This window comes from Alphaproteobacteria bacterium, assembly GCA_016699735.1.
Taxonomy (GTDB): Bacteria; Pseudomonadota; Alphaproteobacteria; order Micavibrionales; family Micavibrionaceae; genus JAGNKE01.
On record CP065008.1, the window covers coordinates 2,410,754 to 2,630,000 of the forward strand.

Genomic DNA, 219,247 nt, shown 5'->3' on the forward strand with positions numbered 1-219,247 from the left:
CGATGAACCTGCCCGATCTGGCCAACCTCGCCTTCACGCCCATGATCGGCTCCGGCCAGCAGAAACTCCAGCCGCTCTATATCGGCGACCTCGCCAAGGCCGGACGTTTGATTGAAAGCCCGCTCAAGGGCGGTCAGGTCTTCGAGGCCGTCGGCCCCGAACAGATCACGCAGCAAAAGGCGCTCATGCTGCTGCGCCGCCCGACCGATGCCTTCGCCGCCGTCAGCGTGAATTACGACGTCGCCGAATTTCTCGCCGAAAATTACCCCTACGGTTCGATCAACCCGAGCTTCATCAAGGTGATGAAACAGCGCGAAGCGGGCACGGAAATGATCCCCTATCAGGATTGGGCCAAGGCGATCGGAGAGGAAGGCCACCTGACCTCTCTGGAGGATGTTTACGCCGACCCCGCGCAGGATTTCCAGTTCGCCGCCCCCCCCATCGTCGAATATGGCGGCATGATTGCGAAAAACCCCGAACCCCTCTTCCAGTTCCTCGCCCGCAAGATGGGCCAGAGCCCGCTGGTCGACCGCTTCCGCGAGGCCTTCGACGCCTTCCGTGCGAATACAGGCTCCCGCGAGGCTCGTGAGGGCGTGAAGAACACCGTCTTTGACATTCTGCGGGCGATGCGCGATGCTCTGGGCGACGACAACGACCACAAGCCCAAGCCCGCGATGTAGGTTATATTAAAGGGCAGAGATAGATAAGTGAAAATACTTAGCCGGCCCTTAAAATAACTTGCATGTTTGAGTCTATTACATTCTTCAATCAAAATAAAAATAATGCATCTAATCCTTTGGATATTGGTGCATTAGTTGAGTGCATGATGTTTTATGGCAAAACTTCCGTTGTTGCAAACTACAGTATTCTAAGACAACTTTTTACATATTTTGGAATAGATCGTTTAGTTGAACTGATTTCAGAAGATCTTCTAGAGATCATTTATACTGAAACCTATATAGGCATTGTAACAAACACGATAAAAGGCATTGATTATCATGATCCAATTCAGTTCACTTCACCTCAGCATACTTATTATGGTGAGCTTCAAAAGATATGCACTGATATAACCGGAAAAAGCGGAAAGGGAAGGAGAACTGCGCGAAGAATACAAGATTTGGTTAAAGTCAAAAGCCATGAACCCATAATTTTAGAGGGAGCAAAAGCGTCTTTTATTGATCAAAGATATATAAAAGATTCTACTAAAAGTATTATTCAATCCCTTATTCCTGAAGATGTGAATTTAAATAGTATTGTATTTCAAACAGAAAGAACAGCTTCTGGCATTCTGATTGAAACAAACATAAATTTCGATGCCTTAAATAGTATTTATCACAAATATGTTCCACCCACTCATTCAACAATCACACCTGCACTATTATTATCTCATATGTTAGATGTAGAAAGTGAGTTATTTTTCTCATCAAATAATCTATCAGAAATAGCAACGAGTGGCTTAAGTTCAAACCTTATATCACTTAAAGTTAATTATCTTCTAGATAAGAGCATTAAAAGCTCTAAAAAAATCCAAGATTTTCAAAATTTTGTTTTTGATGACGCAAAAGCTTTAAGAGAGGCGGTTAATAATAAGCAAGTAGATTTAGATGATTTAATGTTAGTTCTAAAAAACTCAAAAAAATTTAAAAAATGGATATTAGGGTTAAATCCTGATCGAGATCTTATTAAAAGTTACTATCAAGAAGCCACTAAAGAGACCTTTGTAGATAAGCTTCCTGGTAAAACTGCCAGATGGGGATTATTCACAAGTGCAGGGTTAATAGCTGATGCGGTTGCTACAGGAGGCATCGGAACCACAATTGGTTTAGGTCTTGGTGCTCTGGATTCATTTTATTTAGATAAGTTGATTACTGGGTGGAAGCCCAATCAGTTTATTGAAAATGAAGTAAAGGCATTGTTAAAAAATAGCGATTAATTACCACACTTGTAATTATAATAAGCAAGGAAAGTAAACTCACCAATATTTAATCCCGCAACGCCTTCATAACCGCCTTCGGGTTTTTGTCAATGATCTTCATGAGCGTGGAAGCCGCTCCGGTCAACTCGCTGTCCTGCATATCCCATTTCTCGACGGTGCGCTTGGGCAGGTGAAAAGTCTCCGCAAATTCGCGGACGCTCATTTTCAGTTTCGTGCGGATGCGGCGCACTTCTGAAACCTCATGCTTTACAGCCTTTTTAGGCTCGTTGATGGCGCTTTCAAGACCGGCCTTCAGGCTTTTGTACAATTCGCTCATGTCCGTTTCCTTTTCTTCAAAATCTCGACCAGCTTCCTGATCTCGTTCCGTTCAGCTTTGCTGAGATTGTCCTTCACGTTCTTTTCAAAAATATCCAGCAAATGGATATGCCCCAGTTCATCGACCACCAGATAGACGACGCGGCTTGCGCCGCTTTTGCCCTTTCCCGTCTGGTGGGCGAAGCGGATTTTCCGCACGCCGCCCGTACCCGCCATGACATCGCCCCGGTCGTAATGAAGGCTGATAAAATCAATCAGTTCAATACGCTGCTTCTCTGTCAGGATTCTCTCCGCCTTGCGGATAAAATAATGGTGTTCAATGACAGTAAGCATGAGTGGTCTTTCTGTACAATATACCCGATATGGGTATATAGTCAATATTATATTATACCTGATATGGGTAAAAAACAGAAAAGGGTATCTTTAAATGATTCTGATGAATCTAAAAGAATATTCAAGTATCTTAAAGCCATGCACCTGACCGAAAAGGCCGTCACGGAGAATTTCGACCTGCTCTTTTATCTGGAGGGCAAGAACGCCGCCGGAGAAGCGATCTGGTGCTATGTCACCGTCCCGCCGGATGAAGTGGAATTGTTCCTCGAACAATCCGCGCAGCCCGGCTTCCGCCCCGCCGAGTTCGCGGACATCGTCGCCTCCGGCACCGGCGAACCGACGGACGAGGAAAAGGACCGGCTGGAGGATGAATTGGGGCTGGAACGCGGGGTTTTGTAATTTACTCGGCTTTTTTCTTCGGCCCCAGGAAAGGCACGAACCGCACGGGAATCGTCTTCGTCTCCTTCACGCTCCCGTCCGCGTTTTTCTCGATCACCCGCAATTCCTGCGTAAACCCGTCCGCCCCCACGGGTATGACCATCCGCCCGCCGGCTTTAAGCTGGTCGATCAGCGGCGGCGGCACATGGTCGATCCCCGCCGTGACGAGAATGGCATCGAACGGCGCATGATCCGGCCAGCCCGCATACCCGTCCCCCACCCGCACATGGACGTTATCGTAACCCAGCGCCGCCAGCCGCGCCTTCGCCGCCAGCCCCAGCGCCTCGATATATTCCACCGTATAAACCTCTTTGACGATCGCGCCCAGCACGGCGGCCTGATACCCCGACCCCGTCCCGACCTCGAACACGACGGAATCCGCATCCACCCGCGCCAGCTCGGTCATCAGCGCGACGATATAGGGCTGGGAGATCGTCTGCCCCTTGCCGATGGAAACCGGGCCGTCCTCATAGGCGCGGTGCTCCTGCAGCGTCGGAAGAAACTCGTGCCGCGGCACTTCGCGCATGGCCTTGAGCACCAGCGGATCGGTGATCCCCCGGTCCGCGATCTGGTATTTCACCATCTCGGCGCGTTCCCTCTCCATAAGCTGCCCCTTCAGCGGTGAATGTCTGACATAAAAATACACCGCCCCCAGCGCCAGCGCGAGAACGAAAAACGTGCCTGTAATGATCGTTCTTCCGGCCATAAGCCAAACATCTCGTCCGGGTTTTTTAGTAAAACCACCCTATCAAGCGCAGAAGGCAAGTAGCAATATCCCTGTATGCACAAATATTTCAGTCGCATTTTTAAATTTTTGAATTATAGTTTTTTCTAATAGACGATCCCCCGCGTGTTCCCCTGCGTTTAAAAAACTCCAGACCATAAAGGTTAATAACGATGTCTTTATTCAAAATTCACCGGCCCATGGCTGTGTTTGCACTCACCGCCACTTTATTGACCGGCGTCTGCCTCCCCGCCTTCGCAGACGAACAGGCACAGGCAGAGGAAACGCAGGATTACGGCGACCGCCTGCTCGGTGATATCGGTGGCGTGCGCTCAAAAATAGCGCCTTACGGGATTGATCTGGGCATCGTCTACACTGCGGATTTTTTTCATAACGTTACAGGCGGCATCGAAACAGGCGCAATGTATATGGACAACCTCGATATCACCGCCGATATCGACGGCGAGAAACTCTATGGACTGAAAGGCTCAAAAGTCTTCCTCTATCTCCTCAACAATGCGGGTGGCGAATTTAACACCGAGCGCATCGGCTCCAACGAAGGCGTGGACAATATCGAGGTCGGTGAACACACCTTCAAGCTTTACGAAGCCTGGATCGAGCAGAATCTGCTCGATGATAAACTTTCGCTTCGCGCCGGACTCTACGACCTGAACTCAGAATTTGATGTCACCGACAGCAGCGGGATTTTCCTCAACCCCACCTTCGGCATCGACACGGCGTACGCCGCCACGGGCGAAGCCGGACCGTCCATCTTTCCGCTGACCTCATTGGCCTTCCGCGTCAATGTGGCTCCGGTGGAGGATTTCTATATCCGCGCTGCGGTTCTGGACGGTGTCCCCGGCGACCCCGATAATCCGCGGGGTACCCATGTCGTTCTGGATGACGAAGACGGCGTCCTGCTGGCGCTGGAATCCGCTTACGGCAATCTCGACTCCGGACGGATCGGCGCGGGCGGCTGGTGGTACAGTGAAGAGTCAGACCACCTCACCGATACGGATGCCCTCGGCAACCCCGAACAGGATAACAGCAGCGGCCTCTACGCCCTCGCCGAAAAGACGCTCTTTCGCCCCGACGGCTCTGAAACGCGCCAGTTAGATGGTTTTATCCGCTTCGCGTGGGCCAACGATGACGTAAACCAGTTTGATTACAGCGGCTCTCTGGGCCTCGCCTATACCGGCCCCTTCGCCGCCCGCCCCGACGATATCGCGGGCATTGCCATCCACGGTGCCCATAACGGCGACCCGTTCGAGGAAGCGGCCGATCTGGCGGGCGAACCCGTCACCTCCGGCGAATGGGGCATAGAGGCGACCTACAGCATTCAGGCGACGCCGTGGCTGCGCGTCCAGCCTGACGCGCAATATATCAACGATCCCGGCACAACGGACGAAGCCGACGATGCCTTCGCAGTGGGAGTCAGGCTAGAGTTAAATCTTTAGTCGGAGAAAAAATCAGGACTGCCGAAAGACGCCTTCCTGAAAGAACGTCTCGCCGAGTTGATCGTGAACCATCGACAGGCGGAAGATAAAACTCCCGCCTCCGATATCCTCATGCACCACGTGCGTCTCCCCCGGCGCCAGCCAGCGCGGCAGCCGCACCCGCAACCGACCGAACTGCCAGAAAAAACTCCGGCTGCGGAAATGCAGCGCCGCGTATTCCTCAGAAACGTCCAGAACCATCCCGAACCCGCCACCGACACATTCCAGCATCTCGCCGGATTGCGACTCCTTCTTGACCGAAACGACGGTAAACGGCTTCCGCCCCGCGTAATAGTAAACCCGCGTCCAGTAAACGCCGCTCCGCCCGCGCTGCTTGGTCAACTCCACATCCATCGGCACATCCGTTCCGGCGTAAGGCGTCAGCGGATTGCCGATAACTCGCGTCAGTTGCGCGAACAGCCAGCCCATCTTCGAGCGCCGCACAATGTGCATTGTTCCGCGATAAGCTACGACCTCCCCCTCCTTCGGGTCCGCCGCGAACCGTGCGCGGATGGCGGGATCAAGCCGCATCCACGCGTCCTCGCCCAGCTGATTGCGGATCGTGCTGCCCGTATCCGCCGTCCGCAGATTTCGGATCTTCTCAATCCCCAAAGCGTAAAGCACAAAATTCCGTAACGCTTTCCCCGCCGGGTAAAGAATGTCGGACAAAAATTTGTGCCGGAACAGAGTCTGATTCATCCGCCCCATGATCCCGGCGGGTTTTGTATACTGTGAAAGAACATGGATCGCGCCGCTGCCGTAATGCAGATCATCCCCGATTTTAACGACCATCCCCTCGTCGATATCCAGCCCCCGCGCGGTGATCTCCTCCATCAGCGCACCGCCCTTGCGCGCGTCGATCAGGACCAGCGGCCGTTGGGGATTCTTGAGTTCAATGCGGGTACAGTAAGCGCGGCAGACCGGGCATTCATCGTCATAGACCAGTTCGATGGGCGGCGCTTGCGCCCCGGCTGCTTCCAACGGATTTAAACTCTCCCGTCCCATGACCCGCCTTGCCTTTCCGCCGCAGGAATGGTAATATCATTTAGCTAAATAGCTAAATATCATACAGGGATGCCAGCGTCAACACATGATCGACAAAGTCTTCCAAGCCCTTTCCTCAAGCGTCCGCCGCGAAATCCTCGCCTATCTCTCCGAGGGCGGTATGACGGCGGGCGAATTGGCGCGGCATTTCGACATCACCAAACCCTCCCTCTCCAAGCACCTCGGCATCCTCGAAAACGCCGGACTGGTCGTCAGCGAGAAAAAGGGCCAGTTCGTCCACTATTCTCTGGCGAAAAACAACCTGATTAACACGGTCAACCTCTATATGCAGCAGATCTGCCCTGTGAGTTATTCAATCAAAAAAGATTTGAAAAAGAAAAAGCCTTAATCCCACACTTTCGGCGCAAGCTCCGCCTCAAGGTCGGAAAAAGACGTCTCCAGCGCCGCGATGAACGCCGCCCGGTCTCCAGCCCACGACAGCGCCTCCCCCACATTGACCTGACACACGAACGGCACCAGCAGCCGCTCCCCACGCGGCAAAGACTTGCCCAGCCCATGCATGAACACGGGCGTCACGGTGACGTCCGGCATCTCCTGCACCAGCTTGGCAATCCCGTATTTGAGCGGCTGGCGCTTTTCAGGCTCCCCCCGCGTCCCTTCCGGAAAAATAACAAGCGTATACCCGTCTTCAATCGCAGCTTTAACAGGCGCAAGAACGTCTTCCCCCTCCTGCGGATTCCTCTCAATCGGAATAACGCCGATCAGATTAAGCGAAATCCATGTCCGCAACGGTGTACGGCAAAAATAATCCTTCGCCGCCACCAGCTTGACCTTGGGAATATCGCGGAATTTAATCAGGCTCATCAGCACCAGCGCATCCAGATGCGAATTGTGGTTCGCCGCGATAATATGCCGGGGCTTGACCGTCAATCGCTCCAGATGCCGGACGCTCAACCCCAGCAAAATCATGAGCACAGGCCGCACGATCAAAACGTAAAACAGTTGCCGGGGCAGGTCGAAGTTTTTTTTATCCGCGCTCATCCCTACCCCACGAAATAGAAATAACGCACGCAATGGAAGAACAGCGGCGCGGTGAGCGAAAGCGAGTCGATCCGGTCGAGAATCCCGCCATGGCCGGGAATCAGATTGCCGGAGTCTTTAATATGCAGATCACGCTTGAGCGCGGAGAACGTCACATCGCCGATGAACCCCGTCACTGCGATCACAAACCCCATCAACAACGCGAAGGAGAAACTGAACGGCGTCAGCAACGGGTAAATCAGCCCGGCCACCATCACCGTCGTAATCACCCCGCCCATGAACCCTTCCCATGTCTTCTTCGGGCTGACCAAAGGCACGATCTTGGTCTTGCCGAACAGCTTGCCCCACACATACTGCGCCACATCATTGCCCTGATTGAGAACGGCCAAAAACATGATCAGCCCCACATGGCCCTGCAACGCCTGCGAGTACTGCATCAGCATCGCCGCATGGGAAACCGCGAACACCGTAATCATCAGCCCCCAGCTGATTTTTGCCACGGAATTCAGGAACCCGTCCGTCTGCCCGGCAACGATCAGCCGGAACGGCAGCAGGAAAAACACCCACACCGGAATGAACACGATAAAGAGCCCGTAATGCTCAACGCCGTTCGCCACGAAAAAATACTGCACCGGAATGGCCAGATAAGCCCAGAACAGCGCCCTTCGGTCCGCCCGCCGCAGCGGGATGATGGAAAAATACTCCTTGAGCGCCAGAAAGCTCAAAAACGCAAAAAAAATGACGGAAACAACCGGAGAGGTCAGGATGGCCAGAGAAAAAATACCGATCATGAACCACCAGCTTTTCACCCGCGCTTCCAGTTCGCGGTGCTTGTGGTCCGGGTCGTTGAGATGCATGATAGCGACGATCACACTGGCGATGATCAGAACGCCGAAGACGCCCGCAATGCTCACATGAACAGGGTTGTAGGAGGAGAGATCAAACATCCTGAACCTCTCCGCTGCCTTCAAGATGGGCAGAGGCCGCCCGCAAACGCTTCCTCACCGTCCACGCGCTGCCCAAGATAATGATAACCAAGCCGAACGCCAGCATCGTCCCTTTAGCAACAAACATTGTCTCGAAAGGGGTCAGCAGGATGGCAACGGCCGACACCCCCATCCGGTGCGGCTTGGCCATCGGCCCCTGAAAATCCACCGGCGCACCAAGGCTGCGCCCCAAAGTCCGCGCATATGCCGTCAGCACCGCCAGCAGCGCCGCGCCCCAGCCCAGAACGGCACCCCATGCACCGAAAGAAACGGCATATCCCATCCCGACAAAAATCAGCGCATCGGAAATCCGGTCGGGCACGTCGTTAAACAACTCCCCCGACTTTGTGCTCTTTCCACCCTCCACCGCCACCAGCCCGTCGAAGAGGTTGCACAGAACCCGCCCGATAATCCCGCCGAGCGCCAGCAGCAAGAACAAAAACCCCGCAAAGCCGGAAAACGACGTCATCCCGACACAGGAAATTCCCGCCAGCGCGGCGAAACCGATACTGGCCAGGGAGATCTGGTTGGGCGAGATATCCCGTTGTGCCAGAGACTTCGCCATGGTCTGAACCACCGCGAGATTGCGGACCTTGAGGGGACGTCGGGCTTCAGGATCGGCCATGAATTCACTTTCAGCAGGCGTTAAAACCGTTATACATATACCAGAATTGAGCAACGCATGAAACGCATCCTCATCATCGGCGGCTACGGGCAGTTCGGCAGCCTGATTGCCAGGGCGCTGGCGCCGGAAAAAAACATTGCCCTGATCCTCGCCGGACGGCATGAGGAAAAAGCGAAAGCGTTGGCCGCAACGCTAAACGCCGCGAACCCGCCCGAAACACGGGCCGCCGATATCCATAACAATCCCACAACTCTTCTGGAAAAAGTGCACCCCGATATCGTGATCCACACCGCCGGACCCTTTCAGGGACAGGACTACGAGATCGCCCGCGCCTGCATCGAAAAATCCTGCCATTACATTGACCTTGCCGACAGCCGCGATTTCGTCAGCGGCATAAAAACCCTCGACCGTCGCGCCAAAGAGATGAATACACTTGTATGCAGCGGCGCGAGTTCCGTCCCCGCCCTCTCCTCCGCCGTCATCGAAGAATATAAAAACAAGTTCAAGACTCTTGAATCCATCGAATACGGCATCAGCACCGCCCAGAAAACCGGCATGGGCCTAGCCACCGCCCGCGGCGTGATGAGCTACGCCGGAAAACCCTTCACGACCCTGATCGACGGCGACATGAAAACCATCCACGGCTGGCAGGGATTGAAATATTACCGCTTCAAAGAACTTGGCCCCCGCCCGCTGGGCTATTGCGATATTCCCGACCTCAGCCTGTTCCCCGAAATATATCCCAACCTGAAGTCGCTCCAGTTTCGCGCCGGAACCGAACTATCGCTCCTGCATCTAAGCCTCTGGGCTCTCAGTTGGCCCGTGCGCGGGCGCTGGATTAAAAGCCTCGATCCGCTGGCATCCTCGCTCCTGCGCCTCGCCAAAACCTTCGACCGCTTCGGCACAGGCAACAGCGGCTTTTATATGAAGATGCAGGGAACGGATGAAAACAACAAACCGCTCACGCTCGTCTTCGAACTGACCGCCAGACAGGGACACGGTTTGAATATCCCCGCCACGCCCGCCATATTATTGGCCAAAAAATTGGCCGCAGAAGAAATACAATATAGCGGAGCAACCTCTTGCATCGGATTTTTAAACCTGAATGAGATTCTTACAGCTTTAAAATCTTATAATATAAAAACAAAGACCGAACGAAACCCGCCCAAAACCTGACGAGTTTTTCATAAAAGCAATTTACGATAAATTACGGATAAAATTGCAGGAAATTCGAACAAAAAGAGGATGCGCTTGACCATCGCCCGCGCTATAATGAACGAAGTTTTCTTTTGCGTACCGCTATAGTTATCAGGACAATCTCATGGAATCTCTCAACGCGAAGCCTTCGGGCCTCTGGACTGCGTCCCTTAGAATTCTGGCTGTAGCCGCGTGCATCGGGTCATTCTCGCCCGCCGTATACGCCACCGACCCGGCAAAGCCCGCGATGGACCTGCCGCAGGTTGTCACCGAAGCTTCCGCGCCTTCTTCCGTTTCCGCCTTGAAGGAAACGACACACCCCACGATCAATCTCTCCCCGGATGACACGCAACTCATCAAGCTCGATCAGGACGCCGGTCTGGTCGTGGTCGGAAACCCTGAACACGCGAACGTGATCGCTGATTCCACCCGCACCCTTGTCGTCATCCCCCGCAGACCCGGAGCCACCTATTTCACCGTGATGGGCAACGACGGCAATATCATCATGCGCCGCCTTGTCATCGTCGCCGGACCCGAGGAACATTATGTGCGGGTGAAAAACACCTGCAAGGCCGCCGGCAGCAGCGCGAACTGCGTGGAGAATAACATCTATTACTGCCCTGATACCTGCCACGAAGTCCTTCTAGGCACCGAAACGGCCAGCGTAACCGAACAGGCCGTCCCTTCCCCCGCTGACGCGAAAACCGCACAGGCGCAGCAGGAGGCTTTAGGCGGCTTCTTCACCAACGACGAGCCTGAAGAGGACGAGGATGTCGAGGAAGCCACCGAAAAACTGCAAAACGCTGTTGAGAGTACCGCCGAAGCTCTTGAAAAACAGGCGCCGCAGCAATAAGATTCGAAGCGAATACCCTTACTTGAACGTGGGCAGAAGTATGAAAAAATTTACGCAATACATGATCTTGGCCGCGGCCATGGTACAGCTTTCCGCGTGCCAGAGCACCGGCACCGACCAGCAAGGCGCCGACCTCGCCAAACAACAGCAAAGCGCCAAAATCGACGCCGCGATCGACAAGGCTTTGGCCGAAGGCGGCGAAGGCAACATCAGCGGCGCCCTGATGGCGCTCGAACGCCAGTACAAAAAGAATCCTGCCGATACGGAAGCGGCATACAAATACGCCAAAGCCCTGCGCCAGACCAACTACGCCAACCGTGCCTCCGTGGTCTTGACACCTCTGGCCAAACAGCCGGATTCTCCTTCGCATATCATTTCCGAAATGTCCTCGATTGAGTTGGCCCTCGGCCACTTCAAGAGCGCGGAGAACTACGCCCAGCAGGCGGTCATGAAAAACCCGCAGGATTATCTCGCCTATCAGAATCTGGGAATCGCTCTGGAGGCGCAGGAAAACCACCCCGCCGCCGAACGCGCCTTCCGCAAGGGTCTGGAAACCTGGAAGGGCGACCCCACGCCGATTATGAACAACCTCGCGCTGAATCTCGCCACGCAGGGCTTCACCGACGAAGCCATCCAGATTTTGGAAAAGGCCAAGGCGCTCTCCCCCGACCGGATCGAGATCGAGCGCAACCTCCGCATCGTCCGCGCTTTGGGCGAAACGTCCTGATTCAGGACAGCGCAGAAACGACAATCAGGGGCCGCAACACGGCCCCTTTTTTACGCCTGCATTCGTATTATTCCACGGCGCCTTCTTGAGCACCATCGCCAGCCCGCAAAATCCCGTATACCCCGCGAAAAACAACGCCCCGCCGATCAGACCCGCGAGAACAAACCCGAGCATGATCCCCGAAAACCCGAGCAGCACCAGAAACGCCACCATGGCCCCGGCGATCATCTGCACCTGCCGGAAAATGGAAAATCGCGGCACAGGGCCAAGGGAAACCGTCGGCAACCCCGCCTCCTTCCACGCGGTGATCCCGCCGGTGATATTGTAAATCTCATGGGAAAAATCCTGCGAACCCCCGACGACCGCGCAGGCCTGCTGCCCCCGCCCCCCTTTAAGACAGTGAAACAGAACCTTCCGGCTTTGGGGAATTTTCAGAGTCTCCGCCACCCGTTCCACCGATGCCAGCGGCACCGAATGGGCATAGACGATATGCTCCTGCGCGAACTCGTCCGGCTCCCGCACGTCAATCAAAACGGCGTCCCCGGCCGCAAGCCACGCAGCGGCCTCTTGCACGGAAATCATCTTAGTCATGGGTCTTCTCCTTACAGAATGAGTCATAAAGTGTTTGCATGATCTTCAGGACCGCCTCATGCTCGATCCGGTAATAAAGCGTCCGGTGCTCCCGCCGGAAATCGACGATCCCCTCGTCCTTAAGTTTGTTCAGGTGCTGCGACATGGAGGTCTGCGCGATCCCCGTTGCCTCAATGAGGGCGCCCACGCTTTTCTCCCCCTCCGCCAGCTGGCAGAGGATCAAAAGCCGCTGCGGATTCGCCAGCCCCTTGAGAAACCCGGCGGCCTCGTCGGCCTTCTCTTGCATTATATCCATGACGTCCATCACGCACCTGAAAACAGTTCTTTACATTTCATATTTTCATGATATCATAATCTTATAAATTGTAAAGGAGAAAAACCATGTCCAAAGACTATAAGGGAATTACCAAGGATATCTCGCAATATATCGGCGAGTTGAAAAAGCTCTCGCCGGACGCGATGCAGGGCTTCTACGCCCTCTCGAAAAACGCCACCGCCGACGGCGCATTAAGCGAAAAGACCAAGGAGTTTATCGCCCTCGCCATCGGCATCACCCAGCGCTGCGACGGCTGCATCGGCTTCCACGCCAAGGCCTTGCATAAACTCGGTGCCACGAAGCAGGAAATCGCCGAAGTAGCCGCCATGTGCGTCTATATGGGCGGCGGTCCGGCCCTGATGTACGCGGCGGACGCCCTGCGCGCCTTCGACCAGTTCAGCACCACTGAATCCTAGGAAAAGGGGCTTCGAGCCCCTTTTTTTCACGATAAAAACATAAGGAAAATCTAATTTAAACAACACGTTAAACATAAATATGGAATAAAAATACAAAAGGATATAAAATAGACTTTCATTTTTACATAAAAAATTATACTGTCTCGCGTTATAGTGTAGGAAATTTGAGAATTCAGGGGTAAAAAATGGCTGAACAAATTGCGGATAAATACAATCCGACGGAATTAAACATCGCCGTAGCTTTGGCTGCAAGACTACAGGCAAGAACGATCACGGAGGGCAGCTTCCTGAAAGTCACCCTACCCGGCACGAGGGAATCGGTCGATCTCAAAGTCCTCAAGGTCGGAAAAATCGACCCGGATATTCTGGCCGCCAGCGACATGGTTGATCCCAAAACGCAGGACCGCCCGCCGATGCCCGGAATGCTTCTGGATTACAGCCCGATAGCCGGCCCGGCCGCAGCCGGAGCCTCGAACACGGTCGCGGTGACTTTTAATGTGAATGATAAAATCTCCGCCGCTGCGGCTACAACCACCCTTCGCGCTTCTAATATGCTCCCGGAACTTGTGGACTCTTATGTCTCGAGATTCGGTACGGGCGAAATCCCGCGGATGAACATGAAATTCTCCTACGGCGATAAACTGCCCGAAGTGCAGCCCGCGACCCGCGAGGAATTCCGGGCCATCGGCATGGACGCCGCCGCAGCGGCAGTTCCCGCAGCAGCCCCCGCCGGAACGCAACCCGCCCCCGCGCCAGCCACCCCGCCCCGTTAGCGAAGAAAAAGCCCGCCGGACTGAGATTGCTCTGTTGCCATGGCTGCAGAGCGCGGCTCCATTCGTAAGAAGGGGACACAATCTGGCGCAGAGCGGTTTTAGGAACATGAAAGCTTAGGCTCATATTCTGTTGCGAATTCCAAACCCTAATTGCTATATTAATGACAAATGCTAATTTACTGGAAGATATTGAAATGGAATCGACAAAACTCAAACAGAAAACTGAAGTTAACAATGGTCCTTGGTTTATTGCTGTTGAGCGCTTCGGCCGAAAAAACGGTGAAGCGTGGTCAAAGTATATAGAAGATACGGGATTGAGTCAGATCGAAGAACTTGTTTCACTGGATACTATGCTTTGCCCGCCTGTGTTTTCTGAGATTCGCGACGATTACTGGCCTCATATCGTAAACGAAGACTACTATGGCCACTTCTTTACAGACCTGAAGTTCTTGCGCGATCAACTTGCCGAAGCGGATTCCAAAGAAGCGCGTCTGCTTTGCGTTTTCAGAAACCCCCATGAACTTCCGAAACTTTCTCCCGAATTGAGAAGTTTCCGCTTCCTTGGCTTCGATCTAGTTGAGGCCGCGTCGGGTGTTAGCGCTCTGAGCAACTGCGGCGGATGGCCCGAACTAAAAAATGAGGAACTCTCGAAGTGGGGGCTGATCACGGACCTTAACCGTGTTCTTGAACTGCAGAAAGAGCTTCCACGCGCCCATCCCGAAGAACCTCACGCCAACTGCAACGTTTGGGCAATATTTGCTGAAACTAATTGATATTATTCGATTATTTTCTGCTCTTACAGCTAGGTATTTAGCTTAGGCTCTCTATAGCGACTAACCGCCGACTCCAGCCGCCGCCGCCTTGATACCCGCCGGCCCGAGAATGATGATGAACAGCGCCGGAAGGAAGAACAGGATCATCGGCACCGTGAGTTTGGGCGGCAGCGCGGCGGCCTTGCGCTCCGCCTCGGCCATCCGCATATCGCGCAATTCCTCGGACATTACGCGCATCGCCTGCGAGATCGACGTACCGTACTGCTCGGCCTGAATAAGGGCCGTAGCGAAGGATTTCCCCGCCCCGCTCCCCACGCGCCGCGCAAAATCCTGCAACGCCTGCCGCCGGTCGTTCAGCATCGCCATCTCGGCACTGAGAATCCCCAGCTCTTCGCCAAGGATGGGCGAATGTTCCGCGACTTCCGTCGCCACCCGCTCAATCGTCTGTTCCAGCCCGATCCCGCCCTGCACGCAGATCAGCATCATATCCAGCGAGTCGGGAAAACTCAGGTTCAATTCCTGCTGGCGCTTCTGGATCATATTCTTGATCAGAATATCCGGCAGTTTAAACCCAACCAGAGCCGCCGACAGCAGGATGATACTGGCCATCCCGTCCGAAAGCTTTTTGTCCTCGGGAACCTTCATCAGGAACATCATCCCCAGCCCGACGAAAAGAATAGGCAGAACCACGCGGGCGATCATAAAGCGCAGCGGCGCCTTCGGGTTCCGAACCCCCGCCTGAAGCATTTTATCGCGCACCTTCTCGCCCATTTTCCCCGCAAGCTGCTGCACACGGAAAAAACTGGACATCGAATCCTTGGCGGACAGAGCCTCCTGCCCCCGGTTCCGTCCGGCATCCCGCGTCTGCTGATAGAGATCCTTGCGCCGCTTCTCGATGACGGAAATCGCCTTTTCCTTCTTGTCCGCTTTCTGCAGAAACGGAAAGGCGAAGCCGATGACCGATGCCGCCGCAAGCAACGACGCGCCGACGGTGATGATCAGTTCGTTATCCAAATCCATAGCAAGTACTCCTTAAAACGCAGATTCAAACCTTGAAATTGATCATGGCCTTCATGACGAAGACCCCCATGCTCATCCACACCACCGCTCCGGCAACCAGCCATTTTCCGGTCGGCGTGGTGAACAGGATCATGATGTAATCGGGATTGAGGAAATAAAGCCCCAAAGCCACCAGAATCGGCAAAGCCCCGATAATCGAGGCCGAGGCAATCGCCTCCGACGACAGCGCAACGATCTTTCGTTTCAACCGGAAGCGCGCGCGGATGACGTTAGCCAGATTGGTCAGAACCTCCGAAAGGCTCGACCCCGTCTGCGCCTGAATCGCAAGGCCCGTGGCGAACATCTGCATTTCCGTCAGCGGCATCCGCTTGGTGGCATCCAGCGCCGCCTCATGCAGGGGAATCCCGATTTTCTGCTTGTCATAGACGCGGGACATTTCCTCGCCCACCGGCCCCTCGAATTCACGCGAAATCATGGCAACCGCCTCGGATACGGGCATACCGGCCTTCAAAAGCCGGACAATCGCCTCCAGCGCGTCCGCAAACTCCGCCAGAAAGTTCTTTTGCCGGCGCTTGATAAGAAAACGCAGGACAAAACGCGGTAATCCCAGCGTCCCGATAATCGGCATCAACCCGACGACATATTCCGACATCCCGAAAAAATAGGCGCCTCCGGTCAGAACCGCGCCACACAAAATGGAAAATATCCAGAACTGCCGGGGAGTCGTCTCAAGCCCCGCCTGCCCCAGCTTCATGGCAATCGTGACTTTCTTCTTGCCCTTGCCGTCCTCTTCTTTGCTTTCCTTGAGCTTGCGGGCAATCTCCGCCCGGCGCTTGTTCTGGACGTCGCGTTCGCTCGAACCATTGTCGCTCGATCCCCCGCGGATAACCGCCAGCTTGCCCTCGCGCTTCTTGGTCTCCTTGTTCATCATCACAGCCATCGTGACCCCGAAAATCAGGAACACAAGGCAGCAGATGATGACGATTTGCACGAGTTCCATGGCGGTTTAGCCGTAGGCTTCCTCCATCGCATCGAGAACAAGTTGCTCGACCCCGAATTGGCGGGCGTTGTCGTAAAACTTTGGCCGCAGGCCCGAAGAGCGCTGCCGCGTAATCAGCTTGCCCTTCTCATCCTCGCCGAGGATTTCCAGATAAAACAGATCCTGCATGGTGACGACATCGCCCTCCATCCCCGTCACTTCGGAGACGTGCGTGGTCTTCCGCGAACCGTCGCGCAGACGCTGCACCTGGATAATGACGTTAACGGCGGAGGCGATCTGCTCACGCACCGCCTTCTGCGGCAGGTTCAACCCGCCCATCGCGATCATGTTTTCCATCCGCGAAATCGCCTCGCGGGGATTGTTGGCGTGCACCGTTCCCATCGAACCGTCATGGCCCGTGTTCATCGCTTGCAGAAGGTCGAACGCCTCCGGCCCGCGCACCTCCCCGACGATGATCCGCTCGGGCCGCATCCGCAGACAGTTCCGCACCAGATCCCGCATCGTGATTTCCCCGACCCCTTCAAGGTTCGGCGGCCGCGTCTCTAAACGCACGACGTGCGGCTGTTGCAGTTGCAATTCGCAGGCGTCCTCGCAAGTAATAATCCGCTCCCCCGCCTCGATATAGCGGGTCAGACAGTTGAGCATCGTGGTTTTCCCCGAACCCGTACCGCCGGACACCAGCACGTTCACCCGGCACCGCCCGACCGCCATGATCAGCTTCGCGCACGACGGCGTCATGGACCCGTACTCAAGCAATTTTTCCAGCGTCAGCTTGTCCTTCTTGAATTTCCGGATCGTCATGGCCGCGCCGTCCACGGACAGCGGCGGGATAATCACGTTCACCCGCGACCCGTCCGGCAAACGCGCATCGCAAATCGGCGAGGCTTCATCGACCCGCCGCCCGATCGCCCCCACGATCCGCTGACAGATAGTAATAAGGTGTTGGCTGTCGCGGAACTTGACGTTCGTCTTTTCGATTTTTCCCCCAACCTCGATGTACGTGACATCAGGCCCGTTAATCATTATATCCGCGATATCGTCGCGCTCCAGCAACTCTTCGAGCGGTCCGAAACCGAGCATATCGTCCGCGCATTCCTTGGCGATGCCCGCCAGTTCGGCGGGCGTGAGGTCAAGATTGCGGAACCGGGCGATCTCCTCGACCGCCGAATAAACTTCCTCGCGGGCGGCCTTGGCATCCATCCGCGCCAGCGCCTTGAGGTCGATCCCGTCGCGCAGGTCAAGCCATATCCGGTTCCGGCAGCGTTGCAACCGCAGAGCCGTAATAGAATCCCCGTGATTGCGGTGTTCGTCCTCTTGCGGATGATCGGAGAGAAGCTCGTCATCCTTCATCGTTTTGCGCTGCTTGGCGGGCGCAGCCTCGGCAGAAGGTGCAGCCTTGGGCGCTTCCTGTGCCGGACTCGCGGACGGTTCCTTGGACTCATCTTGCGGCCCCAGACTGGACAGCACCGCGCCAATATTGTCAGAAGAAACCGCCGCAGGCGCGGAACCGTTGGGCTTGGAAACAGGCTCGGGGGAGTTCGAAGGAAGATCGAAAGACACCGGCGCAGGCGTCTCGACTTTCGGGGCAATACGTTCCGCCGGCGCAGAAGGCTTGGCCGCTGCGCCGCTTTTTACCGGAGGAGGCTTCTGCCCCCCTGTCGTTTTCTTTCCGAACATCTCTAGTCCCGTATGTGCAGGCCGGATTCCCGGCCATTTTCCCTATTGTCACTTCTTTTTGGTTAAAAAACTCCCCAACAAACCCGTTTTCTTGTCGCTTTTTTCATCCAGGAACCCGTCGGAAGGCGGCGTAATCGTCTTGCCGAGGATCGGAAGTAATGAATTCTTAAGAATGTCCAGCCCCTCCTTGTCGGAAAGGATCTGCCGCGCATGGCTTTCATGCCCGAGGAACAGGGCCGGCAGATAAGGCACACTGGCCGCGACCGGAGCTTCCAGAGCTTTCTGCGCCTCCTGCGCGGTCACTTCATAGGCCTTCGCCATCCCCGTTTTATTGAGGATCAGCGAAACATCGGTCTTATCCCCACCGCGCAAATCGGCAATTTCCTTGATCAGGCTGCGCGCAAACCGCAGCGCCGTAAGTGTCGGCGTCGCCACCAGGACCGTCTGGTTCGCCCGCGCAATCAAAAGCTTCTTCAGAAAGGATTCCGCCCCCGACAGATCGGCCAGCACCACCGGAGCCTTCACCATCAGGAAATCGAGAAACTTTTCATACTGATCAGGCAGGATGGTCGGATCGAGCATCGCATCCCCGCCGCCCGCCATGATCGAAAGCCGCTCACCCTGCTCCACGAACAGGCGCTTCAGGCCATTTTCATCCTTTTTCTCCACCATCCGCGAAATTTCGCGCAATGTCCCTGCCGGATCGAACCCCATGCCGACACTGAGCGACGACCAGCCGCCCGACGCGTCGATCAGTACGACCTTCTGCCCCCACAGCTCGCTGACCCCCAACGCCATCGCCTGAATAAGAGCCGTCGTCCCCACCCCGCCCTTCGCGCCCAGAAACGCGATCAGGCGGCTGCCGCTCACACCCAGACGGTTAACCAGGGTCTTGGCGATAACTTCCGAAAGAACGTTTTTCTGCACAGGGCGGACAAGGTAATCGCTAACCCCCATCTCGATCAGATTGCGGTAAAGATAAACATCATTGACCGGCCCGATGATGACCGCCGCAGTGTCCTGCGAACAATAAGCCGACAACGCCTCAAGCCGCCCCAGAAAGGCCTCGTCAATCGTATCGGTCTGGAGGATCACAAGCGCGGGCGCATCGCGTTCGGAAAAAACCTGAATCGCCGTCTCGACGTCACCCGGTGCCACGTCAAGAGTGACACGCGCAAACCGCCAGTCATTGCGGATTTCCGCAGCGTTACGCAGCGTTTCGGCATCGTGCGAAAACACCGCAACCCCCGCGGACGGAAGAAGAATATCAGTGGCTTGAAGATCAGCCTCGCTCATTCAATTTGACCTGTGCCGTGCCCGGGAAAAAGGGCGGATCTGCTCAATAACAACTCACTCAGACGGGTTTTCCCAGACGACACTTTATCACCCGCCCCCTTAAAAATGTCCTAACGGAAGGCAGGGAAAAGCGGGTTAAAAAAGGATAAAGAAAAATCTATTTTCCAGAAGCAGACTCACCGTCCAGAGGCTGGTTCTCGGCGCCGGACCGCACGAGATCGACGACATTCCCGCCGCTGCGCCCATCGGTGGTCGGATCGGTGTTGCCCTGCCCTTCAAGGTGCTTGGGATTGGAGACCTGACGGGCGGTCAGGCTCTGGATCGTACAACCCAGCTTGTAATCCGCTTCCGGCTCGATAGTCATTCCCTCCGTTCCCGGCATAGTCTTGCAACCCGCAGGCGCATAAGCGGCGTAGGAATCATACCCGATCAGCACACGGGACTCATCCCCCTGGCCGTTAACGGGCAGAATATCCATCTCCACGCCGGAAACACCTTGCGCCCGCAGGGCTTTCACGAGGGACGTCCCCTTGTCCGTCGCCATACGGGCGGTATTCCGGTAATTATGCGGATCGTAGGTGACGGTGACATTCAGCGGCCCCTGCCCGTGGCGGGAATACTCATGCGCCACCCCGCGCACGAAATCCTGATCCGCCCGCGATGCGGGAACATCCGTGAAGGAAACATCCTCCCGCACCTGTATCTTTTCCGTATTCAGATTCCCCGGCGCATACATCTCGCAGCCGCTGAGAAAAACGGGACAGGCCAGAAGCGCGGCGCCCGTGATTAAAACTTTGGCGGAAGATGAAAATAGCTTCGTCATGGTGGTAAACTCCTGCTCCCGTTCCTTGGGTTCTAATCCAGCATATATCCGTAATTGCCCGAAGCGGTGAAGACGGACTCATCCTCGAAATTGTATTTCCGGCGCATATTACGGGCAAAGACTTCCGCCAGCGGCCCCTGCTGTCCCTTGCTGAGGCTCACGGCCTTCTCCTTGTCGGCGTAGGACTCCACAAGGTATCCGGTGACGATGACGACCAGTTCGGTTTCATCCCGCCGGAAACTGTCCGAGGAAACAAGTTTTCCAAGCACGGGCGTATCCTTGATCCCCGGCAGGCCGGACAAGCCCTTGGCAGCTTCGGATTGCAGAAGCCCCGCAATCATCAGGCTGCCGCCACTCGGAATTTCGATGGTGGTTTCCGCACGCCGGATATCCAGCCCCGGAACGACAAGATCAGCCAGAACCACGGCATTCGTGCTGTCCAGCGAGGAAACTTCCGTATTCATCTGCAAACTGATCCGCTTATCGGACATAACCACAGGTTTGAAGTTAAGAGAAACCCCGAACTCTCTGAATTCAATAGTGATATTTCCGAACTGGTCCCGGCCTGTCGGTACGGGAAACTCCCCGCCCGCCAGGAACCCGGCCTGCTGCCCTGAGACCGCCGTCAAATTCGGCTCAGCCAGAACATTCACCAGATTTTGCTCCTCAAGCGCATCGAGGAAAATTCCGATCTCCCCGATCCCTTTGAGGCCGCTATCAAACAGCAGACCCGCCGCGCCGATGGCATCCTGCGAAAGCGAAAGCCCGTCCGCTCCGCCGAACTGAAGGGCATCCGTGCCATCGATAAACTGCGAGGGAGGTGTGCGATCAAACAGCCGCACAGCCGACAATTCGTTCGGATCGTTGGCATTCGTATTCACGCCCAGCTCTTTTAATACGCTACGCGTCGCCTCGACGATCTTGACCTGGAGCATCACCTGCTGCTCCCCGCGCACTTCCAGCATATTGGAGATCAACTGGTCCGTGGCCTTGTCCTCGTCCTGAAGGTCGCTGACATAGTGCCCGACAAGGTTGGCGATCTTCGACGCCGCCTCCGGCGTGGAAACGGTCCCGGTCAGGTAAATCTGGTCATGAATAGAACCAACCTTGGCGTTCTCATCCGGGAACAGCCGATCCACAAGGCTCTGGATTGCCTGCAGATCATAGGCAACATGGACGTCCAGCTTCCGCAGAACGTTGCCCGAACCGTCGAGCGCGATGATATTCGTATCCCCCACGGCAAGCCCGACGATGTAAAGCCGGTTCGACTGAATAGCCTGCACATCCACAATCGCCGGATTGGCAACAAGAATATCCGAAACCTCGCCGTCCAGAAGAACGACTTCCGCCTTCCCGAGCGGGATGTCCGTCGGCGCGTGAGTTTTCGGCGCACTGTAAATCGGCTGAAGATCGCCCTTGTCCGCATAGCTGGAAGTCCACCCTCCCGTTCCCGCAACAAAAGTCAGCGCAAGAAACGAAAGCGCGAAGACACTGCGTATTTTAGAACTGAACCCGTTCATTGTGTTGTCTTTCAGCTGTTTAACCGAATGTATTTCACAAAATTGTTTAAAAACTCAGAGCGTAGGATTTGAAAAAACTCAGAGAAAAGACGCAGAGGAAGGGCTCACTTTGTAGACGAGCCATTATAAATTCGCACAATATTGCGCTGAACGCCAGTCTGCATTTTCAGTTGCTGGTAGGCAACGAAAACTTCGTCGTCAATATGGGTCAGACGCGCATCGGAAATGGTCGGCCACTCCTTCTTGACGATGGTATCGTCGCCCACACCGCGCAGCGCCAGCGTCACCTTGCCGAATTCCGCGCCAAGCGCCAGCTTCTCCGCCTGTTCCGCATTGACCTGCAGGGTCACGGTCTTGCCCAGCTCGGCCTCGTCCTTGTCATCGTCTTCCTCGGCGGTCTGGTCGATCGCCAAGACTTTCACATTCTGCAAAATGGTTTCCGTCGCCCACTTGGAGATATTCATGGTCACCAGCATCTGAAACATCGGCCCGTCATTTTTATCGGCCTTGAGCGTCTGCTTGTAGCTCAGCACCACATCCACATAATCGCCGGGCTTGATGAACCCGCCCACCATGGTCTTGGCCTCGACCTTGATCGCCATAGCGCGCATACCGGGCTCAAGGCTGTTGGCCACGAAGTTCCCGCTCTTTTCCTTCAACAGAAAGCTTTTAAGAACCGCCTCGTCCTTGGCCACGTCCCGGCGCAACCGCCCCTCAAGAGCTTCGACAGCCTCCTGCTCCCCCTCGCGAACGATGGCCCCGCGGAACACGCCGCTCTTCGGCCATTCCTGCCAGCGCAAATCACCGTCAGCCAGTTCCTGCCCGATCTTGAGATCGGAAGAGGCCACCAGGACTTCGACAACCTCCTTGCCGCCGCCGCCCTTTTTCCCGCCCAGGGAAATCTGAACCAGCATGGCGACCAGAACGGCGGCCAGCACGGCCCCCCCGAGCACAATGAGGATATTTCTATTCATGGTCACGCCTCTTGCAGGACTAGGATTGTTCATAATGTCACGCAGATCACTCAGAAGGGGTTGATACGCTTAACGGCGAAGAAACGTCGTTGGATAAAAACTACTTTTCATAATATAGTTTTTTCCTTAAGATTTCATAAAACCGGCGGAGTAGAAACGCTCAAAAAACCGGTCAAAAAATCGCCGCTTAAGTATCCGGCCTTCAAAAAGGCCACCAGTGCCCCGGCGGCTATCGCCACCCCATAAGGCACCTTGCTTTCACCATTTTGCACCCGGTCCACCCACGACCCCTTGAGAGGGTCTTTAAAGGGCTTACGGCGCATGATCACCAGTGAAGCCACGGCCACAAGGCCGCCTGTTAACGCCATATACGCGAGAAACAACGGCAGGTCGGTTAACTTGAACCAAAGCGCGTAAGCCGTTGCAAGTTTTGAGTCTGCTGCGCCCAGCATTCTCAAACTAAACAATAAGAATGTAATTGAAAAGGTCAAGAGCCCAGATGAAAGATGCGCGGAGAGCACCCACATCGTTTGGGGGTTTCCATGACCCCACAGCGCCAGATACGCAAATAGAAACGCTACGATCACAACCGCGCTATAAGCATTGGGAATTGTCAGTCCGCGAATATCCGACAGGCCGGACAACACCCCCGCTCCGGCCGCAACGAACAGACAAAAAAGAAAAAGGACAAGAAAAACCATCGGAAAAAAATTTTACGCGAGCGTATAAAAAAAAGCGACAGCGGGAGAAAGAACTCCAAACCTCATCCCCACCCAAAAAAAGAAAAACCCGCCGGAGATTTATAGGCGGGTCTTTCAGCGATAGAGGTTCATTCACTAATCGGAAGAAACCAACAACTCGTAATCTGCACTCAAGCGATTATGAAGTCAGAGCGGTCTGGATGCTTTCGAACATCGCCACGAGGTCATCCCCGAGCAGGAACACAACCACGGAAATGGCAAGGCCGATACCGGCGGCAATCAGGCCATACTCGATAGCGGTCGCTCCGTCTTCGTTTTTCAGATATGCTTTCAGTTTGGTCAACATGATTTATCTCCTTTGTAAAGTAAATGTTGGCTTCATTCCGGTCTTCCCATATTCAAAACCTATGAAGCGCCTAACCGATATAACCATAATATCCCTACACCTCTTAAAAAATCATTAAAGTTAACAAGTAAATCGGAATTTTTATTAGGGTTTGGATAAATTTTATAGTGAAAAATCTATTTATATTTATATAAAATTTTATGAATTAAGTAAAAAGAAAATATAATCTAGATTTTACTTTAATATTACTTTCCGGACTCTAAAAAAGTTAAAGTATTATGGAAGAAAAACCCCGACAAACAAATACACCCGCAGAAATCTGCGGGTGTATTGTGAAGTCTACAGAGAGATCAGGCGGCTCGATTATCCCTTGATATGCAGGTTGCTGAGCTCGCGGGCAATGGTCTCGAAGACGTCGATCAGCTCTTCCTGCGTCGGGGCGTCATAATACTGGTCCTCGCTGGTCGCGCACTCCCGGAAATAATCCTTGGTGGCATCGCTGATCCCGGAGGTAAACGTGATCGTGTACACCGCCACGCCCTGATCCTTCAGCGCCTGACAGGTTTCTGCGAAACGGTCGTTGAACTTGGTCACGTTCATGTTGTTCTTGCCCGTGAACCAGAAGGAGGAATAGGTGCCGTTCTCGGTATTATCCCCGTCCGTCATCATGACGACCGCCTTCTTCCAGAAGAAGTTATCCCACTCATGGGCCTCCTCGAACGGAAACTCGGGCGAAAGCACACGGTATCCCCAGGCCATCCCGATATTGCCCAGCGTGTTACCGTCCGGCTGCATCGTGTCCACATGGGCCAGCAACTCGTCGCGGTCGTTGTTCAAAGGCATGATGTTGGCATACGGGCACCCCTGGTTGGGCGTACTGTGACGACAGTAACAATAGGTGGAGTTACAATAGGTATCCCCGCCGCAGTTACTGCACCGTGACGTGCTGTAGCCCGAGCCGGTGCAGGCCGCATCGTAATTGATCGTCTTGCCGAACATGTAGATGTCCCACGGCCCCTCGTAATTATCCAGCACGTCGAAATCATAGGGGTCGTTGGTATTGATGGTCGCATCCCAGCCATGCCCGTCCCAGCTTGTGCCGCTGCGCCACAACTGGCCGTAACTGTTGGCGACGTGCGTGGCTGCAGGATCGTAACCCTCGTCCATATGCTCAACAACACATCCATACCAGCCGGTACTGCTGCTGCGGTTGGTGGTGTAGCTGACTCCCGAAGGCAAGGTCACAAACGGCGTGCCGTCCGCATAGGTCGTCCCGTCGGGATTCAAGCCCAGCCCGTAACGCCCGACACGAATGGAGTTCGCAAACGGCACCATCCCGATCCGCACATTATCGGGGTCGGAGGCGTTATCGAACAGGATATTGATAAAATTCTCCGTTCCGGTCTTGAGTGCGCCGATATTATCGTTCGTCGCCATCGATCCGGTATTATCCAGAACCAGCGCAACCTCCAGACCCTGAATCTCGCGCACAACCGTTGTGGACGCCGAAACGTCGATGGTCGTGATCCCCAGAACCTTCAGGAACATCGTATGATAGGTCGCATTCCCCGTCACATGAACTTCATCGCCGTTGACCACCACTATGGGATCGAAGGTGAAGCCCAGCTTCGCCTCAGGATAGTTCGCATCGAAGAAATCCTGCACCCGTTGCTCGATTTCGGCCTCGTCCGCGGAATACGCCGCCGCCGCCAGAGCCGCCGCGTCCAGAGCCTGCGCCAGTCGCGAACGCACAAGGTAAGCCTGCGAATAATCCAGCGACATCCCGACCATCCCGATCAGGAGCGGCGCCATGATCCCGAACGCCACCGCGATCGTACCCTTGGTGTCCTGGGCATAACGGCGGCAGAAGGACCGCACACCCACCCAGGCCTTTTGCAAAATCGTCTCGCGTGTCATGGTCTTTTCCTTTCCAGCACTAGATTTTTTTATTCATGGTTGACGACCGGGCTGCTGCGTCCGCGGCTGAACCCGACTTCCATCATATCGAACGTATCCACAACGAACCCAGCAAACACCGGCTCGAAACTATAGGTGACGGCGACCACCACGACCCCCTCACCGGGAAGACCCAGAGGCGAAACGCGGTCGAACACATCGGGAATGGGGGTCATATTCCGCGTATCGCGCCAGACGATCTCGGGATCGGACGTATCGGGATCGAACCGGACGCTGATAATATCCACGCCGTAGGTCTCCTGCGGCATCGGCTCGAAAGCCAGTTCTCCGGCCTTGACCGCCTCGTTCACATCCGCCCCGGTGACCACGTTCTTGCGGGCGATCAAATCCGCCACGATCTGCGAGGCGCGGATGGTCTTCTGGTTCGCCAGAATTCCGTTCCCGACATCGTAAAGCCCCAGAAAAAGAGTCAGCATCAAAGGAAAGATCATCGCGGCCTCTGTACCGGCCAGCGCCTCTTCATCGCGCAACCAGCGACCGAACAACGAACGGAGACTTTTCTTAAGCGCCAGCATCTTCAAACTCATACGGTTCGGTTTGGAGGACAATCGTGGACATAAACAGCGTTCCGCCGTCCGGCCCGTTCAAAAGCGGCCCGACCAAGGGGGTAACCATTTCGTAGCGGTATCCGACACGGATCAAAACGCGGTCATTGGAATCACCGGGAGCGAACCCCTGCGAGACCATGTTCCCGTCCCCATCGAAAACGGGAGCCATCGACTCATAATCATCGTAGCTCGCCATGGTCTGGACTTCGATAACGACATCATTGCAATCTATGAGAACTTGCACGAAATTACACATCGCGTCGCGGAACATCTGCTCGGGATCGCCGTTCGTCTGCTGGACCTGCCCCGTGCGGACCAAGCGCGCCGCCGAATCCGTCGCCCCTTCCAGAAGACTGGCGGACGTATACATCAAGGAGAGTTCCATGATCCCGAGGCAGAGCATGAAATAAGGAATGGCCACGAGGCTGAATTCAATCGCCGTCGCGCCGTCCTCTTTTTTCTTCCAGAGTTTTAGAAGCTTCATCATGTCTTTGCACCGTCGCGCTTTCCGCGCAATTTAAGACAAATTCGTTCTTGTTTTCGGGCACAAAAAAAGCGGCCGCACCGCTTCTTTGGAACCTTTTACGGGCATATACAATATACCCATATGACATAATAATCCTTAATGTCTGAAGAAAGAGTTAACGAACAGGAAAGGGCAGACGGAAAGGTTAAAAAATCTACTTCCCTTTCGTCTTCCTCGGAAACCCGTCCTCATCCAGCGGCACTTTCCCCGTCACCTCCTGCCCCCAGCGCTGGACCAGTTCCTGCTGGCGCACCTCGATGGCCGAAAGCCGCGAACGCCCGCGCTGGTAAAGAAAGGATGAAACATAGGTGGACAGAAGGATGTCGATCACATACCCCACCCCCGCCATGGAATAAATGATGATGATGACCAACGGATCCATAATAATCTCGATTCCCCGCTCGAACGTCCGCCCCGCCGCCCAGAGCTTGAGCAGGAACGGAAAGCATCCGGCGAAATTCATGCACGCCACGGAAATCGCCCGTGCTTTCTGCTCCCCCTTGCTCGACAGCATCGCCCCCACGGTCGGCAGCATCCCCAAAATCAAAAGCAAGGCGGTCGGCAGGGAAAACAACCCCGCGAAAATCATGGAGATAATAAGAATTCTGTATCCCAGACTCAGGCCTTTTTTCCTGGTTTTCTCCGCAGGAGCTTGATCGGTCATAAAAGCCTCCCTACAAAATCGTTTGTCCGGCAGCAAATGAAACCGCCGTCAGGATCATCAGAATGATGGCGATCGTCGCCGCGACCATGGCCGCAAATTCATGGGCATCCGAGAGCCCGTAACTGTCCTTGCTGTTCATCCGCTCGGTAATCGTCTGGGCCTCGACGCCGAGATTGTAATATTCCATCATCGCTTTTTTATAATTGGCCGTGTCCTTCGAAGTGACCTCGGCATTATCCAGCGCCGCCGCCATTCCATTAAGATCACCCGCCCGCGCCGCCGATTTCACCTGCCCCTCGATATTCCCGCGGATCGAGCGGTCATGGAACCGCTCATAGACCGGACCCATGATCTCGGCAAAGGCGCGGGCGATATTGGGAAGCTGCGCGATCTTATACCGTCGCTGCAGTTGCGCCAGCGTCTTGAGGTTGCCCAGGATCAACTTGTGCTTTTCCGGCGAGTTCAATTCATAAAGAAACCCCTCCACGCACCGCGCCTCCAGTTCGCACAGGAAAGCCACGCTGTGCCGATCCAGAAAAAGTTCGGGATGTTTGTTCCGCTCGGCCATATGCTCGAACGCCCGGATCATCTCCTCCCCGTTCGTCACGAAATAGCCTTTGAGCTTAGGGCTCAGGCAATGCACGTTCTGGTTCAGCGAATACAGGCAACGCTCCAGCCCGTACCCCGCCCGCATCTGCTTGACGAACAGCCGGCAATCGTCGAATTTCTTCAACCACTTCGCTCCTGCGGAATTCTGCCCCTCCCTCATAAATAGGTGGTTGAGAAACAACCCCTTGTCGAACACCTCGTGATAAATACGGATATCCTCCCCCTTCACGAACGCCGAAGCCAAAGCCGTATCCACACCCTCCATCGCAAAAGCCTGCCCCTTGAATTCCAGGGGCCAATCCGGCATCAGGGCGGAACGGACATTCGTGCTGACCAGCTCGTCATAACTCTTGTCGCGCCCCTGATTCTTGGTGTTTTTGAGCGCAGTTTCAAAACGTTCACGGGTGTCCTTGTCGTCAAGCGAACGGGAAAGCCATTGTTCAAGCTGCCCGTCATCGGCGATTTTCGAAAACCCCGCCGGATCGCGGCTGATATCCAGCGCCAGAGTATGCGTGAAAAAATGGTTTTTTCCGGCAAAATTAAGCCCCCGCCCCGCCTTCTTCCTTTTCATGGGCTGGCGCGGATCCGGCCGCTTGCCGTCCGCCCAGTTCTGCAAATCATCGGCGCTCCAGCGCTGCGCCGGATCGTCGTGCAAAAGCCCGCGCAGTAGTTCCTGCAAGGGATTGGACAACCGCTCCCTTCCCACGAGGACCGAATAGCTGCCCTCCTCGATCTTCTGCTTTACGATATCCACCCGGCTTTTGGAAAGCAGGTCACCGTCGGGCTCACGCATGATCAACGCCAGAGTAGCTCCGAAGGCATAAAGATCATCGGCAATCGTCCCCGGCCCACGCCCTGCGGGATCGACCATGCCCCGCTCGATCGTCTCGCACAGAACCGGCTGGAAAAACCCCGCCGGCGTGGACAGGCCGTCGCCAAGAACGAGGGTTTTGTCGCTGCCTTTACGAAAGAAAAGATTCGCGGGCGAAAGACCGCCGTGAAAAAAATCCTGCCGCTTCATTTCCGAAAAAATCTTGAACAGCGACCGGAACACGACATCCATCGTCCGCTCCTGCCGCCACCCAAGGAAAATCTGCTGTCGATCCTTGCAGATCGCTTCACCGGCGGAATTCTCGTACACGAACGCATGACGCTCTTCACCCGCCAGCGGCCAGAGGACGGTTCCCGAATGAACAAGGCGCAATAACCCCGGATCATCAAGACTTTTATAGACGGAAGCGCTTTTCCGGCGCGGCACAGCATCCGGCGAACAGATCAGGCCAACGCAGGAAACCATACGCTCCGGCTGCTGATCGACCGCGGCATACGCCGCAACAGGATCGGCGGAAAACGCAGGCAACGCCTGCCGCGGATTGATCCGCACCGATTTCCCGAAAGCAACCGACCCGTCCGCAGACGCACCGCCGCCGCCCGAAGACGAACGGCCCTGACTTTCGGTTCCACGCGGGGGTGAATCCGTCATCGTGCACTCAACTCCAATCCCCGTCATCCTGACGGGCTTGATCCGCCGTAATCCAACAGCGGCGGGGCGCACTGACCGCCCCAGAAAAAAAACAGACCGGAAGAATCCATATTCATCCAGACGCTATATGAGAAGTCTAAATCGGATAACAGGAAAAGTAAAACGGCGGGTGACGCCGGATAAAGGCTGCCCACCGCATTGACGAGTGCACACTAGGCCTTGAACGGATCGCGCATCAGGATGGTATCGTCCCGCTCCGGGCTGGTCGAAAGCATACTGACCGGAGCCTCGATCAGTTCCTCGATATGCCGCACATATTTGACCGCCTGCGCCGGCAGAGCCGCCCAGCTCCGCGCCCCGTAGGTGCTTTGCTTCCACCCTTCCATGGTTTCATAGACAGGTTTGACCCGCGCCTGATCGATCTGCGAAGCCGGATAATAGTCCAGGCGTTTCCCATCAAGATCGTAAGCCACGCAGATTTTGATTTCATCCAGCCCATCCAGAACGTCAAGCTTCGTCAGCGCAATCCCCTGCATCCCCGACAGCTTAACGGCTTGACGAACAAGCACCGCATCGAACCAGCCGCAACGCCGCTTGCGCCCGGTAACGGTTCCGAACTCCTTGCCCTTTTTCCCGAGAAACTCGCCGATATCATCCGTAAGCTCGGTCGGAAAAGGCCCGGTCCCCACCCGCGTAGTATAAGCCTTGGTGATGCCAAGAACATATTTCACGGCGTTGACCCCGATGCCCGTCCCCGAAGAGGCAGCCGCGGCCACGGTGTTGGAGGAGGTTACGAACGGATAAGTCCCGTGGTCAATATCCAGCATCGTCCCCTGTGCACCTTCGAACAGGATTTTCTTTCGGTCCGCCCGCGCCTCGTCCAGCTTCAGCCACGCCACCCCTGCATAGCGCAAAATCTCGGGCGCCAGCGCCATAAGCCCGTCGTAAATCTGCGCCGGATCAATTTCACTCATCCCGAACCCTTTCAGGATGATATTGTGATGGCGCATCATCGCCTCGATCTTTTCCCGCACCAGTTCGGGATGCCGCAAATCGCAGACACGAATACCGCGCCGCGCAATTTTATCCTCATAGCACGGCCCGATCCCGCGCTTGGTGGTGCCGATCGGCGTCCCGCCCCGCGCAATTTCCATCGCCTCGTCCAGAGACTCATGAACCGGAAGAATGAGGTTCGCGCTCTCTGAAAGCAGAAGGTTCTGCGGCGAGACCTCTACGCCCTTCTCGCCGACGACCTTGATTTCCTTCAGCAAAGCCGTGGGGTTGACCACCACGCCGTTCCCGATGATCGAAAGCTTTCCCGGCCGCACGATCCCCGAAGGCAGAAGATTGAGCTTGTATTCTTTCCCGTCAATGACCAGCGTGTGCCCGGCATTATGCCCGCCCTGAAACCGCACGACCACATCGGCGCGGCTCGATAGCCAGTCCACGATTTTCCCTTTTCCTTCGTCCCCCCACTGGGAGCCGATGATGGCAACGCTGCTCATAACTGATCCTTTTTCATGATGATAATGACACTTACGATTTCACCGGGACAACCTGCCCGTTCATATATTGATGGGTGCAAAGCGCGGGAGTTTTCCCGTCTCCCGCCCCGCGCACGACGGTCCACCCCTTCTCTTGCAAAATCCTGATCTCCGACCATTTCACGGACGCCTGTACAAACACGATGTCCTTTTTCGCCGCGCCGATGCAGGCCTTGCGGATCGTATCCATATACAAGGTGAAGCCCTTCGCGGTTTCGGTTTGTCCGTCTAGGCCGAAACTCACGTCATAACTGCCTCCCCGCCCCAACTCCCCATGCACCTTGGGCGAAAACAGCATAAAACCGAGATGCTTCTGATACTCGAACCCCGCCTGCTCCAAAAGATCGACGGTCAGCGTCACGCCGGAAACCTCCAGATCGCCGAGCGCCTGCCTCACACCCTCGCAGACCGCCTGCAACCGCGAAAGATCGGCGCGGATATCCTTGGAAAACATCTTCGGCTTGATCGCCGTGAAGAAAGCCCCCGCTTCCTTCGATCCGGCGGAAAGTTCCATCACATGAACAAGAGGGGCGACAAGCGTGGCCGGAAGAGTTTCCAGCAACCCGCGATCCCTCTGCGCCACGGCCTTCTGCAGGGTTTCGATCTCTTCCTTTTTCATCTTCGGGGGTATGAGGGCGCTCACAAAACCGGGAATGGTCAAATCAAGGGTCACAGCCCCGAAATTCAGTGCCTTCAGGCCCAGAAGCGCAAGAACACAGATTTCAACATCCGTCTCGACGCTCCCATCGCCGATGATCTCGCATCCGACCTGACAGAACTGCCGCACGGTCCGCATCTGGTTGCCCTTCGTCCGCAGCACATCGTTGGCATAGGTCAGGCGCAACGGTCGCGGCTCCTTCACCAGACGCGAACGGGCGATCCGTGCAATCTGCGGCGTGATATCCGACCGCAGCCCCAGCATCCGGTGCGTAATCGGATCCATCAGGCGGAAGGTCTCCTCCGTCAGCCGTTCCCCCGGCCCCGGCCCCAGCAGGCTGCTCTCGAATTCCAGCAGCGGCGGTTTGATCCGCTGATACCCGAAGGCCGAAAACGTCCCGATCAAAGTGCTGATCGACTGCGCCTCGATCTCCGCGTTCGGAGGCAGCAAATCCTCGAAGCCGTTGGGCAGCAGGGCGAGTTCCGAGTTCTTATTTTCCATCGCCCGGCTTTCTAGCATGAAGAAGGCTTTGAGAGAAGATCAAATATCCTTTTACAGAAAGGATAACTGAAGGCAGTATACCTATATAAAAATTTTCCAAGGTACTACAATGCCCATCTGTAATGTGTGCAATACCAGCATCTTAAAAGATTCAAAGTTTTGCCCGCAATGCGGCGACCCGGTTACAGAAGAAGATTATAAATCAGTCCCAATATTAAATAATCAGGTTGCATTGGCTAGATTGGTTTTTGGCTATAGCGCATCCTCAAACTATCTAAAAGCGGTAAATATATGTAAAAATATACCTTCATACGAAACACATGGAGATAATAAACATAGTAAACACATAGTAACTCTTCCAGTCACCGAGCTTGAGTTAATTACAAATCTTTATGATTTGGTTGGCACTTGGAAGTCTTCACAACTCTTTTTAAACGGAAACTTAGCCACAAAAAAGCAATTAACTTACTATGGGCTTGGTTGCTATAAAAATAGGCAGCAAGCATATAATCATGAGGAGTATTGTTTCGGAGAACATAATTACGAAAAAAATATATGGGGGTGCAAAAAATTGAATATGCCCTCATATGATTGGGGAGGAGGATGGCTAGAATATGGCTACCTTGATAAATCAGGCACGTGGCATTTAGATAAGCAAAAAATTAGACACCATTTAAACATGGCTATCAGAGAAAATGACCTTTGCCCTGTATTAAATCCCCAACGTATTATGAAAGTACTGGACGATCTTCCAGATACAATAAATCCAAAAAAAGATAAAAATTGGTCATATGTCACAAGCTACCAAGAAGTTAATGGAGATCTCAAAGAAGTTTGTGTGGGCATAAGACCTACACAACAAAACCCGAACTCTCATGTTGTTGCTGAAGTAAAAATAGGTTCTGAGATTTTTACAGGAAAAACTTTCTCTGATGTTCAAGCATCATCCTCTAAAACAAGCTGGCTTAAACGTTTCTTAGTTATTGGAATTATTTTTCTGATTTTAATGCTTTTGCTTTTGGGGCAGAAGTAGCTAAAGCCTAAGCAAAAGCAGCAGGGCGAGTTCGGCGCTATCGTTGCTCATTCTCCGCTCCGGAAAAACGCATCTGTTGTTGAAAGAAAGACCCGGTTATCGTTAGCCTGAATGCGCGACTTTTTCAATCACTTCGCACAAATCGTTGACGACCCCCTCGACCAGCGCGGGATCGTCCCCCTCCGCCATGACACGGATCAAGGGCTCAGTCCCCGACTCGCGCACCAGCACCCGCCCCTTGCCGTTAAAGCGGCTCTGGGCCTTGGCAATCGCATCTTTCACGCTGGCATCCTGCATCGGCTTGCCCGTTTTAAAGCGCACATTTTTAAGAATCTGCGGCAGCGGCGTGAACAAATTCAAAACCTCGCTGGCCTTCTGGCTCTTCTCCTTGAGCAACGCCAGAATCTGCAAGGCCGCCAGAATCCCGTCGCCCGTCGTCGCATAATCCGAAAGAACGATATGGCCGGACTGCTCACCGCCAAGGTTAGCCCCCTCCTCGCGCATCTTCTCGACCACGTAACGATCCCCGACCGGAGCGCGTAACAGCTTAATTCCATTCTTCTCCAGAAGCCTTTCGAACCCCAGGTTGGACATAACCGTAGCCACCACAGCCCCGCCTGTAAGTTGCCCCTTCTCATGCAGGGAAAGCGCCAGCGCCGCCATGATCTGGTCCCCGTCGATCACCTGCCCGCGCTCATCCACGACGATCAGCCGATCCGCATCGCCATCCAGCGCCAGACCGATATCCGCCTTGTTCTCGATAACCGCTTTCTTCAGCGCATCCGGCGATGTGGCCCCGAACCCGGCATTGATATTCCGACCGTTGGGCTGGCAACCGATGGCAATCACTTCCGCCTCCAGTTCCCAGAGAATTTGCGGCGCGACCTTATAAGCAGCGCCGTGCGCGGCATCCACAACCACCTTCAGCCCCTCGAAATTCGCGGGACGCGGCAGGCTGCGCTTAAGCGACTCGATATACCGCCCCAGCGCGTCATCCAGACGACTGGCCTTCCCCAAATTCTCAGGAGACGCCAGTTCCGCCGACAAATCCCGGTCGATCAGCTCCTCGATCCGCAGTTCCAAAGCATCATCCAGCTTATAGCCGTCCGCGCCGAACAACTTGATACCGTTATCCGTATAAGGATTGTGAGAGGCTGAGATCATCACCCCCACATCCGCCCGCAGCGAACGGGTCAGGCTGGCGATCCCCGGCGTCGGAATCGGCCCAGAGAGAATCACATCCATCCCCATCGCCAGAAATCCGGCGGTCATGGCCTGTTCGAGCATATAGCAGGACAGGCGCGTATCCTTGCCGATGACCGCCCGGTCCATATGCCCGCCGTTCCGCGCATCGCGCAGAACGATCGCCGTGGCCATCGCAGCCTTCAGCGCCAGTTCCGGAGTCATGGGGAACTGGTTGGCTGTCCCGCGGATTCCGTCGGTTCCGAAATATTTGTTCTTTTTGCTCATGAGGCCATTAAATCCCGTGCCGCGAAGCTTTACAATGCCGCGGGCAAAACACGCAAGCTTTTTCAACGCTTTTCTTGCCAAGCCACTGAGTTTATGACACATTTATCCTATATATAAGGGTAAGCGGATATAACCGTTGGGGGGATGAGTGCAAGGGGAATTCTCGGAAAAATCCGGTTTCGAATCGTTAGTGGGCCGCCCCGCGCCTGTCACCGTGGTTAACCGCGACAGCCCGATCATCTTCTCCGGCCCGCATAACGGCATCGCCGTGCTCGATGACCCCGCCAACCCGCTGGGAATGCCCCGCGAATGGTTTGAAAAGGCCCACGAGGCCAGTGACCTGCATATGCAGGCGCTGTTCGATGCGATGATCCCGCGCTTCCCCAATGCCTCTTTCATCTCGGGCAACTACTCGCGCCTTGTGGCGGACCTCAACCGGATGCCCGCCTGCGCGATTGCCTGCGAATCCTCGGAGTGGGACGATCTGCTGATCCCCGGAAATACCCCTGAGAAACTCACGGATCAGGAAGTCGGACGCCGAATGAGTACGGTCTACTGGCCCTACCACGAGGCACTGACGAATCTGGTGAACGAAAAACGCCACAAATTCGGCGGCGTTGTTCTGGTGGACCTCCATTCCTTCTCCCCCTCATGGCAGGGACTCCCGCGGGAGGTGGACGTCGGGCTGCTGACGCTCGATCAATCGCACCCTCTGGCGTCGATGTCCGCCGAATATGTCCGGGAGCGCAGCGGATACAGGTACAAGCCCGGAGAACCCTATTTCCTGCCCGCCCGTGTGGAGATCACCGCCGCCCCGTTGATTAAGGAAAGAACCAGGACAGACTATCTGGGCTTTGAAATCCGCAACGACCTTCTCGCCACAGACAAGGGGCGGGAACAGTTTTGCGAATTCTTCGAGAGATATCTGAACTTCCTGGAAGCCCACCCGCATTACGGCGTTCTGTTTTCCAACCTGGATTCCGCAGCACAGATCGAAGAACCCGCCCTGCAGAAATAATAACGAAGATGATCACAGACTAAAGTGTTCTTCTCTCTCGGAACCCTTTGCGCTCCAGAAGTGTCCGTTGCTGCCCCTCCATAAAATATCGTCCGTATCGCGTTCACATAATATCGCCACACGGCTGGCAGCATATGCGCCAACCCACCGCGCACCGACCTCAATAGGTTGCGCCTGATACGCTTGGAAGCCTCCTTCATCGGGTGATATGTAGAAACCGCGCACAGAAGTACTCGCTGCATACAACCGTGCTTCCAAGTAGCGCGGATCCGTCCGCGATATCTCTCCTTTTGCATATCGCGCCGCTAGGGTAGCTTGCCGCATATGCTCCAGTTCATGCATAACACTATCAATGCTGTTGAGAAATGAATCCCGCCCGCCCTGCATACCAACTTCCATCCCAAGAAACTCTTCACCCGATGAGGTGAGATGAACGCTGCTGTTCGGGGAGTTTTCACTAAAAACGATATCGCCACTTCGCTTTACACCCAACTGTCGGGAATAGCTGTCTATAATAAACGCAAGAACGGCCTTCTGTTGGTTTGAATCCAGACGATTATGAACTCCCTCTTTAAGAATATCTTTAAATCTGTACCCATATCCCGCCTCTTCCCACTGCCTTTGCAGATTACCTTCATTATCGGCAGAAAAAAAAGCGTCCACCTCCCGCTCTTGGCTTATTACCAACTCCTTGGTAAAAGCTCCCTTTGAAAGCCCCAATGCATCAAGAGCTTCAACCCTTCCCGGTATATCCACTTCTACGGGTATGATCCCGTGAAACTCATATTGCTTGTCATTGGCAATCGCATCATACAGATTGAGTCTTGTTTCCAGGGAAAGGTCCGCCAGAGCCTGACGCCCCGTTTCTACATCCTGATAAGAGTAAAGAACTTTATTAACAAAATTCATCGCTTCTCGGCCAGATAAGATACCGTTTCTGCTTTCTACCTCCTGGAAGGAAGAAGGAGGGAAAACATACGAAGCGGACCCCTCAAAGGCTCTAGCCACGGAGATTACATCTGTATTTGTCCCTGTTTCCCCTGTAAAAAAGCTCACTTTGACCATAATATTAGACCCCTGAATTTTATAATTATACAACTATAACAATATAATAAAACTTTTTGGCGCAGAAACAAAGCACACCCAATCCCCCACAGACACTCGCCTGCTGCAAGTATACTACAACAAGCCGACCTGATTATGCAAAAAATACACAACCCCTGAGACTAAGCTTCCTGCGGCTTCCCGCCCGCAACCCCGCCGCTGGTCGGGACAGAAGGGCGCGTTGGGGGCGGCAGGGAATCCGTAGGTTCGTCACGGATAATCGCCTCCCCGCGTAAAAGACCCTTGATCTCGTCGCCGGAGAGCAGTTCATACTCCAGCAGCGCCTTGGCGATGGTGTGCAGATCGTCGATATTCTCGGTGATGACCTGCTTGGCCTTTTCATAACCTTCGTTGATCAGACGCTGCACTTCCTTTTCAATTTCCTTGGTGGTCTGGCTGGAGATTCTCTTCTGCCGGTAATCCGCCTCGTCGTCGCCGTAATCGATCATGCCGACGCTCTCGCTGAATCCCCATTCCGTCACCATCGCCCGCGCGAGTCGTGTCACCTGCTTGATATCGCCCGACGCGCCGCTGGTCACATGATCCTTGCCGAAAATGATCTCTTCGGCCACGCGCCCGCCCATCCCGACGGACAGATTGGCCTTCATCTTGGCAATCGAATAGCTGTAACGGTCACCCTCGGGCAGCCGCATGACCATCCCCAAAGCCCGCCCGCGGGGAACGATGGTCGCCTTATGGATCGGATCGGATTCCGGCTCGTGCAGCGTCACCAGCGCGTGTCCCGCCTCATGATAGGCGGTCAGCTTCTTCTCTTCCTGGCTCATGGCCATGGAGCGTCGCTCGGCGCCCATCATGACCTTGTCCTTCGCGGATTCGAAATCTTCCATCGTGACCACGCGCCTGTTCTTGCGCGCCGCCATCAGCGCCGCCTCATTGACGATATTCGCCAGCTCGGCGCCGGAAAATCCGGGCGTCCCGCGGGCAATCACCGCCGCATCCACGTTATTGGACAGCGGAACCTTTTTCATATGAACCTTGAGAATCTTTTCGCGCCCCTTCACATCCGGCAGCGGCACGTTGATCTGTCGGTCGAATCGTCCGGGCCGCAGCAATGCGGGGTCCAGCACATCCGGCCGGTTTGTGGCCGCCAGAATGATCACCCCTTCCGAGGTCTCGAACCCGTCCATCTCCACCAGCAACTGATTGAGCGTCTGTTCGCGCTCGTCATTCCCGCCGCCATATCCGGCGCCGCGGTGACGGCCGACCGCGTCAATCTCGTCAATAAAGATAATGCACGGAGCGTTTTTCTTGCCCTGTTCGAACATATCGCGCACCCGGCTGGCGCCGACGCCCACGAACATCTCCACGAAATCCGAGCCGGAGATGGTAAAGAACGGCACACCCGCCTCACCGGCGACGGCGCGGGCGATCAGCGTCTTACCCGTACCCGGAGAACCCACCAGCAAAGCGCCTTTAGGAATCTTGCCGCCCAGCCGCTGGAACTTCTGCGGGTCTTTAAGGAATTCCACGATTTCCTGCAACTCGTCCTTGGCCTCGTCAATCCCCGCAACATCATCGAAAGTCACACGCCCCTGCCGCTCGGTCAGCATCCGCGCCCGGGATTTCCCGAACCCCATCGCGCCGCCGCCGCCGCGCCCGTGCATCTGCCGCATGAACATCACCCACACCCCGATGATCAGAACCGCGGGCAGCAGGGCGATAATCAGCTGCGCGAAAAACCCCTGCTGCTCGATCGGCTTGACATTGACCTTTACAGGGTAGTCAATAACACGCTCCATAATATTTTCATCATAGGGGATCAACGTAAAGAAACTCTCGGGCGAATCCATGAACTGCCCGGTGACCTGATTGCCCTTGACGACAATCTCCTTGATCCGGCCTTCCTTCGCCTGCGCGATGAAATCGCTGTAGGCAAGCTCCCGCGCTCCGCGCAGAGCGGGATCCTGGGTTTGCTGGGCAAGGGAGATCAAAAACAGCACCAGAAGCCCGACGCCAAGCCACACAACAAGATTACGGTTCATATCAAATCCATCAGTTGATTGAAAAAATTATCCGACGCGCATCGTCACACATTAACACAATATTCCTAAAGAAATCCTCATTTTTTGCGGCTTTTTTTCGCTTTGGCTTTTCGTAAACCCTCAATTTCGAGCCGCAAACCCCCTTCCCGGTCGACCCGTTCGAAGACGATCCCATGAAGAGTTCGCTTGCGGAACGGCTGCGGTTTCATCAGATCGCAAAAAAGCCCCTCCACCCGCTCCAGACGCGGCCCATAGGGATCGGGCGGAGAAAGAGCAGCAATCATCCGCAGCAGAACCCGAAGCCCGATCTCCTCCGGCACATCGTGCAAAACCTGCAGTGAAAAAACGATCCGACTCGTTTCCTTTGATATAACTCCGCGGTAAAATGCCCCTTCAGCAAGCTGATCCAAAGCCTTACGCGCTCGTCCTAACCGCTTGGCCGTCACCCCCAGCCGCTCCGCCGTCAGCCCTTCCGCCTCCAGAGCATCCATCGAACCGCGCATCCGCACCCGCGCAAATTGCGCGGAACGGTTAGAGGGGTCGTCGATAAACTTCACCCCGTTCGCCTCGCACGTTTGCACCAGCCGCTCCTTGGGGATACTCAAGAGGGGCCGGCACAAAACCAGCCCGTCCGCAAACGCCTGCTCCGCCGCCATACCCGACAGCCCATCCAGCCCCGTCCCCCGCGAAAGCCGGAACAAGACCGTCTCCGCCTGATCGTCCAGATGATGCGCGAGAAAAAGCCGTGAAAGCCCGTAATCCTTCATATAAGAAGCCATCAGCGCATAACGCGCTTCCCGTGCCCGCTCCTGCACCCGCGACGTGACGGCCTTGTCCGGCCTCCACGTCAGGATTTTATGCCCCACACCCTTGAACCCCTTCAGCCACCGCCCGACCTGCTTCGCCTCGGCATCGGAGTCCGTCCTTAACCCGTGATCGACCGTGAGGGCATGAATGAGGGTCTTCCTTTTCGCCTGCTGCGCCCATAAAGACAAAAGAAAGCACAGCGCCATACTGTCCGGCCCGCCGGAAACGCCGACGGCCAAAGACTCATCGGCGGGAAAATCCTCCCCGAACGAAAAGCGCATAAGATCGGTAAATTCGGTCAAACTGATAGGCTTGGGATCAGCAGCCAAGTTTGGTCATTTCCTGCTTGGCACGGCGGATGATCGGCCCCGACGTGTTGGAGAAATCCTTCTCCAGTTGCAGCAAGGCAATGCAGGCATCGTCCTTGCGCTTCAATCCGGCCAGCGAAAGCCCGAGCTTGAGCAGATTGTCAGCAGCCTTCCCGCCCTTGGGGTTGTCCTGATACGCTTCGGCGAAAACCTTGGAGGCTTTCTCGTGTTCCCCGCGCACATAGAACGTCTCGCCGTACCAGTACTTCGCATTGGGCGCGAGATCGCTGTCGGGATAGGTCTTGAGGAAATTGGCGAACTGGATTTCCGCCCCCTCGAAATCGCTCTTCTTCATGAGGCCGAACGCGCTTTCATAAGCCGCCAGCGGCGTATCCGAAGGCAAGGGCGCAGACCCGGCAGAGGACGAAGAGGCTTCGCCCCCGTCGTCATTCCGCAGATTCTCCGGCGGCACATATTCAAACGATGATGACCGCGGCTCCTTCCCCGGCTTCACCATGGAGGTCGACTCCATCGGTTCCCCGGAATCGCCATAATCATAGCCATTCCCCGTGCGCGGCTCCCCGCCGTAGCTCGACCCCGAAGAAGACGCGGAGGAAGACGCCACACCCCCGCCCCCTTCAAGCTCCCGCACCCGCACAGTCATCTGGTCGAGTTGATCGCGCAGACTGCGGATTTCATAGGACTGCTCCTCCACCATCCCGGTCAAGCGGCGGATTTCCTGCTCCATCTCCTGCAGCCGCACCTCGGTGGCCGCAGAAGACTGCGAAAACGCCGGAAGCGGCCCGGTCGCAAGAAACACGAGAGCCGCCGCCGTACAAAGAACAGCTTTATAAATCCGTCTTTGGATCATCGTTTAAACCCCTGAAGGTTACTGGATATCCGTTACGCCGCGTCGGTTGCGCGCCCAGGAGGAGTCATCCGAACCGACCTGATCCGGGCGTTCCTTCCCATAGCTGATCGTGTTGATCCGCGCACCGTCAATGCCCAGCGCCACAAGGTAATTTTTGACCGTATTGGCCCGGCGCTCACCCAGCGCGAGGTTGTATTCGCGGGTGCCGCGCTCGTCGGCATGGCCTTCGATCGTGACATTCAAGTTGGAATATTGCTGTAGCCAGCGGGCCTGATTCTCAAGCGTGGAGCGCGCCTCGGGACGCAGGTCAACGCTGTCAAGGTCGAAGAACACGCGGTCTCCGGCATTCACCATAAAGTCCTCTTCCGAACCGGGGACCGGAGCGCCGGCATTCATACCGGAATCCTGAAACACCATGTCCTGCCCGGTCCCGGCATCCGCCGCCCCGTCAGTCTTGTCCTTGCTACAGGCGCTGAGCGCCAGCATTGCACTAAATACCAGTAAATAACGGCTTTTCATGTTCGGTGTCTCCTTCTGACTCAGCCTGTGAATTCATCGAGTGTCATATTCAACTTGCCCTGCGCCGTCCAGACCTTAATACGGGCTGACGAACGGATACCCTTTGTTCGATTCGTAACGGGGCGACAGCATAGTCATATTAGCTTCTTCAGACGCTTTCAAGACTTCGTTGCGCGGACAGAAGGTTTTCAAGAATTATTTCGCCTTCCCGTCCATCTCCTCCTTCAGCTTCTGCAACAACAGCGCGGCATCCTGACGGTCACGGGGTTTCGCGGCCTTGGCAATATAATCCTCAAGCGCCGCAATGGCTTGCGCGGTCTTGTGCGTCTTGGCATACAAAACCCCGGCATCGAGCAGCAGCCGGAACTCCTGCGGGTCCAGCAGCCGCATCCGCTCGACGGTTTCCAGCGCCGCCGCATAATCCGCCGCGTCGATCTGCCGCAATTTCACGATATTCTGCATCTTGATGAGCCACTCAAGATTGCCCACAGGCTCGAAATAACTGGCCGAAAGCTCTGCGGTCTTCCCCAGCGCCGATTTCACGATCGCCCGTAAATCCGCCGCTTCCAGAACCCGGCAGTGATCCGAGGGATCGAACATCATCCGCTGCCCCCCATATTCGATCCGGCAGACGAACAGCCCCGGCACATCCAGCCCCGCGACCTCCCAGCCCTGCGCCCGCGCCGCATGGGAATAAAGTACCGCAAGGCAGATCGGCGCCCCCTTCCCCCGGTCGATCGTCCGCACGAGAGAGGCGTTGTCGGGATTGCTGTCCTCGAAATCCCCCGTATAGGCGTGCTTGTCACACAGAACGTGCTTGAGCGCCGCCAGCCGCACCGCGCAATCATCCGGGCTTCCGGCCTCCACCAGCGCCGCATAACGCTCTGTGACATCCTTCCCCAGTTTCTTAAGATGATTGAGATAACGATCAACCGAAAATCCCTTCGCCTCCGGCGCGGCCAGCGCGATGGCGGTCACAGCCAGATCGACCTGTTCATCGGGCAGTTTCGATGTTTCAGACAGGTGACGGGTCGCGTCAAAAGTCATTCATAGATGCTTTTCTGGCTCCAGTTGATCGGCTCCCCGTCGGCAACGGACGGCACCCCGGCCCCGCCTTGCGAGGTTTGTTCCTGCGTGCCGGATTCATATCCGGCTCCGGAGTCATTATAGCCGGAATCGTTATAGACCGTCGCGCCATAGCCCGCATCGTTATATCCCGGCCGCGCATTGTCCTGATACTGTGCGCCCTGCCCATAGCTCGGCGGCAGATTATCCGGCCCTTCCGGTGCCCCGGCCAGCTTCACATAGCTCACGACGTGCTTGACGCCCGAAACCGTCCGCGCCTTGCCGATCGCCCGATCCAGCTCCTGCTGGTCCTGCGCGAAGCCCATCAGATAGACCGTGCCCTGCACCGTATCGATGGAATAATTAAGGGATTCGATCTCCCGGTCCGCGAGCAGGATGCTCCGCAGCTTCGTGGTGATCCACGTATCCTTGGCATAACCCATGATGCCGTCGCTGTCGGCCACCTTGATCTCGTTGATCACGCTCTTGACGCCCGAAGGCTGCCACGCCAGCCGCACGGCCTCCACCCGGTGCTCGGGATTCTGCACCACGCCCGTCAGCAGAACGCGGCCTTGATTGACCGTGATATCCAGCTTGCGGAACATCTCCAGATCCTGCCGCAGCCACAGATCGTTGATCTGCGCTTGAATCCACGCATCGCTTCCGGCGCGTTCCAGCCCGCCTTCCTGCACCGCCGCCACGCCGACGACGGTCCCGACGCCCGCCGCAGCGCCCAGCGCACAGGAGGACAAAAAAAGTGAGCAGGTCAGAAGCGTAAACACGGACGTTTTCATGATCTCAATCCCATATGGTGTCTAAGGTGGAACAAGCGCTATAAGAAAAATAGCTAACTGAGAAAAAAGTACCCTGACTGATTCGAATAGCCATATTATGGCCCCGCCTCCCACGCATTGTCCAGATGCACGATCCGCACAAGATTCTCAATGGCGATGACATCGAACCTGATCGCGTGTTCAGCAAAGGCCGGATGCTCGGCCAGAAAACACAGGGTCGCGTTGGCAATCCGCCGCTGCGTCTTCACATTCACTGATTCCAGCGCGTCTTCCAGCCTCTTCCGCGCTTTGACTTCCGCGATGATCAGAACGCCGCTCTTGCTGGCAATCAGGTCAATTTCCCCGAACTTGGTTTTATACCGTTTGGCGATAATCGTATACCCGCGCAACGAAAGATACAGCGCCGCCCGGTGCTCCGCCCACACCCCGCGCTCGTGATTGCTCTCCTTTTTCTTGGCATCGGACAATCAAGTCCCCTTATTCCTTGGTCAGCCGCACCGCGAGATCGTAAGCCTCCTTGCGCGGAATTCCGGCCTCTTCAGCAATAATATACGCGGCCTCCTTCGTCTTCATTCGTTCAAGGAGTCCCCGCAGCCGCTTTTCGATCTCCTTATCCCCAAGTTTCTTTACCCCGGCCTTCTCCGGAGGCCCGACAAGCAGCACGATTTCCCCCCGCGGCTTGCCTTCCGCCTCATAATAGACAAGCAGCTCCGCCGCAGAACCCCGCCGGACCTCCTCGAACAGCTTGGTAATCTCCCGCACGACGGCAAGGCTGCGCCCCCCGAACACCTCCTGCATTGTTTTCAAACTGGCCAGCAGACGCGGCGCGGTCTCGAAAAAGATCAGCGTCGCCTCCACCTCCGCCCAGTCTTCCAGCATATGCTTCCGCGCTCCGGCCTTAACGGGAAGAAAACCCAGAAAACAGAAACGGTCGCTCGGCAGCCCCGAAAGCTGCAACGCCGCCAGCGGCGCATTCGCCCCCGGCAAGCTTGTCACGGCAATCCCGGCATCCAGACACGCCTGCACCAGCTTGTACCCCGGATCGGAGATCAGCGGCATCCCTGCATCGCTCACCAGCGCAAGGCTTTGTCCCTCCTTGAGCAGATCAAGAATTCTCCCCCGTTTCGTATCGTCGCTGTGATCGTGATAGGACAAGGTCTTGGTGCGGAGATCATAGGCATCAAGCAATTTACGCGTCACCCGCGTATCCTCGCATAAAATCGTATCGCACCCCCGCAAAACCTCCAGCGCCCGCAGCGTAATATCCCCGAGATTTCCGATCGGTGTCGCCACAAGATAAAGTCCTGCTTTAAGAGATATTGACTCAAGCGCGGACTCTCTTTGCGAAGAATCGGGTTTCTTTTTCAAAAATTTCTCTCTTTCAGACAGTGGTTTTTCAATCTCTTTTTATGTAGTGTAGGGACAAACGCGCATAACCGACTCCAACATAAAGACAATTACGAGCCATGATCGTCAGACGTCCAAATAAATCTCAATCCCGCCCCAACAACATATTCTCCCTCATCCTTCTTGCGGGATTCGCGCTCCTCTTGCAAGGGTGCGGCGGCGGAATGCACGCCAACCAGCCCTATAAACAGGGCGGCGTCAACGCGGCGCATTCCGATCCAAACGCCATGGACGGCGGACTGGCCGGAGACAACCTGCCGCAGGTCAAGGTGGCCATTCTCCTGCCTTTGAGCGGCAAGAACGCCGCGCTGGGCGAGGCAATGCTGAAATCCTCTCAGATGGCTCTCTTCGACCTCGGCCACACCAATTTCGAAGTCATCCCCAAAGATACGGGTGAAACATACGATGGCGGACGCGCCGCCGCGACCGAAGCCGTTCAGGAGGGCGCCCAGATCATCCTCGGTCCCGTCTTCGCCGACTCCGTGCGCGGCGCCCAGTCCGCGATTTCCGGCACGAACGTCAACATGGTCGCTTTCTCGACCGACTGGACATTGACCAACCCGCAAACTTACCTCATCGGCTTCCTGCCCTTCGATCAGGTCCAACGCGTCGTGAGGTTCGCACAGGGCAACGGCGTGAAACGCTTCGGCGTCCTCGCCCCGGACGACAACTACGGCAACGCCGTGGTCAACGCCTACGAACAAACGGCGAAACAGACAGGCATCAGCGGCACACGACTGGAAAGATTCTCCCCTCAGGCCGCCGACCTTTCCGTCCTCGTTCGCAATTTCAGCGATTACGACAAACGCCAGTCGATGAACAACAGCATGGGCGCCCCCTTCGACGCCGTGCTGATTCCCGCGGGCGGTGGCCTCGCCCGCTCGATCGGCAGCTTCCTGAACCACTACCAGCTGCCACCCGCTCAGGTCCGCCGTTTGGGAACAGGCCTGCTGGATGATAATAAACTGGCCCGCGATCCGGGTCTGGCCGGGGCATGGTTCGCCGCCCCTCCTCCGCAGATGCGCGCCGAGTTTGAAAACCGCTTCCACCGCTATTATGGCACCACCCCGCCGCGCCTCGCCTCTCTGGCCTATGACGCAACGGCTCTCGCCGCAACACTCTCGCGCATGAGCCTCCAGAAAAACGGACAGGTGGACTTCTCCCGCACCGCTCTCATGAATCCCAACGGCTTCTCCGGCGTCGACGGCATCTTCCGCTTCCGTAAGGACGGCATCGCCGAACGCGGTCTCGCCGTTCTCGAATACCGCAACGGCGCGATTGTCGAAATCGACCCTGCGCCGAAGACGTTTCAGGCCAGGACCCAATAAAAACAACGTAATTTGACTTTCGGGGCCAGAATCGGGGATAATAAGCACTGCTAACAAACAAGCCTGTATCTTGGGGTTAAGAAATTAATGGGCAAGGATAATATCTTCGATGAGATCGACCGGGCGCAGGCTGGCCCCAAGGCCGCTCAACCCCAGACCGTCGCCGCAAGCGGCGGCTCTCCGACCGCTCCCAGAAGCACCACCCCTGAAAAAGCCGAAAGCGCCTTTGACGCCATGGACCGTCTCTACCGGATGCTGGCGGGCGACTCGCAGGGCAAACCCCCCGGCGCGATCGACGGCAAAATGGTGCTGGAGGAATACCGGGGCCACGTAATTGTGGAAAACCATAAGACCTTTGGCGACGTCGCGGTGGAGATGTCGGGCATGAGCGCACAAGTGTTGGGCGGCACCCGCAGCGGGATGCAACTCATTACATCCGACCCGCAGATCGCCCGTTTCCACGAGCGCGTTCAGGAAATACAGCAAAATTTGCCGTCCATCGCCGGCAGGGAAATCAACGGGCGGATGACCGCGTCCCTGACTCAAGGCAGCGACGGCGCCGTGGTTCTGGAAAAGAACGGCCAGCACGTCCTGATCGAATCCCTCGGCAACGGCAAAATGCAGGTCACGATGGAGGATCCCTCCGGCGGAATTATGCAGGGAGCGCTGCCCATGCCCAAAGGCCCGGAGCTTCAATCGGACCTCACCCGCGGCTGGGCAGGGGGAGATATGGGCATGAACAGACCGCCCGGTCTCGGCAAATAACACATCCGCATTGTCCGTATCAAAAATTTTTCTTCGTCTTCACGCTCCCCAACTGTGAAAAAGAAAGCTTTTATAACAACCTGTCTAAAGATTCTGCATTCGGACATCAGCGCAGCGAAAATTTTTGATTCGCCTCTTGCGCCGCAGCGAAGAATCGGACAATGTAATCGTCTATACGCAACGATAAGTTTTCATTGTTAGGGCACATCTCCGGCAGTCCGGGGAGTTCTGTGTGGAGGAAAAAATGGAAAGTTCTGGCACGGCGCGTAAGGGACGCCCCCGCAGCGAGAAATCGCGCAAAGCGATCCTGAACGCCACGAATAAGCTTCTTCTTCAGACATCGGTTCAGGAACTGAGCATAGAGTCCATCGCCAAAAAGGCAAAGGTCGGCAAGACCACCATCTACCGCTGGTGGCCGAACAAGACCGCCGTGGTCATGGACGCTCTCGCCAGCCAGCCGGGAATGCAGACCCCCCTGCCGACCGCCAGCAGCCACGCCGAAGCCATCATCATGCAGCTCGACAAGCTCATCCGCCTGCTCGACAGCCAGAATGGCCAGACCATCGCCCAGCTCTTCAGCGAGGCGCAGGCCGACGCCGAATCCCAGAAAATCTTCAACGACAACCTGCTCGAACCCCTGATGGACGCCATCAAATACAGCTTGCACGAAGGCCAGATAAGCGGTGAGTTCCGCGACGATCTTGAGGAAAGCCTGGTGGTAGACCTTCTCTGCGGCCCGATCTTCTTCCGCCTCATGGCCCACCCGCGGGATTTGAACGACGATTTCCGCAACGCCTACCCCCGCGAGGCGATTCAGTACATCCTGCGCTGATTTAGGTCGGCAAGTTATTGTAAAACAAGATGAAATCCTGATGGCTCTGTCAAAGCCCAACGGGTTTGCATTTCCTAGGGCTCCCTGCTAAAATTATGAAAAAATGAATGGCGGCAAGTCGGCCCGCTAGGGTGTGAGATATGGGAAGCTCCTTGAACAATAATGACAAAACCCATCCGCCATGCGCGGATCATTCGGCATAGGACAAGGATATGCCCGATCCGCAGCAACCAGAAACCGCGCAAACACAACCCGAAACCGCAAGAGCCGGAAGCTTCAGGAAAATTCTGGACGATATGCGGGCTGCCCGGACCTCATTCCAGCAGGGGAACCTTGGGGAACAGGAATTTATACGCCGCATTGTCCAGCTCGAAAAATCTTTGGATCAGAAGCTCAAGAACCGTTTTAATGACAGCTCCGGCATTGAGGAAACAGCAGGAGAACCGGACAGAGGCCGGCAAAGACCGGTCCTTCGCACCCTAAGCGCCGAGGAAGAGATCATCAAAACGCTTCAGGGAAAATCCGACGCCCCGAAAGGATTCTATGAACCCGAGAACGAAACGCGTTCACGCAACGAACTTCTCGCCCGCCTGATCGCCAACAACCCCCACCTGGGCAAGATGACCCTGGCGGATGCCGTTGAGGTAGTCCAAAAAACCAGAGACGGCGAGACCGCCGACTGGAAATACGCAGACACGGAACCCCGCATCGTTATGGCCACCGCCTTGACCATGCTGAACATCAACCGCGAGCGCCTGCGAACCGAGCACCCGCAAATGTTCCGGGATTTGGAAGGCTCCTCGCCTGAATATATGCACGAACTCGTTTCGGAACGGATTCTCGGAGAAGTCGAGCAGGACGAGGAGTTCGTCGCCTGGGAGGGCGAAAAACGCGACACCGTCATTAAGGCGGTCCGGGCAGACAAGGATCTGATGGCCGATATCGCACGCCTGCGTCCCCTTCTTGATTCGACGAGTGAAAGGGATCTCCTCGCCCAGCACGCCTTGCGCGACTCCATGACCCAGAGAATGGGCGCCATCTACGCCCGGGTTTACGATACGCCGGAATTGGCGCGGGGCGAAAACATCCACTCCACCTATGCCACAATCGACCAGATGCTGGAAAACGACATTATCGGTCAGGCGGGCGGCGTCATCGGTGTAAAGGATGAGGATTATGTCTTTATCCGCACAACCCTTTACCCCGAATTGATGCTCCGCAATCCTCACGACACCCCGCAGGAAATAGCAGAAAGCTACCTGAACGTGGTAAACGAGGAAATGCGTCACGCCGTTGACAATATATACGGCGATAGACTGGTCAACGGCCAGATGGACCCCGCCCACCCCGCTTTCCGCCATACCAACCTGATCGTCCTCAATAATTTTAATTACATCCCCGATGGTGACGCATACCGCACACAATATCTCGAACGCACCGCCAAGGAAGCCGCCGCCGAAATCTCCGCCGTCATCGCCGGAGAAATCTACCCACAGCCAGCCACTCCGACTAGCACTCCGCAGGGACAAACCGTCGAACTGCCAGGAATGACGATAACCGGCAACGCCAAACCTCGATAGCCCGCATACGCCCGTAAAAAAACGGCCCCGAACCGGGCCGTTTCAAAAGAGGGTATGACAATACTGAACTCACGCCGCCGCAATCTCAGCCCCGTCCCTGCTCACCAGATCGGGCTCGCCTGGCCAAAAAACAGCGCACTGATAGCGGATATCCGGCTTCTGATCGAAATTCTTGGCAAAACCCGTCCACGCACTCTATAATATTGAAAATAGAAAAAGATTGCGGGACATGGCAATTCAGCTTGGAAAAAGAATAAGTGGCGGCGGAACCGGGGCAGTCCACGAAGGCCCGGACGACACAGTATACAAGATTACCAGAGGCGACAGCGATTCAAACGCCGATCTGATGCGCGAATTCCATCTCCTGAGCAAGGCAAAAGAAATCCAAGGCCTTCAGATTCAGCAGGTTCTTGATGCCGGACGCGATGGTGGTCGTTGCTATATGCAATTCAGACGCATCCACGGAGAGCCTCTGGGCAATATGTTGATGGACGACACCCTGACCCGGGAACAGCTGAGATCAATAAAATCACAAATCGCTGCAATATTCGATAAACTCGGGGAAAATGGATTTTTTCACGGCGACCCCGAAGGTCTTGATAATTACATAATATCAGGATGGCCCGAGAATATTCGTGTAACCCTTGTGGATTTTGTCGAGGGTGGTCTGGATCCATCAGGAGCAACAGCCCGCGTAGAACTGCAGACGATTAACGGCATCCTTGACGAATATCTGCGCCCGAACAGGGTACTTGGCACACAAACACGCTGGACCCCCGCCTGATTGCATTTTCCCGCCCCATGCCTTATAAAATTGCTGCATGACGGAAAACTTATATAAAATCGCCGCTCTTTACCGCTTCGTGCCCGTCACGGACATCACGGCCCTGCGCGGGGAAATCCAGGCCTTAGGCGAACAATGTGAAGGGATGTGCGGCACACTCCTCCTCGCACCCGAAGGTATTAACGGCACGATCGGCGCAAAGCCGGAAGCCCTCGACCGCATGGTTTCCTTTCTCGATGAAAAACTCGGCATCCTGCAAGGCGAGGTCAAATACTCCTCCTGCCACGGCGCCCCCTTCAACCGCTTCAAGGTCCGCCCGAAAAAGGAAATCATTACCTTCAAACGCCCCGAGGCCGACCCGAACAGACAGGTCGGCGAATATGTAAGTGCACAGGACTGGAACGCCCTGATCACCGACCCCGAAGTCATAGTCCTCGACACCCGCAACGATTACGAAACGAAGGTCGGCATTTTCAAAAACGCTATCGACCCGGACATCGAAGTCTTCACCCAATTCCCCGACTGGGTCGAAAAAAACCTCGACCCGAAGAAGCACAAGAAAATCGCCATGTTTTGCACCGGCGGCATCCGCTGCGAGAAAGCCAGCGCCTATATGCTCGCCCACGGGTTCGAGAACGTCTACCACCTTAAGGGCGGCATCCTCAAATACCTCGAAACGATCCCCGCCGAGCAAAGCCTGTGGGAGGGCGAATGTTTCGTCTTCGACAAGCGCGTCTCCGTCGTCCACGGACTCGATCAGGGCGGCTGGGACGTCTGCCACGGCTGCCGCGAACCGCTCACCGCACAGGATAAGGAAAGCAAATCTTACGAAAAGGGCGTCTCCTGCCCCCATTGCATCGCCAAACTGACCGATGACCGCGCGAAAAGCCTGCGCGAACGCCAGAGCTATTTCAATTCACGCTTTCACGGAGAACGGAACGGAGAACGGAACGGAGAACGGCAGGATCATGGCGAGAGTCACTAAACGGCTTAAAATTTTTGGCCGCGTTCAGGGTGTCGGCTACCGGGCATGGATGGTTCAGACGGCCACGGAAATGGACCTGACCGGATGGGTCAGAAACCGCGAGGACAGCAGCGTCGAGGCGGTCGTCACCGGCGATGACGAGGCGGTCCGCAAACTGATTGCAAGCTGCTACGATGGACCGAAAGCCTCGAAGGTGGAAACCATCAGCGTCTCCGAAGGACTCGACGAACTTCTCACCAGATTCGAGCAGCGCGAAAACGCCTGATCACGGCTTCACCGGAAGCTCAGGCGCCTCTCCGAACGAATAATCCGGCACCAGATCCCCATCGAGATCAATATCCCCGTTCGGGAACACGACATAACCGAAATCGTCCTCATACCCTTCGGGCTTGGCCGCATCTTCGGGCTTAAGATCGCCGGAAGGGGACTCAGATGGCTTTTTGTGAAACCCGTCTTTCCACGGCTGGCCGTGAGCGGGTGGCGGAGGCCCGAACCCCGGACCCATCGGCTTATACATGAGCTTCCCGTAACCCTGAATAAACCGCACGAACTTGTCGGCGAACTTCACCCGGTCCTCCTGCGGAAGTTGCTCTGAAACGTTCTTGAACATATCCAGACGCTGGGCAGTCATTTTCCCCAGCGTCATTTTCATCTTCCGGGCCGCCGTATCGAACGCCTGAGTATCAAACGTCTCGGCGCTCACAGCATCCATCAGGTCCGACTTCACTCCGCGCATTTCCTCGATCAGGGGCAGCAGAGCCGGACGCTCCTCCTCAAAAGCCTTACGGATCAGTGCCGCAGAATCCGCTGAAAGATTCTCAGCGGACGGCAAAGCGGGCGGAGGCCCGCCCCAACGTTTTGCGGAATGCCCGATCACAAGTCCGGCCAGCAACAGGTTCGCAAGAACCGACAGGGTAAAGACGACTTTCATTTTCTTGCTCATAAAAATGCCTCCAAATCCGATCCGTCGGACACAACAAGGTCAAACGAAGGCTGGTCCGGCTCACTCTCCGCAACGCCGGTATCAAGCGCCGTTCCGGCAAAAATCCCGAGCAGCAGAACAACGCTCATGACCAGCGCGGGCTGCGGCAGCGCAAACCCGTCCCAGAAATCCGCCCACCAGACTTTAAAACTGAAGGAGGACTCTTGTACCGCAGCACGACGTCCCGCCTGCGTGTGCTTCATCGCCTCCGCCAAAATCCGGTCCGGCAGATGGCTCCGCATCTCCGGCAGATAGCGTTGTGTCAGTAATGCTTCGAGTTCCATTTCTTCACCCATAGCGTTTATCCTTGATCTCGTATCCGTAGCGGGCCATCTCGTCCCTTAAAGTCGTCTTGGCCCGCATCAGCAGGGATTCCAGAGCCTTCACACCAACACCCAGAATATCCGCGGCCTCCTTGTTGCTCAGCCCCTCGTAAAAACATAAATTCAGCGCCGCCTTCTGCCGCTCGGGAAGCGCCTGGATCGCCCGCTCAAGATCGGCCTGCAGCGTCCCCTCCTCCAACTGCTCCAGTGCATCGGGACGACTATCGCTCAATGTTTCCGGCACTTCCGCCTGCGGCTTGCGTTTCCGCAGATGATCCAGCGCCTGATTGGTCACCACCCGGTAAAACCACGTCGAGAATTTCGCCCCGTTGGCCGGATCCCAGCCCTGCGGATTTTTCCACAGCTTGATAAAGGCATCCTGCACGATATCCTCCGCCTCCTGTTGTTGCCCGCACATCCTGTAGGCCGCCGCGTAAAACATCCGCGAATGTCGGCCGACAAGCTGCGCGAAAGCCTTATGGTCACCCTCGCGGACACGCACCATAAGGCTCTCGTCGCTGTCATTTACATCGTCAGGCTTGATCGCCATAAGTGCGCCGTCCTGATGCCCCCCCGGAATGCGCCCAGATTACTGGGCAGCACCTCCATCAGCCGGAGCGTCGGCAGGAGGAGCGGTCTCGGCAGGCGGGGCGTCGTCACCCTTTTCCTTCCGGTCGTGCCATTTCTTACGCATGGCCTCGCCGTGCGCCTTGGCCTCGTCCTTCGTCACCTTGCCATCGCCATCGGCATCCATTTCCTTGAACCATTCGTCGCTGGCCTTATTGTGTTCGTCCTGGGAGATCGCGCCATCGCCGTCGATATCCTTCTTGTCGAACATTTTTTCCATTCTTTTCTCATGGCGCTCACCCTTGTGATGCCCCGGCCCGCCGCCTTCGCCCCTCTCGGCAAAAGCGCCACCAGCAGATAAAACCAACGCCAGAGCGCTGAACATAAGTACTTTTTTCATGGATTGAATCCTCTCGTTTGAAACACTGTTAACAATCTTACGCAAACTCCCCGAAAACCCTTCGCAGGCCAGGTAAAAGAACCACACCAGAATACAGGGGGTAAAAAAGAAAGCAAAGCCTTAAAATTGAAGGGTTTTTTAACCGTTTTTCAGGTCGATGACAATCCGGGTGACGCCCGCCTGATTGGTCCCGAACGAAACCGCCTGCAGTAGCTTGGTGTCTTTCTTGAGATTCACGACAAGGTGCGTACCCCCCCCGCCCCTCGTCTCCGTAGTAAACCCGCTGACGATCGACAGGCTATGAAGCTCCATCTGATCGCCCGCCGACCACTGGGCATTTTCAAGATCGACCAGCAACGCCTTGCGCCCGTTATCGAGTTTAGCCTCAAACCGCGCATCGCCCTTGATATCCAGAACGACCCGTGTTTTTCCCTCATGTTCCGCGCTGCGGATTTTGATGACATCCCCCCGCCCCTCCGGGGCTTGAACGGACTCCTTCGTTTTCATCGGCGTCAGATTGACGGCCATGAACGACGTCTTGGGCCGCAGGGGCGGAAGAGGCGCAGAAGTTTCCGCCGCAGCAGAACTCTTCATCGGCACAGGAGGCTTGCGCGAAGGAATGATCGCAGGAGCATCGAAAGAATCGGAGAACCCCGCCGCAGGCTCGATCGCCGCCAAGTCCTCAATGCGAGCGGATTCAGGCTCCGCCGCCGCAATGTCCGGCTTGCGCTCAGGAAGAAGCGCCGGAGCTTCAGGCACATCGGGCCGCACATCCGCCGGAGCGGACAGCGCCGCCAGAAGCACATCACCTCCGCCATGGCGCGGCGGCTTGCGTCCGGGAATAACCACGCCCGCATCCGCAAACGCGGTCTCAAACGGCTCCGGCGGAGCAAGCCGGTCTCCTTGGCCATCGAACGTAATCACGCTCTCGGTAATCCGCTCGGGAACACGCTCCGGCACCGTAACCGCGGAGGCCAGTTTCGTCTCCTTCATATCGCCCTTCTGGATTTTCAGGACGCGGAATTTATTGTCCTTCTCCGGCGCAAGGTCAGGGTCGAAATGCGGCGCTAAAGACGCCACCTTGGTCTTGCGGTTCGTATCGACGTGCTTGCGCGCCTTCAGATGCTCGGCCGCCGGATCGTAGGAATCGGCGGTTTGCTCGACCATATTCATATTGCCCTCGGCCTCCAGCAGATCCTCAGGATCAATCTCGCCCTCCGAATCTCCTCCCCGCCCCTCCAGAATCGAGGCGACCTCCTCCAGAACGGAGGACGGCGGCGGCTTGGCCGCATGATTGTCGGAAACAGAATTGGTAGGCTGTCCGGGCTTTAGATAAGGCGACAGGCTGGTCGTCTGGCAAGCGCAGAGCAACAAAGAGCAGGCGAAAAGCCCCAACGAAAAAGGGCGCACCCACGAGAATCGAACGATCGTCTCTACGCACATAACAAATCTACTCAGGTCAAGGGGTTAACGGTAGGAGACACACAGGAACAGGTCAATCGGACAGCCCCGAATACGGCATTTTATCCACATCCACTGATATCATATTTTGACGGAGATAACACGCAAACGCAAAAACATATTCCCTTTGGCACCGTTCGGTTGGTACAAAGATCGAAAGACAGAGAGGAACATGAGTAAAGCCGTTTTTTTCCCCGCCGATGAATTCAGGCGCTGCCTGATTGGCACCATGGAGAACGCCTGTTTCCTGAAGCAGGGCGCGGAGCGCTTCACCAATTCGGTCGAGGAGGCGATGCGCTCCTTCTGGCTGCTGCTGTTCTCGATGCCTCTCAATTTCAGCGCCGTCCTCTTCCTCAGCCGCGAGAGCGAAAAACTGAAAGACGCGGAAACACTCCTTCTGATCGAACAGGAAGCTACGCGCCTCGTCTTCGTGAATATCTTCTTTATTCTCGCCGTTTATATGTTGTGCAAAATTCACAACCGGCTGGAGTTTTTTCCGCGCTACCTCGCCGGCCTGAACTGGCTTCAGGTGATCCCGATCCTCTTTGAAACCCCGATCCACCTCATGGTCTGGTCCGGCCTTCACACACTCGATGAAGTCATCCTTCTGGAGATGTTCTTCATGATATACGTCCTCTTGATGACCGGATATTTCATCAGGAACAGCCTGAAGATCAGCATCCCCATGGCCGCCTGGCTCGTCTTCATGATGTACATCGTGGAGGATATCACCCGCCACGCCCTGCTTTACTAAACGCCGCGCAAACGGCTGAAAATCGAAACATAGCGGTGAGGCTTGTACGACAGCGCCATATGTGAAAACAACAGCGCGATCCACAGGTAAGCCAGCACAGGCTGCGGCACACCCATCTGGATTCCAAAAAACCCGATAGCGCCCATCACAAAAACAACGCAAAGAATAACAGCGCTCGCCTGCCCCGCCGTGAATCCCGCATCCAGAAGATGATGATGAAGATGCCCGCGGTCGGCGGTAAACGGATGCTTGCCCTCCCGCACCCGGCGGAAGAATTGCGCGCACTCGTCGAACACGGGCAGCCCGATAATCCACGCCACCGTAATGGGCAGCAGCGTCGGCCCCGGAAATTCCGCGATCTTGATCGCATACCACCCCATCAGCAAGCCAAGGCATAGGCTGCCGGAATCGCCCATGAAAACCAACGCCTTCGCCCGCCATGGCGTCCGAAGGTTATACAAAAGAAATCCCGTCATCGCCCCCGCCGCGATCAACAGCCCCGGCAGCAAATCGGCATCGCCGCGTAAAAGACAGGCAGCGATAAACCACAAAAAAGTCAGAAACCCGATCCCGCCCGCCAGCCCGTCCAGCCCGTCGATCAGATTCATCCCGTTGATGAACAGCACCATAGCGATAATCGAAAAAGGAATGGAAAAAACATCCAGCCACAAACCGCCGAACCCGAACAAATCCCCCAGCGTAAGAATCTGCGCCCCGCCGGGAAGAACGACCACGCACGCCGCCACGATCTGCGCCCCGAACTTGATCCACGGTTGGATCGGCTTGTAATCGTCCGCCATACCGACAGCAAGCAGAAGCGCCAGCGCCTCGATCAACGGCCAGTGCCCCCGCGCCCCGCCGCCCGCCAGAACGAAAACCAGAATGAAAACCGGAAACACGACCAGCCCGCCGATCGGCGGCACGGGACGGTCATGCACCTTCCGCCCCCCCGGCGCATCGATAAACCCCGAGCGCACCGCTAAGCGGATCGCCAGCGGCAACAGCGCGGCGACCAGCGCAAAGCTGACCAGAGCCAGAAAAAACGAAAAACCCGCAGGACCGAAATTCATGCGCGGCAGAATAAGCCAGAGCGGCCGCAAAGAAAAGGCGGCGAAAAGGCTTCAGAGGGAAAAGCCGGTGGAGAAACTTTGTCGGGGTCAAGATTCACAGCTTTTATAAAGTCAGCGAAAACACGGGCTTTCGAGAACCGCATCGCAGAATACTTAAGGGTATTTGGGAAGCGGAAGCGCAGACAACGGCCCGAAAGGGCGTTGGACGCCGAAGGCGCCCGAAGGGAGAGCGCCGTAAAACGGCGCAAATCAAAGACCGTGTTTGCAGGTCTTTAGAAAAGCTGTGGGTTTTAACCCTAGCTTGTGAATATACCGATGAACCCTTCATAAAGGGCCGCCACATCCTCGCCCATCGTGTAGACGACGACGACGATGGCGATCGAAATACCCGTGGCGATCAGGCTGTATTCAATCGCCGTAGCGCCCTCTTCCTGGCGCAAATAACGTGAAATAAGGCCGTGCATAGCTCTTTCCGTCATGAGTGTTACCCAAACTTCAGGATGCCCGGAAAAAGGTAAGATTTCGTAAAGAATTGGTAAAATGCCATAAAAGAGGACGAAAGTCCTATCCATCGTCCCCCCCTTTGCAGGGCCATACATCTTAGCATCCCCGCGCAAGCGGGGATCCAGAAAATAAAACGTAAGAAAACACGGCCAGAAGCAGAGATATCCGCACGGACAGCCTCTGTTGTCCTCTGTCTGTCTCTGGTGTTATTTTTAAAGTGGATTCCGGCCTCCGCCGGAATGACAAGGGGACAAAGTGACTTAAAACTCAGCCGTCACCCCGGCGCAGGCCGGGGTCCACGGCCAAGCCTGAGCGCCGCCGGAAAACTCAAGCCCCGCCCGCTTCGCGTCTTCGCGATTCAAATGAACCCTGTGCGCCCGTAGCCTTGAATCGCAAAGCCGCAAAGCGTTCCGCGCCGATGGTCTCTGTTTGTCTCTGTCGTTTCTTATCAGCAAGAAGTTCGAGCATTCATTGTATTCAGTCACGCTCTTCTCCTTGGGTTCTGTTGATCTTCTTCCATGCCTCAAAATGCTCGGTAGATGAATGGTGCTTCTTTTGCTCGTCTGTCATATAGAAATAGTGGCTTCTATCTTGTGGGCCTAAGCCGAAGTGGAACACCGCATAGCGGATGCCGAATAGCAGGAGATATGACGACAAAAAAACAATGAACATCCCGAACACGACCACTTTCCAAAGCGACCTTTTCTTAGCGCGACTGGGTTCGTTAAATGTGCTCAGGTTTCGTGCTCCTTGTCCTTAAAGTGGATTCCGGCCTCCGCCGGAATGACAGGGTGTCCTTTAACCGTTAAACCGCCCTGGCGACAGCGCCGCCCGCAAGCCCTCGGAAAACTCAACTTCTCCGCGCCCCGTTAACGCACCCGCCAGAAATTCCGCCGCCCGCAGCGAACTCAAAATCCCGTGCGACCCGTGCGCAGTAGACACGTAAATTTTCCGCCGCTCATCCAGCGTCCCCACGATCGGGAAATGATCCGGCGACGTCGTCCGCACCGCCGCCCGCTGCCCCTCGATCGTATGCAGCCCCCGGAACGCACACAGATGCTCGTGCAACTTCATGATGTTATCCAGATCGTCCTGCCCGATGATCTCGCTGTGGTCCAGCCACCTCTGGAACGTCGACCCCACGCAATGCACCCGGTTGATGACGGGCGTCACATACCCCCCGTAACCGACCGTGCAGCGCAGTTTACGAGTCTCCTCGCTATGATCGATAGAGGTCACCTGTCCCCGCACGGCCTGCAGTGGCAGGTGCGAAGCCTCAGGAAATTTCAAAAGCCCCATCCCCCCCGCCAGCACGACGGCATCCGCGCCCAGATCGGAAAAATTTTCGATAGGGTGGTCGAGATGAACATCGACCCCCTCCGCATAGGCTGCGCATAATTTCCGTGGAGAAACCGTCCCCGATTTCGCAAGATAGAGCGCTTCATAGGTGATCGGGATCCCCGCAATCTCGGACGCTTCAGCGGCGGGCACCATCCGCATCTGCCCCGGCCCCCAGCCCCAGTTCCGCGCGGTTTGCGGAAACCGCTTCCCCTTCTTCTCGTCATTGACCAGATGCAATGCGCCGCAGGGATTCCACTCGATCCCCTCAAGAGTCTCGAAAACCTTCAGCGCAGCAAAAAACGCGCCGGAATAAAATTCCTGCTCCGGCCCCTTCTCGGCGGTAAAGCGCGGATTATAAAGCCCGACCGCATTCCCCGACGCGGCGGGAGCCAACGTGGCGGCCTCCTCATAAAGCACAGGCTCCAGCCCGGCGCGCCGGAAAACATAAGCGCACGCCGTCCCCGCCAACCCGCCGCCGATGATCGCGATTTTCATGCTTTGACGCCTCCGGCATAAACCCCCGTCAGCATATCCCGCTTGCGCCCGAACCCCGGCACCTTGTGAACCTCGAACCCCGCATTCTGCAGCCCGCGCCGCACATCCCCCGCCGCCGTGAAGGTCGCAAAGCTCGTGCCCGCATGACTCAACCGCGCCATATGGGAAAAAACCTCATCCGTCCACATCTCGGGGTTGGTCGCGGGTTTGAACCCATCAAGGAACCACGCATCCACCCGCGCCTCCAGCGTCGGCAGAACCTCCGCCACATCCCCGATATGCAGGGTCAGGCGCACATCCTCTGCCACGTCAATCGAATGGGCGCCTGTCTTGGGCACGGGATACAGATCGCAAAAACGCGCCAGCTTATCCCCCAGTTCCTCTTCCCACACCGAGAGGACATCGCGGATAAACGCGCCATTAACCGGATATTTTTCCACCGAGATAAATTCAAGACGTCGCGGATTGTTATTGACCCGCAGCGTCTTCCACAACAGCCACGCCGCGAGAAAATTCAGACCCGTCCCAAACCCCGTCTCTCCGATGACAAACGTCCCCCGGAAATCATGATCGCCCCATCGCTCCGGCAGGCGGTTGCCCTCCAGAAACACGTGCCGCGTCTCCGCCAGCCCGTCCTCTACGGAAAAATAAACATCGTCGAACCGCTCTGACCTTGGCACGCTTGCCATTTTGCTCCATATTTCCTTATTCTTGATGTTCACGAGTCCAACTGAGGTTTTCGCATGTCTTCCAACCCGCTGCTAGAAAAATCGACCCTCCCCAACCAGGCGCCCCCCTTTGACCGGATCAAAACGGAGCATTACCTGCCGGGCCTCAAGGCCGCCATAGAGGAAGCGGAAAAGAACATCGCCAAACTCAAGAAGAACAAGGCGGAGCCGGACTTTGAGAATACCCTTGTCGCCCTTGAATGCGCCTCCGAGACACTCGATCAGGTGACTTCCGCCTTCTATAACCAGCTCTCCGCCGTGGGCGGGGACGATCTGCACGCGCTGGCCGCCGAAATGGGGCCGCTGGGCGCGAAATTCTCCAACGATGTGCTGCTGGATGCCAAACTGTTCAAGCGCGTCAAGGCGGTTTACGACAAACGCGGCTCCCTCACACTCACCCCCGAGCAGAAAACCCTGCTGGAGGACACCTATAAGGGCTTCGTGCGTGGCGGTGCGAATTTGAGCAAGAAGAAAAAGGCTCGCCTGCGCGAGATTTCCGAACGACTCTCCACCCTTACGCCCGCCTTCATGCAGAACACGGTGAAATCCGCCGAAGCCTTCGAACTCGTGATTAGCGATAAAAAAGACCTCTCCGGCCTGCCCGACAGCGCGATTGACAGCGCGGCTCATGCGGCGGAGGAAAAGGGCTATACAGGAAAATGGCTCTTCACGCTGGACTACCCCAGCTTCGGCCCCTTTCTGCAATATGCCGACAACCGCGAACTGCGCGAGAAAATCTGGCGCGCCTTCGGCTCCCGCGCGTGGAAGGGCGAATACGATAATTCCGCCATTATCCTCGAAACCGTGAAGCTGAAAAAGGAACGCGCGAAACTTCTGGGCTATAAGACTCATGCCCACTATGTGCTGGAGGAGCGCATGGCCAAATCCCCCGAACAGGTCATGGAGTTCCTCAAAAAACTCAAGACCGCCTACAAACCTGCCGCCAAGAAAGACCTCGCCACCCTCAAGAAATACGCCGCGAAGGAACACGGCCTGACCGAACTCATGCCGTGGGATGTCGGCTATTACGCCGAAAAGCTCCGCAAGAAGCTTTTTGATTTCACCTCCGAGGATTTCCGCCCTTACTATTCCCTCGAAAAAGTCCTTAAGGGCTGCTTCGATCATTTCAGCAAGCTTTTCGGCATCCGCTTCAACAACGCCGAGGGCAAATACCCCGTCTGGCACAAGGATGTTCAGGTCTTCGACGTGGTCAACAGCAGGGACGGCGCGTTTGTGGGAACCTTTTACGCCGACTTCCACCCCCGCACCGGCAAAAATCAGGGCGCATGGATGACGACCTATCGCAATCAGGGTCTCTGGCGCGGCAAGGTCGAACGCCCCGTGGTGGCGATTGTCTGCAACTTCACCAAGCCGACGAACGACAAGCCCTCCCTGCTCACGCACGGAGAGGTCACGACGCTGTATCATGAAATGGGGCACGCCATCCACGGCCTGCTCTCCGATGTCACCTACCGCGCCGTCGCCGGAACGAACGTAAGATGGGACTTCGTGGAGCTGCCCTCGCAGCTACAGGAAAACTGGTGCTACGAAAAATCGGTGCTGGATACGTTTGCCGAACATTACCAGACCAGCGAGAAAATCCCCGCCGCTTTGGTCGAAAAACTGAACAAGGCCCAGAATTACATGGTCGGCTGGGGCGGTTTGCGCCAGATCGGCCTCGCGCAGCTCGACATGGCGTGGCATACGAAAAACCCCGACAAGATCACGGATGTGGAAAGCTTCGAAGACGCGGCCATGAAGGATACCGCGCTCTTCCCGCGTCTGGCGGGTCCGTCTTCCTGCTCCTTCGGGCATATTTTCGCGGGCGGTTATTCGGCGGGCTATTACAGCTATAAATGGGCCGAAGTGCTGGACGCCGACACGTTCGAGCTGTTCAAGGAAAAGGGCTTGTATGATAGCGCCAGCGCGCAGGCCTACCGCAAACTTCTGGCCAGCGGCGGCTCCGAGGAACCGGCGGTGCTCTACCGCAATTTCCGCGGCCGCGACGCCGACCCGGATGCGCTGCTAAGGCGGGAGGGGTTATTGAAGGCGGAGAAAAAGGCGGCTTGATTTAGGAATGTAAAACGTGACAGCAAAAATAATACTTTGCAGCAATTGCGGAGCGCATAACAGAATACCTAAAGAGAAAACTAAGCAAAAAGCTGCTTGCGGTGATTGCAGCAATATCCTTGCAGTAATAGGTAGTAAGCGCCCACTTATTGCATCCTTATTAGGAATAATTGTCAATTTATGGTTCGTTTGGGTTTTAGTATTCATTTTTATTGTTTTGCCACATTTTGAGAACTCTACCCATAAAAACTCTAATGGAAGAACCTCTAACATAAGAAAAATCTCACCCGACGAAACTTTAATACTGGACAACGGAGTACTATTAACTGATGGACAGGCATTATCGCCAGTAGAAATTAAGCCAGGAATCATTTCAAAAAGTTTTGCTTCCGGCGTCGCTCCCCTAGAAATCAAAACACAAATAGGGAACGACTATTACGTCAAGATAGTAAATATAGAGGACAATAAACCGAGTTTAACCGCCTATATCATCGGAGGTCACCCCTTTGAGGTGAAAATGCCATTGGGCACATACGAAATCCGCTACGCAGCTGGAAACATTTGGTATGGCACCTCTTATTTTTTCGGACCGGGTACAACTTTCAAAGCTAATGAATTGTTTGATTTTACCTCCGACGGACAAGGATATACTGGCTACACGGTTGAACTTATTTTGCAAACAAACGGTAACTTAAGAACCTTTTATATTGATCCCTCGAAATTTTAGGAGGCGGCGCGTTTTTTGTTGTTAGCATCATTTGAAAGCCAATTATATGCGGCATTTATTGTTTTTAATATTTCTTCTGAATCCTTAATTCGCTCAATAGGAATGCCCTGTGCGAGCAATATATCAGGATGGTGTTTTCTTACTAATTCTTTATAAGCAACTTTTACTTCATCATGCTTTGCATTAGCGCCCAAACCTAAAATTTTCAGGTACTGCGTTCGCGTTTGATAAGAAAAATTACTGTTTGATGCGCCTTTCTTTTCTTGTCGAATGCTTTCAAAAAGCAAGAAAAGACGCTCTATCTCGTAACTAGGAAATTGGAAAACACGACAGACGTTTTCAATTATCTGTCTTTCTTCATTAGTTATGACGCCATCCGCTGCTGCAATTTGGATAAGACCAATAATAATATGTTCTAGCGGCTCTTGCTGACCTTCAAAAAGTGCATAAATTTTTTGAGCTGGTTCTTGTATACCTTCAACCGAAGTAGCAGCTCTTCTAAAAATATCCTCTGAACCGGGAAAAGACTTTTCATCAATACCAAAATAAGTTTTAAAAGTCTTAATTTCTACGGCGTCCACGCGACCATCTGCTTTGCAGACTTTAGCGCCCAAAATAATTACAGCCTCAAAAAATTCGCTTCTTCTTGGCTTTTTCTTCTCCTTAACAACCTCATCTTTCCAAGTTAACCCAAGATAGTTTTTCATAAAATAGAGAAAACAGTCTCTATCAATCGAAATATCTATAGCTTCATGACCTTTCCAAAAATTAAAGAAAGACTCTTTCAAACTTTTTGATTTTTTGGAAACCTGAAACGAGAAAACATCTAAACTTTTTTTAACGTCTTTATCTCTCAAATTAAAAAGCAATTCGTAATTTTTAAAAAACTCTCCTTTTTCAGCAAATTGATATTGACCCCATGAAACAAAGCTTTTTGTTTTAAGTTGCTTTTCGTATCTTTCCATGCGGTTGGTAAACGTTACTTCATGAAAAATGGCAGAAGCACGCATCACGGCTTCAGCTTTTTTTTTCTCGTTAATCCCAAAAAAAGAACGCTCCTGATCTATCTTTATTTGAAATCCATCCGACATATGTAAACAAAGGTATGTTTCATAGGTCGTACTCGCAACGCTATTTTTTATAGCGGTGGCGGAATACTTAATACTAAAAATGTCCTCGTAGGAATAATCGCAATCTTCCCCGTAAACAAAACCTTCATCGTAAAAAATTAAATCTTTTAAATACTCTAAGACTAGTCCTTCTTCGTCTTCATTTTTCATTGCTAATTCACTTTTAAATAAAATCTCACAGTATAATCTTGATCACCCATAGTCTTCCTGTCAAATCCCTTCGCGCCTTCGCGATTCAAATGAACCCTTCTCCCCTGCGGCCCTGAATCGCAAAGCCGCAAAGCGTTCCGCGCCAATGGTCTCTGTTTTTCTCTGTCTATCTCTGGTGTTTTTTCATAAATGGATTCCCGCCTTCGCGGGAATGCCGTGATTGTTGCAGAGGTGGAACGGCAAACACGGCAAGCTTCGCGTCTTCGCGATTCAAATAAACTCTTCGCCCCTGCGGCCCTGAATCGCAAAGCCGCAAAGCCTCCCGCGCCGCCCTCTCGGGCATCCCCGCGCAAGCGGGGATCCATACCCCCCTTCGCGTCTTCGCGATTCACATGAAGCGTCCGCGCTTTTGGCCCTGAATCGCAAAGCCGCCAAGACGCAAAGCGTTCCGCGCCAATGGTCTCTGTTTTTCTCTGTCTATCTCTGGTGTTTTTTCATAAATGGATTCCCGCCTTCGCGATTCAAATGAACCCTTCTCCCCTGCGGCCCTGAATCGCAAAGCCGCCAAGACGCAAAGCGTTCTGCTCCAATGTCATGCCCGTGCAGACGGACATCGAGTAAAAAACACCAGGGACAAACAGAGGAAAACAGAGACCGGAAGCGCCATAATCTCTGTTTTTCTCTGTCTATCTCTGGTGTTTTTTCATAAATGGATTCCCGCCTTCGCGGGAATGCCGTGATTGTTGCAGAGGTGGAACGGCAAACACCGCCCCCTTCGCGTCTTCGCGATTCACATAAACCCATCGCCCTGCGGCCTTGAATCGCAAAGCCGCAAAGCGTTCCGCGCCGACGGTCTCTGTTTTTCTCTGTCTATCTCATTAGTTTTAAAAAATTCCCGCCTTCGCCGGAAAGACAGGGGGGGGGGCCGGAATGAAAAGAAAGCACTACCCCCGTCGTGATCGCCGTGATCGTTGTGTTTAAAAACTCTCCGCGCCCTCTGCGGCTCAAAACCCCTAGAACAACTCCATCAGCATACACCGCGCTGACCCGCCGCCATATTTCTCCAGAGTCGGAATAGGGCTGGAGACAAGCCGCGAAAAATGCCGCCCGATCGTCTCGAATTGCGCCTTATCCAGCGCCGCCCGCGCCGTATCCGAAAGCGTGAGCATCCGCGCACCCCCCTCCCCGATCACCTCCAGCGCGTTCCCGCAATTCGCACGCAGCTGCGCCATCGACAGTTCAATCACCTCATGCGTGGATTGAAGTTTCTTCAAAACAGCGTCCCGGTAGGGCGGCAGCAAACATTCAACGCACAGCGCCGCCACCTCCGTGCCGATCCACATCAGATAATCGGTATGATAAACCGGAATTCCCGCGTGGCTCTCCGTCTCGAACATCAAAACCTCATACCCCATAAACTCCGCCCATAGTTTCACAAGCTCGGGATTGGTCCGCTTCGACAGCGCGGCATAGGCAATCTTGTTGACATGATCGGCAACGATGCTCGCCGTACTTTCAAGATACTTTCCTTCCTTCTCATACCCGCTCCAGTCCGTGACGTTCGGATAGGATTTGCGAAGCATCGCGATAATATCCGGCCGCCGCTCCTTCTGGCGGTTCACGCTCAGCATCGGATAAAGAATCATCCGCCCGTCCGGGTAAACCGACGCCCAGTTGGGAAAGACCATATCCGGCGACCCCCGGTGCCCCAGCACGGTCGTGACCTTCACCCCCGCCGCCACCAGCGCGTCACGATAATCGCGGAATTCGCGGACCGCCGCCCGCGAAATTTCCTCACGCGAACGGTCATCCCGCTCCGCCTGATACGCATTGGTTTCCAGCGTCTCGGGATTCGTGTAAAATTCAGCGGGTTCGATCATCAGCAGATGATCCGTGGATTGTTTCATGGCTGGCCCTGTGAAAATGAGACTCTGCTGCAGACAGCATAGGAAAAGATGGTTAAAACTATGCCAAAAAGGGCGGTCTGACGCCAGACCCTTATGAAAAAGGCCGGAAAACCTAATGTTATCCTACCAGCACATCTACCACGCCGGCTCCCTGCCCGATATCCATAAGCACATGGCGCTGGCCGAAATCCTTGACCTCATGGTCAAAAAGGACAAGCCGTTGACCTACTTCGAAACTCACGCCGGACGCGGCTATTACGACCTCTCGGCCCCGGAGGCGCAAAAAACCGGCGAAGCCGCCGAAGGCATCCACAAAATGCTTAAAGAGACATGGTTCCCGCCGACCCGCCCCTTCATGCGTGTGCTACAGGATACCCAACGCACGAAAGGCGCAAACATTTACCCCGGCTCTGCTGCGATTGCCGAATATTACCGCCGCCCCGGTGACAAAATGCACCTCATGGAGCTCCACCCCACAGAGTTTACCTTCCTCCAAAGCGCCATAAAAAGCTCCTCTGTAAACATTCAAAGAAAAGACGGGTTTCAGGCGCTTCTCGCCCTCGCCCCGCCGGAACCGCGCCGCGGCCTTGTCTTTATCGACCCAAGCTACGAAATCAAAAGTGACTACGAGGACATCCCCGTCTATATCGCAAAACTGATGAAAAAATGGGCCGTGGCAACACTGGTCCTCTGGTACCCCCTGCTCCCCTCGCGCCCGCACGAACCGATGGTTCAGGCACTTCAGGATCTTCTCCTCCCGAAATCCGGTCTCTTCGAGGTCGAATTCTCCCCCCCGCCCGAACGCGGCGACGGCTGGAAAGCCCTCTACGGCAGCGGCCTGTTCATCGCCAATATCCCCTTCGGCCTCGAGCAGAAGATGGAGGGGATAACCGCCAAACTGAGCGGGATTAGGAAAGCTGATTAGAGATGACGCTCATGACCCGGCGCGGAGTTGCTGGTCAAAGCGCCAAGTACATCCGCAGGAAACAGCGAAGAATTTTGCTGACAAAACTCGCGCAGACTCATCACCTCAAAAGCATCGCCGTTGGTGAATGGATCTGCAAGACTGACATCCGACGCAGGAAAATAAGAAGCAAGGGAACCCCGCGCCCCATGCGACAAAAGTAGCCGGATATTTTTTTCCGTATCGGGCGCATGAGGCTTGAATTTTTCCACACCGCGGGCTGTAGGCAAATACTGAATGGCGTCAACCCCAAAGCCAGCCTGCTGAAAGCGCTCGACGATCGGTTTAAGCGCCTGCCCCAGAGCCTCTCCTCTAATTTTCAGAGCATCAGAATTTTTTAAATCGGATTGCTTCTGCGCGACATAAAGCATCACCGCCAGATCAAGGGGCGTATGCTTTTGAGCGTCCCGATTTCTTAAACCGATAACACTATAGGGTATGGCTTCACGGGCGTTGACGTCCATCTGAAGTCCGTGCTCGGCGTAGGCCTTCTCAAGATTGCCAAGCGCATCGGGATGATCCGACAAGACGGCCCAGCAAACATCGTTCCCCTGATCAATAATCACAGGAGACCGCAAGCTTGACGATTTCTGCAGGACGACCAGATTTTGTGCCCCAGAGAGAGTAGAAACAGCCCTGTGATCGCACCCGGCGCCAAGAAGAACGCCCAGAGATTCCCGCCCGTTGTGGTAGACGGAATGAAGATAGAGATCAAGCGGATCGACGGCATTCACGTTTTGCCCTTCCTGATCAGGAAGATTGATGCTTCTATGCGCCCTGTCAAAATCGTAATCCTCGACAAGAACACCAAGCGTGACGGACGCATTAACATCACTGGCCTCGACGGCCTGAAACATGGAATTGACTAACCCTTGATCGGCTTGCGGCTTACGCATAACGAACACCCCTTACTATTTTTCCATAGAGTATTAATTTTAGTGACTTTTGTCCATAAAGACGATAAAAACTGGAAAAAGCAAGCAATAACAACAAGTTAAAAATCAAATGCCTAACAATTTTTTCCTCCTTTACCCTTCCCATGGAAGAAAGAACCACCGCTGATATTCTTTGCCCGCAGACCGCTGAATATGCTAGTTTTAAGGAAAGCGCGAAACTAAAGACCGCGCAAAAAGCCTTTAGGCAAAAAGATTATTGGGTGTGACATCGTGGCTCTAAAGCAGAATTTCAACAATCAGAGCGTTTGGCATCAGTTCATGCTGTGGCTGAACGGCCTGTTCAATTCTGAGCAGGAAGACACGCGCACCGCTGACGCATCCGAAGAAGAGGATGGTCCGGACGAGGAAGCATCGAACGAGGGCGACTCCTCCGAACCCGAGGAAAGCGAAGACGGAACGATGCAGGCCGACGCCGCGCCCGCACAAAACGCAGGCAGCAACGACTGGACGAAGGGACTCATGACCACCTTTCTCGGCGCCCTCTTCCCCGCCGCCAGCGCCGCAACCCCCGCGCCCCCCGTCCCCGCGGCAGCACCGCCCGCCCCTGTTATAACATCGGCGCCGGAATCCTCCGACCACGCCGCCTTTCCGTTCGTCGCCAGCCCGCAAGCCCGCACGGTCACAGCCAACGGCGCAACAATTCAGGCACCCCATTCGAACGCAATTTTCTGGGGCGACTCCATCGCCGACGGCATGGCCCGCAGCGTCCGGCCCGGAACCTTCGCGGGCGTGACAAACCTCGGAACCCCCGGCGCAGGTTTTCTGACCAGCATCAAGCCACAGACGGTCAGTAACATCCCGCACAACGCCGCCGCCTTTATTTACTTCGGCACCAACGATGTAGCCTCGCTGATGGGCCAGTCCGACGCCCAGATCGCCGCCTACGCCAAGCGCGTGATTGACATCGCGCAGCAGATGAAAACGCAGGGCGCTGAACCCGTCATCCTCGGCCTCAACGCCCCCAAGGGCGCCTACACGGGCGGCAGCGCGGCCTGGCGACAGGAGGGCTTTGTCGATAACTGGACACGCACGATGGAACGCCTGAACGAGCAATACCAGCTTCAAGCGCAGGCAGCAGGGATAAAATACGCCGCCACCGACGCGCAGATTACCGCCGCCCAGATCAGCACCGACAACCTGCATCTGACCGCAGACGGCAGCCGCGCCATGGTCAATATCGGAGTTCAGGCGATCAAAACCTGAAGCCGTGTTATGCTCCATCACCTGCTAAGTTTCTTTCAGCGTCACGCAACCCCAACCTCTGATCCTTTACATCAGGCAAATGTCTATGCGTCCGGCGCGATAGCGGAAGTCGGCAGAGAGGTCGTGGATTTTTGCACGATCAATAAAACAAGGATCAGCGGCGCCCTCTCGGCGATCAGCAGCCTCGCCCTGGGCTATGAAGGCGTCAGATCGCAAAACCCGGTTCTAATAACCGCAGCGGCCGCCGCCCTGAGCGCCGACGCCATCCTCATCCGCTACGGCGACCCTATCCGCGATGCCGACGACCACAACCCGCAGGACAAACACTTCGAATGGAAAGACGCTGCGAATTTCAAAGACTACCCCCACGAAACTTCGACCATCGGTTACACGGCGCAGAGCGCGGTCATGGCCGCCGCTGATATCGGCAGCGGAAACCTGAACACCTCCATGGGTTACCTTGTCGCCGGAGCCACCGACCTGATGGGCAGCGCCATCACCTTCTTCGTCAGGGAAAAGGAAAACCCCACGGAAAAATTCAAGAACGCCGTCCTGAACCTGCCGGGCATCAAACAAATCGCCAACCTTGCCGAAACGCGCACCAATCTGGCCGCCGGACTGATCTCCATAACAGGGTTGGGATACCTGACCGTCACCGATCTGGCCAAAAACAACTGGAGCGTGGAGACCAGCGCACCGATCCTGACCTTCAGCATCGCCACCCTCGGCTCCGAAGTCTTCTACTGGTTCGCCGAAAAACGCGGCCACGTCCGCGAGGAGCTAGAAGAAAAAGGAATCATCAACAACGATATCGATATCGAACAACCCGGCATGGCCAGAGACATTTAATCGGGTGCCTGCTCCCTGTTAAAACGCCAGCGCCACAGCTTTTTCAACGTCCCCACATCGCTCCACGGCACGCCCAGATCACGCGCCAGACAGGAGGTCGCGTTTTTCATGACCGCCACATCGACGGAAACCGCCTCGACATTTGAAAAAGCGCCACGGTCGGGCTGAAAAAAAACGTGTTCTTCCTCCCCACCCTCGAAGGATTTCTGAATAGCCGCATACAGGCGCGGCGCCGTCCGCTCCATCTGCTGCAGGAAAATCGTGGGCCGCGTCAGGAACATTCCCGTATTCCACAGACAGTCGGGCCGCATCATCAGCGCCTGTGCATCCTCCAAACTCGGCTTCTCGATGAATTTCCGCACAGGCCGGCAGGGAGCCTTCCCCATCTCCGTAACGATATACCCGTACTCTGTTTCAGGTGCAGTCGGCTTCACGCCGAACAGCACCATATGGTCAATCGTATACGCAAGGGATTCAATCACCGCCTTCTCGAACGCCCGCACATTTTTAAGGATGTGATCGCTCGGCATGACAAGCATCAATAGCCCCTGCCCCTTCAGATAATGCGCCGCCAACGCGACAGCCGCCGCCGTACCCTTCGATTCCGGCTCATGAATGATGGCGCGGTATTCGCTTTTGATCAGCTTGAGCTGGTCCTGCGCCAGTTCCTTATGCCGCTCATCGCAAACGATCAGCGGCGGCGCAAACGCCCGCACCCGCAAAACCGTGCGCTGAAAAAACGACAACCCCGTACCGAGAGAAAGAAAAGCCTTCGCGCGCTTTGAATGGGTCAGGGGCCAGAGCTGCGGATCGCGCCCGCCCGCAAGGATAACGGGCACAATCTCAGGCCGCGAGGTCATGAGCCTCCGGTGAAGGATAACGCGCCAGATAATCGGCGTAAGCCAGCCTCAACCCGTCCTCCAGAGAAATCCGGGGCCGCCATCCGGCGGAAAAAATGCGTGAACAATCCATGACTTTACGAAATACACCCTCCGGCCCCGAGGTGTCAAATTCAACCCCGCCGGAACATCCCGCGCAATCGGCGATCTTTAAGGCCAGTTCACCGATGGAAACCTCTGCCCCGCTCCCCACATTGATCGGCCCCGCACCGTTATAGTGCCTGAGCAGAAACACCAGCGCGTCCGCCAGATCATCGACATAAAGAAATTCGCGCAGCGCCCGCCCGCTGCCCCAGACCTTTAACGGCTGCCCCGAAGACTTCGCCACGTGCGCCTTCATCAGCAGCGCCGGAATAACGTGCGAACGCGTCAGATCGTAATGATCCCCCGGACCGTAAAGATTGCACGGCATGGCGGAAATGAAATCGCGCCCGTATTGCTTCCGGTAAAATTCGCACATCTTCACCCCGGCGATCTTCGCCAAGGCATAGCCCTCATTCGTCGGCTCCAGCGGAGCACTCAGCAACGCACTCTCTTTGATCGGCACGTGCGCCTCCCGCGGATAAATGCAGGAAGAACCCAGAGATAAAAGCCGCTCCACCCCGCACAGATGCGCGGCATGGATGACGTTCATGGTAATGGAAAGATTGTCATAAAGAAAATCCGCCGGACGCTGCGAATTATCCAGAATACCGCCCACCAGCGCCGCCGCGAGAATAATAACTTCGGGCTTCTCCCACGCCATCCATTCATGAACCGCCGCCCCATCGCGCAGATCAAGCACCGAACGCGGCGCGGAAATCAGTTGGACGTTTTCGCAAGCAAGCCGCCGCACCGTCGCAGCCCCGACCATGCCCGTCTCCCCGGCCACCCACACCCGCTTGCCGGAAAGAGCATACGGAACGCTCAGCCAGTCATTTTCCATACCGAGTCTCCCCCGGCCTCGCGCCAGAGCAGCGCCCGGTCGGCATTCACCATATCGGCCACCAGATCATCGAAATAATATTTCGGCAGCCAGTTCAGCTTATCCTGCGCCTTCCGCGCATTGCCGAGCAGATGATTGACATCCTTCGGCCGGAACAGCGAAGCATCCACGGAAACCAGCAGCCGCCCCGTGCGCTTCTCGCGCCCCGTCTCCTCGATCCCCGTCCCCTGCCAGACCACGCTCACCCCCGTCTGCGCGAAGGCGCGCTCGACGAACTCCCGCACGGAATAGGCCTGCCCCGTCGCCAGAACATAATCATCGGGCACGGGCTGCTGAAGCATCAGCCACATCCCCTCGACATAATCCCGCGCATGGCCCCAGTCGCGGATAGAATCCAGATTGCCGAGCTTCAAAACCTCCCGCGATCCGGCCTCGATGCAGGCCACCGCCTTGGTGATCTTGCGCGTGACGAAATCCTCCCCCCGCGCCGGACTTTCATGGTTAAACAAAATGCCGTTGGAAACGTGCATCCCGTAAGCCTCGCGGTACGTCCGCGCCAGCCAGTATGCCGCCAGTTTCGCCACGCCGTAGGGGCTGCACGGCATGAAGGGCGTATTCTCGTCCTGCGGCGCGGGCGCACTGCCGAACATTTCGGAGGACGACGCCTGGTACATCCGCACCGACTTTTCCATATCCAGCAACCGGATGGCTTCCAGCAGCGCCAGCGTCCCCTTGGTATTGATATCCAGCGTCGCCGCCGGGGTCTTGAAACTCACCCCCACCTGCGACATGGCGGCGAGATTATAAATCTCGGACGGCCGGATGAGTTTAAGAAGCGCCGTCACATTCTGCGCGTCCGTGATATCGCCCTGATGCAGCGTCAGCGCGGCATCGGTCAGTCCCAGCGCCTCCAGCCGCCGCAAACCGTCGGCGGGGTCCATATAGCTGTCCCACCGGACCAGCCCGTGAACGCGGTAACCTTTACGGATCAGAAACTCAGCAAGAAAACCCCCATCCTGCCCGGCAATGCCGGTGATGAGGGCGGTTTTTTTGAAACCGGACATCGGCGTCTCCCCACACGAAGATTTGCTGTGAAAACACAATGCACCATCCGTGCCAAAAACGCAATGAAAACAAATCAGTTAGAAAAGAAAGTTGAGATACTAAATTAGAAATCATACTCCGCATATTTCCCTCTCCCCGCCTGCGGGGAGAGGGACCAAGAGAGAGAGACCAAGGGAGAGGGGCAAAGCAACAAAAAGATTCTCGCCCCTTCTTTGGCATCCCCGCGCAAGCGGGGATCCACAAAATAAACGACTGAGACAAACAGAGGAAGACAGAGACCATAAGCGCCATAATCTCTGTTTATCTCTGCGTTCTCTGTAGTTATAAAAAATGGATTCCCGCCTCCGCCGGAATGACGAAGGCGCCAACAGGCGCTATAATACGAGGGAAATGAACCCGATAGAAAAAATCGACAGATCGCATCGCCAAAGCCTCGTGCTGCATGGCTTTTGCCTGATGCTGTTCTTCGTATTGTTTTACGTGAATTATAATTTGCCTGTGTTCGCACAAATTGTTGCACACTACACCTATGTTCCTGTAGAACTCGAAGACTCCAGCGCACCACTGCAATATGGAGAACTATCCTATTGTTGGAGCGAACCTTGGTATTGGCGCTGGTGGCAAAACACAAAATACTGTGGCCAAAAAATACCCACACACACCTATAAGGTTAGCGGTAGGGAATACACGTTAATATTCACGACCTACACGTTTGAGGCGCCTCACAGGCTCTCGAAGACTGCTTACTACTCTTTCATCAACCCAGCATGGTCTGTGGCGGATAATCGGATACCGACAGGGAAAATCTGGACTGCCTTCGTTTATCAGACAATCGCCTTAATCGCATACGCTGCGATCCTCTTCATGGCTTCTTCTTTCGCTCTTGGCTGCAAATTTTCCGCCGTTGTTCAGAATATTTATCAATCAAGTAAAAAAATGAGCTTTGAAAATAGCGTCATACTCTCTGGATATAGCTCTGTTTGCGTATCAATGCTTTGTGTCTTGTCGTATCATTTAACCAAGACAAACTTTCCGGGCATCGAGGAAAGCTTTTTATTCAATATTCTGCCTTCTCTGGTTGGAATAATATTTTATGTAATTTACGCCCCCAAACCCTACCTGTTACTGGGACCGGCAATAGTCGCTTATCTTTTTTTCCTCACAGGTCACGCCTTATATTGGTGCCCCCTTGCGCTAATAATACACTTAGCATTGGTCCTGATAGAGGAAGCAGTAAATAAAATCGGCAGATTGTTGAAAAAACCAACCCTGTAAAATTCTCCAAGATCATAAGCCCTATGGTCGCCTCGCTCTCGTCACCCCGGCGTAGGCCGGGGTCCACGGACAATCCTGAGCGCCCTCCTGAAGGAAACCACCGCCCCCTTCGCGTCTTCGCGATTCAAATGAAGCTTTCGCGCCTATGGCCGTGAATCGCAAAGCCGCAAAGACACCCTTGCCCTCCTTTGTCATCCCCGCGCAAGCGGGGATTCAGTCAAAAAGCTTATGAGGATTCCGGCCTCCGCCGGAATGACGAAGGCGCCAACAGGCGCTATAATACGAGGGAAATGAACCCGATAGAAAAAATCGACAGATCGCATCGCCAAGGCCTCGTGCTGCATGGGTTTTGTCTGACTCTTTATGTAATCTTGGTCTGCGTTAACCTCAATCTTCCCTTCATGGCCCAAACTTTCGCACACTACACCTATATTCCGCTGGAATTGGAAAACTCGGAAAACCCCCTGACATGCAATTATCAAGGGGCCGATTGGATTTATGAACCGCCTTGGCATGCTGACCAAAACTTAGCCGGTATACCTGAAGCTTTAAATTTTCCAGAACAAACCTATAGGGTAGGCGAAGAAGAATACGCCTTAAAATACATTACATATACAGGCGAACAGCCATGCAAACTTGAAAAAACAATATACGTTTCACCGCTAAATCCACACTGGGCTGTTTCAGATAATAGGTTTCCGAGCGAAGAAATCAAAAGAGCATTTCTGGATCAAGTGCTTAAGGTGCTGTTCTTGATATGCCTTTTTATTACATTCTCATGCTTGATTTTGAAATGCCCGCCGCGACAGATTTCAAAAGAACTAAAAGAAACATGCAGTCGAAAGTCGGTAGCGAATAGTATTATCTTGTTTTTTTACACCCGCTTTCTAGCGGGAATACTTCTGGACATATACAATTATAGCTTCGATCAAAGCCTTCTAGATGGCAGAAACATAGCATTTGTGATTAGCCTAATCATATATCTGCTCTATGTGCCATTAAGATACATGCTGCTAATACCAATAATTTGGTTGTCGTTTGGATTAATAATCTCCGCAATCAACTTTTATGCCGAAATAAACAGCATGATTCTGTATCATGAGATTCCTTTCGCAGATAACATAGAAATTTTCAGCTACCATGTAATTATTCTTTTGGCGCTGACAGCGCATAACCAATTCAAGAATCATACAAAAGAACCTAACCCATGACGTCTTGACCTTTATAAACCGGCTCGGCTTCCTGGTTAGCGTCACCCCGGCGCAGGCCGGGGTCCACGGATAATCCTGAGCGCCGCCGGAAAACCCAAGCCCCGCCCCCTTCGCGTCTTCGCGATTCAAAGGCCATCCTCACAGGCCGCCCATCATCGCCAAGCCTCCCGCCCCCCCTCTTCTAGCATCCCCGCTCAAGCGGGCATCCAGCCGGAATGACAAGAAAGCGCGGCCTTCGTCGTGATCGCCGTGATCGTTGTGTTTCAAAAAACTCTGCGCCCTCCGCGCCTCTGGGGTAAAATTAAAGCTTTTTCATATTCTCCCTGATCCATGCAGCGAACTCCTCCTCGCTCACGCTCCCGCCCGCCAGCCCCACGGTCATCAGAACACACGCCGCATCATCCACCGCCAGTTCAAACCCGTTGAGCAGCAGGAAGAGTTCCGTCACGACGAACGCCGTGCGCTTGTTCCCGTCCTGAAACGGATGGTTCCGCGCAATGCCGTATCCATACGAAGCTGCCAGCGCCGCAAGGTCCGGTGTCCCGTAATTCAAAAGATTCTGCGGCCTTGCCAGCGCGGATTGCAAAAGGGAAAGGTCGCGCACCCCCGCAAGCCCGCCATGCTCACCGACCTGCGCGTCATGCACGGCCAGTGCAACCGTTTCCAGAATCCAGATAATCTTGCTCATTTCGCCAGTTCGCGCAGCGCGTTCCGGCGCTTTTTCATGAGTTTACGCGCCGCGTCCATCTGCTCCGCAAAGGAGGGGTCATAGGGCGACAGGGTGACACCCTCGCTCGTTTCGCGCAGCCACAGCGCATCCCCCTTTTCGAGGTTGAGATGCGTCAGCACCTCCTTGGGCAAAACGACGCCCAGCGAATTGCCGATCTTGGTGATTTTCAGTTCCATGGCCGCGCCTTTCGGAAAAAGATGTTATAACTCATGTTATAACAAAAACGCCGCCCCGTCAAAATGCTTGAGTCAAAATCAAAACAAAACGCCACCGAACCCGTCACCGAGCCGCAGGCCGGGGTCCACGGCCAATCCTGAGCGCAATCGCAAACGAAACCACCGCCCCCTTCGCGTCTTCGCGATTCAAATGAACCCTTCTCGCCTGCAGCCCTGGAATCGCCAAGTCGCAAAGACTCAAAGCCTCCCGCGCTCCCCTCTTCTAGCATCCCCGCGCAAGCGGGGATCCAGTCAAAACAATTCAATAGGTTCCAGCTTTCGCAGGAATGACAAGAAAAGCGCCGCCCGCGTTGTGATCGCCGTGCCCGCTGTGTTTCAAAAAAAACTCTGCGCCCCCTGCGCCTCTGCGGTTAAAACCACTTTTTGCCAACCGCCCGCAAACCCGCTATACTCAAACCGTCAAGGGCGCACTGCGCCCTTTTTCATAGCGCGGAAAATCAAACACGAGCGAAACGCGAAGAACTTAGTCCGCTCTCCTCCGCGCCCTGACAAATCAATCACTTAACCTTGAAAAACCGGACTAACCGGACTTGGTCCGAACGCCCATCCCCGGCGCCTTCGCACGGAAATCCTTCCGTTTATCCTTGTTCAGGAACGGCCACAGCAGCTGGTGCGTGAATTTCGCGGGCATGAATTCGTTGATCCCGATATTCGCCGGCGGGCGGCGGTCCTTCGGGTTGATGTAGGTGCCGAAAATCATATCCCACAGCACGATATTCTCCCCGTAATTTGTATTGCCCTCAGCCAGATCGCGGCTGTGATGCCAGCGGTGCAGCCCCGGCGTATTGAACACAGAGGAAAGCCAGCCAAAGCGCATCTCTACGTTGCAATGCGTGAGCATCCCGATAAAGGCCGTGACCGCGGACATCCATTGTAGAACCTCCATCGGCGCCCCCAGCAGCGCGAGCGGGATCATCCCCATCAGCACACGGTAGAGACTATCCATGAAATGAAACCGCCCGGTATTGACGAACCACAGCCGCGTGACGCTGTGATGCACGGCATGAAAACGCCACAGCACAGGGATTTCATGCGCCGTGCGGTGCGACCAGTAGCACATGAATTCGGCAATCACCACGGCAAAAGCCACCTGAAAACCCATCGGCCAGTTGCGCGGCCACAGATCCGGCCCGAAAATCCCGTACCCCTGCTCCGTAACGGGCCGGAACACCTCCGACAGCCCGATCACCCCGGCAAACACGAACAACGTATGCACCGTCCCCTTGGTGGTCAGCGTATGCGCGATATCCGCCAGCGTCTGGCCGTCCGGCTCCAGCCATTCCCGCTCGTGCGGCATGAACCGCTCCAGGAAAAACAGGCTGAAAATGAGAAGTATGTAAGAAAAAATAAACCCGAGGATCGGAATCCCGAACGAAAACGCAATCCCGGTCAGGGTCATGCAGAGCATGAAAAGCCCCGGCCACGCGATCCACGACAGCCAGTACTTGAGGGCGGATTCCTCTTCCTTTTGCAGGGCTTGTGTCGTCTGCTCCATCTCAAACCTTCGCGGCGCTCTTGGCGGGAACAGCTGCGCCGACGCTGTAATAATCCTTATACCATTCCATGAATGTTTTCATCCCCTCTTGCAGGGATGTCTTGGGCCGGAAGCCCACAGCCGCCTCCAGCGAGTCCGTATCGGCATACGTCGCGTAAACGTCGCCCGGCTGCATGGGAAGAAAATTCTTTTTCGCTGTTATTCCAAGCTCTTTCTCGATGATCTGAATTAAATCCATGAGGTTTTCGGGCGAATGTGCCCCGATATTGTAGATACGGTACGGATCGGCGCTCTGTGAAGGATCGGGATTCATTAAGTCATATGAAGGATTTGCCTTGGGGATATATTCCAGAACCCGCTCCATCGATTCGACGATATCATCGATAAAAGTAAAGTCGCGCCTCATATCCCCGTTATTATAAACGTCTATGGCCTTGCCCTCGACGATAGCCTTGGTGAATTTAAAATAAGCCATATCCGGCCGCCCCCACGGGCCGTAGACCGTAAAAAAACGCAGCCCCGTGCAAGGAATCCCGTACAGATGCGCGTAGCTGTGCGCCATCAGTTCCCCACCCTTCTTCGTCGCCGCATAAAGGCTGACCGGATGATCGACATTATCCGTCTCCGAAAACGGCAGCTTCCGGTTCGCCCCGTAAACCGAGGAGGAGGACGCAAACACCAGATGCCGCACCCCGTGATGCCGGCAGCCCTCAAGCACATTCAAGAACCCCGTCAAATTGCTGTCCACATAAGCCTTAGGGTTCTCCAGAGAATACCGCACCCCCGCCTGCGCCGCGAGATTGACGACGATCTCCGGCTTGAAATCGGCAAACAGCGCCGCCATGCCTTTCTCATCCGCAAGATCAAGTTTTTTGAAAATAAAGTTTTTACAAGATTCTAAAGCCTTTAGCCGCCCATGCTTAAGCGATACATCATAATAATCGTTGAGATTATCGATCCCCAGAACCTCAAATCCGCCGCTCACGCACAAGCGCCTGACGAAATGATATCCGATGAACCCCGCCGCTCCGGTGACTAGAATCCGTGTCATGGAGTCCCCTCCGTCTCCGGGGGAACACTCTTCTTATTCTGCTCCAGAATCTCCTTCGGTGGCGGCGGCAATGGCGACCCGTCCAGCTTCTGCTTGGTCGGATCAACCCCGAGAATATCCGCGAACAGGATTTTCAACTGCTGCATGATCGAAAATTTTTCCATAAGAAAATCAGGCGAGTCGCACGCATACTTCTTCTCATCCAGCCGCATTTTAGCCGCCTTGAAGGATTGATCCTTTAAAGCCCCGAGTTCCTCGCGCCTTTTCGCCTCCTTCTCGGGAACAAGGCGAGTGATCGCCCCCTGCCCCAAGGCGCTCTCCTTCTTGCAGAACGCGTTATACGCATCGATCTGCGCCGACAGCTTGACGGTTTCATGAACAGTCTCGGCCTTGGGCGGGGCAACCACCTTGGCAGGCGCATCCGCCGAACGCGCCTTAAAAGACAATCCGGAAAGCAAAAAAACGGCCATAAGAAAAAAAGTAACGCGTAACGACATCGAAAGCCTTAGTTTTCTTGAGCTTATACAATGATTTTTAGCATGAAACCCGCAAGCCGCGATAGCGGAAATCATCCCGATTCCCCCGCCCGCCGCAGCCGATCGTTGATCGCCACCCCGATCCCCGTATCGGGAATGGGCATGACGGCAATGGCTTTATGCGCGGGTTGATCCAACTGCCGCATCATGGAAAAGAGGTTCGCCGCCGCCTGATGCAGATCGGCCTCCTCGCTCAAATTCCGCAAACTGTCGTCCGGCATATCCTTGGCCGCCCCGCCCCCCTTGATCCCCATAAAGTTGATCGAGCCGAACGCCAGCAGCGCCTCGCCGGGGAAAAGGTCAATGGCGTTCATGCGGACGGGGATGGACGGTGCGTAATGCTTCAGAAGCTGCCCCGGCGAACGCGGCGCGTCGGGGTCGCCCTTGTCATATATAACCGTGCGCCCCAGCACCTCGGAAATCTCCTCCGCCGTAATCGCTCCGGGCCGAACCACCGCAGGCTCCCCGGACGAAAGATCAAGCACCGTAGACTCAACACCCACCGCACAAGCCCCCGCCGCAAGGATCAGGCCGATTTCATCTTTAAAGGCCTCCGCCACGTGCGCGGGCGTCGTGGCGCTCAACGCGCCGGATTTATTGGCGCTCGGCGCGGCCAGCGGCAGGGCGCAGGCCTTAAGGACCGCAAGCGCCACCTCATGTTTGGGTATCCGCACCGCCAGCGTAGGCAGGCCGGCCCCCGCCAGATCGCTGACCGGGCAATCCTTCGTACGTTTCAGGATCAATGTTAACGGCCCCGGCCAGAACGCCTCCGCCAAAGCCAAAGCCTCCGGAGTCATCGTGACCAGCGCAGAAGCTTGTTCAACGCTATGACAATGAATAATGAGGGGATTGAAGGCGGGCCGCCCCTTCGCCGCAAAAATTTTGGCGACCGCCTGCCCGTCCAGCGCGTTGGCCGCCAGCCCGTAGACGGTTTCCGTGGGCAGGCCGACCAGCCCGCCCGCCCGCAGGATTTCCGCAGCGTCTCGAATGGCTTCAGGGCTGGGGCTGACGATCCGGCTCATGCCCCGAACAAAGCCATTAACGGCAGGAAAAGGCAAGGTTTATTCGCGAGCTTCCGTTTCGCAGAACTTGTCTTCTCTGAGCCTTAAACGAGAAAACATTTGATTGGAATCAAATACGAGATTAGGCACAACCTTCTGATAAGCAATCAAAATTTTGGAGGCTTTCTGTTGAACTTTATCCCGATAGCACCATGGATCATACGCGCTATTCGATTGAATGTTTGCGATTAAAACAGCGATCTCAGGAATAGACAGCTCATATACAGACACACCAAAAAATTGCTGCGAAGCCAACTCTAAACCCTTCCATTTATGATCATACCTCTGCTCATGAAGAAGAGTAGTAAGTATCTCATGCTGGCTCCAGTTCGAACCAACCCAAAGAGCAACAAAAATCCAATTTTGATGCCATTCTCCAAGACGAGACACTTGACGATATTTTTCATAGGGAAGACGATAAAATAACTTTCTAGCGGCTGAATAGCAAAGCTGCAACCAGCCGGGTATAACAATATCATCTTCAACAATACTAACTTTCAATAAATCCAGCGCGGCTTGCGGGTATTCGGCTTGGGAGGGCGCGGTATTCTCGGGAAGAATCGAATAAAGACGATAAGACACATATCCGGCACCAGCTACAACCACCAGTAAGATCAAACCCAAAATCACTAAAAGAAACGTCCGCACTTCATCCCCCCGGCCTGTACAAAACCCCGCCCGTCAGCGCCTTCGGCACCCCCGTCGTTCCCGGCTCGGTCAGCGGCAGCCCCAGCAGCGACCGCACCGCCAGATACGCAAACCCCTGCGCCTCGATCGCATCGCCGTTCCAGCCCAGCGCCTCCACGGGCGCGACAGGAACCTGAAACAACGCCTGCAGCCGCTTCATCATCTGCGCGTTCAGCCGCCCGCCCCCCGTGACATGAATGGAGCGCGGCGGCACGGGGCAAAGCGCCAGCCCCTTCTCGATGCTCCGCACGGTAAACTCCAGCAGCGTCGCCGCCCCATCCGCATCATTGAGATCACCGACATCCGCATGGCGCCATGCATCGCGGTCCAGAGATTTCGGGGGCTTGAGGGAAAAATACGGATGGCCGAGCCAGTCCTTGACCCGCGCCGCATCCGCGGCACCATGAGAGGCCAACGCCCCGCCCTCATCGTACGGCTTTCCCGTCCGTTTCAGCACGAAATCGTCCAGCAGCGCATTGCCGGGACCGCAATCGAACGCAAGGATAGCCCCCGCGCCGATCCATGTGATGTTGGACACACCGCCGATATTCAAAACAGCCAAAGGTTTTTTCAATTCATGCGTCAGCGCCCGGTGGTAAAGGGGAAGCAGCGGCGCCCCCTGCCCGCCCGCCTGCACATCCGCAACCCGCATCTGTCCCACAACGGGAATGCCGCACGCATCGGCCAGCGCCTGCGAATCCCCGATCTGCCATGTAAATTTATGGGCCGGATCGTGAAAGACCGTCTGCCCGTGAAACCCGATGACGTCGATCCGCCCCGGCTGAAGGGTATTTTTTTCCATAAATTGCCTTAGACAGACGATATGCCTCTCGGTAACAATCCGTTCGGCGGCCGCGGTCTCCGCCCCCTTCTCGCGCCGCCCCAGCGCAAGGCGGACCGTCTCCCGCTCCGTATCCGAATAAGGAAAAGCCTCAAAAGCCAGAGGCCGCACATAAGCCTCCCCGTCCGTCTCGATCCACGCGATATCTACACCATCGAATGAAGTACCGGACATAAGCCCAATTGCACTCTGGATTTTTTTCTGTATCATATCTCGGGCTTACCATTTTCAGGCGTGCGCCACGGCGCACGGTATTTATTATATTATGAGCACATATAAATCGGATTTTCTAAACATTTTAACCGAACGCGGCTTTATCCACCAGTGCAGCGACTTCGAAGGGCTGGATACAAAACTCACGGAAGGATCGCAAACCGCCTATATCGGCTTCGACGCCACCGCCGACAGCCTTCATGCCGGTTCGCTCGTCCAGATCATGATGCTCTACTGGTTCCAGAAAACCGGCCATAAGCCGATCACCCTCATGGGCGGCGGCACCACCAAGATCGGCGACCCTTCCGGCAAGGACGAGAGCCGCAAGATGATGAACGACGCCACGATTGCGGCAAACATAAAGGGTATTACCTGGATTCTCTCCGTCTTCCTGAAGTTCGGCTATGGCCGCAACGACGCCAAGCTTTTGAACAACTCCGACTGGCTGGAAAACCTGAATTATATCGACTTCCTGCGCGAATACGGCCCGCATTTCACCATCAACCGGATGCTGTCCTTCGATTCAGTCAAAACCCGTCTGGAGCGCGAACAGCCCCTGACCTTCCTTGAATTCAACTACATGATCCTGCAGGCCTATGACTTTCTGGAACTCCATCGGCGTTACGGCGTCATTCTGCAGATGGGCGGCTCGGATCAATGGGGCAACATCATTAACGGCGTCGAACTGGCCCGCCGCAAGGACGGCGCCAACATTTTCGCCCTGACGACCCCTTTGCTGACCACCGCATCCGGCGGCAAGATGGGCAAGACCGCCGAAGGCACCGTCTGGCTGGACGAGAAAAAACTCCCCGCTTACGATTATTACCAGTTCTGGCGCAACACGGCCGATGCCGACGTGATCCGCTTCCTGAAACTCTTCACCACCCTGCCGATGGACGAAATCCGCCGTCTGGAGCAACTTCAGGGGGCGGAGATCAACGACGCCAAGAAAATCCTCGCCTTCGAGGCCACCCGGATGTGCCGCGGCGAACACGCCGCCGTGCAGGCACAGAACACCGCCGTCGAAGTCTTTGAAAAAGGATCGGTCGGCCAGGATCTCCCCTCAGTGGTCATTGAGATCGACCGCCTCAAACGCGGCGCCAGCGTCGTGGACCTGCTGGTCGAAAGCGGCCTCAGCACCTCCAAAGGTGAAGCACGGCGCCTCATTCAGGGCGGCGGCGCCCGCGTCAATGATGTTCCCGTCGGCGCGGTTGAGCAAACCGTCGGAATATCGGACCTCTCCAAAGAAGGCGTCATTAAAATTTCCTCGGGGAAAAAACACCACGCCCTCATAAAAATCCCCGCCTGAAAATATTTAGGCGCTAAAATACCTCATGAATTTCAAGATTCTCTTCCGCTTATCTCTAAGCGGCCTTCTTTTTTTGCTGATCCTCTCGCAAATGGACCACCAGATTCTCATGAAATGGTGGCAGTCCGACCATGCGCCCGAATTACCGCTCTTTATCCTCTCAACCCTTCTGGTTATAGGACAGATATATTTCCTGAATTTGCGCTGGCACGCCTATCTGAACTGCGGGATCGTGAAAATCCCGTTCAAGACCAGCGTCCTGACGAATATCGCCGGATACTTCGCCAACATCCTCTTTATCAATACGATCGGCGGTATGATCGCCAAATCGGGACTGGCCGTGCGTCACGGCATAGATTTGACCCATGCGGTGATCGCCACCTGCCTGGACAGATTCATGACCCTTTTTGCCCTGATGATGCTGAGCGCAGTCGGTCTGCCCTTCCTGATCCACGCCGTGGATCGGAAAATACTGGGTGTTCTGTGTCTGATCCTTTTGGGCTTTGCGGCAACGGTCTTTGTTCTGCTCTGGTTTTACCGCTCCGGCCTCTGGGACAGGAATGAACGGGAGGGCCGCCACGCACAGATGCTCAAAACGCTCACAAAGTTTTTTACAAACCGCCAAATGATTCTCTCCACATCCATCCACAGCCTGATCGCCCAAGCGCTGTTCATCGCCAGTGTCTATGCGCTTTCTCTCGGGATACATGGGCCGGAGGGTAAGACTCTGGAGTTTCTGGCCCTCCTGCCCATTCTGGCTTTGATCTCCAGCCTGCCCGTCGGGTTCGGCGGCTGGGGCATCCGCGAGAGCGCCTTCGTTTATGGTCTCGGCCTGATCGGCTACAGCATGGAGCAATCCTTCCTGCTCTCCATTCAGGTCGGCCTTGTCGGCCTGATCGCGCCCCTTATCTACGGCCTCCCCTATCTCCTCCGCAACGATCTCAGGGATTTTCTGGGTACGAATAAGCCCGCCGGGAAATATTCCTGACCTCGCAAGGACGGAGATGCCCCGTTTTCTCAAAATAATCAGCAACGTCGAACACCCCGCGCCCTTATGGATCGCCACGTGTCTGGCCATGGCCCTGCAAATTCAGGTCACGCTCTTCCAGAGCAATTCATACGCGGGATTAAGGATCAATCTCGCCGATCTTCTCCTGCCTTTTCTTGTCCCCTTCATCCTCTTGAGTCTCTTCCGCAAACAATCCAGCGGACCGAGATTTGAAAGCCGGCTTCTCATAACCCTGCTCCTCTCAGCGGCAGCGATGACACTCTCCATGGCGCAATCTTATTCCTCAGGGGGAGACAATCTGACCTGGGCCTTCGTGAATAAGTACATCGGTTTTCTGATCCTGCTGGCGTATCTGGCGATAGGAGCATGGCTGGCGGCAGACAGTCCGCCCGAACGCCTGCTTAGGCTTTTTTCCCTCACCTTCTGCGGATTTTTTACACTTACTCTGATCCTGAGTCTTCTGGCGCTCTTGGGGCAAAGCCTGACGGGATTGAACTTAAGGCTCGGCAACTTTGCTTGGGAAGGCTTTATGGCCAACCGCAACGCCTTCGCCCTGCTGGCCATGGCCTGCTTGCTCCTGATCGAAAGCTTAAGAAAAGAAGACGCCCCGCAAACCCATAAGGTTTTATTGTTCCTGTTCTGGCTTTTGGTCCCGTCCTTTGCGGTCTACAACGCCTCCCGCACGGGTTGGATCGTGGGGGCCGTCCTCATAGTCGGCGTTCTCATAAAAAAACCAAAAGTTTTTTTAAAAAAGATACTACCCACGCTCCTGCTAGGCGCTCTCATCGCTTACGGGGCAACCCTGCTATACGCCAGCCGGGATATTGAAAAAAATATCCAGTTCAGGCGTTTGCTGGCCGTAACCGCGCTGGGAGAAAAGGTCAAGTACGATGGCGACCATAAACGGATGGTGGCTCTTGAAGACGGGCTGGAGCTTTATAGCAAGAGCAATCTGCTGATCGGCGCGGGACTGGGGCAGTATAAGGATTTCCAGATCGAAAAACGCGGTAAGTTTATCGATATCATCGACTGCACCCCCCTCTGGCTGCTGGTCGAAACCGGACTTCTCGGCCTGCTGTCCTTCACGGTGTTTTTTATGTTCTGCCTAAACGAAACCTGGAAAAAGGGCTTTTCTAAACAGCAAAAAGCGTCGGACGCAGCAGACTTCCAACGCGCCGTTTTTTTCTTTCTGCTGGTCTTCGCCGCCTTCTCGCTGTTTCACGAGGTGATGTACACGCGCTTTCTCTGGTTCATTCTAGGGCTGGCGTTAGGGGCAAAAAAAATGCAAGCAAGACAGAATGATATTGCCAAAATCGGCGACTCGCCCCTTTGTAATTAAAAATGCCCAACGCCCTTCTTTATGCCCTCACCGTCCTGATCTGGGGATCGACGTGGTTCGCCGTCTCCTTCCAGATCGGCACCGTCCACCCGCTGCTCTCGGTCTGCTACCGTTTTACGGCAGCGGCTCTGACCCTCTTTATCTTTCTGGTCATAACCGGAAGACTCAGGAACGCCCGCTTCACCGTAAGACAACACGCCTTCATCGCGCTGCAGGGGCTGTTCCTCTTTTGCCTGAATTTCTGGCTGTTTTATCAGGGCACGGCCTACCTCACCACGGGACTGGTCTCGGTGGTCTTCTCCTCCATGAGCCTTCTGAACACGCTCAATCAGGCCTTGTTCTTCGGCATCCCCTTCAACAGGAAAGTGATCGTGGGCAGCATAATCGGACTGACGGGGATCATCCTCGTCTTCTGGCCGGAGATTGACTCCCTGAGCCTGAAGGAGGGCAAGATCATCGGCATCGCCCTCTGCCTCGCCGGATCGTACAGCGCCTCGCTAGGCAACATGGTCTCCCTGCGGAATACCCGCAGCGGTATCCCCGTCATCGAGGGCAACGCCATGGGCATGGTCTACGGCGCGGCCTATTCCTTTATTCTGGCCTTGCTCGCGGGCGCACCTCTGACCTTTGCGTTCACCCCCTCCTATATCATATCTCTGCTATACCTGTCGGTCTTCGGCTCGGCAGTCGCCTTTGGCTGCTATCTCACGCTGGTCCACAGGATCGGCGCAGACAAGGCCGCTTACGCCACCATCCTTTTCCCCATCGTCGCCCTCACCATCTCGACCTTTTTCGAAGGCTACGTCTGGACTCCCGGCGCTCTCGCCGGAATTGCTCTCATATTGTTTGGAAACGTCATCACGCTGGCCAACCGCGAGAACCTTCTGCAATGGCGCCCGCGCCGCGCCCGCGAAATCATTCGAACAGGATCCGCCTCAGAATCCCCGGAGTCAGAACCGACAGCGGATTCGCCGAAATGACCGGATCCGCCATCTTGCCCTTGATGCTGTAGGTCGCGGCAAACAGGCTGCCCGACCCGCCCGTAATGATATCCCCCACCAGCGGGATTTTCCCGATAATCTCGTTAATCCCCGAAAGCGGGATCAGCGTCCCGGACACATCGACGGTCAGTTCCGCATTGTCGAACTTCCCATCGAACGTCAGCCCCAGCGTATTTCCGGACGTGCGCCCCTCCCGCAATTCCAGAAGACTGCCCTTTGTTCGGTAATACCAGTTGAACTCGGTCTCCAGGCGCGTGAACGCGAGCCCGTCATCCTTCAAAACTTCCATCAGACCGGGAAGCGAAAGGATGCTTAAAAGCTTGGTCATCGCCGGCGCCTTGTCCACCACGAAATCCCTGATCTCGGCCGTTCCCTTGAAATTGCGGTCGCGGACACTTTTCACCGGCTCCCCCGACACCGTCATGGTGCCGCCGCGCATCCCGTTATAGAGATTGAAGGCCTTGAGGAACGCCCCGGCATCGGTGATCTCCATGAAAAATTTGCGCCTGCCCGCCTTGTCGGGCTTGAAACGGAGGTAGATATCGCCCTTCCCGGTCTTGGCGTCCATTTCCAACTGGTTGAAACGCCCCTCGGCATCGATATCCATGTAAAGCTTGGTATCGCTGATGGTCTGCTTGTCCGCCGTCCGCATTTTCGCCGCCGAAGCGGAAATGATGGTCGGCGGATCGGTGTAGACCGCCTTCACCTCCTCGGCATCCAGAAAAGGCCGCGCATCCAGGAAAGCCGCATCGAAGATCACCTTATAGAGTCCCTTGGAATCGACCGTAAAATCAAGCTTCGCGTCCGTCTCATCCAGCGTGAACCGCTTGAGCGCCCCGCCGCTCAACGCCGTATTCTTGCCCTTGCCGCTGAAATCCAGCCGCGTATTCTCCAGCGTAAAGCGCGGCGCCTTCCCGCTCAGGCCTTTGATTTCCTGTAGATCGTCGTCCTTGAAGACCGCCTTAAATTCGGTTGAGCCTTTTTCCCCCGCTTCTTTCTCGTAATCGAACGGCTCAATAAAAAACCTTGCTTGCGTCAGATCGGCGGTGACATCGGCAACCCCGCTGCCGTCATTCTGCGTAACATAGGATAGATCGACGGGAACGGTTCCTTCGAGGAAAAAATCCAGTACAATGCCCAACTCCTTCCGCAAATTCGGATCGACGCTAAGCTTCGCGGTCGCCTTCGATTTATGAGGCTTCCCCTCGCTGGAGAGATATTCTTCCCACGTGAAGTCAATATCCCGGTTATAAAGCTCCGCTTTTCCGCCAGCGGAGACTTTCTTGTCCTCAAGCGTGAAATCCAGCGCGGGACCGGACAAGTCCAACTGCCTTACCACATCGGGCAGGACGTAATCCTTGAGCGTGCCTTTCGCCGTAATCACCATTTCATCCATCAACACGGGCTTGCTGGTATCGAAGCCCAGAAACAGATCAATCGCGGCATCGCCCTTCACATTCTTGAGATCGATTTTTTTCTTTTTCTGCAGGTCGATCGGCTCGTTGGACATATAGGAGATCACCTCCTGCAACGGCCCCTCAATATGCGTGGAAATTTCGGCCGACCCCTTCCCTACCGCCACGACTTCGCCCAGAAGAAGCGTCCCTTCGCTGACATCAAGAGCGCCGATTTTTCCTTCTTCGATTGTCGCCGTGAGCGTATCGGCCTTCAGATCAAAACGGCCCGTTCCCTTGGATTGCGTGATAGGAAAAAGCGGAGCGCGGTAATCGACCGAAAGATTTTCATAGGAATATTCAGCTTCGACCTGATCCACCCCGATATCCCATCCGCCCGCCGACGCTTCCTCCGGCGGCTCGGGCGGCGCCCCCAGAAACGGCCCGAAAAGCTCATCCGAAAGCTTGAGTGCACGGATCTGCGCCTTTGCCCGGAGATCGCGGAATGTCCCCTCCGACATCCGCTGCACGATCCATTTTTCGCTGTTATCTCCGCGCAGGAATTCCGGCCACAGCGGATCGATGGAGGAATGTTTGAGTTCGTCGATGGAAAGACGCACTTCGCCGGTCACAGACCGGAAGTTTTTGTTCACAAGGTCGGCCTCCGCCTTGAAGGTCACATCCCGCAGCGTCACCTGCGTTTTGCGGACTTCGAATTTTCCGGTAGACTGCACATAAACGGCGCTCAGACTCAGATTTTTATAGGGAACGGAAGTCTTCGTGACCTCGGGATGATAAAGGCTCCCCTCCTTGGAAAAAATTTTGAAGATAAAATGCTTGGGCTGAAAATCGGTACCGAACGAAGTATGCACCAGCGCATTCATCACGGCGTCCTGATCCCTCAGGATATCCAGAGACGGCAACTTTCCCGCCAATATCATGGAATCAAGATTGCGGATATCGGCCAGCAGATTGAACTTGGCTTGCCTTCGGTCGTAATTCAGGAGAAGACCGAAGCTTGAAGGCTGGCCGCGGACGGGGGGCAGATCGATGGTCATATCGGCCTTGAGGCCATAATCGGCACGGGACAGGGAAACGTCGAAATCCGGCAGAAACCACGACAGCCCGATAATGTGATCCTCGATCATCAGCCGCGCCTCTTGAACCTTGAGGCTCCGTAGCCGCGAAAGCGGATGCCCCGTCGGCGTCTTCTGATCCGGCTGCGAAAGCGCATCGAGAATATGCTTAATCACATCATTCTGATCGGTGCTGTCATCGGCGGAAACATCGCCCAGCCCGATATCGATGCGCCCGTCCGCCGTCCGCGTGAGCCTGAGCTGCGGCTGCTTGATCAAAACCGTCTTGGGCATCACCCGCCCGTAAACAAGCCCCGTTTTGGAAACCGTCAGCGAGACCTCGTTGACTGAAAGGATAACCTTGTTGTCCTTGTTAAGGATTTTTCCGCCCTTCATCACCAGATTGACCGCATCCTTGAAATCCGGCCAGTAAAGGAAAACCTGATCCATCGCCAGATGATTACCCGTGTCGGGATCGTAAAGCGCCTGCTCGATATAGGCCTTGGCGAATCCGATCTCCAGCGGGCTGCTGGAAATCCGCATCATGAGCAGCGCAGCCGCTACCACCGCAAAAAATAAAAACAGCAGCGTGAAGATAAACGCAAATCGGCCGATGCGGGAAACGGCTTTGACGCTTTTGCGGACCACGGGAAGGCTCCGGTCAGAGGGAACTGAATCAAAAAACAACTATTACAGGACAGGCTCCGCTTTGACCATGCTCAAGTCAATGCCAAAACGGATTCCGTTCTTGATCGCTGCACTGCAAAAATTGTATAAAGAAAGGGCCATATGAATACAGGAGAATGCCATGACAGAATTAATGCCGGGCACCTTTGCACCTGACTTTACTCTCCCGACAGACAACGGCGGAGAAATCACCCTTTCAAGTCTGCGCGGCCGCAAGGTCGTGCTCTTCTTCTACCCGAAGGACGATACGCCGGGATGCACCGCCGAAGCCTGTGAATTCCGTGACCGTATGGCAGAATTCGAAGCCGCGGGCGTGAAAGTCATCGGCCTCTCGAAATGCAGCCCCAGAAAACATGACCGCTTCAAAAGCAAGTACAAGCTCAATTTCCCTCTGGCCTCTGACGAAACCGGCCATGTCTGCGAAAAATACGGCGTCATACAGGAGAAAGCCATGTTCGGCCGCAAATACATGGGCATCGAACGCTCGACCTTTTTGATTGATGAACAGGGCCGCATTGAGCAAATCTGGCGCAACGTGTCGGTCCCCGGACACGTCGAGGCCGTAAGGTCCGCCCTGACCGCCAACCGCATCGCCGCCTGAACGAAAAACGGGCCGCAAGGCCCGTCATCGCATTTATTTTAGATTTTCGGAAAATCAGGCCGCTTCCGAGACCTTGACCTGCACAGGCATCCCGCCATTCGCCTTGTTCATATGATCATGAACATGGTCGATCAGCAGATCGGTGCAGTCATGGAAGAAATGATTGGCGCCGGGAATGACGCGGTAATCGATTTTAACGCCCTTTTGCTGCCGGAGTCTGCCCACAAGGTCGGCCACGGATGTTTCAGGAACCACATCATCACGGGAACCCTGCAAAACCAGCCCCGAAGTCGGGCACGGCGCAAGGAAAGTGAAATCTTCCGTGCTGGCGGGAGGAGCTACCGAAATAAAACCCTTGATCTCGGGCCGACGCATCAGGAGCTGCATGGAAATCCACGCGCCGAACGAAAACCCCGCGACCCACACATAAGGCGCATTCGGGTTGATTTCCTGCATCCAGTCCAGAGCCGACGCCGCATCGGAAAGCTCGCCTTCCCCGCGGTCGAACACGCCCTGCGAACGCCCGACGCCCCGAAAGTTAAACCGCAGCGTCGAAAACCCGCGGGCAACGCAGGCCTGAAAGATCGAATAAGTGATCTTGTTGTTCATGGTCCCGCCATGCTCGGGACTCGGGTGCAACACCAGAGCCAGCGGCGCATTCTTGATCTTGGAGTGTGAATAACGGCCTTCAAGGCGACCGGCTGGACCGTTCAGAATGACTTCAGGCATCAATAAACCTCTTTTATTTGCGGACCCGTTTCAGAACGCCTAGGTATTAAAAGCGCCGGACCCCGCGAAGTGGCTACGTTTCCAAAATACCGATGGAAACCAGTTGATATTTCAACGGCATTGTATATTAAAGTGCAGGAATAAAGTCCACAAATTTATGACAAGTCATTGAAAAATAATGTGGATAAGGCGATTGTGAATTGATGAAAAAGCCCCGAATCTACCTCGATTACAACGCCAGTGCCCCCTTGCGCCCCTGTGCCAATACCGCAATGCAGCAGGTTTTAGGGCATACCGAGGGGGCTTTGAACGCCTCCGCCGTACACTTTTTCGGACGCGAGGGTCGCAGGATCATCGAAGAAGCGCGGCAGGCGGTCGCCGCGCTGGTCGGCGCACCGCCCGCGCAGGTCATATTCAATTCCGGGGCCACCGAAGGCAACAATACAGTTATCCAGCACTTTTCCCGCGCTTATCCACAACAGCGCATCCTGGTTTCGGCCATCGAACACCCCAGCGTTTTGCAGGCCGCGCCGAATCTTGAACGTATCCCGGTCAGGTCCGACGGCACAATCGACCCGCAAGCGCTTGAAAGGATGATGACATCCGGCGGTGAAGTCGCGCTCGTCTCGGTGATGGCCGTCAACAACGAAACCGGAGCGATACAGGACGTTTCGCAGCTTTCGGCCATTGCAAGAAAACACGGCGCCTTCGTTCATTCCGATGCGGTGCAGGCCGCCGGAAGAATCCCCCTCAACCTGAGCGAAATGGGAATCGATTTCCTCACCCTCTCCGCGCACAAGATCGGCGGCCCGCAGGGTATAGGCGCGCTCATCCTCGGCCTCTGCGGCGAAACGCCGAAACTTCTCTTCGGAGGCGGACAGGAAAAAAGCGCCCGGGCCGGAACCGAAAATGTCTGCGGGATCGCGGGCTTCGGCGCCGCGGCGAAGGAATCGCTTGAGCGGATGAACCACACTCAGGCGCTCGCCACATGGCGCGACAATCTGGAAAAGGAAATCCTTAAAATCGCGCCGGACGCCATTATCCATTCCAAAACCGTCAAGCGAGTCGCCAACACCTCTTTCTTCAGCCTCCCCGGCCTCTCCTCCGAAACGCTGCTCATGGCGCTCGACCTCGAAGGCGTGGCGGTCAGCAACGGCTCCGCCTGCTCCAGCGGCCGCGTCGAACCCAGCCATGTGCTCAAAGCGATGGGCATGGATGATAAAACCGCCGCCTCCGCCTTGCGTGTTTCGCTCGGCTGGGCTACGAAAGAGTCCGAGACCGCACAATTCATCGAAGCATTAAAAGCGGTTCTCGCCCGCATCAAAAAGAAAGACGCGTAAATCATGCCCAAAATCACGGTCATCCAGAAAGACGGCTCCCCCAGAGACATCGACGCGCAGGAGGGCTGGTCCCTTATGGAGATCACCCGCGACGCCGATGTGCCGGAGATCGAGGGTGTCTGCGGCGGCTCCATGGCCTGCGCGACCTGTCACATGATCGTCCACCCCGACTGGTACGCGAAGGTCGAAGCGCTGGATAACGAAAAAACCGCCGAGGAGAACGATATGCTCGACCTCGCGCATGATGTCTGCGACACCTCCCGCCTCGGCTGCCAGATCAGGATGAGCAAGGAATTGGACGGCCTCATCGTCGCCGTCCCCGGCGCGAAACGCGACTGGTAAGGGAGCCATATATGATTAAGCACATCGTCTTCTTCACCGCCAAAAATCCGAAGGATATCGACACGATCTTCACCGCGCTCAAGACTCTGGAAACCATCGAGGGCAACTGGACGATCAAGGTCAGCAGGAATTTGAAAATCGACAAGATCGCCAACGAGATCGACGTGGTGGTCTATGGCGAATTCCCCGACGAAGCGGCGCTGGACCGCTACAAGGACGATCCCGTCTACCATATGTCCACCAAGACCGTCCGGCCGTTGAGGGATAAGAGGTATGCGGTGGATGTGAAGGATTGATTACCTTAAGAATATCCTCTTGCACTCCATGGGAATAGAGTGATTAGGCGCAACCTCAAATTCCAAAGGGTCTCGATCTTCTTGCCTGCAAGAACCGTAATCTGGAATGTCTTTTTCGGGAAACTTAACTTTAAAAGTTTCTCTATAGATCCAATCCTGCTCTTTTTTAAAAATTGACGTATAAACCAAGCCGCACAAATCGCCTAGTGCTTCAGATTTAACCCATTGCTGCAAGTTTGTGGTTTTATCAGTAACCAGATCAAAAGTAACTTCATCATAATCTCTTCTTAAATAACAGGTTTTAGCATCCGCTTCTGTCAACCACTGATAGTTCTCATAGCTCCTTTTTCGGCAAAACTGGTCAAACGCCTCAATATAAGCAAAAGAAATATAACCATATTCCATCATAAGCTGATTGTGTTGCTCCTTATCACTATCAGATAATTTCGAATAAAATTCTTTGATCGCTTCATTGCCCTTTCCGACAAGCGAGGCCTGCGCCATAAAAAACTCACAACGATGATCTGTCTTAGAGTCCAACTCGAAAAGTAACTTCTGAAAACCTGCTTCTCCTGATTTAAGCGGGTATAATGCGTTAGGATTAGCCTTCTTAATTTCCAGACGATCCTCGCTTATGCCACAGACGAGAGAGGTGCTCGTTTTTTTCTTACAGTCGTAATCAATGATCCTTAATATTTTTTCGTCAGAGTTGTAATAGGACAAAGTGCCAACGGTCGGCGCCTCCTGCGCGAAACAAACTGCAGGGGAGAAGACCAAAAGCAACAAAAGCAATCGGGTAAATTTCATCAAGATCACAGAGTTTGGGCGTAGAGTGTAAATTCTACACCACGGGAAGGAAGAGAAAAACTCTTTTGAAAACCTACGTCAGCACCGGCACATAGGCCGAGACAAAATCGTTCAGCCGTTCACCGAAGCGCGTCACACGCAGGGCGCGGATTTCCTCCGGGTCGATCCCCGCCCCCAGCAAAGCGGGCGAATGAAGGTCAAGCCCGCCAGCTTTAAGAATCCTGTCGATCTGCCGCGCCGCCTCAAGATCGTGCGCCCGCGTATCCACGCGGTGCGCCTCGGCCAGCAATTCGCGGATACGCCGCAGGCTACCCTCCCGATCCGCGGCGTCAGGTAAAGCTTCCCCCACGGACGGATCGGTAAAACGCTCGGCCAGACCCGAGGAACCCGTGCCATGAAGATGATAGTGTGGAAAATGCGTCATTCCCGGCCCCCACAGCCAAAAAATCCAGATAAAAATCCCCAAGGGATAATTCTATTATATGTTAAATAAGAATTCTGTCAAATGATATTATTGAATGAAATAAGTATCTTAAGCCAATTTTAAGTCTTTTGTTGCACGGAGCAAAAACCCGCCCCGCCGCCCAAACTTGCCTTCGGAAATCAAAGCCCGTACAGTCCGGCCCATGAAAAACGCCCTCAACAGCTTAGGCATAGCCAAATCCCCGCAGGACACACGGGTTGTCGTCGCCATGTCCGGCGGCGTGGATTCGTCCGTCACCGCCGCTTTGCTGCACGAGGAAGGCTATGATGTCGTCGGTGTGACACTGCAGCTTTACGATCACGGCGCGGCCACGGCGGCGGGCGGCGTGGTCAAATCCAAGACCTGCTGCGCCGGACAGGATATCTATGACGCCAGCCAGGTCGCGGCGAAACGCGGCTTTCCCCACTACGTCCTGAACTACGAAAGCCATTTCCGCGAATCCGTGATTGAGGACTTCGCCGACAGTTACCTGCGCGGCGAAACCCCCATCCCCTGCGTGCGCTGCAACCAGACCGTCAAATTCCGCGATCTGATGAAGGTCGCGCACGATCTGGGCGCCGATTGCCTCGCCACCGGCCATTACATCAAGCGCGAAATCGGCCCCGAAGGCCGCGCCGAACTCCACCGCGCTCATGACACAGGGAAAGACCAGAGCTATTTTCTTTTTGCCACCACGCAGGACCAGCTCGAATTCCTGCGCTTCCCCATCGGCGGCTGGACCAAGGATGTCACCCGCACCCACGCGCAGCGCCTCGGCCTCCTGACCGCCGACAAGCCGGACTCGCAGGATATCTGCTTCGTCCCGCACGGCGATTACGCGAAAGTCGTGAAGAAAATCCGCCCCGAAGCCGAAAAACACGGCGACATCGTCCATCAGGACGGGCGCGTGGTGGGCCGCCATGAGGGCATCGTTCATTACACCATCGGCCAGCGCAAGGGGCTGGGCATCGGCGGCGGCGTCAGCGAGAACAACGACCCGCTCTATGTACTTACGCTCGACCCGCAATCAAACCGCGTCATCGTCGGCCCGAAGGAGGCTTTGGCAAGGAATACGCTGGTGCTGAAGGACTGCAACTGGCTTCTGGACGACAAGGAAACGAAAGACAAAGCCATAACCGTGAAATTCCGCTCGGTCATGCCGCCCGTCCCCGCCGCGCTGACGGTCAGAGGCGATATCGCGGAAATAACGCTGGACCAACCGCACTTCGGCATCTCGCCGGGTCAGGCCGCCGTCTGCTACGAGGGTGACCGCGTCCTCGGCGGCGGCTGGATCACGCAGACGCGCTAATCCAAAAAAACAATGGCCCCGATCAAGGGGCCATTTTGAAAATTTCCGAAAAAAAACTTAGGGCTTGGCCCCACCGGGAGTAGTGCCAAGAGACGGATTGATGACAGCCTCATTTCGAGCCTGCACACTTGTAAGAGCCTCCGCTGCCCGTCCGCTGCCCCCGCTATTTGTTGTAACGCCCGTAACAACAGCATCGGCCCCCATATTAGTCAAATTGCGAATAAGCTGGTCAGCTTCTTTACCAAAATTCTGAGCCAGACTGCCTAATCTTTCATACCAAGCGGGACCAGCCTTATCCATCAACTGTGCAGTTGTAAGATCAGGCTTGCGGTAACCTGTATCCTGCGAAGCCTGCTCTGTGAAAAGCGCACGGCGGATGGTCGAAACATCAATGTCGCCGGGCTTGGTCATCTTCGACTTGTCCGTAACATCCACGTTCATCTGCGCGGCCATCTGTTCGCGCATCAGCCGCTCCTGGGCCTTGCCAACCTCGGTATTCAGAAACCGGGTGATATTCTCCGGCTCCATAAAGTTACCGCGTGTCTTCTGTGACACGTCTACAAAATCAAGCCTTTCAACATCAACTCTGGCCATAGAACACCCCCTCAAGTAAAACTGTTGCTATAATTCTAACCCGAATGTCGCGTAAAGTGCAAGAAATCAAAGCCATAGGCAACAACTCTTGACAAAACCGCCCGAAAAGCACATTAAATTCGCTCGAACTTTTGGTTTTGGCGGTGTAGCTCAGGGGTAGAGCAGAGGAATCATAATCCTTTGGTCGGGTGTTCAAATCACCCCACCGCTACCAAATTCCCCCACCCTAGGCGATGTATTTTTGCTTTATTCGCTGCGCTCTGTCGGCGAAGGGTCCGGTTTCAAATAGATGAGTCTCCGCAACAAGGCGGTCAGCCGGATAAACCTTCGAAAGTTCTCGGAATTCCTGATTAACGGCCTTCAGAGCCTCAAAAATGAAGGGACCGGAATTAAACCTGTCTGCATCCTCTTGGGCCACTCCCTCCTTAAGCTCAAGACTTACACGCAGATACGAGTCAGCTTTCTCGTCTTCGAAAACGGACATCTGGAAGGAATGAAAAAGACTATAGAGTTCTTTATGGCCGTGAAGAACAGTATCCATATCCGATATCGAAATATTGACACCAAGAAAAAGCACGGTCTGATCTCCTCGCCCATAGACATAGAGCAAGGGAAAATAACCCTGGGGTTCTTCGATCCGGTCCTCCAAAGCGAGACTCTTCAGCTGTGCAAAGACCTCCTGAACGGATAACACGCCTCCGACATCGCGCAGGTTGTATCTGATCTTGGGCGCCAGCGCACTCAGCCGCGTAACGGTAAAGATAAGCTCCCCCTCGGAAGACCTCTCGATGTAATAATCAAGGGGATTGCACTGAAAGATCATCGGAACGGTACGCTTTCCGAACAAGGCCTCGCACAGGCCAGGGTGTTCGGAGCAAAGCCGCCGGAGTGTTTTGCTGAAAGCTGTCTCGACGGCCATATTGATATCCAGATCCGAAGCACCATAGGACGAAATCATGGTCTTGAACGTCCCGGAAAGGTAATCCTCCAGCCCTTTGGATAGGGACTCCCCTCCGGTGATCAGTTGGAGATTATACTCTTTCAGGTTAAGCGTTGTCGTATCCACAAACAGCTTGATGAAGGGCGGGTAACCGAGGATAAGATAATTGTAATGAGGTCCGAAAGTTTTGAGCGTATTCTCAAGCTTTTTTAAATCCGATCCCAGAGATTTCAGCAGAGCGACATCCGAAAAGGACATGGAGACATTCATGCCCGTCGCCCACGGCCCCATCACAAAACAGTTGATGATGAAAAGCTTTTGGCCGGGATAAGTGCGCTTCAGGCTCATTTGCAAGAGATGCTTGATCAGGCGCCGGTCGCTTGGCCCCCGCACCCAGTTCGTAGGCACACCGCCGGACCCCGAAGATTCGTCAATCACCACGCCGCGATTGGGCAACCGCCCGTAATGACAGCGCTGCTCCGTAGAATAGGCCTTCACATAACCTTCTTTTTGTGTTTCAGGAATCGACGAAAAATCTGCGGCGGAATCCGCGCCGATAAAGTGTCTGTGCTCAAGAAAATCTCTGTAAGCCGGACAATGCCTTGAGGCTTTGAGATAGGCCAGATAGGCCAGCCGCTTCGCCAGCCGCCCATGATATCTTTGCACCGCTTTCCGGCTGAGGAGCCAGAAAAACATCAGGTTAAAGACCCTGATCTCACGAGCACGGCAGAACAACGTAAACAAAGGAGAGTAGAAAAAACGGTCAATCATTGAGTATAACCTCGCGGATAGATAGCCTCAGACTTTCAGGCGGAGGATCGCAGTACCCCAGCCTGAAGATGATCCAGATATCCTGACTGCGGAGAAGCCCGCTCATCTTCTCATTCGCTAGAGGATTAGTGACAAGATTGCCGAACGGCAGGAGGTAAAGATCCTCGCGTGCCATCTCAAGCCAAAACCGCATAAAGGGCGCCCCGGCAGCAATGGCCCCCCTTGCGTCCCAGAACGGGCCGGAAAGCCAGGCCATCATTTCGGTATGGCCCAGTTTTTGCCGATAATAACGGGAAAGAAAGGATTGGAAGACCGGAGCCCGCAGCAACGCGGGAAATTTGGTCAACCCTTTCAACTCGAAGCCGCGCATATTCATGCAGCGAAAATCAAGCCCGTCCCGCTTCTGCCGGGACTCATCCTCCGAAAAGCGAAGATATTCCAGAAGCTCTTGATAATACGCCTCGTCATTCAGATCGGAGAAGAGCGCCTCGATGTTCGCGGTCATCAGGCTTTCGATCATCTCCGGCTCCGCGGTAAACCCCAGAGATTGTCCGGCCCCGTCAAAAAAAACCTTGAAGCGCTCAATCGTCTCCGCCGGAACAGGCTTCCTCAACGATCCGGCCCGGGACGTTCGGCGCTTCAGGAACAACGAGTCTTCGTAGACGCCCGCAACAGAGGGATCGCTGACAAGCCGGAGTTCGGCGTAAGGAATAACAGGAGCGTCAGAAAAGCCGGAGAAGACAAGCGTAATATCCACCCGGTGCTGTCGGTTGGTCGCCAGCAGACAGATAGACTCCGTAAACATGGCCATAGACAGCAGAACGAAACTCCCCGTGTCGTCCACGATCGGCAAAGTTCGGCCTGTATCCAGATAAACCGTAGCCCGACTCTCATCATGGATCACGACCTTCCAAGGCTGCACATTATGCGGCGAAGGCGTACGAACGGCCAGAGAGAGGATGTCATCCCAAAGCATGATGGATCTCACATTAATTGAACATTGTTCAATTAATAATAGGCAAAAATACTGCTTTTTGCAAATTTTTTTTTAAATCGTTGGTATTATGTAGTTAATTAAGATATTTAAAAAAATGGCAGCTTTTGTTGTTCAAATTATTTTTTTACGACGTCTTCTTCGATCGCCATCAGTTCATAAACGGGAAGGCCACACGGGTTGACGCCCCCGCCTTTTTCGCCTAAGAAGCAACCGGATCAAAAAAGTTAATGAATGATGGAATCGGCTCCTTCGATAGAAGACTCGATAGAAAATATGCGTTTCTGGCAATACTCTTTGACTGTGTTCGCGTTTCTGCTTGTTCTGGCCGGCTGTTCCTCGACCTCCGAAAGCGCCGGTGCCTATGGAAAATATTACAAGGTCGCCAAACCCGTCCAATGCGTCCCCTACGCCCGCAAGGTCTCCGGCATCAATATGCGCGGCAACGCCCACACCTGGTGGGATCAGGCGCCGAAATACGATTACACGAGGGGTAAGCAACCCGAGCGCGGCGCGGTTCTCGTCCTCCGCAATACCGGAAAGCTCAAATACGGCCACCTCGCGGTGGTCAACCGCGTGGTGAATAGCCGGGAAATCGACATCACCCACAGCAACTGGGGCAGCGATAAAAGTTCGCGCAGCCGCATCTGGAAATCCATGCGCGTGAAGGACGTCTCGAAGAAAAACGACTGGTCCCTCCTGCGCTTCTGGAACGGCAAAAGCTTCGGCGCCCCCTACGCGGCGTATGGGTTTATTTATAAGCCCTAGGGAGCGCGGGCAAAGCACTGATCGCTTTCACGCAGCATCTTCTCCACCTCAATTTTCTTCATACCCGGTTTAATATCCGGGCAATAGAGAAGTGAAATCATCACTCGTTCATATGAGGGTATGTTTGAAAAGGACGACACAAGATTCTCATTTAGATTGATCCAAAATGTCATTTTCTTCATTTGCTCTGCATAATTATATTGGCCACGGTCTTCATAACCTTTTATCGCAGACTTATACATAAAAGACACAATTTCTTGGTTAGAAATCTTATACGCAATATTTTTTTTGCGCTGTTCGAAAAGAGTCTGATCAGCAATTGTGTGCCATGATGACAAAAGAGAAAACGCATTTTTCGAAATTCCTGGCAACCCGAGACTACGAATGAGGCATTCATTGATCAAAGCGGTTAAAAACCTCTCTTCAAGCGTAGGATCAATTTTACAAATAGTTAAATCCAAATTGTAATGACTGTCCGGAAGCAAATAGCCATCGAAATAATTCTGGACATAAGTTTTAAATAATATCCCATTCAGCAAGGACTCTTCATCTGTTACCGGGTGATAATTGGAGTCGCCTTGCTCCCACGCCCTTACACTCTTAACGGTGTCAGGAACAATCCGTATTCGGGGAAAATTCTGATTGGTTTCGACCATTGAGTCAGGCGGGACGACCCTTATATCGAGCCCTGTCGCATCAGCAAGAGCCTTCGTTTGTGCTTCAGCCTTTGCGAGAAGAGAAGCATAATATTTCGCAAATTCTATAGGCGTATAGGGCGTTATGTACACTTTAGGCGCATATTTACCATATGAATGCCTTTCTGAGAGGGTATAGCGGGGCCAGTCAATCCCTATAGAAACATGGGTGCCCGCCCACTTCGTAATAACATTTCTCTCATTCAGTGGCGCATCCATATTTTTGGCAAGGTGCGGAGCAAGCCAGGGAACAAGTTTCTTGTTATATTTTCCCTTATTTTGGCTTTTCTCTGCAGTATTATTAAATAAATAATCCCACCAAGACTTATTTAGTTTTGGGTTATCAGATAAATAAAAATTCAGAAGTTTCAGCCTGTCTTCCTCCCCCGCATCCGCATTCCAAGGCAAATCCGAAAACGCGACATTGAGGAAATCAGCGATAATCTGGTCCTTTGTGTAGGTCACCCCGTCCAGAACATAGGCTTTATCTGCGCCGCCCACGGCTTGCCCCTCTGCCTCCGCCGCAAAACAATCAAACGCGACAAGGCTAAACAACGTCAGGAAGAGGAAAAAATAAAGGAACATCGGATGATTCATCGAAAATCGCCTTTTTAAATACGCCCACCCCAACGATAAGGACAGAAGCCTTACCCCGTCAACACCGCGCAACCCATGACCTCCAATATAACCCTGACCGCCCGCAATCCCGCGTGACTTCCCCCGCCCCTTGTTCTAAAAGATGGAAATGTCTGCCGCGCCGCCAAACACACCGCCCCCCAGAACCTGCTGGGTCCTCACCGAGGGCCACGCGGGCATGGAGGGGCAGTGTCTCGGCCTCGCCGAAAATATCGGCCTCACCCCGCAGATCAAGCGGGTCAGCCCCAAAGCCCCCTGGATATGGCTGCCCGCCCGCCTTTGGCCCAACCCGCTGGGCATGGCCGCGCCCGAAACGCCCCTGACCCCGCCCTGGCCGGATGTCCTGATCTCTTGCGGCCGCCGCAGCGCCGCCGCAGCGGCAGCGATCAAACGCCAAAGCGGCAAGGCAACGCTCGCCATTCACCTGCAGCGCCCCCCGCTTCCCCCGCAAAGCTTCGATGCAATCATCGTCCCCGAGCATGACAATTACAGCGGCCCAAACGTGATGACCATGCGCGGCTCCCTGCACCGCCTGACCGATGAAAAGCTCGAACAGGCCCGCGCCGCCTTCGCCCCCCGCTTCGCCGCTCTCGGAAACCCGAAAATCGGCGTTCTCGTCGGCGGCTCCAACAAGCGGCAGGATTTCACACCGGCCCTCGCCCGCGATTTCGCAGGCAAATTGCACACGGCGCAGCAAGCCCTGCCCGGATCCAGCCTCCTCCTCACCCCGTCCCGCCGCACGGGTAAGGAGAACGAATCCATCCTGCGCGAGGCGCTTTCAGGAACGCATAATTTCATCTGGGACGGTACAGGCGAAAACCCCTATTTCGGCATCATGGCGCTGGCCGATCATCTGGTCGTGACCGGCGATTCTGTAAACATGGTCTCCGAAGCCTGCTTCACCGGCAAACCCGTCTACATCTACCTCCTTCCGGGCGGCAGCAAACGCTTGCAAAGCTTTACATCAAAGCTGATCGCCGAGGGCTTCGCCCGCCCCTTCGCAGGCGCTCTGGAACCCTTCGCCCCGCCCCGCCTGGATGAGATGGCGGCGGTGGTAAAAACAATCAAAGACCGCTTCGGCTTATAGGATATTCTTTCTCTCGTAATTTCATGATAAAGTGACCCACACTCAATACGAGCCACGGACGATGTTTAGCAGGCCTGTCACCTTTCAGACGTTGTTGTTCCTCAGCCTTCTGGTTCTCAGCGGCTGCGTCATTAAATCCAGGAATGAAATCATCAGCAACGAACAATCCGAAATTATGCTTGGTGGCGCCCGACATCTCCTATGGATTACGCACGACAATGAAAGCATTCTTCTGGAACGATTCCAAAAGGAATTGGAACGGACATATTTCGCCAGTTCTTTGAGCGACCCCTCCGAAAACGTTATCGTCAGGTTTTATAAATGGAGCGGAGCGGAACTCGTGCCAAATGAGGACACATTTATTGTTGCTGCAGTCACGACCAACAAGAAAAATAGGGAGTACTACTACCAGTTACTGAGCTTCGATCCCTCGAAAAGTGTTTGGACCACATGGAGCTACACTCCTCCAGACGACAAGGAAATCATAGTAAGCGATCTAAAGGAGCTTAAAAATGCATTTAAGACTATGGTTGAGAAAAAATATTTTCAAAGGAAGGAGCTGCTATGTTTCAGGATAGCCCATGACACCATTGTGGTGGAAAAATCCTCCGAAATGCCAAGCGAAAGCGCACACTAGCGGACAAGAACCCGAAGCGAAAGTTCATGGAGAGAGATTTCCGCTGGCCCAAAGCAAGAAAAATCTCCGTCAATCTGGACTTCATGAGAAGTCAGAACCTCCAGACGCAGTATGGACCGCTTGACCACAGCCTGAGTATCTTTTTTCTTAGCGAGCAGATATCTCAGTACGGAAAAAAAAGACCTACGCGGAAAAATAATAAGTTCAAACCGGCCATCGTCGAGCGTTGATTCAGGCGATGCTGAGAAGCCGCTGCCGTAGGTCACGGCATTCTGAACGAATATATAATACCCTCTGAGCCTCTCACCCGTTTCCGTCACGACATCAATAGGCTTGAAATCATATCGAAAAAACTCCCTGAACAGGACAATCAGATAGGAAAAAGCCCCCCAGCGCCCTTTCAGCTTTCGGTCCACAAGCCGCACGACATGGGCATCGAAACCTATACCGGCCATCATGGTAAAGTAACGCCCGTCAATAACTCCAAGATCAATGGTTTTGGTCCGGCCAGCAGCGATCACGGCGCAGGCGGTAGCGATATCGGCAGGTAGATTGAGTTCGCTGGCCAGTAAGTTGGCGGTCCCTGCCAGAACGATCCCCAAGGCCGTATCGGTCCCTGCCAGACCGTTGACGACCTCGTTGACCGTTCCGTCGCCCCCGACTGCGACAACAGCATTATACCCTTGCGCGGCGGCTTGCCTCGAAAGTTCAACAGCATGGCCAGGATAAAGTGTGTATTCGATCGTCGGAACAATACCTTGCGCCCAAAAGCTATCATAAATCCGCTGCTTCAAAGCACCGATATCAAGAACTTCCTTTTTCTTAAGCCGAAGAAAGCGCCGCAAAAAGCCCGGCAGATGGACCCCCTGCCCCGCTTTCGGATTGATAATGACAAAAACGCGCAAAGACCGTTACTCCAGCCGACAGGAGAAAATACAAAAGAACCCCGATGAAACCTATAGCATAAAATTTATGGGTGATTTGGAGAATAAGACCCAAGCTTGTAGACGTTAAGCTCTTTTGCTAAACAGGAAGACAATTTAGGAGTTTATTGATGCATATTATTCTCGCTATCCTCGGCTCCATCATAACCATCTTGTTCTACCTGAGCATGATGAGCCGTTCGGGGATAAACTTCCGGTGGCTGACCTGGCTCGACCCCTTTGCATGGAATCGGCGGCGAAAATGGCGCGAAACCATGAACGCCGATCCGGCATTTTCTTTAAAAAGCCCGATGGAATCGACGGCGTGCCTGATGTTTTTAGCAGCCAAATACTCTGGCGAAATTTCACGGGAGCAGAAGGAGACAATCCTCCGACTGTATCAGGACGAATTTCATCTGAACGATAGCAAGGCGCGAGAGCTTCTGACCTCCTGCAGTTTCCTGATTCCCGATGAGCAAAAAATCTATGACCGACTCGAGACCTTTCTTGCCCCCAGCCTTTCCCAATTCGATCAAAATCAAAAGGATTCGGCCATGCGACTTTTGGAAACAGTCATACAATGCGAAGGAAGACCAACAGAAAAACAGATGGACTTTCTCGAAAAAATTAAGATGCAGTTTAAGGGAAAACCGCCATCCGAACAAAACAAATGGGCGCACAACTCATAAAAAATTGAAGATGCTAATCTTCTTTTTTTCCGTAATCTCTAATATTTTCTATCTCATCAAGAAGCCTCTTCTCTTCCTCTTGGTATTTCTGGTTTTTAAACACCACCGCCCCAGCTTCAGGATCAACGGAATAAAGTTTGGAATGGACGAAATAGAACTTCAGGAGCTTTTCGTGCGCCGCGATAAGCCGCTCCTCGTTCGCCAGAAAATCAATAACACCATTAAGCTGCTCCTTCTTCACCCCACCCCAGGTAGAGAGAAGCTTTTCTCTGACATCCTCGGGTTTATCCTTTAGCAAAGACACGACGGCGACATCTGATTTCTGAAAAACATCAATAATCTTCTGCCCTTTTTGTCTCAATGTCGGCGCAATATCATCTTTGAAAGCTTTGTAGCTTTTTTCAGCATTCTCTGTTCCCTCCAGATTGTATGGGCTAATGACTTCCTTAAGGATTCTGCGATCTCTCTTGTAACTGACGGTCTCAGCACTCAAATCCTTCAAAAATTGATTTAAGACGACCTCAAATTCCTTGGCAAATTTCTCATCGGGATTAAGAGCAACATCGGACGGTTTTGACGTATCACTCTGAACGGAGCGTAGTGTTAACTCAATAGTGTCAGAAGAAACCGCCTCGGGTGCAATCTGAGCGGCTTTCGGAGCTTCAAATTTCAAAAAAATATCCGGCCGATAAAGGGCCGTTAAGACACCAAGGGCAAAGCTGCCAATCAAAAGCAGGGCAAAGACAAAACCCAAAACAAAATAAAAGAAAAATGCGTTCGCTCTAATGGTCATATCGCTAAAATATACACGCGAACAGAGAGTTTTAAGAAGCCCCGGAGAATAAAACGCATAAAATTAACTAGAGGGAAGGACCGGATTGCATATCTCGCACAAGCTGAACTTGATTAAAATTGATTTTCGTAAGAGTATCGAACAGTTTTGCATAAGATTCGGCAATCCCGGGATCGTAAAACGAGATAACCTTGGAACCCTCGGTATGATAATAACCGCCACTGTTCTTAAGAATAAAGGTCACCAATTTTTGATACGTCTTGATAAAACGCGCCTGCAAATCAAAATACTTGTTAGCTTGCACCAGATAACTTTTCAGAGCCTCCTCCGAGATCTGTTCTATAATCTTACGATCCTCAGGCTTAAAGTTCTCTAATTCTGCCTTAAGATTAACCCTGTACTGCTCTACATAATTGTTCAGAGAATCGTAACTCTCCTTCACTGTTTTTTTCGCACTAGCTATATCCTTGCGGAACTCCTGACCTCTTCGTGTAACCTGAAACTTATAGGGCTGCAAAAGCTCAAAAAGACGTTCCTTATAAGTCGCATCGACTTCAACAAAACCATTAAGGACAAGAGTAAGACTGTACAACGCCTGGTCAAGCTTCTCAGCCTTCTGAACGTCGGATACCTGCGATGAAAAAACCCGTGGCACCACGGGATCAAGAGTCTCCTCCTCAACCACTTTGGGTTGAGGATTATACTGCCCCTTCAACTGCTGCGAAAAGGCATCCTGACCCGCAATAAAGGGAAAACAGAAACAAGCCCCAGCCAAAACAAAACGAGAGAATATCTTCATAAACCGAATAATCGCACGATCTTGCAAAATTATCAATATTTCAGTAAGCCCCAAGCCGGGAATTTTGAGATTTATCCGAAACTTAACCCTACTCTGCGGCTCTTTTGAAGCTCTGGGCATCCTGCGGGTCGTCGCGGATACGGTCCAGGAACCCGCTCACCGCCCGCTCCAGACCGTCCGCCAGCTGCGCGATATTGTCAGCGGAGGTATTCAGCATCTGCGCCGCGCTCCCCGTCTCGCTCGCCGCCACCTGCACGTTGCCGATGATGCTGGACACCTGCTGCGAAGCCTGCGAAACCTCGCTGATATTCCGCGTGATCTCCGAAATCACCGCGTTCTGCTCCTCCACGGCCCCCGCCGTCCCCGCCGAACTGGCGTCAATGTCCGAGATATTGCGGATAATCTCCTGCATCGCCCGCACCGCAGAACCCGTCGCCCCCCTGAATCTCGGAAATACGCTTTTCGATCTCCTCCGTCTTCTTCGCCGTCTCGTTCGCCAGCTTCTTCACCTCGTCGGCGACCACGGCAAAGCCCTTCCCGGCCTCCCCCGCCCGCGCCGCCTCGATCGTCGCATTCAGCGCCAGAAGGTTTGTCTGCTCCGCGATGTCCTTGATCGCCACCACGACTTCCCCGATATTCGTCACAAGCCTGTTGAGTTGATCGACTTCCTGGCTCGTCCGGCTGGCATTCGCCGATGCCTGGTTGGCCTTCGCCGCCACGTCCGTGATCTGGTGCGAAATCTCCTGCGCGCTCGCCGTCATCTCCTCCGTAGCCGACGCCACCGTCGCCGCATTCGCGCTCGTCTCCTCAGAAGCCGAGGCCACAGAAGAACTCGCCTCCTGTGCCTCCCGCGCCGTATTCTCCATCGTCCGCGCCGCATCCTGAAGCTTCTCCGCAGCCACAGCCAGATTCTGGATCGAACCGCCCACTTCCGCATCGAAACGGTCCGCAAGCTCCACCATCATCCGCTTCTTCTCCACCTGCGCCCGGCGCTCATTCTCCTCCTGCGCCCCCTTCAAACGCAGAGCCTCAAGGCCGTTCTCCTTGAACACCTGAACCGACGCCGCCATCGCCCCGATCTCATCGCCCCGCTCACGCCCCGGTATCTCCACATCAAACTTCCCACGAGCCAAATCACCCATCGCAGCAGTCATCAAGGAAATCGGACGGACAACGCGATTTCTGGAAATAAACAAACTGAACAAAGCAACAAGAACACCAAGAATGACGGAAAAAGTGATGGTCGTTTTGATATCCTTTTCCTTCTTCTCGACGTAATGATTGACCCCCTCAAACTCAGCCTCAATAATGCCGGAGAACTCCTCCATCGCGCCTTCCAGATACTCAAAATCCTCCTCGAAGGCGACATAACCCTTGTCAATACTTGAGGGATCTGTAAAGGCGGCAGATGTGAGCTTCTCGGCGCTGGCAATATAACGGGCCAGCGGCTCCTCAAGTTTTACAAGCGTTTCGTTGACGGCAGGGGAAAGATTAATCTGCTCGACGGCGGAAATAACCTCCCTGAAATGCTCTGCATGTTCCTTGGTACTGGCCTCAGCCTCAGGCCGCCCCGCCGTATTCCCCTCACGCGCCAGCTTGATGGCAAACAAAACATCGGCCCGCAGACCGTCATGCATCATATCGCCCTCGATCTGGTTTTTAAGCGCAACCGCAACGCTCTTTGACTGGTTGTAGATATGATCGAGAGAATAAATCTGAAAAACCGCCAGCCCGGAAAGAAGAGAAATAATCGCGATAAAAGCGACATTGACTAAAATCATCAAGGAACTAATTTTCATTCACACACACTCTCTCTCTTAGATAAAACTTAACCCTACTCTGCGGCTCTTTTGAAGCTCTGGGCATCCTGCGGGTCGTCGCGGATACGGTCCAGGAACCCGCTCACCGCCCGCTCCAGACCGTCCGCCAGCTGCGCGATATTGTCAGCGGAGGTATTCAGCATCTGCGCCGCGCTCCCCGTCTCGCTCGCCGCCACCTGCACGTTGCCGATGATGCTGGACACCTGCTGCGAAGCCTGCGAAACCTCGCTGATATTCCGCGTGATCTCCGAAATCACCGCGTTCTGCTCCTCCACCGCCCCCGCCGTCCCCGCCGAACTGGCGTCAATGTCCGAGATATTGCGGATAATCTCCTGCATCGCCCGCACCGCAGAACCCGTCGCCCCCTGAATCTCGGAAATACGCTTTTCGATCTCCTCCGTCTTCTTCGCCGTCTCGTTCGCCAGCTTCTTCACCTCGTCGGCGACCACGGCAAAGCCCTTCCCGGCCTCCCCCGCCCGCGCCGCCTCGATCGTCGCATTCAGCGCCAGAAGGTTCGTCTGCTCCGCGATATCCTTGATCGCCACCACGACTTCCCCGATATTCGTCACAAGCCTGTTGAGCTGATCGACTTCCTGGCTCGTCCGGCTGGCATTCGTCGACGCCTGATTGGCCTTCGCCGCAACATCCGTGATCTGGTGCGAAATCTCCTGTGCGCTCGCCGTCATCTCCTCCGTAGCCGAAGCCACCGTCGCCGCATTCGCGCTCGTCTCCTCCGAGGCCGAAGCCACCGATGAACTCGCCTCCTGCGCCTCCCGCGCCGTATTCTCCATCGTCCGCGCCGCATCCTGCAGCTTCTCCGCAGCCACCGCCAGATTCTGGATCGAGCCGCCCACTTCCGCATCGAAACGGTCCGCAAGCTCCACCATCATCCGCTTCTTTTCAACAGCCGCCCGCCGCTCGTTCTCCTCCTGCGCCCCCTTCAGACGCAGAGCCTCAAGGCCGTTCTCCTTGAACACCTGCACCGACGCCGCCATCGCCCCGATCTCGTCCCCACGCTCACGCCCCGGTATCTCCACATCAAACTTCCCACGAGCCAGATCACCCATCGCAGCCGTCATCAAGGAAATCGGTCCCGCCAGACGCCGGGAGAAGAAAAACCCGACCAGAGAAGCCACAGCCAAAATAAACAAAGTTGTCATCAGCGCGGAATTCCGCATATCGTTAATCGGCGCCATGACATCAGCCATGCCCTCCTCGGTCAGGACCGCCCAGCGCGTCCCCAAAAACTCCAGAGGAGTATAAGACGACACAACCTGCACACCGCGATAATCAGGCAGGATCACATAGCCTTTCTGCCCCTGCAAAGCCGCATCGACATGAGCGCCCGCGACCTTCGTGGTCAAAATGGTCGACGTCCCCGCCGGAGCGTAGACCGAGTCATTCCTCATCAGCCCGTCAGAGCCGACAATATACGAACCGATCTTGATAGCATCTTCGGAGTCAGACTTGTTGCCGCCGTTCATGATCCCGTTGATCCGGCTGATCGGCATCTGGAAAGCGATGGCTCCTTCAAATGAGCCATCCTCGGAAACAATGGGTTGCGCGATAAAGCTCGCCGGAACGTCGTTGCTGGGCTTGTAGGGTTTAAAATCGAAAAACGCCTGAAAATCCTCTTTGGGGTTCTGCTTCACGGCGCGGAACGCATTCGCCAGATCGCTGTCTTTCCAAGGACCGGAGTTCATGTTCGTCGCGAAATCCAGCTCCTTGAACACCGTGTAAACGACATTACCGTTCTTATCGAACAGGAAGATATCGTAATACTCCCGCGTCTGCTGAACCTTATGGAACCAGGGATGATAGGTGCGGTGGAATTGATCGTAAACCGTCCCCTGCTCCGGCCCGTCATACTTGTCCTTCTGTCCGGCGGGATGCGGGTTGCGGTCGGCCAGATTGTCAGGATTGATGTAAAGGGATTGCAGCCGCTCGGTCTGGTTGATCGCCAGATCCCCCCAGCCTACCTGAAAATCGCGCAACGCCTGCCGCACATAATCGCTCTGCGCCATCACGGAGAGGTCTTCACCGATGGAGCTGAGGTAATTTTTAAGAGTCTCGGTTCGGGCATCTCCAAGGGAAAGGAGGCTCTCCTCACTGGCAACCAGCGCATCCGCAGAAGCCTCCCTGACGATAAAATACCCCGTAACCCCCGCCGAAAGTGCGGCCAAAGCAGTGATTAAAAGGGGAAGTTTTTGCGAGATTTTAAGATTTGAGAGACCCATGATATTCCTCATCCTGAAGCAAAAAAACGGGAGCCGCAGGGCTCCCGGTTAAGCTAGAAAGTTCTTGAAAGACTGAAGATTACGCGCTCGGCGCACCCGTCCGCGCATTCCTCCGTCTCGTCCAGATCGGTATCGACATACTGCAAGGAGGCATCGAACCCGTAAAGGCTGTATCCGAGACCGACAGACCAGTCGTTGTAATCGTCAACTCCGAAATCCTCTTCTTCATCAATCTCCTGATGCCCGACATGAGCCGTCAGGGACAATTCCTTGTAAATCGGCACATCCGCGGAAAGAGCATAATATTCAGCATGGCCGCTATCCGCAAAATTGTTGGGCGAATAGTTAAAGGAAGCGGTCAGGGCTGCGACCTCGAAATCGTACCCCATGGAGGCCGCAAACTCCCAGTAATCGTAATCCAGCGAGTCATCCGCCCCCGGATAGGCGTAATAAAGCACCCCGAGATCGTAGCTCAGACCCCTGAATTCCCCGGCATAACCAGCGAAAATATCAACCTCAACAGTGGCTTCGTCCCCGTCGTTGAAATCGACGTTCGAGCCCCACACCCCAGCGTAAAGCCCCGAGGTATGATTAACGTCAAACCCGCCCTGAATGGCCGGCTTCTCATTCGACTGAGCAATGCCGCGGAAGGAGTATTCCGTCACAAACCCCAGACTTCCGGAGAAACTGATCCCGGACGACGCCAGGGGATCTTCGGCAAAGGCAGGAACAGGCGCCAACGCAATCCCCGACAAAACAGTAAGCAAAATCTTCTTGTTCATGTGTAACCGTCCAATATGAAAAGGTTAAAGAGTTGTTTTTTTTACGAAGACAGCGGAACGCGAAGCGCACAGTACAGACAGGATACTAATTCAAAAGCGGAAAAACACAGGACAGGAATTTAATAAAAAACTCCAATACTCCACAGGAACATAAAGCGCCCGACCTGACAAGACCCTGAATACATGAGAATTCATGAGATCAGCCCTAAAACACATAAAAATATTGTAATTTATCTTTAGCGGAGCTATAAAGAGCTACTTACAAAAAAACGAAGTGATTTTTTTAAAGCGTAATAATGATCTTATCTTTTTAACGTATATACTGCTCTAGTTATTATTGTTTGATCATTACTTTCACGACATAATTTTGTTTTATATAACCATGGCTTCAGAGACAGATCAGGAAGAAACTTTCACCCAAGAGGCAGAACGTCTGGCTCAGGAAAGGATTGCCGCCCTGACTGCTGAGGATGAAGACGCAGAACTGAAACTCGCGCTCGCCACTCTGATGAAAGTCGCAGAGAGACCGCCAAGAGCCCCTCGTGGCATCAACGATGTCTGGGGTTGGTCGGTAGGAAATGAACACGCCCTGCAACCCGGAACAGAGTCAAGACAGCAGGTCATAGAAAGAATAAGACGCTCTTACACAGCGGAGCCAAAAACGGGGGGAAGCAGAAACGAAAACGAAAAGGGAGCCCTTGAGACAATAGCTAGCGCACTCGAAAATATTAAGGATAACCCAGGATTCGCAAGCCATGACTTAAAGAGAATTGTTAAAGCTCTCGATACGATCATTTCGGATCGAATCGGACCAGGCGACGACCCGTCAGGAAAACCTTCAAAATATTTGCTTTTACCCGGAAGCAAAACTGCGGCGCAGATCGCCATGGAGACAGCTGCACCGGTTCCAGAACCGACAGCTGGTTCAAAAGATTACGTTCATGCCCGCTCCAATGTCGACCCAAACTTTATCGAACTGGAGCAACGCCATGGCAAAACCCAAGTTTATATAGAATTGCAGCGCATCAAGCTTGGAATGATGCCCCTCAACGAAGACATTGCTAAGGCGATAGCGGAAATAGCCGAAAAAGTGGATAGCGAGGCAAAACAAGCCCTACGGGATACCAAAGCGGAAAGACAGTATTCTCCTGAACCCCACTCTGGGGGTACAACCCAACTTCATGGAGACAATTCAGACACAGATATTAGCCATCACACAGCCAACGACGAACAAACAGGCGCGAAAACAGTACTAACTGACGAGGCACAGGCCGGTATAGCGGAATTGGGCACACCAGAGATAAGAACGACAACAAGCCCCTCAAAAGCCTTTATTCCTAAGAGGTCGAATGATTTCACGAGAGATAACGAGTTCGAAGATACTTCTCTCGGACTAAGAATCAAATGCAGAATGAAGGGTCTTGCGTCTATAAAAACGAAAAATTTCTCCTTTGATTATTCCTTCAAGGAACTTGTTTATGCTTATGGCTTTCTCGAACGCCCGAAAGGAATAATCGAAATCGCCGAGGCAGAGAACAGCCGTTACTACCCCTTCACGATTGATTACATTAGGTTTATTTCTGAAGCCAACAGGCTTTATGACGAAAAAAAAGCTTTATCAAGCGTTCGCGTAGAAGCTGACAAGCAAGGCCCCCTGTCCCGTATGCGCCTTAGATGGAAAGATCATGCGGAAGGGGCGCCATACAGAATGGCCGGTTGGGAGTTTTACAGGTGGTCCAAGCAAATGACACGCGAAATACACAGAATGCAAGGAAAGCCGGATTGGGATAGACTCGAAGAGCTTAAAAATTGGAATGATTGGGGTAAGGAGCCCGCAGATGTCGAACCCCACGGCCCAGCTTGATTTTTTAAATATTTGTCGTTTGAAGACAAAATGGCTATAATACTACGAATATCTATAATACTACGAATATTAATACAGAATAATATGTTAGGGGCAGCAGGTGCCAAAGGGGAATAAGCTACAAACGTTAACAATCGGAATCCCCGTGTACAACGAGGAACAGTCTCTCCCCTGCTCATTCACGTCCTTGGCTGAGGCTATCAACCAACTGCCGCGGAACGTGAATGTTGAGGTGATTTACTGCCTGAACGGCTGCACCGACGATAGCGGGAAAATCCTGAGGGACTTGGCTGAGAACGGCCCGCGCATCGAGCGTCTGGAAATCATGACCTCGGAACCGGGAAAAATGAACGCCCAGTTGGCAATACTTGGGAAAAGAACCTTCAATGATGGCATGATCTGTTTTGCCGACGCCGATATTGTCATGGAACCTCAGACGCTCGTCGCGCTGATGGGCAAGCTTCAGCAGGATCAAAACTGTCAAGCGGCCTACGCGCACGTAGAGCCTCACGTTCCCAACCACCCCTCCCTTTTTCAAGATTTGCTCTTGGCCCACTATATCTCCCGGGTGAAGCAGCCCCCTCGCAACTATATCCACGGGCGCACCTTCATGATGCGCGACGGCTCCCTGCTAGAAACCATGAGAGACGATCTGCCTCAGAGAGTCGAGCGGGTCCGCAATGAGGAAAATCCCTGGTTTATGGGCCATCTTGGCCTCGAAGAGGGACCGAAGGTGGATGATATCTATCTATCGAGAGTCATCGCGCACAAATATGGACCTAATGCCATCTCTCAGGTTCAGGGCGCGACAATCCACTTCCATCCCCCGGAGAGCCTAGAGGACTATATCGGCGTCATGGACAGAACCCTCACCGAAATCAGGCGCCTGGACCTGCTTTACCCTGAGCATAGATACCTACAGGAGACAGTTTTTCGCAGGGATTTTGACAACGCCAACAACCCCACTCTTCCCGCAGACACGCGAAGACAACTAGGTTTATTGATCGAAATTGAAAGAGTACACTGCAATCTGATCAAGGATTCCTTGACCCCACCGGACATGAGGGTGAACGAACTGGGAAGCAAACCCTGGGTCAGCGCCCCCACGACCAAGAAATCTTTCGGCGATCCCTCCGACCCGAACTTCCTGACAAGCATCACGAACGGCGCACTTCCGGGAAAAGACGCCAAGCCTGCCCAGATTGTCGTGGGCTCTGGGCCATCCGGAATTAAGGCCGATGAAATCATGGATGGAGACACGGATCCCCTTCAGGAGGATCATACCCACCTGGCACAAAAACCGCCAGAACCGCCCCGCGAACCCGGCGGTATGCACTAGGAGTGAGTGGACATGAGCAAACAGAACGATTCAACCGATAACAACCCGCCCTGGGAAGTCGTTGATGGTGGCCTCCTCGTAAACGGCAAGGTCTACACCAAGCTCAACCTCGCCTGCGGCGTCCCGCTGGAAAAACATTTCCCCGAGCCGTGGCTGAATGTTGACGCCGAACCCGGCGCCGCCGACCTCGTGATGAGTATCGACGATCTGCCCGAAGAATGGACCGGCCTGTTCGAGGAAGTTCGCGCTTCCCACGTTTTTGAACACTTTACCCTCGAAGAGGCGCCGGACGTAATGAACGAATGGGCGCGGGTAACCGCGCCCGGGGGAAAGCTGAGGGTCTGTGTTCCTGATTTTGCCCTTGTTGCTGAGGCATATTTGAATGGGAAAAAGGACCGTAAGGGCCGTCCCGTCCTCTCGATCGATCAGACCACCCATATGACGACGCAGGTTTTGGGCCGAGGCTATGAAAAGCGGGACATGAATCCTTTCATGGTACACCATATGCTCTATGATGAAGAAACTTTAGGCGAGAGTCTTATACGCACGGGCGTAGCCAGAAAAGTGGAAAGATATTCCGTCGAGGACGACCCCTCCCAGAAATTCGACCCGCCGATCAAAAACGACGCCAGCAACCCCGCCTACACCTTGAATATGGTGATGACCAAATGCCGTCCGGACGAACGACCCCTGCAAAGGGATATTAAGCCCGCAGAATTTGAATTGGGAATGTAGCAGGATGCCAACCCCCGAACGCGAAACTGCAGGAATAGACGTGGAGTTTCACCAGGCGGGAGTCCCGGTAACGGCGGCCAACGAACCTATGAGAGCAACACCTTCGCGTTTCCGCTTCCACCCCTTCACGAATGATATTCCCCAACAACGGATATCCGCCGTCCTGCTCGTCCCTTTCTTACCCGATGGAAAGATTGTGGTCGTTCAGCATACAAACAGGGGCTTAGACATACCCGGAGGACACCGGGAAATCGGCGACCGATCGGACTACGAAACTGCACGCCGGGAATTCAAGGAGGAAACAGGCTTGGACGTGGGGCAGATGATCCCCTTTCTCCTGATGGAGTCTGACGATTACCGCGATGAGGACGGACCGAAATATATGGTCGTCATGGCCGGCATCATTCTCAACATTGACAGACCCTTTCCGGTATCCAACGAAGTCACGGCACGGCACTTTCTTTCACCGGAAACGTTTTTGGAAGTCTACAGCGGCAATATTCAGGATATGCGTTACATTTTAAGCGAAGCCGAAAAGATAGAAGGCATACACAACGGCATTACTCCTAAAGACCCGGACCTGGGCCTGACCAGCAACCTTTAGGTTTTGAGCAATGCCCCCCAAAGAACTGCAAGTTCTGATAGAATTCTACTTCATGCGCCATGCGGAATCCGTGGCGAACCTCAACCGCATCGCCAGCGGCAGCGGCTCAGACAGCAAATTAACGCAAACAGGCGAAAATCAGACCCGTCAAGCCGCCGCTTACCTCAACAAGATTGACCCCGAAGTGTCCGAAATCTACCACAGCGAAATGTACCGCGCCGTGCAATCGGGCGCTGGAATCGCTGACATCCTGACCCTTCCGCAAACAGAGAAGGCGGCCTTTAACGAACAGATGCTCGGCGAATGGGAGGGCTTGCCCTGGGAGGAAGCCGCCGAACACTTCCTGTCGGGCGAAGACCCGCCGAAGGGCGAGAATTACGCCTCCTTTCACCACCGCATCATGGAAGGGTTAAAGGACATCGCCGCCAAAAAACAGCCGGAGGGTAAAATTCCCCTGATCGTCTCACACGGCGGCGTTTGGCTGGCGCTCAATGAAATCTGCGGGGATAGATCGGCGAAATGGCCGGAAAATTGCGACATCTACAGGGTCCGCCTGACCGGGAATTGGCAAAAACCCGTGATGAAGGCGGAGCAGGTTTTTAAACTACCCCCTCAGGAAAATCATTTAACGTTCGATGCCTAAGCGAATATTTCCCAATATCCCCGCCGGATCGAAAATCATTTTGAACTGCGCGGCAAGAACCTGAACCTCCTGCGGCACATAGCGATGATAATAGGCCTGATTGGCCGGACCGATCCCATGCTCCGCGCTGAAACTGCCGCCGTAAGAGCGCACCAGCAGCTCATAGACCGCCTCCCGCGCCGCTTGCGCCTTCACCGCATCATATGGCCCCGCCGCTTTGGGCCACACCAGATTGAAATGGTCACTCCCATCCCCGCAATGCCCGAAATCACAAAGCTTAAAAAACGGAAAGTTGTTTTTCAGCAGCATTTTGGCCTCTTCTTTAAAGACCCAAAGCGAAGAACGGGACGCAGAGATATCCAGTCCAATGACTTTTCCCTCCTGGCGCAACCCTTCGGAGATATGATGCCGCAAAGCCCACAGCCCTTCCGCCTTTCCTGTCACCGCATAAATAATCGGTTTGTCTCCACCTTCATCGTACCGCGCCATGACGAAGGAAATCAGGCGGTCCTCAAGAAGCGGCTCGGCTTCTTGAGTCGAAAGCTCGATCAGCAGCGCATAGTCAGGGATATTCCCCCCGAACGGATCAGGCGTATTCGCAACGTGTCGAATCGCGCAATCCATGGCATTGCGCGACATCCCCTCAAAGGAGGTCAGTAAAGGGCCGAACGCCCTCTCCGCATCAAGCAATAGCGCATTGATATCCTCGAACGAGCGCGGCACCGCCAGCACCGTCGCCGTCTGTGCCGGAATCGGCGCCAGCGCCACAACAGCCGCCGTGACCACACCGAAAGCTCCGCCCGTACCGATAAAAACCTGCTTGAGATCCAGCCCCGTATTATCCTTCCGCAAACCTTTGAGCAGATTGATAATATTCCCCTGCCCGTCCACAACCTCCAAGCCCAGCACATTCCGCCGCACATCGCCGTAACGGATCAGGCGGCTGCCCCCCGTATTTGTGGCCACCATGCCCCCGATGGTCGGATCGGCCCCCAGATCGATCGGGAAAAACAAACCGTGTTCGGCTGCTTTGGCATTGAGAGCGGATAAGGCCACGCCGGCTCCGGCAAGAGCGGTTTTGTTGACGGGGTCGATTTCAAGAACCGCGTTAAGCCGTTGCAGAGATAAAACAATCTGGCCTCCGCTCTGATCGGGAACCGACGCGCCGACCAGCCCTGTCGCCGCCCCCTGCGGCACAAGCCGGACTCGGCGTTCGGCGCAAACCTTGATGATCGCGCCGACCTGCGCCGTATCCGCGGGCCGCACAACGCAGAGCGCCCGCCCGTTGTCATAGCGCCAGTCTTCCTCGTAGCGGCCCTTGTCCGCATCGTCCGTCAACACGTTTCCCGCGCCAACAATCCGCTCAAGGGTCTGAAAGAAATCGCTCATCCTCATCAATGTGGCATGAATTGTCGGCTCTGCGAAGCAGCAAAAAAACACGAATGTGGCCTTTTTACATCACAGGCAAAAAAAGACCGTGGCCATGATGAAGAAAACCCGCCGATAATTTATAATCAGCAGAACAAGACTTGGAATCGGCGAGTCGATCTTTCACAGACAGACATGAGCAGCAAGAACATTCGGTAAAGACTATGGAATTCGATATCTTTTACTGGGACAGCGAATATAACCTCCGCCTGCTGGTCAATCTCGGCGTTGTGGTCGCTCTCTTCACCTCCCTGCGCTTTTTCTCCGGTGCCATCGCGCATATTAACGCATCCGAAGAACTCCTCAAAAAGGACAACCCGGCCTTCGGCCTTTCTCTGGCCGGAACAACGCTGGCCGTGACGTGGATGCTCAGTGGCACGATCTATGGCGACCCGGAATTAACCGTGCTGGACGGTGCGCTTCTGATTGCCTTTCACGGCCTCCTCGGCCTCCTCTTAATGGCTTTGACCCGTATTATTTTTGATAAAATAGCCCTGCCGAAAATTTCCCTGCGGGACGAAATCGTCAACGGAAACATGGCCGTAGCCATCGCCGACACCGGCAACGTCCTCGCCGCCGCGATTATCATACGCGCCGTCATGGTCTGGTTTCCGTATGACGAACTCTCCACCTCGACCGTCATGACGCTCGCTGGGTGTTACGCCCTCTCGCAGGTCATGCTGACCTGCGCCACCATGGCCCGTATCCAGATTTTCAAATACAAGCACGAGGGACGCAGTTCCGAAGAAGAGCTTCGCAGCGGGAATATCGCCTACGCCCTCACCTTTGCGGGCCGGATCATCGGCACCGCGCTGGCCATCGCCATGGCCACGCACCTGGTGCCTTCCGAGGATACGGATTTCAACGCCATGCTCATCGGCTGGGTTGTGGCCTCCTTCGTTGTCACCGTGATCCTGAAAGTCCTTTCGACTATTACGGAAAAAATCCTGATGTATAACGTTGATTTTTCACACGAATTACTGACCCAGAGAAACATCGCTGCCGGCGCCGTCCGCGGCGTGATTTACGTCAGCCTCGGCATCCTTCTCGCTGAAATCTGAGACCCCGCCGAAGGATAAAGTCCCCTCAGGCCGTAACAGCCCGGAACTCTGAAAAAAGGGCGCAAGAAAAATCGGGCGCACGAGCCAGAAAACTGTTCCCTTCCCGCGCTTTAAAGGATAAAACCTTGGGGAAATCAAAACATTGGCCTTACAGCGGCGGACCGCGAAACCGCAAGGAAAACCGGACCTGATGAAGCAGTCATATCTTATAGCGGCCGCTGTGGCCGGACTTCTAATCCTGTGGATGCTGCCGGGTCTTCTGGGTTTTGGCAAAAAATCAGCCGAGACGGAAAGCCTTCAACAGAACACCCTGATGGCGGTGGAAATCGAAGAGCAGGACAGCAAACCTGTTATTAGCTTCATTGTAGCCCAAGGCAACGTCACGCCGAACCGCGAAGTCACCCTCCGCGCCGAAACGACAGGAAAAGTGAAGGAAATTCTGAGCGAGGAAGGGCAGGACGTCAAGGAAAGCGACATCATCCTGCGTCTCGATATGGAAGATAGGCAAATCCGCCTCGAACGCGCCCGCGCCCGCCTGACGGAAATGAAAAGAAAATTCGAGGCCGCGAAGAATCTCAGCGTGAAAGGCTACGCCGCACAAAGCCGCACCGACGAAGCCCTTGCCCAGCTCAAGGAGGCACAGACCGAAGAACAGCAGATCATGCTGGAAATCGGGGACACGGAAATCCGCGCCCCCTTTGACGGCATCCTTGACAAACGAAATGTAGAAATTGGCGACTTTGTAAATATAGGAGACGATATTGTCACGATCGTCGATAATACCCCCCTGGTCGTCAATGTTCCCGTCCCACAGAAGGAAATCGGCGAAATCGCACTCGGCGGCAATGCCCTCATCAAAATCGCCGGAGGCAAGGAAACCGGGGGAATGATCCGCTTCATCGCCCCCAAGGCGGACGAAAGCACCCGCACCTTCCGCGTGGAAATCGAGATTCAGAACACTACCACCCTCTCCTCGGGAACCAGCGCCGAAGTCTACATCCCCAAGAAAAGCGTCAAGGCCCATGCGGTTTCTCCGGGCATTCTCACCCTCGATGACGCGGGCCGCACAGGCATCAAGACCGTGGATGATGCGGACATCGTGCATTTTAATGCGGTAACGATCGTCAGCGCAGAAACAGACAGGCTGTTCGTCTCCGGTCTTCCTGAAAGCGCCCGGATTATCGTCAACGGCCAAGGTTTTGTTCGAGAGGGCGAAAAGGTCAAAGCCGTTCCGGCCGTTCAGGAAAACGACGCATCGGCCAAGACCGGAGATCAGCCGCATGAACGCACTGATTGACGCCGCCCTGAGCCGTTCGCGGCTGATGATCCTGTGCCTTCTCTTCATATTCATGGCGGGAATACAATCCTTTGGCAGCATCCCCAAGGAAGCCGAGCCGGACATCCCCATCCCGATCATCTATGTCTCCATGTTCCATGAGGGCATTTCGCCCGAGGACGCCGAGCGCCTGCTCGTCCGCCCGATGGAAAAGGAATTGAAGGGTCTGGAAGGCTTGAAGGAGATCAGCGCCGTAGCGACCGAAAACTTCGCCTCCGTCACCATGGAGTTCACCGCCGGGTTCGACCCGGATCAGGCCATGCTCGACGTCCGTGAAAAGGTGGACATCGCCAAGGCTGAACTGCCACCCGACACCGAGGAACCGCGGGTCATGGAGGTCAACATCGCCCTCTTTCCCGTTCTCTCGGTCGCCCTCTCCGGCCCCCTGCCCGAAAGGGCTCTGGTCAGGATCGCCCGTGACCTGCAGGACAAGATCGAAGCCCTCCCCGGCGTCCTCGAAGCCGAAATCGGCGGCGACCGGGAGGAAATGCTCGAAGTCGTGGTCGATCCCACCGCGATGGAAAGCTACGACATCACCTTTCAGGATATCTACACCCTGCTCCAGAACAACAACCGCCTCGTCGCCGCCGGAGCCATGGACACCGGCGCGGGCCGCCTCGTCATCAAGGTTCCCGGCGTCATCGAGAACGCGAAGGACATTCTCTCCCTCCCGATCAAGGTCAGCGGCGGCACCGTCGTCACCTTCAAGGACGTCACCGCCCTGCGCCGCGTCTACAAGGATCCCGAGAGCTTCGCCCGCCTGAACGGTCAGCCCGCCCTCGTCCTCGAAGTCTCCAAGCGCGTAGGCACGAACATCATAGAAACAATCGAAAGCGTAAGAAAAGTCGTCGCGCAGGAGCAGAAAAACTGGCCGGAATCCCTGAAAGTCACCTATATGCAGGACAAATCCGTCCAGATCCGCGATATGCTGAGCGATCTCAACAACAACGTCATGAGCGCGATCATTCTCGTGATGATCGTGATGATCGCCTCCATGGGCGTCCGCCCCTCGCTGCTGGTTGGCATCGCCATTCCCGGCTCCTTTCTGGCGGGGATACTCACCCTCTACCTTCTGGGATATACTCTGAATATCGTGGTGCTGTTCAGCCTGATCCTCGTTTCGGGAATGCTCGTGGACGGCGCGATTGTAGCCATCGAATACGCCGACCGCAAAATCGCCGACGGCATGGAACGGAACGAAGCCTATGCTTACGCCGCCAAACGCATGGCCTGGCCCGTCATTTCCTCGACCCTGACCACCCAGATCGTCTTCCTCCCCCTGCTCTTCTGGCCGGGGATCGTCGGCGAATTCATGGTCTATATGCCCATTACGGTCATCATCACCCTCTGCTTCTCGATCCTGATGGCCCTGATCTTCATCCCCGTTCTGGGCCGCATTTTCGGCAACCGCGCCATCGCCGACCCCGAAAGCATGAAGGCGATGATCGCCGCAGAAAGCGGAGATTTAGACAGCATCAAGGGTCTCGCCGGCGGATATATCCGCGTCCTCGGCACACTTTTGGACCATCCCGCGAAAACGCTCGGATTTGCAATCTTCATGCTGGTCTTTTCCTACGCGGCCTATGCCACCGTCGGAAAGGGCGTAGAATTCTTCCCCGACATCGAGCCGGATTTCGTGCAGGTGCAGGTGCAAGCCCGCGGCGACCTCTCGATCCACGAAAAGGACGAACTGGTCCGCCGCGTGGAAAAGAAAATTCTGGGCATGGAGTCGGTCAAGTACGTCTATGCCCGCACCTTCGCCAGCAGCAGCGGCGAACGCGAAATGCCCGAAGACGCGATTGGCATCATCCAGCTGGAATTCGTCAACTGGCGCGAACGCCGCCCCGCCTCGGATATCATAGAGGATATCCGTCTGGCCATTCGGGACATTCCCGGCATCAAGGCGCAAATCCGCAAGGAGGAGCATGGCCCCGGCGGCGGCAGGCCCGTCCACGTCGAGGTGCGATCGGATTTTGCTGAAAAACTTCCCCCCGCCGTGCAAAAGGTCGTGGACATCATGAACGGGATCGGCGGCTTCGTGGACATTGAGGACTCCCGCCCGCTCCCCGGTCTCGAATGGCGCGTAGACATTAACCGCGAGGAAGCCGCCCGCTACGGCGCGGACGTCGCCACGCTGGGCGCCGCCGTCCAGATGCTGACCACCGGCCTTCTGGTCGCGGAATACACACCCGACGACGCCGACGAGGAAATCGACATCCGTATGCGCTTCCCCGCCGAGGAACGCAATCTCGACCAGCTTCTGCAAATCCGCGTCCCCACCGCGCTCGGTCATATCCCGGTGAAAAACTTCGTCCAGTTCAACACCGCCCAGAAAACCGGAACCATCTCCCGTGTGGACGGCCATATGGCCTTCACCGTGCAATCCGACGTCGCCGAAGGGATGCTGGTAGACGATCAGGTCGATAAACTCAAGCACGCCCTCGCCAAAGCTAAAAACGAATTCGACCCCGCCGTTCAGATCGTCTTCAAGGGCGAGGACGAGGACCAGCAGGAAGCCGCCGATTTCCTGAGCAACGCCTTCAATGTCTCGGTCTTCATGATGACCGCCATCATTATCACCCAGTTCAACAGCTTCTATCAGACGATACTCGTCCTGAGCGCGATTATCTTCTCCACCGCCGGAGTCATGCTGGGACTGCTCATCACCGACAACCCGTTCGGCATCGTCATGTGCGGTATCGGCGTCATCGCCCTCGCCGGGATCGTGGTGAACAACAACATCATCCTGATCGACACCTACAACGAATTGCGCCAGAAATTCGCAACGCCCAAGGAGGCGCTGCTGCGAACCGGCGCACAACGCCTCCGGCCGGTCCTGCTGACATCAGTGACAACCGTCCTGGGCCTGCTGCCAATGGTCTTCTCGGTGAATATCGACTTCATGAGTCAGGATATCTCCTTTGGCGCCCCCTCGACCCAATGGTGGGTCCAGCTTTCAACGGCCATCGCCGGCGGCCTGACCTTCGCGACGATGCTCACGCTGCTGCTCACCCCCTGTATGCTGATGCTGGGAACAAAAATGTCCGGCTGGGTTGCCGCCCGCAAGCAAAGGAAGGCCAAGGCATGAAGAGTAAGTTTAAATATCATTTCTCCCTGATGCTGTTCCCTCTTTTTCTGTCCGGCTGCGGTGTGGCGACGATCAATTTCGACGTCCCGCCCAACTGGACATCCGAAAAACCCCGCGCACCGGACGCCGAAGTCGATCCCTATCCCGACTCCGGCTGGGCCGGGGATTTCAACGATCCCTTGCTCACGCAGTACGTCACAGACGCGCTGGCCCATAATCATGACCTCGTGCAGGCCGCCGCCAGCCGCGATATCGCCCGCGCCCAGCTTAAAAAGGCCGGCTCCGGCCTCTGGCCCGTTCTTGATCTCCGCAGCCTCGTCCGCCGCAGCGGTTCGCTCGACAGCAGCGATTCCGGCGGCTTCTCCAATTTCGGCGGCAGTTTCTCGAACAGCGATTTCAGTTCCGGCGGTGGCGGCTCGACGACCTACGACGTCTCCCTCGATGTCAGCTGGGAGATCGACGTCTGGGGCCGCGTTCGCGCCGGAAAAAAAGTCGCACTCTATGAGTATTACGCCGCCGAAAACGACTACGCCGCCGCCCGCCAGTCCCTCGCCGCACAAACGGCAAAGGCCTATCTCCAGACGATAGAATCCTCCAAACAGCTCGAACTCGCCCGCGCGTTTGAAAAGAACCTGAAAAATACGCTCGACGTCACACAGGCTTTCTATGACGAGGGTCTCATTTCCCTGCAGGACGTTCATCTGGTCAAATCCGATCTCGCCCGCGCACGCGAGTCCATCCGCAACGCGGAAAGCGCAGACCTTCTCGCTCGCCGCAGCCTCGAAATCCTGATGGGCAAATATCCGGCGGCCATGATAGAAAACGAAACGGATTATCCAGCCCTGCCCGCCCCCGTTCCCGCCGGTATCCCCGCCGAATTGCTGGAACGCCGCCCCGACCTGATTGCCGCCGAACGCCGCGTCCACGCCGCCTTCGAGCGCACGGAACAGGCCAAGGCCGCACGGCTGCCCCAAATCTCCCTGACCGGCTCCTTCGGCGGGACCAGCGATCAGCTCAGGGACTTGACCGATCCGGCCAACGTCATCTGGTCCGCCGCCGGAAACCTGCTCTTCCCCATCTTCAACGCCGGAAACCTGAAAGCCGATGTGGACATCCGCACAGCCGAACAGCAGGCTTCCCTCGCCCAATACCGCCAGACGGCTCTGAACGCCTTCGGGGAGGTCGAAACCGCCATCAGCAACGAGCAGCTTTTCCGCCACCGTTCGCAGGATCTTGACGAAGCCTACGAGAACGCCAAACAGGCGGAGAACATCGCCGACGCCAATTTCAAGGCCGGGGAGATCGAACTGCTCGACCTGCTCCAGATCAAGCGCAACACCATCGCCATACGGATCGACCGCGCCAGGGCGCAGCGCGAACTGTTGGAGCAACGCGTCAACTTGCATTTAAGCCTCGGCGGTAAGATACTCTCCCAAGAGACTCAACCAACCGAAAACGGAAACAGCAAATGACCGCATCATTGGCTTTCGATTGGCAAGACCCGCTAAGGATCGAAGACAGCCTGTCCGAAGAGGAGCGGGCCATCCGCGACACCGCCCGTGCCTACGCACAAGACCGCCTGATGCCGCGCATCGTCAAGGCTTACCGTGAAGCCGCTTTCGACCCTGCAATCCTCCAAGAAATGGGCGAACTCGGCCTGCTCGGTGCCACACTGCCCGAAGAATACGGCGGCGCAGGCGCGAACTATGTCTCCTACGGCCTCATCGCCCGCGAAATCGAGCGCGTCGATTCCGGTTACCGCTCGGCCATGTCGGTGCAATCCTCTCTGGTGATGTTCCCGATCTGGAAATGGGGCTCGGAAGAGCAGCGGCAAAAATACCTCCCCGGCCTCGCCGCAGGAACGAAAATAGGCTGCTTCGGCCTGACCGAACCGGACGCCGGCTCCGACCCCGGAGGAATGAACACAAGGGCCATCCGCACCGGCAAGGGCTATACCCTCAACGGATCGAAAACATGGATCAGCAATGCGCCTATCGCGGACGTGTTCATCGTCTGGGCCAAATCCGAGGAACATGACGGCGCGATCAAGGGCTTCATCCTCGAAAAGGGCATGAAGGGTCTCTCGGCCCCGCCGATAGAGGGCAAGCTGTCGCTCCGCGCTTCGATCACCGGAGAAATCGTGATGCAGGACGTCTTGGTCCCCGAGGAAAACCTCCTGCCCGCAGCCTCCGGCCTCAAAGGTCCATTCGAATGTCTGAACCGCGCCCGCTACGGCATCGCGTGGGGCGTGATGGGTGCGGCGGAGTTCTGCTGGCACGCCGCACGGCAATATACGCTCGACCGCAAGCAGTTTGGCCGCCCGCTGGCGCACACGCAGCTCGTCCAGAAAAAACTGGCCGATATGCAGACCGAAATTACGTTGGGATTACACGCCGCCCTTCAGGTCGGCCGCCTGATGGACCAAAACGCCTTCGCCCCGGAGATGATCTCGCTGATCAAGCGCAACAACGCCGGCAAAGCATTGGACATCGCCCGCACCGCCCGTGATATGCACGGCGGCAACGGCATTGCCGAGGAATTCCACGTCATGCGGCATCTCTGCAATCTGGAAGCCGTGAACACCTACGAAGGCACCCACGACATCCACGCCCTGATCCTTGGCTGCGCCCAGACGGGACTCGCGGCGTTCTAAGGCGATGCACACGGCGGGAAAATCCCTTCCCAAACAGCGCCGGATTTTCTAAACTGTCCGTCTGCAAACAGGAAAGGGCTTTCGCATGGACTCGGCTGCATGGAAGGAAACGCTCGAAGTCATGAGCTATGTGGTGCAGATCGTTGGCCTGCCCGGCGCGATCTATCTGTTCCTGATGGAACAGGCCAAGGAGCGCCTGACCGAACAGCAGGAAATCGACGGCCAGCTCAAGGAGCAATATAACCACATCCTGGATATCCTCATCGACCACCCCGAACTCGATAACCATCAGGAGCCCCTCTCGGGCGATCAGGCCAAGCAGCAGGAACGGATATACCAGCAGCTCATCAGTTGCTTTGAAACCGCCTTCATCCGCCTGTACGGGCGCGGGAATAAAAATATGCAAAGAATGTGGAACTCCTGGCAGGACGGCATCGACGAATGGCTGCGCCAGCCCAATTTCTCCAAATCCCTCTCCCGCCTCCTGATCGGCGAGGACGAAAATTACGCGCACTATATGACAGAACGGGCGAAAGAGTTGCCGAAAATACCCTTCCCCCCGGCCTACAGCGAACCCGCAGACCCGCCGCAACCCTGATAAATAGCTCTAAAACCTTCTGCGAACTTGCACAAAGCGTATTTTTTTCCATATATTCAACCAAGACTGCAACGGCATATTTTGTAACTTCAATCTAATCGTGGATAAAAGTGATCCGGCGCTATCAATGGAAGTAGTTGAGCCAAAAGGTTTTTTAGAAACATTCAATCATTTAAGCCCTTCGATGGGTTTGAACGCCTCGGTAATAAAGCTTGAGAGAGACGATAACGCGGTTCTGGAGATTATGAGAACTTTGCGAGACCAGGGACAACGGCGCTTTGTACCATTGGTCAAAATATCGTCGGATGCTTTGGCTTCTGTGCCTCTATACGCAGGGAACGGAATCGTTTTCAAGATTATGGCACAATCCTGCTCAACTCCTTCAGAAAGCACCCTGTTCAAACTGCCGCCCATCACCGTTGATACCGTCCCCGGCAGAAACGAGGATTTTTTAATAAAATCGTATCCTTGGCTTTCACCTAGAGGAGTCACAAGGGAATCCTTAGAAAATTTGCGTGAGGTGTTGGAAAGTCTAGGAGCAAGAATCAAACCGAAGGAATGCCAGCCAAGAAACATACACCGCCTGCCCGACAGGTTTGGAACGCTGATTTCGGTTGATGAGGATATATACGATGGAAAACCGATTGATCCCGTTATATCCGACGCATGGCTGGACTATATCTATAGTATCTTCCCGATCTACGAAAAAGGTGCGATCCCACCGCAAGATGACCAGACGGATTTTTCCTTCGTCTCAATCCACGACCGTAAAGCAGCCCAATACACTTTCTCAGGTTGCAGGGTTGTAGAGGCGGTTCGCTATGATTTCCAGATGTAGAAAAAACTGAGCCATTTCAGCGATAACACAAACGCAGCGTGATTTCCCTCCGCGCCCCTCTTCCGGGATTGTCCCCTTCGACGACTATCTCTCCGGCGCGGCAGACCCGGCGCTCGATAATCTGGTGGCCAATCCATAATTTTGAAAATACGGGCGTCAGCCCGCTCAATCGTCTGGAACTAAAACTGGAAATACAGGAACGGCGAATAGCTCATCGCCAGCAGGCGTGAGACCGCGATCACGAACAACCCGCCAACCACCGCCTGCATCAGCAGATTGGGCGTCGTCTTCATCGCCGAACTGCCCTTCGACAACTCCACGGGCGTCCGCCCGCGCTCGAAATAAGGCATGGTGAAAATCAGCGCGATGCCGCCGATCAGCGCGACGATCTGCATCCCCTTGACCTGCCAGCCCAGCGCATCGCTGATCCCGATGCCCTGTAATCCGGCCATGCCCTGATACATCACGATGGCATCGCCCAGCGTATGGGCGCGGAACAGCACCCAGCCGATCATGACGAACACCAGCGTCAAAAGCGTCATGAATATGCGCTTGAGGATGTTCTTCGGCGCAGTCCCCTTGATGCCCAGAGCCCGCTCGACCGCTAGAATGGCGCCGTGCCACGCGCCCCAGAGAATGAACGTCCAGTTCGCCCCGTGCCACAACCCGCCCAAAAGCATGGTCAGGAACAGGTTGATATAGGTCCGCACATTCCCCTTCCGGCTGCCGCCCAGAGAGATATAGAGGTAATCCCGCAGCCATGTGGACAGGCTGATATGCCACCGCCGCCAGAAATCCGTGATGCTGGTGCTGGTATAAGGGTTGTTGAAGTTCTCGATAAAGCGGAAACCCATCATCAGGGCGAGGCCGACCGCCATTTCGCTGTACCCGGCAAAATCGAAGAACAACTGGATCGAATAGGCCACTGTCCCCAGCCAGGCATCGGCCATGGTCGGGTTCTCAAGCGCAAAGGCCGCATCCGCCAAGGGCGCGACCGTATCCGCGATCAAAACCTTCTTGGCAAACCCGGCCATAAAACGGTAAGCGCCCTCCGAAAACAGATCGAGGCTATGCTTGCGGTTGGTGAACTGCCACACCAGATCCTTGTATTTCAGCACCGGTCCCGCAATCAGGTGCGGGAAGAGCATGATAAAGGCCGCAAAATCGAACAGGTTCCGCGTCGCCGGCGTATCCTTGCGCCAGACATCCACGATATAGCTGATCGCATGAAACACGAAGAACGACACCCCGATCGGCAGGATAACATGCGCGTATTCCGGCGGAATCGCCACCCCGAAATCCATCATCATGTCATTGAAGCTGTGGACCCCGAAATTGAAATACTTGAAGTAGCCGAGCGTCAGGAGATTCGCGGCCACCCCGCCCCGCAGAAGCCAGAGCGCCCGGCGATAATGGGTCTCGTGATATTTCTCGATCAGCAGGGCGCACAGCCAGCTGAACCCGATAATCGCATAAAGCATGAACAGGAAATCGAGCCGCCACCAGGCGTAAAAAACCGAACTCCCGATGGAAATCACCGGAGATTTAAGGTTTTTCCCCGCCAGATAATACAAAACGAGGAAGATAGGTAAAAATAGAAATAAAAAAGTTGGTGACGCGAAAATCATAAAACAACCCTGTCAAAAAGCCCCATACCTTATGACGAGGTCCGAAGGAAAAAGCAAGAATATATTATCCATAACAATAACATCGGGGGCGTTTTTTACACAAAAAGTTAATTCGTTAAGTTTTATTATGTAAATAAAAAACAGCCCTTATACCCTATCAGCATTAGAAACCTAGGTTTCAAGCCAAAAAGAAACAAAAGCGATTCAGGAACCGTTAACGATTCAGTGCTAGCGTTGACTTTATGAAAAAATAATATGTCAACAGTAAGCGCATATGACAAGCCAGTGCCCGGTGTGTGGGCGCTGAGTAAAAAATAAAAGAAGACTCCGAACCCAGTGTCCGCCGGGACTCTTAACCTGTACCGGCCCTTGGTTTGCCGTGCGCCTGTATTCTTGTGATCCAGAAAGGAAGAGTAAACATGAATATCTTTGACCCACGGAACTACGGCGCTAACCCGAACGACAACATCGACGATACGCAGGCCATACAATCGGCTCTCGACGCCGCCAAACTCGCCGGCGGGGGCAAGGTCGTTCTCGACGAAGGAACCTATATTATCAAAGGAACCGGAACGGCCTCTGACGGCGCCCTGAGGATCTACAGCAATACGGAAATAACGGGCGAAGGCATGGGCAAAACCATCCTGAAACTCGCCGACGGTTGGTCTGCCAAAATCACCGGCTTAATTCGTACGCCCGTCAATCAGGTCACCACGGATGTCATTATCCGCGACCTGACCCTCGACGGCAACCGGGCCAACAGCACCGCGGACGTGGACGGCATCATGACCGGAGTCCTGCCCGGAAAAAGCGAACACGACGACCGTATCCTGATCGAGCGGGTGGAAATCCACGATGTGTCGCGCATAGCCTTCAACCCGCATGAACAGACCAAAAACCTCATCATCCGGGACAGCGTCGCCCACCACAACAGCTGGGACGGCTTCATCGCCGACTTTGTATCCAACGCGATCTATGAAAATAACGTCGCCTACGCAAACGACCGCCACGGTTTTAACGTGGTCACGCACAGCCATGACGTCATCCTTCGCAACAACGTCGCCTACGGAAACGCCGAAAACGGCATCGTCGTCCAGCGCGGCGCCGGAAGCCAGACGGTTGAGGGTTGGGAAAACCTGCTCAACCGCGACATCCTGATCGAAGGCAACACGGTCTACAACAACGGCTCTAACGGGATTCTGTTCAAACAAGCCGAAAACAGCCAGATCATCAACAACGTGATCTACGGTAACGGCCACGACGGCATCCAGCTCGAGGGCGCGAACGAAATCATCGTTGATGGCAACCAGATCCTGTCCTCGACGATCTTCGGCATCGAAATCCGCCCCTATACGGGCAGCCTCGGCGGACCGGGATCGTCCTACGACAACATGATTATCAATAACGTTGTCACGGCGGTTCAAAAAGCCTTCGTTGAAACCGGCAGCACCACCATGAACGACACGTTCGCAGGCAACCTCATCGGCAGCCTCGGCGTGTCTCTGGTCAGTTCCTCGACCATCACCAGCAGCAGTATTTCATTCGTCTACGACAAAATACACCTGACGGTCACCTTACCCCAAAATTACGGAACAGGCGGCGAAGAAACGCCTCCGCCCCCTCCTCCGCCGATCGACCCTCCGCCCGTGCAAGGGGTCTTCCTCTCGGGCAATGAAAAAGATAACACCCTGACGGGCACGGATTACAACGACACAATCAAGGGCCGCTCGGGCTACGACAAGCTCTACGGCGGCAAGGGCGACGACTACCTCGAAGGCAACGAAGGCGGTGACATCATCGATGGTGGCACCGGCAAGGACACCATGAAAGGCGGCGTAGGCTTTGACACCTTTGTCTTCAACGCCTTCAGCGAAGCCGGACAGGGCGACGTCATCCAGGACTTCAACGTCCGCGCCGACAAGCTCGACCTGACCGACATGATGAAATCCTTCGTCGGCTTCACCAAGGCCAAGGCCTTCGCCGAAGGCTACATCAAACTGGTCCAGAACGGCGAAAACACCGAAGTCTACGTCGATCAGGACGGTCTGTCGGGATCGGGAGCCTCCAAACTTCTGGCCGTTCTCGATAAAACGGTGGTCACGGCCTTCCGGGACACCAACTACATCATGCCCGATGTCGGCCTGCCCAAACCCGTGGTCACGACACCCGACGCCAATATGTCGCCCAGCCCGGTCAATCTCGCGGGCACAACCGGGAACGACACCCTGCACGGCAGCAACGGCGTCGATACCCTGAAGGGCAACAGCGGCGACGACAAGCTCTATGGCTATGCCGGCGACGACAGTATGTGGGGCAATGTCGGCAACGACACCCTGCTCGGCGGCAAGGGGTCCGACTGGATGAAGGGCGGCGAAGGCGCCGACCTCTTCGGCGTCACCGTCAACGGCACAGACCGCGATACGATCGAGGATCTGCGCGTCCATGACGGCGACCGTATCCAGATCGACAACATCCTGAACTACGACCAGACGACAGACGCGATCAGCGACTTCGTCCGCTTCACCACGGTCGGTACCGATACGGTCCTCTCCGTCGATGCCGATGGTCTGAACAACGGCAGCCAGTTTATCGCCGTAGCCACGATCAAGGGCGTCACAGGCCTGAACGCCGATCAACTCCATCTGGATGGCGACCTGATCCTGACCCAGAACGTCAACGTCTGAGAAAGAACAAATAACCGTATAAAACCCCTTCCCGCGAAGGGGTTTTATATTTACGGACCAAGGACGTCCATGAGATAGTCCGGTCATGGAGAATGCCCTCACCCACACCGATACAAAGCAAAAATACGGCTCAAAAGACGCCCTGCCCCTTTTGGAAATACGCAGCAGCGATATTTACGCCACCGTCGCCCTCCTCGGCGCACAGATTCTGGAATGTTCCATACGCGGCAAAAACCTGCTCTGGCTCAGCCCCAAAGCCAAATTCGAACCCGGAAAGCCCGTGCGCGGCGGCATCCCCTTGTGCGCCCCGTGGTTCGGCATCCACCCCGATCTGGCCAAACCCAAACACGGCTTCGTGAGAAACCGACTCTGGACTTTGGAAAACATAAGCAAAAGCCACAACTCCGTAACCCTCCTCCTGTCTCTTACCCATGAACCCGACGCGGTCTTCCCCCATGCTTTTCGGATGGAATACACCATCACGATCGCACAGACGCTCTCCCTCCAAATGGAAATAAGGAATATCGGCACGGACTCAATGCCCTTCAACTGGGCCTTCCACTCCTACCACCCGGTCAACAGCCTGAGTATGGCCAGCGTGACGGGCCTCGAAGGTCTGACTTATCTGGACGCCACGGACAATTTTGCAAGGAAAACCCAGATTGGCCCCATTCTTTTCTCTGCCGAAGTGGATCGTGTCTATGAAAACGTTCCGGAAACCCAGACCCTGAACACATCCCCCGCGATAGAAATATCAGCCAGTAACTGCCCCTCAGCGATTATCTGGAACCCCGGCCCCGAACTGGCCAAAGGCATGGACGATGTCGGGGAAGAGAACTATCAGGGTTTTGTCTGCGTCGAGCGTGGAGCGGTCCACGGCAACGCCCTCACTCTGCCGTCGGATCAAAGCTACACGGCAACACTGAAAATCGAGTAGCTGAAATAAAAATTAAAACCGCACGTTCAGGTCGATCTTGGCGCGCAAAGCCGTTTCATCCTGCGCGTCGCCATAGGCATCCCCGGCGCGGAAACCGCCCAGAGTCGTCTTGAGATTGATTTTATCCGCAATAACGGGGTCGTAATTGAACTGCTCGGCCACATCCAGATTGAACATGACATCCAGACCATGCCCGAGATCGGTGTCCTCGCCGTTGACATCCGCGTCAATGGCCCCGACGGTGGTCGAACCTTCCGCCTCGGCCAGCGCGTAATAATGATAGAACCCGGCGATATCAAGCGCATCGGTCACGGGAACACCTACACCGACCGTAGCAATATGCAAATTCGAGAGGTCGGGATGCAGAACCGACCCGTAATTGTCGGTCGAGGATGGAAATCCCGAAAGATGACTGGAATTACTGTCCAGACCCGTCTGGCGGAAATTATGGTCGTCATTGTCCGAAGCATCGTCATCGCCCGACCCATAGGCATAACCGACATGGAAAATCGGTTGAAGGCTCGGGGAAACATTGACAGGAACATCAAGCCCCAGATCGACCGCCCATCCCCTCAAATCCGTCTCCTCATCCCCGGTCACGAGGCGGTTCTCCCCCGAAGACGTGGTCAGAAGGCTATCTTCGGTTCCCGCCATACCGATCACATCGACCCGGTACTGCGGCTTTTCAATAAAATCAACCGCTTCGGTAATCGTTCCCTTGGCCCGGACACCCAGCCATACGATATCCGCATCGTCAGCATCGAAATCGTCGCCATCAACCTCATCCCCTGCGCTTTCAAGACCGGAATGGTCGTTTTGATAAGCGGCGCGGCCCTCGATAAATTGCTCGGGCTTCCACTGCCACGAAGCCTCGCCGATCACGCGCAGAATCCGCTCGTCATCCTCATTGTAAGCCCCGTCCCCGGTACGGTACTCCATCAGGTTCTGCCCGATCGCAACGAAGCTTTTAAACAGGGTCGCATTATGCGTTAAACGCACGGCATCCAGATCGCGGTTCCACCACAACCCGTAATCCTCGCGGAAACGCTGACGACCAAGACGGACGCTCAGGGGTTTATAGCTGTCGAACCCATGGTAATCGACCCAGTACTGGCGGAGTTCCAGATAATCGTCCTCGCCGCTGAACTCCCCGGTATCGCTGTCAAAGCTTCCACCCTCGCCATAATTTTTCACGCCGCGGGCCTCAAGGAGAAACGATACGTCCTCGTTAAAACTGCCATCCAGCTTGGGTTTAAGTTCCAAGGTCTGACTGTTCGTGCCGTTTTCGTCCTGTGTTTCAAGACTGAGGTCATCGGAAAACTCGACCTGGGCCTTGAGATTGACGGAGAGATTGACCTTCGGTTCGGCCAGAGCAGCACGGGAAAAACCCGCGCAGGACAGAGCCGCACACGTCATCAAAAAAAACTTGGAACCGAGATATTTCATAGGAGAGCGCACCCACACTTCATCACAGATTTGAAGATATATCAAAAGGGCTTTTAAAGAAATAATTTACTGCGCTGTCATCGAAGATTGAAGTTCGGCAATCTTCCCCGCTGCGCCTTCAACGCCCTCTTTTTGAGCCGCCTGATACCAACGCAGAGCTTCGGAAAGATCGGGAACACCGTCCATCCCTTTTTCATACAATCGGGCAATCCGCATGGCTGAGCGGTAGTATTGCCCGTCGAAAGATTTCTTGTAAAGTTCTAAAGCGGTCGGAAGATTTTTTTTCTTTTCCTCGATCGCCGCGAGTTCGAAATAGGCCTTCGCATTTCCGGCCTCACCGGCACGGGTATAATAGAGGGCCGCATTCTCGAAATCCCCCTGGTCCTTGTAGATACGCGCCAATTCCATATAGGCCTTCTCATGGCCGGATTCAGCAGCTTTCAGATAATACTTGGCCGCGTTGGCGTAATCTTTTTCACCGGAATAATAGCGCCCCAATTCAAAGTCGACCTCATGGTTCCCGCTCTCCGAGAGCTTGACCATCAGGTCGCGGGCTTGTGTCTTTTCAGCAACAGTGGCGTCCTGTTTCTTCATCAGCGCCATGGCCATCTCGTACTGCGCCTCAGGCATTCCGAAATCGGCCAGAGGTTTAAGATGATGAACGGCGGTCACATAATCTCCGTCCTTACGGGCCTGTTTTCCGGTTTCAAGATGCGCGGACATGACTGGCGAACAAGCCGCCAGAGCCAAGATCGGCAGAACAACGCGCAGTCCAAAACCGTGAGCGAATACTTTCGTCATTTAAGCCGCCGCTTCCCTTTTCAGACCCAGTGCAAAAGAGGTGCCGACTTTAACAGCCTTGAGCGCACCGCCTTCGCGGTTTTCCAGACGATAGGAGAGTTCCGGGGTAAGGAAAAAAACCTCCCCCTGTTCCAGAACCTTTTCCTTGCCGTGCGTATCGCTGATCGCAGCCTTGCCTTCAAGCAAGACAACGAAACTGTAGGCATCGCCGGACCCTGAAAGGGAAACAGACCCTTTCCCTTTAATTTCAATCTCTTCAAGACCGGAAGAACCGCGCATAAAATCGGCCACTTCCTTGCGGCCCCCGGCCTTCATGCCGTTGACCAGATGTTTCATGATATCGCTGTTGCTCTTATCGGCCACAAGAAAAGAATCGGTTGTTTCGATAATCACGAGGTCTTGCACCCCGGCGCAGGCAATCAGCTTGTCCTTCGACTGCACAAGGCAGTTGCTGGATTGCAGGGTGAAAACTTCCCCGTTACGCACGTTCCCATGCTCGTCCTTCTCACGGATTTCCCACAGGCTCTCCCACGATCCGATATCCGACCAGTCGGGGTTACACGGAACCACGGACACAAGATCGGCCTTTTCCATGATCGCCTTGTCGAACGGACGCTTTTCGATAGAAGCATACAGAGCCGGATCGACCTCGTTCTCGCATGCGGATTTTTTCATAGCCGCGCAAACGGTTTCATTGAGCGCCTTCGCGTGTTTCTCGAACTGCGCCAGAACGCAATCCGCGCTGAACACGAACATCCCGCTGTTCCAGAGATACTGTTTCGTCTCAAGATACTGCTGCGCCGTGGCCAGATCAGGCTTCTCGACGAACTTGTCGGCTTTGAAAGCGCCTTGGCCGGACAAGGAAGCACCAAGACGGATATAGCCGTAACCCGTATCCGGCCGTGTGGGCTGGATGCCGAACGTCACCAGATAATCCTGCTCCGCCGCCCATAACGCGTGATCAAGCGATTCCTTCATCGCCTTCTCATCACCGATATGGTGATCGGAAGGAAGAATCCACAGGAAGGCATCGCCGCCAAAATGCTTTTTGATATAATTCGCGGCAAAAGACACCGCCGCACCCGTATCGCGGGCAGAAGGTTCGCTGAGAATATGCAGCGCCAGAGCCGGATCGATGCTGTGCATCTGCTCGCGCACGCTCTCGCTCATATTGCCCAGAGTGACGGTCACGACGTTCTCGGCCTTCGCGCCGGAAATCCGCAGCGCCCGTAAAACCGTCTCCTGAAGCAGGGATTTATCGCTCAGAAGGTTGAGAAACTGCTTGGGTAGCTTCTCCCGGCTGGACGGCCACAGGCGCGTCCCGGACCCGCCGCAAAGGATGACTGGAACAATTTTTTTCGGCGCACCCATACGCGGAACCCTCTGATAGATAGCAATTTTATCGTAACTGGAAGACCACCTGTGCAGGCCGGTTGATCAGGTCGGACGGAATTTTTGCATCCGGCTTGACGACGACCACGATTTGGTTGGAGGAACCAGCCAGAAGCGGGTTAGTCGCCCACTCGCCCGTATCCGTCTTGATCGAGTCCACCTTACCCGTCAGTTCTGCATTCGATCCGGCCACGTTGATTCTGGCTTTCATGCCCAGATTCAGTTTCCTCGCCTCTTCGGGCTTAACCGTCACGGCAATCCAGGGAACGCTGTTGGCGGCAACGAGCGAAACGATCGGCTCACCCTCAACCACAAACTCCCCGCTGCTGCGGTGAACTTTCGTGATGATGCAATCGCAGGGGCTCTTGATGTCATTCTCATTGATCATGCCGATTTCCTGACGGTCCTTGACGGTCGTCTGACCCGGCTCGATCTTGGAGGTCAGAATACCCCGCTCAATGGACCGGACCTGAATCTGGGCCGCTTGAACCGAGGCGTTGCTGGTTTTGAAGATAAAGACGTTCTCGTAAATATTGTTCAGGATAAAGGCCAAAGCCGCAAGACCCAGGGCCGTAATCAAAAGCAATCCGGGAATCTGGCGAGAAAGGCTGACCACAGGCTGACCGTCTCCCGTCTTCCGGGGGCGCATTTTGGTGAAATTATCCCGCGCTGCAACATTCAGCAAGTCACCGGAGCGCACGATTTCCCCGGCCATAAACGACTTAACGACATGATTCAAAAGAGAAACCTGATCCGGCGATAATCCGGTAAACTGCAACCCAACCGTCTTTTCCGCGGCAAGTTGATACACAACTCTGGCCTCCAGATCGATCATCATCGAAAAGGTGCTGAACGGCAGAAAAAGGCTGATTTTCAAAGTTTCACCCTCTCTAACAGCCTTCGTGACATTGAGCAAAGCGATCCCGCCGGACGATAAATCCTTAACGGCGTAAGACTGGCCGTCAAAACCCGCTTTTGCCGGGACAGGAAGCCTCACGAACTGGCGCTGAGCCTCGGACTCATGAACGATATTTAAACTGTTATTACCCATAATAAACACGCACTCCGCGTTAAAAATCAATAGTTTAGAAGCCTTTTTTTATACAAAATATCAGCTTGCGGTTGCGGATAATAATTCAAACCGGATCGAAATACAAGATTTTTGCAACACCCGGCAAAAAATTTTGCAACGCACTATTTTTTTATGGGAATTTTACAGGGAACCGTGTATACCTCTCATCATTCAAATATTAGTTAAGAAAATATTAACTTTAGGACGGACGAGTAATGAGTAATGCGTTAGCTAGAGTAGCACTGGAGAGTAATCTTAGTAGCTATTATGTTGGAGAAGTAGGAACCCGCCCTTGGGGCCACTTTAAAGTCATTGGCGCAGGAATTGACCAGACCGGTCAGGAATTCTGCGAAAAGGAAATTACGGTAAATCCCGGACAGATTCTGTCTCTTCAATCCCACAATTTTCGTGGAGAGAAGTGGACCGTTCTGGAAGGTGAGCTGATCGTCGTACTGGACGGTGAGCGCTACGACCTGAAAGAAGGCGAAAGCATCGTGATCCCCCTGCGGGCGATCCATTGCATGGCCAACGGCAGCAACAAGCCTTGTGTTGTTTATGAAAAACAGCTGGGTCTGTGCAGCGAAGACGACATTATCCGCTACGTGGATATGTACGGCCGCGCCGGCGCCGATCTGGACAGCAAATCTGCCGCCAGCGTAGTACTCTTCAATCTCGTTCTGAGCGAAATCGGGAAAGCAGCCTGATAATCCAGGAGACACGAATTTAAAAGGGGCGTATCTTACAAGGATACGCCCCTTTAATTTTGCTGTGATCAGAAACAGGCTCTAATCCGTGACCGCATCCTCGGCCTTCACAGGCAAAGCCAAGTCCATCTTGCAAATTTTGGCCTTGTAGGCGCCGCCCTTGGCTTCGGCTTGCAGGCGGACTTCCTTCAACGGTTTGTCGATATTGTAATGAAGTTCGGAGTAGAATTTGCCTGGATTTTCGGGGAAGTTCCGTACCGACCGCTCCAGCTTGACTTTGTCCTTCTTGTCGCCGTCATGCGCGAAATGAATGGCGATTTCACGGATATCCTTGTTCTCAAGCTCAAGGGAAACGAAATAATTGCGCGAGAAGATAGATTTCGCGGCCAGATCCTTGAGAAGGACCGTCCCCTCCTGATCGGCTTCCAACTGCCCGGACGCAACCGCAATAGCCTCATCTTCGCTGCAATCCCCGTAGATGGCCGGGATCATCTCGCGGAACAACTCGTCCTGATCCAGCCCGTAATGCGCCGAAAGCTCCCAGAGCGCGACCTTGGGCTTCTGGGTCGCATATTGTCCGGTCAGGACATAGCTGCCGATGGCTCCGCGGATCGACCCCCCCTGCACGGAGGCATTATTAACGTCCGCTGAGAGGTATTCCTTCAAAAATCCCGCAAAATTAGCGTGGGAAGGCTCCGGCTCGGTACTGTTGCTGGTCCCCCAAAGAACGACCTCGGGAGCCTCCGCCTGCTCGCCGAGCAAAGCCTGCGCGGCGTCCCCGGTGTCTTTACGGCTGGTGGTGTAAATCGTCTTGATGGTTTCCGGTTCAGGCATTTTGCCGCAGGTCTCCTCGACAAACTCAAGAAAATTATCATTGGCCTGCTTGCCCTCCTCGGCGGGTGACTCAGTCGTCACGAACTCAGCCTTTTTGAGGGAAGCGTAGACAGGGTTCGCCTTGACGGCATCCGCAACCTTCTGCGCCATATATTTGGCCCCGATAGCGGTCCAGTGATTATCGCGCTTCAGGAAGAACCCGGAAACCGAGCCCGCATCCTTGCTGTTGGCCGTGATAATCCCGGTTTCGGAAAACATATCGATCAGCTTCTCATACCCGGCCTGCGCCTTCTTAAGGTCGTAGTCCTTGTCATAGGGCGGCAAAAGAGCAGGATGCCCGACCAGTCCCCGCGTAGGGTTGATGGAAACCACCAAAGTCGTGCCGCGCTTGCCGAGAACCTCATTCAGCCGCTTGAAAGAGCCGGACGCCCAGTCGGACAACTCGTACTCATCCTGCTTGAGATCATAATCGGTGCGGAAAATCCACCCATCCTTACCGGCAACCATCCATTTGAAGTCTTTCTGATCCTTATAAGTGTCTTCCTCGGCAAGTTTGGGGCAAAGTTCGATAACCTTTTCCTCGGCGCGGGCAGCAAAGGGCGTAAAACCAGCCAGAACCGTGAATGATAACAGAAAAAAACGTGCAAACTTGTAATTCATGATCTCTCTCCAAGAACTAAAGACGCCCTGAGGCGTCTTATAGCATAATTTTTCATAACTAATATAAAATTTATACGACTATAAGCGTACCGTTATTAACGAGTGCTTGCTCATCCGTCAAGCCCGTAACGTTCAGGATGGTCGCGACCTGGACGAAGTTGGTCGCCGTTCCGGTGATATCGATGGACAGAACCGAATTCAGGCCGCTATCGACGATCTGGACGAAGTCCGTAATCGCCTCGGTCAACGGATCGTAAATCCCTGAAAGAATGTCGGAAATATCCACTTTTTCACCCGCCGTGCGGTTGAAGTCCTGAATCGTGTCTCCGGCATCGGCCATAGACTGGAAGACGAACGTATCGACCCCGGCGCTGCCTTTGAGCGTATCAGCCCCCGCCCCTCCGTAAAGCGTGTCGTTGTTGTTACCGCCTTCAAGATAGTCGTTACCCTCCCCGCCATAAAGACTGTCATCGCCGTCCCGGCCCTTAAGCGTATCATTCCCGGCATCGCCGTAGAGATTATCGTTGCCGTTATCGCCGCTCAGGATATCCAGACCATCTCCGCCATAGAGATTGTCATCCCCGCCGTTGCCGTAAAGGTTATCATCGCCGACCAGACCATAAAGGCTGTTCACCCCGTCATTGCCCTTAAGAGTGTCCTTAAGTGCGACAAGATTTGATCCGATGAGGTTTTCGATGGAAACAAACGTGTCCCCCGCTGCAAACCCGCCCGTAGACGTGTTGTTCAGCAGGTCGATCACCACCGCCGCCGTCGAGTTGATATAGGTGACGGTATCGTTTCCGGCCCCGCCATTGAAATTCTCAGCGGGAGCTGTGGCCGTGAACGTATCGTCCTCGTTGGTAATCGTCAGGTTGACCGTGCCGATATCATCGCCGCCCCGCCCATCCAGCAGAGTATAATCGAACGTATCCGTCCCGAAATATCCCGCGTTCGGCGTATAGGTAAAGTCGCCGTTGGCCAGAATAGTAACCGAACCATTGGCCGTCGCAAACGTCCCCGGCGTCACCGACAGCGGATCGCTGTCCGGGTCCGTATCTGGCCCGTTGCCGTTATTGACCAGCAGATTGCCCGTAACGTTGGTGTTCAGGCTGCCCGTAAACGCATCGTCCTGCGCGATCGGTTCGTTATTAAGAACCTCGTTGATGGTGAGGTTAACAGTTCCGATATCATCGCCGCCCCGCCCATCCAGCAGAGTATAATCGAACGTATCCGTCCCGAAATATCCCGCGTTCGGCGTATAGGTAAAGTCGCCGTTGGCCAGAATAGTAACCGAGCCGTTGGCCGTCGCAAACGTCCCCGGCGTAACCGACAGCGGATCGCTGTCCGGGTCGCTGTCCGGCCCGTTGCCGTTATTGACCAGCAGATTACCCAGAATATTGGTGTTCTGGTTGCCCGTAAACGCGTCGTCCTGCGCTACAGGCGGATCGTTTGGCAAAACCTGATTGATCGTAATATCGACCCTGCCGGTATCGCTGTGGCCCTGACCGTCCAGAACGGTATAGAAAAACATTTCCGGACCGAAGTAACCCGCACTCGGCATATAGGTAAAGTCTCCGTTTGCAAAGATGACAACCTGCCCGTGCGACGTCGTGAACGTAGCGGGTGTAACCGACAGCGGATCGTTGTCAGGATCGGTGTCCGGCCCGTTGCCGTTATTCGCCAGCAGATTACCCGTAAGCAATGTATCCTGATTACCGCTGAAAACGTCATCCTGAGCCACAGGCGGACCATTCGGAGCCTGATTAACCGTCAGGTTGACCGTACCGAGGTCTCCCCCGCCACGCCCGTCCTGAAGCGTATAATTAAATGTGTCAGGTCCAAAGTACCCGGCATTGGGCGTATAGGTAAAGTCGCCGTTCGCCAGAATAGTCACCGAGCCGTTGGCCGTCGCAAAAGTCCCCGGCACCACAGACAGCGGATCACTGTCCGGGTCGGTATCCGGGCCATTGCCGTTATCGACCAGAAGATTGCCCGTAATGTTTGTATCTTCAACACCGACAAAGACATCGTCCTGGGCGATCGGAGCGTTATTACCGCCGAAGGGCGTAAACACCCCGTTTTCATAGATACCGTCGGAAAACACGGCCCGCTCGACCTGTATGAGCGTATCCGTCCCGTCGGACCAGACGTTATCGACGACCGTCAGATAAGTCCCCTGCGTCAGGGTATAATCGGCATAAATGCCCTGATAATGGGCTTCATCCGTCCCGGCCCCGCCGTAAAGCGCATCGTTGCCGAGGCCGCCCGTCAGAATATCGTTGCCCAGCGTCCCGACAACAATATTATTGTTGCCGTTGCCATTCACGGTCATGCCCGCAACATTCTTGAGCTGAAGATCGTCCAGCATATAAAGCGGATAATCACCGGGATTATCCAGCACATGATCATACCCCTGCTCCAGCATGATGAAATCGGCGACGCGGTCGCCGATGATCTCGCGGGTTTCAGGATGGAAATGCCAGTAATCCGTCGTCGCCAGAGGATCGACTTCGTAGTTCATCGGCAGATCGGTGTACTTGACGGCCAGATGAACATCGGTCCGGTCCAGAGCCATATCTTCCTGCGCGGCACGGATATACGGAAGCCCGGTCATGGTTCTGTCGATCGTAGCCTGAGAAACGCCCGCATTGAGAGCGGCCTGCTGGATATAACGGCCGGTTTCCATGACATAGAACTCAATGTCACTGCCCAGTTGGGATTTGATATAATCGAAAACGGAGAGCGTCGCGTTCTTGTAAACCTCCTGCGCGGCCAAACGTGCCGCCTCGGTGGTTTGACCGCCGATGAAAACGCAATCGCCTTCGCCCTGCCCCCAGATGACGATAGGCTTGACCACACCCGCAGCGCGAGCAGCCGCCAGTTGAACAGCCATCATTTGAACGGTTCGGATAAGAATTTCACCCGGCTGGTTCGTCGACGGGAACCACCAGCTGTCGCTAGCCTTTCCGCCGTAATCGCCGTTAACGCGGGTCGAGCCGATGGCGGGCATGACGATCGTGCCGTACTCGTCGCGGAATGTCATGGAGATATTGTCATAGTCGGTTCCGGCATCAAGACCGCCCTTGATACGCGTGACAGCGGACTCGGAATCCTCCCCAAACACACGCAGGCCTTCAGCGTTCGACTGCCCGAGGATGGAGACGAACAGGGTCGTCGGCGCATCGGTTTGAAGATTATCAGTGACAGAAACCTGATTGGCCTGAATACCATGAAGAACGGCCAGCGTCTGAGCCGTCAAAACTCCGGCGCCGTCGATATCGATATTGACGTGCGTATCCGAACCGGATTGTACGATCTGGACATAGCCGTCTGCAATCGCATCATTGCCCGCGTATCCAGCGGCGCTCAGAATTTCAGACACGTCGATTTTATCGCCGCCCGCCCCGACCTGGAAATCCCAGATATGGGCAGTGTTGGCAGAGATGTTTGTGCCGATGGTGATATCGAATTTGAAAAGGTCGGCATCGTTGCCGCCATAGGCGTTGTCGCCGCCCTTGCCGATAATCAGAGTATCAAGCCCGTCGCCGCCATACACATTATCAAGCCCCTCGCCGCCGACAAGCTTGTCATAGCCACCCTCGCCGTAAAGCGAGTCGTTTCCGGCCCCGCCGATCAGGACGTTCGCCAGAACCGTATGACCATGGATAACGTCATCATGATTGGAGCCGATAATATTCTCGACCGAATAAAGGATGTCATACGAACCGAACCCGTCGTTGGACACATACGTCAGGAAATTTTCATCCCCTGTGACAGGCGGGAAAGGAACGGTCCGCAGGTTATCGGTAACAGAGAAAGTGGAAATCGTCTGATCGAGAATCCGCACAAGCTCCTTGCCCGATTGCGACCCGGCGTTTCCATCGGGATCGAACTGAATCTTGAGGCCATCGCTGGAGGTAGAAAACTTGATATATCCATCAGCAACGGCATTGCTGCCCGTATAACCGACAGCGGTGAGCAAGGCCGAAACATCGACGATATCGCCGTTCGGCCCGACTTCGAATTCGGAAATCTTGATAATGGCGGGATCGACCCAGTCTGCGTAGGAAAAACTGTAGACATCCTGATTGGGCAGGAGACCCGTGACCGGCGGAATACCGCCATCCGTCATCTCGACGACAATCCCGCTTGTTGCCAGCATATAGCCGACCGTGTCCCGTTCATAGGCGGGCGTCCCGTAATCCCCGCCGACCACGAAATCAATGCCCGCGCCGGGATTGAAGAAATCGTTCCCCACACCGCCATGAAGGATATTGTCGCTCGACGTGCCCGCGAGATAATCATAACCGCCAAACCCGAGAACGACGTCCCCCGCCACATTGACCGGAACCAGAGAGCTGGACTCGTTTTTCTTGCTGGCGCTTGGCTGCACAACACTGGCAAACCCCGCCAGAAAAGTCGTGGAGGTCAGTTGCGAAAGATTAAGAACAACAAAATCCTCTAACGTCTCCAGAAGGACATCGGAGTCGATGGTCGTAGACCCATCATTTGTAAAACCAAATTGTGCCGCAAGATTATCCCACCATGTGGATTTCAGAACGAGAGTCATATTTTACTCAGCTTTCTCAGTATTTTGTTTTTAAAACAAACCGTTATAATATTTCTTAAGCCGCCACCCGTCGCAGCTTTTTGGACCGAGGAAGATCACTTATCATATTTTTCATAATGATACAAACAATAGATTTATGTGGACTGCATCTTTTACCCTCAGAACAGATAGACAAATAAACTATCCTACCAAGTGCAAACAAGGCGAATCACAAGGATTTCCCAGAAACGCAAAATAGTGAAAGTTCGGCAAATTGTCAATTTAATGAGAGGGTACGTATATATAGAAATGCTAAACCCGAAATAAGGGACAAAAAGAGAACAAAAATAGGAGTATTATCCTAATACTTAGCTATTTGACTCACCCTGAAGAAGACCATAGGATGCGGCCCGTCTGTGAAGCCACCCTTTATGCAAAAATGTATGCGGAAACTCTATTTACCCGTTCTGTTCCTGATCTGCGCGGCCAGCATGATAACCCTCAGCCAGTCCTCGTGCGTGGCGAGAAATGAAAAGGCTCCGCAGGTGTTAAAAAGGCATCTTATCCCACCCTTCGATGTCGCATCCATAAGGGCGGAAAAATCTGTAAAACCCTCAAAAAAATTCAAATGCCGCCCCGCGCCGCTGCCCATCCGCGATCTTCACTTCAACTCCATGTACGATCCGGATTCGGAAAACGCCTCCATTGTCGATCCCGAAGAATTAAAGAAATACAAAAAGGCGACAAAGGACATCCATGATCTGGAAACCGGACTGGGCAGAAACGCAAATGCCTACGTTCTGTCCAAAACGGCAGACCCGGCCATCGCACGGTGCGTGGTAAACTGGTTAAATCTCTGGGCCTCCGAAGAGGCGATGCTCGGGGAATCCAACCGCATGGGCGAATTCGTCCGCAAGTGGGCGCTCTCCTCCATCGCGCTCTCCTATCTGCAAGTCCGCGACAGCCAGGAACTCACGAAAGAAGACAAACAGAGTGTAGAGCACTGGATCAGACTTCTGGCGGAACGGGTCGTCGAGGATTTTTCACAAAACCCAAAAATCACCTCGCGCCGCAACAACCATATGTACTGGGCCGGATGGGGCGTCATAACCGCCGCGGTTGTGCTTGATGACAAAAAGCTGTTCGACTGGGGCATAGAAAGCGCCCGCATCGGAATTCGCCAGATTCAAAAGGACGGCACCTTGCCCCTCGAACTCGCCCGCGGCGCGAAGGCTTACAATTACCACCACTACGCGGCGATCCCCCTGATGATGACCGCTTCCCTCGCACAGAAAAACGGCATCGACCTGTTCAAGGAAAACGATGAAGCCCTCAAACGGCTGGCGCGAGTGATTATCGAGAACCTAGACAATCAGGCGTACTTCGAAAAACTGACCGGGGAAAAACAGAATCTTGAGCGGACAATCACCAGTTCCAACCTGTCATGGCTGGAACCTTACTATAATGACTCTGGCGATCCCGAGGCTCTCAAATGGCTGGAGAAATTCCGGCCTGTAAAACACAGCCGGGTCGGAGGCGATGCAACCCTCTTATACGGCGCGGACAAAAAATAGAAAGCGGATGAGTGGTCATTGCAGCGGGCACAGCTTGGCTTGCAGCATCTTGTCCGCAATCCCCGCCTTCACACTCAGCGTTGCCTCCAGAAGGGTAAGCTCCCCCTCTTTTTTAGGAAAGTAATACCAGACACGCCCATCCCCGGCCTTCCTCTGCTCGAACTCGTACTTCTCGACCTTTCCATCGCTGGTCTTCACTGACATGGTGAAGTCGGTCTTCACCGGCTCGTCGAACTGCAGAACGATATAAGCATTATTGGCAAGGATTTTCTTGTCCTTAAGTTTTTCAAAAATCTTGAGCTTTTTGCCCACGACTTTGGTCTTGGGAAATGAAACCAGCGGAGCATCGCAAATACCGGCGACCGAGGCAACGGCCTGTTTGAGCGTCTGCGACATCGCCGCCCCGCCCAGATCGTAATAGCCGGGAATCTCCCAGATCAGGATTTTCGGCGGCGTCTTCTTGAACTCGGGCGAAACCAGATAATTGAGCAGAGAGTCATCCATGCCGCCACCGGGAATAGCCGCATTATAAACATCCAGGGACAGTTCCTGCTTAAGGTATCCGTCGAAATTGCTGTTGAACTCATCCCGCTTGCTGTTGCTCGTACCCACCAAAACAACCGACGCCATCTTCGGATCGGCAAGCAGAGCCTCCGCACTTCCCGCCTGCCCCGCAGGTTTGGTATCGACGGTGACATCGGACTCATACGGCGGCCGGAACTTGCACGGCCTTTTGATAAACTCACCGAACCGCCCGTCATAGGAAATCTTGCTGCCCTCGGTTGTCGTATAGGCTTGCACCGGAAGCTGCGAGGCTACAGGAATCCGCGCTTTTATATAAGTTGCCACAGCCTTGGCCATGGAGTGGGAACCGATCGTCGTCCAGTGCTGGTCGGCATGGTTGAAATACAAATTCGGCGCGGCCGGATGGGAGTCTCCGACGATATGAACGCCGCCCTCGCGCAAAGTTTTGATCGAAGTGTCATAGCTGGCAATCGCCGCAGCGACGTCATAACTTTTATCGTGCGGAGTCTGGCGCAGCAAAAACTGCGAAGCCAGCATCCCGCGTGTGGGAATATAGGCCATTACGAAATCGATCCCTTTCCCTTTAAGGATCGAGGTCAGTTCCTGATGCATCGCCACATCCGCCGGCGTGACATCGAATTTTGCTTTCAAATCCTGACGCGAACGGAAAACCCATGAATCCCGTCCCGCGACCATATACTTGAACTGCTCGAAATCCCCGGTATAGGATTTATCGTCCAGAAGCGCGGCGCAGGTCGTGGGATCGCCGTATTTTCCTTTTTCCTCCGGCTCCTTATCGGCCTTTTCCTCGGATTTTTTTTCGTCACCTTTTGCAGTCGCTTTGACTTTGGCGCCCTCGGCATAGGCAAGACTTTTAAATCCAATAGAACCCGTTAAAACGGTGCCAAAACATATGAGCAGAAGAACCAGACCGAACTTTCTCATCATGATCTCCCATCGTGCTGCTAAAGTTTAATGCTTGTACTCAGGCTTCGTGGTCATGTAGCGCTCCGGGATTTCCCAGACAACAACCACGGGCGCAGCGTTTTTATAGCTGTCGCCGTTAAGATATTTTTCCATGACGGTGAACGGCCCTAACCCTTCGTCCGACGCATCCAGAATATCGCTATTCAGCCCTTCTTTCAAGAAGCCGGGAAAATTCCAGAGGGGATTTGCACTGTAACTTGTGCCGACAAGAGCCGCGAGGGGAACATCGTCACCGAAAAGGCTGCTCGCCGCATCCGTCTGGGCGGCATCCTGGACCTGCTCGGTCGTGTATTGATTCAACACATCGTGAGGGATTTTTTCAATCTCGACCCCCGGCGTGTACCGAAGCAGGTCGCCTTTATGCTCCTGTCCCTCCCCGGCTTTCGTTGCAAAGCTCTTGGCCGGAAGCGAAGTGAACTTCCCCTTCAGATAAGCCGTGATATCCTGTGCCGCCAGACGCGCCCCTTCGGGCGTCCAGTGCGTATCGGTCTTCAGAAAAAGCGAGTCTTTGTTCGCCGCCTTCTCAAAGACAGGCAAAAGGCTCACAGTATCGATCCCGGCCTGCGTTAGGGTCTCGACGGTCAGGGCATAAACTCCCTCACGGCAAGCCGGAACGGCTTGGACGCCCATATGCTCCTTATAGACCCTAACCTTGGCGGGGATGATGGCCGCGACAAGAGCAATGTTCTTGGCTTTCAGGGTCTGATGAACGCTCTTGATATAATCCAGATTGGTCGCCATATGCGCGTCAGCCTTGGGAAGGCAACTGAATTCCTCATCGGTGAACAGCCACCCGTCCGCTCCGACGATGACTCCCTTGCGTCCCTCATTAAACAAATCATATTCCGCGGAGCCCCAGAAATTACGGGCAGGAACGGAAATCGGTAACGCCTCCCCCAGAGCCTTCTCAAAGGCAGGCGCCCAGGTTCCCACCCAGATGGACTGAAACGTCGGCCGCTCGACTCCCTTGAGTGTCGCGTTCATATAAACGCCGCACAGCGCCAGCGATGCGCCCATGAAAACAAGGAGGAACAAGGCGGAGAAATTTTTAGAGATCATAAGCGTTACTCGAATTTAGTGGGAAACTTCACTGTATCAGTAGATTTAAACCCAGTTTCCACACGCACCGACACTTTCGGATTTTTGATTTTCTCGTAGATCAGTCCGCTGTCATAGACAAAAGCGGGGGGAAACAACGACGCCCCGGAAGAGATATCCACGTTCGACAAATCAAGATAATCCGTATCGACGAATTTAAAGACCGCGCTGCCATTAGTCTTGATCTTGGCACCATAGAGGGCGATGTCGGCCTTTTGCGTAAACGGGTCTAGCTCGAAATCCCGGTGCAGTTCCTTACCGACAAGATTGACCGAGTAGGCCTCGACCGCCACCCCGCCATTCATCAGAATGTCGTCGTTGTAGGATTTGATGTTCCAGCTGTTCCGCGCCAGAATCCCGTTCCGTTTGTTGTTCCGGAAGATATTGCCCCAGCTAATATTATCCTGACTTTCGAAATAGGTCAGCCCGTCCTGCTCATTATCTTCCGACAGGTTGTTCGCGATCACATTATTGCGGCTGAGTCGGTCGATCATGATCCCGGACCCTTTGTTGTGATGCGTATGGTTGCCGAAAATCCAGCTGTCATTGACCTCGCGGGAGACGATAATCCCGTGCTTGTAGTGCGTACCGAACGTCTTGTTATTGGCGATAATCAACCGCCGCGAACGGTCGTGCGGGTCGATCGCATAGATCACGTTGTCTTCATAGACATTGTTGACGATGGCCACGTCATAGGCTTCGTAGGAATAGAACCCGTAGAACATATCGGTGAAATAGCTGTCCACGTTCGCACCGGTCGCATGGGGGAGGAACGGATTGACCTTCAGGCAAGATGTGCAGGCAGAGTAGCTGACCCCGTAGGATTTCCCCTTAAGATACCCGAGGGATTCGATCCGGCTGCTGGCGATATAAAGCCCTCCGCCGCCCCACGAGGTGATGAAGGGTCTGTAATCCACTTTATCAATATATTTGGTCGGCGCGTTCTTGACTTCGTCCCATCCCTTGACCGTGGTCTTGATGATGAACATATCCCCGCCATTCACAAGGAATGCATTCGCCTGCTTGGAAAGCAGCAACTCGGGCGTATCCTGATCGCTGATGACCAGGCTGGCCCCGATCAGGACGCCCAAGGGCATCCGCAGGAGATATTTATTCCCCTCAAGCTTCACGATCATCTTGCTCTCGGGATCGTCTTTGTGGATCTCCTCATAAAGCTGCGTCAGGGTATAATGCCCGGACTCGATCACAATCGCCTGCGGGTTGATCCGATGCTGCAACAGCCGCAGGCGGCGCGGCGCATCGTCCTCCATAAACTCCGAGAATTCGGGATAGGCCGTCATATCGTTCACGACGATCTTCCCCGGCGCGGGCGGACGGATTTTCTTGATAATGTTTTCGGTCGTGAAAGGCGCCAGATCGGGTAGAACCGGAGGCTTGACCGTGGCCGGATCGAACGGCGCGACCGTGACATTCAACCGATCATTGAACAGCTTAAGCTTGCTCGAATACTTATAACCGAAATACCCGATGATCGACAAAGCGATCACAACATAAAACGCATCCCTGAGAAGCTCGGGAAGGGTGCGCCGTTCCTCGCGGGCGGGAATATCTATAAACTGGCGTCGTTGTACTTGCATATCTGTGCCTTAAGATGCCCATCGGGCTTGTCGGTCGCGGCCTGAACCATGATGACTTTCCCCGGATAATTCTGATCGAACTCCAAATAATACTTTCCGTTATTCTGCGCCCGCAGAGACCGCGAGACATCAATCTCCTCCGCCTCGCCGTTATCGTAAAGAACGCCGATCTTCACCAGGCGGCTCTCGGGAGCCGTGACTTCCAGATAAAGGTAATGGCCTTTGGCCATGATATTCTGCGTATCGAGAGCCTCGAAAAACCGGATTTCCTTCATAGGAGCGATATTTTTTGGCTTCCGCTTCGTGGGAAGGAACGGGCCGTATTCCGCGAGGGGAGCAGGCTTAACCGCAACAGCCTCCGTTGTCACAGCCGGAACGGGCTGGCCCGTCGCCGGATCGACCGGAGCGGCCACAGGAATAGCTGCCGGATCAACAGGGGCTTGCAGCGGCGCAGGCGCCTTGAAATCAAGCTCGGCGGTAACCACCGCCTGCTCGGTCTTGCACGCGCCATTCAGCGCGGGCAGCATCTGCCGGAACGCCGGAGCATCCTCGAACGTATGGTGCGAGAGAAACTCCCAGATCAGGATTTTCGGGGGATGATCCTGAAACTCGTCACTGGCAAAAAACACAACCCCCGCTCCGCCGAAACCTCCGGCGGACAGTGCGCGATTGCGAATATCGGACTTAAGCGCCAGCTTCAACGAACCGACAAAGTTAAAGTCTTCCTCGTGGGCGGTATTACTCGTCCCCACGATGGCAATGTCGGGATACGTCACATCACCGAAAAGAGCGGAGGCATCCGTAACATCGCTAAGCGCGGTCGTTGCCCACATCGGGCGGCGCTCGGGCGGGATGATGACCTTGCAGATTTTCTCGACGAATTCGTCGAACTCGCCCTTCTCGCTCTCCAGCCACCACGTGATCTCGTTCGAAAATTCTTCCTTCTTCTTATCCTTGAACAGCGGATTCTTGAGAATCATTTCGGCCATTTGGTCAGCCGTCCACTTGGATCCCTCCCGCCGCCAGTGCGGGTCGCCCTTGAAGAAATATTCAAAATCCCCCGGCGGGTTGGACAAATCTTTGATATTGATACCCAAACTCTGAAGCTTGGAGACCAGCGCCTGATACCCGCGCTGCCCTTCTGAAGCGGAATAGCCTTCCGGCATTTCCTTCGGGTCGATATGATCGGTCGCCAGCACCGCACGCGGCGGCTGCAGCATGACATAAAGGTCGATGCCCCGTTTCTTGAGCGTCTCGTTCAGCCGCTTCATATAAACAAGGATCGGATCGGACATGGTAAAATCGGTGCGGAAATCCAGCGAACGGAACAGCCAGCCGCTCTTGCCGGGATAGATGACACGCATCACACGGTCTCCGCCGCGGTAAAGCGTCTCGTCCTTGAGCTGCTGGCTGCAGAACGCCAGATCGGGATAAGGCAGCTTCTGCTGCTCGATGGCGATGCGGCGCTCCTCATCCGTCATCTTGGCGCCGGGAGCCAGTTGTCCGGCCTCATCGCGCTCGCCTTCGGCGATAGCAGGCATAGAAAACAGGCCGGAACAGAAAACGGCGGCGAACGCCCCCAAAAGGAGCGCCCGCGTAAGCCTGTGATTCATGTTTCCAGCCGTGCTTGTCATCTTACTCTTCCGAGATGCGTGCGCGGTCATAGGTGCCGATTCCGCCGACATCGCCCTTCACCACCGCAATGATGTAGTTCTCCTTGCGCTCAAGCGGCCACTCGTTCAAAGAGGCGAATTCCTTGTCACCCGAAAAGACTTTCAAGGAAACCTTGATCGGATTGACTTCGATATTCATCATCTGCCCGGCCTTGATCGGTCCGACGACGTTGATCTTGCCATCGGCGGTCTTGATCGCGATATCGTCAAGGTCCGTCAGGTTATAGACGACGATATGCGCTTTCAGTTCGTTGGTCGCCATCGGGTCTTTCTCCACCCGCAGAGCTTTGTTCTGCAGGATCACGGTATAGCGGCCCTTGGCTTCGGCATCGAACTCGGTCTTGAAAGAACCCATCTCGACGGCGATTTTACCAGGCGCAATGACGGAATAAGGCTTCACGCCGCCGAATTTGACGCCGTCACGTTCCTTGCCGTTCACCTTGGGGGGCAGTTCGGACTCTTCCGGTTGGGCATGGATAAAGCGCACATAGGCCGAATTTTCCGGCGGAACGGGATCATAAAGCCCCTCATCCTCGGACGCCGCAAAGGCGCCTGCGCCCGAAATAATCGCTAAAGCCATGATTAACATGGCAAAAGTCAGTTTATTGGCAAAAGTATGTTTCATGTTTTTGGTCCTCATCTAAAATTTTAAAGTCCTAAGCCGCCTTAAGCTTTTGGTCGTATTCGCCGACCTCAGGATATTTACGAAGCGTGGCGTCAATCTCTTCGAACATCGCGTGCATTAATTTTTCCGAAACCGGGCTTTCCACCACCACAACCAGTGTAGGCTTGTTGGAGGAAGCACGAACCAGCCCCCACGTCCCGTCTTCCAGTGTTACGCGGATGCCGTTAACGGTCACAACGCTATGGATTTTCTGGCCCAGAAGGGTTTGGCCTTTGCTGAAAAGAGACTGATAGTGCGCGATCACGCTGTCCACAACCTGATATTTTGTCTCATCCGGGCAGTACGGCGACATGGTCGGCGAACTCCACGTCTTGGGAAGGCTCTCGCGCAAATCCGCAAGCGTCTTGCCCTTGGCCCGTTCCATCATCTGGCAAACCGCCACGGCGGTCAGGATGCCGTCGTCATAACCGCGCCCGATAGGGGAGTTGAAGAAGAAATGACCGCTCTTCTCGAACCCGGCCAGAGCCTGCAATTCGCTGACCCGGCGTTTGATATAGGAATGTCCGGTCTTCCAGTAATCCGTCTTGACGTTTAGTTGTTTGAGGACAGGATCGGTGTGGTAAAGCCCCGTAGATTTAACATCCACGACGAAGGTCGGGTTCTTGTGAACGGTCGCCAGATCACGGGCCAGAAGAACGCCGATTTTATCCGCAAAAATCTCCTCGCCGGTATTGTCAACAACGCCGCAGCGGTCGCCGTCCCCGTCAAAGCCGAAACCGATATCCGCACCCGTTTCCTTCACCCGGTCGCTCAGCGCGTGAAGCATCTCAAGGTCTTCAGGGTTCGGGTTGTAGCGCGGGAACGTGTAATCCAGTTCGCAATCCATTTCGACAACGTCGCAGCCGATGGCTCTCAAGGCTTGCGGAGCATAAACACCCGCCGTGCCATTGCCACAGGCAACGACCACTTTCAGCTTTCGGGACAGTTTGACGCCCTTGGTGACATCAGAGATATAACGGTCCTTCATGCCGTCGATATACTCATACGTGCCGCCCGCTTTGGACTTCACCTTTTCGGACAGAACCATATCCTTCAAACGCGACATCAACTCCGGCCCGAAGGTCAGCGGTCGCTGGATGCCCATCTTGACCCCCGTCCAGCCGTTCTCATTATGGCTGGCCGTAACCATCGCCACGGCGGGGCAATCCTGATCGAATTGCGCGAAATAGGCAACGGGCGACAGCGCAAGGCCGATATCCTTGACCTCGCAGCCACTGGCCATCAGGCCGATAATCAAAGCCTGCTTGATGCTGGCGCTATACGAGCGGTAATCGTGACCAACGGCGATCTTCGGCGGGGTGATCCCCTCCTCCTGCATGATCGTGCCGATCCCCATGCCCAGAAGCTGGATGCCGCGCAGATTGATCTGGTCGGGATAGAGCCAGCGGGCATCATACTCGCGGAAACCGCTGGGCATGACAAAGATATCGCGCTCGAAAGCCTCGGTGTTGGTCTTGATTTTCTTATCGCTCATGCTTGCCTCGATCTGACCTTATTGTAAGTGGACACTGAAAAACCAATCTTTTTACATAAAAACAAATAATTTGCAAAAAATAATAAAAAACCCAATCTTTAGTGCAACTTAGGAATATCCATAACCCCGGAGAAAAATCCAACCAGCGCCACGAAAACCGTCATCGCCACGACATAAAGGTAATTCGACGTCATATTGACGAATTTCTGCTGGAACGGCGTCATTCCCGCCCGCATAAGCTTGGTTTTCTGACGCGTCCAGGATTGCTTGTCCAGCCTGAAAAAGACGTAGGTTTTGATCACCGATCCCCACACCTGATTGTAATAAATCAGGAACGGGTAATACCAGCTCAGCACAGGGCGGGAGGTCATGAGCATCAAGGTCATCACCCAGCGCGTAATGCCGATCCACGCCACATAAATCGGGAAAAAGACCACGGAGTGCTTGATAACCAGCATGGCGGCGAAAACAGGACCGGCCAGCGAGGTCCACATCGAAATCCGCTGATCGACAATACACCACCACGTAAAAAACCCGATCCGCATGGGTCCAAGGGCCATCGCCCGCCCGTTGGTGCGGAGCATATTGCCGAACCAGCGGAACATAAGCTGCGTCGTGGCTTTGAAGAAGTAAGGCGAAGGCGGATGCTCGACCGTCATGACAACCGTATCGGGCACATAAAGCATATCGTAACCATGACGCAAGACCCAGTACCAGCTCGACTTATCGTCCCCGGTCAGAAACTTGAACCGACCCAGCCGCCAGTGATTGATCGAGTCGTTCTGGACATCGTCGATAAAACTGGGGTTGGTGATAATCTCGGCCCGGAACATGGACATCCGGCCTGTAAGGGTAAGAACTTTTTTCGACAAGGCAACGGAGCACATCAGCACCTGACGCTGCGCGAACCGCAGATGATGCCACTCGCGGATGACCTTGCTACCCTTGACCTCGCACAGCTCATCGGTCGTCAGGGCGCCGAGATTGGGCATCATTTTAAAGAACGGCACACATTTGCGGACCAGCCCTTCCTCCAGGATGGAGTCACCGTCAATAACAGCCACGACCGCCCCCGGTGGCGGCAGATCGCGGGAAATCGCCCGGAACCCCTGCGCCAAACCATCGCGCTTGCCCGTTCCGGGAATCCGCACGATCATCAGCCTGACATGATCGGGAGGATTGAGGCTGGCGTAAATCTGTTTGACCATGAATTCATCGCCAAGCTCGACGATAGAGGCCACAAGCGTGGTCGGCAGTCCGCAATCAATCGCTTCCTGCACCGCCGCCGTAAAGACTTTAACCGAAGTCTGCGCCTCAATACGGAAACTGGTCACAAGCAGATAGATATAAGAGGGCATCAGCCCCTCCCCACCCCGCTCGGCCTTAGCCCGCAAGCCGGGGAAGGTGATATGGCGGTACCACAGGGACCGGAGAAAATGAATAAGCCCCCAAGTGTATCGCCACGCGGCAAGCCCGCCCACGACCAGAATGAACTGGTTCGAGACGGGATCGAGCGCGTATTTCGGCAGAAACGAAACCAGAATCAGCAACAGGACGGTGTATATCGTAAACCCGGGCAATCCTTCGATTCCCAAAATACGCCGTCCATGCTGCGGTTCCGTTCTCATAGTCTTACAGTCTGTATATGCTGTTTCCGTGGTCTTACCAGCATATTCCGGTGTAGGACGCACGGTCTTCCACCGGATTGTTTTTCAGGCGGACCAGATCGATGATCGGGGTCTGCGCGGAAGTCTTCGCGATGATTTGTCCGTAATCTTCGCCGTGGTTGCCGATCACGATGACCTCGGCTCTCGGCAGAAATTCTCCGGCGGTTTCCACCAGACACTTGGAAATCTGGGGGATTCCCTCGCGGATGTACTTCTGGTTCGCCCCTTCCATTTGGGAAGCTTCAAACACGCTCGGATCATAAATCACCAGCTCGTAGCCTTCTTTCAGCAACAGATCGGCCAGCGTAACCAAGGGGCTTTCGCGCAGATCGTCGGTTCCGGCTTTAAAGCTCAGGCCCATCATGCCGATCTTTTTCTTGCCCGTTTCCTTGATCAGCTTGACGGCGCGGCGGACCTGCTCGTCATTGGCTTCTAGAAGCGCATCGAAGATATGCGTCTGAACGCCCTTCGCCTTTCCGCAGGCACGGATGGCACGGACGTCCTTGGGCAGGCACGAGCCACCGAAGGCAAATCCGGGCTTCAGATAGGCTTTGGAGATATTCAGCTTGGTATCGAGGAAGAAAATATCCATGACCTTGTGGCTGTCCACGCCCATTTCCTTCATGATATTGCCAAGTTCGTTGGCGAACCCGACCTTCATGGCGTGCCAGGCATTGTCGGCGTACTTGACGCCTTCGGCCACTTCAACGGTGCAGATCGCCTGATCGGCCTTGATATCCTTATAGATTTCAACCATCGCATCGGCGGTCTTTTTATCCAAAGAGCCAATAACGACCTTCGGAGGATTGAAGTAATCGTAAATCGCGGTGCTTTCCCGCAGGAATTCAGGGTTGTTCCCGAAACCGAAATCCACGCCGGCTTTTTTGCCCGAAGCTTTCTCAAGCGCAGGAATAGCGATGTTACGGGCGGTACCCGGAACGACGGTCGAACGCAGAACGACAGAGTGGTAACCCGGCTTGTCCTTGATAACAGCGCCAATCTGGGCGCACACCGCTTCGACATAATCGAGCTTCAGGGAACCGTCGGCATTGCTCGGCGTCCCGACGCAGATCAGCGAGATATCGCTGTTCAAAACGGCTTCGCGTACATCCAGAGTCGCCTTCAAACGGCCATTCACTTTATTCGCTTTAATCATTTCGGGAAGGCCCGGCTCGATAATCGGTGAGCGGCCCTCGGCCAGACACTTGACCTTCACAGGGTCAGTGTCAATCGCAATAACGTCAAACCCCGACTCCGCCAGACACGCGCTGGCCACAGCCCCAACATACCCCAGTCCAAATACACTTATTTTCATAACTCAGTATCCTCAACATTAAAAAAACAGCCTAGCTCATATATAAAATCTGGATAATTTACAACTAAATAAAACGGGAAAAACCCTTAAAATTTTGCAACGCAACAACTCGGCTCGCCAAAATACAGGAAAACCGCGGCTTGTAGCAATATGTAAATAAAGCGGCTTATGAATAGGATAATATTCCCAATATTATATTTCCCGTACCCAAAAAGCAAAAAAATTAGGGTTTCTTTTTCACAATGCTTTTAAAAGCTTTCTCGAACCTCTCGCCCGATTCATCTGCTTCGACTTCTCGTGCATAGGCAATAAACTTCTCTTTTTGGGATAGTTTTTGTTTTGGCTTTTTACGCGGTGGCTTTTTCTCTGGCATCTTTCGCTTTACCAATTCTTTCATATGTCAGGCGTTTACCGACAACCCCGCGCAGCAGGGTAGCTGTACGGTCTTCATCATTATAGCCCAACGCAGTCCGATTGTTATAGCGAAAATCAAACTCTGAAAGATAGCGGTGAAGGTGCTTTTCATCACAGTGTTGATAAACACCCTTCATGCCGCGTTTGAAAATCCCGAAAGAGCCTTCGACACTGTTATTGTGCACATTGCCACGCACATATTCTTTATTGGCATGGCGCACACTGTGGTGTTCGGCAACGTGTGCTTCTGCGCCCTTGTATAGCAAGCTTTCGTCTGTATGAAGGTGGCTTTCTTTTGCAACATTTTCAACAACGATACGGGCCACTGTAGCCTTATCAGCACGATCAACATGGAAAGATCGGATTTTGCCTCCACGCTCTACGAGAGACACAATAGCGCATTTATGTGCGCGTTTTGCGCCCCCTTTGCCTGCGGGGTATGGGGTTCCCCAAGCATTGTGAGTAGGGGCTGGACCTGATTTGTTGCCGTAATAAGTTTCATCAGCCTCTACAATTTTACCTTCACCACCAAGCAAATCAAAAGCACCATCGCGCATTGCCTCACGGATACGGTGTGACAAAAACCAAGCAGACTTCAGGGTAATGCCGAGTGTACGATGAAGCTGATTAGCACTTACACCTTTCTTGCTTGATGAAATCAGGAACATGGCCTGTAACCAGACGTGTAGCTTGATGTGGCTGGATTCAAAGATTGTGCCGACTTTTACTGTGAAGGGTTTGCGGCACTCATAGCATTTGTAAACACCAATGCGAACTTTGTTCTTGCTGTCTGATTTGCTGTTTAAAGCACCAGAGCGATCTACTGTCCCACAGTGAGGGCATATCCGACCATCGGCCCAAAGTCTGGCTTCAACAAAAGCGTAAGCTGCTTTTTCATCATGGAAGTGTGCTTGGTTCAATACAGACATGGCTATCTCCTATCCCAGTAATGTAGCCTATTATGCTTGAGCGGTCAAGCAATATCTCACAAGGGTTATGTGAATCTGGAAAATCATTGAATTTTTAGTACTAGGGGGGTATAAGTAAAGAAGCCGAAGCGAAAGCTCCGGCTTCAGTGATCCCGTAAGGAAGATCGCCAAATCACCAAGGCCTGAAAGCTTTTCCGTCGAAGGGGTAGCTTTCAGGCCTTTTTGTTACCGGCCCCTACGCGGGCGATTATGCGCGTGAGGCCTATTGCTCTTCTGGTCATGGTTTCAACTCCTTCAAAGCAGTTTAAACAACCTATTGGCATAAGGTCAATAAGAATTTTGATAAAAAATCAATAAAAACGATTTTCTTATTGACTCAACTTTCTTTGTTGTGCTATTCGTCTATGTATAAGGAGACAAATCATGTCAGAAGATGCTCAACAAGAAGTAAGTGGTCTTGCTACGCGGGATCGAAGCCCTGCTTTTCCATTTATTTCTCTAAAAGCCGCGATTGAACGATTGGGGCAATTAGAAAGTAAATTTGGTCGCCATCCAACCCCCATCGGAAAAGTTGGTCTTGCTTGGGATATGAAAGAAAACAGTAGTCAAGCTGGTCAAACAATTGCTGCCCTTAAATACTTTGGTTTGGTCGATTATGAGGGTGCCGGAAAAGATCGTAAAGCTGTTATTACAGAAGATGGGCGTAACTATTTGCGGGCGCAACAGGATGAAATAAAGAAAAAAATATTAAAGAAGGCTGCTCTTTCCCCCAAAGAAATAGCCAAATTCTGGGCTTTATGGGGCACAGATCGTCCGCATGAGGCTGTATGCCTAGACCAATTAGTTATTGACTACAAATACAACGAAAAGTCTGCTCGCCAGTTTATAAAAGTTTATGACGACACTATTGCCTTTTCAGGACTCGCGTTTTCTGATAAAGTAGTGCCTATTGATGAAAACAATGGCGAAAGCGAAGATGGGAATAAAACTAAAACAAATCAATCGGATAGTGATGAAAAACCGCCACTTTCGCCTCCGCCCTCAAGCAAAGGAAAGACTTTAATGGCTGGCGAACGTGTATTACAAGATGGTATTTTGTCACAAAACGCCACTTATCGTATTATAGTAAGTGGAAAAATCGGACCTAAAGAGATAGATCGGCTTATAAAAAAGCTGGAAGTTGATAAAGAAATTTTGGCGGAACCAGCCGAAGATGACGACTTTAGCGATATTGCTTAGTCTTTATTCCAACGGGATTCTGCGGCTTTTTTTGCAATGGCCTTACGCTGTTCTGGTGTAAGGCTTTTTGCACGAGCCTTTCCACCTTTCAGGCCACCTAATCTACCCAAAGCGACAGCGGCTGGATTTTTCTCTTTATCTTTCATCCCACCAGCTTACTTGAACGGTCAAGCATTTTCAAGGGCTTAGTGAAAAATCAGACTGGGTACGGGAAATATAACATTGGGATAATATTCCTAATAAAAAATCTGATATAAGTACAGTCTCTGGGCAGACTCAGAGATGCGATGTTCCTATTCCGTCTGGATGAAGAATATTTTCTGGTTTTCGGCTAGTTTGCTGACTGATCCAAAACGGTTAAGGTTGGTATCACAAGCAGGACAGAATGCAAAAACAGACAGCTTGGCTTCAAATCAGAAAACAAAATCTGTTACATTTTCTGTCTGAAAAGACCTCTGCAAAAAGTATAGAATTTTTTGCTTTCACCAACTTTAACGATCATCAAGACTGGCGTCCCCTACGGGATTCGAACCCGTGTCGCCTCCGTGAAAGGGAGGTGTCCTAGGCCTCTAGACGAAGGGGACGCACTAGGAAAGTTTGGAAATGCTTTATAATCGGTCTGCCCCCCCGAAATCAAGCCTTTCTTTTCAGGGTAAAAGCTTTTTGGGCCTGCCCTTGTAACCGTTCGCGCACGACGGCAGAATAGACAGACAGGAAAACACTATACGCCGGTAAGGAAAACCCCATGGACACGTTTCAGGCCATCCGCGAACGCCGTTCCCTCAAACATTACGATCTCGCCCACCGGCTTACGCAGGAAGAAGAAGACAAGCTTCTCGACCTCGCCATGCAGGCGCCCTCCTCCTTCAATATCCAGCACTGGCGGCTGGTCAAGGTGAGCAACCCAGACCTGAGAAAACAAATCCGTGCCGCCGCCGCCGATCAGGCGCAGGTCACCGAGGCCTCGCTTCTGTTTGTCATTACAGCCGATGTCAAGGCGTGGGAGAAAAACCCGCAGCGTTACTGGCGTAACGCCCCGCAGACCGTGCAGGACGTCCTCGTCCCGTGGATGAAGCCTTTTTATGAGGGCAAGGAACAGCTGCAGCGGGACGAAGCCATGCGCTCTGTCGGTTTCATCGCCCAGACCATGATGCTGGCCGCCAAGGCCATGGGCTATGACTCATGCCCGATGATCGGCTTTGATGCCGATAAGGTCGCCCAGCTCATCAACCTGCCGCAGGACCATGTGATCGGCATGATGCTGGCCATCGGCAAGGCCACCAAGCCCGCCTGGCCCAAGCCGGGTTTTATCGAGCGCAAGGAGATGGTCATTGAAAATAAATTTTAGAATATTATGAAAAAATACTCCGGTTTTTCTTTATAAGAAACCGAATAATCCATGGAAAATCCGCTGCGCCGGAGATAAAATCGCCTCCCTGATATATGATTTTCGGAGCACGGATAATGGGTCTGCACAAGGCTGACAAGAAGAGTGAGGAATCAAAAGCTTACTATCAGGAAGCGGTGTCATGCATAAAGAAACAGGATTTCGTAAACGCAGAAAAAAACCTGCTTGCGTCTATTAACTGCCACCCTTCCGCGGATGCCTATCATAATCTCGGGGTTCTGAGATTTATGCAGGGCAAAGCCGAAGAAGCCCTGCAACACCTGCACTCCGCTGTCATGATTGATCCGGCCTACGATGAATCCTACGCCACCGGAATGCGGATCATGCGCCAGCAGGGCAACATCCCCCGGGCGATAGAATACTGCGCCATGGCCATAAAGGCGGCCCCAGCCAAGGGCGCACACAAGGCGGAGTTCATAAGCCTGATCAGCAATATGAAATTTATGGCCTTCAGCCCGGATATAAAACAACTGATATCTTTATGCATGGAAAACGGCGATCAGGACAGTGAGCGCCTTCAAAATGCCTGGATGAGCCTATACCGCCTGGATCCCCTCCACGCCCCGCTCGTCAACATCGCCAAACAGGAAGACTTTAAGACCTTCGAAAAGGCCATGGGAAAACTTAAAGACCTAGCCCCTCTGAACGACCGCTTCTTTACGCTTGGCCTCGAGAATATGGGGTTTAGTGATCTTGCTTTTGAGCGGTTTTTGACGCATTTGCGCCACCTGCTTCTGAAAGATTATTCATCAAACAGCGCAAAAAGATTCGGATTGAAATACCTCTCCTTTGTCGCGGCTCTGGCAACCTACTGCTTTTACACGGAGTTTATTTTTCACTGCGGGGAAGAAGAAAATGCATGGTTGAACGATTTGCAGGCAAAGGTGGAATCCGGCCCGAACCTGTCGGAAGCGTTATATGCACTGTGTCTTCTGGGCTGTTACCGGCCCTTGCACAAACATCCGCGGGCGCAGGATTTTCTGCAAGCCTCTGAACAACGGCCCGAACTCAAAAACTTTACCCTTTATGTCCTGCGCCAGCCCCTGACGGAGCAGGATCTCAGGAAGTCCATCCCCCCGATCACGGATATACAGGCCGGAACCTCCAGCGAGGTTCAGAAGCAATACGAGGAATTCCCCTACCCCCGCTGGCGCATCTTGCTGAATGTCAAAAAGCCCGAGGCTCTCAATCAATTCAAGGAAACGGATGAGTTGAAGATTCTGATCGCGGGATCGGGAACGGGGAAGGAAGCGCTTGTCTATGCGAAGCTTTTCCCGAAGGCGGATATTCTGGCGATTGACCTGAGCCTCACCAGCCTGTCCTACGCCCGGCGTATCGCGAACGAAAACAACCTGTCGAACGTGACGTTTCGTCAGGCGGATATCCTTCTTCTCGGGTCGGTTCTTAAACGCGAATACGACATCATCGTCTCCTGCGGTGTTCTCCACCACCTGAAAGAACCCGAAACGGGACTCGGCATACTGGTCAGCCTCCTAAAACCCGGCGGCATCATGCATCTGGCCTTCTACAGCGAAATCGCCCGCCAAGGCTTCGTAGCGGCGCAAAAGATAATTAAGGAAAAAAACTACGGCCACGACGCGCAGTCCATTCGCAAGTTTCGCGCCGATATGCACAGGCTTCTAAAAAAGAACGACTATGAATCGATCATCTACTCACATGACTATTATTTCACTTCCGAGTGCCGCGATCTTCTCTTTCATGTCATGGAGCACCGCCTGACAATACCCCAGCTTTCGCAGATGCTGGACAGCGTGAAGCTTGAATTTCTGAGCTTCAGCGACCTCGGGGGCAACATGATGCAAATCTATGACCGGAATTTTCCTCAGGATCCCCAGCGGACAAATCTGGAAAACTGGGACAAGCTGGAACGGCAATATCCCGCGATGTTCCGCAAAATGTATCAGTTCTGGGCCAAAAAACCCTGAATGACTGCTCTTGAAAGTTCGTGGTTGAATTTCATTTCTTGAAATGAGAAAATCAGTTATTATACATAATCAACAAAAAGTCAAAGATAGAGAAAAATGGACGAAGACAAACCGAAAAGCCGATTGGGCAGGATCGCGGATATGAAGCTCGGCGATTATATGGCTCTGCAAACGCAGCGTATTGGCGAAGGCCTCCCCTCGACGGAGGGCGAAGCGCCAACCGCAAAGACGGAAACGGCGGACGCAGGCGCCGGAAATTCAAGACTTCAGCATCTGGCCGGAATGACTGCCACTGATGTCAGAAACCTCAAGTTCGAAGAAGCCCCGCCATCCGGCGAGGCTCCCTCCGCTTACGATCTTTCCGGCTGAGGTTAGACCCAGTCGGTGTTGAGGATCGGCTGATCCGCCACCAGATGCCCGGAGGCCAGCAGCCCGTCCACGGTCAGCCCCGCATGATCGCCCGCCAGAACGGCCAGCGGCGACCAATACTCTCCCGACCCGTCGGCACGAAACTTGATATCCGTGCGCGTATCGTCCCTGTAAAACAGACGAACGAAGTCGTTGATATCGCTGGTCAGGGCGTCGTAACCGTCCAGAACGTCGCTGATGTTGATGACGTCCTCCTGCACGTTGAAATCCTCGATCCGGTGCGCCTTGACGTCATAGGAACCGTAAAAGGCGAAAGTATCAGCGCCCTCTCCCCCGAACATGATGTTCTGCCCGTAGGACGACCCGGCCAGGATATCATCGCCGCCGTCCCCGTACAGCAGGTCGCGGCCACTACCGCCGATGAGAAGGTCTTTATCCTCGCCCCCATGCAGTTTGTCGCGGTGGGACGGGTCGCCGCCGCCCCGGTCATCGGCAATCAGGATGTCCGCGCCAAAGCCGCCCTTCAGTTCGTCGCTGCCCGCGCCGCCATAGAGCGTATCGTTGCCGTCTTCGCCTTCAAGATAGTCGGCGCCGCCCCCGCCATGGAGTTCATCGTCACCGGACCCTCCATAGGAACGGTCATCGCCATCACCGCTATTCAGGACATCATTGCCCGAGCCGCTGTGCAGGGAGTTATTGCCGTTCCCCGCATAGATGGTGTCGTTCCCGGCATTGCCGATGACTCTGTCGTTGCCGTCGCCGAAGATGAAAAGATCGTCGCCGCTATCGCCCCAACCAAGGTTGTCGCCATAATTATCGTAAATAATGTCGTCGCCGTGCCCACCGATCAGACCGTCATTCCCTGCCCCCCCGCACAGGACGTCGTCACCGGGGCCGCCCCTGATACCAAATCCGTAGGGATAGCTATTATCCGATGGCCCCGGGAACAGCCAGTCATCGCCGCTGCCGCCAGTAATCGAATCGTTTCCTTCATTGCCGAAAATGACGTCCGGCCCTTCGGCACCGGACAGGTCGTCATCCCCCTCGCGCCCGTAAATCACATTATGCCCGTCAACGGCATAAATATTGTCATTGCCCCCTCCGGCATCGATAAAGTCGTTGTCGTCGGACGTACGAAGTTCATTATCCTCCGGCCCCAGAACGACAACATTCTGATAATCATAGGACGGATCGTTCCAGAAATAGTGGAGCAGCGTATCCGTAGCGGTGTTATAGGAAAGCTCGCGGATCAGGCGACCGGAAACGGCCGGATCATAAGCCTGGATCAAAATCTCCCCGGTCAGGTTGTTGTAGGAAAAGCTCGGACGGGTCATAACGAAAACTCCTTTGAATATGTTTTTGTGAATGGAAGGATTCCTACGCCACCCCATTTTATTTTGCCTTGACCGAGGTCAAAACACGGCCACGCGCCTTGCCGTTCCGCCCCTAGTGAAATAGGATATCAGCCACGCAACAAGGGAAAGCTCATGAGTTCAGGTTTACTGGCCCTCCTCGACGACATCGCCGCGATCGTCAAGGTCACCGCCGCCACGATCGACGATGTCGCGCTTCAGGCCGCGAAGGCCAGTTCGAAGGCCGCCGGAGTCGTCATCGACGATGCCGCCGTCACGCCGAAATATGTTGTAGGCCTCAGCCCCTCCCGCGAGCTTCCGATCATCTGGAACATCGCCAAGGGTTCTCTCAAAAACAAACTTGTGGTTCTCCTGCCCGCCATGCTGGTGCTTGGCACCTTCGCGCCGTGGGCGGTTGCACCCCTTCTGGCGTTCGGCGGCGCCTTCCTGTGCTTCGAAGGCTATGAAAAACTGCACCATATCGTCCATGTCTGGCTTCACGGGGAGGAACATCATCAGGACGAGGAAATCGAAATCATCACCCCCGAAGAGCTGGAAAAAATCCGCACCACCGGAGCCATCCGCACCGACTTCATTCTGTCTGCGGAAATCATGGCCATCGCCTACGCGGTCGTTGCGGCAGAGCCATTCCTGATCCAATTTGGGGTGCTTCTGTTCGTGGCCCTGGCCATCACGGGCGGTGTTTACGGCTTCGTCGGCTTCATCGTGAAGATGGACGATATCGGCCTCCATCTGGCGCAGGATCAATACCACAAGGCCATGCAGAAAGTCGGTCGCGCCATGATCAAGGGAATGCCCGCCCTGCTCGTCGCGCTCAGCTATATCGGCACCGCCGCGATGCTCTGGGTCGGCGGCGGCATCATTATCCACGCCATCCCCGTACTTCACCATGAAATGCAGCATCTGGTCCACGGCCTGCATCTGGAGGGTCTGGCCGCGTGGGGACTCGAAGCGTCATTGAGCCTGATCTTCGGGATCGTCATCGGCTTCTTCGTCGTCCAGATCGTCGAGCGCACGAAAAAATACTGGCCTGAAAAAGCGCCTACAGCCGAATAATCTTTATTCTATTCCATGCTGCACAAAAGTGTGGGTAATGATTTTCTAATATAAAATGGGGATAAATGTTCCCATCGTCCGGGTTCGTGCAGATTCTCGTTTCGCCCATGTTAAATAAAAAGTGAGCAATAAAATATAACTAAAATACTGCAAGTTTCTTAAATCTCATGCGCATAGGATTAATCACAAATAAAGCGTCACTCCTGTTCTTCTGCGCTTTTTTGTCGCTCTATTTTTCCTCCGCGGCTCATGCGGGCCTCGGTGCTTCGGTTACGCTGTCGAGCGGGCAGCCGACCTCGATTAACCCCGGCGAAACCACGCAGCTTGAAATCACCCTTTCGAACAGCAATACGACCGCGCCGATCAATAATGTCGATTTTTCCAATCTTCTGCCGGGGACGTTGCCGGACGGATTGAAAATATCGGGAGCGGCCACATATACGTGTACCGATCCGTCGATCCCGGCGACGAATCCGGGATCGGGAACCCTGACGACAGTCATCGGAACACAGACCATTACACTGGATGACGGGATCATTCCCGCACGGGATGCGGGGAGCAGCACGGACGGAACCTGTACCATCATCATTCCCGTCACCGCCGGAACGTCCGATGGAACGGCCCAGACCTATAATTACCAGATCGCCAGCGGCGCCGTCACCGGAAACGATGGCGGCGCGGTTTCCAACAGCGGCGCGGTCAACCAGAGCATCAACGTGTTGGCGATTTCAAGGCCGGTGGTCACAAAATCATTCGCCAGCTCGACGCTTGTTTTGGGCGGAGCGGCGACAACACTGACGATTACCATCAGCAACCCTGCATCGATCGACCTTCCCAACTTCGATATCACGGACAATTTCCCGCTTCCGGGTGCGGGGCTTTCCTATATACAGGTCGCCGCAACACCCGGCGCAACATCAACCTGCACGGGCGGGGGAACGCCTCCGGCTTTCACGCCTTCCGCCGGAGACGGGTCGATCACGGCCACGGGCGGAACGATTGTCGCGGCGGGAAGCTGTACGATCACCGTTCAGGTCGAGGCCCGTCATACGGACGGGGATTATCAGACCGCCTTTCAAACCAATCTGATCGACGGCGGAACGGATTTCAGCAACGATCTGGGCATTCAGCCGCTGGATGCCAGTGCACAGGTCCGCACGCGCTCTCCGCTGGCCGTAACAAAATCCTTTGATAACCTCGCGATTGCCAGCGGGCAAAGCGACGATCTGGATATTACCTTCACAAACAGCGGTGATTCTGCGCTGGTAATCAATTCCTTTACCGACAGCCCGATTGACGGGGTCGGTAATCTGACTTACGGGCTGAAGGTCAACGGCATCCCCTCCATGAGTTGCACCGGCGGCGGAACGCCGGGAACTTTTGCACGAACCGCTAACGATCTGGGCGTCACACAAACCGCCGATACCACGGTTGCCGCCGGACAAAGCTGTACGCTGACCGTTAATTTCACGGCGACGGCGCAAACGCCCAACGTCCCGATCTCCTTTACCAATACGATTGCCGAAGGCGCCGTTGGAACAGTGACAGCCGGAATCGTCTCGCAATCCACATCCGCCTCAATACTGGTTTCGGACGAGTTGCGGATCTTAAAATCGGTCACACCGTCCAATCCCGCCCCCGGCAACCCGGTGCGCTATCAGGTCACCGTCCAGAACTGGTCGGCTGCCGCCATCAATAATATTGAGACGATTGACACCTTAACGAACGGCCAGACTTTCCTGACCGGAACGATCAACGGGCTGACCTTCACGCCCAGCCTCTCAGGCACAGGGTGTTCAGGTTTGACCGTCCCCACAGCCGTCGGCGCCAGTTCGGTTTCGCTGACCATCGGCACCCTGCCCGCCCGCACGTCCTCCTTCGTGCCCGGAAGCTGTGTGATCACCTTCTGGGCAATGACGGACAGCGGCGCGGCGAACGGAGCCGCCGTGAATAACATCCTGGGGGCCGGAGACGTTTGCTACAACGCGGGCGCGACGTGTAACGGCTCGGCTTCGAATTCAACCTCCTCATCCGTCAACGCCAATACCCTGACCGCCAGTAAGGTTTTTTCTCCCGCAGGGCCGCTATCCGAAAACTCCGTTTCGACGATGACGATCACCCTGACGAATATCTCGGCCAATACGATCACTGCCGCTTCGGTCAGCGACAGCCTGCCTGCGGCCAATATCGGAACGGGGCAACTGCGAATTGCCAGTCCTCCCAACGCCTCCACCACCTGCAGCGGCAGCCCGACGATTACGGCTGTTGCGGGAACAACCTCCATCACCATGAACGGCGCGACGATTCCGGCGCGGGCCAGCAACGGGACAGGATCATCGGGCACATGCACCCTGCAAGTCGATGTCACCGGTCCGGCGGGGGTTTACGACAATACGGCGGTGGCGGCGGGAACCCAAACTTACGGGGACGGAACGACCGATCCGGTCGGCCCCGTTAACTCGAATACGCGCAGCATCACTTTCACTTCCTCTCTGTCCGCGACGAAAAGCTTCCTGCCCACCAGCATTTCCTCCGGCGGGCAATCGACGGTTACGGTGCGGCTCAGCAATTCGGGGGCGATCCCGATTACCGGGCTTAGCCTCACCGACCCCCTGCCCGCAGGTATGACTCTGGCCAATCCGGTGAACGCGCAAACCACCTGCGCCGGGGCGACGTCCTTTACGGGCAGCAGCGGGGATTCCTCGATCACGATGACGGGCGCAGAAATCGCGGGCAGCGGAACCTGCGATGTGCTTTTTGACGTGGTGGCCACGGGCTCCGCGAATTGGGTCAATACTATTCCCGCCGGAAACATTCTGGCCGATGGCGGCGCGGCCAATCAGACGCCCGTCACGGGGACGTTGAATTTCAACGCACCGACCGGAATCACCGTCGCAAAGGCTACTGCCCCCAGCACACTCACCTTCCCGGGACAGACCAGTGTTCTGACGGTCACGCTTACGAACGGGACCACGGCGGTCACCGACTTGTCCTTTACCGACTATTTCACGACAGACGGAACATCGGGTGCCTCGGCAAACGGGATGCGGATCGCGGCGACGCCGAGCGCCTCGACCACCTGCCCCGGAGGAACAGTCAGCGCGACGCCCGATGGAACGTCGTTTTCCTTGTCGGGAGCATCTCTATCGGCAAGCGGAGCCTGTACGGTCACGCTGAACGTGACCTCGGTCGTTGTGGGAGGGATTACGAACTTCATTCCCATCGGCAGCGTGACGACCGATCAGGCGCTGTCCAACAGCGGCGCGGCCACTACGAGCCTGACGACGCAGGGCAATCTTGGCATTACGAAGAAATTCACGCCGAACGTGATTCAACCCGGCGAACGTTCGCGCCTGCGGATTACGGTCTACAACCCGACCTCCCAACCTGCGGTGAGTATTTCCGTCACCGATAATCTTCCTGCCGGCGTGACGGTCCCCTCCGGGGCCAACCCGACGACGACCTGCACCGGGGCGAGCATCAGCACGCCCACCACTTCGCAAATTATCGTCAGCGGCGCCAGCCTCCCGGCGGCTTCGGGCAGTACGGCGCAGACCTGTTACGCCGAGATCGACGTGACCTCAAGTGTCGCAGGCGACCACACCAATACCATTCCAATCGGCGGCGTCACCGGAACGATCGGCGGAATCTCCGCACAAAACTCGCAACCCGCCAGCGACATCCTGCGGGTGAAACAGCCGCTCTCCATCCATAAGGCCATCGGCGGATTTACGCTAGATGCCGGCAACCCCTCGGGCTTTACGACCGGATCGACCAGCCGCTCCGCCGGAGCCACGGCGCCTCTGGTGATTTCCCTGACGAATCCGAATACCGCCCCTTTAACGCAAGCCTCGCTCACGGACAATCTGCCTTCGGGTCTGGTCATCGCCCAAACACCTGCGGCTTCGACCACCTGCGCGGGCGGGACCGTCACGGCGCAAGCTTCGACAGCTGTTCTGTCCCTCACCGGCGCGATAATCCCGGCCAGCGGCTCCTGTACGGTCACCGTCAATGTCCTGAGCAATATTACCGGTACCTATACGAATACGATCGCGGCGGGCGCTGTCTCGACGCTTGAGGGCGTCACGAACGATGAGCCGACGAGCGCGGAACTCACGATTTCCTCGCCCCCTGAAGTGAGAAAGGAATTCTCCCCGGCGGCTATCCCCTCCGGCGGAACGTCCACAATGACGATTGATTTTGTCAACGATAACGACGTAGCCTTGACGCTGACGGCGATCTTTACCGATACGCTGCCCACCTCGCCCGGCGCGGTCGTTGTCGCGGCAACGCCGAATGTCTCGACCACCTGTCCGGGCGCCGTGACCGCCGTAGCGGGCGCCGGAAGCATCAGCTACGCCAATGGGGCATCTATTCCCATCGGCGGCTGCAGTATCAGCGTCGATGTCACGGCCACGACCGTCGGCGTTCATACGAACAATATCCCCGCTGGAGCCTTGCAGACCAACCTTGGCAACAACCCCGCTCCGGCCAATGCGGAACTGACCGTCACGACGCTGGGCTATATCGCCGGACGCGTATTCAAGGATCACAACGTGACCCCGAACGGCACTTACGAGTCCGGTACGGACGATCCGATCAACGGCGTGACGGTGCAACTCCGCTCCGGTGCGAACTGTTCGGGGGCTTTGATCTCCAGCACCTCGACCTCTGCAACGGGCAGCTATATCTTCACGGGTCTGGCCGCGGGAACCTATTCCGTGTGCGAACCGACGCAACCGACCGGGACCGTGAACGGCATCACCACCGCCGGAGCCATACTCCCGACCAACGGCAGCACGGGCACGGCGGGAACGGCGTCCAACCCGACGGCAACCACCAGCCAGATTATCGGCATCGTCCTGAACGGCGATGGCGGCGGCGGGGAAATATCCGGCTCGACGGGCAACGATTTCGCTGAAGTGGTGCGGTCTTCCATTTCGGGACGCGTTTTTAGAGACGTCAACAATAACGGCGCCCAGAACGGAGCCGATACCGGCATCTCCGGCGTAAGCATCCAGCTTCTCGACAGCGGGAATACGGTGATCGCTACGGCCACGACCGATGCCAATGGGGATTACAGTTTCACCAATCTTGATCCCGGAACCTATTCGGTGCGCGAACCCACGCAACCCGCAAGCACCAGCAACGGCATCACCACCCCCGGCACAGTCGATAACGGCGGCACAGCAGGAACGGCCACAGCGGTCGGCGTGGTCCCCAGCGTTATCAACACGATCATCCTGCCCCCCAACACGGCGGCGAACGACAATAACTTCGCTGAAATCCCTAACGGGCGCTCTATCACGGGCCTGGCCTTCCTAGATTACGATAATGACGCCGCCGAGGACGGGGTGGATTACGGCCTTTCAGGCGTGACGGTTAATCTGACGGGAACGGATATCAACGGTGCGCCTGTTTCATCCAGTACGGTCACGCTTTCGGATGGAACTTTCAGTTTCACCGGTTTGGCTGAGGGAACCTATACGCTTTCGCAGGCCACCCAGCCCGCCGGAACGACCAACGGCACGACGACCGCCGGAACCACGGGCGGCGCGGCCAGCAACCCGACCGCCACAACCAGCCAGATATTGAATCTTGACCTCACAGGCGCGAACACGCTTTCGGCGGCCAACCTGTTCCCTGAAATCCCTTCGGCTTCCCCCGATCTGACCATCGTCAAGACGCACAGCCCATCGAGCTTCGCCGCCGGATCGTCTACGGGAATCTTCACGATCACACCGAGCAATATCGGCGCAGCCCCGACCAGCGGCACGATCACGCTCAGCGATACACTTCCGGCGGGGCTGACTCTGGCTTCCGTCCCCAGCGGGACCGGATGGACCTGCTCCGGCACGGTAGGCGGCTCGAGCTTCACCTGCACGACGACCAGCGTGATCGCTGCGGCCTCGAACGGAAACGCTGTGTCCCTCCGCGCTCAGGTGGCTTCCGGCGCCTCCGGCCAACTCCTGACCAATCAGGCGGTGATTTCCGGCGGCGGCGAACCCGCAGGCTTTAACGGCAACAACACGGCAACCGATACAGTCGGCATCGCCAGTGCTGCGACCGTGTCCGGGACGGTCTGGCGCGATGACGACCACGACCGTCAGATTGACGGCGGGGAAGACTTGATCGAAGGCTGGATTGTCGAACTGGTGCTGGGCGGTACAGTGATCGACAGCACGACCACCGCTGCGGACGGAACCTATACACTGACCACCGTATCCCCCGGCTCCGGTTATGAAATCCGCTTCAAGGAGCCGAATTCCGGTATCGTCTTTGGCAATGCAGTGACGAATGAACAGGGCATTGCGCCCGTGGCCAATACCCGGGATACCGGAGGCTCGACGGCCAACGGGGGAACGAACGCCGGAAACCCGGCCGGCGCGGATACGACCACCGTCACCGGAACGCTCACGGATCTGACCATTCTGGCCGGAGATAATATCATCGAGCAGTCCCTGCCGCTTGATCCGGCGGGGATTGTTTATAACGCCGTCACACGCACCCCAGTGCAAGGCGCAGTAGTCACGATCACCGGCCCCGGCGGATTTAATCCGGCAACCGATCTGGTCGGCGGTGCGCCCGCTCAAGCCGTAACGACAGGCGCGAATGGTTTTTATCAGTTCCTGCTGACCCCCGGAGCGCCTGCGGGAACCTACACGCTTGCGGTCACGACCTATCCCGCCGGATTCACCCCCGTCCCCTCGACACTTATCCCCGTCTGTACCGGGCCTTTAACCGTGGATGCCGCGCCCGACCCCGCCGAAGTCCATGACAGCCCTAACCCGCCCGATACCGGGGATGCTGTGCAGAGCGGCGGCGCCTGTCCGGCCAGCACGGGTGCTTTCGCCCCGGTGGATCAGGCGACGACACAGCACTACTTCTCCTTTGTCATCAACCCCGCCGTCTCCGGCGACGTGGTGAACAACCATATTCCTCTCGATCCGATTAACGCGGGCGATATCGTCATCAGCAAGACCACGCCGATCGTGAATACGAATATCGGGCAGTTCGTGCCCTATACGATCACGCTGCGGAACACGACCGCCAATCCCTTCACGGGCCTTGATGTCCGCGATACGATCCCCGCCGGGTTCAAATTCGTTGAGGGCAGCGGCAGCCTGGATGGGGTCAAACTTCAACCCACCGTCAGCGGCCGCGCCGTGACGTGGCTCAATCAAGACCTCGCCGCAAACCAGACCAGGAAATACAAGATGATCCTGATTGTCGGTTCCGGCGTCCAGCCGGGAGAGTATACGAACCGTGTTCAGGCGTTTAACGGTGCGACGGCTGTGACGAACCTCGCCACCGCAACGGTGCGGATCATCCCCGACCCCGTCTTCGATTGCTCGGACCTGATCGGCAAGGTATTCGATGATACCAACCGCAACGGCTATCAGGATGAGGGCGAGAAGGGCATTCCCAACGTGCGTCTGGCCACGGTCAACGGCGTTCTGGTCACGACCGATGAGCATGGGCGCTATCACGTCGCCTGCGGCGATATCCCCGATGAGGAGCGCGGCAGCAATTTCATCATGAAGGTGGATGTGCGGACCCTGCCGACCGGATACCGCCTGACCACGGAAAACCCCGGCATGGTGCGGATGACCCGCGGGAAAATGGCCAAGCTCAATTTCGGCGCCGCCATCCACCGCGTTGTGCGGATCGATATGACGGATGAGGCCTTCATCTCCGGCGAAATCGAACTCAGGCCGGAATGGAAGAGCCAGCTTGTCCTGCTTCCTGAGCAGCTTAAATCCGGCCCGTCGGTTGTGCGGTTTTCCTATAAGGCGGAAATCAGCAATGAAAAACTGGCCCACAAGCGCCTTAAAAACGTCATCAAAATTCTGCGTCAGGAGTGGAAAGGAAAAGACTGCTGCCATGAAATCATGATCGAGGAAGAGCTTATTCTCCCCTCCTCTAAAGAAAATAATAAGGCGGGCGCACAATGAAAAAGCTTCTTCTCCTTAGCACAGCCGCTCTCGCCCTTGGCAGCACCGCCTTCGCCTCAAAAACCTCAGCGCAGGACCACTGCGAAGGCGAAGGCTTTTGTCAGCCTCCGGCCAGCATCGGCAAGCAGTCGATGGACTCTCATGTTTCAACGCCTGCCCTGCTCCCTGAAGCCCCACCGAATACCGAACGCAGGGACGAAACAGTCGAGCGTCCGCCTCACGGACACGCACAAGCGCAATCCTGTCTGAACGCGAAGGACGGCGCCCATGCGGTGGACACGCCGTTCAGGATTTCCATCGATGGTGCGCCCTTGAGCGGTTTAGATGCCCTGAACAGCGCGGATGTTATACGCTGCAAGGATATGGCGCTGGAGCAAGCCGATATCCAGTTGCGCTACGAAGTCTTTGAAAAAAATCAGGCTTTGAACGTGACCGCTGTGCCTCAGGCCATCGTGCGCGGCGAAGCCGTTACCTTTACCCCTTATTCAAATTACATCTCTTTCATCAACAGGGCGGAGGTGCGGATTTTCAAGGAAGGCGCGTCGCTCCAATCCAAACCGCTGGCGATTGTGCCGATGGATGGTCTGCTGGCGCAAGATGGCGTCTGGCATTCACCGACAGGATCGAAGGAAAATCAACTGCAATACGTCCTGCGTGTTTATGACACAAAGGGCCGTTTCGATGAAACCAAACCGCAGCTTTTAAAGCTGGTCGATGAGCAAAGGCCCGCCGAGGCGCAAGAGTCGGACGATCGGGAAAAGCTTGTGGGGTACGGGGAAAATAACCTCTCGCTCAGCAACATTCCTGTCTCCGGCGGGATCGTGACGATCAACGGAACTAACCTTGCTCCCGGCTCTAAGGTCAACGCTCTTGGCCTGGATATCCCCGTGGATGCGGAAGGTCAATTCGCCACCCGCCAGATTCTGCCCGAGGGCGTACATGACATCGCCATCCAGACCGCCTCCCCCGACGGTTCACGGAGAGAAATCATCCGCCCGGTCCTGATCCCCGATCAGGACTGGTTCTATATCGCCCTTGCCGATCTGACGTTCGGCAAAAACAATGTGGACGGTCCGGCCAAGTTGGTGACCGGAAAAGACACCAAGCGCTACAACAGCGATGTCTTTGTCGATGGACGATTGGCCTTTTACACCAAGGGAAAAATCAAGAAAGACTGGCAGGTCACAGCCAGTGCCGATACGAAGGAACAGCCGATTGAGGATTTGTTCTCCAACTTCACGAACAAGGATCCGCGCTATCTTCTGAAAAGAATTGATCCGAAGAAATACTATCAGGTCTATGGCGACGACTCGACCACGCTGGAAGACGCACCAACGCAAGGCAAGTTCTATATCAAGGCCGAGAAGGACGACAGCCATATCATGTGGGGGAACTTCCAGACGCGGACGACCGGGACCGACCTCCTGAATTACAGCCGGACGCTTTATGGCGCCAACGCACAATATCTAAGTACGGAAACGACACGGCTCGGCGAGCGCAGGACGGAAATCAACGCCTTTGGCGCGGACCCCGGCACAGTGGCCTCTCTTGAGGAATTCCGCGGCACGGGCGGATCGCTCTATTATCTGCGCGGGCAGGATGTGGTCATCGGCTCCGAACGGCTGAGGATAGAAATACGGGACCGCGATTCCGGCATCATTTTAAAATCCCAATATCTGGTCTACGGGCAGGATTACGAAATCAACTATACGCAGGGGCGCATTTTGCTTCGTGAGCCTTTGTCTTCAACGACCTCAGGGGACAGCATCGTCAGCACCGGCCCGCTGTCGGGCAACCCAGCCTATCTCGTCGCCGGATATGAACACAGCCCGAGCGTGACGGAGATTAATAACCTGACCAAGGGCGGGCGGGCCAGCCACTGGTTCAACAACCATATCCGTCTGGGTGCGAGTATTTACGACCAGCAGGGCTCGGGTCTGGATCAAACGCTCAGCGGGTTCGATGCCACGCTGCGCTATGCGCCCGGAACCTACCTGAAACTCGAACAGGCCCGTTCAAAAGGCGCAGGCAACGGTGCCCTCTCCTCCACCAATGGCGGATTTAACTTCGATGCCATCGACCAAACGGCGGGCGTGGATATCGACGCCAACGCCTACCGCGCCGAGATGGCCGTTGATCTCTCCGAACTCATCAAGGGGCGGCAGGGAACGCTTAATGCCTATACCTTGCGCCGTCAGGACGGGTTTTCCGCTCCCGGGCAGCTCACGGACGAACAAATCATCCAGCACGGATTTTCCGCCAATATTCCGGTGAACGACAAACTCTCGGTCGGCAGCAAGATCGATTTTAAATCCGGCGAGGAAACGGGCGATCTCACTTCCGGGGAAGTCAGCGGCAGTTACCAGCTTAACCCTGAGAGAAACGTCGCCGTCGCCCTGCGGCATGACGACCGCAGCTCCTCCGAATATGGCGAGAACAGCGATATTCTCTCCGAAGAAGGGGCGCGCACCGACCTGGCGCTGAAATATCATTACGTCCCCTGAACGCGGCGGGTGAGAAGGAACGCTATGATGTCTATGGTCTGGTTCAAGGAACGCTGCATCGGACCGAAGACCGCGATAATAATCACCGCGCCGGGATCGGCGGGCGCTATGACCTCAACGACCGCCTGAGTTTTAACGGGGAACTGACGGGCGGCAATAAGGGCGCCGGGGCGCTGATCGGCGCGGAATATCTGAAATCCGACCGAACAAGTTACTATGCGAACTATGAAATGGACCCGGACCGCACGGATATCGGCACCCGCGGGAAAAGCTCCAGCCTGACCCTCGGCGGACGGTCCCGGTATTCGGACAGCATTTCCACCTTCGGCGAACAGCGCTATCAGACTTTCGATGACGATTCCTCCGGCCTGATCCACTCCTTCGGGCTTGATCTGGCGGCCAGCGACAAATGGACATGGGGCGGGCGCTTTGAGAACGGCATCATCGCCGATCCGGAATCCGGCGATACGGACCGTCTGGCGCTCTCCTGACCAGCGGTTACAGCGCGCAGAAAACCAAATATTCCGGCACGATTGAATTCAGGCGCGATGAAAACGAGCTTGAGGGCGACCGTAATTCCTGGCTCATGAGCAACACGCTCTCCTATCAGACCTCCGAAGACTGGCGGGTTCTGGGCGATCTGGATGTGGCGATCAGCGATTCTGGTCTCAATAGCTCTCTGGATGCGGATTACATAGAATTCGGCCTCGGCTATGCCTACCGCCCGGTTGAGAACGACCGCCTGAACGCCCTCATCCGCTACGAATATCTGAGCGACCTCGCCAGCCCCGACCAACTGGACGGTTCGCGCACAGGCGAGGCCAACGATTACGAGCAGCGCAGCCATGTTTTCTCCGCCGATGCGATTTACGATGTGACGCCGAAACTGGCCGTAGGCGGCAAAGTGGGCTACCGCTTCGGTGAAATCCGCGACAATACGGTAGAGGATCCGGAGTTTTTCGACAGTCAGGCTCTGCTCCTGATCGGACGCATGGATTATGAGGTGCTGAAAAGCTGGGAGATGACCGGGGAAGTCCGCTACCTCGACGTTATGGAGGCCGAGGATTCAAAAGCCGGAGTTCTTCTGGGGGCGTACAAGCATTTCAACCAGAATATCAAGGCCGGAGTGGGTTATAACTTTACCGATTTCTCCGACGATCTGACCGATCTGGATTACGACAGCAGCGGCGTGTTTTTCAACGTGGTCGGGAAGTTTTAGCCGTTAAAACAGCCCCTTTATAATACCCTAAACACGCATAAGGCGCTCTTTAACCGCCTCGGGCTTATGGAGGACATCCCGGGCGGAAAATCTCAAAACCTTGAATCCCTGACCCAACACATAGGCGTCGCGTCGGCTATCGTGATCGACAGCGTCCGCTCCGAGATGAACATCTCCATCGACTTCAACATCATAACGCTCCCCCGAAGACGCGTTGATCATGAAATCAAGACGGTATTGTCCGAGGGGATATTGGGAAACATAACTGAATCCCTGATCGTCAAGTATAGCCGCCATAGCGTTTTCGGCCGCATTTAGAGGATCATGATACTTCTGACGCAACTGCTCGGCATAGTCGGCCAGCTTATACAGCGGCGTATCCTTTGGGACCGATTGGCACGCATGAAGATCGCCGACGATATAAAGTAAATTCCTTGCACGGGTGACTGTGACATTAATCAGATCGCTTTGCGACGCTGCAAAATTCACAAGGTACGTCTCCATCCCGCCGCACACCACAGGAGAATAGATCAAGACGTCGCACTCGCTGCCCTGAAAGCTGTGCACAGTGCCGTTCGTGAACCGGCCTTCAACCGATGAAAACCAGTTAGCTTTTGAGAGCGCCTTACGCATCTCCAATGCCTGTCGGCTGAAAGGGGTCACGACACCGTAAGTCAGTCCCTCTTGAGAGAAAAGCCCCTGACGGGACCATAGTTCGAACATTGAAGCCGCCCTCTCGATTTCAGCGGGATTCCAGGCTCCCTTTTGTACCCGGATCGACCTCCCGGGCGTATTGTGCCAGATGAGGCCGCTTTCCTTGATAGGGAGTCGATTCTGAAACTGCATCGACCGCACTTGCGGAACCAATTTTCCCTGATAAAAATTGCGATTTGAAAATTCTATAATGTCTGGATGGCAGCGATAATGCTGTATAAGGAACGAAGTGGATGAAGCCGATGCAAAACCGCGGTCAAAAGCAGAGCGCCTTGTAAAAGACCAATCATCATAAATACTCCCGACCCCGGCTTTCTCGGCTATTTGATGCTCAAGATCGCTTCTCAAGGACGTGATATGTTTGAATTGATGGGGATCGCCGATGATGACGGCCTGTTTTGCCCGGTAAAGAAGTGGGAGAACGGAAGGGATATCGCACTGCCCCGCCTCATCGATGACCACCAGATCGAATAAGCCCGGCTGAAAAGGCAGGATTTTCCCCGCCGATTGGTTTGTTGTCATCCACACCGGAAAAAATCGCTTCAGCGCCGCAAACGATTTTTCGATCCGCTTGTGACGACCGGGATTATAATCGTCTATATCTTTGAAATAATTGTTAAACGCCGCCAGCGCCTCCTGAGTGGCGCTATGGATATTCCCAGCCAGCGCTTGTGAAACAGGGTCCGGGAAAGTTGTGATTTCTCCTGCTTGAGTTCACCCAACTCAGACACGGTCGGATAGTGCCTGATTTTCTCCTCCAGACGCCTGCGCTTTAAAACGCACATCGCCCAGCCCTGATAAATCTTGACGGACTCGACGGCCTCCCTGGCTCTATCTACAGCCTCATGCGGCAATTCATCGGTAAGCGCATAAGTGTCGTATTCTTTGGAAATTTTGTCGTTTCCGATAAGAGCCCTCAAAAGAACATTATGCCTGTCTTTAAATTTTCTGTACCCGAAAAGCCGCAGACGCAGCCATAATCCGAACCCTGGCGCACTATGATTTTCAAATGTTTTTATGCGACCTTGCTCAAAAGGCTTCGGATCCCCAATCATACCAGAAACTTGATCAATGACGCCCTCAGGCAGGCGATTGATCATTCCCTCCTCCTCGAGGATAAGGCCTCCGATTTGATCCTGCAGCCGCTGCGCCTTTTTCAGATTGACCCGTATCTCGGAAATCCTGCGCTCTATATTAGCAAATGTCTTAATTTCCTGATCGATATCTGGCTGTAAAACGTCCGATTTCATCAAGCTTTCAATCAGAGTTGAAATGGTCTTGCGGCACTGCTCTCTCTTTGTCTGGTTGCCTAAACGCATCATCCAGCTTCCCGAACGGCCCATACCCTGCCCCAGGCGCTCGTAAACGCCGTCTACGGGCATATTGTTATTGCTGGAAAAGAGAACGGTTTGATGACCAAAAGATGCGCTGGAAATAAGCGCTTGCACAACCTGGGTTTTTCCCGTTCCCGGCGGCCCGGTAACGACAAACAGGGGAGAAACGAGGCCTTGTTTGACGGCTTCTTCCTGCTGATCGTTCAGCACACCTGTTTCCAGCACAAATGGGGCGGCAGCGCCCCCTTTTCCTTCGCCCCTTCTTTCATCCCCTGGACAAAAAACCTCAGGGCCGTGTCATGGCTCAGAACCCCCTTATCCTTAAGAAGGTTGACCAAATCGTAACGAAGCTCGGACTTGGATCCCTTAAGATTTGTGCGGAACAGAACCGGACGATTGATCCATCGTTCGGAACCGTCCTTCAGCGAGGGGATATATTGCTTTGCGGCCTCCAACCGCGCTTCAAAACTTCCGAATTCTCCCTCCAGTTCCTCGCAAACACTCTGTATTTCTTCCGCACCATGATCCTTTACGAAATGCATTCGATTGATGCAAAGACGGCCCGTTTTAGGAATAAGCACAACCGTGTCGGGTTGCGTAAACTTTGCCTGCACCTCAACATAAAAAAGCGGGAAAAGCATATCTTTCTCATCAAGATAAACTGGAAATCCGTAGTAAAGATCAATCAGGGTCTCTGTGCCTAAAGCTTTGCGCTCAATAAACTCTTTCTGCCTGCTCTCGGAGATAAAAAGCTCTAGCTGAGGTAAATTTCTTGAGAACAGCTGCTCAGAACGACTTGCCTCAAAGAAAATATGTGTTTTGTATTCCTGATTTTTTCTGAGTTTAAGCTGAACGGCCTCTTCTGCATCCAAGCAGGACAGATAGTACCTCAACAAAGCCTCAAACTGCCCTTGGTCCATGCCAACTAACTCACGACAAGCGGCATTCTCACACGTTTTTTAGTCAAAAACCAATGGGTTTTTGTGAAAGACAGCAACTCAAAACTGACGCTTTACAGACCTCTCCAAGCAAAACCTAATAAAAAGCCGCCAAGGGGAGGCAGCCTGATATCTGGAAAACTGGTTGCGGGGCAGCAAACGCGAGGTCTCTCTAAGCATTGAAAACAAAGAGTTATTTATACACTTCTGTCTTAACCATACCATACCCTACCCCGCACCCCGAAAACCATGCACAGGAAATTGGAAATTGAAGGGACATCCTTGGAGAATAATTTAGACATGATCAAACGACCCGGCCCGGACATTTTGCCCGGACAGGGTTTAGATCATTCGTGCTCATTTGTTGCGGGTTGGACTAAGCGATCCCATTTCATTTTAATGAAGGCACCGTGGCGCTCAAACAATGAGGCTATAATTATAATAGCGCCACCTAATACCGACAATGTAACCCAATTTGACAAATCAATCAGTTGTACCAATTCCAGGATTTGCCGCCCGACGCCGACCAGTACAGTCACCCCGCCCATCACCATCAGGTCACGAAAACCATGCCGACGACTCACGGCGATGATCGTCAATCCGCTAACAATACACAAAACAGCGTTAGACATATCCTCAGTGGACAAAACTGGACGGATATGGCAGACGGCAAGGACAATGAGTGCAAGACGGATAAGACGAGTCGGGTTTTGGCAGCGTGCAGATATATGCAGCATGAACCCCGCAAAGATGATGCCGAAGACATTAATAGCTAATGCCCCTGAAAGATAGCGATCAGCCAACATAGCCGCAGGTAAAGCCACCCCTAAAACCGCACCAAAAGATAGCAGGTTTATCACTCTCCGTGCAAAAGACGCTTCTTCTGTCTGCTGCGCGCAGAAGTACAAAGCAATATATGCCGTGCCAGCCAGTGTGATTTGCTGGATTTCGTCCACCGGATAAAGCCAAAGACTGCGGCAGAGGAGAATTCCCGCTGGCACAAATACAGTGGCCATCGCAAACAACCCCTCGGGCGTCCGCAAGGTGCTATCCTGTGACATACGCTTGAATAACAAAGTCAGAGGAAGAGTGACGGCAATCATTGTGGTTACCCCCACGTAGACAGATTCGCGAACGGGCAGAAGCAGAAGCAGGTTTGTGAACAAGAAGAGTCCACATAGTGTCTGCACGGAGCGGCGTGCGAGCACTTTATGACTGACCCATGCAACCGGAACACTGATTGCTAGAGTAGCCAGCAAAGTCACCATGAGAGCATCGAATTCCGGTGCAACCCATTTGGCAAAACTGGGATATTGGCCCAAACCGCCCCCCCACTGCGTGGTCGAGAAGATGAGTGCGCCCAATGTTGTCATATTAACCGAAATAGAAATCAGGCCCAGCCCAAAAAAGACCCGAGCGCCCTTATTTTCCTTTAAAAGAAAGCTCAGTCCAAGCCCTCCGACGGCCAGCAGGAAGGTTTGTGAAAGCAGCATGTAATAACGGCTGATATCGTTGCCATGAGACCATCCTTGCATCAGATAAGTGGACATGGCTATAAGCATGATTAAAGCTCCGCAAACCCGCAGCAACGATGCAAAATTGGCAAAATTTCGGATAAGATCAAGGATGTTTGATTGGACCGACTCCGGGTTGGAAAAATTTTTTTTCAAACTAGAGGTCTTACTGATTTCCGTGTGAATAAACATTTCTATTCTCCCTTTTTAACATCCAGCAACGCGGCAAGCTCTGCCTGTAAATGCGCGGTGTTTTCGTCTTTTACAAAGGACATATCGAGAGCGTCCGTATCCGGCATCTGGCCAACGGAATACTCCGTCTCGGTAATCAGCATTTCCCAACGGTCAAAGGTATCTTCGATTCCATAGTCGGTAGCTCCTTCAATCTTGCTGATAATCCGCAGGGCGTCTGCAGTAGACTGCCGAGAACGCATCAGGTTCTGTTGCTGAGTGATATCACGCAGACGCTGCTCCATACGCTGCACATTTTCTCTGATCTTGATTTCCAGTTCTTCGTGGCGTGCGAGAGCGGTCTGGATTTGTGCGGCCTGTTCGCGGCATTGGTTGCGTCTGGCGATACAAGCAAGGGCTTTTGCTCGTCCTTTGCTGCAGTTTCTTTAGCGCGATTTTCCCAAAGCCTCTCCATCCGCATCGCTTCCTGTAAGCGTTTATGCATGGCTTCACCATCCCTGTGCACGCGCTCTAGCCGCACTTTGGCTTTTGCGGCAGCCGCGCACGTATCCTTAAGGGCCACCGCCACAACGGCATCATGGTTTTCAACATGGGACACCATCTCATCCAGTTTGCCGGTGAGCGTGGCCGTAATACGAGCAAATATGTTCATATTTTTCTCCTTAAAAATGTTTGAACATCCTTATCTTACATACAGGAAGCAATATAAAATACCAATTTGACATAAGTTGCAGAATATTATTAGAATAGTATCGTATTTTAATACCATTTCAGGTGAGGTGTGATGCAGACCGCTTTATTGCTTCAAACGTTAAAGCAGAGTCTTAAGGCCCAGGGAAAGACCTATGCGGATGTAGCGCAAACGCTTGACTTATCTGAAGCCAGTGTAAAGCGCATGTTTTCGGAGCAGCATTTTTCTTTGGAGCGGCTAGATAGAGTGTGTCACATGCTAGGCATGGAAATCAGTGATCTGGTCAAGAAAATGGACGCTTCTCAGGAGAGAATCGAACAGCTATCGCACAGGCAGGAATCAGAAATCGTCCAAGATGTCTCGTTAATACTGGTCACCGTTTGTGTCTTTAATCACTGGACAATGGAGAATATCACGCAATATTTCATGTTAAACGAAAACGAATGTTTATTAAAGTTACTTAAGCTCGATAAAATCGGTATTATCCAACTCCTCCCACAAAATAGAATTAAGTTGCTAATTAGCCCTAATTTTCCTGGATTGAGAATGGCCCGTTTGAGCGGTTCTTTCGTGAACATGTCGGGCAGGAATACTTTAATAGCAGTTTTCGCGGTGAGCATAGGTTTTTGCGTGTTTTAAATGGTTCACTTTCAAAGGCCAGTGCTGCGGAATTTCAGCACAAATTGTTGCGACTGGCCCGCGAATTCAGCGAGATATCTCACGAGGAATCGAACTGGCCCATAGACAATCGTGATGGGGTGACTTTGGTTATGGCTATGCGGAACTGGGATTATGGATTCTTCGACCATCTGGTTCGTCCTGAATATAAGCAGAAATCATAATTCTTTCAGCTTTAGTCCAGTCAGCCAGCAACAACCCACGGCGCAATTTTCAATCGCGCAGTGTCCGCCCACTTTCGCACGGCTTTCATCTCCTCTATCGAAGGATCGCGGTTGTTATGCCCGGCGCACTGCACGATCTCACGCTCGTCATCAACCTCCAGAGTCTGGCATTTTTCAACCTTTCCGCCTTGATGGCGCTCCAGCGACCATAAGGAGCACCACCCGGAGGTGCAATATCTCGCGTACGTCGCCACACAATGATTTAGCGTCCGCCCCTCACGGATCAGGTCTGCGCCGGAAAGCAATTCGCGGATCGTCCAGTATTCATCCGGGCTTTTGGTCGGAGACCACAAAAATTCCTTAATGCCTGATTTTTGAAATAAAGGTTTTGAACGCCAGCGAGCTTTTTTTCCTCCTTCTGCCAGCGCTCGACCTGCCGCAAAAGCGCAGCAAGAGAACGCCCGTGCATCCGCAATTTAGGCTGCGGGGGCTGAATTGTTTCAACAGTCCCCGGCCCAGTGACGCACTCGCGGACCTTGTATTTCTGTGACTGAAGATAATCGACAACAACGGGAATCTGTGTATGAGGCAGTTCACGCTGCTCGATAAAATAACGGACAACGGAATCCCAGAATGCAGCGTGTTCATAGGTTTGCCCAAGCCATGTTCTGGCAACAGCCAGAGCCAATCTTTCATCGCCACCAAAAGCGCACACCTGTGCCCACCGGAATGCCTCCAGAATGCCACAGCAATTTGGCGCCAAGATAAAATGATGAGCAACCATTTTGGTCAAAGGCACAGGCAACTCAGGAGCCGTTCGCATATTACGCCCCGCGCCTAGATGGATATACCATCGGCGCTTTAAAGCCCCGTCCTTGCGTGTATCAAACCATGCGGATTCCATAAAGGACGGCACCGGATAGCGCGCAAAGAGATGCTGCGCCAGCGAAGCAAACTGCTTTCGTGCATTATAAGATCGTGGCTTCCACGTCTTCGGCTCCCGGATCCAATTCTGGCGGTAAAGATAAAGCCGCGTCGCCGCACGGAGATAGGGCGTCCACCCCTTTCCTGCTCCAGCAAAAGTCTGATTTTTTATGAAGCCAAATCAGGAACTCCGCCAAACCGCTCTGGAATTCGGGCTTTTCATCTTCGAATTGAAGAGTTTCAGCAATAGCCCCCCAGAACCGGCGGCTCACTTGCTCCGGCTGGATACGTTTGTGGCAAGCCTCGCGGATAAAAACCACTGGATTATGGTGCACGCGAGCCTCCTCCTGGCGGTTCCGCAGTTCCCGCTCCCGAACCTCGATCTCGGCCTCACGCTGCTGCAGGCTCTTTTTAAGAACCTCCTGATACGCATTCTGGCGGCACCAACGGAAATAAGCCCTGCAGTCAGCAAAACCCAGCCGCAGGATATGTGCTTTGATGGCCGGACTTAAGCCCTCCAGCCTGCTTTTTGTTCGTCGAATCATATTAAAATCAGTCCTCTCGGACGTGTGTGCGTTAAAGTCAAAGCTGCGCGCAAGGCACAGCCCCTGTGTGCTTTGTTAAAAATCTTCATGTTTTCTCTGTATGAAACGCGTTGGCGGAATCCCTGCGCAAGGCGCAGGAATTGCGTAAAGACTCCGGCGCAGCATCACGCGTGCACAAAAGCCCTTAAAGCGCTCCGTCCATCGGATAATGTGAGATTAAAGAGAGTTCAGGGTACGGGCTGATGTAAAGATAAAAAAGCCCTGCCCGTCCGCATTGTCCGCAGGATCGGCTAGCTGAAGTGTATGACAATATCTCTCATCGGCTTCTCCCTTTTTGAGAGGAGCATTCTGCTATCATGAATGAAATAATAAAATCAAGTTTTATTTACTTCGTTCTCTGAAGGATAATTTCGAAGCAAGCGCCTCCTGAACCACTGCTACCTTCGACAAGCCGAACTGCGCCGCCATAAGCATGGATAATGGAGGTCACAATGCCGAGGCCAATCCCCGTTCCGCCTTCCTGCCTCCGCGTCGTGAAAAACGGTGTGAAGATTTTGGCGGCATTGGCGGTGGAGACCCCACTGCCGTTATCCTGCAATCGGATTACGGCTAAATCCTGCTGCTCTCTTACACTAATCTGCAATTCATCCGCCCCGTTCTGCAGCGCATTATCGCAAAGGTTGATCAGGACAGTCTCAAGGTTCTCGGCCGATATTCTAACATTTGATCGGGCCTTGTTATCGAGGGACATTTAAGCGTCTCGTTATACCTCTCACGGATTTTTTGCAGAACCCCCGCCGGATCGCAGTCATCATCCGAGATGATCGTATTATCCGCCCGCGCCAGTTCCAGCAAGCGGCTGACCAGCCTTTTGAGGCGGTCGCTGTCGGAAATGATATTCTCTAAAAACTGGCGCTTTTTTGCCTCGTCCATGTCATCGAGATGATCTAGCAGAAGTTCCGCCGACCCCTGAATGGCCGTAATCGGCGTCTTAAATTCATGCGAGACGTGCATGGCAAAAGTGCGGATATATTCCGAACGTTCGGTGAGGGAGTGCGCCATGCGCGTGAAACTTTCCTCTAGAAGCTCAATCTCCTGAACCCCCCCACCCTCCTTCATGTGAAGCGCTTTGGAATCCCCAGCGGCAAAACGCTCGGTCCTGTCGATCAGCCGATTGATGGGGCGGGATATCATGGAGGATGTCAGCAGCGCGATCAACAGCGTGGCCCCCGCAAGGATCAGGCCGACAATGATCACCTTACCTTTCTCGGCGTACATATGCTTAAGAATATTCTGCGGCGTGCGCGAGAGGTAGACAACCCCCAGCACCCGGTCCTCATCTAAAATAGGCAACGCCACGAAGACGCGAATGCCCGTACCGCGGCTGATCGACGCCAGCGCTTACGGCGGCTCGTCGGAAATACGTTCACGGATCACACTGGTATAATTGCCAGTCAACGCTCTCTTTACTTCGGGCACATCCGATAAATCCAGCCCGACCTCCTGCCGCCCCGCCACCACGACGCCGTTGAAATCGAGGATCTTGATGCCGGATAAATTCGTCTTTTGCGCCTCCGTAATAACCGGGGTCAGCGCCTGCCCAACCTCCTGCGCGAACGGAGCCGTGATCTGCCCCGGCTTTCCGTCCCTCTGGGCGGCAGCACCTGCGTTTTTGAAAGATCAAGCGCGGGCGCGACAGGCGTATAGTAATCGTCAACCTTCGTAATGCTACCCTGCTCGGCAGGAACCCCGTAACTGTCCCTTTCAGTCAGGCGTTTGAGAATTTCGTTTTTATAGACAGCGGCAAGAACCGCCGCCTGCGTGATCAGTTCGTTTTCCGTCTGCTGCACCAGTGCGTTTTCGTATAGCCTGAAGAACATTACGCCGCCAAGCGGCAGCAAAACACACCATGATATTGACGATCAGAAGGATCGTTCGTAGGCGGATGCGGGCCTTGAGAGGCTTTTTTCATGGCGTCAGCTTATACCCCACACCGCGCAGCGTTGTAATCAGACCTTCACAGCCTTTTTCCGCAAATTTCCTACGGATATTGCGGATATGACTGTCGATCGTCCGGTCGCTGACGAACGTATTCGCGCCATGTGCCATGGTCATGATCTGATCGCGGGTGAACAGCCGATCCGGGTATTGCGCCATGCCATGCACGATTGAAAATTCCGTAGCCGTCAGATCAACCCCCTGCCCGCTCCAGAAAGCCTGATGCCGCACAGTGTCAATTTTCAGCGCACCGCACATGACAGTCTGATCAAGAGTCTTGGGTGGGGGGACTGTGCACGCTTGAGGATCGCCTTGACCCGCGCCACCAGCTCCCGCGGACTGAAGGGCTTGGTCAAATAATCATCGGCCCCCAGCTCCAGCCCCAGAATTCTGTCGATCTCCTCATCACGCGAAGAGAGAAAAAGAACCGGGACATTGGACGTTTTTCTTATCTCCTTACAAACCTCCAACCCGTCCATCTCGGGCATATTGATATCAAGAACGATGAGGTCGTATTCAGCGCCTTTGGCCTTTTCAAGCGCCTGCCGCCCGTCGCTGACTTCGCTGGCCGCCATCCCTGCCTTCTCGACGGCAAAGACCACGACATCGCGGATATGCGGATCATCATCGACGACTAGAATTGTTTTGGCCATTATTCCTGACTTTCCAAGGATTTGAGCAGGCGGTACTCACTATAAGTCCACCGCCGCCAGTCGTCCATATCCCTTCGCAGGGACTGGATCATTCTAAAGACGGCAGCACTAGAAAATGAGCCACCTATTGTTCGAGAATACCTTTTAAGAGCCGGAATAGCAGGACTTCCGATTTCTTTTAAATATACCACGTCAAGAGAGACGCCCTTACCGGAGATTTCGCGTGAATGCGTGACATTATATTCCGCGATAATACCGCCGATATTCAAGAAACTGGTTATATACAGCACACCCAGCAGCGTCAGGACGTTCGCGTTAATCAGCCAGGTATTCGATTTATTCAAGAGGCTCCGAACAATAATCCAGCAAAGGCCCATCGCCACCAGCCCCATCCATATAAAGGCCGCCACGCGCCAGTAGGTAAGGGCGTACACCTCTACATACATATTCGTGCGGTAAATGGACGAAACAACCAGAAGCACGTTTTGCATGACCCAGAGATAAATCAAACCCCGAACAGTCCTCGATCCAGAAATCTCTGGGTCGGCGTTCTGTGTGATCAAAACAAAACCGCCGCAAGAAGAGCGGTCACGATCAGCGGATAGGCGCCCTGCTGGGCATACCGGGCGTAGGTTATACCCTTTGGCAAGTCCATTCCGGCCCAAAGGTAATTCATATCCAGCACCGTCTGGCAGGCAAACATCAGATTGAATATAACCAAAGACCTTAAAACCGCCTCTTTGGTAAAAGCCCACTCGGTAAGGCGCATAGGCCTGAGTTCATCGTCCTCCCTCAGCGCCTCAAGCCTTCTGGCTTTTGGACGATCAATCTCGACCGGAGAACGGAAAAAATCATGGCCCCGGTAATAAGCCAGAAAAACACCCGCCCCAAAGAAAAGTGTTTGACAAAAAACTCGGGATTCACAACCGAAACCCATCGAGTGATGATCGGGTTTGCGCTGGAGAAAAGCATGATAAACACAAAAGACAGAACAACTGGCAAGAACCAGCCGCGCATAAATCCCGACACAGTGCCCTGCGGCATGTATCTGCGTTGATACTTTCTGTAAGCGATCGCTGCCTTGCTCAAGGGATGGAGGAGAAACAGGAAAAAACTGGCTAGTTTGCCAATCCAAGCCATCGCATCTTTTTGCAAGCCACCCTGGGAAATAATCGCAAGGCTCACCGTTCCAATAACAATCAGAAAAATGCTTAGTAGGCTGGTTTTCTCAACCAGAAGGCCGCACTGGACTATCATCAGAAGTGAAATAATCCGGCCCGCTCGGGTTTCCAGAGTTCCCGGATTGTGAATGGTAAAGCCTATAAGCAAAAAACCGAAAAAAACCGGAGATCCAGCCTGCCTGATGTCCGTAAAATAAAAAGTCTGCCAAAAGGGTTAAACTCAAAGAAGAAACAATTTTAAGCCGGAATGAGCCCCTAAAGGGCGATAGAACATGTGTCATGGATTGGTCTTTTCCTTCGCGCTTGGAACTCGATGAATGGCTTTGTCCTGTTCAAAAAAATCCGCGTTTTCGACAAGCCACCACGCATCCCGCTGCAAACTCTGCGGGATATTATAAAAAGCCTGCTTTAAAACGGGGTGCAGGGGCTTATCGCTAAAAATGCAAATGCTGAGACAGGGTTTTTGATACAGTTTCGTCATATTTTTGTTTTATCGAAAGGATATGCAAAAAATATGAGCGCAGTTTCTGTATATTCAGGTCTTTGTGTGCAGATCTCGTGCAGGACAACGTTGCAAAAATTAAAAACTTCGCTTATGTTTACCCACATGACTGAACGTTTTCACCAATGCCAACCCCACTTGAACCGCAACCCAATCGCGGGTTTTTGCGCTGGCTGAACGTTACGAGACTAGATTTGTAATGACCGGCCCGCCCTCAAAAGCGGGTTTTTTATTGGGATATTAGAATGTTACTGACCATTACGACGACGCACAAACCGGCCACGGACATGGGCTATCTGCTGCATAAAAGCCCGGAGCGGCTGCACAGCAAGGAACTGCCCTTCGGCACGGCGCATGTCTTCTACCCCGAAGCCACGGAAAAGAAATGCACCGCCGCGCTGCTGCTGGAGGTGGATCCTGTCGGGCTGGTCCGCAAGGAAAAGGGTTCGACCTTCTCGCTCGAACAATATGTCAACGACCGCCCCTATGTCGCGTCCTCCTTCATGAGCGTGGCGATTAACCGCGTCTTTGGCACACTTCTGTCCGGTAAAAGCAAGCACAGGCAGGAGCTTGTCGATGCCGCCATCCCGCTGGAAGCCATCATCTATTCCTTGCCCTGCCGCGCCAAGGAGGAGTTTCTGCGTGAACTCTTCGAACCGCTGGGCTATGCGGTGGAAATCGTTCCCACGCCTCTTGATCCCAAATTCCCGAGCTGGGGAACTAGCCCCTATTATACCGTCACCCTGCGCAAAACCTGCCCGCTGCGGGAGTTGCTCACGCATCTCTATGTCCTGATCCCTGTTCTCGATAACAAGAAGCATTATTTCATCGGCGATGCGGAGGTCGAAAAGCTGCTGCAAAACGGCAAGGGCTGGCTGAAGGATCACCCACAAAGGACATAATCGCACGGCGCTATTTCCGCAACCTGCGCTCCTTTTCGCGCATGGCTCTGGATCAGTTAAAGGATGAAGTCCCCCTGGAAGAAACGGAAGAGTTAGAGGGCGAGAAAACGATTAAGGCCGACGCGCAGGAAGAAGCGCTGGAAGAAACCCTGAGCGCCGCCGCGCCGGAAGAGAAAAAGATCAGTCTCCACAGACTGCGCCACGAAACGGTCATCGCCGCCTTGCGCGAGCATAACGTCAGCACGGTTCTGGACGTTGGGTGCGGCGAAGGCAAGCTGCTGAGGATTCTGAAAAAGCAAAAGGGCTTCAGCAAGATCGCGGGATGCGACGTCTCCACGCAAAGTCTTGAAATCGCCAATGAGCGCCTGCAAAGCCGTTTCCCGAAGCGCGGCGAGCCGGAGATTGAATTGTTTCAATCCGCCCTGACCTATAAGGACAAGCGGTTCAAGGACTATGACGCACTCGTGCTGGTCGAGGTGATCGAGCATGTGGACGAGCCCCGCCTGCCTGCCCTCGAACGGGCTGTGTTCGGGGCTGGCGTCCGCGTGGTGCTGGTCACGACGCCGAACGGCGAATATAACGCCCTGTTCGAAACCCTCCCGGCGGGGCAGTTTCGCCACGCCGACCACCGTTTCGAATGGACCCGCAAGCAGTTCGAGGATTGGGGAACCCGCGTGGCAACCAGCTTCGGCTATGACGTTACCTTCGCCCCTATCGGTGACATCGATGAGAAACTTGGCGCCCCATCCCAGATGGCGGTGTTTGTGAAGCCTGAAAAGGAAAAATTAAATGTTTAATTGGTTTAAGAAAAAGCAAGCCCCTGCAATTGCAAAAGAAAATACTAAAATAGAGAAAAAGGAATCTCTTGCAGATTATAACAAATTGATCCAATCGACTATAAAACCTTACATCAAAATTGATGCAAAGCCTGAATCAGACCTCCCGCCATGGCAAAGCAAATTCGGAGGCACACCCTATATGCCGGAAGGCGTGGTCTGGCCGCAAATGAGTGACGGCAGTGATCTACATTTGCTCGCGCAAATCAATTTCGGAGAGGTTCCCGCACTTGATCCATTTCCACAAAAGGGAATTTTGCAATTCTGGCTTGGTGTTAACGACCTTTATGGCCTTGATTTTTCTGATCCTGTCAGACAAGACTCTTTTCGGCTTGTTTATTACCCAGACTTGGAAAAAACTGGCTTACAGAGCTCCTTTGGGGACAAATTGAAGTGGGATGAGTCCTCACCTTTTGAAGATGATTGTCCATCCTTGTCCCTCTCCTTTTCAAAAGAAGAAATGCCCGTTAATTTTGATGATTTTCAAGCGGGCGCGCTATTGAAAGATCTGCCTGAAGCGCTTGTGCATGATTATAATGACTCCTTTGATCATACCGGACATAGGATCGGAGGTTACGCCCACTTCACCCAAAGTGATCCGCGTGAAAGCAAGTATGAGTACAGTGTTAAAGACATTCTTCTTCTGCAAATCGATAGCGATGATAAAAATAACATTCTCTGGGGTGACTGCGGGGTAGCGAATTTTTTTATCAGTGAGAGAAAACTTAAGGCGCTGGATTTTTCGAAGGTCTTATATAACTGGGATTGCTGTTAACAAATGACCAACACCATCAACATCCCCGAACTTTCCCTCGTCGTGCTGGTCGGCTCGTCCGGCTCGGGGAAATCGTCGTTCGCGCGCAAACATTTCAAGCCGACGGAAATCCTGTCGTCCGATTTCTGCCGGGGGCTGGTCTCGGATAACGAGAATGACCAGACTTGTTCGGACGACGCCTTCGACATCCTGCACAAAATCGCGGCCACCCGCATGAAACGCGGCAAAATGACCGTAATCGACGCCACCAACGTCAGCCCGCAGGACCGCGCCGAACTCGTCAAACTGGCGCGGGAGCATTATGTCCTGCCTGTGGCCATTGTTTTTGACATGCCCTGGCAACTCTGCCATGAACGCAACGAGCAGCGCCCGGACCGGCAATTCGGCAAGCACGTCGTCATGCGCCACACCAGCCTGTTGCGACGGGGCTTGCGGAGCCTTCGCAAAAGCGAGGGTTTTACCAACGTCCATATCCTGACCAGCGTGGAGGCGGTGGATTCGGTTGAAATCGTGCGCCAGCCCCTCTGGAACAACAAGAAGGACGAACACGGACCCTTCGATATTATCGGCGACATTCACGGCTGCTTCGATGAGCTTATTACCTTGCTGAAAAAGCTTGGCTACAAGGTGGCCAAAGCCAAGGACAGATTTAACGTCACCCACGCCGCAGGGCGCAAGATTATCTTCGTGGGCGATCTGGTCGATCGCGGCCCCAAAACGCCGGACGTCCTGCGGCTGGCGATGAATACGATCGAAGACGGCGTGGCCTTTTGCGTCGTCGGCAACCACGACGACAAGCTTAAACGTGCGCTCTCGGGCAAGGATGTCAGAGATCGCCCACGGGCTTCAGGAAAGCCTCGATCAGTTGGCGCTGGAAAGCGAAGAGTTCCGTCATAAAGTCACCAAGTTTCTGGGCGGCCTCATCAGCCATTATGTCTTCGACGACGGCGGACTGGCGGTCGCCCATGCGGGAATCAAGGAAAAATATATCGGACGCGGCGCCCCCAGCATCAAGCAATTCTGTATGTACGGCGAAACCACGGGCGAAACCGATGAATTCGGCCTGCCGGTCCGCTACCCGTGGGCGAATGATTACCGGGCAGCACCCTTGTCGTTTACGGCCACACCCCGATCCCCGCGCCGGAATGGGTCAACAACACCATCAACATTGATACGGGCTGTGTCTTCGGCGGCAAGCTGACCGCTCTGCGCTATCCTGAAAAGGAGCTTGTTTCGATCAAAGCCAAGAAGGTGTATTCCGAACCGATCCGTCCGCTCGTAAGCAATACAAATGCGAATGATTACGATGTTCTGGATATGGCCGATGTTTCCGGCAAGCGGTTTATCAGCACGGAACTTCATAAAAGCATGACCATCCAGAATGAAAACGCCATGGCCGCTCTGGAGGTCATGAGCCGCTTTGCGGTTGATCCGCGCTGGCTGGTCTACCTGCCGCCCACCATGTCGCCGACCGAAACCAGCACCAAGGATGGCTATCTCGAACACCCCGATGAAGCCTTCGCCCATTACCGCTCCCAAGGGATCGAGAAAGTCATCTGCGAGGAAAAGCACATGGGCTCACGGGCTATTCTTGTGGTCTGCAAAAGCGCCAAGGCAGCGCAAAAACGCTTCCGCGTTACGGATGGCTTGTCGGGCGTCTGCTATACCCGCACCGGACGCCCCTTCTTTAACGATCCGAAACTGGAAAAACGCTTTATCAGCCGTGTGGCAAAAACCGTGACCAAGGCCGGATTGTGGGATGAGTTGAAGTCAGACTGGCTGATCCTCGATTGCGAATTGATGCCGTGGTCCGCCAAAGCCCAGAGCCTTCTGGAGTTTCAATATGCGCCCGTGGCGGCGGCGGCGGATTCTTCGATCTCCGCAGCTTACAGCTTGCTTAAGCAAGCGGCCAAGCGAGTCCCTGAACTCAAGGATATGGAGGGAAGCTATGCGGAACGGCAAGGGCTGGTCCGGCAATACCGCGAGGGCCTACCGGCATTATTGCTGGCCGGTGAAATCGCTGTCGGACTATGCGCTGGCCCCGTTCCATATTCTGGCCCATGAGAAAAGCCAGAATATGCGTAAACCCCATAGCTGGCATATGAAGATGATCGAAAGCTCTGCAACGCTGATCCGGAGTTTTTCCAGAAGACTCAGCACGTCACGATCCGGCTGGAGGATGAAAAAGCCTGCGCGAAGGCCGCAAAATGGTGGGAAAAGATGGTCGCTTCCGGCGGCGAAGGTATGGTCGTCAAACCGTTGCACTTCACGGAGTTGGGAAACAAGGGTCTAGTCCAACCGGGTATCAAGTGCCGTGGCCCTGAATATTTGCGTATTATCTATGGCCCGGAATATTCCACACCCGCAAATCTCGAACGCTTGAGAAAGCGCGGCCTCGGCAAGAAACGCTCCCTTGCCCTGCGCGAATATGCGCTGGGTTACGAAGCACTCACCCACTTTGTGGAAGAAAAACCGCTCCATAAGGTCCATGAATGCGTCTTTGCCGTATTAGCGCTCGAAAGTGAGCCCGTGGACCCGCGACTGTGACTTTTCATTATTTCAGGGCGAATTGGTTGCGGGGGCAGGATTTGAACCTGCTTAGCACAACCCTTATTCAGTGCAGGTTATACGGTTTATGGTTAGCATTAGGTCACACCTCAAGGTCTCACCTTTACCACAATATGTCAATCGACTCTATTTTCGATTTTAAAGCTCGCTGGTGAGTCGAAAGCCTTCTTGGTAGGTAGGAGCACCCAAAGCCCTAAACGCTCTGTACGAGCCTCCATGAGTTAAAGAGAGTCCGCCCTACAAATCACCTGTGCAATTCCCATCACAACATTTAAAACAATGTCGCTACGCATCATACAATACTTTCCTTAGCTTCCAGTCACAACAGATTATGAGGTTATGTAGAAGCATTGAGCAATCAGGCTTTTAGTTTCAGTATTTTAGCGTAAGACACCACCCCTAGGGGGACTTTTCGCTGCATTCTAATTTTAATGCTTCCACAAAAATCTAAGATATTTTTCTGATTAAGACTTTCACGAATTGATTAAGTGTTACTGGTGAACAACATTTTATAAGTGTAAAATTGCCTGCGGACGCAACCCATTTTTATTGTTATGAAAAATGCAAGATCGAGAAACAGACAAAGTTATAGCCTTCGCTCAAGAATTACGCAAAATACAAGACAGCGGCGAAGAAGCAAAAACTATTTTAGCCACAAGTGACAGGGTTCTGGCCAGAATTACTGATGGTATATATAGGCAACCATCATCTGCACTAAGAGAATTAATTTCTAATGGATACGATGCAGATGCCACAGAAGTAATCATACAAACCGACGCCCCTCGTTTTGAAAAAATAACAATTCGAGACAATGGCAATGGAATGACGCATGAAGCGCTATCAAACCTCATTCACAATATAGGCGGGAGCATTAAGAGAACGGCGCGTGAAGATGGCTTTGGGGTTGTAGACAAAAATGATCCAACCCTTAGTCCTGTCAAAAAAAGAAAGCTGATCGGAAAAATTGGTATCGGTCTTTTCGCCGTTTCTCAACTAACACAACATTTTCAAATTATAACCAAAAGAAAAGGTAACAATTTTCGTCTGGTTGCCGATGTTATACTAAAAACATACACAGAAGATGACTTACAAAAACTTAAAACCAGAAAAGGAAATAAATTTGAAACAGGGACCGTCGTTGTAAAGGCAATTAAAGACCCAAACACAAAAAGTCATGGAACAGACATTATTTTGCTTAAGTTGAAAAAAACTCCCAAGATTTGCTTAAAAGCAAAGAGAAATGGATGAGGCTTTATGCCTCTGAAGGTTCAGAGGACGAAGGAGTAGAAGAAGAACCTGCCTATCATATTGGAAAACTAAATATTAAGGATGGAACTACTATTGAACGCGCCGCAAAACTTCCATGGAAACCAAAAGATAATCCAGAAGAAAAATTTTATAAACTTACTCAAGCCGTATTGGATCAAGTGGGTATTAAATATCCTAAACCAAAATTAGCAGACATATTTGACAACTACTTAAACACAATATGGACGCTTAGCCTTTCAGCCCCACTTACGTATGTGGAAAAACACCCATTTGATATTGATTCAACAGATGGGATACGCGCCTTTATGCTTTCTAACGGCAAAGGGCAAGCCCAAGAAATAGAGCTAAAAGGTAAAAAGTCCATACGTGATATTGCGGACCTCAATGCTCCCGAAAGACAGCAAAGCGATACCTTTAAAGTATATTTTGATGATGTGCTCTTAAGTAGACCTATTCTATTTAAAAGACTTCCAAAAACAGATCACACTATAAAAACGCCTTTAATTTTTGTTGGAAAATGCACTCCAAACTTAGGAAAAATACCAGAAGAAATTAGGGGTGGAAACTTATCTTTTGAAGCATATCTTTTATGGAACTCAAAATTGTGCCAAATGAGCACAATGGCGTTCTATTAAGAATACACGATGCTTCAGGAGCCTTGTTTGATGAAACATTTTTAAAATACCAAGTTTCAGAACAAACCCGCCTAAGGCAACTAACAGCAGAAATTTTTATTAAGGAAGGATTAGACGCTGCTTTAAATATAGATAGGGAATCTTTTAACTACGCTCATCCACACTATCAATTTATAACCCAATGGCTCCACCGCGCCATAAGACAGTTTACCAATAAACACAAGGCACTCGGATCAGAAATCAGAGACTTAATTAAAACAGCGGAGCAAAAAAAGCAAAAATCTAGAATTAATGAGTTAGCGGAAAAACAATGGGAAAAACACAAAAAAAGCGATTATTCAGATGTGCCAAAAGTAAGGTTAGTAAGCGATTCCGAAGTAAAAAACGAAAGAGCTGCAGGCAGGATTGCCTTTAATAAAAAGAACGTAATTCCATCGACGGTTTCTTCTTCAAAACGTGCAGATACCGCTATAAGAGAACAAAAGATCGAAGTTCTAGTTACAATCCTAAGCGCATATAATATTCTCGAAGATATGGCATTTGAAAAGCAAGAAGAATTGATTAAATCTATAGCAGATTTGTTCTTAGGAGATGAGTAGTGAAATGCCTGAGATAAAAGACAATGATGATGCAGAAGACCTTTTACAGGAGATATATGACGAGAAAGTTCCGCAGCACTCAGTTATATCAAAGCGCGACTTTAAGCCTTGGCATAATCCTAGAAAACACTGGGTAAGAATTCACCAACTATGTAGCTTAGCTCAACGGCTGTTTAAAGATATAAAGCTTCCAGACGATACCGTTCGATACTTAACTTTACCGGGAGAGGAACTTCTCGACATTCAAGCACTGCAAGCGATTGCCAAAGCAGAGGCAGAAAACCCTTTAGATATTCAACCACCAGAAATAACTGCCAAAGCAGGCACCGAAGAACTTTTAGATATTCAAGCTGTGCAGGGTACTTTAGAAGGAGTAAAAGGGAAATCTCTTAAGCTTAAATATATAGGCTTTAATAATGTCGGAAAAAATAAAAATCGCATAGCTGCACAGGAGCACACAGAAAGCTTTTTAAAAGATATGGAAACAATCCACCAATCCTCACGTATTATAAATGGATTAGTTCAGAATATTGCTAATGAACAATCCGACTCTTATATGTATGTCCGCGATAACGGGCCATACAATATTATTAATCTTGATCTTTGTAGTTGTATCGCAGAGCAAAGACCACCTTCAGAAAATAGTACTTACTTTGATGCTATCGGTAAAATTCTTGAATTACAACGCGCCCAAATGTCTCAGCCGTTTATGATGTTCATTGCAACAAGGACCGAGCCTCAAGATATTCAGCCAGACTCTTTAAAAAAAATCATTAGCGTGTATGATAATAATTTTAAAGAAAATGCCGAGTTTAAAAGAAAATTTGAAGAACTAGTGGTACAACAAGCTGAAGAACTTTTAAATAGGTTGCGTGCGGGAGACACAGTCCCTCAAGAGGCTCTAAATAAAGTGTTCGGAGTTGGTCTTGGAAAGTGGTTGCTGCACTTAATGAAGCCGAACCCTCCTCACTGGGATGTTACGCTAGAACACATATGCTGTTACAGCATAGGCAGCTACGAGGACAATATGCTGTCACTTGCTTTCAAATTTACTCAGGTAAATGTAGGGATACTTGATAGGATAGGCCTTATAAAGATGGTTACAGGTGTGAAAACCCAAAAAACAGAAGCTGAGCTAGCCACAGAAATGCTCGAAAAATGCGAAACCATCATAAACGTTGATACATTACTTCAAAGTGATTCAGTCCAAAAAGACAAAATTATAGCACAGACAGGACGCTTGCTAGGAAACGCAGGATATTCCGCAGAGCATTACACTGATTGGGCTAACTCGCTTTTTTTAAGTCCTCAAATAAGCGCAACTGGCTGAGCAATGATTTTGCTATAGCCTGAGATAAAGGTGGAGGTACAGCTTCGCTAACTTGAGTTATTTGCTGGGATAAAGTTCCAGTTAGAACATAATCTTGTGAGAAACCTTGTAAAAGCATTGCTTCATAAATGCTCAAGCGCCTAGTGCCGGAAGGGTGTACATGTACTTCTCTGTTACCATACGCCACAGTAGGACTAGGCTTATTCCATCGCAAAGTACGAAAACTTCTTCCAAAAGACTGTCCTTCAACCAATACGCCTTCCAGACTAAATTTTTTAGACTTAGGTTGCATGCACCAATGATTTGGATGGTACGGAATGTCTACAGGATTAAGCTTGCGGGAAAAATAAACAGGCTTTGGTAAATTACCTATCGCCTCTTTCACTGTAATCGGCAATGATTTAGACTTAATTCTCTCAGGCGGTTTCCATTCCGCATCAACATAAATTTTTTTATTTAATCCAACTATAATAAGCCGCTCGCGGTTTTGCGGCACACCATAATGCACAGCATTTAGCATTGACGTGTAAACATTAAATCCGCACTCTTCAAAACTTTTTTTAATTTCTTCATATGTATCTCGATGCTTTTCACCAAGAAGACCTTTGACATTTTCAAATACAAAAAAATGAACCGGGCTTCTTTTATTTAGCTCTTTTAACAAAGCTGCATATGTCAAAGAAAGCTTGTTTCTTTCATCTGACTTTTTCTTGTTTACATTAGAAACACTAAAACCTTGACACGGCGGCCCACCGATAACACCTACTGGGGTAAATGGACCACCATATAAACGATCCATTTCTTTTAGGGTAAGGTCATTAACATCTTGAACAAAAGCATGGCTCAATTTTCGATTGACGTTATATGAAGCAATGCTATCAGGACGTATATCGAAAGCTAAACCAACTTCAAACCCCTTTTTTTCAAACCCTATATCCAGCCCACCGGCACCACAAAACAAACTGAGCAATACAGGTTTATGCTTAAGTGAGCGTTTTTTCATACAATTCAAGAGGTTGGAATTTGCAAAGGAATAGCACAATGTTTTAAACATTGTGCTTGGCAGTCCTCTTATTGTAAAGAGTGAAGTTACTATTCCTAGTAGTTGCCTCCAGAAAACTAAAAAAGATAGATGCCTGCATCTAAACTAGAGAAAGCCAGAGATTCAGTGGCGAAACAAAAACCTAAGAAGCTTCGCTTCCGACCTCATGCTTATTTGATTTTTCCGATGACTAGAAAACGCCTATGTAATCTATAAAAGCATTACGATTACTATACAATAAATTTCTAAGGAACAAAAACTAAATGAACTCAAAAAACAAATCCAGACTTAAAAACTTCTTAGAAACTGCAGCTAAGCTCTCTTATCCTGAAACAGAATATTCCAAGCCAATAAATTTTTCACTCGACTATGCATCCAAACACGGCAAGTTTTTCGATCCTCTATTTAAGCAGATTAGCGAAGAGATTGAGGAGCAGGAAAGCAGAAACCGAAGAGCAGAAGACGTAAAAAAACGATTTGAATATGCCGTTAGAATATTAATTCTAAACATGATGCAAGCCAGAACCTTAATGAAAGGAAACTTATATCTGTGCATTCCTCTCAACAGAAATAATTTCAATCTTGGCAATCGCTATACACCTAAAGAAGTAACATTTAACCCATTTAAAGACGCGGTTAATGGTTTGATAGAATCTGGCTATTTGACAATACATAGGAAAGGATTTCATGATACTGAAGGCTTCAATGGCCCACTTCAAACACAAATTTCTCCTACCGAAAAACTGATTTATCAATTCGAGAGCTTTAAAAAGGAATTTTCTTACATTAAATCGAACAAGGCGAAAGACGAGACCATTATCCTTAAAGCGCCTGATAAAAAGAAGCAGGATTACAAAGACAATAGCTTTACAAATCGAGCACGAAAAAATCTTGATCTTATCAATAACACGCTAGCAAAACATGATCTCAAAATTAATGTAACAAATAGCGAGAAAGCCCAGCTAGAAAGTTCTTTAATAAGCCGCCATATTAAAGATCACGAAACACAGCCGTTTATAGATTTCACAGCCAAAAAACTTTACCGCATTTTTAGTGATGGAAGCTTTAAAAGAGGCGGGCGATTTTATAGAGGATGGTGGCAGAATGTGCCCAAAGAGTTCCGCAAATTTATCACCATAAATGATAAAGGAACTATCGAACTAGACTATACGAGCCTGCATCCGTCGATCCTTTACGCAAAAGAACAACTACCTTTAAAAGGTGATGCATATAAAATTCATCCGAAAGTAGCGCGTAGATTTGGCAAGCAAGCATTCAATGCCCTGCTAAACGCTAAAGGAAAACCAAAAAAACCATCAGATTTTAATGAAGATGAGGTTGGTATAAATTGGTCAAATTTTCAAAAGATGATGATGGAGAAACATCAAGCTCTAACAGATCGCGACTATTTCATGAAGGGTTATGGACTCAACATCCAGTTCCTTGACTCACAACTCACGGAAAAAGTTCTGATATACTTTGCCAACAAAAATATACCATGCCTACCTATTCACGATAGTTTTATTGTCTGCAAAGATAATGAGCTAGAGTTAAGTAATATTATGAAAAAAACTTATAAGGACTTATTTCAGTCGGACATTCAGATAAGGAAAAAGGGATAATAAGTAATAATATAGTAACCCCACCAACTCCCCCACTACTAAGATAAGTTTTATATAAACAATTCATATAATTGGCTTTTTCAAAATTTTAAAAATCAACTAGTGTTACTAGATAAGATGCAAGAAGCCCCCGTGTTCCCGAATAAGCCAACCTCTCAGCATTTTTCAAATATTTAATTATCAAGGCTTTTCTGGCCCAAGCCTCAGTGCTACTCCCACTCATAGCAAGACTTAGATGGAATCTCGGAGGAATGCCCTCAAACAGCCCCGGAACATTTTTTACTTCAAAATCAGGATCAGGTGAAAAAGCAAAATCAAGCGCAAGACTATAAGCAGTGATATAAGCGGTATTGCTTGCTGTCAGGGCTGCATCAAAAAGAGTCCATTTGCCATTTGCTCTTTGCCTAGCAATTTCTTCCATTTTAGCGACACGAGCCTGATTTGTTAACTGCCCGGATTCGGGGTTTATTATAGATGTATCGGGTAATATACCAAATCCCGTCATTTCCTGTGTGTCGGCCATTTCTGGCTCATTAGGAAAAGACTGATAAGTGCTATGCACAACCATCCGAGCTTTAGTTTCCAATACCAGAACTCTTGCATTCTCTATGGCCAGAAAGACATTCCAGATACTTATCGTTCCCAACGTCAGCAATAACAGGGCAACGCTTCTTGTAATCTGCCTCTTTAGCAACAATTTAAAACCAGAGCCATGAATTTTGTTATTTCTTTCCAACCACTTATGCAGAACTATACCAATAAGAATTGAAAATATTGACTTTGGTACTATGTCTACATCCAAACCGCTTATTGCAAAGCTTGAAATCCATGCACAAAAAATATGTAAGATTAAGGCGCTTATAACAATAACGTAAGGATGCTTTGTTTGAACGGCAATTAACACAATAACAAGAATGAGCAACATCTCTTTCGTCCTCTGCGAAAACTAAACGGCCACCAAGATTGCTCTTGGCAGCCGGGGAGTTTGTAACCGCTCAGTGAACGGCGCAGCCTATTTGCTTGCGCTTTTGTATTCAGCCGCCTCCCCGACCACAGGTCGAGAAGGCATCGCTTGATAACGGCCTGATGCTAGAGGCCGCACTGAGAGGGGTTACAACGCCCCGGAGCTTCTATTGAAGCTCTCCCAGCCAAGGTAAAGACAGGGCTGGAATCCGTCAATCATCATCTATTCTTCTATATACGGGCCACATTAATTAAGTAATTGATAAATAAGGGCAAATTTTTAAAGATAAAAATGTCCTTGTCTAAACGAGGGCTACACTGAGATAGATGCTCTATAGCCCTTTAATACGGCAGCTTCTCTATCGCATCCTTGAATGTAGGCAGGTGCTCAACGCCGTAATGCGTGTAAATCTGTGTCGTCACCGTATCCGGTTCATGGCCAACGAGAGATTTGATATTGGCTTCGTCTACACCAGCAGCACTTAGGTAAGTAATAAAACTGTGCCGCAGGCTATGAAGTGTCTTCTTTTCGCTCTTGAGCCCCAGAACTTTAAGATAGCGTTCATTAAACCAGCGCCCAAGGTTGCGCCCCCACTTCTCATGCTCTGTATAGGTAAGATCGTAAAGCAAGCGCGGTTCATACCCGCCCTCATGCTTAACTTGGCCTTGCTTACCACGGGCTTCTTCCACAAACTGAAGAAAGCCTTGATCCAGCAGTGCGGAGTGAACGGGAACCACACGCTTAGAAGCAGAGGTTTTTAAAGCCTTCCCTTCCTCCTCTTCATCCGTTATATCGAAATACCAAATACCTGTAGCGGTATCCTGCTTAACATCGTCCGGCAAAAGACCTGCAATTTCGTTACGCCTTGCCCCTGTATATACAGCAATCAAAGCGCCCCAATAATTTGATTTATTTTTAACAAGATTATCATCGCTAAGACCCATGATAATCTTAGCTACCTCGTTCTTATCAAACATCTCTCGGCGACGAGCTTTTTTCTTCTCAGCCTTGATGCGTATTCCCTTAAAAGGATTCTCGGATATGTAACTGTTGCGCTTGGCCCATTCAAACAAGCTCTCAAAATAGGAAAGATATTTGTTAACAGATGAATTGCTAATAATTTCAAGCCCATTTTCCTTAGCTATTTGAATCTGCTCTGTCAAAGCCTTACCTGCTGTCAATTTCGCTTTATTCCGTCCTTTCGGAGTAAAGCGCAGCAAGGCTTTTGCTTCTTGCACCTTAGCAGAATCTAGATGCCCTATTTGATAGTCCTTGCCCAACCAGTCAATAAGGTACTTAAGGCAGTCATATTGCTCGGTATAGCTTCGCTTGGTTAGTCCAGACTTGATTTCATCCATATAAGCCAAAATAACACTCTCAAGCTTATTTTCAGGCTTGTGATGATGAATTGCCTTGATAGTATTATGAGGTGTTATATTAAGGCTAAAATCCGTAACGCTCTGGTTATAGGCTAGGAGGTCTCTGATATACGCACGTTTAACATGTTTGTAATTTTTTCTTAAAAGCTGGTACTCATCGCTGTCAGGAGCAAATGACAAGCCGTGATGTTCCATAATTTTGACTAAGTCATCTTTTATTGGATCATATGACGGGTCTTCATACTCGGCACCCATTAAATCCATAATATCGTCAGCATCTTCCTTGCTAACCACTTCCCACTCATTCAAGGCGTTTTGCAGATTTTGGATATTCTGTTTGGGTAAAGGCCCGCTTTTATCAAGCTTGCTCTTAGTTCGCTCAAGAACCTCAGCATAATAGCCTTTTAACAAAGCCATAATCTCGGCATGGTCCATTTGCTTCATATCCAGTTCTGCTATCAACTCAGACGTATGATACTCAAGAGCCTTAGCCAATCTCAAGGCTTCCCTTGGGCATCGTGTCTTAAGGGACAGATTCACACGGTGAACCCTATCCAAACCCTTGATCGGCAAAGGATAACGAAAATAAAAAATACTATGTCTGGATTTGATAAGATAGCTCGGATTACGCATTTCAGGTCGCACCTCTCGGTATGACCGCTAACCTGCTATGATTTTATGAAGTAAAATCAATGACTTAATAAGAATTGGTTGCGGGGGCAGGATTTGAACCTGCGGCCTTCAGGTTATGAGCCTGACGAGCTACCGGGCTGCTCCACCCCGCGTCACCAAGAAAAGGGCCGGATTGCTCCGGTGAGATGGGTTATATAGAGACTGCCCGCAGAAATCAAGCGCACACACCGACATTTCTCTAAAAGACCGAAAAACCGATGCCTCTCAAGGGAGGTGCGCGGAAAGCAAAGCGCAACCTTGATTGACTTTTCCAGCTAATATCACCTATTCTGTGCCCCGAAGACAACTCACCGGGGGTGCGCGAAGGCGCTGAGAGCAAACCCTTCGGACCCGAACCGGATCATGCCGGCGTGGGGAGTGTGAGAGGCAAGGATGAACGAGAAACGCCCGCAAAGCATCAATATCCTCGGCGCAGGCATCATGGGCCTGAGCGCCGCCTACGCGCTGACAAAAGCCTGGCCGGAATCAAACCTCACCATCATCGACCCATCGCCCGCCGTCAACGCCAGCCGTCTGGCGGGCGGGATGCTCGCCCCCTACTGCGAGTGCGACCACCTGCCGCCCGAATACATTCCTGCAGGCCTGGAAAGCATACAATTCTGGAAAAATTTCTCGAAGGAAACCGGAAACCAATTCGAATTCGCGCAGGAGGGAAGCCTCCTCGTCTGCCACGCCGAAGACCGGCATATGATGGAGCGCCACAAAGCCCTCCTCCCTCCGCAAAACCGTGGCGCCCCCGTTGACCTCGCGGCCACCGAACCGCATCTGGCCGGACGCTTTGGCGAAGCTCTCTTCATTAAGGGCGAGGCCCACCTCCACCCCGCAAAGGCAATGAATGCGCTTGTAAGGGCGCTGAAGGAACTGGGCGTGACCCTCGCGGACAAACAGACAGACTCGAAACCCGATTTAACCATCGACTGCCGTGGCCTGGGCGCGCAAGACGACGAGCCGAAGCTGCGCGGCGTTAAGGGCGAGCTCCTGATCGTCCGCAACCCGGATTTCGCCCTCAAGCGCCCCGTCCGCCTCATGCACCCGCGCTATCCCTCTATATCGTCCCGCGTGAAGATCATGTCTTCATGATCGGCGCCACGATTATCGAAAGCGCCGACGATTACGTCAGTCTGCGCTCCGGCCTTGAGCTGATGAGCGCCCTCTACAGCCTCCACCCCACCTTCGCCCACGCGCAGGTTCTGGAAATGAAGGCCGGAGTGCGCCCCGCCTTCCCCGACAACCTGCCCCGCATCACCTGCGAAGGCGGAGTAATCCGGGCCAACGGCCTGTTCCGCCACGGCTTCCTGCTGGCCCCCGCAATGGCGACCTGCATCCGCGACCGGATCGCCGGGATAGAAAATGGCATGACCGATTTATTTATCAAGGACCGCAAAAATGAAGATCACCCTCAACGGCGCCGAAAAACCGCTTGAGGCGGAAACGCCGATTACGGCCCTGCTCGAAAGCCAAGGCTACGCGGGCAAGCTCGTCGCCGTGGCGGTGAACGGCACGTTTGTGCCACGCACACAGCACAAAGAAACAATCATAAAAAACGGCGACCAGATCGAAATCGTCGCCCCGATGCAAGGGGGGTAAAGCTAATGACCAATGAGGTAATTATTAACGCAAAAAGTACTCTTGCACTTAAATTTCATGGGCCTGAATTCGACTCTAAAGGAGTGATGCAAAAATATTCCGTAACTATAACAGCTCCTCATTTTTTTTCATCCGTTCAAGTAACAAGGCACCCTTACGAAACCCCTCCATACGATTTTTTTGAAGAAATGAATAAAGAATGGAAGGGATGGCAAGGTTTAAAGGTATGGGACGCCATGACAGGAGAATATTCCATGTCAGCAAGTTTTAAACCCACAGGCCTTATACTGCTTGTCGCAGATATAAATTCGCAGACAAGCAATACTGACTGGAAATCAACATTAGCCTTACCGATCGAACCCGGACAACTGGACAACTATACTGAAAAAATTAGAAACTTTTTTCACCGTTGAAAATCAAAAGAAAAATAAATGTTTAATCAAGACAGCCTTAATATAAACGGCATAGTATTAAAGTCCCGCCTCTTCCTCGGCACGGCGGGCTACCCCTCGCCGGAAATCCTCCGGCAGGCGATCGAGGCCGCAAAGCCCGGCCTCATCACCGTTTCCCTGCGCCGCGAAAGCGCGGCGGGCAAGGGCCAGAAATTCTGGGAAATTATCAAGAGCCTCGGCGTCCCCGTCCTGCCCAACACCGCCGGATGCCACGGCGTGCAGGAGGCCATCACAACGGCGGAAATGGCCCGCGAGATTTTCGAAACCAACTGGATCAAATTAGAGGTCATCGGCGATGATTACACCCTCCAGCCCGACCCCTACGGGCTTGTAGAAGCAGCAGAAAAGCTGATCGCCAAGGGCTTTAAGATCTTCCCCTACATGACGGAGGATTTGATCCTCGCGCAGCGCCTCGCCGCGCTGGGCTGCGATATCCTCATGCCCTGGGGCGCTCCCATCGGTTCGGGCCGCGGATTGAATAACATTTACGAACTCAAACTCCTGCGCGACCGCTTCCCCAAAAAAACATTGGTCATCGACGCAGGCATCGGCGCGCCCTCCCATGCGGCGCAAGCGATGGAACTGGGCTATGACGCGGTCCTTCTGAACACCGCCGTCGCCAAAGCGGGCGATCCGGTAAAAATGGCGCGTTCCTTCGCGCAGGCGATAGAGGCGGGCCGCACGGCCTACCTCTCCGGTGTGATTAAACCGCAGGATCAGGCCACCGCCTCCACACCCCTGATCGACCGTCCCTTCTGGCATCAGGAAAAGGACACAAGCCGCAAATGACCCGCATGAGGCGAGTCATCCGCGGCGCATTCCAGGCAAACAACCCAAATTCCGGTTTTTGATCGCCCCGGATCGTAGCGATTGCAGGCTTCATTTTTTGCTACGGCCAGACTCGCAATTCAGCGCCACTTATCAACAAGGGGATCATTTGTTCTTTGATAACAAAATCAACAAGATGCTAACCAAAACAAAAGAGCCCTTCTCAGGGCTCTTTTCAAAAAAAGAAGGAATGTGGATAAGCTTTAGTGGCCCACAACGAACTTCGCCACGATCGCCACCAGCAAAATTGCTACAATATTAGCAATCTTGATCAACGGGTTCACCGCCGGTCCGGCCGTGTCTTTGTAGGGATCGCCGACCGTATCGCCGGTCACGGCGGCCTTGTGGGCATCCGAACCCTTGCCGCCATAATGGCCTTCCTCGATATATTTCTTGGCGTTATCCCACGCACCGCCGCCCGACGTCATGGAAATCGCCACGAAGAGACCCGTGACAATGGTTCCAAGAAGCATCGCGCCCAGAGCCTGGAACCCGGCCATCATACTGCCGCTCAGCAGCGTGATGGCACCGAACACCAGAATAGGCGCAACGACAGGAAGCAAAGAGGGAACGATCATTTCCTTGATCGCCGCCCGGGTCAGAAGGTCAACGGCCTTGCCGTATTCCGGCTTGCCCGTGCCTTCCATAATGCCCGGGATTTCCCTGAACTGACGGCGCACCTCGACCACGACGGACGAAGCCGCACGCCCCACCGCCGTCATCGACATCGCACTGAACAGGTAAGGCAGCAAGCCGCCGAGGAACAACCCGATGACAACGTAAGGATCCTGCAGCGGGAAGGTGATGTCGGCATAATGGGGAAGATAATGCTTGATCTCCTCGGTATACCCGGCAAACAGAACCAGAGCCGCCAGACCGGCAGAACCGATCGCATAGCCCTTGGTCACCGCCTTGGTGGTATTGCCCACAGCATCCAGAGCATCCGTGGTTTCGCGAACCGAAGCCGGCAGGTCGGACATCTCCGCAATCCCGCCGCCGTTATCCGTGACGGGCCCGTAGGCATCGAGCGCCACGACCATCCCGGCCAGCGAGAGCATACTGGTCGCCGAAATCGCAATACCGTAAAGTCCGGCAACGACAAAGCCAACCCAGATACCGCCGCAGATAATCAGAACGGGAATAGCCGTCGATTCAAGGGAAATCGCAAGCCCCTGAATGACGTTCGTTCCATGCCCGGTTTCAGAAGCCTTGGCAATCGTCCGCACCGGACGGTAAGCCGTCGATGTGTAGTATTCCGTAATCCAGACCAGAAGCCCGGTCACGGCAAGACCGTTCAGAATACACATATAAAGGTGATTAAGGCCGATGATTTTGCCGCTGGCCAGAGGCAGTTCGGCGGGAATTCCCATCCCGTAAAGCCCGAACGCGATCAGAACGGCAGAAATCAGGGCGCTGGCGATAAAGCCTTTGTAAAGCGCACCCATGACATTCTTGCTCGGCCCCAGCTTGACGAAATACGTCCCGGCGATCGACCCGATAATGCTTAATCCGCCGATCAGAAGCGGCAGAACCATCATCGATTCAACGACGGACGGATGAAACGCGCTGAACGCAATCAGCATCGTCGCCACAACCGTCACAGCATAGGTTTCAAAAAGGTCCGCGGCCATCCCCGCGCAGTCGCCCACGTTATCGCCCACGTTATCGGCGATAACCGCAGGGTTGCGGGGATCATCCTCGGGAATCCCCGCCTCGACTTTACCAACAAGGTCAGCGCCCACATCGGCGCCTTTAGTGAAGATACCCCCACCCAGACGGGCGAAAATGGAAATCAATGAGGCTCCGAAACCAAGCGCGACCAGACCTTCGAGAATTTTGCGAAGAATGGGCATCCGCGCTTCGCCCACCGCGGCATCAAGCCCGAAAGACGATTGCAGGGCAAAAAAGTAAAACGCCACACCCAGAAGCCCGAGACCGACAACCAGCATCCCGGTAACAGCTCCGGCCTTGAAGGCCACATCCAGAGCTTTATCCATGCTCTCGGTCGCCGCCTGCGTGGTACGCACGTTGGCACGGACCGACATCATCATCCCCGCATACCCGGCAACGCCTGAACAACCCGCCCCAACGACAAACCCGATAGCGACATGCGAACCGAGAAGAACGGCAAGCAGAATAGTGACAACCACACCCACGATCCCGATCGTCGTATATTGGCGGTTGAGATAGGCCGAAGCACCCTCCTGAATGGCGGCGGCGATTTGCTGCATCCGCTCGTTCCCCGTACTCAGGGACAAAATTTGCTTGGACGTCACGACGCTGTACAAAAGAGCCAGAAAACCGCAAAGCGTGATTACAATATAAATGACCGACATCTCAACCTCATAAAAGTAATAATTAAGCAAAACAGCTTGATGTCTTCTTCAAGACTTCAAGAAAACTAAAGTTTTTGCTATGGAAGTCAAAGGGTTTTTTGGAGGTCGGGCCGCTTTATCCAGTTGAACCGCAAGGAAAAATATTGCCGTGCAACAAAAACTCTCTCTGCCAAAAAAATCCCAAGACCCTGTTTTATACGGAGGGACAAAGACCCGATCAAGACATTTTTTTGGCGACCGGAACCCCGACCGCCAAAAAACAAAAACATCTTAAAAAAATCTAAAAGCGGAAGTAGCCCTGAGGACATCAATCCTGATTGACGTCTTTCTCACTCACGGCACAAACCTCATCCTGATTATCGTTGGACGAGCGTTTGCGAACCTTGGGAATCGTCCGCTCCACTTCATCGGGAACGAACATCACACCGCCGGACGCAGAAGCATAAGCCCTCATAATTTCCCTCCTGACAGAAAATTTTCACTTGGGTTGTGTGCAAGGATTCTACAACGCCCGAGAGGCTCAAACCAAGCAAACAACGCGCTGCAAAGCACAAATAATGTGACGCACTGCGAAAAAAGTCCGGGAGGTTAAGGTACTTTAGCCGGAAACTTTAAGGTTTGCAGCCGCCTTTTTGCCGCGGTTTTCGCGGATTTCATACTGCAGCTTCTGTCCCTCTTTCAGGGTCTGAAGACCGGCAGCTTCAACGGCGGAAATGTGAACAAATACGTCAGGCCCACCGTTATCGGGAACAATGAAACCAAACCCTTTATTCGGATTGAACCACTTTACGACACCACTTTGTTCCATCTTTAGAACTCTCCAAAAAATAAAAATTAAACCAAGCTCTTCAGAAATTCGTGAGCTTACTGGTGAAGAAGCGCCGTGTTCCAAAGATCAATGTCAGGATTTATCGTTTTTTTCGGATTTTCGCAACAAGAAAGTCATAGAAAAAGAGAGATCAAAGCCCTCAAGAGCCTATGGATAAAACGCCGAAGGAGAAAGGAAGAACATTCATAAAACAACAAAAACTGCTAACTTTGTTAAGAATACCTCCTAAAGGCCTCTGTTTCGGCCCTTTTATTGTGTCTAATTATGAGCAAAGCCGCAGACGTCCTCGAAAGGTCCGCTATCCCCGCAGGAAAAGTCTTCCTGAAGGCCGGGGAGGAAAACTCACGCGCCTACGTGATTCAAAGCGGCCTGGTGAGTTCTTTTATGGAAATAGAGGGGCGCAAAATAGAGGTGGAGCGCCACAGCCCGGGCACAATCATCGGCGAACTCTGCCTTATGGTCGATAGCCCCATACCCTTAAGTTACGAGGCCGTCGAATCGACAACAGTGGTCACGATCACCCGCCAGGACTTCCAGAAACGCCTGACCCGCGTCGATAAGACGGTCGTTAAAATCCTCACCCACACTGTTGAAAAACTCGCCGCCCACGAAAAAGTTGAAATCGAAAAGGCGATCAAGCGCTCCGAAATCGACGACGAGGCGCAGGCGCTCGCACTCGTCATCCTGAAAAGCAAATCCCTGACCTTCGACCAGCAGGTCCACTATGAGCGCATGATTCTCCCGCCGATCAATGATATGATCAAGGCGATCAAGAAATTCAAGGCCGAGGCTTGATTCTTCTTAGCTAAGGCGGGGCACATGGACAGCAAGACCGTCAATCGCGCCATTAAGGACATCATCCGCCCGTTTCTGAAGGCGCGGGGATTCTCGCACTTTACGCCGCGCAACGGCTGGAGGTTTTCAGGAAATCAGACCGATGTGATCAACGTTCAATCCTTCAATTCCTGTCTGGCAGAAAATATAGGCTGCACCACCCATTCCTTTTCCGTCAATCTCGGCTGCACGCACAGCGCCTTCCCCCTCTTCCGTCAGGGAAAAATCAAAACGGCAAAAAGCGGCCACCTTCTGTTCGAGGAATTCCGCTGCCCCTTCCGCCTGACATTGAAACGGACGATCCCGCAGCATCTCAGTGGCGGCCTTTTCAAACGAAAGTTCCGACGCAGGGATATCTGGTATATCGGACCGAAGGGGGAATATCTTGAGGAGGCAATGACTGATGCCCACAAACAAATCGAAACCCTGGCCCTGCCGTGGTTCGAAAACCTGCAGAGTGATGAAAGAATGTTGGATATTCTTCTCCACAGCGATGAGGAGATGGACTCGCTCTGGGGTTTTGGCCGTAACCCTAGCCCCATGCGCTCCTACCTCACCGGATACATGGCGCACCATCTGGGGAAAAACGACCTGGCCCGCACACACCTGAACGCCGTTCTGGATTCGCAGTCCTTCGCAGATGAAAAAAACGCAATCAGGGAAGATTTGAAAAAGCTCAACTCTTAGGGCTGTGGATCGGAGCTTTTCTTCTCCTCCCCGTGCGGGCAGCATCCGCCCTTCATCGATTTTCCGATCAATGACATCGCCACCGACCCGATCAGCACAACCGCGAAACTGACTCCGACCTTGACGAACGCCTGTTCGGAAACAGCATCGGGAAACCAGATATACAAAAGCGCCACAGCCATGAGCGACACGACAAGCAGCCAAAAAATGATATGAACGTAAGACGGCATTTTCTGCATGGCGCACCTCCGCAATCAAGCAACGCGTCAACCTCCATAGAATAGCGCAAAACAAGGCGGAGAAGGAGAATAAAAAACAGGCCCGCTTAAAGTTTCGGCGGCCCGGTCACGGGAGCCGCCTCCTTAGGCGCGGGAGCCGTTCCTCCCGCAGCAGGAAGCAGACTCTGAAACCCGCCATTGGCATTGCGTGAGAATGAAATCTCCTCGCCCACCCGCTGCGCGGCACCAAGCTGCACGGCGATAATATTCTCAATGTCGATCGTCATTTGATCGCCGGGCTTCCCGGTCGCCAGATGGCCCAGCTCATTCGCCAGAACCCCCTCGACGGTCACCGGATGCAGCCCCCCTTGAGCATCGAAAAACCGCGCCCCGCGCAGATAATCCGTGCCGATCTGGATCGCAAGCGGATAATCCCGCCCGTTAACCCGCGCAAAGGCCGTATTGGCGCTATTTTGAACCTGCCCGTCAAAGGGGCGGTCATGCTGCGCGATCACAAAACGTCGATTCGGCCCCATGATCCCTGCCTCCCGCAGCGTATCCGCCATCCCCGACTGAACATAGACATTCCGCCGCGCGGCGATATCGCCGAGAAGCTGCTGCCCCGTCAGCGTTTCCCGTGTAATCCGCCCGGTATTGGGATCCTGCCGCGCATACTCGAATCGCGCCGTTTGCATATAGTCGAGAAACCGCTCCACCCGCGCCCGCAAATCGGGATTTGAAATCTGCAACTCAATGCTGTCGCGCCAGTTGACCCTTGTCCCTGCCGGAGGTTGATTTGCGCCGCCCATACTTCACCCCATAAAAATTATTGATTTGCGGAAACTATAAATCCTCCGAAGAATTTTTGCAAATGCAAAAAGAACAAATATAGAACAGTTTCGCGTTTTATGCTACAACAGGCCATGTCAGAGATTCTCCATCATCAGCACAAGGCCCGCGGCGCGACCGATAACCCGTCCGGCCGTTTTGAAAAACTGGAGATAGATTTCACCAAAACCGACCGCGCCGACTGGCCCGGCGACCTGGAGGAGTTTGAACAGGCACCCCTGAAAACGCAGTTCTTCCGCGACCACAGCAAATCCGTGCTGGTTTACAACGACAGCCCCGATATCGGCCCCGGCGTGATGCTCAACCCCTATCGCGGCTGCGAACACGGCTGCATTTACTGCTTCGCCCGCCCGAACCATGAATATCTCGGCCTCTCCGCCGGACTCGACTTCGAAAGCAAGATTTTCGTGAAAACCGACGCCCCCGCACTCCTGAGAAAGGAGCTGAACGCGAAAAAATGGACCCCGCAGATGATCGCCCTGAGCGGCGTGACCGATTGCTACCAGCCTATCGAACGCAAACTCAAACTCACCCGCCAGTGCCTCGAGGTTCTGGCCGAATTCAGGAATCCCGTCGGCCTGATTACCAAGAACCACCTCATCACCCGCGATCTGGATATCCTCCAGGATATGGCGCGCTGGAACGGGGCGGCCGCCTATATTTCCCTGACCACGCTGGACGCGGATCTGCAGAAAACGATGGAACCGCGCACCTCTCCCCCGAAGGCCCGCCTTCGCGCCATAGAAACGCTGGCCAGGGCCGGAATCCCCGTGGGGGTAATGACCGCCCCGATCATCCCCGGCCTGACCGACCACGAACTCCCCGACCTGCTGAAGGCCGCCGCCGAAGCCGGAGCGCAAACGGCGGGTTATATCATCGTCCGCCTCTCCCACGGCCTGCGGGATTTGTTTCAGGATTGGCTGGAGACAAACCTGCCCCTCAAGAAGGACCGCATTCTGGGCCGCATCCGCGACGTGCGCGGCGGCAAGCTGAACGACACGCGCTGGGGCGTCCGCAAGACGGGCGAAGGCCCGTATGCGGAACTCATTGCCGAAACCTTCAGGCAGAATGTAAAGAAATTGGGCCTCGACAAACCCCGCGCCGCACTATCCACCAAACACTTCCGCCCCGTGCCGGAGGATGGTCAGTTGAGTCTGTTTGATTAAATTATTTTATGAGTGCGAAAGACCAACAACAGCAATCGTTGTGCCTATCCAAAACTGCCAATGCGAAAAAATAACTTTCTCACAAAAAACTCTAATTTTAGGCTTTATCCGCCTCCCGGTGTCTATAATCACTACTTTAGAAACAGGATCATTTACAGGGGTATAGGGCTCACCCTCCCACCATTCTTGAACAAGCTTAAAAATACGCTGAATATTTTTTCTCATAGGCAGTATGATAACAAAACTATATCTATGAATATATAATATTATGAAAATAAAAACACATGTGCACAATTTAATGGTAAGCTGAAGTGACAGCCAATAACCTAACAAAAAATCTCACCCTCCCCCTCATCGCCGCGCCGATGTTCCTGATCTCCAACCCGGAGCTGGTCATCGCCGCCTGCGTCAACGGCGTCATCGGCGCCCTCCCCGCCCTGAACCAGCGCACGACGGAAGGGCTGGACGAATGGCTGGCGCAGATCGAAACCGCTCTGAAAAAGGCTAAAACCGATAACCCGCAGACCAAAATCGCGCCTTACGCGGTGAACTTGATCGTCAACGCCGCCAACCCCCGCCTGCAGGCCGATCTGGACATCTGCATCAAACATAAGGTTCCGGTCATCATCACCTCCCTCGGCTTGCGGGAGGACATCATCGGCGCCATCCACGCCTACGGAGGATTAGTCCTTCACGATATTTCCACCCTCCACCACGCGCACAAGGCCACCAAAGCGGGCGTTGACGGATTGATCGCCGTCACGGCGGGCGCGGGCGGCCACGCCGGAACCCTGAACCCCTTCGCCTTCGTCAACGAAATCCGCGGATTTTACGATGGGCTTCTGATCCTCGCGGGCGCTCTCTCGCACGGCAAGGATATTCTGGCCGCGCAAGTGATGGGCGCCGACTGCGCCTATATGGGCACACGCTTCATCGCCACAACCGAATCCGCCGCCGATCCCGCTTACAAGCAAATGCTCTGCGACTCCACCAGCGCGGAGATCGTCTACACCCCCGCAATCAGCGGCGTGCCGGGCAACTTCATGGCCAAAAGTCTGACGCAGGCGGGCTTCGACCTGAACGAACTCAAAAAAGCCGAGGCTGACGTAAAAAAACTCAAACTGTTACAAGAGGAAGCCAAAGCCTGGAAAACCATCTGGTCGGCGGGGCAAGGCGTGGGCAGCATCCGTGACATCCCCGCCTGCGCGGAATTGATCCGCCGCCTGAAACACGAATACGATACGGCGCTCTCGCAAATAAAAAATACTTGAAAAACAATATGCTGAAAAATATTATTCAGCGGACGCCTGCGTCCCGGAATAATCCCCGCCCTCATTCTGCGCCGATTCATCGTCCCGCTTCTCCTCACGGGGCGGATTCAACCCAAACCACAGCGGCCAGCGCTTGACGGGCATCAAATGCCGGACGGGCGTTTTCACCACGATAATGAGAATCCCGATCGACAACAGGCACCAGATCGCCGCCACCTCGTTTGGATTATCGGTCAGCAGCATGGCCAGCCGCGGTCCGACCAGGAAATGATAAATCGTAAACCGCCAGGAACCGTAAAGAAACGGCAGGATGATCCCCGCAATCATATAAGTCGGGTAAAGCGTCAGGAAATCCGTCCACGTATCGCCGACGAGGAAATTGGTCAGCCCGTTCACCGGCACCTCCCACGCGATATGCCAGTTGCCGCTGACAGAGCAAAGCTGCCGCGCACACATCTTTTCACCCAGCGCACACTGCCCCGCCCACTCGAACGGATAAAGCTGCAGCAGCATCACAATCGCCGATACGAAACAAATCGTATATACCGGAATCTCGATGCGTCTCCGTACGTTATCGGGAATAAAGTACATCGAAATCAGGTTGATGAAGAACGGCTGGAACGTAATATGCAAATACCCGAAGATCGTGGCGATCTGGTTGGACGGCAGGCTGCACAGGTTAATCACGCTGTAGGTATAGGCCTGCAGCATCTCCATCAGGGAAAAATAGGCCAGAGAAATGTAAAGACGCGGACTTTCGCGCTGATACGCGGCATAGGCCGTCGTGGCGAACCCCAAAGTGGCAAGAACCGCCGATGCTTCCCCGCTCCAGCACATGAGCGCAAAAATCCCGAACTGACCGATCCAAAAAACTGCCAAGAATTTAAGGGGTTACAGAAAAAATGTAAAGAATTTGATACGCTGTTTTTGCTGAAAAATAAGCAAAAGAAAGCTATAGAATAGAAATGATGTTAATAATAGAACATGAGACCCGAATTCGACCGTAACGCGCAACTCACCGTCCGCCAAATCGGCCCCGCCGACGGGGAGGCGTACCGCGATTTTTACAAAAGCCTTCGCGATCCGCACCATTTCAGCGGGATTTTAGAGGGCAGGAACCTCGACGACCCGGCAACATGGCAAGCCCTGTTCGAGGCCACCACGGTCACGGGCGACTTTGTGATGTTCGGGATGTTCGACAAGGACCGCCTGATCGGCCAGACCTCTATTCAATTCATCAGGAACGGGGAACAGACAACCGCACTGTTCGCAGGCTCGGAAATGGCGGACGACCGCCGCGGACAAAGGCTGGTGGATAAGCTTTATCAGGCCCGCAAGGAGTATCTTGAGGCCATCGGCTTCGAGGGACCGATCATTACGACCATACCGCCAGACAACGGCCCCTCCCGCGCCGCCGCCGAACGCAACGGCTTCACTGATTCCGGCCGCACCGACGAACACGGCTATTGCATCTATGTTCCAGAAGATTGGGGGTAATCAAAGCTTACTTACAATTTGATAAATAGAACTCATAATCCTCTAACCAAATATTCTCGCAGTAAGCATTCTCTCCATTCTTTTTAATTTGCCGATACAAAACTTCTGGCTTCAAATACCTAGAAAGTTCTAAGCCATCTTTTTTAATTTTATTTACCAAAGGAAACAGTATATTTTTTATGTCATCCGCCCGACCATACTCAACTTCATCGTACTCTCTTATACCCAAATTTTGAGGCCGATACCTCCATGAAAATCTTGAAAAACGAAAAACAGATATTTTTTCTTTTACGGGATAATCACTAATTAATTTTGGATACCCTGAGACCTGCTCTTTCTCAAGATTTCTTAAAAATTTATGACGTAATAATAGAGACAAATTAGTGCACTGGCACGCATTAGAAAATTTCCCATGCCACCGTTTGATAACAAGCTGTGTTTGCCCGTCTTCCAAAACGAAATTGTTTTTATCACGCACAAAGCCGACACCTATAAGGGGTGCCGCAAAGTAAGCATCAAAACAGAGATTAAATTGTATGGCTTTCATAGACAAAGCACCGCAAACAGGTTTGAAAATGTAAACATGAGCTGGGAAGATCCGGCAGCGATCGACTCTCCCACATCTTAAGATGCAGTACCATTGACGCTAAGAGGTTTCACGGACCTGTTCGGGATGGGAAGGGGTGTTGCACTCCTGCTGTAACCACCGGATCATCCGAACTCATTTTTCTCCAAGTTAAGGAACTATCAAAGTGCCTGTCATTCCCGCAACGGGTTGACCGCTGCGCGTGACCCGGAAAGGATTTTCCCGAAAGAAAACCTTTGCGGATAAGAATTCAAGCCGATCGAGCAATTAGTACTGGTTAGCTTCAAGCGTTGCCGCTCTTCCACATCCAGCCTATCAACGTCATAGTCTATAACGGCTCTGATAGGGAGTCCTGGTATTGAGGTTCGTTTCCCGCTTAGATGCTTTCAGCGGTTATCGAGTCCGTACATAGCTACCCAGCGCTGCTCCTGGCGGAACAACTGGTACACCAGTGGTACGTCCACCCCGGTCCTCTCGTACTAAGGGCAGATCCTCTCAAGACTCCAACTCCCGCAGAAGATAGGGACCGAACTGTCTCACGACGTTCTGAACCCAGCTCACGTACCTCTTTAAATGGCGAACAGCCATACCCTTGGGACCTGCTACAGCCCCAGGATGAGATGAGCCGACATCGAGGTGCCAAACAGCGCCGTCGCTATGGACGCTTGGGCGCTATCAGCCTGTTATCCCTAGAGTACCTTTTATCCGTTGAGCGATGGCCCTTCCATGCGGAAACCACCGGATCACTATGACCGTCTTTCGACACTGTTCGACGTGTCAGTCTCACAGTAAGGCGAGCTTATGCCATTGCACTCAAAGGACGATTTCCGACCGTCCTGAGCTCACCATCGCGCGCCTCCGTTACTCTTTAGGAGGCGACCGCCCCAGTCAAACTACCCACCACACAGGGTCCCGGATCCGGATAACGGACCTCGGTTAGACAACACAAGAGCAAAGGGTGGTATTTCAGTTTTGGCTCCACCGAAACTAGCGTCCCGGCTTCAAAGCCTCCCACCTATCCTACACGTTACAATCATGGTGCCACTGTGAAGCTATAGTAAAGGTTCATAGGGTCTTTCCGTCTAACTGCGGGTACGAGGCATCTTCACCTCGAATTCAATTTCACTGAGTCTGCCCTGGAGACAGTGGGGAAGTCGTTACGCCATTCGTGCAGGTCGGAACTTACCCGACAAGGAATTTCGCTACCTTAGGACCGTTATAGTTACGGCCGCCGTTTACCGGGGCTTCAGTTCGGAGCTTGCACTCCTCCCTTTAACCTTCCGGCACCGGGCAGGCGTCAGACCCTATACGTCCACTCGCGTGTTCGCAGAGCCCTGTGTTTTTGATAAACAGTCGCTACCCCCTGGTCTGTGCCCCCCGTCAAAAGTTGCCTTCTGACAGGGCTTGCTTATCCCGAAGTTACGCAAGTAATTTGCCGAGTTCCTTCAGGACAGTTCTCTCAAGCGCCTTGGTATTCTCTACCATCCCACCTGTGTCGGTTTAGGGTACGGTCTGTGTGGAGGCTATTTCCTGGATGCCCTTCACGGCCCTTCCAATCCAATAAGGAAGAACAATTTACGGACACCGTCACACATCCACTGGCCCACGAATATTAACGTGGTTCCCATCGACTACGGCTTTCGCCCTCGCCTTAGGGGCCGGCTCACCCTGATCAGATTAACTTAAATCAGGAACCCTTGGGATTTCGGCGAGAGTGTTTCTCACACTCTTTATCGTTACTCATGTCAGCATTCTCTCTTCTGATACCTCCAGATAACCTCGCGGTTATCCTTCGCAGGCTTACAGAATGCTCCGCTACCACGCACACAAAGTGTGCATCCAAAGCTTCGGTAGACGACTTAAGACCCGTTACATCTTCGCCGCCAGACGTCTTATTTAGACCAGTGAGCTATTACGCTTTCTTTAAAAGATGGCTGCTTCTAAGCCAACTTCCTGGTTGTTATGGACATCCGACTTGCTTTTCCACTGAGTCGTCATTTGGGGACCTTAGCTGTTGGTCTGGGCTGTTTCCCTTTCGACCACGGACCTTATCACCCGTAGTCTGTCTGCTATGATTACACTCTTCGGTATTCGGAGTTTGGTAAGGTTTGGTAAGGCTCGCGCCCCCCTAGCCCTTCCAGTGCTCTACCCCCGAAGGTGAGGTCATAACGGTCTACCTAAATAGATTTCGCGGAGAACCAGCTATTACCCGGTTTGATTGGCCTTTCACCCCTAGACACAGATCATCCCACGACTTTGCAACGTCGATGGGTTCGGTCCTCCAGTTGGTGTTACCCAACCTTCAACCTGTCCATATCTAGATCACCGGGTTTCGGGTCTAATCCGTCATACTGAGCGCCCGTTTAAGACTCGCTTTCGCTACGCCTACGCCTATCGGCTTAAGCTTGCATGACAGACTAACTCGCTGACCCATTATACAAAAGGTACGCGGTCACACCTTAATGGTGCTCCCACTGCTTGTAGGCATCCGGTTTCAGGTCTATTTCACTCCCCTTATCGGGGTTCTTTTCACCTTTCCCTCACGGTACTTGTTCACTATCGGTCGATTAGGAGTACTTAGCCTTGGAGGATGGTCCCCCCATGTTCAGACAGAATTTCACGTGTTCCGTCCTACTCGAGGACTGCTCTGTTTTTTACCTGTACAGGACTATCACCTACTTTGGTGTGACTTTCCAGACACTTCCAGTTATTACAGAACAGCCGCTGGGCTGGTCCCGGTTCGCTCGCCACTACTACGGGAGTCTCGGTTGATTTCCTTTCCTCTGGGTACTGAGATGTTTCACT

Annotated in this window: 196 protein-coding genes, 3 tRNA genes, 2 rRNA genes, 5 pseudogenes and 1 riboswitch (2 of these 207 cut by a window edge); of the genes and pseudogenes, 86 read left to right on the plus strand and 120 right to left on the minus strand. The window is 53.7% G+C overall.

Annotation, left to right across the window (positions count from 1 at the left end):
* Nucleotides 1–680, plus strand: the final stretch of a protein-coding gene (locus IPN28_12040) for an NAD-dependent epimerase/dehydratase family protein (GenBank protein ID QQS56969.1). It extends 1,381 nt beyond the left edge of the window; the window shows 680 of its 2,061 coding nt (coding positions 1,382–2,061); its start codon lies off the left edge, out of view; it ends in the stop codon at nt 678–680.
* Nucleotides 681–742: 62 nt separating this feature from the next.
* Nucleotides 743–1,933: a hypothetical protein gene (locus IPN28_12045; protein QQS56970.1), complete on the plus strand. Its 1,191-nt coding sequence runs from the start codon at nt 743–745 to the stop codon at nt 1,931–1,933.
* Nucleotides 1,934–1,982: 49 nt separating this feature from the next.
* Here the strand turns inward: IPN28_12045 and IPN28_12050 are convergent, their stop codons facing one another.
* Both IPN28_12050 and IPN28_12055 read right to left on the minus strand, forming a co-directional pair.
* Nucleotides 1,983–2,252 (minus strand): hypothetical protein, encoded by a 270-nt coding sequence (locus IPN28_12050; GenBank protein QQS56971.1) that lies wholly within the window; start codon nt 2,250–2,252, stop codon nt 1,983–1,985.
* On the minus strand, nt 2,249–2,584 hold the full coding sequence (locus IPN28_12055) for a type II toxin-antitoxin system RelE/ParE family toxin (GenBank protein ID QQS56972.1): 336 nt from the start codon (nt 2,582–2,584) through the stop codon (nt 2,249–2,251). Before IPN28_12055 ends, IPN28_12050 begins: the two co-directional genes overlap by 4 nt.
* 138 nt (nt 2,585–2,722) lie before the next feature.
* On the opposite strand from IPN28_12055, the gene IPN28_12060 reads away from it, so the two are divergent.
* A complete protein-coding gene (locus IPN28_12060) occupies nt 2,723–2,983 on the plus strand; it encodes a hypothetical protein (GenBank protein QQS56973.1) in 261 nt (86 codons plus the stop codon).
* A gap of 1 nt (nt 2,984) precedes the next feature.
* Here the strand turns inward: IPN28_12060 and IPN28_12065 are convergent, their stop codons facing one another.
* The gene (locus IPN28_12065; protein ID QQS58628.1) at nt 2,985–3,626 is read right to left on the minus strand and encodes a protein-L-isoaspartate(D-aspartate) O-methyltransferase; all 642 of its coding nucleotides are present in this window, start codon (nt 3,624–3,626) and stop codon (nt 2,985–2,987) included.
* A 293-nt stretch (nt 3,627–3,919) separates the two neighbouring features.
* Here IPN28_12065 and IPN28_12070 point away from each other — a divergent pair, with 293 nt between their 5' ends.
* Complete coding sequence (locus tag IPN28_12070; protein QQS56974.1) at nt 3,920–5,203, plus strand: carbohydrate porin; 1,284 nt, start codon at nt 3,920–3,922, stop codon at nt 5,201–5,203.
* 12 nt (nt 5,204–5,215) lie between these two features.
* Here IPN28_12070 and IPN28_12075 read toward each other — a convergent pair whose 3' ends face one another.
* The gene (locus IPN28_12075; protein ID QQS56975.1) at nt 5,216–6,247 is read right to left on the minus strand and encodes a DUF4166 domain-containing protein; all 1,032 of its coding nucleotides are present in this window, start codon (nt 6,245–6,247) and stop codon (nt 5,216–5,218) included.
* Nucleotides 6,248–6,332: 85 nt separating this feature from the next.
* Between IPN28_12075 and IPN28_12080 the strand changes: the two genes are divergently transcribed.
* Entirely contained in the window at nt 6,333–6,635 is a 303-nt protein-coding gene (locus IPN28_12080) for a winged helix-turn-helix transcriptional regulator (GenBank protein ID QQS56976.1), read from the plus strand.
* Here IPN28_12080 and IPN28_12085 read toward each other — a convergent pair.
* Genes IPN28_12085 through IPN28_12095 form a run of 3 tightly spaced genes read right to left on the minus strand, consistent with a single transcriptional unit; the run spans nt 6,632 to nt 8,899 of the window.
* On the minus strand, nt 6,632–7,288 hold the full coding sequence (locus IPN28_12085) for a 1-acyl-sn-glycerol-3-phosphate acyltransferase (protein ID QQS56977.1): 657 nt from the start codon (nt 7,286–7,288) through the stop codon (nt 6,632–6,634). The two genes, IPN28_12080 and IPN28_12085, sit on opposite strands and share 4 nt — an antisense overlap.
* 2 nt (nt 7,289–7,290) lie before the next feature.
* A complete protein-coding gene (locus IPN28_12090; protein ID QQS56978.1) occupies nt 7,291–8,235 on the minus strand; it encodes a phosphatidate cytidylyltransferase in 945 nt (314 codons plus the stop codon).
* Nucleotides 8,228–8,899: a CDP-alcohol phosphatidyltransferase family protein gene (locus IPN28_12095; protein ID QQS56979.1), complete on the minus strand. Its 672-nt coding sequence runs from the start codon at nt 8,897–8,899 to the stop codon at nt 8,228–8,230. The genes IPN28_12090 and IPN28_12095 overlap by 8 nt, the downstream gene beginning before the upstream one ends.
* Nucleotides 8,900–8,956: 57 nt before the next feature.
* Here IPN28_12095 and IPN28_12100 point away from each other — a divergent pair, with 57 nt between their 5' ends.
* From IPN28_12100 to IPN28_12110, 3 genes are all read left to right on the plus strand, one after another.
* Nucleotides 8,957–10,075, plus strand: a complete 1,119-nt coding sequence (locus IPN28_12100) for a saccharopine dehydrogenase NADP-binding domain-containing protein (GenBank protein QQS56980.1) — start codon at nt 8,957–8,959, stop codon at nt 10,073–10,075.
* Between the two features lie 145 nt (nt 10,076–10,220).
* The gene (locus tag IPN28_12105; GenBank protein QQS56981.1) at nt 10,221–10,949 is read left to right on the plus strand and encodes a pilus assembly protein N-terminal domain-containing protein; all 729 of its coding nucleotides are present in this window, start codon (nt 10,221–10,223) and stop codon (nt 10,947–10,949) included.
* 40 nt (nt 10,950–10,989) lie between these two features.
* Nucleotides 10,990–11,676, plus strand: a complete 687-nt coding sequence (locus IPN28_12110; protein QQS56982.1) for a tetratricopeptide repeat protein — start codon at nt 10,990–10,992, stop codon at nt 11,674–11,676.
* A gap of 24 nt (nt 11,677–11,700) precedes the next feature.
* Here IPN28_12110 and IPN28_12115 read toward each other — a convergent pair whose 3' ends face one another.
* Together IPN28_12115 and IPN28_12120 are read right to left on the minus strand one after the other, a co-directional pair.
* Nucleotides 11,701–12,267, minus strand: a complete 567-nt coding sequence (locus IPN28_12115) for a rhodanese-like domain-containing protein (protein ID QQS56983.1) — start codon at nt 12,265–12,267, stop codon at nt 11,701–11,703.
* A complete protein-coding gene (locus tag IPN28_12120; GenBank protein ID QQS56984.1) occupies nt 12,260–12,571 on the minus strand; it encodes a winged helix-turn-helix transcriptional regulator in 312 nt (103 codons plus the stop codon). The genes IPN28_12115 and IPN28_12120 overlap by 8 nt, the downstream gene beginning before the upstream one ends.
* 77 nt (nt 12,572–12,648) lie before the next feature.
* Between IPN28_12120 and IPN28_12125 the strand changes: the two genes are divergently transcribed.
* The 3 genes from IPN28_12125 (at nt 12,649) to IPN28_12135 (ending at nt 14,545) form a co-directional block, all read left to right on the plus strand.
* Nucleotides 12,649–12,999 carry a carboxymuconolactone decarboxylase family protein gene (locus IPN28_12125; protein QQS56985.1) on the plus strand — a complete coding sequence of 117 codons (351 nt, stop codon included), beginning with the start codon at nt 12,649–12,651 and terminating at the stop codon, nt 12,997–12,999.
* 185 nt (nt 13,000–13,184) lie between these two features.
* On the plus strand, nt 13,185–13,772 hold the full coding sequence (locus tag IPN28_12130) for a hypothetical protein (GenBank protein ID QQS56986.1): 588 nt from the start codon (nt 13,185–13,187) through the stop codon (nt 13,770–13,772).
* Nucleotides 13,773–13,966: 194 nt separating this feature from the next.
* The gene (locus IPN28_12135) at nt 13,967–14,545 is read left to right on the plus strand and encodes a hypothetical protein (protein QQS56987.1); all 579 of its coding nucleotides are present in this window, start codon (nt 13,967–13,969) and stop codon (nt 14,543–14,545) included.
* A gap of 60 nt (nt 14,546–14,605) precedes the next feature.
* Here the strand turns inward: IPN28_12135 and IPN28_12140 are convergent, their stop codons facing one another.
* The 16 genes from IPN28_12140 to IPN28_12215 all read right to left on the minus strand — a co-directional run bounded on the left by IPN28_12140 (nt 14,606) and on the right by IPN28_12215 (nt 32,412).
* Entirely contained in the window at nt 14,606–15,565 is a 960-nt protein-coding gene (locus IPN28_12140) for a type II secretion system F family protein (GenBank protein QQS56988.1), read from the minus strand.
* Between the two features lie 25 nt (nt 15,566–15,590).
* The gene (locus tag IPN28_12145; GenBank protein ID QQS56989.1) at nt 15,591–16,565 is read right to left on the minus strand and encodes a type II secretion system F family protein; all 975 of its coding nucleotides are present in this window, start codon (nt 16,563–16,565) and stop codon (nt 15,591–15,593) included.
* Between the two features lie 6 nt (nt 16,566–16,571).
* Complete coding sequence (gene tadA, locus IPN28_12150) at nt 16,572–18,242, minus strand: Flp pilus assembly complex ATPase component TadA (protein ID QQS56990.1); 1,671 nt, start codon at nt 18,240–18,242, stop codon at nt 16,572–16,574.
* Between the two features lie 48 nt (nt 18,243–18,290).
* Nucleotides 18,291–19,538 carry a type II secretion protein ATPase gene (locus tag IPN28_12155; GenBank protein QQS56991.1) on the minus strand — a complete coding sequence of 416 codons (1,248 nt, stop codon included), beginning with the start codon at nt 19,536–19,538 and terminating at the stop codon, nt 18,291–18,293.
* A 157-nt stretch (nt 19,539–19,695) separates the two neighbouring features.
* Nucleotides 19,696–20,361: a hypothetical protein gene (locus IPN28_12160; protein ID QQS56992.1), complete on the minus strand. Its 666-nt coding sequence runs from the start codon at nt 20,359–20,361 to the stop codon at nt 19,696–19,698.
* Between the two features lie 32 nt (nt 20,362–20,393).
* On the minus strand, nt 20,394–21,881 hold the full coding sequence (locus tag IPN28_12165) for a type II and III secretion system protein family protein (protein QQS56993.1): 1,488 nt from the start codon (nt 21,879–21,881) through the stop codon (nt 20,394–20,396).
* Nucleotides 21,882–21,985: 104 nt separating this feature from the next.
* A complete protein-coding gene (cpaB, locus tag IPN28_12170; protein ID QQS56994.1) occupies nt 21,986–22,855 on the minus strand; it encodes a Flp pilus assembly protein CpaB in 870 nt (289 codons plus the stop codon).
* 134 nt (nt 22,856–22,989) lie between these two features.
* Entirely contained in the window at nt 22,990–23,556 is a 567-nt protein-coding gene (locus tag IPN28_12175) for a prepilin peptidase (GenBank protein ID QQS56995.1), read from the minus strand.
* A gap of 178 nt (nt 23,557–23,734) precedes the next feature.
* On the minus strand, nt 23,735–23,902 hold the full coding sequence (locus IPN28_12180; GenBank protein ID QQS56996.1) for a Flp family type IVb pilin: 168 nt from the start codon (nt 23,900–23,902) through the stop codon (nt 23,735–23,737).
* Nucleotides 23,903–24,265: 363 nt separating this feature from the next.
* Nucleotides 24,266–25,819 carry a hypothetical protein gene (locus tag IPN28_12185; GenBank protein ID QQS56997.1) on the minus strand — a complete coding sequence of 518 codons (1,554 nt, stop codon included), beginning with the start codon at nt 25,817–25,819 and terminating at the stop codon, nt 24,266–24,268.
* A gap of 29 nt (nt 25,820–25,848) precedes the next feature.
* Nucleotides 25,849–26,406 (minus strand): pilus assembly protein, encoded by a 558-nt coding sequence (locus tag IPN28_12190; GenBank protein ID QQS56998.1) that lies wholly within the window; start codon nt 26,404–26,406, stop codon nt 25,849–25,851.
* A complete protein-coding gene (locus tag IPN28_12195) occupies nt 26,381–26,914 on the minus strand; it encodes a pilus assembly protein (protein ID QQS56999.1) in 534 nt (177 codons plus the stop codon). The genes IPN28_12190 and IPN28_12195 overlap by 26 nt, the downstream gene beginning before the upstream one ends.
* 193 nt (nt 26,915–27,107) lie before the next feature.
* Nucleotides 27,108–27,617 (minus strand): hypothetical protein, encoded by a 510-nt coding sequence (locus IPN28_12200; protein ID QQS57000.1) that lies wholly within the window; start codon nt 27,615–27,617, stop codon nt 27,108–27,110.
* Nucleotides 27,618–27,627: 10 nt separating this feature from the next.
* Complete coding sequence (locus IPN28_12205; GenBank protein ID QQS57001.1) at nt 27,628–29,709, minus strand: hypothetical protein; 2,082 nt, start codon at nt 29,707–29,709, stop codon at nt 27,628–27,630.
* 212 nt (nt 29,710–29,921) lie between these two features.
* Nucleotides 29,922–31,214 carry an adenylosuccinate synthase gene (locus IPN28_12210; GenBank protein QQS57002.1) on the minus strand — a complete coding sequence of 431 codons (1,293 nt, stop codon included), beginning with the start codon at nt 31,212–31,214 and terminating at the stop codon, nt 29,922–29,924.
* A 31-nt stretch (nt 31,215–31,245) separates the two neighbouring features.
* The gene (locus tag IPN28_12215; protein QQS57003.1) at nt 31,246–32,412 is read right to left on the minus strand and encodes an ATP phosphoribosyltransferase regulatory subunit; all 1,167 of its coding nucleotides are present in this window, start codon (nt 32,410–32,412) and stop codon (nt 31,246–31,248) included.
* A 109-nt stretch (nt 32,413–32,521) separates the two neighbouring features.
* Between IPN28_12215 and IPN28_12220 the strand changes: the two genes are divergently transcribed.
* Nucleotides 32,522–33,445: a zinc ribbon domain-containing protein gene (locus tag IPN28_12220; protein QQS57004.1), complete on the plus strand. Its 924-nt coding sequence runs from the start codon at nt 32,522–32,524 to the stop codon at nt 33,443–33,445.
* A gap of 102 nt (nt 33,446–33,547) precedes the next feature.
* On the opposite strand, the gene IPN28_12225 is transcribed toward IPN28_12220, so the two are convergent.
* Nucleotides 33,548–34,915: a phosphoglucosamine mutase gene (locus tag IPN28_12225; GenBank protein ID QQS57005.1), complete on the minus strand. Its 1,368-nt coding sequence runs from the start codon at nt 34,913–34,915 to the stop codon at nt 33,548–33,550.
* A 148-nt stretch (nt 34,916–35,063) separates the two neighbouring features.
* Between IPN28_12225 and IPN28_12230 the strand changes: the two genes are divergently transcribed.
* Nucleotides 35,064–35,933: an N-formylglutamate amidohydrolase gene (locus tag IPN28_12230; GenBank protein QQS57006.1), complete on the plus strand. Its 870-nt coding sequence runs from the start codon at nt 35,064–35,066 to the stop codon at nt 35,931–35,933.
* A 12-nt stretch (nt 35,934–35,945) separates the two neighbouring features.
* Here the strand turns inward: IPN28_12230 and IPN28_12235 are convergent, their stop codons facing one another.
* The 9 genes from IPN28_12235 to rsmI form a co-directional block, all read right to left on the minus strand.
* Nucleotides 35,946–36,998, minus strand: a complete 1,053-nt coding sequence (locus tag IPN28_12235) for a hypothetical protein (GenBank protein QQS57007.1) — start codon at nt 36,996–36,998, stop codon at nt 35,946–35,948.
* 161 nt (nt 36,999–37,159) lie between these two features.
* Entirely contained in the window at nt 37,160–39,040 is a 1,881-nt protein-coding gene (ftsH, locus tag IPN28_12240; protein QQS57008.1) for an ATP-dependent zinc metalloprotease FtsH, read from the minus strand.
* A gap of 77 nt (nt 39,041–39,117) precedes the next feature.
* Nucleotides 39,118–40,176, minus strand: a complete 1,059-nt coding sequence (tilS, locus tag IPN28_12245) for a tRNA lysidine(34) synthetase TilS (GenBank protein ID QQS57009.1) — start codon at nt 40,174–40,176, stop codon at nt 39,118–39,120.
* A complete protein-coding gene (gene ybgF, locus IPN28_12250; GenBank protein ID QQS57010.1) occupies nt 40,166–41,026 on the minus strand; it encodes a tol-pal system protein YbgF in 861 nt (286 codons plus the stop codon). Before ybgF ends, tilS begins: the two co-directional genes overlap by 11 nt.
* A gap of 18 nt (nt 41,027–41,044) precedes the next feature.
* Entirely contained in the window at nt 41,045–41,545 is a 501-nt protein-coding gene (gene pal, locus IPN28_12255; protein ID QQS57011.1) for a peptidoglycan-associated lipoprotein Pal, read from the minus strand.
* A gap of 195 nt (nt 41,546–41,740) precedes the next feature.
* Entirely contained in the window at nt 41,741–42,592 is an 852-nt protein-coding gene (locus IPN28_12260) for a transglutaminase family protein (protein QQS57012.1), read from the minus strand.
* Entirely contained in the window at nt 42,589–43,413 is an 825-nt protein-coding gene (locus IPN28_12265; protein QQS58629.1) for a BON domain-containing protein, read from the minus strand. The genes IPN28_12260 and IPN28_12265 overlap by 4 nt, the downstream gene beginning before the upstream one ends.
* An 86-nt stretch (nt 43,414–43,499) precedes the next feature.
* Entirely contained in the window at nt 43,500–43,871 is a 372-nt protein-coding gene (locus tag IPN28_12270; protein ID QQS57013.1) for a YraN family protein, read from the minus strand.
* A gap of 10 nt (nt 43,872–43,881) precedes the next feature.
* Nucleotides 43,882–44,724: a 16S rRNA (cytidine(1402)-2'-O)-methyltransferase gene (gene rsmI, locus IPN28_12275; protein QQS58630.1), complete on the minus strand. Its 843-nt coding sequence runs from the start codon at nt 44,722–44,724 to the stop codon at nt 43,882–43,884.
* A 146-nt stretch (nt 44,725–44,870) separates the two neighbouring features.
* On the opposite strand from rsmI, the gene IPN28_12280 reads away from it, so the two are divergent.
* The 7 genes from IPN28_12280 (at nt 44,871) to IPN28_12310 (ending at nt 51,350) form a co-directional block, all read left to right on the plus strand.
* Complete coding sequence (locus IPN28_12280; protein ID QQS57014.1) at nt 44,871–46,139, plus strand: penicillin-binding protein activator; 1,269 nt, start codon at nt 44,871–44,873, stop codon at nt 46,137–46,139.
* A gap of 87 nt (nt 46,140–46,226) precedes the next feature.
* Nucleotides 46,227–46,904 carry a hypothetical protein gene (locus IPN28_12285; protein QQS57015.1) on the plus strand — a complete coding sequence of 226 codons (678 nt, stop codon included), beginning with the start codon at nt 46,227–46,229 and terminating at the stop codon, nt 46,902–46,904.
* A 244-nt stretch (nt 46,905–47,148) separates the two neighbouring features.
* The gene (locus IPN28_12290; protein QQS57016.1) at nt 47,149–47,736 is read left to right on the plus strand and encodes a TetR/AcrR family transcriptional regulator; all 588 of its coding nucleotides are present in this window, start codon (nt 47,149–47,151) and stop codon (nt 47,734–47,736) included.
* A gap of 212 nt (nt 47,737–47,948) precedes the next feature.
* Nucleotides 47,949–49,316, plus strand: coding sequence for a hypothetical protein (locus IPN28_12295; GenBank protein QQS57017.1), 1,368 nt, complete (start codon nt 47,949–47,951; stop codon nt 49,314–49,316).
* A gap of 229 nt (nt 49,317–49,545) precedes the next feature.
* Nucleotides 49,546–50,100: a hypothetical protein gene (locus tag IPN28_12300; GenBank protein ID QQS57018.1), complete on the plus strand. Its 555-nt coding sequence runs from the start codon at nt 49,546–49,548 to the stop codon at nt 50,098–50,100.
* Nucleotides 50,101–50,137: 37 nt separating this feature from the next.
* Complete coding sequence (locus tag IPN28_12305) at nt 50,138–51,085, plus strand: rhodanese-related sulfurtransferase (GenBank protein ID QQS57019.1); 948 nt, start codon at nt 50,138–50,140, stop codon at nt 51,083–51,085.
* Entirely contained in the window at nt 51,069–51,350 is a 282-nt protein-coding gene (locus IPN28_12310; protein QQS57020.1) for an acylphosphatase, read from the plus strand. Before IPN28_12305 ends, IPN28_12310 begins: the two co-directional genes overlap by 17 nt.
* Here IPN28_12310 and IPN28_12315 read toward each other — a convergent pair whose 3' ends face one another.
* The 5 genes from IPN28_12315 to IPN28_12335 all read right to left on the minus strand — a co-directional run bounded on the left by IPN28_12315 (nt 51,351) and on the right by IPN28_12335 (nt 54,800).
* Nucleotides 51,351–52,028 (minus strand): periplasmic heavy metal sensor, encoded by a 678-nt coding sequence (locus tag IPN28_12315; GenBank protein QQS57021.1) that lies wholly within the window; start codon nt 52,026–52,028, stop codon nt 51,351–51,353.
* Nucleotides 52,025–52,363, minus strand: a complete 339-nt coding sequence (locus tag IPN28_12320) for a hypothetical protein (protein QQS57022.1) — start codon at nt 52,361–52,363, stop codon at nt 52,025–52,027. The genes IPN28_12315 and IPN28_12320 overlap by 4 nt, the downstream gene beginning before the upstream one ends.
* Complete coding sequence (locus tag IPN28_12325) at nt 52,356–52,940, minus strand: sigma-70 family RNA polymerase sigma factor (protein QQS57023.1); 585 nt, start codon at nt 52,938–52,940, stop codon at nt 52,356–52,358. The genes IPN28_12320 and IPN28_12325 overlap by 8 nt, the downstream gene beginning before the upstream one ends.
* A gap of 39 nt (nt 52,941–52,979) precedes the next feature.
* A complete protein-coding gene (locus IPN28_12330) occupies nt 52,980–53,357 on the minus strand; it encodes an EF-hand domain-containing protein (protein QQS57024.1) in 378 nt (125 codons plus the stop codon).
* A gap of 138 nt (nt 53,358–53,495) precedes the next feature.
* Nucleotides 53,496–54,800 carry a hypothetical protein gene (locus IPN28_12335; protein QQS57025.1) on the minus strand — a complete coding sequence of 435 codons (1,305 nt, stop codon included), beginning with the start codon at nt 54,798–54,800 and terminating at the stop codon, nt 53,496–53,498.
* Nucleotides 54,801–54,990: 190 nt separating this feature from the next.
* On the opposite strand from IPN28_12335, the gene IPN28_12340 reads away from it, so the two are divergent.
* The gene (locus IPN28_12340) at nt 54,991–55,572 is read left to right on the plus strand and encodes a hypothetical protein (GenBank protein QQS57026.1); all 582 of its coding nucleotides are present in this window, start codon (nt 54,991–54,993) and stop codon (nt 55,570–55,572) included.
* On the opposite strand, the gene IPN28_12345 is transcribed toward IPN28_12340, so the two are convergent.
* The 4 genes from IPN28_12345 to mnmD all read right to left on the minus strand — a co-directional run bounded on the left by IPN28_12345 (nt 55,569) and on the right by mnmD (nt 59,671).
* On the minus strand, nt 55,569–56,642 hold the full coding sequence (locus tag IPN28_12345; protein QQS57027.1) for an undecaprenyl/decaprenyl-phosphate alpha-N-acetylglucosaminyl 1-phosphate transferase: 1,074 nt from the start codon (nt 56,640–56,642) through the stop codon (nt 55,569–55,571). The two genes, IPN28_12340 and IPN28_12345, sit on opposite strands and share 4 nt — an antisense overlap.
* A gap of 296 nt (nt 56,643–56,938) precedes the next feature.
* Nucleotides 56,939–57,106, minus strand: coding sequence for a Flp family type IVb pilin (locus tag IPN28_12350; protein QQS58631.1), 168 nt, complete (start codon nt 57,104–57,106; stop codon nt 56,939–56,941).
* 838 nt (nt 57,107–57,944) lie between these two features.
* Nucleotides 57,945–58,982, minus strand: coding sequence for an FAD-dependent 5-carboxymethylaminomethyl-2-thiouridine(34) oxidoreductase MnmC (gene mnmC, locus IPN28_12355; GenBank protein QQS57028.1), 1,038 nt, complete (start codon nt 58,980–58,982; stop codon nt 57,945–57,947).
* Entirely contained in the window at nt 58,979–59,671 is a 693-nt protein-coding gene (mnmD, locus tag IPN28_12360; protein ID QQS57029.1) for a tRNA (5-methylaminomethyl-2-thiouridine)(34)-methyltransferase MnmD, read from the minus strand. The genes mnmC and mnmD overlap by 4 nt, the downstream gene beginning before the upstream one ends.
* 54 nt (nt 59,672–59,725) lie before the next feature.
* Here mnmD and IPN28_12365 point away from each other — a divergent pair, with 54 nt between their 5' ends.
* A complete protein-coding gene (locus IPN28_12365) occupies nt 59,726–61,780 on the plus strand; it encodes a M3 family metallopeptidase (protein QQS57030.1) in 2,055 nt (684 codons plus the stop codon).
* Nucleotides 61,781–61,796: 16 nt separating this feature from the next.
* Entirely contained in the window at nt 61,797–62,507 is a 711-nt protein-coding gene (locus IPN28_12370; protein ID QQS57031.1) for a hypothetical protein, read from the plus strand.
* On the opposite strand, the gene IPN28_12375 is transcribed toward IPN28_12370, so the two are convergent.
* Both IPN28_12375 and IPN28_12380 read right to left on the minus strand, forming a co-directional pair.
* Nucleotides 62,504–63,787 carry a TerB family tellurite resistance protein gene (locus tag IPN28_12375; protein ID QQS57032.1) on the minus strand — a complete coding sequence of 428 codons (1,284 nt, stop codon included), beginning with the start codon at nt 63,785–63,787 and terminating at the stop codon, nt 62,504–62,506. The genes IPN28_12370 and IPN28_12375 overlap by 4 nt on opposite strands.
* Before the next feature lie 1,013 nt (nt 63,788–64,800).
* Nucleotides 64,801–65,694, minus strand: a complete 894-nt coding sequence (locus IPN28_12380; protein QQS57033.1) for a hypothetical protein — start codon at nt 65,692–65,694, stop codon at nt 64,801–64,803.
* A gap of 115 nt (nt 65,695–65,809) precedes the next feature.
* Here IPN28_12380 and IPN28_12385 point away from each other — a divergent pair, with 115 nt between their 5' ends.
* Nucleotides 65,810–66,619, plus strand: coding sequence for a 23S rRNA (adenine(2030)-N(6))-methyltransferase RlmJ (locus IPN28_12385; protein QQS57034.1), 810 nt, complete (start codon nt 65,810–65,812; stop codon nt 66,617–66,619).
* Here IPN28_12385 and IPN28_12390 read toward each other — a convergent pair.
* Nucleotides 66,616–67,554: a hypothetical protein gene (locus IPN28_12390; protein QQS57035.1), complete on the minus strand. Its 939-nt coding sequence runs from the start codon at nt 67,552–67,554 to the stop codon at nt 66,616–66,618. The genes IPN28_12385 and IPN28_12390 overlap by 4 nt on opposite strands.
* A 270-nt stretch (nt 67,555–67,824) precedes the next feature.
* Here IPN28_12390 and IPN28_12395 point away from each other — a divergent pair, with 270 nt between their 5' ends.
* Nucleotides 67,825–68,817, plus strand: a complete 993-nt coding sequence (locus tag IPN28_12395) for a hypothetical protein (protein ID QQS57036.1) — start codon at nt 67,825–67,827, stop codon at nt 68,815–68,817.
* A 9-nt stretch (nt 68,818–68,826) separates the two neighbouring features.
* The gene (locus tag IPN28_12400) at nt 68,827–69,666 is read left to right on the plus strand and encodes a hypothetical protein (GenBank protein QQS57037.1); all 840 of its coding nucleotides are present in this window, start codon (nt 68,827–68,829) and stop codon (nt 69,664–69,666) included.
* Here the strand turns inward: IPN28_12400 and IPN28_12405 are convergent.
* From IPN28_12405 to gmd, 3 genes are read right to left on the minus strand one after another with little or no spacing between them, the layout of a single operon-like run.
* Nucleotides 69,663–70,526, minus strand: a complete 864-nt coding sequence (locus IPN28_12405; protein QQS57038.1) for an NTP transferase domain-containing protein — start codon at nt 70,524–70,526, stop codon at nt 69,663–69,665. The genes IPN28_12400 and IPN28_12405 overlap by 4 nt on opposite strands.
* Nucleotides 70,510–71,490 (minus strand): GDP-L-fucose synthase, encoded by a 981-nt coding sequence (locus IPN28_12410; protein QQS57039.1) that lies wholly within the window; start codon nt 71,488–71,490, stop codon nt 70,510–70,512. Before IPN28_12410 ends, IPN28_12405 begins: the two co-directional genes overlap by 17 nt.
* On the minus strand, nt 71,472–72,554 hold the full coding sequence (gene gmd, locus IPN28_12415; GenBank protein QQS57040.1) for a GDP-mannose 4,6-dehydratase: 1,083 nt from the start codon (nt 72,552–72,554) through the stop codon (nt 71,472–71,474). Before gmd ends, IPN28_12410 begins: the two co-directional genes overlap by 19 nt.
* A 391-nt stretch (nt 72,555–72,945) precedes the next feature.
* On the opposite strand from gmd, the gene IPN28_12420 reads away from it, so the two are divergent.
* A complete protein-coding gene (locus tag IPN28_12420; GenBank protein ID QQS57041.1) occupies nt 72,946–73,830 on the plus strand; it encodes a hypothetical protein in 885 nt (294 codons plus the stop codon).
* A 290-nt stretch (nt 73,831–74,120) separates the two neighbouring features.
* Nucleotides 74,121–75,041 (plus strand): hypothetical protein, encoded by a 921-nt coding sequence (locus IPN28_12425; GenBank protein ID QQS57042.1) that lies wholly within the window; start codon nt 74,121–74,123, stop codon nt 75,039–75,041.
* 301 nt (nt 75,042–75,342) lie between these two features.
* Here the strand turns inward: IPN28_12425 and IPN28_12430 are convergent, their stop codons facing one another.
* From IPN28_12430 to IPN28_12465, 8 genes are all read right to left on the minus strand, one after another.
* Nucleotides 75,343–75,729 (minus strand): type II toxin-antitoxin system death-on-curing family toxin, encoded by a 387-nt coding sequence (locus tag IPN28_12430; protein ID QQS57043.1) that lies wholly within the window; start codon nt 75,727–75,729, stop codon nt 75,343–75,345.
* The gene (locus tag IPN28_12435) at nt 75,726–75,947 is read right to left on the minus strand and encodes an AbrB/MazE/SpoVT family DNA-binding domain-containing protein (protein QQS57044.1); all 222 of its coding nucleotides are present in this window, start codon (nt 75,945–75,947) and stop codon (nt 75,726–75,728) included. Before IPN28_12435 ends, IPN28_12430 begins: the two co-directional genes overlap by 4 nt.
* A 580-nt stretch (nt 75,948–76,527) precedes the next feature.
* On the minus strand, nt 76,528–77,502 hold the full coding sequence (locus IPN28_12440; protein ID QQS57045.1) for a sterol desaturase family protein: 975 nt from the start codon (nt 77,500–77,502) through the stop codon (nt 76,528–76,530).
* A gap of 1 nt (nt 77,503) precedes the next feature.
* On the minus strand, nt 77,504–78,553 hold the full coding sequence (locus IPN28_12445) for an NAD-dependent epimerase (protein ID QQS57046.1): 1,050 nt from the start codon (nt 78,551–78,553) through the stop codon (nt 77,504–77,506).
* Nucleotides 78,550–79,023 carry a hypothetical protein gene (locus IPN28_12450; GenBank protein ID QQS57047.1) on the minus strand — a complete coding sequence of 158 codons (474 nt, stop codon included), beginning with the start codon at nt 79,021–79,023 and terminating at the stop codon, nt 78,550–78,552. The genes IPN28_12445 and IPN28_12450 overlap by 4 nt, the downstream gene beginning before the upstream one ends.
* 98 nt (nt 79,024–79,121) lie before the next feature.
* Nucleotides 79,122–80,111, minus strand: a complete 990-nt coding sequence (locus tag IPN28_12455) for a threonylcarbamoyl-AMP synthase (protein ID QQS57048.1) — start codon at nt 80,109–80,111, stop codon at nt 79,122–79,124.
* A 39-nt stretch (nt 80,112–80,150) separates the two neighbouring features.
* On the minus strand, nt 80,151–80,798 hold the full coding sequence (locus IPN28_12460) for a transglycosylase domain-containing protein (protein ID QQS57049.1): 648 nt from the start codon (nt 80,796–80,798) through the stop codon (nt 80,151–80,153).
* Between the two features lies 1 nt (nt 80,799).
* The gene (locus IPN28_12465; GenBank protein ID QQS57050.1) at nt 80,800–81,888 is read right to left on the minus strand and encodes an anhydro-N-acetylmuramic acid kinase; all 1,089 of its coding nucleotides are present in this window, start codon (nt 81,886–81,888) and stop codon (nt 80,800–80,802) included.
* A 55-nt stretch (nt 81,889–81,943) separates the two neighbouring features.
* On the opposite strand from IPN28_12465, the gene IPN28_12470 reads away from it, so the two are divergent.
* From IPN28_12470 to IPN28_12485, 4 genes are read left to right on the plus strand one after another with little or no spacing between them, the layout of a single operon-like run.
* Nucleotides 81,944–83,200, plus strand: a complete 1,257-nt coding sequence (locus IPN28_12470; GenBank protein QQS57051.1) for a tyrosine--tRNA ligase — start codon at nt 81,944–81,946, stop codon at nt 83,198–83,200.
* A 25-nt stretch (nt 83,201–83,225) separates the two neighbouring features.
* Entirely contained in the window at nt 83,226–84,188 is a 963-nt protein-coding gene (locus IPN28_12475; GenBank protein QQS57052.1) for a flippase-like domain-containing protein, read from the plus strand.
* Nucleotides 84,189–84,204: 16 nt separating this feature from the next.
* Complete coding sequence (locus tag IPN28_12480) at nt 84,205–85,548, plus strand: O-antigen ligase family protein (GenBank protein QQS57053.1); 1,344 nt, start codon at nt 84,205–84,207, stop codon at nt 85,546–85,548.
* Between the two features lie 2 nt (nt 85,549–85,550).
* Nucleotides 85,551–86,528: an EamA family transporter gene (locus tag IPN28_12485; protein ID QQS57054.1), complete on the plus strand. Its 978-nt coding sequence runs from the start codon at nt 85,551–85,553 to the stop codon at nt 86,526–86,528.
* On the opposite strand, the gene IPN28_12490 is transcribed toward IPN28_12485, so the two are convergent.
* Nucleotides 86,464–89,667, minus strand: a complete 3,204-nt coding sequence (locus IPN28_12490) for an AsmA-like C-terminal domain-containing protein (protein QQS57055.1) — start codon at nt 89,665–89,667, stop codon at nt 86,464–86,466. The genes IPN28_12485 and IPN28_12490 overlap by 65 nt on opposite strands.
* Before the next feature lie 160 nt (nt 89,668–89,827).
* Between IPN28_12490 and bcp the strand changes: the two genes are divergently transcribed.
* Nucleotides 89,828–90,307, plus strand: a complete 480-nt coding sequence (bcp, locus tag IPN28_12495; protein QQS57056.1) for a thioredoxin-dependent thiol peroxidase — start codon at nt 89,828–89,830, stop codon at nt 90,305–90,307.
* A 54-nt stretch (nt 90,308–90,361) separates the two neighbouring features.
* On the opposite strand, the gene IPN28_12500 is transcribed toward bcp, so the two are convergent.
* Nucleotides 90,362–91,036, minus strand: a complete 675-nt coding sequence (locus IPN28_12500; GenBank protein QQS57057.1) for an alpha/beta hydrolase — start codon at nt 91,034–91,036, stop codon at nt 90,362–90,364.
* A 203-nt stretch (nt 91,037–91,239) separates the two neighbouring features.
* Between IPN28_12500 and IPN28_12505 the strand changes: the two genes are divergently transcribed.
* Genes IPN28_12505 through IPN28_12515 form a run of 3 tightly spaced genes read left to right on the plus strand, consistent with a single transcriptional unit; the run spans nt 91,240 to nt 93,014 of the window.
* Nucleotides 91,240–92,376: a cysteine desulfurase gene (locus IPN28_12505; GenBank protein QQS57058.1), complete on the plus strand. Its 1,137-nt coding sequence runs from the start codon at nt 91,240–91,242 to the stop codon at nt 92,374–92,376.
* A gap of 3 nt (nt 92,377–92,379) precedes the next feature.
* On the plus strand, nt 92,380–92,718 hold the full coding sequence (locus tag IPN28_12510) for a 2Fe-2S iron-sulfur cluster binding domain-containing protein (protein QQS57059.1): 339 nt from the start codon (nt 92,380–92,382) through the stop codon (nt 92,716–92,718).
* A gap of 11 nt (nt 92,719–92,729) precedes the next feature.
* A complete protein-coding gene (locus IPN28_12515) occupies nt 92,730–93,014 on the plus strand; it encodes a Dabb family protein (GenBank protein ID QQS57060.1) in 285 nt (94 codons plus the stop codon).
* Here IPN28_12515 and IPN28_12520 read toward each other — a convergent pair whose 3' ends face one another.
* Nucleotides 93,015–93,824, minus strand: coding sequence for a hypothetical protein (locus IPN28_12520; GenBank protein ID QQS57061.1), 810 nt, complete (start codon nt 93,822–93,824; stop codon nt 93,015–93,017).
* A 70-nt stretch (nt 93,825–93,894) separates the two neighbouring features.
* Entirely contained in the window at nt 93,895–94,245 is a 351-nt protein-coding gene (locus tag IPN28_12525) for a hypothetical protein (GenBank protein ID QQS57062.1), read from the minus strand.
* A 202-nt stretch (nt 94,246–94,447) separates the two neighbouring features.
* Here IPN28_12525 and mnmA point away from each other — a divergent pair, with 202 nt between their 5' ends.
* Nucleotides 94,448–95,593: a tRNA 2-thiouridine(34) synthase MnmA gene (mnmA, locus tag IPN28_12530; protein ID QQS57063.1), complete on the plus strand. Its 1,146-nt coding sequence runs from the start codon at nt 94,448–94,450 to the stop codon at nt 95,591–95,593.
* A 57-nt stretch (nt 95,594–95,650) separates the two neighbouring features.
* Here the strand turns inward: mnmA and IPN28_12535 are convergent, their stop codons facing one another.
* A complete protein-coding gene (locus IPN28_12535) occupies nt 95,651–96,187 on the minus strand; it encodes a hypothetical protein (protein QQS57064.1) in 537 nt (178 codons plus the stop codon).
* A gap of 139 nt (nt 96,188–96,326) precedes the next feature.
* On the opposite strand from IPN28_12535, the gene IPN28_12540 reads away from it, so the two are divergent.
* Nucleotides 96,327–96,401 (plus strand) — tRNA-Met (locus IPN28_12540).
* Between the two features lie 12 nt (nt 96,402–96,413).
* Here IPN28_12540 and IPN28_12545 read toward each other — a convergent pair.
* On the minus strand, nt 96,414–97,898 hold the full coding sequence (locus IPN28_12545; GenBank protein QQS57065.1) for a hypothetical protein: 1,485 nt from the start codon (nt 97,896–97,898) through the stop codon (nt 96,414–96,416).
* On the minus strand, nt 97,891–98,874 hold the full coding sequence (locus tag IPN28_12550; GenBank protein ID QQS57066.1) for a hypothetical protein: 984 nt from the start codon (nt 98,872–98,874) through the stop codon (nt 97,891–97,893). The genes IPN28_12545 and IPN28_12550 overlap by 8 nt, the downstream gene beginning before the upstream one ends.
* Before the next feature lie 294 nt (nt 98,875–99,168).
* On the opposite strand from IPN28_12550, the gene IPN28_12555 reads away from it, so the two are divergent.
* Nucleotides 99,169–99,660, plus strand: a complete 492-nt coding sequence (locus IPN28_12555) for a CHAP domain-containing protein (GenBank protein QQS58632.1) — start codon at nt 99,169–99,171, stop codon at nt 99,658–99,660.
* On the opposite strand, the gene IPN28_12560 is transcribed toward IPN28_12555, so the two are convergent.
* Nucleotides 99,657–100,952 (minus strand): hypothetical protein, encoded by a 1,296-nt coding sequence (locus IPN28_12560; protein ID QQS57067.1) that lies wholly within the window; start codon nt 100,950–100,952, stop codon nt 99,657–99,659. The two genes, IPN28_12555 and IPN28_12560, sit on opposite strands and share 4 nt — an antisense overlap.
* A 148-nt stretch (nt 100,953–101,100) precedes the next feature.
* Between IPN28_12560 and IPN28_12565 the strand changes: the two genes are divergently transcribed.
* Together IPN28_12565 and IPN28_12570 are read left to right on the plus strand one after the other, a co-directional pair.
* A complete protein-coding gene (locus IPN28_12565; protein QQS57068.1) occupies nt 101,101–102,078 on the plus strand; it encodes a mitochondrial fission ELM1 family protein in 978 nt (325 codons plus the stop codon).
* A 61-nt stretch (nt 102,079–102,139) separates the two neighbouring features.
* Nucleotides 102,140–102,715 (plus strand): hypothetical protein, encoded by a 576-nt coding sequence (locus tag IPN28_12570; GenBank protein QQS57069.1) that lies wholly within the window; start codon nt 102,140–102,142, stop codon nt 102,713–102,715.
* Here the strand turns inward: IPN28_12570 and IPN28_12575 are convergent.
* Complete coding sequence (locus tag IPN28_12575; protein ID QQS57070.1) at nt 102,712–103,620, minus strand: diacylglycerol kinase family lipid kinase; 909 nt, start codon at nt 103,618–103,620, stop codon at nt 102,712–102,714. The genes IPN28_12570 and IPN28_12575 overlap by 4 nt on opposite strands.
* 149 nt (nt 103,621–103,769) lie before the next feature.
* On the opposite strand from IPN28_12575, the gene IPN28_12580 reads away from it, so the two are divergent.
* Nucleotides 103,770–104,327, plus strand: a complete 558-nt coding sequence (locus IPN28_12580) for a TerB family tellurite resistance protein (protein QQS57071.1) — start codon at nt 103,770–103,772, stop codon at nt 104,325–104,327.
* Nucleotides 104,328–104,340: 13 nt separating this feature from the next.
* Here IPN28_12580 and IPN28_12585 read toward each other — a convergent pair whose 3' ends face one another.
* The 6 genes from IPN28_12585 to IPN28_12610 form a co-directional block, all read right to left on the minus strand.
* On the minus strand, nt 104,341–105,120 hold the full coding sequence (locus tag IPN28_12585; protein QQS57072.1) for a hypothetical protein: 780 nt from the start codon (nt 105,118–105,120) through the stop codon (nt 104,341–104,343).
* A gap of 67 nt (nt 105,121–105,187) precedes the next feature.
* The gene (locus IPN28_12590; GenBank protein QQS57073.1) at nt 105,188–106,039 is read right to left on the minus strand and encodes a hypothetical protein; all 852 of its coding nucleotides are present in this window, start codon (nt 106,037–106,039) and stop codon (nt 105,188–105,190) included.
* Nucleotides 106,008–106,331, minus strand: a complete 324-nt coding sequence (locus IPN28_12595; protein ID QQS57074.1) for a hypothetical protein — start codon at nt 106,329–106,331, stop codon at nt 106,008–106,010. The genes IPN28_12590 and IPN28_12595 overlap by 32 nt, the downstream gene beginning before the upstream one ends.
* Nucleotides 106,297–107,073 (minus strand): hypothetical protein, encoded by a 777-nt coding sequence (locus IPN28_12600; GenBank protein QQS58633.1) that lies wholly within the window; start codon nt 107,071–107,073, stop codon nt 106,297–106,299. Before IPN28_12600 ends, IPN28_12595 begins: the two co-directional genes overlap by 35 nt.
* Nucleotides 107,074–107,753: 680 nt before the next feature.
* Nucleotides 107,754–109,976: a HAMP domain-containing protein gene (locus IPN28_12605; protein QQS57075.1), complete on the minus strand. Its 2,223-nt coding sequence runs from the start codon at nt 109,974–109,976 to the stop codon at nt 107,754–107,756.
* Between the two features lie 53 nt (nt 109,977–110,029).
* The gene (locus IPN28_12610; protein ID QQS57076.1) at nt 110,030–110,758 is read right to left on the minus strand and encodes a hypothetical protein; all 729 of its coding nucleotides are present in this window, start codon (nt 110,756–110,758) and stop codon (nt 110,030–110,032) included.
* 382 nt (nt 110,759–111,140) lie between these two features.
* Here IPN28_12610 and IPN28_12615 point away from each other — a divergent pair, with 382 nt between their 5' ends.
* The 5 genes from IPN28_12615 (at nt 111,141) to IPN28_12635 (ending at nt 115,943) form a co-directional block, all read left to right on the plus strand.
* Entirely contained in the window at nt 111,141–112,622 is a 1,482-nt protein-coding gene (locus tag IPN28_12615; GenBank protein ID QQS57077.1) for a hypothetical protein, read from the plus strand.
* A 145-nt stretch (nt 112,623–112,767) separates the two neighbouring features.
* Nucleotides 112,768–113,961, plus strand: coding sequence for a glycosyltransferase family 2 protein (locus tag IPN28_12620; GenBank protein QQS57078.1), 1,194 nt, complete (start codon nt 112,768–112,770; stop codon nt 113,959–113,961).
* Nucleotides 113,962–113,973: 12 nt separating this feature from the next.
* A complete protein-coding gene (locus tag IPN28_12625; protein ID QQS57079.1) occupies nt 113,974–114,696 on the plus strand; it encodes a hypothetical protein in 723 nt (240 codons plus the stop codon).
* Between the two features lie 88 nt (nt 114,697–114,784).
* On the plus strand, nt 114,785–115,300 hold the full coding sequence (locus IPN28_12630) for an NUDIX domain-containing protein (GenBank protein ID QQS58634.1): 516 nt from the start codon (nt 114,785–114,787) through the stop codon (nt 115,298–115,300).
* A 10-nt stretch (nt 115,301–115,310) separates the two neighbouring features.
* Nucleotides 115,311–115,943, plus strand: a complete 633-nt coding sequence (locus IPN28_12635; GenBank protein QQS57080.1) for a histidine phosphatase family protein — start codon at nt 115,311–115,313, stop codon at nt 115,941–115,943.
* Here the strand turns inward: IPN28_12635 and IPN28_12640 are convergent.
* Nucleotides 115,926–117,332 carry an FAD-binding oxidoreductase gene (locus tag IPN28_12640; protein QQS57081.1) on the minus strand — a complete coding sequence of 469 codons (1,407 nt, stop codon included), beginning with the start codon at nt 117,330–117,332 and terminating at the stop codon, nt 115,926–115,928. The genes IPN28_12635 and IPN28_12640 overlap by 18 nt on opposite strands.
* A 203-nt stretch (nt 117,333–117,535) precedes the next feature.
* Between IPN28_12640 and IPN28_12645 the strand changes: the two genes are divergently transcribed.
* The 7 genes from IPN28_12645 to IPN28_12675 all read left to right on the plus strand — a co-directional run bounded on the left by IPN28_12645 (nt 117,536) and on the right by IPN28_12675 (nt 126,945).
* Nucleotides 117,536–118,432 carry a DUF350 domain-containing protein gene (locus tag IPN28_12645; GenBank protein ID QQS57082.1) on the plus strand — a complete coding sequence of 299 codons (897 nt, stop codon included), beginning with the start codon at nt 117,536–117,538 and terminating at the stop codon, nt 118,430–118,432.
* A 190-nt stretch (nt 118,433–118,622) separates the two neighbouring features.
* On the plus strand, nt 118,623–119,729 hold the full coding sequence (locus IPN28_12650; GenBank protein ID QQS57083.1) for an efflux RND transporter periplasmic adaptor subunit: 1,107 nt from the start codon (nt 118,623–118,625) through the stop codon (nt 119,727–119,729).
* On the plus strand, nt 119,713–122,856 hold the full coding sequence (locus tag IPN28_12655) for an efflux RND transporter permease subunit (GenBank protein QQS57084.1): 3,144 nt from the start codon (nt 119,713–119,715) through the stop codon (nt 122,854–122,856). Before IPN28_12650 ends, IPN28_12655 begins: the two co-directional genes overlap by 17 nt.
* Entirely contained in the window at nt 122,853–124,328 is a 1,476-nt protein-coding gene (locus IPN28_12660) for an efflux transporter outer membrane subunit (GenBank protein QQS57085.1), read from the plus strand. Before IPN28_12655 ends, IPN28_12660 begins: the two co-directional genes overlap by 4 nt.
* Nucleotides 124,325–125,509 carry an acyl-CoA dehydrogenase gene (locus tag IPN28_12665; protein QQS57086.1) on the plus strand — a complete coding sequence of 395 codons (1,185 nt, stop codon included), beginning with the start codon at nt 124,325–124,327 and terminating at the stop codon, nt 125,507–125,509. The genes IPN28_12660 and IPN28_12665 overlap by 4 nt, the downstream gene beginning before the upstream one ends.
* An 85-nt stretch (nt 125,510–125,594) precedes the next feature.
* Nucleotides 125,595–126,107, plus strand: coding sequence for a hypothetical protein (locus IPN28_12670; GenBank protein ID QQS57087.1), 513 nt, complete (start codon nt 125,595–125,597; stop codon nt 126,105–126,107).
* A gap of 127 nt (nt 126,108–126,234) precedes the next feature.
* On the plus strand, nt 126,235–126,945 hold the full coding sequence (locus IPN28_12675; protein ID QQS57088.1) for a hypothetical protein: 711 nt from the start codon (nt 126,235–126,237) through the stop codon (nt 126,943–126,945).
* Between the two features lie 179 nt (nt 126,946–127,124).
* Here IPN28_12675 and IPN28_12680 read toward each other — a convergent pair whose 3' ends face one another.
* Nucleotides 127,125–128,573, minus strand: coding sequence for an MBOAT family protein (locus IPN28_12680; protein QQS57089.1), 1,449 nt, complete (start codon nt 128,571–128,573; stop codon nt 127,125–127,127).
* A 419-nt stretch (nt 128,574–128,992) separates the two neighbouring features.
* Between IPN28_12680 and IPN28_12685 the strand changes: the two genes are divergently transcribed.
* Together IPN28_12685 and IPN28_12690 are read left to right on the plus strand one after the other, a co-directional pair.
* Nucleotides 128,993–131,257, plus strand: coding sequence for a right-handed parallel beta-helix repeat-containing protein (locus IPN28_12685; GenBank protein ID QQS57090.1), 2,265 nt, complete (start codon nt 128,993–128,995; stop codon nt 131,255–131,257).
* 85 nt (nt 131,258–131,342) lie between these two features.
* A complete protein-coding gene (locus IPN28_12690) occupies nt 131,343–132,194 on the plus strand; it encodes a D-hexose-6-phosphate mutarotase (GenBank protein QQS57091.1) in 852 nt (283 codons plus the stop codon).
* A gap of 12 nt (nt 132,195–132,206) precedes the next feature.
* Here the strand turns inward: IPN28_12690 and IPN28_12695 are convergent, their stop codons facing one another.
* The 4 genes from IPN28_12695 to IPN28_12710 form a co-directional block, all read right to left on the minus strand.
* On the minus strand, nt 132,207–133,640 hold the full coding sequence (locus IPN28_12695; protein ID QQS57092.1) for an alginate export family protein: 1,434 nt from the start codon (nt 133,638–133,640) through the stop codon (nt 132,207–132,209).
* Between the two features lie 66 nt (nt 133,641–133,706).
* Nucleotides 133,707–134,441, minus strand: a complete 735-nt coding sequence (locus IPN28_12700) for a sel1 repeat family protein (GenBank protein ID QQS57093.1) — start codon at nt 134,439–134,441, stop codon at nt 133,707–133,709.
* On the minus strand, nt 134,442–135,812 hold the full coding sequence (locus IPN28_12705) for a mannose-1-phosphate guanylyltransferase (GenBank protein QQS57094.1): 1,371 nt from the start codon (nt 135,810–135,812) through the stop codon (nt 134,442–134,444). It lies immediately after the preceding gene.
* Between the two features lie 28 nt (nt 135,813–135,840).
* Nucleotides 135,841–136,884, minus strand: a complete 1,044-nt coding sequence (locus IPN28_12710) for an alginate biosynthesis protein Alg44 (GenBank protein QQS57095.1) — start codon at nt 136,882–136,884, stop codon at nt 135,841–135,843.
* A 236-nt stretch (nt 136,885–137,120) separates the two neighbouring features.
* Between IPN28_12710 and IPN28_12715 the strand changes: the two genes are divergently transcribed.
* On the plus strand, nt 137,121–137,609 hold the full coding sequence (locus tag IPN28_12715) for a phosphomannose isomerase type II C-terminal cupin domain (GenBank protein ID QQS57096.1): 489 nt from the start codon (nt 137,121–137,123) through the stop codon (nt 137,607–137,609).
* An 81-nt stretch (nt 137,610–137,690) separates the two neighbouring features.
* Here the strand turns inward: IPN28_12715 and IPN28_12720 are convergent, their stop codons facing one another.
* Both IPN28_12720 and IPN28_12725 read right to left on the minus strand, forming a co-directional pair.
* Nucleotides 137,691–139,103: a hypothetical protein gene (locus IPN28_12720; protein QQS57097.1), complete on the minus strand. Its 1,413-nt coding sequence runs from the start codon at nt 139,101–139,103 to the stop codon at nt 137,691–137,693.
* 70 nt (nt 139,104–139,173) lie between these two features.
* Nucleotides 139,174–143,673, minus strand: a complete 4,500-nt coding sequence (locus IPN28_12725; GenBank protein ID QQS57098.1) for a tandem-95 repeat protein — start codon at nt 143,671–143,673, stop codon at nt 139,174–139,176.
* Between the two features lie 422 nt (nt 143,674–144,095).
* Here IPN28_12725 and IPN28_12730 point away from each other — a divergent pair, with 422 nt between their 5' ends.
* Nucleotides 144,096–145,226, plus strand: a complete 1,131-nt coding sequence (locus IPN28_12730) for an alginate lyase family protein (GenBank protein QQS57099.1) — start codon at nt 144,096–144,098, stop codon at nt 145,224–145,226.
* A 15-nt stretch (nt 145,227–145,241) separates the two neighbouring features.
* Here IPN28_12730 and IPN28_12735 read toward each other — a convergent pair whose 3' ends face one another.
* From IPN28_12735 to IPN28_12775, 9 genes are all read right to left on the minus strand, one after another.
* Entirely contained in the window at nt 145,242–146,699 is a 1,458-nt protein-coding gene (locus IPN28_12735) for a hypothetical protein (protein ID QQS57100.1), read from the minus strand.
* A gap of 24 nt (nt 146,700–146,723) precedes the next feature.
* On the minus strand, nt 146,724–147,797 hold the full coding sequence (locus tag IPN28_12740; GenBank protein QQS57101.1) for a hypothetical protein: 1,074 nt from the start codon (nt 147,795–147,797) through the stop codon (nt 146,724–146,726).
* Nucleotides 147,798–147,802: 5 nt separating this feature from the next.
* Nucleotides 147,803–149,434 (minus strand): right-handed parallel beta-helix repeat-containing protein, encoded by a 1,632-nt coding sequence (locus IPN28_12745; protein ID QQS57102.1) that lies wholly within the window; start codon nt 149,432–149,434, stop codon nt 147,803–147,805.
* Nucleotides 149,407–151,068, minus strand: a complete 1,662-nt coding sequence (locus IPN28_12750) for a hypothetical protein (protein QQS57103.1) — start codon at nt 151,066–151,068, stop codon at nt 149,407–149,409. The genes IPN28_12745 and IPN28_12750 overlap by 28 nt, the downstream gene beginning before the upstream one ends.
* A 1-nt stretch (nt 151,069) precedes the next feature.
* Complete coding sequence (locus tag IPN28_12755) at nt 151,070–151,732, minus strand: alginate O-acetyltransferase AlgF (GenBank protein QQS57104.1); 663 nt, start codon at nt 151,730–151,732, stop codon at nt 151,070–151,072.
* Nucleotides 151,733–151,763: 31 nt separating this feature from the next.
* Nucleotides 151,764–153,266: a phosphomannomutase/phosphoglucomutase gene (locus IPN28_12760; GenBank protein QQS57105.1), complete on the minus strand. Its 1,503-nt coding sequence runs from the start codon at nt 153,264–153,266 to the stop codon at nt 151,764–151,766.
* A gap of 98 nt (nt 153,267–153,364) precedes the next feature.
* Complete coding sequence (locus IPN28_12765; protein QQS57106.1) at nt 153,365–154,894, minus strand: glycosyltransferase family 2 protein; 1,530 nt, start codon at nt 154,892–154,894, stop codon at nt 153,365–153,367.
* Nucleotides 154,895–154,928: 34 nt separating this feature from the next.
* Entirely contained in the window at nt 154,929–156,248 is a 1,320-nt protein-coding gene (locus tag IPN28_12770) for a UDP-glucose/GDP-mannose dehydrogenase family protein (GenBank protein QQS57107.1), read from the minus strand.
* 347 nt (nt 156,249–156,595) lie between these two features.
* Nucleotides 156,596–157,591, minus strand: coding sequence for an IS1595 family transposase (locus tag IPN28_12775; GenBank protein ID QQS57108.1), 996 nt, complete (start codon nt 157,589–157,591; stop codon nt 156,596–156,598).
* Nucleotides 157,592–158,014: 423 nt separating this feature from the next.
* Here IPN28_12775 and IPN28_12780 point away from each other — a divergent pair, with 423 nt between their 5' ends.
* Complete coding sequence (locus tag IPN28_12780; protein QQS57109.1) at nt 158,015–158,830, plus strand: hypothetical protein; 816 nt, start codon at nt 158,015–158,017, stop codon at nt 158,828–158,830.
* Here the strand turns inward: IPN28_12780 and IPN28_12785 are convergent.
* Nucleotides 158,827–158,976 (minus strand): hypothetical protein, encoded by a 150-nt coding sequence (locus IPN28_12785; GenBank protein QQS57110.1) that lies wholly within the window; start codon nt 158,974–158,976, stop codon nt 158,827–158,829. The genes IPN28_12780 and IPN28_12785 overlap by 4 nt on opposite strands.
* A 362-nt stretch (nt 158,977–159,338) precedes the next feature.
* A tRNA-Glu gene (locus IPN28_12790) sits at nt 159,339–159,414 on the minus strand.
* Between the two features lie 161 nt (nt 159,415–159,575).
* Here IPN28_12790 and IPN28_12795 point away from each other — a divergent pair.
* The 3 genes from IPN28_12795 (at nt 159,576) to IPN28_12805 (ending at nt 162,553) form a co-directional block, all read left to right on the plus strand.
* Entirely contained in the window at nt 159,576–160,178 is a 603-nt protein-coding gene (locus IPN28_12795; protein QQS57111.1) for a nitroreductase family protein, read from the plus strand.
* 116 nt (nt 160,179–160,294) lie between these two features.
* On the plus strand, nt 160,295–162,184 hold the full coding sequence (locus IPN28_12800) for a methyltransferase domain-containing protein (protein ID QQS57112.1): 1,890 nt from the start codon (nt 160,295–160,297) through the stop codon (nt 162,182–162,184).
* Nucleotides 162,185–162,280: 96 nt separating this feature from the next.
* Nucleotides 162,281–162,553 (plus strand): hypothetical protein, encoded by a 273-nt coding sequence (locus IPN28_12805; protein QQS57113.1) that lies wholly within the window; start codon nt 162,281–162,283, stop codon nt 162,551–162,553.
* Between the two features lie 2 nt (nt 162,554–162,555).
* Here the strand turns inward: IPN28_12805 and IPN28_12810 are convergent, their stop codons facing one another.
* A complete protein-coding gene (locus tag IPN28_12810) occupies nt 162,556–163,887 on the minus strand; it encodes a type I secretion C-terminal target domain-containing protein (GenBank protein QQS57114.1) in 1,332 nt (443 codons plus the stop codon).
* 153 nt (nt 163,888–164,040) lie between these two features.
* Here IPN28_12810 and IPN28_12815 point away from each other — a divergent pair, with 153 nt between their 5' ends.
* The 5 genes from IPN28_12815 (at nt 164,041) to IPN28_12835 (ending at nt 176,660) form a co-directional block, all read left to right on the plus strand.
* Nucleotides 164,041–164,982 (plus strand): DUF808 domain-containing protein, encoded by a 942-nt coding sequence (locus tag IPN28_12815; protein ID QQS57115.1) that lies wholly within the window; start codon nt 164,041–164,043, stop codon nt 164,980–164,982.
* A gap of 221 nt (nt 164,983–165,203) precedes the next feature.
* Nucleotides 165,204–172,937 (plus strand): DUF11 domain-containing protein, encoded by a 7,734-nt coding sequence (locus IPN28_12820; GenBank protein ID QQS57116.1) that lies wholly within the window; start codon nt 165,204–165,206, stop codon nt 172,935–172,937.
* Nucleotides 172,934–175,441 (plus strand): hypothetical protein, encoded by a 2,508-nt coding sequence (locus IPN28_12825; GenBank protein QQS57117.1) that lies wholly within the window; start codon nt 172,934–172,936, stop codon nt 175,439–175,441. Before IPN28_12820 ends, IPN28_12825 begins: the two co-directional genes overlap by 4 nt.
* A gap of 230 nt (nt 175,442–175,671) precedes the next feature.
* Nucleotides 175,672–175,932 carry a hypothetical protein gene (locus IPN28_12830; GenBank protein QQS57118.1) on the plus strand — a complete coding sequence of 87 codons (261 nt, stop codon included), beginning with the start codon at nt 175,672–175,674 and terminating at the stop codon, nt 175,930–175,932.
* Between the two features lie 95 nt (nt 175,933–176,027).
* Nucleotides 176,028–176,660 (plus strand): outer membrane beta-barrel protein, encoded by a 633-nt coding sequence (locus IPN28_12835; GenBank protein QQS57119.1) that lies wholly within the window; start codon nt 176,028–176,030, stop codon nt 176,658–176,660.
* A 27-nt stretch (nt 176,661–176,687) separates the two neighbouring features.
* Here IPN28_12835 and IPN28_12840 read toward each other — a convergent pair whose 3' ends face one another.
* The 6 genes from IPN28_12840 to IPN28_12865 form a co-directional block, all read right to left on the minus strand.
* On the minus strand, nt 176,688–177,896 hold the full coding sequence (locus IPN28_12840) for a DUF559 domain-containing protein (protein QQS57120.1): 1,209 nt from the start codon (nt 177,894–177,896) through the stop codon (nt 176,688–176,690).
* Between the two features lie 74 nt (nt 177,897–177,970).
* Nucleotides 177,971–178,918 carry an AAA family ATPase gene (locus IPN28_12845; protein QQS57121.1) on the minus strand — a complete coding sequence of 316 codons (948 nt, stop codon included), beginning with the start codon at nt 178,916–178,918 and terminating at the stop codon, nt 177,971–177,973.
* Nucleotides 178,912–179,628: a hypothetical protein gene (locus IPN28_12850; protein ID QQS57122.1), complete on the minus strand. Its 717-nt coding sequence runs from the start codon at nt 179,626–179,628 to the stop codon at nt 178,912–178,914. Before IPN28_12850 ends, IPN28_12845 begins: the two co-directional genes overlap by 7 nt.
* Before the next feature lie 365 nt (nt 179,629–179,993).
* Entirely contained in the window at nt 179,994–181,352 is a 1,359-nt protein-coding gene (locus IPN28_12855; GenBank protein ID QQS57123.1) for a hypothetical protein, read from the minus strand.
* Nucleotides 181,353–181,354: 2 nt separating this feature from the next.
* On the minus strand, nt 181,355–181,594 hold the full coding sequence (locus IPN28_12860) for a hypothetical protein (protein QQS57124.1): 240 nt from the start codon (nt 181,592–181,594) through the stop codon (nt 181,355–181,357).
* Entirely contained in the window at nt 181,594–182,004 is a 411-nt protein-coding gene (locus IPN28_12865; protein ID QQS57125.1) for a hypothetical protein, read from the minus strand. The genes IPN28_12860 and IPN28_12865 overlap by 1 nt, the downstream gene beginning before the upstream one ends.
* Before the next feature lie 132 nt (nt 182,005–182,136).
* Between IPN28_12865 and IPN28_12870 the strand changes: the two genes are divergently transcribed.
* Nucleotides 182,137–182,682, plus strand: coding sequence for a helix-turn-helix transcriptional regulator (locus tag IPN28_12870; GenBank protein QQS57126.1), 546 nt, complete (start codon nt 182,137–182,139; stop codon nt 182,680–182,682).
* A gap of 223 nt (nt 182,683–182,905) precedes the next feature.
* On the opposite strand, the gene IPN28_12875 is transcribed toward IPN28_12870, so the two are convergent.
* The 8 genes and pseudogenes from IPN28_12875 to IPN28_12910 all read right to left on the minus strand — a co-directional run bounded on the left by IPN28_12875 (nt 182,906) and on the right by IPN28_12910 (nt 188,190).
* On the minus strand, nt 182,906–183,238 hold the full coding sequence (locus tag IPN28_12875; GenBank protein ID QQS57127.1) for a PcfJ domain-containing protein: 333 nt from the start codon (nt 183,236–183,238) through the stop codon (nt 182,906–182,908).
* Entirely contained in the window at nt 183,169–183,789 is a 621-nt protein-coding gene (locus tag IPN28_12880) for a hypothetical protein (GenBank protein ID QQS57128.1), read from the minus strand. The genes IPN28_12875 and IPN28_12880 overlap by 70 nt, the downstream gene beginning before the upstream one ends.
* 64 nt (nt 183,790–183,853) lie before the next feature.
* Nucleotides 183,854–184,354 (minus strand): hypothetical protein, encoded by a 501-nt coding sequence (locus IPN28_12885; GenBank protein ID QQS57129.1) that lies wholly within the window; start codon nt 184,352–184,354, stop codon nt 183,854–183,856.
* 385 nt (nt 184,355–184,739) lie between these two features.
* Nucleotides 184,740–186,265 (minus strand): annotated as a pseudogene (locus IPN28_12890) (HAMP domain-containing histidine kinase).
* Nucleotides 186,266–186,322: 57 nt separating this feature from the next.
* Nucleotides 186,323–187,005: pseudogene (locus IPN28_12895) on the minus strand (response regulator transcription factor).
* The gene (locus tag IPN28_12900; protein QQS57130.1) at nt 187,005–187,568 is read right to left on the minus strand and encodes a DUF4173 domain-containing protein; all 564 of its coding nucleotides are present in this window, start codon (nt 187,566–187,568) and stop codon (nt 187,005–187,007) included. Before IPN28_12900 ends, IPN28_12895 begins: the two are co-directional and overlap by 1 nt.
* Nucleotides 187,565–187,774 (minus strand): DUF4173 domain-containing protein, encoded by a 210-nt coding sequence (locus IPN28_12905; protein ID QQS57131.1) that lies wholly within the window; start codon nt 187,772–187,774, stop codon nt 187,565–187,567. Before IPN28_12905 ends, IPN28_12900 begins: the two co-directional genes overlap by 4 nt.
* A gap of 23 nt (nt 187,775–187,797) precedes the next feature.
* Nucleotides 187,798–188,190, minus strand: a complete 393-nt coding sequence (locus IPN28_12910) for a hypothetical protein (protein QQS57132.1) — start codon at nt 188,188–188,190, stop codon at nt 187,798–187,800.
* Nucleotides 188,191–188,933: 743 nt separating this feature from the next.
* Here IPN28_12910 and IPN28_12915 point away from each other — a divergent pair.
* From IPN28_12915 to IPN28_12945, 7 genes and pseudogenes are all read left to right on the plus strand, one after another.
* Nucleotides 188,934–190,387: pseudogene (locus tag IPN28_12915) on the plus strand (3' terminal RNA ribose 2'-O-methyltransferase Hen1).
* On the plus strand, nt 190,380–191,201 hold the full coding sequence (locus IPN28_12920; GenBank protein ID QQS57133.1) for a DUF1963 domain-containing protein: 822 nt from the start codon (nt 190,380–190,382) through the stop codon (nt 191,199–191,201). The pseudogene IPN28_12915 and the gene IPN28_12920 overlap by 8 nt, the downstream one beginning before the upstream one ends.
* Before the next feature lie 3 nt (nt 191,202–191,204).
* A pseudogene (locus tag IPN28_12925) lies at nt 191,205–193,748 on the plus strand (polynucleotide kinase-phosphatase).
* Nucleotides 193,749–194,330: 582 nt separating this feature from the next.
* A complete protein-coding gene (locus IPN28_12930; GenBank protein ID QQS57134.1) occupies nt 194,331–195,017 on the plus strand; it encodes an ATP-binding protein in 687 nt (228 codons plus the stop codon).
* A complete protein-coding gene (locus tag IPN28_12935; protein QQS57135.1) occupies nt 195,014–195,673 on the plus strand; it encodes a hypothetical protein in 660 nt (219 codons plus the stop codon). The genes IPN28_12930 and IPN28_12935 overlap by 4 nt, the downstream gene beginning before the upstream one ends.
* Complete coding sequence (locus IPN28_12940) at nt 195,628–196,272, plus strand: hypothetical protein (GenBank protein ID QQS57136.1); 645 nt, start codon at nt 195,628–195,630, stop codon at nt 196,270–196,272. The genes IPN28_12935 and IPN28_12940 overlap by 46 nt, the downstream gene beginning before the upstream one ends.
* Nucleotides 196,265–197,602: a hypothetical protein gene (locus tag IPN28_12945; GenBank protein QQS57137.1), complete on the plus strand. Its 1,338-nt coding sequence runs from the start codon at nt 196,265–196,267 to the stop codon at nt 197,600–197,602. The genes IPN28_12940 and IPN28_12945 overlap by 8 nt, the downstream gene beginning before the upstream one ends.
* Here the strand turns inward: IPN28_12945 and IPN28_12950 are convergent.
* A complete protein-coding gene (locus tag IPN28_12950; GenBank protein QQS58635.1) occupies nt 197,559–198,605 on the minus strand; it encodes a DNA cytosine methyltransferase in 1,047 nt (348 codons plus the stop codon). The genes IPN28_12945 and IPN28_12950 overlap by 44 nt on opposite strands.
* A 302-nt stretch (nt 198,606–198,907) precedes the next feature.
* Here IPN28_12950 and IPN28_12955 point away from each other — a divergent pair, with 302 nt between their 5' ends.
* A complete protein-coding gene (locus IPN28_12955; GenBank protein ID QQS57138.1) occupies nt 198,908–200,266 on the plus strand; it encodes a hypothetical protein in 1,359 nt (452 codons plus the stop codon).
* Nucleotides 200,267–200,354: 88 nt separating this feature from the next.
* Here the strand turns inward: IPN28_12955 and IPN28_12960 are convergent, their stop codons facing one another.
* The 3 genes from IPN28_12960 to IPN28_12970 all read right to left on the minus strand — a co-directional run bounded on the left by IPN28_12960 (nt 200,355) and on the right by IPN28_12970 (nt 203,394).
* Nucleotides 200,355–201,191 carry a hypothetical protein gene (locus tag IPN28_12960; GenBank protein QQS57139.1) on the minus strand — a complete coding sequence of 279 codons (837 nt, stop codon included), beginning with the start codon at nt 201,189–201,191 and terminating at the stop codon, nt 200,355–200,357.
* Nucleotides 201,192–201,571: 380 nt separating this feature from the next.
* Nucleotides 201,572–203,104, minus strand: coding sequence for a site-specific integrase (locus IPN28_12965; protein ID QQS57140.1), 1,533 nt, complete (start codon nt 203,102–203,104; stop codon nt 201,572–201,574).
* A 213-nt stretch (nt 203,105–203,317) separates the two neighbouring features.
* Nucleotides 203,318–203,394 (minus strand) — tRNA-Met (locus IPN28_12970).
* Nucleotides 203,395–203,584: 190 nt separating this feature from the next.
* Nucleotides 203,585–203,677, plus strand: a riboswitch (TPP riboswitch).
* Here IPN28_12970 and IPN28_12975 point away from each other — a divergent pair.
* The 5 genes from IPN28_12975 (at nt 203,675) to IPN28_12995 (ending at nt 206,130) form a co-directional block, all read left to right on the plus strand.
* Nucleotides 203,675–204,382: an FAD-dependent oxidoreductase gene (locus IPN28_12975; protein QQS57141.1), complete on the plus strand. Its 708-nt coding sequence runs from the start codon at nt 203,675–203,677 to the stop codon at nt 204,380–204,382. (Overlaps the previous riboswitch by 3 nt.)
* Nucleotides 204,352–204,726 carry an FAD-dependent oxidoreductase gene (locus IPN28_12980; GenBank protein ID QQS58636.1) on the plus strand — a complete coding sequence of 125 codons (375 nt, stop codon included), beginning with the start codon at nt 204,352–204,354 and terminating at the stop codon, nt 204,724–204,726. Before IPN28_12975 ends, IPN28_12980 begins: the two co-directional genes overlap by 31 nt.
* A complete protein-coding gene (gene thiS, locus IPN28_12985; GenBank protein QQS57142.1) occupies nt 204,689–204,889 on the plus strand; it encodes a sulfur carrier protein ThiS in 201 nt (66 codons plus the stop codon). The genes IPN28_12980 and thiS overlap by 38 nt, the downstream gene beginning before the upstream one ends.
* A 5-nt stretch (nt 204,890–204,894) precedes the next feature.
* Nucleotides 204,895–205,302 (plus strand): hypothetical protein, encoded by a 408-nt coding sequence (locus IPN28_12990; GenBank protein ID QQS57143.1) that lies wholly within the window; start codon nt 204,895–204,897, stop codon nt 205,300–205,302.
* An 18-nt stretch (nt 205,303–205,320) separates the two neighbouring features.
* The gene (locus IPN28_12995; protein QQS57144.1) at nt 205,321–206,130 is read left to right on the plus strand and encodes a thiazole synthase; all 810 of its coding nucleotides are present in this window, start codon (nt 205,321–205,323) and stop codon (nt 206,128–206,130) included.
* A 242-nt stretch (nt 206,131–206,372) separates the two neighbouring features.
* On the opposite strand, the gene IPN28_13000 is transcribed toward IPN28_12995, so the two are convergent.
* From IPN28_13000 to IPN28_13010, 3 genes are all read right to left on the minus strand, one after another.
* Nucleotides 206,373–208,505, minus strand: a complete 2,133-nt coding sequence (locus IPN28_13000) for a sodium-translocating pyrophosphatase (protein QQS57145.1) — start codon at nt 208,503–208,505, stop codon at nt 206,373–206,375.
* A gap of 307 nt (nt 208,506–208,812) precedes the next feature.
* Nucleotides 208,813–208,959, minus strand: a complete 147-nt coding sequence (locus IPN28_13005; protein QQS57146.1) for a hypothetical protein — start codon at nt 208,957–208,959, stop codon at nt 208,813–208,815.
* Nucleotides 208,960–209,103: 144 nt separating this feature from the next.
* Nucleotides 209,104–209,313 (minus strand): cold-shock protein, encoded by a 210-nt coding sequence (locus IPN28_13010; GenBank protein QQS58637.1) that lies wholly within the window; start codon nt 209,311–209,313, stop codon nt 209,104–209,106.
* Nucleotides 209,314–209,598: 285 nt separating this feature from the next.
* Here IPN28_13010 and IPN28_13015 point away from each other — a divergent pair, with 285 nt between their 5' ends.
* Entirely contained in the window at nt 209,599–210,129 is a 531-nt protein-coding gene (locus tag IPN28_13015) for a cyclic nucleotide-binding domain-containing protein (GenBank protein ID QQS57147.1), read from the plus strand.
* 24 nt (nt 210,130–210,153) lie between these two features.
* Nucleotides 210,154–210,855 (plus strand): DUF4304 domain-containing protein, encoded by a 702-nt coding sequence (locus tag IPN28_13020; GenBank protein QQS57148.1) that lies wholly within the window; start codon nt 210,154–210,156, stop codon nt 210,853–210,855.
* On the opposite strand, the gene IPN28_13025 is transcribed toward IPN28_13020, so the two are convergent.
* A complete protein-coding gene (locus IPN28_13025) occupies nt 210,852–211,094 on the minus strand; it encodes a hypothetical protein (GenBank protein ID QQS57149.1) in 243 nt (80 codons plus the stop codon). The two genes, IPN28_13020 and IPN28_13025, sit on opposite strands and share 4 nt — an antisense overlap.
* 86 nt (nt 211,095–211,180) lie before the next feature.
* Nucleotides 211,181–211,882 (minus strand): hypothetical protein, encoded by a 702-nt coding sequence (locus IPN28_13030; protein ID QQS57150.1) that lies wholly within the window; start codon nt 211,880–211,882, stop codon nt 211,181–211,183.
* Between the two features lie 99 nt (nt 211,883–211,981).
* Here IPN28_13030 and IPN28_13035 point away from each other — a divergent pair, with 99 nt between their 5' ends.
* Nucleotides 211,982–213,088: a PA0069 family radical SAM protein gene (locus tag IPN28_13035; protein ID QQS57151.1), complete on the plus strand. Its 1,107-nt coding sequence runs from the start codon at nt 211,982–211,984 to the stop codon at nt 213,086–213,088.
* Nucleotides 213,089–213,453: 365 nt separating this feature from the next.
* Complete coding sequence (locus tag IPN28_13040; GenBank protein QQS58638.1) at nt 213,454–214,359, plus strand: nitronate monooxygenase; 906 nt, start codon at nt 213,454–213,456, stop codon at nt 214,357–214,359.
* A gap of 126 nt (nt 214,360–214,485) precedes the next feature.
* Here the strand turns inward: IPN28_13040 and IPN28_13045 are convergent.
* Nucleotides 214,486–215,196: pseudogene (locus tag IPN28_13045) on the minus strand (hypothetical protein).
* 147 nt (nt 215,197–215,343) lie between these two features.
* Here IPN28_13045 and IPN28_13050 point away from each other — a divergent pair.
* Complete coding sequence (locus tag IPN28_13050; protein ID QQS57152.1) at nt 215,344–215,856, plus strand: GNAT family N-acetyltransferase; 513 nt, start codon at nt 215,344–215,346, stop codon at nt 215,854–215,856.
* Nucleotides 215,857–215,863: 7 nt separating this feature from the next.
* Here the strand turns inward: IPN28_13050 and IPN28_13055 are convergent, their stop codons facing one another.
* The 3 genes from IPN28_13055 to IPN28_13065 form a co-directional block, all read right to left on the minus strand.
* Nucleotides 215,864–216,403 (minus strand): hypothetical protein, encoded by a 540-nt coding sequence (locus IPN28_13055; protein QQS57153.1) that lies wholly within the window; start codon nt 216,401–216,403, stop codon nt 215,864–215,866.
* A gap of 49 nt (nt 216,404–216,452) precedes the next feature.
* Nucleotides 216,453–216,567: ribosomal RNA gene (gene rrf, locus IPN28_13060) — 5S ribosomal RNA — on the minus strand.
* 121 nt (nt 216,568–216,688) lie between these two features.
* Nucleotides 216,689–219,247, minus strand: a 23S ribosomal RNA gene (locus IPN28_13065) (it continues 188 nt past the right edge of the window).

What these genes read in the sequence shown, in the direction of transcription:
- IPN28_12675 (QQS57088.1), top strand. Translation starts at nt 126,235, where the DNA reads ATGGAAGTAGTTGAGCCAAAAGGTTTTTTAGAAACATTCAATCATTTA.
- IPN28_12210 (QQS57002.1), bottom strand. Translation starts at nt 31,214, where the DNA reads ATGAGCAGCGTTGCCATCATCGGCTCCCAGTGGGGGGACGAAGGAAAA.
- IPN28_12435 (QQS57044.1), bottom strand. Translation starts at nt 75,947, where the DNA reads ATGGAACTGAAAATCACCAAGATCGGCAATTCGCTGGGCGTCGTTTTG.
- IPN28_12610 (QQS57076.1), bottom strand. Translation starts at nt 110,758, where the DNA reads ATGAACAAGAAGATTTTGCTTACTGTTTTGTCGGGGATTGCGTTGGCG.
- IPN28_12580 (QQS57071.1), top strand. Translation starts at nt 103,770, where the DNA reads ATGCATATTATTCTCGCTATCCTCGGCTCCATCATAACCATCTTGTTC.
- IPN28_12920 (QQS57133.1), top strand. Translation starts at nt 190,380, where the DNA reads ATGTTTAATTGGTTTAAGAAAAAGCAAGCCCCTGCAATTGCAAAAGAA.
- IPN28_12625 (QQS57079.1), top strand. Translation starts at nt 113,974, where the DNA reads ATGAGCAAACAGAACGATTCAACCGATAACAACCCGCCCTGGGAAGTC.
- IPN28_12720 (QQS57097.1), bottom strand. Translation starts at nt 139,103, where the DNA reads ATGAATTACAAGTTTGCACGTTTTTTTCTGTTATCATTCACGGTTCTG.
- IPN28_12725 (QQS57098.1), bottom strand. Translation starts at nt 143,673, where the DNA reads ATGACTCTCGTTCTGAAATCCACATGGTGGGATAATCTTGCGGCACAA.
- thiS (QQS57142.1), top strand. Translation starts at nt 204,689, where the DNA reads ATGAAGATCACCCTCAACGGCGCCGAAAAACCGCTTGAGGCGGAAACG.
- IPN28_12670 (QQS57087.1), top strand. Translation starts at nt 125,595, where the DNA reads ATGGACTCGGCTGCATGGAAGGAAACGCTCGAAGTCATGAGCTATGTG.
- IPN28_12310 (QQS57020.1), top strand. Translation starts at nt 51,069, where the DNA reads ATGGCGAGAGTCACTAAACGGCTTAAAATTTTTGGCCGCGTTCAGGGT.
- IPN28_12465 (QQS57050.1), bottom strand. Translation starts at nt 81,888, where the DNA reads ATGATACAGAAAAAAATCCAGAGTGCAATTGGGCTTATGTCCGGTACT.
- IPN28_12955 (QQS57138.1), top strand. Translation starts at nt 198,908, where the DNA reads ATGAACTCAAAAAACAAATCCAGACTTAAAAACTTCTTAGAAACTGCA.
- IPN28_12545 (QQS57065.1), bottom strand. Translation starts at nt 97,898, where the DNA reads ATGATTGACCGTTTTTTCTACTCTCCTTTGTTTACGTTGTTCTGCCGT.
- IPN28_12115 (QQS56983.1), bottom strand. Translation starts at nt 12,267, where the DNA reads ATGACTAAGATGATTTCCGTGCAAGAGGCCGCTGCGTGGCTTGCGGCC.
- IPN28_12785 (QQS57110.1), bottom strand. Translation starts at nt 158,976, where the DNA reads ATGAAAGATAAAGAGAAAAATCCAGCCGCTGTCGCTTTGGGTAGATTA.
- IPN28_12280 (QQS57014.1), top strand. Translation starts at nt 44,871, where the DNA reads ATGATCGTCAGACGTCCAAATAAATCTCAATCCCGCCCCAACAACATA.
- IPN28_12380 (QQS57033.1), bottom strand. Translation starts at nt 65,694, where the DNA reads ATGAAACAATCCACGGATCATCTGCTGATGATCGAACCCGCTGAATTT.
- IPN28_12135 (QQS56987.1), top strand. Translation starts at nt 13,967, where the DNA reads ATGGAATCGACAAAACTCAAACAGAAAACTGAAGTTAACAATGGTCCT.
- IPN28_12375 (QQS57032.1), bottom strand. Translation starts at nt 63,787, where the DNA reads ATGAAAAATGAAGACGAAGAAGGACTAGTCTTAGAGTATTTAAAAGAT.
- IPN28_12535 (QQS57064.1), bottom strand. Translation starts at nt 96,187, where the DNA reads ATGGCCAGAGTTGATGTTGAAAGGCTTGATTTTGTAGACGTGTCACAG.
- mnmC (QQS57028.1), bottom strand. Translation starts at nt 58,982, where the DNA reads ATGAAAATCGCGATCATCGGCGGCGGGTTGGCGGGGACGGCGTGCGCT.
- mnmD (QQS57029.1), bottom strand. Translation starts at nt 59,671, where the DNA reads ATGGCAAGCGTGCCAAGGTCAGAGCGGTTCGACGATGTTTATTTTTCC.
- IPN28_12695 (QQS57092.1), bottom strand. Translation starts at nt 133,640, where the DNA reads ATGAAATATCTCGGTTCCAAGTTTTTTTTGATGACGTGTGCGGCTCTG.
- IPN28_12120 (QQS56984.1), bottom strand. Translation starts at nt 12,571, where the DNA reads ATGGACGTCATGGATATAATGCAAGAGAAGGCCGACGAGGCCGCCGGG.
- IPN28_12315 (QQS57021.1), bottom strand. Translation starts at nt 52,028, where the DNA reads ATGAGCAAGAAAATGAAAGTCGTCTTTACCCTGTCGGTTCTTGCGAAC.
- IPN28_13000 (QQS57145.1), bottom strand. Translation starts at nt 208,505, where the DNA reads ATGTCGGTCATTTATATTGTAATCACGCTTTGCGGTTTTCTGGCTCTT.
- IPN28_12935 (QQS57135.1), top strand. Translation starts at nt 195,014, where the DNA reads ATGAGGCTTTATGCCTCTGAAGGTTCAGAGGACGAAGGAGTAGAAGAA.
- IPN28_12635 (QQS57080.1), top strand. Translation starts at nt 115,311, where the DNA reads ATGCCCCCCAAAGAACTGCAAGTTCTGATAGAATTCTACTTCATGCGC.
- IPN28_12960 (QQS57139.1), bottom strand. Translation starts at nt 201,191, where the DNA reads ATGTTGCTCATTCTTGTTATTGTGTTAATTGCCGTTCAAACAAAGCAT.
- IPN28_12130 (QQS56986.1), top strand. Translation starts at nt 13,185, where the DNA reads ATGGCTGAACAAATTGCGGATAAATACAATCCGACGGAATTAAACATC.
- IPN28_12655 (QQS57084.1), top strand. Translation starts at nt 119,713, where the DNA reads ATGAACGCACTGATTGACGCCGCCCTGAGCCGTTCGCGGCTGATGATC.
- IPN28_12630 (QQS58634.1), top strand. Translation starts at nt 114,785, where the DNA reads ATGAGAGCAACACCTTCGCGTTTCCGCTTCCACCCCTTCACGAATGAT.
- IPN28_12145 (QQS56989.1), bottom strand. Translation starts at nt 16,565, where the DNA reads ATGGAACTCGTGCAAATCGTCATCATCTGCTGCCTTGTGTTCCTGATT.
- IPN28_12885 (QQS57129.1), bottom strand. Translation starts at nt 184,354, where the DNA reads ATGATTCGACGAACAAAAAGCAGGCTGGAGGGCTTAAGTCCGGCCATC.
- IPN28_12320 (QQS57022.1), bottom strand. Translation starts at nt 52,363, where the DNA reads ATGGGTGAAGAAATGGAACTCGAAGCATTACTGACACAACGCTATCTG.
- IPN28_12990 (QQS57143.1), top strand. Translation starts at nt 204,895, where the DNA reads ATGACCAATGAGGTAATTATTAACGCAAAAAGTACTCTTGCACTTAAA.
- IPN28_12710 (QQS57095.1), bottom strand. Translation starts at nt 136,884, where the DNA reads ATGGGTAATAACAGTTTAAATATCGTTCATGAGTCCGAGGCTCAGCGC.
- IPN28_13025 (QQS57149.1), bottom strand. Translation starts at nt 211,094, where the DNA reads ATGCAGAAAATGCCGTCTTACGTTCATATCATTTTTTGGCTGCTTGTC.
- IPN28_12110 (QQS56982.1), top strand. Translation starts at nt 10,990, where the DNA reads ATGAAAAAATTTACGCAATACATGATCTTGGCCGCGGCCATGGTACAG.
- IPN28_12205 (QQS57001.1), bottom strand. Translation starts at nt 29,709, where the DNA reads ATGACGGATTCACCCCCGCGTGGAACCGAAAGTCAGGGCCGTTCGTCT.
- IPN28_12260 (QQS57012.1), bottom strand. Translation starts at nt 42,592, where the DNA reads ATGACTTTTGACGCGACCCGTCACCTGTCTGAAACATCGAAACTGCCC.
- IPN28_12865 (QQS57125.1), bottom strand. Translation starts at nt 182,004, where the DNA reads ATGAACATATTTGCTCGTATTACGGCCACGCTCACCGGCAAACTGGAT.
- IPN28_12340 (QQS57026.1), top strand. Translation starts at nt 54,991, where the DNA reads ATGAGTAAAGCCGTTTTTTTCCCCGCCGATGAATTCAGGCGCTGCCTG.
- IPN28_12880 (QQS57128.1), bottom strand. Translation starts at nt 183,789, where the DNA reads ATGGAATCCGCATGGTTTGATACACGCAAGGACGGGGCTTTAAAGCGC.
- IPN28_12060 (QQS56973.1), top strand. Translation starts at nt 2,723, where the DNA reads ATGCACCTGACCGAAAAGGCCGTCACGGAGAATTTCGACCTGCTCTTT.
- IPN28_12555 (QQS58632.1), top strand. Translation starts at nt 99,169, where the DNA reads ATGCGTTTCTGGCAATACTCTTTGACTGTGTTCGCGTTTCTGCTTGTT.
- IPN28_12175 (QQS56995.1), bottom strand. Translation starts at nt 23,556, where the DNA reads ATGGTTTTTCTTGTCCTTTTTCTTTTTTGTCTGTTCGTTGCGGCCGGA.
- IPN28_12705 (QQS57094.1), bottom strand. Translation starts at nt 135,812, where the DNA reads ATGGGTGCGCCGAAAAAAATTGTTCCAGTCATCCTTTGCGGCGGGTCC.
- IPN28_12605 (QQS57075.1), bottom strand. Translation starts at nt 109,976, where the DNA reads ATGGGTCTCTCAAATCTTAAAATCTCGCAAAAACTTCCCCTTTTAATC.
- IPN28_12570 (QQS57069.1), top strand. Translation starts at nt 102,140, where the DNA reads ATGTTTAGCAGGCCTGTCACCTTTCAGACGTTGTTGTTCCTCAGCCTT.
- IPN28_12585 (QQS57072.1), bottom strand. Translation starts at nt 105,120, where the DNA reads ATGACCATTAGAGCGAACGCATTTTTCTTTTATTTTGTTTTGGGTTTT.
- IPN28_12095 (QQS56979.1), bottom strand. Translation starts at nt 8,899, where the DNA reads ATGGCCGATCCTGAAGCCCGACGTCCCCTCAAGGTCCGCAATCTCGCG.
- IPN28_12055 (QQS56972.1), bottom strand. Translation starts at nt 2,584, where the DNA reads ATGCTTACTGTCATTGAACACCATTATTTTATCCGCAAGGCGGAGAGA.
- IPN28_12350 (QQS58631.1), bottom strand. Translation starts at nt 57,106, where the DNA reads ATGCACGGCCTTATTTCACGTTATTTGCGCCAGGAAGAGGGCGCTACG.
- IPN28_12470 (QQS57051.1), top strand. Translation starts at nt 81,944, where the DNA reads ATGAGCACATATAAATCGGATTTTCTAAACATTTTAACCGAACGCGGC.
- IPN28_12330 (QQS57024.1), bottom strand. Translation starts at nt 53,357, where the DNA reads ATGAAAAAAGTACTTATGTTCAGCGCTCTGGCGTTGGTTTTATCTGCT.
- IPN28_12155 (QQS56991.1), bottom strand. Translation starts at nt 19,538, where the DNA reads ATGAGCGAGGCTGATCTTCAAGCCACTGATATTCTTCTTCCGTCCGCG.
- IPN28_12455 (QQS57048.1), bottom strand. Translation starts at nt 80,111, where the DNA reads ATGAGCCGGATCGTCAGCCCCAGCCCTGAAGCCATTCGAGACGCTGCG.
- IPN28_12305 (QQS57019.1), top strand. Translation starts at nt 50,138, where the DNA reads ATGACGGAAAACTTATATAAAATCGCCGCTCTTTACCGCTTCGTGCCC.
- IPN28_12595 (QQS57074.1), bottom strand. Translation starts at nt 106,331, where the DNA reads ATGCAGGAGATTATCCGCAATATCTCGGACATTGACGCCAGTTCGGCG.
- IPN28_12565 (QQS57068.1), top strand. Translation starts at nt 101,101, where the DNA reads ATGTCTGCCGCGCCGCCAAACACACCGCCCCCCAGAACCTGCTGGGTC.
- IPN28_12560 (QQS57067.1), bottom strand. Translation starts at nt 100,952, where the DNA reads ATGAATCATCCGATGTTCCTTTATTTTTTCCTCTTCCTGACGTTGTTT.
- IPN28_12065 (QQS58628.1), bottom strand. Translation starts at nt 3,626, where the DNA reads ATGGAGAGGGAACGCGCCGAGATGGTGAAATACCAGATCGCGGACCGG.
- IPN28_12335 (QQS57025.1), bottom strand. Translation starts at nt 54,800, where the DNA reads ATGTGCGTAGAGACGATCGTTCGATTCTCGTGGGTGCGCCCTTTTTCG.
- gmd (QQS57040.1), bottom strand. Translation starts at nt 72,554, where the DNA reads ATGTCCGGTTTCAAAAAAACCGCCCTCATCACCGGCATTGCCGGGCAG.
- IPN28_12105 (QQS56981.1), top strand. Translation starts at nt 10,221, where the DNA reads ATGGAATCTCTCAACGCGAAGCCTTCGGGCCTCTGGACTGCGTCCCTT.
- IPN28_12300 (QQS57018.1), top strand. Translation starts at nt 49,546, where the DNA reads ATGGCAATTCAGCTTGGAAAAAGAATAAGTGGCGGCGGAACCGGGGCA.
- IPN28_12285 (QQS57015.1), top strand. Translation starts at nt 46,227, where the DNA reads ATGGGCAAGGATAATATCTTCGATGAGATCGACCGGGCGCAGGCTGGC.
- IPN28_12400 (QQS57037.1), top strand. Translation starts at nt 68,827, where the DNA reads ATGCTCCATCACCTGCTAAGTTTCTTTCAGCGTCACGCAACCCCAACC.
- IPN28_12480 (QQS57053.1), top strand. Translation starts at nt 84,205, where the DNA reads ATGCCCCGTTTTCTCAAAATAATCAGCAACGTCGAACACCCCGCGCCC.
- IPN28_12430 (QQS57043.1), bottom strand. Translation starts at nt 75,729, where the DNA reads ATGAGCAAGATTATCTGGATTCTGGAAACGGTTGCACTGGCCGTGCAT.
- IPN28_12715 (QQS57096.1), top strand. Translation starts at nt 137,121, where the DNA reads ATGAGTAATGCGTTAGCTAGAGTAGCACTGGAGAGTAATCTTAGTAGC.
- IPN28_12195 (QQS56999.1), bottom strand. Translation starts at nt 26,914, where the DNA reads ATGATGAAGCTTCTAAAACTCTGGAAGAAAAAAGAGGACGGCGCGACG.
- IPN28_12815 (QQS57115.1), top strand. Translation starts at nt 164,041, where the DNA reads ATGAGTTCAGGTTTACTGGCCCTCCTCGACGACATCGCCGCGATCGTC.
- IPN28_13020 (QQS57148.1), top strand. Translation starts at nt 210,154, where the DNA reads ATGGACAGCAAGACCGTCAATCGCGCCATTAAGGACATCATCCGCCCG.
- IPN28_12905 (QQS57131.1), bottom strand. Translation starts at nt 187,774, where the DNA reads ATGCGCCTTACCGAGTGGGCTTTTACCAAAGAGGCGGTTTTAAGGTCT.
- IPN28_12945 (QQS57137.1), top strand. Translation starts at nt 196,265, where the DNA reads ATGAGTAGTGAAATGCCTGAGATAAAAGACAATGATGATGCAGAAGAC.
- IPN28_12505 (QQS57058.1), top strand. Translation starts at nt 91,240, where the DNA reads ATGAAAAAGCCCCGAATCTACCTCGATTACAACGCCAGTGCCCCCTTG.
- IPN28_12730 (QQS57099.1), top strand. Translation starts at nt 144,096, where the DNA reads ATGCGGAAACTCTATTTACCCGTTCTGTTCCTGATCTGCGCGGCCAGC.
- IPN28_12200 (QQS57000.1), bottom strand. Translation starts at nt 27,617, where the DNA reads ATGACCGATCAAGCTCCTGCGGAGAAAACCAGGAAAAAAGGCCTGAGT.
- IPN28_12650 (QQS57083.1), top strand. Translation starts at nt 118,623, where the DNA reads ATGAAGCAGTCATATCTTATAGCGGCCGCTGTGGCCGGACTTCTAATC.
- IPN28_12690 (QQS57091.1), top strand. Translation starts at nt 131,343, where the DNA reads ATGGAGAATGCCCTCACCCACACCGATACAAAGCAAAAATACGGCTCA.
- IPN28_12950 (QQS58635.1), bottom strand. Translation starts at nt 198,605, where the DNA reads ATGAAAAAACGCTCACTTAAGCATAAACCTGTATTGCTCAGTTTGTTT.
- IPN28_12740 (QQS57101.1), bottom strand. Translation starts at nt 147,797, where the DNA reads ATGATCTCTAAAAATTTCTCCGCCTTGTTCCTCCTTGTTTTCATGGGC.
- IPN28_12940 (QQS57136.1), top strand. Translation starts at nt 195,628, where the DNA reads ATGGAACTCAAAATTGTGCCAAATGAGCACAATGGCGTTCTATTAAGA.
- IPN28_12700 (QQS57093.1), bottom strand. Translation starts at nt 134,441, where the DNA reads ATGACGAAAGTATTCGCTCACGGTTTTGGACTGCGCGTTGTTCTGCCG.
- IPN28_13050 (QQS57152.1), top strand. Translation starts at nt 215,344, where the DNA reads ATGAGACCCGAATTCGACCGTAACGCGCAACTCACCGTCCGCCAAATC.
- IPN28_12070 (QQS56974.1), top strand. Translation starts at nt 3,920, where the DNA reads ATGTCTTTATTCAAAATTCACCGGCCCATGGCTGTGTTTGCACTCACC.
- IPN28_12615 (QQS57077.1), top strand. Translation starts at nt 111,141, where the DNA reads ATGGCTTCAGAGACAGATCAGGAAGAAACTTTCACCCAAGAGGCAGAA.
- IPN28_12800 (QQS57112.1), top strand. Translation starts at nt 160,295, where the DNA reads ATGGGTCTGCACAAGGCTGACAAGAAGAGTGAGGAATCAAAAGCTTAC.
- IPN28_12805 (QQS57113.1), top strand. Translation starts at nt 162,281, where the DNA reads ATGGACGAAGACAAACCGAAAAGCCGATTGGGCAGGATCGCGGATATG.
- IPN28_13015 (QQS57147.1), top strand. Translation starts at nt 209,599, where the DNA reads ATGAGCAAAGCCGCAGACGTCCTCGAAAGGTCCGCTATCCCCGCAGGA.
- IPN28_12680 (QQS57089.1), bottom strand. Translation starts at nt 128,573, where the DNA reads ATGATTTTCGCGTCACCAACTTTTTTATTTCTATTTTTACCTATCTTC.
- pal (QQS57011.1), bottom strand. Translation starts at nt 41,545, where the DNA reads ATGAAAAGCCGTTATTTACTGGTATTTAGTGCAATGCTGGCGCTCAGC.
- IPN28_12810 (QQS57114.1), bottom strand. Translation starts at nt 163,887, where the DNA reads ATGACCCGTCCGAGCTTTTCCTACAACAACCTGACCGGGGAGATTTTG.
- IPN28_12085 (QQS56977.1), bottom strand. Translation starts at nt 7,288, where the DNA reads ATGAGCGCGGATAAAAAAAACTTCGACCTGCCCCGGCAACTGTTTTAC.
- IPN28_12445 (QQS57046.1), bottom strand. Translation starts at nt 78,553, where the DNA reads ATGACACGGATTCTAGTCACCGGAGCGGCGGGGTTCATCGGATATCAT.
- IPN28_13055 (QQS57153.1), bottom strand. Translation starts at nt 216,403, where the DNA reads ATGAAAGCCATACAATTTAATCTCTGTTTTGATGCTTACTTTGCGGCA.
- IPN28_13040 (QQS58638.1), top strand. Translation starts at nt 213,454, where the DNA reads ATGTTCCTGATCTCCAACCCGGAGCTGGTCATCGCCGCCTGCGTCAAC.
- IPN28_12185 (QQS56997.1), bottom strand. Translation starts at nt 25,819, where the DNA reads ATGACACGCGAGACGATTTTGCAAAAGGCCTGGGTGGGTGTGCGGTCC.
- IPN28_12930 (QQS57134.1), top strand. Translation starts at nt 194,331, where the DNA reads ATGCAAGATCGAGAAACAGACAAAGTTATAGCCTTCGCTCAAGAATTA.
- IPN28_12125 (QQS56985.1), top strand. Translation starts at nt 12,649, where the DNA reads ATGTCCAAAGACTATAAGGGAATTACCAAGGATATCTCGCAATATATC.
- IPN28_12075 (QQS56975.1), bottom strand. Translation starts at nt 6,247, where the DNA reads ATGGGACGGGAGAGTTTAAATCCGTTGGAAGCAGCCGGGGCGCAAGCG.
- IPN28_12140 (QQS56988.1), bottom strand. Translation starts at nt 15,565, where the DNA reads ATGGATTTGGATAACGAACTGATCATCACCGTCGGCGCGTCGTTGCTT.
- IPN28_12390 (QQS57035.1), bottom strand. Translation starts at nt 67,554, where the DNA reads ATGCGTAAGCCGCAAGCCGATCAAGGGTTAGTCAATTCCATGTTTCAG.
- IPN28_12525 (QQS57062.1), bottom strand. Translation starts at nt 94,245, where the DNA reads ATGACGCATTTTCCACACTATCATCTTCATGGCACGGGTTCCTCGGGT.
- IPN28_12325 (QQS57023.1), bottom strand. Translation starts at nt 52,940, where the DNA reads ATGGCGATCAAGCCTGACGATGTAAATGACAGCGACGAGAGCCTTATG.
- IPN28_12050 (QQS56971.1), bottom strand. Translation starts at nt 2,252, where the DNA reads ATGAGCGAATTGTACAAAAGCCTGAAGGCCGGTCTTGAAAGCGCCATC.
- IPN28_12420 (QQS57041.1), top strand. Translation starts at nt 72,946, where the DNA reads ATGAACCCGATAGAAAAAATCGACAGATCGCATCGCCAAAGCCTCGTG.
- IPN28_12410 (QQS57039.1), bottom strand. Translation starts at nt 71,490, where the DNA reads ATGGAAAATGACTGGCTGAGCGTTCCGTATGCTCTTTCCGGCAAGCGG.
- ybgF (QQS57010.1), bottom strand. Translation starts at nt 41,026, where the DNA reads ATGATCCAAAGACGGATTTATAAAGCTGTTCTTTGTACGGCGGCGGCT.
- IPN28_12735 (QQS57100.1), bottom strand. Translation starts at nt 146,699, where the DNA reads ATGATGAGAAAGTTCGGTCTGGTTCTTCTGCTCATATGTTTTGGCACC.
- IPN28_12600 (QQS58633.1), bottom strand. Translation starts at nt 107,073, where the DNA reads ATGACTGCTGCGATGGGTGATTTGGCTCGTGGGAAGTTTGATGTGGAG.
- IPN28_12385 (QQS57034.1), top strand. Translation starts at nt 65,810, where the DNA reads ATGTTATCCTACCAGCACATCTACCACGCCGGCTCCCTGCCCGATATC.
- IPN28_12510 (QQS57059.1), top strand. Translation starts at nt 92,380, where the DNA reads ATGCCCAAAATCACGGTCATCCAGAAAGACGGCTCCCCCAGAGACATC.
- IPN28_12515 (QQS57060.1), top strand. Translation starts at nt 92,730, where the DNA reads ATGATTAAGCACATCGTCTTCTTCACCGCCAAAAATCCGAAGGATATC.
- IPN28_12160 (QQS56992.1), bottom strand. Translation starts at nt 20,361, where the DNA reads ATGACGAAGCTATTTTCATCTTCCGCCAAAGTTTTAATCACGGGCGCC.
- IPN28_12975 (QQS57141.1), top strand. Translation starts at nt 203,675, where the DNA reads ATGAACGAGAAACGCCCGCAAAGCATCAATATCCTCGGCGCAGGCATC.
- IPN28_12235 (QQS57007.1), bottom strand. Translation starts at nt 36,998, where the DNA reads ATGGTCAAAGTGAGCTTTTTTACAGGGGAAACAGGGACAAATACAGAT.
- IPN28_13010 (QQS58637.1), bottom strand. Translation starts at nt 209,313, where the DNA reads ATGGAACAAAGTGGTGTCGTAAAGTGGTTCAATCCGAATAAAGGGTTT.
- IPN28_12755 (QQS57104.1), bottom strand. Translation starts at nt 151,732, where the DNA reads ATGAAACATACTTTTGCCAATAAACTGACTTTTGCCATGTTAATCATG.
- IPN28_12165 (QQS56993.1), bottom strand. Translation starts at nt 21,881, where the DNA reads ATGAACGGGTTCAGTTCTAAAATACGCAGTGTCTTCGCGCTTTCGTTT.
- IPN28_12045 (QQS56970.1), top strand. Translation starts at nt 743, where the DNA reads ATGTTTGAGTCTATTACATTCTTCAATCAAAATAAAAATAATGCATCT.
- IPN28_12870 (QQS57126.1), top strand. Translation starts at nt 182,137, where the DNA reads ATGCAGACCGCTTTATTGCTTCAAACGTTAAAGCAGAGTCTTAAGGCC.
- tadA (QQS56990.1), bottom strand. Translation starts at nt 18,242, where the DNA reads ATGTTCGGAAAGAAAACGACAGGGGGGCAGAAGCCTCCTCCGGTAAAA.
- IPN28_12750 (QQS57103.1), bottom strand. Translation starts at nt 151,068, where the DNA reads ATGACAAGCACGGCTGGAAACATGAATCACAGGCTTACGCGGGCGCTC.
- IPN28_12190 (QQS56998.1), bottom strand. Translation starts at nt 26,406, where the DNA reads ATGAGTTTGAAGATGCTGGCGCTTAAGAAAAGTCTCCGTTCGTTGTTC.
- IPN28_12745 (QQS57102.1), bottom strand. Translation starts at nt 149,434, where the DNA reads ATGCAAGTACAACGACGCCAGTTTATAGATATTCCCGCCCGCGAGGAA.
- IPN28_12450 (QQS57047.1), bottom strand. Translation starts at nt 79,023, where the DNA reads ATGGCCGTTTTTTTGCTTTCCGGATTGTCTTTTAAGGCGCGTTCGGCG.
- IPN28_12765 (QQS57106.1), bottom strand. Translation starts at nt 154,894, where the DNA reads ATGAGAACGGAACCGCAGCATGGACGGCGTATTTTGGGAATCGAAGGA.
- IPN28_12225 (QQS57005.1), bottom strand. Translation starts at nt 34,915, where the DNA reads ATGAGCAAAAAGAACAAATATTTCGGAACCGACGGAATCCGCGGGACA.
- IPN28_12485 (QQS57054.1), top strand. Translation starts at nt 85,551, where the DNA reads ATGCCCAACGCCCTTCTTTATGCCCTCACCGTCCTGATCTGGGGATCG.
- IPN28_12665 (QQS57086.1), top strand. Translation starts at nt 124,325, where the DNA reads ATGACCGCATCATTGGCTTTCGATTGGCAAGACCCGCTAAGGATCGAA.
- ftsH (QQS57008.1), bottom strand. Translation starts at nt 39,040, where the DNA reads ATGAACCGTAATCTTGTTGTGTGGCTTGGCGTCGGGCTTCTGGTGCTG.
- IPN28_12295 (QQS57017.1), top strand. Translation starts at nt 47,949, where the DNA reads ATGCCCGATCCGCAGCAACCAGAAACCGCGCAAACACAACCCGAAACC.
- IPN28_13035 (QQS57151.1), top strand. Translation starts at nt 211,982, where the DNA reads ATGCTACAACAGGCCATGTCAGAGATTCTCCATCATCAGCACAAGGCC.
- IPN28_12405 (QQS57038.1), bottom strand. Translation starts at nt 70,526, where the DNA reads ATGACCTCGCGGCCTGAGATTGTGCCCGTTATCCTTGCGGGCGGGCGC.
- IPN28_12080 (QQS56976.1), top strand. Translation starts at nt 6,333, where the DNA reads ATGATCGACAAAGTCTTCCAAGCCCTTTCCTCAAGCGTCCGCCGCGAA.
- IPN28_12180 (QQS56996.1), bottom strand. Translation starts at nt 23,902, where the DNA reads ATGTTGACCAAACTGAAAGCATATCTGAAAAACGAAGACGGAGCGACC.
- IPN28_13030 (QQS57150.1), bottom strand. Translation starts at nt 211,882, where the DNA reads ATGGGCGGCGCAAATCAACCTCCGGCAGGGACAAGGGTCAACTGGCGC.
- IPN28_12090 (QQS56978.1), bottom strand. Translation starts at nt 8,235, where the DNA reads ATGTTTGATCTCTCCTCCTACAACCCTGTTCATGTGAGCATTGCGGGC.
- IPN28_13005 (QQS57146.1), bottom strand. Translation starts at nt 208,959, where the DNA reads ATGAGGGCTTATGCTTCTGCGTCCGGCGGTGTGATGTTCGTTCCCGAT.
- IPN28_12775 (QQS57108.1), bottom strand. Translation starts at nt 157,591, where the DNA reads ATGTCTGTATTGAACCAAGCACACTTCCATGATGAAAAAGCAGCTTAC.
- IPN28_12475 (QQS57052.1), top strand. Translation starts at nt 83,226, where the DNA reads ATGAATTTCAAGATTCTCTTCCGCTTATCTCTAAGCGGCCTTCTTTTT.
- IPN28_12365 (QQS57030.1), top strand. Translation starts at nt 59,726, where the DNA reads ATGTCTTCCAACCCGCTGCTAGAAAAATCGACCCTCCCCAACCAGGCG.
- IPN28_12760 (QQS57105.1), bottom strand. Translation starts at nt 153,266, where the DNA reads ATGAGCGATAAGAAAATCAAGACCAACACCGAGGCTTTCGAGCGCGAT.
- IPN28_12220 (QQS57004.1), top strand. Translation starts at nt 32,522, where the DNA reads ATGCCCATCTGTAATGTGTGCAATACCAGCATCTTAAAAGATTCAAAG.
- IPN28_12795 (QQS57111.1), top strand. Translation starts at nt 159,576, where the DNA reads ATGGACACGTTTCAGGCCATCCGCGAACGCCGTTCCCTCAAACATTAC.
- IPN28_12660 (QQS57085.1), top strand. Translation starts at nt 122,853, where the DNA reads ATGAAGAGTAAGTTTAAATATCATTTCTCCCTGATGCTGTTCCCTCTT.
- IPN28_12835 (QQS57119.1), top strand. Translation starts at nt 176,028, where the DNA reads ATGAGCAACACGCTCTCCTATCAGACCTCCGAAGACTGGCGGGTTCTG.
- IPN28_12685 (QQS57090.1), top strand. Translation starts at nt 128,993, where the DNA reads ATGAATATCTTTGACCCACGGAACTACGGCGCTAACCCGAACGACAAC.
- cpaB (QQS56994.1), bottom strand. Translation starts at nt 22,855, where the DNA reads ATGAATAGAAATATCCTCATTGTGCTCGGGGGGGCCGTGCTGGCCGCC.
- IPN28_12855 (QQS57123.1), bottom strand. Translation starts at nt 181,352, where the DNA reads ATGTTTATTCACACGGAAATCAGTAAGACCTCTAGTTTGAAAAAAAAT.
- IPN28_12825 (QQS57117.1), top strand. Translation starts at nt 172,934, where the DNA reads ATGAAAAAGCTTCTTCTCCTTAGCACAGCCGCTCTCGCCCTTGGCAGC.
- IPN28_12590 (QQS57073.1), bottom strand. Translation starts at nt 106,039, where the DNA reads ATGCCCAGAGCTTCAAAAGAGCCGCAGAGTAGGGTTAAGTTTCGGATA.
- IPN28_12640 (QQS57081.1), bottom strand. Translation starts at nt 117,332, where the DNA reads ATGAGCGATTTCTTTCAGACCCTTGAGCGGATTGTTGGCGCGGGAAAC.
- IPN28_12645 (QQS57082.1), top strand. Translation starts at nt 117,536, where the DNA reads ATGGAATTCGATATCTTTTACTGGGACAGCGAATATAACCTCCGCCTG.
- IPN28_12770 (QQS57107.1), bottom strand. Translation starts at nt 156,248, where the DNA reads ATGAAAATAAGTGTATTTGGACTGGGGTATGTTGGGGCTGTGGCCAGC.
- IPN28_12100 (QQS56980.1), top strand. Translation starts at nt 8,957, where the DNA reads ATGAAACGCATCCTCATCATCGGCGGCTACGGGCAGTTCGGCAGCCTG.
- IPN28_12425 (QQS57042.1), top strand. Translation starts at nt 74,121, where the DNA reads ATGAACCCGATAGAAAAAATCGACAGATCGCATCGCCAAGGCCTCGTG.
- IPN28_12860 (QQS57124.1), bottom strand. Translation starts at nt 181,594, where the DNA reads ATGCGTTCTCGGCAGTCTACTGCAGACGCCCTGCGGATTATCAGCAAG.
- IPN28_12550 (QQS57066.1), bottom strand. Translation starts at nt 98,874, where the DNA reads ATGCTTTGGGATGACATCCTCTCTCTGGCCGTTCGTACGCCTTCGCCG.
- IPN28_12995 (QQS57144.1), top strand. Translation starts at nt 205,321, where the DNA reads ATGTTTAATCAAGACAGCCTTAATATAAACGGCATAGTATTAAAGTCC.
- IPN28_12290 (QQS57016.1), top strand. Translation starts at nt 47,149, where the DNA reads ATGGAAAGTTCTGGCACGGCGCGTAAGGGACGCCCCCGCAGCGAGAAA.
- IPN28_12780 (QQS57109.1), top strand. Translation starts at nt 158,015, where the DNA reads ATGTCAGAAGATGCTCAACAAGAAGTAAGTGGTCTTGCTACGCGGGAT.
- IPN28_12840 (QQS57120.1), bottom strand. Translation starts at nt 177,896, where the DNA reads ATGACAACAAACCAATCGGCGGGGAAAATCCTGCCTTTTCAGCCGGGC.
- bcp (QQS57056.1), top strand. Translation starts at nt 89,828, where the DNA reads ATGACAGAATTAATGCCGGGCACCTTTGCACCTGACTTTACTCTCCCG.
- IPN28_12440 (QQS57045.1), bottom strand. Translation starts at nt 77,502, where the DNA reads ATGGAGCAGACGACACAAGCCCTGCAAAAGGAAGAGGAATCCGCCCTC.
- IPN28_12345 (QQS57027.1), bottom strand. Translation starts at nt 56,642, where the DNA reads ATGAATTTCGGTCCTGCGGGTTTTTCGTTTTTTCTGGCTCTGGTCAGC.
- IPN28_12500 (QQS57057.1), bottom strand. Translation starts at nt 91,036, where the DNA reads ATGCCTGAAGTCATTCTGAACGGTCCAGCCGGTCGCCTTGAAGGCCGT.
- IPN28_12830 (QQS57118.1), top strand. Translation starts at nt 175,672, where the DNA reads ATGGACCCGGACCGCACGGATATCGGCACCCGCGGGAAAAGCTCCAGC.
- IPN28_12850 (QQS57122.1), bottom strand. Translation starts at nt 179,628, where the DNA reads ATGGACCAAGGGCAGTTTGAGGCTTTGTTGAGGTACTATCTGTCCTGC.
- IPN28_12215 (QQS57003.1), bottom strand. Translation starts at nt 32,412, where the DNA reads ATGGAAAATAAGAACTCGGAACTCGCCCTGCTGCCCAACGGCTTCGAG.
- mnmA (QQS57063.1), top strand. Translation starts at nt 94,448, where the DNA reads ATGAAAAACGCCCTCAACAGCTTAGGCATAGCCAAATCCCCGCAGGAC.